This is a genomic window from Methylomonas montana (assembly GCF_030490285.1).
Taxonomy (GTDB): domain Bacteria; phylum Pseudomonadota; class Gammaproteobacteria; order Methylococcales; family Methylomonadaceae; genus Methylomonas; species Methylomonas montana.
The window spans coordinates 228,602-459,287 of sequence record NZ_CP129884.1 but is presented as its reverse complement, the minus strand read 5'-3'; the positions used below and the strand labels follow the sequence as shown (position 1 = coordinate 459,287).

Below are 230,686 nucleotides of genomic sequence, written 5' to 3'. Positions count from 1 at the left end.
ATGTTGTGAACTTGTCGCTCGGTAGCGTATAACGTGAATAACCGGTCATCCTATGAAGAATAGCAGGTAGTGTCAATAGCACCTACTTTAACAGCTTATTGTGCAATTTGTTTTAACCGGAATTTATGTTTGACTGCACTCTAATTTAAAAATATAATCCTCTGTTCACTTTTAACAGATTATGCTTGATGGAGCTTACGCTGATGTATGCGGTAATTCAAACAGGTGGTAAACAGTATCGGGTCGCAGAGGGTACTACCTTAAAAATAGAAAAACTTGAGTTGGGCGCCGGCGACAGCGTAGAGTTCGACAAAGTGCTGATGGTTCAATCAGGTGACTCTGTAAAAGTAGGTCAGCCATATGTCGAAGGCGGCAAAGTGACTGCAACCGTAGTTTCTCAGGGCAGACACAAAAAAGTCAGAATCATCAAATTCAGAAGACGTAAGCACCACATGAAACAACAGGGGCATCGTCAATACTACACAGAAATCCAGATCACTGGCATTTCTGCATAATAGCGAGGATAGAAAATGGCTCATAAGAAGGCAGGCGGTAGTACTCGTAACGGTCGCGACTCTCAGGCGCAGCGCCTTGGCGTTAAACGTTTCGGCGGTCAAGTGGTTAAAGCGGGCAACATTCTGGTTCGCCAACGCGGCACCCAATTCCACCCCGGCACCAACGTAGGTATCGGCAAAGATCACACCTTGTTTGCGACAATCGACGGCAAAGTGGTTTTTGAAGAGAAAGGCCCTAAAAACCGCAAATACGTCAGCATCGCAGCAGCGTAAATTTCTTGGCTGTGCGGTTTTTGCACAACTGAAAAGAAAAGCCTCGTTTTCAGCGGGGCTTTTTTGTTTATATCGACTGGACAATCATGAGATTTGTTGACGAAGCGGAAATCCGCGTAGAAGCAGGCGACGGCGGCAATGGCAAAGCCTCATTTCGCCGCGAAAAATATATTCCCTTAGGCGGCCCGGACGGCGGCGACGGCGGCGACGGCGGCAGCGTCTACCTGGTGGCCACCGAAAACGTCAACACGCTGGTCGATTTCCGTTATCACTCCATGCACCGTGCCCAACGCGGCCAGAATGGCGGCAGCCGCGACTGCACCGGCAAGAAAGGCGACGACTGTTTCGTCCCGGTACCGCCCGGCACTATCGTTTACGAAGCCGACACCGGCGAAAAAATCGGCGACTTGACCAAACCCGGCCAACAATTATTAGTTGCCAAGGGCGGGTTTCACGGCCTGGGCAACACTCGCTTCAAGAGCAGCGTCAATCGCGCACCGCAGCAAACCAGCAAAGGTTCGGCTGGCGAACACCGGATGTTGCGCCTGGAATTGATGGTCATCGCCGATGTCGGCTTGCTGGGCATGCCCAATGCCGGCAAATCCAGCCTGATCCGCACCGTATCGTCCGCCCGCCCGAAAGTCGCCGACTACCCGTTCACCACCCTGCACCCCAATCTCGGCGTCGTGCGCGTCGACGATTTGCGCAGCTTTGTGATTGCCGATATTCCTGGCGTGATCGAAGGCGCCGCCGAAGGCGCCGGACTTGGCTTGCAATTCCTGAAGCACTTATCCAGAACCGGCTTATTGTTGCATATCGTCGACATTGCCCCGTACGAAAGCGATGAAACGCCGATCAGCGCCGCGCGCAAAATCATCCACGAAGTGGAAAAATGGAGCGATGACCTGGCCAACAAACCGCGTTGGCTGGTGTTAAACAAAATCGATAATGTGCCGGACGACGAAGTCGAACAACACTGCCAAGCCATCGTCGACGAACTGGGCTGGACCGGCCCGGTATTTTTGATTTCTGCATTAAAAAATCAAGGCACCCAAGCGTTGATGTACGCGATCATGGACTTCCTCGACCAACAAAAAGCCCAGCCAACATTAGAGCAACAGGAGTTGCCCAGTGAGCCGATCTGAGTTTTCTCAAGCCAAACGGGTTGTCGTCAAGATCGGCAGCTCCCTGCTGACCGACGGCGGACGCGGCCTCAACAAAGCCGCCATTGCCAACTGGGTCGCGCAAATGGCCGCGCTCAGACAACGCGGCATCGATGTGGTATTGGTATCCTCCGGCTCGGTCGCGGAAGGCATGTCTCGTTTAAAACTAAAAGCCCGGCCCAAAACCTTACATGAGTTGCAGGCCGCCGCCTCGGTCGGCCAGATGGGCTTGGTCAGACGCTTTGAAGACGAATTTCAAACTCACAACTTGCTGGCCGCACAAGTTCTGTTAACCCACGACGATCTTTCCGACCGCCAACGCTACCTAAATGCCCGCAGCACCTTGCTGACACTGCTAGACTTTGGCGTCGTGCCGGTCATCAACGAAAACGACGCGGTCGCCACCGAAGAAATCCGTTTCGGCGACAACGATACACTAGGCGCCTTGGTCGCCAACCTGGTGGAAGCCGATCTGCTCATCCTGCTTACCGACCAAACCGGCCTATTCGACGCCAATCCCAGTCTGCATCCAGACGCCAAATTGATTTCCAGCATCAGCGTCAACGAAAGCCGGCTCGACGAAGTCGCCGGCGGCAGCATCAGCGGCCTGGGCCGCGGCGGTATGTACACCAAGGTCCGCGCCGCCCGCCTAGCCGCTCGCTCCGGCGCCGCCACTGTGATCGTCTCGGGCAAGATCGACAACGTCGTCACCGGCGTATTCGACGGCAAAGAATTAGGCACTTATTTAATCCCGAATATCGCGCCGCTAGCAGCCAGAAAACAATGGCTGGCCGGACAATTGCAACTCAAGGGCAGCGTCACGCTGGACGACGGCGCGGTGAAAATTTTAAAAGACGCAGGCAAAAGCCTGCTGGCGGTCGGCGTCAAATCCGTACAAGGCGTGTTTCAACGCGGCGATTTGGTATCTTGCCTGGATTTGAAAGGCCAGGAAATCGCCCGTGGCTTGATCAATTACGGCTCGGAAGATGCAGGCAAGATCGCTGGCAAATCCAGCGGCGAATTCGAAGCCTTGCTGGGTTACGCTGACGAAGACGAATTAATCCATCGCGACAATTTGGTTCTAGTCTAACTCAGCCGGCTGGGCAGATCGGCCCAGCCGGCATGTCACGCTCAAGTTGAATCACAATATCTGTTATCAACATTTTAAAGGCACAGACAAATAAAACAGGGGACAAAATAAGGAACATTAGCTCGGAATTTTTCTTTTTACCCCTTGCCGCCGATTAAAGCTGTCGCTACTTGAACAACTGCAAGTAGTCTTCAAACAGATACATTTTGCCTCGTTTGCCGCCGGTGATTTCTTTCAATATGCCAAACTGCTCCAAATCGGCAATCAGTTTGTACGCTGACGCGGCGGATATTTCTGCCACTTCGCCGACCTTGGAAGCATCGATCATCGGACGCTGGTATAAATAATGAATCACTTTTTGTGCATTGACAGCTCTGCTGCCCAAGGTCTGCACTTGGCTATCTACAATCTTTTGCAGCTTCAGAATATTGTCAAAAGCGGTAATGCTGTTTTGTGCAGTTTCGATAACGCCAACCAGAAAAAATTTGAACCATTGCAGTAAGTCGTTTTTTTCCCTTACCCGCATTAGATTGTCGTAATAAAGTGAGCGATTGCGTTCGAAAAAATCCGACAGATACAACACCGGTTTTTTCAATATCCCTTTGCTCACAAGATACAGCGTAATCAATAACCTTCCTACGCGGCCATTGCCGTCCAAAAAAGGGTGAATGGTTTCGAACTGGTAATGCACCAAGGCAATTTTCAGCAACTCAGGAAAATACTGAACATCGTTATGCACAAACAGCTCAATGTCGCCGATTAACCCACTGATCGACGTATGCACTGGCGGCACGAACACAGCATCATTAAGTGTTGCCCCACCTATCCAATTCTGGCTAAGCCGGAACTCGCCCGGTTGCTTATGCTTGCCGCGCACGCTCTGCATCAGGGTTTTATGAGTCTCACGGATTAAGCGAGCTGAAAAAGGCAGCGTCTGCAAATTCGCAATCGCTTCATTCATCGCTGCCACATAGTTTTGCACTTCTTCCCAGTCATCCCGTTTATCCAATGCAACATCTTCCTGCTCAAGCAACGCTTCCTCCATATTGGTCTGCGTGCCTTCGATCTTGCTGGATTGAGTGGATTCCTTCAGTACATGCATGCGGATGAATAAATCAATATTGGGAATGTGGTCCGAATACATATCCAGCCTACCCAATTCCCTATCCGCCTGCCCCAGCAATTGAATCAACTCCATGTTATCCAACACCCAAGCGCGATTGATGGTGCTCGGCTGGAAACTTTTATAATGTGTTTGCTGGACGATTTGCCCCGCCTTAAAATTTTTCATCGCCTTGGCTTTCCCCAGAAACTAAAACAACCTCACTTGATATTTTAGATTTTACGAAAAAACTAAAATAGCATAAACCACTATTTCAGTTTGCAGCACTCTCATGCTGTGCCAACTGTATTTTTGTGGGACTCTCTAGCACAAAAAAAGCCCGCATTCCTTATAGAATGCAGGCTTCCTGGCTGCCCTGGAACTTACCGAAACAGTATCAGGTATTCTGAATCACAATATTCGGAAACCTGCCACTGTAATCCCTAGCCCGCATCGCCAATTTGGCTGCCATCTTACGGGCAATCGCCTTATAGATTTGCGCCGGCCTGCCATCCGGGTCGGCCACCACGGTTGGCCGACCGCTATCGGCGTATTCGCGGATATGAATATCCAAGGGCAAGGAACCCAATAAATCGATCTTATTTTTGGCCGCCATCGCGACACCGCCGCCCTGACCGAAAATCGCTTCCTCGTGCCCGCAGTTGCTGCAAATGTGGATACTCATGTTTTCCACTACCCCCAATATCGGCACATTAACTTTTTCGAACATCCCCAAACCGCGTTGCGCGTCGATCAGCGCTATATCCTGCGGCGTCGTGACGATTACCGCGCCGCTCACCGGAATCTGCTGCGCCAGGGTCAATTGAATATCGCCGGTACCGGGCGGCAGATCGATAATCAGATAATCGACATCCTGCCATTGAGTTTGATTCAGCAACTGCTGCAAGGCGCCGGTAACCATCGGCCCCCGCCAAATCATCGGCTGATCCGGATCGATCAAATAGCCGATCGAAATGGTTTGCACGCCAAACGAAATTTTCGGCAACATACTTTTGCCGTCGGGGCTGTCGGGCTTACCGGACAATCCCAGCATGGTCGGAATGCTGGGGCCGTATATATCCGCGTCCAAAATCCCGACCGTGGCCCCCTCGGCCGCCAATGCTAACGCCAAATTCACCGAGGTAGTGGATTTACCGACTCCGCCCTTACCGGACGCCACCGCGATGATGTTTTTCACATTCGGCAAGGGCTTCAAGGCTTTTTGCACCGAATGCGAAACAATATTAAAGCTAACCGCCACATCGAGCTTGCCGATACCCGGCAAGGCTTGCAACCGCTGAATAATCGCCGCTTTCAATTCCTCGACATAGCTCTTAGCCGGATAGCCAAGCTCGATGACGACGCTGACATCATTGCCATCGACGCTGATTTTCTTAACGGATTTCGCCGAAACCAGATCGGTTTCGACATTGGGATCGATAAAGTTCTTAAGTAAATTTTCGACAGCTGCTTTGTCAATGCTGGCCATGCAAGACTCCGTGATAGGGGAAATATTAACCGAGTAAATTAGTGCGGCAATGATAGCACCTTAAGCTCGCGGCATTAAGACCGGACAACAAGCAACAAATCAGTTTTTTATTGCATAAGAATGCCTTATCGTAATAACTTAACAAACACTATGAATATTTAATTCTTAATTAAGCTCTAATTCCACCTTCATCTGATTTTAATGTCGACCGCTTATTTTCAATGATTCAGCTCCATAACCGTCCGTGCCTATCATGATCATGCCAATTGTCATTCAAAACCGCGCTGTTTCTCCGCTACCGCTGGCCATCGTTGCGGCCTTGAGCATGTTGCTCAGCGGTTGTCAGAGCTTAGCGATTTTCTCGGACAGCCAGCCGGAACGCATCGTTTTGAATTCAAAACCCGATCACATTGCCAGTCATGAGTTTAATCTGGACGCCGAGCAAGGCATGGTCGGCACGTTAGCCAGCATCACCAGCCGCGAAAACGACACCTTGTCCGACATCGGCCGTCATTACGGCCTGGGCTTCAACGACATCACCATCGCCAACGCCGACCTCGATCCGTGGACCCCACCCGCCGATCAGACAGTCCTGCTACCGCTGAGTTTTGTGCTGCCCGACGCGCCCCGCAAAGGCATCGTGCTGAATCTGGCCAATATGCGGATGTTTTATTACCCCAAAAACCAAGCCAGCACCGTGTTGACATACCCGGTCGGGATCGGTCGCCAAGGTTGGAATACGCCATTGGGACAAACCCAAATCGTCGCCAAAAAAGCCAATCCGGACTGGACAGTGCCGGAATCGATTCATCGCGAACATCAGGCGCTGGGCGATCCGCTGCCGAAAGTAATCCATGCCGGCCCGGACAACCCTTTGGGTAGTTATGCCATGCCTTTGGGTTTTAACGGTTATTTGATCCACGGCACCAACAAGCCATATGGCATCGGCATGCAGGTTAGCCACGGCTGTGTGCAGCTATATCCGGAAGATATCGAAGTGTTGTTTAGCAAAGTCGATGTCGGCACTGCGGTGCGCATCGTTCATCAGCCCTATCTGGCCGCCTGGCAAGAAGATATGTTGTATCTGGAAGCCCACCATCCTCTGGAGAAATGGGAAAAACAACAAAAGCAGCTGCAAAAAGAGATTCGTAAAAAACTACAACAACTAGCCGCCGAAAAGCAGGCGACAGTGGATTGGGCCAAGGTTGAACGCATCCTGCAACGCGCCGACGGCGTACCGGCACCGGTATTGACGGAAAGCGCCGACCTGCCCGATATGATCGCCAATGCGGTACAACTGGCGCATCCTGAACAATTTTACGGTCAACCGGTGATCGACGAATTAAGCGATAGCGACTGGTCGATTCTGGCGGCCAATTTCGAAAACGAAACCGATGCGCAAAAACTCGCCGCGATGCTCAACCACCAGGGCCCGCCGATTCCGGCCCGTAAAGTCGCCAAAGATGGTAATTACCAAGTCGTCGCCGGACCATTTAAGAACAAAAAGGAAGCCAAAACCGTGGCACAGCGCATCAAGTTAAATTTCGATATGGAAGTTAAAGCGCTAGAGCCGAAACAAGTATCCAGAAACTAGCATGATCAAGCGGTCGGCAACCTGTAAATGAGTGCGTTTGCCCGTTGCACGACAAACGGCAAACGCACTGCGGATAAGCCAAAGGAAGACTCTTATCCGATAACCGCTTTAAGTAGCGAGAGCTGACGCCTAAAAGGCAGGACAAAACCTGCCAGGCTAATTGCCGCCTTTAAAAGTGATTTCCAACGCATGCAAGGCATTCACGCAATTTTCGCTGCCTTGCAGATTGGGATTGTCGTGACAGGTTTGGTTTTGGGCGCGGGCTTCCTTGATATTAGCGACATACCAGGCGACGGTTTTGACATCCCCACTATCCGGCTCATTGGCGTTAGTGACGTTCAAAACGGCGGTTGAACCCAATGCAATAACGGCGGCAGCTAATATTAAAATACGTGCTCTGTTCATAAAGACTCCTTGACTTAGATTTTCGGGACAGTTAAATCTCATGCCGGTCCGCATGAGGTGGCGTTAATCTAGCAAAGATGCCTAACGTTTAAAATGTGGCCGATTGCCGCGCGTCAATATGTCTCGACAGTGCGTCATATCACACAATTTCTGAAAATCAATCGCTTAAGCCGCTGACAAAAAGCGTTAACAAAACAGATAAAACTCGTCTGCTTAACCGAAGACTCGAGCAATAGGGAAGAAAGGGAGGCGGCGCAAACAGCCTGAGGCTATATTGCGCCGGAGATATTACTTGATTTTGACCAGTTCCTTGCCATCACTGGAGAAACGGCAGATACCCGCCGCGAAATAACCGCATTCTTCGGATTGTTCCAGTTTGGCGCCGTTTGGCGTCAGGTGAATCTTAATAGAACAAGAACGGGCTTCGCCCTCGATATGTTTTTTCAATACCAATTCGTTTTCGCCGACGCTTTTTGCTTCATCGGATACGTCTGCAGAACAAGCATTTTTGCCGGCTTCGTCGACATTCGGCTCGAAATCCACGTCAACGCTGGCAGTAATCTCTTTACCCAGCGTCGTGATTTTTAAATGCTGAACATGGTTGCCGTCGCGTAACAGATAGTGGTCGGTAGCGGCACTTACAGTACCGGACGCCAGCATCGCGACGGCCAGAAACAAGGTTTTTTTCATGAGGTTACCTCTTCTTATTGGATTGAATGGTTCAAAAATGGATAAGGCCCGAGCTGACGGCATGTCACTAGCGATAGGCTCCGGCACGATTGTACCTTACTGCCCCACATAACCAAAGGTTCGAAAATACCGCTCGTTGCCGTGGCCTGGGAGCGACAAACAAATGGCCGGCGGTCGCCCAAACCATGAAACCCCAGGCAATTTATGCCATAATCCGCCCTCATTTTCCCAGGCTGTTTTAACCCCATGTCTAACCGAAAAATCCTTGTTACCAGCGCCTTACCGTATGCCAACGGCCCTATCCATTTAGGCCACCTCGTCGAATATATCCAAACCGATATTTGGGTCCGCTTTCAAAAACAGCGTGGACACAATTGCTATTACGTTTGCGCCGACGACACCCATGGCACGCCGATCATGCTCAGGGCAGACAAGGAAGGCATTACCCCGGAACAACTGATCGCCGCTGTCGAACAACAGCATCGCGCGGATTTCCAGGAGTTTGGTGTAGCATTCGATCAGTATCACAGCACGCATTCGTCGGAAAACAAGGAATACTCGGCACTGATCTATAAACGCCTGCGCGACGGCGGCCACATCAGCCAACGCAGTATCACCCAGGCTTACGATCCGGTTAAAAACATGTTCCTGCCGGACCGTTTCATCAAGGGCGAATGCCCCAAATGTGGTGCGGCCGACCAATATGGCGACAACTGCGAAGCCTGCGGCGCCACCTATTCGCCCACCGAACTGAAAAATGCCGTCTCCGCCATCTCCGGCGAACGCCCCATCGAAAAAGACTCCGAACATTATTTCTTCGAACTGGGCCATTTTGCCGAGATGCTGCGCGCCTGGACCACCGCCGGCCACTTACAGCCGGAAGTCAGCAACAAGATGGCGGAATGGCTGGAAAACGGCCTACAACAGTGGGATATATCCCGCGACGCGCCCTATTTCGGCTTCGAAATTCCGGACGCACCGGGCAAGTATTTTTACGTCTGGCTGGACGCACCGATCGGTTACATGGCCAGCTTCAAACATTTTTGCGACCGCCAAGGTCTGGATTTCGACAGCTTCTGGCAAAAAGACAGCGATGCCGAGTTGTACCATTTCATCGGCAAGGACATCATCTATTTCCACGCGCTGTTCTGGCCGGCCATGCTGCATGGCGCGAATTTCCGCACGCCCAGCGCCATTTTCGCTCACGGCTTCCTGACCGTGAACGGCGAGAAAATGTCCAAATCGCGCGGCACCTTCATCAAGGCCCGCACCTATCTGGACCATCTGAATCCGGAATATTTGCGCTATTACTTTGCCGCCAAACTCAGCGCCGGCGTCGACGACATCGACTTGAACTTCGACGATTTCAGCCAGCGGGTTAACTCGGACCTGGTCGGTAAAGTGGTCAACATCGCCAGCCGTTGCAGCGGTTTCATCGCCAAGCGTTTCGACGGCATGCTGTCCGCAGAATGCTCCGAGCCAGCTTTGTTCCAGCAATTTGTCGACGCCAATAACACCATTGCCGATCTGTACGAAAACCGTGAGTTTGGCAAGGCAATGCGGGAAATCATGGCGCTGGCCGACAAGGCCAATCAGTATATCGACGAAAAAAAACCCTGGCTAATCGCCAAGGAAGAAGGCAAGGACACCGAACTGCATGCGGTATGCAGCATGGGTGTGAATCTGTTCCGCATGCTGGTGGCTTATCTGCGCCCTGTGATTCCAACATTGGCGGCCAATGCCGAAAGCTTTCTAAATATCCCGGCGCAAGGCTGGCCGAGCGCAGCCGAGCCGCTAATGAATCATAAAATCAACGCCTTTACGCCGTTGATGACACGGGTAGAGCCGGACAAGATCGCCGCGATTGTGGAAGCCTCCAAGGAAAATCTGGAAAAAACCCCGCCGGTAAAAGCCAAACCCGCCAAACCAGCAGCAGCCGAGAGTAAACCAGAACTGGTGGCTAAAGCGGTATCCGAACCGATTGCCGAAGCCATCGAAATCGAAGACTTTGCCAAGATCGACTTACGCATCGCCCGCATCGTCAAGGCCGAGTCGGTGGAAGGTGCCGAGAAACTGCTGCAACTGACCGTCGATCTAGGCGGCGAAACCCGCAACATCTTCGCAGGCATCAAATCCGCCTATGCCCCGGAAGACCTGGAAGGCAAACTGACTATCGTCGTCGCCAACCTAAAACCGCGCAAAATGCGTTTCGGCACCTCCGAAGGCATGGTGCTGGCGGCCGGACCCGGCGGCAAAGACTTGTGGGTGCTATCGCCGGACCAAGGCGCCCAACCGGGCATGCGGGTTAAATAGCCTGACAGCTGAAGACAACATGTTTGCTGCTATCGACCGAGCATAGCCGACAGAACAATGACGACATTGAACGATACGCCGCTAGCCGACCAAATCGACGCACTGCTGCCACAAACCCAGTGCCGCAAATGCGGCTATCAGGGATGCAAGCCATACGCCGAAGCGATCAGTGATGGCGCTGCCGACATCAATCAATGTCCACCTGGTGGCGAACAAGGCATCCGACAACTGGCGGTCCTGTTAAATGTGCCCGCCAAGCCATTAAATCCGGCATTCGGCAGCGAGCGTTCGCGTCTGGTCGCCGTTATAGACGAAGCCGTCTGCATAGGCTGCACCAAATGCCTACCGCCCTGTCCGACCGATGCGATCCTCGGCGCTTCCAAACATATGCATACCGTCATCGCCGAGCTCTGCACAGGCTGCGAACTTTGCGTCGCTCCCTGCCCTGTCAATTGCATCAGCATGGTAAGCGCCACGCCAGCATATTGGACGCAAAGCGATGCGGACCGCTCCAGAAACCGCTATTACGCCAAAAACCGCCGCCTCGCCAAACAGGAAGCCGAAAAAGCCGAACGCCTGAATCGGCAAAAACAGTTATTAGCGAAACTAAACAAAGCAAAAAACGGCGATTAATCCAGGATGGACAATGACTTTAGCGCCATTTACTCTTATAATGGCCAGCTTATCTAAAAGCGCCCGTAGCTCAGCTGGATAGAGCGCAGCCCTCCGGAGGCTGAGGCCAGAGGTTCGAATCCTCTCGGGCGCGCCATTTTGACATTCACCCCACGTGATGCTTTTTGCCCACAAAAGCCCATTTGTCCATCTGGGTTTTAGCTTGTCACAAATTAGAAACTGCGGTTAGCGAAAGAAGAATTTCAATACTTTCTGTCAACAACCGAAAGCAGTATTTCAACAAATTTAAAGCTCTCACCCGCCTTTAACCTGGAATTATTCATCGACCGTTTTTTGGTCGAACCTTACTCTTCTGACTGTGGGCGACCTAGAAATACCGCCAAAGATTGCGGGTGTGGTAAAAGCTGCTTTTCCGGTCCATCCCCGCGGGTGCGGGGAACGCGTTAGTTGTAACTCGCCGACTTGTGATGCTTGCGGTTCATCCCCGCGGGTGCGGGGAACGCCACTTATACTGCTAAGCCCTTGGTTCATTGATCGGTTCATCCCCGCGGGTGCGGGGAACGCTTGGTTTTCGCCGCCGCCGTGCCGACAAACGCCGGTTCATCCCCGCGGGTGCGGGGAACGCGATAAAGGGCACGGCGTTAACCTTCCAGGTGCCGGTTCATCCCCGCGGGTGCGGGGAACGCAAACCATGCGCGCTCAATATGCCAAAGACCGGCGGTTCATCCCCGCGGGTGCGGGGAACGCATTCCGGCAGAACAGCAAGCTCAATTAAAAGGCGGTTCATCCCCGCGGGTGCGGGGAACGCATCCCGGTTCTCCCCGGCTCGCGGCGACAATACGGTTCATCCCCGCGGGTGCGGGGAACGCAAGGTAACCGCGCGTGAGTTTTCTCGTCGTAACGGTTCATCCCCGCGGGTGCGGGGAACGCTGCGATACGGCGATATGATTTGCCCAAGAACGCGGTTCATCCCCGCGGGTGCGGGGAACGCGTAGTCGCGTTGGCGAAAGCCGATTTTTTCGGCGGTTCATCCCCGCGGGTGCGGGGAACGCTGATCGCATTGGAATCGCATGTATTCCGCCAGCGGTTCATCCCCGCGGGTGCGGGGAACGCCCGACGTAACGAATCACCCGCTGTTGACTGATCGGTTCATCCCCGCGGGTGCGGGGAACGCCTGCCCGCCGACATCCTGGAGCAGCTGCAAGCCGGTTCATCCCCGCGGGTGCGGGGAACGCGCGGATTAAAAAGGAGCGGCCGGCATGATTAACGGTTCATCCCCGCGGGTGCGGGGAACGCAAAGCCGCGCTGGAGGAGATGAAACGCGCCGGCGGTTCATCCCCGCGGGTGCGGGGAACGCAGCCCCAGTGATCCCATTGCCTCGCGGAAAGACGGTTCATCCCCGCGGGTGCGGGGAACGCGCTCGGTGCTGCGCAACCTGATTTTCATGAACCGGTTCATCCCCGCGGGTGCGGGGAACGCGTAATTCATCGTGTTCGGAATCGAGATAGATTCGGTTCATCCCCGCGGGTGCGGGGAACGCTTATCCTGCAACGGCTACCAGCTGCGGCGCGGCGGTTCATCCCCGCGGGTGCGGGGAACGCGGCACAGCCAGCGCCCAAGCCTCATAATCGGCCGGTTCATCCCCGCGGGTGCGGGGAACGCTTTGCTGAGCATTTGTGTTTTGATGGGTTTGACGGTTCATCCCCGCGGGTGCGGGGAACGCGGAAGGCAAGTTTGTCTCTGCCGTAGAGGGCGCGGTTCATCCCCGCGGGTGCGGGGAACGCTGCCTGATTGAAGATTGGGTAAGCAAAGACGACGGTTCATCCCCGCGGGTGCGGGGAACGCTCGTTGACGACCTGCCGAATGAATGCTGGCATCGGTTCATCCCCGCGGGTGCGGGGAACGCTTTATGGCGAAACGTGGCCGGCGCTGATCGTTCGGTTCATCCCCGCGGGTGCGGGGAACGCTTTTGGATTGTCTCGCCAGTTGAGTTCGACGACGGTTCATCCCCGCGGGTGCGGGGAACGCCTCCCAACCGTAACAAACGATTGCGGCGTTACCGGTTCATCCCCGCGGGTGCGGGGAACGCGTCGGTTCCGGTGGTCGATCAAAAGTCTAAGCCGGTTCATCCCCGCGGGTGCGGGGAACGCAGCTGCTCAATATGAAGCAGGATTTCAGATGGCGGTTCATCCCCGCGGGTGCGGGGAACGCCTCCGCAAGCTGCGTGAAGTGCTGGCTGATCCGCGGTTCATCCCCGCGGGTGCGGGGAACGCATACTGCTGCAATTAAAGATGCGTTGGCCGGCCGGTTCATCCCCGCGGGTGCGGGGAACGCGTCGGTCGTTGGTTTTCGGGGGTTAATCATGGCGGTTCATCCCCGCGGGTGCGGGGAACGCTTTGGAGACATCCCCATTCCGCGAGCAACATACGGTTCATCCCCGCGGGTGCGGGGAACGCGCTGGGTGATAACGCTCAGGAGTTGATGACAACCGGTTCATCCCCGCGGGTGCGGGGAACGCCCATCAAGGGAATAGGGCGTCATCACGACGCGCGGTTCATCCCCGCGGGTGCGGGGAACGCCTTTGCTCCTTGGCTTACGGGCGGAATACTTCCGGTTCATCCCCGCGGGTGCGGGGAACGCAATTTCGGAGTATTTTAGACCGTTTGCCACGTCGGTTCATCCCCGCGGGTGCGGGGAACGCTAGAGACAACAGACCATCTACCAGGGTTAACGGCGGTTCATCCCCGCGGGTGCGGGGAACGCGAACCGCTGAAAAATTTGCCGGCAATATCTAACGGTTCATCCCCGCGGGTGCGGGGAACGCTGGCTCATAAATGCGAATATTTTCATTGGTAACGGTTCATCCCCGCGGGTGCGGGGAACGCCTCAATGCCGCGCTGTTGGCTTTTGGGTCTTTCGGTTCATCCCCGCGGGTGCGGGGAACGCCTGGGCTTTGACGATGAGTTTTATTACGGCATCGGTTCATCCCCGCGGGTGCGGGGAACGCCCAATTTGGAGCGCGCCGGCCTGCCGCTTGAGCGGTTCATCCCCGCGGGTGCGGGGAACGCGGGCTAATAACATCCGTCAACGCCAGCGCGACTGGTTCATCCCCGCGGGTGCGGGGAACGCAGGAGATGGCTATCGAGGAGTTATTCGAATGGCGGTTCATCCCCGCGGGTGCGGGGAACGCGATCAGATGATTAAGGCTTTCAACCATGACGACGGTTCATCCCCGCGGGTGCGGGGAACGCTTGCCGCCGCTGGATGCGCATTTGGAGGGTTACGGTTCATCCCCGCGGGTGCGGGGAACGCACCGCACTGGACGCCATCCGGGGCCGGCTGATCGGTTCATCCCCGCGGGTGCGGGGAACGCAAAGCCGCCGCCAATCATGCCGGCCACCTGTCCGGTTCATCCCCGCGGGTGCGGGGAACGCGTCTTCAGCACTCATGGTGTCTCCGGTATTGGCGGTTCATCCCCGCGGGTGCGGGGAACGCTACCGCTGGCAGGCTCAGGATCGTTTCGGACGCGGTTCATCCCCGCGGGTGCGGGGAACGCCAGCCAGGCATGCGCTAACGCTTGCATTTCGGCGGTTCATCCCCGCGGGTGCGGGGAACGCACTAATCCTAACTCATTGTTAGACAAACGGAAACAGCCCGTCTAAATTTCCACCGATTTTTTCGGCCTTTTCCAAGTTGTTAAAGAGCCTACAAAACTCGTCGCCTCAGATCGACTTTACGAGTGTTTTTACCCTCACCCCGGCCCTCTCCCTGAGGTAGAGGGAGATAAACCGGTTTCCTTTTCGTCGTCTTCTATCGGGAAAAACGACACCAGTTTCAAACCATCCAGTTCGACCGGCAGACGCCGATTTTTGCCCAGCGTCATGAAGTCGAAGCCGGATTCGGTGTTGGTAGACCAAGCCATCACGACATTGCCCTCCTCCAAACCGTCTTCGATTTGCGACCAAATCATCTCGCGCACCTTGGCCGACAAGTCGCCCACATAAACGCCGGCGCGAATTTCGATCAGCCACACCGCCAGCCGCCCGCGCAAACGCGGTGGAACATTTTCAACTACGATGACCAACATCGCCGATGCTCTCTGCGTTGGGGATGGCCGGAGCTATGGCTTCCTCAAACGGTTTAGGGATTTCCAGCTCGCCAGCCGCCAGCACTTCTTCGATGGTCGGAATGATCTTCTTGAGGATTTTGCTTTGCCGAAATACGTCGCGACACATCAGCCGCACTTCCCGTTCCGGGTTGGGGTAGTTCTTGGCGGCGATTTTGAAGGCGTGGGGAATGATGTCGTCAAATTTGAACAGGTCGGCTATGTCGTAGACAAACGACAGCGGCTTGCCGGTGTGGATAAAACCGATGGCCGGTGCGTAACCCGCGGCCAGCACCGCCGCTTCGCAGATGCCGTACAGGCAGGCGGTCGCGGAACTGATGCAGCGGTTGGCGGTGTCGCTGTTGTCCCATTCCGTATGGTCGTAATTGCGGCCTTTCCATTCGACGCCGGCCTGTTTGGCCAGCAATTGGTACAACTTCCTGACTCTGGCGCCCTCGATGCCGCGCAGCTGTTCGACGCTGCGGCGTTCCGGCGGTTTTTCGCCAAAGCGGATTTCGTACATCTTGCGCACCACCTTCAAGCGGGCGTCGTCGTCCAGCGCCAGTTTGGCCTGATACAGCAAGCGATCCGAGCGAGCCCCGCCCGGCTGGCCGGCGGCATACAGCCTGACGCCCGCCTCGCCGACCCAGACCAACAAGGTCCCTGCCCTGGCGGCTAGCGCGGCGGCGTGGTGGGAAACGCGGGTGCCGGGTTCCAGCATGATGCAGGCGATGGAACCGACCGGAATATGGGTGCGGATGCCGGTTTCGTCGATGACGACAAAAGCGCCGTCCTTGACATCGATCTGGCCTTTTTCGATAAAGACCAGCGAGACGCGTTCTTTCATGGCGATGGGTTTTAGGGGTGGGAGCATGGGGTAATCTAAACAAATAGTGGCTTTAATCGCCTATCACGATTGATAAACGTCACGCCGGTGGCCGATTGTTACCACGAGAATTTTGAGCTCACCTTCGTCAATGGTGTAAATGACACGGTAATCGCCAACCCGGATACGATAAAGATCAAGAACCGATTGCAGCTTTTTAACGCCCGGCGGCCTTGGATTGTCGGCCAAATGTTGAACAGCAGCATAAATGCGCTTTTGAATATCTTTCGGAAGTTTAGAAAAGCTTTTTTCGGCGCTAGTTTTGTAGGCAATTTTATAAGCCATATTTAGCTTTAAGCTCTTCGGCGCTTATTTCTCCCGGCTCCTGCAATGCTCGTTCGGCTTGTTCTATATCGGCCTTGTCTTCAATATATTCATCGAGCAAACGATCCAAGAATGTCGAAATGCTAACGCCGGCGGCCCGTGCGGCTTGAATGATGCGGGTTTCGGTAGGTATGGGTAATTCGATCATGGCTTAACCTCCAGTGATAATTTTACGAACATGGTACTACGCGTCGAACCATCAACAAACCGCATCCGAAGGCCTTTGAGCGGCCTATGCCTTGAAACAACGCCTGGCGGAATTTCTCCGGGTCGGTGATTTGCATTTCGCCGGTGAAATCGACCGAGCTGAAGCCAGATTTTTCGCCTTTTTAGCGGCTTTTTGCGGCAGGCCGTGCCAGGTGTAGACGCTGTTTTGCAATTTTGGGCAAATGCTCGTCGGCGGCACCCCCATTTAAGCGGCCTCAAGAATCACATGAACCCGGCAACCCAACGCCGTGGCGATATTGACCAGCGCATCCAGCGAAAATTTGGAAACCCGCCCACGCAACAAATCGTTGATACGCGGCTGCGTCACGCCGCAGGCGGTAGCGGCCTGCGCCTGTGTCCAATCGTTGGCTTGGATGCGGTCGGCGATTTGTTGCATCAATTCCGCGCGAGCTTGCAGATTAACCGATTGTTCGGGCGTATCGGCGATGGCGTCGAATACCGAGAGAAATTGGGCATCACTCATCTCAAATGTATCGGGATCACCGGCAATACCGGCATTGATTGCCCGATCGTCGTCGGGCGTATAAAAACTACGGGTTGAAGTAGGCTGCATAACGTTTTACCTTGGATTGATTGGCTTTGCGTGCCCGTTAACCGTCTGTCGAAGGCAACAATTCAAAGCCAGAATTTTTTGCCGCGCGTCGATCAAAAGTATAAGTCGCGCGGCAAGCATATTGGCGATTAACAACAGCAATTAAACAGTCCGCAAACCCGGCACATCCAGCCTCGTATGCTTTGATTGCTTGCCATACCGACTCCAAATTTTCCAATCTCAATTCTGTCGTCGCAGCCATTTGCTTGAGCAGCGAAAGGATAGCGGTTTTGTCGTAACCATAACCACGTTCCAACACCCAAACCAATTCTACCAACACGACATTGTTAACGAACCCCGGTGTAGTTTCGGTGCAATGCTTTTCGATGAATGCGCTGGCGATGGCCGCTTGAGCCGGATCGTCCTGAACGATATAACGCACCAAGACATTGGGATCCAGACCGATCATGAATCAATGGCACCCTTAGCGATAGCTACTTCCATGGCTTCGAGCGACAACGGCTTTGCCGGCTGAGGTAGCATCCCTTTGAGCTTGGTGATCGAAACGCCGACCGGCAACAGTTTGATTTCGCCGGCCTCGCCAATCACCACCTCAACCGCATCGCCAGGCTGCAAGCGCAACTGCCGGCGTATCGGCTCTGGAATGGTGATTTGCCCGGTATTGTTTAGGATGGCTTGCATATTGGGTTACCTCTTTTGAACAAGTTTAGGGATATTACCATTGCTTGATTAACTCTTGTTTTTTGCTGTCAACCGATAACATAAATCGCGTCACCCTCTCTTTACCATCAGCAAGCCGCAACCGAAAGCCTTAGCCCGGCCTACCCCCTCATACAACACTTTCATAAATAGCTCAGGATCGGTCACTTCCAATACGCCTTCAAAATCCAGCGTACTGATTTTGATTTGGCGTTTTTTGAAGTGGTGCTGCTGATAGCCTTGCGCGGAGACTGATAACACCCGGAAACCGTTGTTCTCTGCACGCTCGTTCAACCATTTGTCACCGGCTTGCTGTTCCAGTTCAGCTTGCGAATAGCATTGCCGTTCGTCATCGGTCAGCGATTTTTTCAAGTGCATGACCACATCATGATGAATGCGCTTTTTGGTTTCTTTTTCCGGTAAATTTCTGGCTTTGCGCTGCTGCGCATGTTGCAGTTGCTCGGACGCGCTACGTTCTTGCTTGACTTGCTCAACCGGATTGGCGCGTAGGCTAAAAGACAATAAATCGCCTGTTTGTAGTTTCGGCTGAAAAGGTTTGGGCTCGACTATCAGCGAGTTGTCAGAGCTGTTGGGCAAATATTTAGATAACACATAAAAAACCGGTATTCCCTGCCGGTCGGTATCCTGACGAAACAGAAAATCGCGCTCTTTTTCAGGTTTGTCTTTAAATAATGTCCATAACAACTGATGTAGCTGGTAGTGATTGTATTGAAAAAGTTGGCTTAAACGGCTGGGTGAAATTCTGACTCGACTAAAGTACACCTCAACCTCCCAACACGTAGACAGGCCGTGTCACAAAGCGGCGGTTTTTGCCGAATAGTGGCAAGTCGCGGACTTGCATCGGGGCGTGATCAGGTTTCAGCGGGATTTCGCTGTAAAGTGTGCCGGTGCTCTCGATTTGCTTTAAGGCTTGTTCAGCGCTTTCGGCTTCCACAACTCTTTCGAATAGCGGCCTATGCAATGGACAAGAACGCCGCCCCAGATAAGGCGTGTATTTCGGCTTTTTAATGTCTTGCAGCACCTGCTGCAAACCGTATTCGGCATGATCTTTAAAAACCAGCGCCAAGGTGAATTCGGCATCGCATAAATACTCGCGCCGCGAGACGATGGCATCGTCGCGTTGGCCACCGTCGGCGCGGCGGGCAGCCAAAACGGTATGATAGTCGGTCATTTTATGTAGCGTTACCTTTCTCGGTTCGATTTCTCGATCAAAATGACGTCGCTCGATCTGACGTGGATTAGCCAATACCGTCAGCTCAAAACTGTCACTCAATAATTTAAGCTGCTCCGACTGCCCTCGCTCCAAGCCCAAGCAAGCCCCCAGCAACCCTACTACGGCACTACGGGTGGGAAATATCAAACTGGGGCGGTAATCTTCATAAGTGTGTCCGCCCCAAGCCTGCATCGCGCCCTGGCATTTAAGGATTAAAAATTCGGGCATGGTTAAACCTCACCGTCTTGTTTTAACCAACTTTCGAGTTTGCTCAATGACGTGCATGCTTGGCCTTGTAATTGACCCGTGTCGTGCAAACTGAAAAAGGCGACCTGATCATCCAACTCGTAGCCCTGATAAACCCGTTCTTTGTAGCCAATGAATTGCTCGATGGACGGTTTGAGAAAGCCATGTTTGCTTTTTACCGGCTCCTCAAAGGCGTTCGCCAAGGAAATCGGCTGGTCGCTCAAGGCAACACAGACAAAATCGGCTGGATTGTCGGCGGCGGTGCTGTTGCGTTTGGCTTCCGGAATAACGGTAGCCAGCATATGCAAGGTATGCGCGGCAATTTCCAGGGCTTTTTCGCGGCTGACTTCGCCAAGGTTTTCTTGCAATTGCGCCAGATTCAGAGATGCGTAACGGTAAAACACACCTGCACTGAACTCCTGGGTGTCCAAATGTGCCGAGCCGGTTTCTCCTGCTTCCTGAGTTAAATCGTCAACGGCGGTAAACCAGTCCAGATCACCATCCACGGTATGCGTCGTGATGACATGGGCCACGGCTAGGGCGGCATCGATTGAAGTCATAATGCCGGAGGTCGCCATGCGTCCGGATAAGGCAATATCGACGCTGTTTTGAAAAGCGTCGTTAAATTTTTTGAATCCGTCTTTTTTGGTTTCTTTTTCCCAAGCTTTTTGAAATGCCTTGTCGTCGGAATGTTCGGTCTGTAGCTGAGTATAAAGCTGGCAATATTTTTCGATTTCATGCACTGACCAAGCTGCGACTGCGCCGGATTCGGTGCCCTTGGTTTTTGTTTTATCACCCTTGGTTTCTGTCGTTAAGTCTTCAATTTCTTTAACACCTGCAACCGCCATCAAAATGGTGTCTATTACTGATTCATCAAATTTATCTTTCAGCAACTCCCGGTATTTGTCGCGCAGTAAAGTTAGTTGCTTGGTTCGTTCGGAGGGCTTGCCGAATTCGGCCTCGTAGTATGCCGATGTGCGGATCGCACGTTTCAAACTCTGACTGGAAATTCGTACCCGGCGTGTACCGCCAAAAATTGCGGTTTTCTGCATACCCATGTCATCGCGATTCAGGCAAGACGGGCTATGGGAGATCAAAATATGGAAATTAACAAAGTTTTTATTAGGCATGGTGCTGTTCCTGTGCAGGTTTAATCAGATTTTAGATTCGATAGTTGGAGTGTTTATTCAGGCACGTCTAAGACGTTTTCCATAGTTTCTTCGCTGGGTGTTTTACCGGACGGCAAGTAATAGTCTTTCATCAACTGCCGTTTCTTATTAGTACCCCAGTAATACAAAAGCTCGCCGAAGTCGATGCCGTCGATTTTGTGTTCTTTGGATTGCTTTAATAAACGCCGTAACTGGATCAAATCTTGCGGATATTCGGAGCGCATCACCAAAAACAAACGCCGTTCGCTGATCTCCAGCTCTCTTAAAACAGCGCCGAAATGTTTGCCTTGCGGCTCGTGAGAAACAAACGGCAACAAGTAAACCAATCGTGCGACTTGAGACAGGTTTTTGAAGAAATCACGCGCTTTGGTCAATTCAGCCGCTTGGAATTGACCCAGTGTTGCTTGGAGTAAGTGATAGAAAGCTGGATTCAGCAGTAAATCGTCGGGCTCTATGGTGCGGCGAATGCCCGCTTTATCGCCATTACTCAAGCCTTGATATTCGCTATACAAAGTTTGTAAGAACTGCTGTCTGTCCTCTTCTGTCTGTTGACTCATGGGCTAACTCCTGTTGCTGGTTTATTTAATTTGTTGAGCATGTCGTTTAGTTTTTGGCGGCTGATTAAAACCGGCTCCAGCATTTTGTCTTCGTGTTCATAGGGGCTGACGACTTGTTCGAATACTTGTTTGGCTAAGCCGGTAAATTTTTGCTGATGCGGCACTAAGTCATCATTCCAGTGAAAATCCTTTAATAAGCCATGCATCAGACTTTCGGAATTATTGAAATACAGTTGTTTGGCTTTGGCTTTGAGGTTCTTTTTAAAATGTCCGTCCTTGCCGGGTTTCTTGGGTTTGTTTTCTCGGCGATCTTTGAAGGTCTTTTCCGCCATATCTGCAAACTCATTTACAGCCAAGTTCAGACGCTGTTGACACAGCAAGGCAAATGCAATCAGGTTATCCAGTTCAGGGCTGTTGTCCTGCCAGCCCTGAGCAAGGCTATATATTTCATGTCGTCTGCCGGCCAAACTTTCGGCGCTATTACCTTTTACATAGCCGCCGACGGCTAAAGCTATACCCTCGGTTAGCCAGACCTGCTCGTATTGCTGGACTACCAACGCGGAACTTGCGCCTTTTTCTCTGAGCCGGTCGGCTTGATTGGGAGTGTAAAAATAGCTCAGCATTTGTCCCCATAGCGGCAAATCACCTTGCGCTGATAGATACGGTTTTTCTTTAGGGTTATTGGCTTTAAGTCGAGGAATATCGATAGGAGTATGAGGATGTAGCCAGTAATTAGTGATGGTGCATGTACCCGCATCTTTATGAAAGCCGGTCACTTCACCATTAATCAACTCCAATTTAACTTTTGCCGGTTGCCAAAACAAACCCCTTGCCAAGCCGATGTGGTGTGCATGTTCCTCTGTAAACTTGCTATGTGGCGGCGTAACCCAGGTAGGTTCTTGTAGCGACGCATCGAGAATATGGAAAGGTTGCAAAAAATCGCGACTCAGGACATTGCACCAGACGGTCTTTCTGAGTGTGTCCCCCACAATTAGCGTCGTTAGAGGCATGGAGCCTTTTAGTCCCACCGAATACCCAACACCGCCCAGGCTAAAACCATTCGTAGCTTGCTGGAACAAGGCGATGGCTGCGTCGCCGATATGGAGCGCAGTAATTTCATCCGTGGTATCGAAAAAAGCACTGGATGAGGGGCTGGAACTGCTTCTTTCCGGCAAGCCCATAAACAGCTTTTGTAAGGACGCCCAGTTTTTGTTGCCCTTTTCCGGCACAACGCTGGCCGTCTGCATAAACGGGGTTTTGGGGTGCAGCAGATCAAACCAGTCGAGATACGATTTGATCCCTTGTTTATAATCGCTTGCAGACATCGGGCTTTGCCAGCGGCTGAGTAATGTTTTTTTGTCGTCCGGCATCAACACTACCTGCACCAGACAAACCAACAACTGCAAGGTAGCCAGCTCCATGTCATCGCGAAAGGTTTTGATTATGCAATCCGGATCGTCGCAAAGTAGGGTTTGCAGGGAAATGCGTTGCGACTTTCCGTCGATTTCAACCGGTATCCAGTCGTCAGTGAGTAGGTTCATGAGCTATACCAAAACGAATTTTTTATTGGATTTATCTGTGCATGAGTCGGGCAAATTCTTCGTAAACAATTTCCCGTTTGGCGATCAGCACGATGTAAAGTTTGGCATCGTCAAAGCGGTAGATGATCCTGTATTTACCGACCCGAACCCGAAGATATTCGGGATTGCCAACCATTTTTAGCGACTCCTGCGGCTGCGGTTCTTGCAGTAAAGCCAGTAGTTTGACTTTGATTTGCCGGGCGATACGCTGATCCGATTCGGCCAGTTTTCGCAGGCTTTTTTCTGCTGATTTAGTGAAATCAATCTGACGCATCAATCAGGCGCTCCTAATTAAGGATGGGCATAGTTTCATGAATTCATCTTAAGATGATAACGACGGGCAAAATCCTACTCTCCATAAAAATGCCTGTCAATTTTTTCTAAGAATAAAATCTGATTGGAAAAAACTTATTGCTTTCGTGTAAAATCCACCCATCCTCACACCCGCGAGGATGAACCAAATAAAATCTGGTTAATTAACTAGATTGCTCAGTGTTCCCCGCACCCGCGGGGCTTAAAACAAAAGGGGTGAGCAGTTATCACCCCTTTTTTATAAGTCAGATTTGCCTATCAAATACTATCCAACAAATTCTTACTGGCATCGGCACCAATATAGCCTTCCTGTTCGGCTAATACGGCCAAGTTGTGCAGACATGTGTCTTCAAATGCTAATAACTCTTGGTAACGTGCGGACGACACTAAAATGGCAAAATCTTTCTGGTGCTTCTGGATGGCAACCGGCTCCTGCTGGGCGTTGTTTAACAATTCGCCGAAAGATTGTTTGGCTTGGGTAGCATTGATCGTTTTCATAAAATCCTCCTCTTAAAAAATGACTATTTTGTCTATTTTAATTATTTTCAACCCGCAAGCCTATTGTCTTGCTGTAAATAATTTGCTGCTTGCCTAGCACGGTTCGCCAGTGATCGCCGTCTTCCTGCAAGGCCAGAAAATAGACGCCATCTTCCTTGGGACATTCAGCCAACCGGCTGATCCAAGAATTTGGCACCGAAATGCTATTTAAACTGAGTTGCTCCCAATACAGCTTGCTTTGCTTATCCATTACCTCTCGGTCTAAGGTAAATCGTTGATTATCCGAAATAAGCACCGGCACCACGGTCAAGCTCATTTCGCCGTCGCGAGTTAACAGGCTTGCTTTATCGCTTTCGTCGGAAAAAGGCTCCGCCACGCCGAGATTCATCACCCAAGCGGCAGCCATTTTGGCGGTCTCTTGCACGGTATCGTGATAATGCTCAAACGCCTCAGTGATAATAGACGGCTCCTCAGGCCAAGGATCGTCTTGATAAACTTTGCCTATCCAATCGCGATAAGCCTTGGGAAACACAACGCTGGAATGCTGACCAATCAGTTGCTCGGTGCGCCATAACACACGGATGTTTTGATAAACATATTCGCCTGTATGTCCGTATTGTTGAGCCTGTTCAGGCACAATTACCACACAACGCGGCACTCTAAAATCCGGCGACCTGTTTCCTGCTGGCCTTAAATGGCGATGCAAGCGCCCCATGCGTTGGAACAATAAATCAACCGGGCAAAGCTGAGTGATCATCCAGTCGAAATCTAAATCCAAGCTCTGTTCAATGACTTGGGTGGCAATCAAAATTCGCCCACCTAGTACGCGTTTTTTCTCGTCTTTGCCGTATCGGGTTTTAACAGCATCTTCTATAACTTGCCGATCAGCAAAACGAAACCGGGAATGAAATAAATCGACTGGAATATCCGGATTGATGGCTACGTCAGACAAGCGTTTTGCCAAGCCCTGAGCATCGGCGACCAAGTTGCAAATCACAGCGACTTTTGCGCCCTGACTGGCTGCGGAAATAATGTGTTGCAAGCTTGCATCGTCAAACTGCAGCTTGGGTAATTGCCAAGTTTCCAGCATGACTTCACGATGTTCGGGCAATTGTTGACTATCGGTAATAGGAAACGAGCCCGGCGTTTGTCGATTGTAAATCTGGGTAATCAGCGGATAAACATCGGTGTTTTCAATAGCGGTTTTGTCCCAACTGTTGGCTAGATATTGGCGCTGGTTTTGCGGCAAAGTCGCCGATAACAGCAACACGCTGCCGCCTGCTTGATGCTGCTGTTCCAGCACTTTGGCCAATAGACCATACATATAGCTGTCATAAGCATGGACTTCATCGACAATCAACAGGCTTTTCTGGACACCGAAACTACGCACGAATTTATGCTTGACCGGCAATACCGACAGTAGCACTTGGTCTATTGTGCAAACGCCAATCTGCCCCAGAAATGCGCGTTTTTTACTGGCCGTTAACCAGCGAGCCGCCTGCTGCGATGCATCTTCCGAGCCTTGCGCCGTAGTGCGGTCTATGGTTTTCAACGCGGTATGCAAACTGCTTTTACCATGAGCCAGCACTACATTCGCGCCTTCGGCAAATAAATGGCTTGCCATATCTTCCAAACGATCCAGCATGGCATTGGCGGTGGCTTGGGTCGGCAAGGCAAAAATGATGCTGTCGGCCAAACCGGCATGTAACATTTTCGCCGCGTAAACTAACGCGGTTTCGGTTTTGCCTGATCCTGTAGGAGCCTCGATCAGCGTTAAATTTTGCTGGAGAGGCAAATCATCAATTAGGATTTGCAATCCTTGCGGGGTGTAACCCGGAAATAGGGTTTCTAAAGACTGATTCGCTTCGAGCTTAGCAAAAATGCCGAATGCGGTTAATGCCTGCACAGCCTGCTGGCTGCGCGATTCCAGATAGGTTTTTAAGTCTATATCCGGTTTTGCCTCGTAAGAGAAATATTCGCTTGAGCCAATCCAGTCGCAAACGCTGCAAAAACCCGCCAACATCAATGGCACTTGCTCTGGGATAGCTGTCAAATCGACTTGAAATAGCTTACTTAAATCATCGACCCAGTTGATCCTCGCTTGTTGATCGCGCTCGATCAATAACGGACTTACTCCGGAAACCTTTTGTCTGTCTTGTCTTGCGGCCGGAATCACGCCGTGATGACCAGCAACTTCTGCCATCCATTGCGCTGCTACTTCTGTGTCTGAAAACCCATAATTGCTTAGCTCATATAAAAACCACGCATAGCCAGCATCGCCATGGTAGTAATCTGTATTTGGCTGCTTAACATTTTGGGGAATATCGGGCTGTAATTGTATGGCCGCGCGCCAGGCTTTACATTGAAACCGAATATCCAGCTTCCCTAAGTCATGTAATGCCACAAAGAACATGACCCAAGCTTTAGCCAACTCCTCGCTTTCATTCTGCATAGCCTGGACCAATTGTAGCCGCAAACTTTTGCTATGTTCCCACCAACAAATTGCCACCGCCGCCACATCCAAACAATGGTAGGGCAACAAGTGATAAGCCGGGGCGGCCTCGGTTTCTGATTTAGCTTTGCCCCAGTAGCGATAATAGGATGCGGCCATGCTCAATCCCTGGTTTGTTTGAAAATCCATGTCTGACAGATATGATCCGCCGCCAAGTAGTGTAGTTGTTTATTGGCTCTCATCGGAAAGTAACCGGCTTGCCCCTGAATAGTTGCGGTAAACTGTACATCACAACTTTATTATCATGCAAATAAACTTTGCATATGTTCATGACTGATGCCGAGCAAGATCTATTACTGAAATGGGATGTCCGCCAGCGCCTGACGCTGTTGGAGGCTACTGTGTTCTGGACCGGGGAGTTGGTGACCGGCTTTTTGACCAATACCTTTTCGATTAGCCGGGTGCAGGCTACCAAGGACATCGGGCTGTATCTATCGCTACGGCCCGACAATTTAAGATATGACCGTTCGTTGAAGCGTTATCTGATTACCGAGCAATTTATGCCGTTGTTGATTACCGGCAATCCGCAGGAGTGTTTGCAAGTTTTGCAGGCGACACAAAACGCCCCGCCTTCGGTACTGACCTTGATCAGCAACTTGCCTGCTGTTGAGGTAGTAACACCACCGACCCGGCATATCGATATTGGCGTGTTGCGACCGGTATTGCAGGCGGCACGGTTCGGCTTACTTGTTGAGATCGGCTACCAATCCATGACCACGCCGGAGCCGGCTACGCGCCTGGTACAACCCAAAACGCTAGTATTCGACGGTTTACGCTGGCATATGCGGGCTTATAGCCTGACGCATGACGGGTTTAGAGATTTTGTGTTGGCGAGAATACATGCCGCTACGTTAATAGGTAAACCAGAGACACCCAGTCCCGTTGATACGGCGTGGGAAACCATTGTGACAGTGCGCATCGGCCCCCATCCCGGTCTGAGCGATTCCCAGACGAAAGCGGTTGAACGCGATTATGGGATGACGGCCGGCTACTATTCAGCACCGGTTCGAGCGGCACTATTACCTTATTTTTTGTTGGCACTGCGGATAGGCAAGGACGACTTACAGCGCGAAGCCATGTCGCAGCAGATCGTTTTAATAAATCGCGAAGAGTTAAAACCCTTTATCGGTTTTAGCTAAGCTAGGCTCTTGAGCACCAAATATAAATCCCAGGAATTTCTTGACCGCTGGTAATAGTCGCAACCATGCGTCATCGCTCTTTCGAAGCCGGCGTGAACCACGCGGCGCAGCCGCGACTGTTACTGGAAAACACCTTGCGACTGGCGATTGACCAGGAAGAGTTTCAACCACGCCTATACCGGCGACCCCAGATCCGGCGCGGCAGCCTTTATCAAAACCTTCGTGTCTTTTGAGCAAATTCTGGATATAACCGTTGTCGCGGAAGGCGTCGAAACCCAATCCCAACTGACGCTGTTACAGTCTTACGACTGCCATGTATTTCAAGGCTATTATCTTTCACCGCCGCTGCCAACCGACGAGTTCCAGCATCGCTTTATCGGGCGTTAGCTTGTCGAATAAGCGTCAAAAAACAGCGTCAATCAGGTGTGCGACAAATTGTCGCAGTTTTTTCTGGACATTCTGATTTTTATCCCATAGAATTCGCCCACCTTGAGCAAGCTTGACCTGATTCGCATCAGTCGTCATCTTTCAATGAAAAGGGGGGGAGGAAAGCGGCCAGTTAATCTGGTAAAACAACAATAACAAACGCACAAGATATTAACTGCCGTCTTGTATGGCAGGCGTCCAACATCATAAAAACAACACAGGACGGAGCCCACTTAGGTGGGCTTTTTTATGCCTGAAGTTTCCCAGATCGCATTAGCCACGCGCCAACCATCCAGTCCCGATCGATGCAAACCGCCAAATTCCAATAGCGCGCGCGAGCAATCTCCTCATCGTACAACAAATAATGCGATATACAAGCCCTCTTTTATTTCCTATTGCGAAACAAATCATGCATAAATTAGCTGATTGTCAATCATTTCGCAAAGGACTACAGTTAAATCGACTTCACGATTTATCGATCCAACTGGACAAGGAGCTAACGATGAACACCCACACTCTGTATCGAGACCTGACCACCGGCGTATTTTTCACTGCCGGTATTTTGGAACTCTTTTCCGGCCAGTTCATCCTCGCCACCATGTTTCTTGGCCTAGCGTCCCTGGCTTCCAACTTGCAATCCGTCAAGCCTGTTCGACACTGATTTTTGTAGTGCCTCCGTAAGCTACACACTCGATAGCCTCTACCCCGCTCAGGGTGGAGGCTTTTTTTGTGGGCGATCATCAGCTTGTGATTGGCTGTCGCAATCGCTTCGACTCGGCCAATTTCTACCGACGAAGCTTCTTTATATCCTGATTATCTGTGACTGGTTAAGGCTGCCCTCCATTAATTAAGCAATCAGGTAAAACAGATTTTAAATTGATGGCCGACAGAATTCATGAGCTTTGCGACTTCCTCGCGTAATTGTTCCTTCGACCAAGTCATGAATCGTCACCAGTGGTATTTGGCGTGTTTCCAAACAATTTCGATCAGGTTGAGTTCAAGGCTGCACATGAAGCAAAATTAAGCGTCAACCATTCGGTCCAATTTGTCTGCGTCGGAGTGATGGAGCATCGTCGCGTTATCAAGCACCTCGAGGTTAACGACTTGTGTCCCAACGGGTGATGCCAGGCTAACTCCTGGAGTGTCATGCATTACGGTTCACTTAATCCAGACGGTGGCAACATGGCTGGCTAAGATCAGTTATGAATAACGAGAGCTTGGCCTAGACTTTTAAAATGGTTACATGTTTTTACTTAAAACATACTCGAACCAGATTTCCGAAGATATGAAACGGAATCCAGAGCTGTTTTTTCGATTTTCTCTATCAGCTCCACGATTTGCTGATCCAATATAAACCGCAATTCCCACTCAACAGCCAAATCGTCGGCCAAGCTGTCAATACGATGATGTTCGATATAGCTCTGATGCAGAAGCGCCTTATGACCGGCAAGCTCGACTTGGCTGACTTGCCGTTCACCTTGCATCACTAGCGCGATGCGCTCCAAGGCAGCGGCGAGTGCGGCATCGAACGCCCTGCTGTGTTTTTGCAATTCAACGGGGAAATCGGCGAATCTCTGACCGCTCAGCAAGCGGTAGCGTTTCCTGACTTGTAATAAACCTGACAAATGGCTGGCGTCTTTGAAAATGGCCCTGAGCGCTGCCCTCTCGTGTACTTTGTCGGCGACGCGAGCATCAGGTTCCAATACCGCGTGGGCTAACAAGTCTTGAGCGACTGCCAACTCTTTTTCCGCCGACAGGCGCAATGGCAAGGTGTAATTCAGCAGGTGGCTGACATCAGGTAAGCGGATGGTGAAGTTGGCGAGTGTACGCAATGCCGATACGCCATGGTGACGAGCCAGCACAATCGAGCGCCTGGGCCACAGCGCGTAATCGATGATTCCCATCACGATGAGTCCAAGCAAAATACCGATGACCCGGTCGCGCGGCAGATACAGGTCGGTGACCGCGCCGAAATCGTGCAACACAAATAACGCAAACGAAAAACCGAGTTGCCGGCCCAGGTAGGCGATGCGTTCGCTGCCGGCGGTAATCCAGGCCGCCAATGCCCAAAATGGCGTCGTTGCCAGCATAAAGCCGACGATGGTATCGAGTTGGGATTGGAAGACCAGCACATAAAAGTAAGCGCAGACACCACCGACGGCGGCGCCCGATACCCGCAATAGCGAGAGCCGATAGTCGGCGCCGAGACTGGTTTGTGCCGCGACCAGACAGGTGGGAATCGCGGTATTGATGTCGGGCCAGCCCAGGCTTTCCACGATCAGCATGCACAGTATCGCCCCCAGAGAGAATTTGATGCCAAATTGCAGGCTATCCGCATGTGTTGCCCAAAACTCGTAACCAAACCATGTTGGGAGCCAGCTTTTTACCGGTTTGTCGTCGAATCCTGCGTTGATGTCTTTACTGTCCGCAGCAGCTATCGGTTGATGCAAATCCTGCATCAGCCCGGCAATACGTTGCAGAGCTCGCCACAAGGCGGCTAACAGCGACGGATTGGTTTCCCGTGCGTAGTTTTGTAACACGTCGTCGGTTAACAATCTCGTGATTTCCCCGGACACATCGTGTGATTCCGCCACACCTTGCCGCAATTTGGCGCAGGCACTTTGCAAAGCCCGATAGACATTCAGTTTTTCTGGCGTCATCGGCTGGGCCCGATATTCCGCAGCCAAGACCTGATTAAGCCAGTCCGCCAACTGACGCAAACCGTCTATTTCCAGCAGCAGCGCCCGATAAGTCTCGTGGCGTTCGTGCAAAGCCGGATGGATCAATTCGGCATTGGCCAGTAAACCCAGCAGCTTGCCGAGACTGCCGGCAGCGGCGTGCATGGGCGCATCCGGCCTGGGGCTATGCGCGCCGGCATCGGCCAGACGAGCGCTGAAAATGTATTCCACCGCAGCCAGTTGCGTGGCGATATCCGCCTTTAACAGTTTTAGCGGATCTTGTGGTTTGATGGCCAGATGTACCACCGTCCATGTCCCCAGCCCCAGTACACCAATGATCGGGATGTTCCATAAGGCGTGGTAAATATTTTCATCGGGCGTGCTGGGGCTGTACAACACCGCCACCGAATACCACAGGGCAATACCGGTAGGCCAGGCGATCAAACGGGCATGAAACAGCGCCAAAGCCAATATGATGAAAGACAAGCTCAACAACAGCCAGGGATCGTTGCCGGCCAACATCAGCGTCAATACCGACACCAAGGTCGTGACGATCAGATAGCCGAGCTGGCGCATCCCGAACGCCAACGATTGGCCAGCATTGGCATAAGCATCGTAGCTCAAGCAAATCAGTATCGAAATCGCCCCCAATGGCGGGACGTGCAGGGTTTGACTGACTAGCGCAATGGTCAGCGAGACGACGAACAGGCGAGTGGCGGCGACGCGTCGCGCCGGCGAATCTTTGAGCTCGGCCTTGAGAAATTGCCTTAGGCTGGTTCCGAACCAAAGCCGGCTGCGTTTTGCGGGCGAACTGGATAAGTGCCGGCTGTCGCCCGTGCTCATGGTGGCGGTAAGGCGTTATCGAGCCGTTCGGTGCTGCCAGGCGAATTTTCAGGTAAATCAGCGCTACGCTCCAATACCGTGACGAAGGCGGTCATGCCCATGCGTAGCGGATGCTCGGCGTCGCGTTCCGCGATCTCGATCCGTACCGGAAAACGCGATGCCAGGATCACCCAGTTCAGCGTGCGCTGCACTTCCGGCAACACACCTTGTTGTTTGGTATTGTCGGGCGAATTAGCCCAGCCGATACCGGTTACCACGCCGCGATAGCGTTTACCGGGATACCCCACTAGAAACACTTCAGCTGCCTGGCCGGGTTTGATCGACTTCAAATAGGTTTCCTTGAAGTCGGCGATCACATACCAGTGACGGTCATCGACCAAGGCAAACATCTGCGCGCCGGCCTTGGCGTATTCACCTTCGCGGGTGTTCAGGTTGGTGACGTAGGCGTTAAACGGCGCCCGCACATAACAGTATTCCAGATCGAGTTCGGCTGCGCTTACCATCGCTCTGGCCGCCTCGATGCGGGCATTGACGTCGCCGACTTGGGCAATTAACGATATGGCCCGGCGGCTATCGCTTTTGGCTTCCTCAATCGCACTCCGAGCCGACAGTTCTTTAGCTTTCGCATCCGCCAACTCGGCACGTGAGGCCGCGTAACGCGAGCGCGCCTGCTTGAGCTGATCGGTGGTGACATATTGCTTATCAGCCAAGGGTTCCAGGCGTTCCAGATAGTTATGCAGATACTCGTCTTCCGCTTCGATTCTTTTCACTTCGGCATCAGCGGCGGCGCGTTGGTGTTCCAGACGTTCGATGGCAATTTCGGCGGAACCGCTGGAGGCACGCCGGGAATCGACGTCTTTTTCCGCCAGCAGCAATTCGGCCTTGGCCTTGTCCAATCTGGCCTGGTAAGGGCGCGGGTCGATCACGTACAGCAAATCGCCCTGTTTGACGTACTGATTGTCTTCGACATGCAATTCCACGATGCGGCCGCTGACTTCCGGCGCGATACCGACGATGTTGGCTCGCACCATCGCATCGTTGGTGCGCGGATTTTGATAGTTGATATGCCAAACCGCAGCGCCGGTTATCACCGCACCCAGCACGATGCCTATGCCAATGATGCGACCAAGCAACATCCGGTTTTTGAGATTTAAATTTTGGCTATCGATTTGATTGTTTTCCATCAGGCACCGCCGTTTTCATGCTGCATAAAACACCAGCCAGATGACGAAGGTGCATAAAGCCCACAGGCTGGGCGCAATCAACAGCGGCGGTCCCAGATAGGGCGCCAATTGGTAGCGTACTAATTGCCACATCAACACCATGCTGGCGGTCAGTCCGGCGAGAATGCAAATGATCCAGGCCGGCCAGAATGAGCCCTCAAGGCTTAACATCGGGTCGCAAGCCGTCAAGAAAATAGCGGCAAACGCCCAAAAAAATGTTCGCTGCAATCGCACGATGGCTTTCATGCCTGCTGCCTTAAACGTATGCCTATTGGCGGCGCACTTCTCTTAAAATTCATCGACGGACTCCCCGGCATCGCCGCCTCGCGCAGCGATGACCGCTTGATGCAAGCGTACCAAATCGTCCTCCAGTTTGGCGATTTCCTCGGACGAGTATTGATCGAATAGCCGATTGATATGAGTTAAGTGTTCAGGGAAGGTCCGTTCATATATAGAGCGCCCTGCCTCGGTTAATCGCACGATCTGACTACGGCCGTCTTTTTTCGAGGCCAGCCTTTCGACCAAGCCTTTGTCTTCTAAACGGCTGACTACCCCGGTTAGCGTGCCTTTGGTAATCAAAGTCTCTTCGCCAAGTTTCTTGGGTTGCATGCCGGCGGTGTTGCCCAGCGTGATGATGACATCGTATTGCGGCAAGGTTAAATCAAGCGGGTGAACATGCTTGGCCGCGTAAGCCAAAAACGCCTGGTGCGTGCGCAGTAACTGGCGCAATACGGTTGGAAATGTTGATACAGAAGACATAAGGCTCATAATTGTTCTAATTAAGACTGAATAATAGCGGTTCCTGGCGTTATTCTCGATAAAAACCCGACGTTAAGCAGATTTGCTCCCGCCGTCCTGCCGCGCCGAAAACCGACTTCAATGCTCCTGTGCTATTGGAGCTTATCGCCCAATGTTTCTCTATCCATATCGGTCTGTCCCTGCTCGCCTGAAACATAAACCAGGGTTGCCGCGGATCGCAATAAAGTCGCTCGACTATCGATTTCGGTATAACGGGCACGCGCCAGATCTTTTTGCGCCGACAACAGTTCTATCACTGTCGAAAAGCCATGCGTGTACGATTCTTGGGTGGCGGCATAGGATTCTTCGGCGGCTTTCAAAAGAGCCAAGGCAAACTCGCGTTTTTCCAGAGCGGTTTTGGTGTCGGCATAGGCTTTCCAAATGTCGCGCATGATTTCCAGGCGCAAGGCCTCAAGTTGGGCTTGGGATGCCGATCTTTTGGCCTCCGCTTCACGCACGGCATTGCTGCGTTCAAAGCCGTCGAACAAGGTCCACTCCACATTCAACATGGCCGTATCGACTAGATCGCTGGCCGAATAACTCTCACCGCCCGATGGATTGGTATGCACATTGCCCCAGTATTGATTACCCACCATGCCACGCAGCGAAACTTTGGGCCAGAACTCGGCCCTGGCCTTCTTCACGTCCGCTTCACGAGCACGTAATTCCGCAAGGCGTGCCATCAAGTCGGGACGTTGCGCCAAAGCCTGATCGACGATGTTTTCCACCGATTGCGCCAGTCCGACGGGCAGCGGTAGCTTGCTAAGGTCGACCAGTTGCAAGCTGTAAGCCGGCGAAATACCCAGGCTCGCCGTCAGATCGGCCCTCGTCTGAGTGACTGAGCCGCGCGCATCTTGCAGGTCATAACTGGATTTTGCCTGCTCTTGAATCGCCAGCAACCAGTCGGGCTTGGTTGCCAGGCCTTGTTTCAGCTTGGCTTGAACCGAGTCAGCGTTGGTCTTCGCCGACTCAAAGGTTTGCTGCGCCGCCGTCACCTTGGCCAAGGCAGCCTGATAGACAAAAAAACTGCTGGCCACCCGATAAGCAATTTCCTGATGTTTGCGGTCGAAGGCAAAATTAGCCGCGCTTAACCGCTCTGTACCGGCATCGACCAACGCTTCCCGGCGTCCGAAATCGAATAAAGTCCATGCCAAATCCAGACTGGCGAAAGCGGCGTAACCGTTGCTTACCAACGCACTGCCGGGGATGGGAAAGCTGGTTGTAAAATGTTGGCCGAAAGCCATTGCGGTAAGCTTCGGATACCAGGTGCTGCGATTTCTTTCCAACCGAGCGGCGGCAGCTTTTGCTTCCTCCCAACTAATCCGGGTTTCCGGATGAGTGTGCAAGGCCAAATCGACCAAGGCCGGCAGATCGTAGGTGTGCTTGGTATCGACCGCGTTCTCTTCTGCTGGCGAACTGGATGTAAGGAGCGCTTGCGAGCTATTTTTAGCATGATCATCAGGCCAAGCAACAACCCGCTGAGCGGGCATTGCCGGGTAAGCTTCTTCAAGCTGAGCCTTGTTCGGCGCTGCACAGGCGGTCAAGAGTATCAATACGGCAAGCGACCCGCTGTGACAGCGTCTCGCCAAGCATAGCCATGCCGCTAAATTTAAAAAAAATTTGTTCAAACTTCTATTGGGTTGTGGAATCGCATTATTCTAGCCTCCTGATCATCGCCCTGCCTGGATCGATCGAATTCTTTAGCCCCGAACTTTACCATTTATTCGGGGCATGTAAGAAAGAGTTCGGCAATGCGGTCGCCGTTTTTGATCAATCATTTTCGGACTGGTTTTGAGGCTAGGACAACGCCGGTATTTTGCCAAGCGGAGGTGTATTTTCAGCTGCTGGCTTATGTAACTTGCCATTATCACTGTTCCTTTTTGCGGGCTCGACAGCCTTTGGTGGCGCTATCATCCGGCCTTGCATCAACTCATCGATCTGATATTTATCCAGGGTTTCCCAGTCCAGCAAGGCTTGCGCCATGTTGTGCAGAATATCCAGATGCGTTCTAAGAATGGCTTCGGCGCGGCGATAGTTATCCGCCAAAGTTTGTCTTATTTCATGATCGACCAGACGCGCCATTTGTTCCGACATCGGTTTGCTTGACCCCAAGAATCCGCCGTCGTTGTCGCCACAATCGATGGGTCCCAGACGATCGGATAAACCCCATTTGGTCACCATATTGCGGGCCAACTGAGTAGCGCGCTGAATATCGTTGGACGCGCCGGTGGTGACTTTATTCTTACCGTAAATCAAGGCCTCGGCAATCCGGCCACCGAACAGGCTGGAAATTTGGCCCTCCAGCTTGTCCTTACTGGCGCTGTATTGGTCGCGTTCCGGCAGAAACATGGTAATGCCCAACGCCCCGCCGCGCGGCATGATACTGACTTTGTAAACCGGGTCATGCTCGGGCATCAAGCGGCCGACGATGGCGTGGCCGGCTTCGTGGTAAGCGGTCATTAACAGATCGTCACGACTCATGATCATGGTACGTTTCTCGGCACCCATGATGGTTTTATCGCGGGCGTTGTCCAGGTCATGCATCGTCACTTCCCGCTGGTTGTTGCGGGCGGCGAACAAAGCGCCTTCGTTAATCAGATTGGCCAGTTCGGCGCCGGAGAAACCGGGCGTACCGCGCGCCAGATCGTTGATGTTGACGTCGTCGGCCAATGGCACTCTGGCGGCGTGAACCTTAAGAATTTGCTCGCGACCCTTGATATCCGGCAAGCCGACTTGGACTTGGCGATCGAAGCGGCCCGGCCTTAGCAAGGCTTTGTCCAGCACATCGACACGGTTGGTCGCGGCGATGACGATGATACCTTCGTTGCCGCTAAAGCCGTCCATTTCCACCAACAGTTGGTTGAGGGTTTGTTCACGTTCTTCGCCGCCACCGATATTGCCGGCGCTGCGTTGGCGGCCGACCGCGTCGATTTCGTCGATGAAGATAATGCAGGGCGCACGTTTTTTAGCTTGTACGAACATGTCCCGCACCCTGGAGGCGCCGACGCCGACGAACATTTCCACGAAGTCGGAACCCGAGATCGAGAAGAACGGCACGCCAGCTTCACCGGCAATCGCCCGAGCTAACAAGGTTTTACCGGTACCGGGAGGCCCCACCATCAACACCCCGCGCGGAATTTTACCGCCCAAAGCTTCGTATTTGCCCGGATCTTTCAGGAAATCGACCATTTCCGCCACGTCCTGTTTGGCTTCTTCGGCACCGGCCACATCCTTGAAACGCACCTTGACCTGATCTTCTGTCATCAATTTGGCACGACTTTTACCAAAGCCATTTTGAGCGCCGGCCCCGAGTTGCTGCTTGCGCATGAAATACACCAATACCCCAATCAACAGTAGAGTTGGAGCCCATGAGTAAAATAGCTGCAGCAAGGTTGACTGCGTTTCCGGTCTCTCGACCTTGATCTTTACGTCATACTCCAATAAGTCGTCAATTATCCGGGCATCACCAGGATTGTAAGTGGCAAACCGCGTGCCGTTATGGCGGCGGCCATCGATAGATCTGCCGTCGATCACCACTTCGGCAACGGATTTGCTGCGCACGTCCTTGATGAAGTCCGAATAGGAAATGTCATTTTGCGCGTTGTAGGCTGGCAGCGTGGGATTGAATACCGCGAACATCACGATAGCGATACCAGCCATTATGAACAGTGCGACTAAGAGCTTTTTCATGATTGCGATCTCCGTTTAGGATGCAAGGTTCAAGCGATACGATGTCGTAAAACTTGGGTTTGTGCCTGGATGTTTTCCGAATCGACCCAAGCGACAGCTGACAGCGCTGGTCCGACACCAAAAATTTAGCAATTTTTGCGCCATCAATCGTGACATAAAAAGACCCTCATCACCGCTTCGCCACTTGGCGAACGAGTCAACTTTCACGTTTTTCTTTTCGGAGGTAAGAAAACGCTTGGACCTCAAGCCCAAGGCCAGCACACGCGCATCAAATGTACTGACGTTATCGATGATGCGGGTCGTAAAAACAGGGCATCTGCTAGCGGCTTGAATGATGCAGTGTTCAAGCATTGTTTTTGATATGAACATCAGACGCCCCTATTCTGTGCGCCAATGCAGCCGGCTGACACAAAGCTCAGCCGGCGATATGTTTACGATTTAATGACTGGAAACATAAATGTTGTGCATTTCTTCATAGCGGCTTAACGCTTCTTTCAATGATTCGCCGGCCAACTGCAAATCGCCGCCGCGCGCCGCTTTCCAGGCCGTATTCAGGCGTTTGCCGGCATGCTGGCGTTTGACTTCTAGGTCGTTATTCTCAATGTCTTTTTGCTGCTGTTTGGCATCGCTGACCAGTTCGGCCACCGTTTCCTTGTCCGCACCGCTTTCCACTGCCGAGATGGAAGCTTTGACTTTTGAAATGGTGCTTTCCAGCGCCGCCCTTACCTCTTCGTGACTAAAAGTGGCTGCGGAAGCAGAAAAAGACAGAGCACTGATAAAAGCAGTTACTGTCGCGAACGATAAGATTTTTTTGAATGATGTCATGATGCAAACCTCGTTAAAAATAAAGAGCCAAGTCCCGGCACGTCTGGATCAACACGAACTCATATGCATGTAGTTCAAGCCAATCTGTCAGTGTGAATAAAGTCTATCATCAATTTGTTTACATTAGAACTATATTTGTTCTCATTAAAACTATTGTGCGAAATACATCACACTCTATTTCATCGTCGCTCTTTATAGGATGGCGTTTGCATGCGCTGGCAAACCCTATGCATAGCGCCTATAAAACAATGATTTAAAGTTCGGCTGCCGAGATTCGGCCCATGGGTAGCGTGACCTTCCTATTGCCTAAAGTCATAGTTCTATCTCGACGCGGGAGATAACAAGGATGAAAAAATTGTCTTATTTGAAACAAATTGAATTTACGACCCGCCTACTTCATCCACATTTCCGACAGTAGCGCGCGAATTGTGGGGTACTCAGCGAGTTCTTTGACTTAAAAGATTCATGCCCGTAGCAGTTAGGCGAGAAGATTTGATTACAAAAGACACTTTAACCAGCGTCGAACGCTGCTTCAAAAAAAGCAACGATCACAGCCGCAGCCAAAGCATTCGTTTGAGCGGAGCCAGCCAAACCCTATATGAAAACGAATTTCCCAAGCATCTGAACTATATTCAGCGGATTTTTGAGTTCTATGGGCGTCAGACTGATTTGGAAGCCGTGCTTATTGCAATTTCGCAGAGCGGCCATCAGGCCACGGAGCAAACGTATCGGTATATTGGTGGACGGATATGCTCGCCGTACTAATTTGGTTTACTTACCGGTTAAAACCTAAATCGTGTTGGAAAAGTCCATTTTGCGAAAAATCATTTTTTCATCAAAACCATTGGCCCTTAAAAGCGATCTGGCTACCGGAAAAAATGAGCCTAAATGGACCAAAAAACATAATCACATAAATATCGGACACTCGTGATGCAGAGTGGCAAACGAGGGGGCAGATAGTGATAGCCATTTCAATCAATGCTCCGGTGCCAATCCGCAAGCCACGCTGGCAAGTCACGGGATTCGCCTAAATCACAGAGACGACGATCGATAACGTCATGGTTGCCCCACACCACCTCTGCTAGCGCGCCAGCGGCCACCCGCGATTCGATGTCCCTACAATATAGCCCGTGGTCACGCTGAACATAGAAACCGTAGGTTCGGCAAGCGACCGGACGGTGGGCATAGACCAGGCAGGCGCCTTTCGTTCTGTCCAACATCGGGCAGACGATGGGACGGGAAACTTGGCCGGCCAGCGCGGCAATCTTCTGGCCGATTTCCCGGAGCCGTTCCGCCGGCAAGGCCGCCAGCCCCTGTTGCAGCAAATCCCATTCCTCCGCAGTAAGCCTGGGTATCTCGGCAAGCCTGTGACAACAGCCATCGCAGCCTTGGCGGCATAACCAATCGGAATTGCCGTCGCGGATGGCTGTCACGCGCGTTTCGATATCGGTATGGAGTTGAGCAAGGGTATTCACTTTTTTACTGCCTTGTTAACCGCGTGTTGAAAAGCCTCTTTGCAAGCGACGGAGTCAGGCCTCGAATCCGGTCTCGAAGGAGGAGAAAGCCGATTCGTCCCCATAGATCAACGACAAACAGGCAGCATCCGGCTTATCGATTCGATTCGCTGAATACGCGTCCAATAGGGGGATGATATGTCGTACCGATCTAGGCGTGGTATAAACGAGGTAGCGAGAGCCATCATCAGCCCAGCATCCAAACATCGCCATGCCCTCGGGCCCGTTTCTAGCCACATAAGCGGCCCGGAATGCGCCAAACAGCACGGCCATTTCACCGGATTCGTATTCCTGGCGCGAGAGTGTGATGCGGTGCCAACTCATGGTGTTTGCCATCTCATACCTGCTGTCACTGAAATCTTATAAGCTTATCTGCATAGCACCGGTTATACCAGTGTTGCAAGCGGCATAGGTCATCGCGTAGCAACCCAGAACCTAAACATCTGGCGGCGATTCGGACCAAACACGCCATCCGGATGATTACCGCTCAAGACCCGTTTAGGTCAAACGCAGTAATCCAGGCACCACTGCCGCTATCGCTCAAAAATTACCCATCAGCCGTTTTCGTTAAATGACAAGCAAATCCCGAAACGCGCCCATCACCCCAAAATATCGAGAAAGCGATCGACTTGCTCGGCTGCCGTCGCAAAACTGGTCACCAAACGCACCAGCACTTCGTTTTCAGCTAGCAGACCAGGTTTGGCGCGCGGTGGATTCCATGGATAAAATACCGCGCCTTTTTCCTGGAGGTTATCCGCGTAGGCTTTATCCAAAACCGCGAATACTTCATTGGCTTCCGCGGGCCAGGCCAGTCGTGCCTGGTTGGAATGAACGATGCCATTTTGCAAGCGCTCGGCCATCGCATTGGCGTGGCGCGCCAGGTTCAGCCAAAGATCGTCGTCCAGATAGGCGTCAAATTGACTGGCGATAAATCGGCTTTTGGAAAACAGCTGTGCGGCGCGCTTGCGGATGAAGGGTAAATCCTTGGCTAATTCCGGATTCATAAACACCAAAGCTTCCGCGCACCAACAACCGTTTTTGGTGCCGCCGAACGAAACAATATCCACCCCCAGCTTCCAGGTCATCTCTGCCGGCGTCAGTTCCAAGGCCACCAATGCATTGGCGAAACGCGCGCCGTCCATATGCAGAGGCAAACCGTACGACCGGGCAATCTCGGCGATGGCGGTTATTTCATCCGGCCGATAAAGCGTACCGATTTCGGTGGCCTGGGTGATGGAAATCGCCATCGGTTGCCCGGCATGCACAAAATTAGGCGGGAAACGCTGAATTTCGGCCTTGAGATTGTACGGATCGATCTTGCCGTCGTCGCCATCGACCGGTGCCAGACGGGCGCCATGGGTAAAAAACTCCGGCGCGCCGCATTCGTCTTCCAGCATGTGCGCTTCGCGGTGACAAAAAGACACCCCGCCCGGACGGTTGACGGCGGCCAGCGCCAGGGAATTGGCCGCCGTGCCGGTGCCGACAAAATAAACCGCCACTTCACGCTCGAATAACTCGTTAAAGCGTTGCTCGATCTTGAGATCCAGTTCGCTGGCGCCATAAGGCGCAGCAAACCCGGCGGCGGCTTTTGTTAAACGTTCAGAAATGGCCGGATGCGCGCCGGCCCAATTATCGGATGCAAAATTCATGGGTAAAAACGCCAATCAAAAGAATAGTTCCCAGCCAATTTACATCATTCATCGCATTCCTCCCTGTAGGGACTGTCGTAAAAGTCAAATGTAGGTTGGGCAGACACAGCGAAGCCCAACATTTTAAGACAGCCTGTGTCGTTGCCGATTCGAAGCTCGCCCGATTTAACACCAGCATTGGCAATCTAGCCGTCACGTCTAGTACTAAATTGCGAATCCGCGGACGAAAATCGCGCCCGCTGCCCCAACCCAAAAAACACCATGGCAATCCCGGCATAACCCATTACAAAAGGCCAAGTGTAAGACGGGCCGTAAGCACTGAGGATGGCGCCGTTGGCTATCGTATAACCGTGCATCAAGCCGCTGGCGCTGATGCCGGCGGCGACCATCGCCCAGGCCGCCGCGGCGCGGTAATGTTTTTCGATCAGGCAAACCGTCATCGCCGACAGAATCATCGAGGTAAAAATAAAGCCACGCTCCAACGCAATCAATCCGGCAATCGGTATCTGCACGGATAGTGCCTGGGTGCCGACCGCCTCGACGTTGGTGCCGGCGGCGCGTAAGGCGCCTTCCAATATCAACAAGCCCCACGCCGCCAATGCCGGAAAGAAACCGACCACCACCGCCGGCGCATGCGTGCGCGGTGTGGCCTCGAAGGCTTGAGCAGCGATGGTGATGCCTATCCACAGCAGGATGGCGGCGCCCGCCTCCACCGGCACCAGCGCCGCAACGAAGCCGACCAGCCCCAGCAGGCATAGCAAGGTGATGGCGACGCCGTTGGCGATCGAGTAGCCGGCGCCGGCGCCCATCTTTTTCCAGCCGGGATGGCCGATGTAGATCGTGGTGGGGAACACGCTGCCGAAGCAGGCCGCCGCCATCGTGCCCAAACCGTTCATGGCCAGCGAACTCCGCGCCGGATAAACATCGCCGGCCGCCTCGGCGCTTTCCAAGTTCTGCAAGGAACCCAGCAGATTGAATAATCCCATCGGCACGATGACCGGCAGGAAGCTGATCATGTATCCGGAGAAGCTGGCATCCAGCATATCGGCGACGAACAGGTGCGGCATTTTTAATTCGATATGCATCGCCTCGATCAGGGCGGCGCCATCCATCCTGCCCAACCCCCAAGCCAGGCCGGTGCCCAGCAACACCGCGACCAGACCAGCCGGCACTCCGGCCGGCAGCTGCAAGCGACCGATGTATTGAATCAGGATCAAAGCCAGCGGCATGAAACCGACCAGGGGATCGGCGAAAATCCGAAAGCAAAAATCCATCGATATGAAAGTAATGGCGATACCGGCCAGCGTTGCCAGCAAGGCCGCGCGCGGGGTGATGCGTTTCACCCAGCCGGCGACGAAGGCGCCGCCGAATTCGATCAGCCCGGAGCCGAGGCAGGCAGCCAAGCCCACCTGCCAAGCCAGCTCGATATCCTGGGTCTGATCCAGCACCGGCTTCATCACAAACAAGATAAAGGCAAACAGCGAGACGGTATTAACCCCGTACGGTAAGGCCGTGACTAGCGGCTGCCCGGTTGCTCGGGCCAGCGTCCTGGCCTGAAAAGCATAAAACAGATTGCCGACCAACAGACTAACCGCAACGCCCGGCAGGATGCGGCCGAATACCATCTCGCCCGGCATATGCAGGATCGCCCCGCACAACACCACGATCAGGATCAACTGAATCAGATTATCGACAAACAAGCCAAAGAAGCCGTCCAAATCGCCTTGCCGCCACCAATGAAACTGGCTATTCATGCATACTCCCGGAAACCGGCTTTAACTGTCGAAAGACAATTTATCGGCAAATACCGCTTGCCAGTCTTGACTAAACTTCGCCACCGCCGCGTCAGTGGCCGGATTGTTCAGCATTTGCCGGGCAATATCCAGCGGCAAGGTGACCGCCGCTACGCCGTGTTTTAACACTTGCAAAACCTGCTGCACATTCTTGAAACTGGCCACCAACAATTTGGTCGGCAATTGATATCGATCGATAAACGCTTGCAAGTCGCCGACCACGCCGATACCGTCGAAGCCCAGATTGTCGATGCGGTTCAAGTACGGCGCCAAGTAATCCGCGCCGTTCCAGGCCGCCATCATGCCTTGCTGGACGTTGTAAATCGCGGTAGCCAATACCGGAATATTGTGTTGCTTGATTTGTTTGATGGCGCTCAATCCGGCGGCATGAGCCGGTATCTTGACAACGATGTCGAACGGCAGATCGTGCAATTGCTTGGCCTCGGCGACGATGCCGTCGACGCTGTTGCTGACCACCTGCACATGAAAACGGCTATCGGCGCCCAATATTTCCGAGAGCGCCGGCAGTAATTGCGTCAAGCCAATACCGCCCGCCGCCATGATAGACGGGTTGGTAGTCACCCCCGCCAGCGGCAAAATGTCGGATAAAATCCTGATTTCTTCTAAATTTGCGCTATCTAAATAAAGTTCGAACATAAAATGCCGGTTGGGCCGAGAGTGGAGATCAACGGCCGATTATATAGTTTCAACGCCCCGTTGTGCCGGATACATCCGCCGCCCAAACTAGCCGCCGGCTCATTTTTTCTGATAAGTGCCGATCAGCTCGGCATGAGCGAGGATATGCCCAGCCATCGCCGCTTCCAGCTGCGCCTTACTCGGTTGCTTGAGGTCCGGCAAGACAATATCCAGCGCATACAGCTTGTGAAAATATCGATGCCGGCCGATCGGCGGGCAAGGCCCGCCATAACCGATGCGTTGCCAGTCGTTTTTGCCTGGCAAGCTGCCGGCCGGCAATCGCGCGGCGGGCACCGCGCGGGGCAAGTCGGTTGTCGTCGGAGGCAGGTTATACAAAACCCAGTGTACCCAGGTCATTTTGGGTTTGGCCGGATCGGGCGCGTCGGGATCGTCGACGATCAACACCAGGCTTTTGGTTTGTGGCGGCACGCCGGACCAGCTCAAGGCCGGCGAGCTATCGTCGCCTTGACAGGTAAACTGTGCGGGGATTTCGCCTTGATGGACAAAGTCGGCGGAGTTGAGAGTCAGCGTCATGTTTGCTCCTGTTTCGGCCATAGCGTCGATGGCATAGGTAGTACTGAAAATAAAAACACCCAGGCAGATCGCGGCAAGATGTTTGTGTCGATTCATTGCAAACCTCGTGATTAAAGCCTCGCCAGTTCGCCAACCTTAAACCTAAGGCCAACATCTGGCAACCGCCTACGACGAGGACAATCAGGCCATCGAACCTATAGTTTTCCGGAAGCGGCTCAGCGCAAATAGAAAGAATACGCCGCCGATGGCCAACAGCGCTAAAAATTGCGGCCAGACGATGCCGAAATCCGCGCCGCGATACAGGATGGCCTGGGCCAACGCCACAAAATGCGTGGTCGGCGCCGCCAGCATGATGTTCTGCAACAACAGCGGCATGCTCTCGCGCGGCGTCATGCCACCGGACAGCATTTGCAAGGGCAGCAGGATAATCAGCAGCAGCAAACCCAGCTGTGGCATCGACCGCGCCAGCGTACCCAACAAGATCCCCAGCGAGGTGGTGGTAAACAAATACAAGGTCATGCTGGCAACGAACAAGACTAGCGAGCCTTGCAATGGCACGCCCAGCCAGCCCTTGACCACGATCAGCATCGATGCGGTCGCCACCAACACCACGATCAAGCCCATCGCCCAGACCTTGGCCATCATGATTTCGAAAGGCGTCAACGGCATCACCAGCAAGTGCTCGATGGTGCCGTGTTCGCGTTCGCGGATCAGCGCCGCGCCGGTCAGGATGATGGACAGTGCGGTGATACTGTTGACCAGCTCCATCACCGCGCCGAACCAGACCGAATTCAAGTTCGGATTGAACAAGGTGCGGATTTCCAGCTCGACCGGCAAAGCCGCCGGTGCGCGATGACCCTGGACGAAGGCGGTTACCTCGCCGTTGACGATGGTTTGCACATAGTTGTTGCCGATAAAGGCTTGGGCAATACGAGTGGCATCGACATTGAGCTGTACGGTCGGTCGCCGCCCGGCCAAAACATCGCGCTGAAAATTCGGCGGAATATCCAACACAAAAGTATACAAACCGGCATCCATGCCCGGATCGGCGGCGTACTGATCGATGATGGCCGGCGCCAGAAAATGCGGCGGATAAAAGGCGTTGGCGATGCGCGCCGACAACGGCGAACGGTCTTCGTCGACGATGGCAATCGGCGCCTTGTTCAGCGATTGCGGCAGGCCGGTGGCGATCACGTAGATCTGGCCGCTGAACGCGAAACCGATGATCGCCAGCATCAGCTTGTCGCGGCCCAGGCTGCGGATTTCCTTGATGCCCAGATGAAAGATATTGAGCAGCGTATGCATCTTAACGTTCCTGTTTTTCCAGCAGCGCGACGCCCAGTCCGACGACGACTAAAACCGCCAGCGCAATCGGCAGCAAATAGGGGCTTAACTCGGCGAAGCCCAAGGCCTTGGAGAAGGTGCCGCGGCAGATCGTCAAAAAATGCGTGCCGGGAAAAATCTCGCCGACGAAGCGGGCGCCGTCCTCCAGCGACGACACCGGATCGATCATTCCGGAAAAACGGTTGGAAGGGATAAAGGTGGCGATGAAAGTCCCAAAGATAGCCGCCACTTGGCTGCGGGTAAACACCGAGACTAGTAAACCGAAGCCGGTGGCGAAAGCGACATAGAGCAGCGCCGCCAAAGTCAGCAATAAAAAATCGCCCTTGTGCGGCACCCCGAACACCCACACCGCCATCGCGCACAGCAACAGAAAATTCACCATGCCCATCGCGATATACGGCAATTGCTTGCCGACTAAAAACTCCAATTTGCTGACCGGCGTGACGTATAAATTCAGTATCGAGCCGAGTTCTTTTTCCCGCACCACGCTCAACGCGCTGAGCATGGCCGGAATCAACATCAGCAGGATCGGAATCACCGACGGCACCATGGCCGGCAGACTCTTCACATCCGGGTTATACCGAAAGCGGGTTTCGATGTTCATCGCCGCGCTTGGAACCGCCTTGGCGGCGCGGCGGCGGGCTTGTTCCAACAGCCAGGTTTGATGCATGCCTTGCACGTAGCCGACGATATTTTCGCCCCGAGTCGGCATCGCGCCGTCGATCCAGGCGCCGATTTTGACGTTTTCGCCGCGCTGTAGATCGCGGGCAAAGTTGGGCGGAATCTCCAGAGCCAGACTCAGTTCGCCGCTACGCATGCGTCTATCGAGTTCTGAGTAATCGGCGATCGGCGCGTGGGCGACGAAGTAGCGCGAGCCGCCTAAATCCAGCGCGTAGTTGCTGCTGAGCGTGGTTTGGTCGCGGTCCAGCACCGCGAAACGCAGATTCTCGACATCCATGGTGATGCCGTAACCGAAAGTCAGCATTAGAAACAAGGTGCCGAACAAGGCAATCGATAAGCGAATCGGATCGCGGCGCAGTTCGATCGCTTCGCGGCGGCTGATGCTGAACAGGCGCAGCAAGCTGAAGCGCTCTCCTGGGGCAACCATCGTCCTTTCCCCGATTGCGGAAATTGGTTTTGTTCCCTCGCCCTCCGGGAGAGGGTTAGGGTGAGGGAAAAAAGCTGGCGCTTCATCGACAGTATCAACGCTGCCCGCGGCCGTTTTCAGATAAGCAATGAAGGCTTGCTCTAACGAGGCATGGCCGCTGTCCGCGACCAGCTTGGCCGGCGCGTCGCTGGCCAGCACCTTGCCGGCGTGCATCAGCGAAATCCGGTCGCAACGTTCGGCCTCGTTCATGAAATGAGTGGAGATGAATACCGTGACCAGATCGCGGCGGGCCAGGTCGACGATCAGCTCCCAAAAGCGGTCGCGCGCCACCGGATCGACGCCGGAAGTCGGCTCGTCCAGAATCAGCAAATCCGGACTATGGATTACCGCCACCGCCAGCGACAGCCGCTGGCGCATCCCCAACGGCAAGGCGTCCGGCAGGCTGTCGAGTGCGTTTTCCAGCATGAAACGCCGCGCCATATCGGCGACGCGCGCGGCAATCCCGGCTTCCGGCAGATGAAACAGCCGGGCGTGCAGCTCCAGATTTTGCCGTACCGTCAATTCGGCGTACAGCGAGAATGCCTGCGACATATAACCGACCCGTTGCCGGGTGGTCATATTATTGGCGTCGAGAACCTGTCCGAACAGCCTGGCCTCGCCGGCGCTGGGCGACAGCAAACCCGTCAGCATTTTCATCGTCGTCGATTTGCCGCAACCGTTGGAACCCAGAAAGCCGAAAATCTCGCCGCGCTCGATGCGCAGGCTGACATTATCGACCGCGACAAAATCGTCGAAGCGCATGCTCAGCCCATCCGCTTCGATGGCGACTTCCGCCGCGTCGCCGTTGTTACCGCGCGGCGGAATCACCACGGTTTTATGGCCTTGGCGTTTCTCCGCCGGCAATAAACTGATAAAAGCCGCTTCCAGGCTATCGGCCTGTGTTTGGGCGCGCAGTTCGGCGGCGCTGCCGGTCGCCAGTACCTTGCCGTCGTCCATCGCCACCAGCCAGTCGAAGCGCTCCGCCTCGTCCATATAGGCGGTGGAAACCAGCACGCTCATCCCGGTACGCCGTATTCTAATCCGCTCTATCAATTCCCAAAACTGGGCGCGCGACAAAGGGTCGACGCCGGTCGTCGGCTCGTCCAGTACCAATAAATCCGGATCGTGAATCAGCGCGCAACACAAAGCCAGTTTCTGTTTCATGCCGCCGGATAATTTTCCGGCCGGCCTGTCGCTGAAGGGGGTTAGACCGGTGCTGTCCAGTAGTTCGGCAATGCGTTCTCGGCGCTCGGCTTGTTGTTGACCGAACAAGCGGCCGAAAAAATCGACGTTTTCGAATACCGATAAAGTCAGATAGAGATTCTTGCCCAGACCCTGCGGCATATAAGCGATGCGCGGACAAACCGCGCGCCGGTGTCCGCTGTCGGCAATGTCGCCGCCCAGCGTTTCTATCGCGCCTTTCTGCAGTTTGCGTGCGCCGGTCAACAGCGACATCAGACTGGATTTACCGACGCCGTCGGGACCAATCAGGCCGACCATGCGGTTGCCGGGAATATCCACGCTGATGCCGTCCAGCGCCAAGGTATCCCCGTAGCGCAGGCTGACGCCGCTGACCCGAACCACAGGCGCGGACCGGTTCATTGCGGCAACTTGATTTCCAGGTTGGCGGGCCAGGCCGCGGCCGAATCGATTTTGACGTAAGCCACGCCCGGCACGCCGGTCTTTACCTGATTGATATGCTGCTTCAACAATTCGACATCGATGCGGGCGCGGACCCGAAACATCAATTTCAGGCGTTCGCTTTCGGTTTCCACGGTTTTGGGGGTGAACTGGGCCACGCTGGCGACGAAACTGGCCTTGGCCGGAATCACATAGCCGGGCAGCGCGTCGAACACCAAACGGATGTCGCTGCCCAAGGCCACCTTGCCGGCCGCCGCGGTAGGCAGGAAGAAGGTCATATACACGTCGGACAAATCCACCATGTTCAGCACCCGGCCGCCGGCATCCAGCACTTCGCCGGGTTCGGCGACCCGGTACTGGATGCGGCCGTCGATGGGCGCTTTCAATTCGCTGTCGTTGATGTCAGCTTGCAGGCGCACCACGGTGGCTTTTACCGCTTCTATCATCGATTGCGCCTGCACGACTTGCGATTTGGCAGCATCGATGCCGGCCCTGGCGGCTTCGACCTGGGCCAGCGCGGTATTGATCGCCGCCCGCATCCCCAACACCCTGGCGTTGTTGTCGTCGACTTCCTGTTGTGGCGTGGCACCTTCGCCGACCAATCGTTGCGACCTGTGCAGGCGCTTTTCCGCCGCATCGAACTCGGCCCGGCGCTGCGCGACCACCGCTTGCGCGGCGGCGTATTCGCTTTCGCGCTGGACGACGATGGATTTGGCGGTTTGATAGGCGTTTTCGGCTTCGCGAACCTTGGCTGCCGCTTCGGCTTGTTGAGCTTGCAGCACTTGGGTATCCATGCGTGCCAGCACGGTGCCGGCCTTGACGAAGTCGCCTTCCTTGGCGGCGATATCGACAATGCGGCCTGGAATTTTGGTGGCGATATTGATTTCGGTGGCTTCGATCCGGCCATTGCCGGTGACGATGTCGGCCGGCAAGCCGGATGGGCGCAATCCCCACCATAATGCCAATGCCGCGACAATGGCGATCAGCGCGAGCGTCAATGCGGTCTGTTTGCTCATTCGTCCTCCTTGGAGCGTTTGGGTTCGCTGGGCATCGGGTTCGCACCGCCGCCCAGCGATTTGTACAAGGCAATCAAATAGGTGGCGGTTGCCGCTTGCGAGCGGGCCAGATCGATCTCCGCGCCATACAGCGCGCGCTGCGCGTCTAACACGTCGAGAAAGGATATTACCCCTTCTTGATAACGCAATTGCGACAATCGCACCGACTCTTTTAGATCGGCGACCGCGCGAGCCAGGGCCTGCCGGCGAATTTCTTCTTTCAGGTAGCGATTGAACGCGGTTTCGGTTTCTTGCAAGGCTTCCAGCACCGCTTTTTCGTAGGCCAGATAAGCCTCTGTTTGCTTGGCTTCCGCCAGATCGATGCCGGCCTGAATCCGGCCAAAATTCAACAAGGGCTGGACCAGGTTAGCGGCAGTGCCGTATGAAAAAGCCGCCGATTTGAACAGGCTTTCGATGTCGGTATTGCGCAGTCCAAAAAATGCCGACAGCGATATTTTCGGAAACAGTTCGGCGATAGCCGCGCCTTGCATGGCAGCCGCCGCGGCGAGCCGGCGTTCGGCGGCACGCAGGTCGGGGCGTTGGCGGATGGTTTCGGCCGGCGATGCCAAAAATTGCCGAACCGGCGCCACCGGCATCTCGGCGGGATCGTTCAGTTCGGCGGCCAAGGCGCCGGGTTGTTGCCCAACCAGCGCCTCCAGTTGCCGCAGCGTCGCGGTCAGATTGGCTTCCAGTGCCGGCACCTGCGAGGCGGTGGTTTCGGCTTGGGCGCGGGCGCGCACCAGATCGTGACGAGCGCTGACGCCTTCGTTGAACAATTTCTCGGTCAATGCCAAGGTATGTTGCTGGGAGTCCAGATTGGAACGGGTAATGCGCAACTGGCTTTGCAGACTGCGATACTCGACGTAATCGCGCGCCAGCTCGGCACTCAAGCTAACCTGCGCTTGGCGATATTGTTCGCCGGCGGCATCGAGCTCGGCGGCCGCTGACTCCGAGCGGCGTTGCAAGCGGCCAAACAGGTCGATTTCCCAAAGCGCATCGAAACCCAGCTCGAACATATTGTATTTGATGCCGGGCGCCAGACCGGGAAACGGGTTGCTTTGCCGTTGCCCGCCGGCTGCCGCGTTGACGCTTGGAAACAATTCCGCGCGGGTACCGCGACGTTCCGCGCGGGCCTGATCGACGCGCGCCCATGCAATCTTGACGTCCAGATTGCCGGCCAGGGCCAGCTCCATCAAACGATCAAGCTCGGCATCGCCGAAGCTTTGCCACCAGGTCTTCAAGTCATCCGGGCTGGCCGGAGCCAAATCGCTCGCGGCCAGCCAATGCTCCGGTACCGAAGGCGCGACTTCCCGGTAATCCGGGCCCATCGCACAGCCCGCCAAACCGCTTAAAATCAAGACCCACCCGCGCTTATACCTCATAACCATGTCCTTTTAGAAAGAAGGAAAACCTGTTGCGTGAAGGTTACCGGCTTTTGGATTCGTACTGGATTTTGCTAAGACCGCGCCTGAATCGCCTTGGCTCGCGCTGCCATCGCCTCTGCCTCGACTGTTCGATTGAGCTTCCTGAGCAGATCCGCATAATTCAGAAGGCATTTCGCCACGTCGGGATGATCGGGACCGACGGCCTTCTCCCAGATCGTTAGCGCCCGCTGGAATAGTGGCTCGGCCTTCGCATACTCGCCTTGTGCGTGATACACCACCGCCAGGTTGTTGATGCTCAATGCCACGTAGGGATGGCTGGGGCCGAAAGCCTGCTCCCAGATCGTCCGCGCCCGCAGAAACAAAGGCTCGGCTTTCGCATACTTGGCTTGCGCCTGATACACCATCCCGAGATTGTTGATGCTTGCCGCCACTTCGTGATGATCGGGGCCGAAAGCTTGCTCCGAGATCGCTATCGCCCGCTGTAACAGAGGTTCGGCTTTCGCATATGCGCCTTGCGCCTGATACAGCATCGCCAGGTTGTTGAGGTTCGTAGCCAGGTCGGGATGGTTGGGGGCTAGGGTCTTTTCCAGAATGGCTAGCGAGCTCCGGTAGAGCGGCTCGGCTTTCTGATATGCACCTTGCGCCTGATACAGCGCCGCGAGGTTGTTCCGAACGGCCGCCATCTCGGGATGACCGTGACCTAGGGTCTTTTCCATAATGGCTAGCGACCGTTGGTAGAGCGGCTCGGCCTTCGCATACTCGCCTTGTAACTGATACAGCATCGCCAGATTGTTGATGCTCGATGCCACGCGGGGATGCTCGGTGCCGAGAGCCTTCTCCCAAATCGCCAGCGCTCGCAGGAATAACGGCTCGGCCTTGGCATACAGGCCTTGCGCCTGATACAGCGCGGCGAGGTTATTGAGACTCACCGCCACATCGGGATGGGATGGGCCGAGGGACCTCTCCCAAATGGTCAGCGCCCGCTGGAACAATGGCTCGGCCTTCTGGTACAGACCTTGTGTGTTATACAACTGCGCTAGATTGTTGAGGCTCAACGCCACGTCGGGATGGTCGGGGCCGAGTGCCTTCTCCCAAATCGCCAGCGCTCGCTGGAACAACGGTTCGGCTTGGGCATACGCGCCTTGGATCTGATACAACTGTGCAAGATTGTTAAGTGCCTTCGCCAAGTTCGGATGATGGGGACTGAGAGCTTGCTCTCGAATCGCCAGCGATCGTTGATAGAGCGGCTCGGCCTTCATGTATAGGCCCTGCGACTTATACAGCGCCGCAAGGTCATTGAGACTCTTCGCCACATCGGGGTGGTCCGGACCAAAGACTTTTTCTCGGATCGCCAACCCTCGTTGTAATAGCGGCTCGGCCTTCGGATACTGGCCTTGCCTGTGATACAGATCCGCGAGGCTGCCTAGGCTTTCCGCCACGTCCGGATGGTTGGGGCCCAGGGATTTTTCGCGAATCGCCAGCGCCCGCTGGCAGAGCGCCTCGGCCTTGGTATATTGGCCCTGCGCGTCATACAGATCGGAGAGATTGCTGAGAATCTTCGCGGTATCGGGATGCTCGGGACCTAGGCTCTTTTCCCGAATTGCCAGCCCCCTCTGATAGAGCGGCTCGGCCTCGGCATAACGGCCCATCGTATAGGCCATAAAGCCAGCCTTGTCGAGATAAAGAGGATTGTCCGGCTGCAATTGCAACGCCTGCTGGTAATAGCGGTTGGCGGCTTGGTAATCGATACGGGCATAGGCCAGTTCACCCAACTGATACGCCGCTTCAGCCGCATTTTCCGAGCCTCGCGTGAGCACTTGCATGAAGAGTTTTTCGGCATCGGCGATCTGCCCCTTGCTTAAAGCATCTTGCGCTTGCTTGATTTGTTCCGGCAGAACCTCGCGTTGAAGGTCGTCGAACGCTTTATAGGCTTGGGCGAGCTTGGCCTTGTAATCTTCCAGGGCACTTTCCGGATTGTTTATCTGGGCTTGTATGTTGGCGAGCCGAGCTTCGATCAAGCTGATTTTATCCTTATCAGCCGCGCCGGCCTCGCGCAGTTCCGTCCGCACTTCTTGTTCCTTGCGTTTTAATCCGGCTTCGTATTGCTCCAGGGTGATGCCAATCATGTTGACGTTACCGGTGGCCACAATGGCCGTTCCGCTGCCCGAAACGTTCCCGGACACGTTGCCCCCGGTCGCAATACCGCCGCCCGACACCGTAACGGTCGCCGCTGCCTTTGGCTTCTCGGAAAAGTGCAGATAAGCCTGCCACGCGGCCCCAATCGTTATCGCTAAACCGCCCCCCACAAACGCCAGCGTTTTCTGGTGGTTGGGTTTCGATAACCAGCTCCAAGCGCTACTTAGTCGATTCACTAATAATCCTAATGGGTTAGCACCGTGGTCAGTGTAAATGAATTAGCTATCCAACGACAGGAACATTGCGATTTTGCACTATCGGTGATCAAGCGCTAGTGCCTGTGAACATTTGCCCGCGCCGAGTACATTGGCGATACACTACAGACTTTAATTGCACCGGCATGATCGTGACACTACCCCTCGACTTTATCCAGCATTGCCAAACCCTGGTCGGCGTCGACAATGTGATTGCCGATCAGGCCAGTTTGCGGGTTTACGAATGCGATGCCTTATCGGCGTATCGGCATCTGCCGGAATTGGTGGTATTGCCGGAGACGGTCGCACAGGTGCAAGCCTTGTTGAAACTATGCTCGGAACACCGTATGCCACTGGTCGCCAGGGGCGCCGGCACCGGGCTGGCCGGCGGCGCCTTGCCTGTCGAAGGCGGCATTGTGCTGGGCCTGAGCAAGATGAAGCGAGTTCTGGCGATAGACCCGCTTAACCGCACCGCCACACTACAACCCGGCGTCCGCAATCTGGCTATTTCCGAAGCCGCCAAAGCTCACGGTCTTTATTACGCCCCCGATCCTTCCTCGCAAATTGCTTGCAGCATCGGCGGCAATATCGCCGAAAACGCCGGCGGCGTACATTGTTTAAAGTACGGCCTGACCGTGCATAACGTACTGCAACTCAAGCTGGTGACGATAGACGGCGAATTATTGGTGTTGGGCGGCTCCGGCCTGGATGCGCCCGGCTACGATTTGCTGGCCTTGGCCATCGGTTCGGAAGGCTTGTTGGGCGTGGTCGTGGAAATTACCGTGCGCCTGTTGCCTTTGCAACCGCAAACCCAGGTCTTGCTGGCGGCCTTCGCCAGTGTCGAACACGCCGGCGCGGCGGTCGCGGCCATCATCGCCGACGGCCTGTTGCCGGCTGGTTTGGAATTGATGGACAACGCCGCGATCCGCGCCACCGAAGCCTTTGTGCATGCCGGCTATCCGGTCGATGCGGCGGCGATTTTATTGTGCGAGCTGGACGGCCTGCCGGAACAAGTCGAGGCCGACAGCGCTCGCGCGGAATCGATATTGCAAAGCAACGGCGCCGTCGAGATTCGTAAAGCCAGTGACGACAGCGAGCGCAAACGCTTTTGGGCAGGGCGCAAGGCCGCGTTTCCGGCGGTGGGCCGCATTGCCAGCGATTACTACTGCATGGACGGCACCATCCCGCGCAAACATCTGGCGGCGGTATTGAAACAAATCGCCGAATTGGCCGAGCAATACCAATTGAGCGTGGTCAATGTGTTTCATGCCGGCGACGGCAATCTGCATCCCTTGATTTTGTACGACGGCAGCCGGGCGGACGATTTTCAAAAAGCGGAAACCCTGGGCGGCAAGATTCTGGAACTTTGCGTCGCGGTAGGCGGCACCATTACCGGCGAACACGGCGTCGGCATCGAAAAACTCGGCCAGATGTGCGTGCAGTTTCAAGCGGCGGAACTACAGCAGTTTCATCGCTTAAAACACGCCTTCGACCCGCACGGCTTGCTCAATCCCGGCAAAGCCATCCCCACCTTGCATCGCTGCGCGGAACTGGGCCGAATGCACGTGCATCACGGCCAATTGCCGCATCCTGAGCTGGAGCGGTTTTAATGCGAGATCAGGACTTGAGCGAGCCAATACGGCAGCAAGTGCTTGAGGCAATTGCGGCCCGTCGGCCGCTACGCATCGTCGGCAACGACAGTAAGGCGTTTTACGGCGGCGATTGCGAGGCGACCGCCCGCCTGGAAACAGCCGGCCATAGCGGCATCATAGACTACGAGCCCAGCGAACTGGTACTAACGGCCCGAGCCGGCACGACTCTCGCTCGGATCGCCAGCCTGTTAGCGCAACACAAACAAATGCTGGCTTTCGAACCGCCCAGTTTCGGCGGACAAGCCACGCTGGGCGGCAGCATCGCCTGCGGCTTTTCCGGGCCGCGCCGGCCTTTTGCCGGCAGCGCCCGCGATTTCATGCTGGGTTGCAAAGTCGTCAACGGCAACGGCGAGCTACTGAACTTCGGCGGCCGGGTGATGAAAAACGTGGCCGGCTTCGATGTGTCCCGGCTAATGGTCGGCGCGCTGGGCAGCCTGGGCGTATTACTGGACATCTCGCTCAGAGTGCTGCCGATGCCGGAAGCGGAATTGACCTTGGCCTATTCGCTGCCGGCCGACGCCGCCTTAACGATGATGACCGCCTTAGCCGCCCGCCCCTGGCCGCTCTCGGCGCTGGCTTACGACGGCCAGCAGTTGCGGGTGCGCTTATCCGGCGCGGCAGCCGCCGTGCAAGCCGCGGCGCGGCAATTGGACGGCGAAGTGGATTTATACGGCGACACTTTCTGGCTCGAGCTGCGCGAGCAACAATTGGCATTTTTCCAGCAACCCGGCGATTTATGGCGGATCAGCCTGGCACCTGCCACGCCGCCGTTGGCCTTGATCGGCGATTGCCTGCTGGATTGGGGCGGCGCCTTGCGCTGGCTGAAAACCGCACAACCAGCCGATAGCGTGCATGCGGCGGCGGCCCAGGCAGGCGGCCATGCCATTTGCTTTCGCGGCGCCGATAAAACCGATTGGATCAGGCTAGATCCGGCCTTATTGGCCTTGCAACAAAACATCCGCTCGGCGTTCGACCCGTTAAAGCTGTTCAACCCCGGCCGCTTGCAGCGCTGACTCCATCGCACCTTATGCAAACCCAACTTGCCGATTTCATTAAGCACTCTCAGGCCGGCCAGGAAGCCGAAAGCATTTTGCGCAGCTGCGTGCATTGCGGTTTTTGCAACGCCACCTGCCCCACGTATCAATTGCTCGGCGACGAACTGGACGGGCCGCGCGGCCGGATTTACCTGATCAAACAGCTGTTGGAAGGCGAAGCCGCGACCGAAAAAACCCAGCTGCACCTGGATCGCTGCCTGACTTGCCGCGCTTGCGAAACCACTTGCCCGTCCGGCGTGCAATACGGCCGCTTATTGGATATTGGCCGCGACTTGCTCGAAACCCGTGTCGGACGTTCATGGCGGCAAGCTTTGTTGCGGCGCTTGCTGCTGATCGGCCTGCCGTATCCGCGCCGCTTTGCGCGGCTGGCGGCTATCGGCGCTTGGCTGCGCCCTTTACTCCCGCCACGCTTGCGGGCCAAGTTACCGCCCAGGCAAGCCACTGATAGTTGGCCGGCAAGCCGGCATCGACGCCGGATGTTGATTTTGCAAGGCTGCGTGCAACCGACATTGGCGCCGCGCATCAATGCCGCCACGGCGCGGGTGCTCGACAAACTGGGTATCAGCCTGGAGCCGATAGCCAATTGCTGCGGTGCGCTGCCTTATCATCTGAATGCTCAGGCCGATGGTTTGGAGATGATGCGCCGAGTCATCGACGCCTGTTGGCCGCAGCTGGAAAACGGCATCGAAGCGATCGTCTCCACCGCCAGCGGTTGCGGCGTCACCGTCAAGGATTATGGCCTGTTGTTAAAGCACGATCCGCTGTATGCCGAGAAAGCCGCCAGGATTTCCGCACTGTGTAAAGACATCGGCGAGGTCTTGCAAGCTGAGGATTTATCGGCGCTGCAAACCGTGCCGCGCAAAATCGCTTTCCACTCGCCTTGCACTCTGCAACACGGCCAAAAGCTGAACGGCGTGGTGGAAAATCTGTTGACTGGTTTAGGTTTTAGCTTGACGCCTGTCGCCGACGCCCATAGCTGCTGCGGCTCGGCGGGTACTTACTCTATCCTGCAACCCGAACTGGCCGGCCGTTTACAAGCAGCTAAAATCGCCGCGCTGCAAGCCGAGCAACCCGAGCTGATCGCCACCGCCAATATCGGTTGCTGGCTACAGTTACAAGAAAAAGCCGATGTGCCGGTGCTGCATTGGATCGAGTTATTGCTTCCCCAGTCGACGCACTAAAGCAAAGCGCTCCAGCAGCAAGTGGGGTATCAAACCGGTCTTTGCGGTTGCCGCGCGCCATATAACCAGTAAACCGCGACGCCTAACAGATTCCAGATCAGAAAATACAGCTGCGTGGTGCGCGGCAGGCTGATAAACAGGTATAGGCAACCGGCGATAGCAAGCGGCCCGGTGAGCCAGGCCAACGGCGCGGAAAACTTCCGAGGCATATCGGGCTGCCGATGCCGCAACAGCAACATGCAAACCGCCACGGTGATAAACGCCAGCAAGGTGCCGGCGTTGGCCAGCGCGGCGATGTCGGCCAGCGGAAACACGCCGGCGATGGTGCCGACGATCGCGGCGGTAAACAGTTTGGTGCGAACCGGCATGCCGCGCCGCGACACTTTTGCCAGAGCGCGCGGCAGCAAGCCGTCGCGGGCCATTGCGAAGAAAATCCGGCTCTGCCCGTAAAAAAAAGCCAGCACCACCGTCGGCAAGGCGATCACCGCCGAGGCCGCCAACCAGCGCGCCGCATTGGGCCGCCCCAACTCGCGCAGGATCAAAGCCAGCGGCTCCGGACTATCGGCAAAGCGGCGAAAATCCAGCGCACCGAGCGCCGCAATTGCCACCGCAATGTAAATCGCCACGCAAATCAGCATCGAGCCGACGATGCCTATTGCCAAGTCGCGATCTGGATTGCGGGTTTCTTCCGCAGCCGTAGCGATGGCATCGAAACCGTAGAATGCAAAAAAGATGATCGCCGCCGCAGCCATTACACCGCGCTCGACACCATCCGCGCCCAGGGTCTTAATAAAACCGAAAGGCATGAAGGGTTGGAAATGTTCGGCTTTGAAAAGCGGTAGCACCACCATAATGAACAGCAGCAAGGCCGTTAACTTCACGACCACCAACACGGCATTGACGCTGGCGCTTTCTTGGGTGCCGACCAGCAAAAGTGCGGTGACCACCAGGATGATAAAAATGGCCGGCAGGTTGATCAAACCGCCCAGTTCCGGGCCTTGCATCCACTGCATCGGTACGCCTAGTCCTTCCAGCAATAAGGGCGCCGCGTACCCCGACCAGCCGACCGCAACCGCGCTGACCACCAGGGAATATTCCAGGATCAGGCTCCAGCCGACAAACCAGGCCGCCCATTCGCCGATCACGAAATAAGCATAGGTGTAAGCACCGCCGGCGGCGGGCATCAACGTGGCCATTTCCGCGTAAGCCAACGCCGCGCAGGCGCAGATAATGCCGGCGATGATAAACGCCAGGATCACCGCCGGTCCGGCCTTGGCCGCACCGACCCCGATCAAGGTCAGAATGCCGGTGCCGACAATCGCACCGACACCCAAGGCCATCAGGTGCGGCCAGCTTAATGTGGGCTGTAGTTTATGCTCGGTAGGCATGTCGCCAGTCACCGGCCATTGCTTGCGCGTACGCCAATTTTTCACACTCTTTCCCCCGTTCTGGTTTGCATGCTGGCAAGCCGGTAAAATACCGAGCTAATTCGATCCGCCCCAATGGAATCCCACATGAAAATCATCTCCTGGAATGTCAACGGCATCCGCGCCGTGCAAGATAAAGGTTTCGCCCAAACGCTAACCCAGCTCGACGCCGATTGCGTATTGCTGCAAGAAACTAAGGCTCAAGACGATCAAGTCCGTAAGGCTCTGGAAACTATAGACGGCTATCATCTGTACGCCAATTCCGCAGAGCGCAAGGGCTATTCCGGCGTGGCGCTATTGAGCCGGCAACCGCCGATCCAGATCGTCCACGACATGGGCATCGCCGAACACGACCAGGAAGGCCGGGTCATCGTCGCCGAATTCGAAAAGTTTTATCTGTTGAACGTCTATGTGCCCAATTCCGGCGATGGGCTGGCGCGGCTGGATTATCGTCAGACTTGGGATAAAGCGTTTTTGGCTTATATGCAAAAGCTGCAAAGCCAAAAACCGCTAATTGCCTGCGGCGATTTCAATGTTGCCCATCAAGCCATCGACATCGCCCGGCCCAAGGCTAATTACAATAAGTCGGCGGGTTATACTCAAGTCGAGATCGACGGCTTCAGTCGCTTCATCGATGCCGGTCTGGTCGACAGCTTCCGCCATCTATATCCGGACACGGTTGCTTACAGTTGGTGGAGCTACCGCGCCAACGCCCGCGAAAAGAACATCGGTTGGCGGATCGATTATGTCTTGACCAGCCAAGCGCTGACCGGACAAATCAAGGACGCCTTCATCCTGCCGGATGTCACCGGTTCCGATCATTGCCCGGTCGGCATCGAGCTGGCGTTTTGAGCATCAGCGACCGCCAGCATCTGCTTCGGCAACATCGTCACACGCTGCTGGCCTGCGAGCGCTGCCCGGCGATGATAGGCTCGGTGGTAAGCGGCAATCCGGTGCTGTCGCCAATCATGCTGATCGGTCAGGCGCCGGGCGACAAGGAAGGCAAGTTCGGCAAACCGTTTGCATGGACGGCCGGCAAGACCATGTTTAAATGGTTCGAACGGATCGGCATGGACGAGGCCAGCTTTCGGGAGCGGGTGTATATGGCAGCGGTGTGCCGCTGTTTTCCGGGTAAAAATCCCAAAGGCGGCGACCGGGTGCCCAGCCCGCGGGAAATCGAACAATGCGCGGACTGGCTGCAAGCGGAAATGAACTTGCTGAAACCTAAGCTAATCATCCCGGTCGGCAAGCTGGCGATTCAGCAATTGTTGAGCGTCGATAAGCTCAGCGAGGTGATTGGTCAATTGCATCGCGCGACTATTCACGGCCACGCGACCGATGTGATCCCGCTGCCACATCCGTCCGGCGCCTCCACCTGGCACCGCACCGAACCCGGTGTCACTTTATTGGGATCGGCGCTGGCGACGATTCAGAGCCATCCGGCCTGGCTAAAAGTTTGCGAATAGCTCGACCGCGCCACTCGCGGTTTATTTGTCGGCTACCGGAGCTGCCTCGGCTTCCGGTTCCTTAACCGCCAGCGTATTCCCTTCGATCTTGAGCAAAACCGAATTGGTCTGGTGCAGCTTCAATGTCGCCAGGTTGCGCCATTGAGCATTGTCCAACTTGCGGAAGGCGGCAAAAAAACCCAGGAAGCGGGCATCCGCGCCCGGCTCGATCGGCAGGGTTTTGGTTTCGCCCGGCTTGATCAACAATTCTTGTTTCCGCAATAGTTCGCCAGCCAGCGTGGCCTGTTCCTTATCGAACAAGGCAAAAAAATCGGCGCCGGCAAAATTGCTGTGTTCCCGCAATTCGTAGATGCGCAGCAACACCGGCGCCGCCTTGCCGCTAGCGTCCGGGTTGATCATCGCGGCGCTTTCCAGTTGCAGGTTGACCAGCGTCGGCGGCAGCGGCGCCGGCTGTTCCGGATCGCTGGCACAAGCGGTCAGCGCAAAAACCAACAAAATCGGCAGTAATCTAGGTAGCAACATACGATATTCCCTTTCAAATTCTGGTTGGATACATTCTGCCATAGAGACTGACTATTGCCGCAAAGAAGTATTGGTAAACACGATCCATCAGCCAATAAAGTTGTGATCTTACAGTGCCTATCTCAGCCACAAGGCTATCCTGATTTGTGTAACCCCCACCTTTTAAAATTTCTGGTCGGGTTTACCGAAAGTCCGCTGGTGTTGTGGTTCGGCGGCTGGCTAATCACAATAGTCTGTGTGCAAGCGGTTTCCTTGTTGTTTTATCATTGGCTGGAGATGCCCAGCATGACCTTAGGGCCGCGAGTGATCGATCCCATAGCCGCCATCGGCTCGCCAAAGTTATAATCGCACCCAGTATTCCTATTCCATTCCCAATTAATTATGCGCCTAACTACTGCCATTCCATTTGGATTATGTAGCGTTGCCGCGATAACCTTGTCTGTCACCGCGCACGCCGGCTCAACGGCTCAAGACTGGGCAAAAATCACCACGCCGACCTCAGGTCGCGGACTTAGCCAAAGCATAGGCACCTATACTAGTGGCTGCATCAGCGGCGCGGTCACCCTGCCCCTGAACGGTCCTGGTTACCAAGTGATGCGCTTGTCTCGCCATCGCTATTACGGACATCCCAATTTAATCGGCTTTATCCAGCAACTGGGCGAATTCAGCATCGAGCAAAAACTTGGCTCGCTGTTAATTGGCGATTTAGGCCAGCCCCGTGGCGGCCCCACTTTAAGTGGGCACCGCAGCCATCAATCCGGTCTGGACGTGGATATTTGGTTTTTGTTATCGCCACAAGCCGGCAGCCGACCGCTAACCACCAACGAGCGGGAAACCTGGAGCGCGCCGTCGGTCGTGGATATGCAACACGATACGTTAGACTACAGGCATTGGTCGCTTGATCAGGCCAAAGTGCTGGAAGCAGCGGCGCGCCAGCCTGAAGTGGACAGGGTTTTCGTCAATCCGAGTATCAAGCAGGCATTGTGCACCAACAAAACCGCCGCATCCGGCGAATGGTTGCGCAAGATTCGGCCATGGTGGAAACACGACGACCATTTTCATGTGCGTTTGAGATGCCCCCCGCACAATCCGCACTGCGACGGGCAAGATCCCTTGCCGACCGGCGACGGTTGCGACGCCAGCTTGGCCTGGTGGTTTTCCGCGGAAGCTAAAGCGCCGTCGAAAAACGTGCCGTTGCCGCCACCGCCTTTGCCAGATTTGTGCGAACAGCTTTTGCATCAGCCTTAATCTGGCGAATTACCCGACACTGCGAGCACTTGCCAGGATATCGCCTCCCGATTAGAACTCCAGGCGGGCGCCCATAGTGAATAAATGACTTTCCACATCTCGGTACCCCACTAGCGCATCGTAGTTTAAGAAAGCACTAAAGCCCTGAGCAAAGGTACCGGATACGCCGGTGCCGACCGTAAAATAATTACGGTCCGGCGCGTTGGTGATGGTATTAAAAGACAAGCCGCTGGTAGTATCACCCAGAAAACGCACGGCGATATTGCGGCTACCGTCTTTGTACTGATGATGCCACTCGCCGCGCAGATTCGGGGTAAACACGCCCCATGACGTGCTAACTGCATAAGAAATCTGATTACCAACCGTGGTGGTGACAGACTCGACGCCTTGATCGGAAAAGGCCATGCCCCAGCCGCTACCACCCGATTCGCTAAAAGCGTCGACATCGAGCTTTATGTAATTGGCTTTCACATACGGATTAATCAGCCATTGCTTTACCGCAAAGTTATAACCGCTGCCCACGCTAACCGAATATTGGTTTCCGGTAGGCGCGGCTTTTGCCAACGTGTTGACAGTTTCCGCCGGCACCGTATATTGAATATGCCTAACCGACGCATAATCAATAGCACCCATGGTAGCCACGCCGTCGAAGTACAAGTTGTCCGTCGCGTTATAGGTACTGTAAAGCGCGCCGGTATAGGCGTCACTATCCAAAGTACCGCCATTCCGATCAAAACTCGACTCGGTGCGGGTGTAAGTAAACGCGGCACCTACGATCAAATCGTTACCGAATCGATAGTCTACGCCGGCATTGATGCTGCCGCCATTCAAGTTATAACCGAGTTGGTTAACGTCCGTATCGACATTCCCGGTATTGTAACTGCCGTTGACAAAACCACCCAGCCGGTCCCAAACGCCGCCGCTATCGCCAGCTGCACCGCCAACCGGATTGGCAAACGAAGCCAAGTTGATCGGCACTGCACCACTCCCCAACCCGGCAACTTGAAAGCCGCGCGCGCCAGCCCGTAAGGCTGACATTCGACCGGCAATGGCATTAAAAGATGTACGCGTAGCAGAAACGCCCTGTGAAGGTATTTGTTCCGGGGAGGTCTGTTGCAATGCGGTAAAGGTCTGCGGAACCGCTTGGCTAAGCGCGGCACCGACCAACCTATCGCAACGCGTCTGAAATTCGCGTTCGTTGCCGCCAATCGGACAGGCAATTTCAATCACATTCGCCATATTGCTTTGGCTGCTATTGAGCCCGCTAGTATCCTGTAGCAGCCCTGCAATCGGCGAAACCGCGTGTGCAGAAGCCGATAAACTTAATGTAACCAACCATGCAACCCGTTCCCAGGAAACCTGACGGCCATCATTAAATAGTGTTCTGCCAGATATTAATCCGGTCTTATTGTGTCTTGTCATAATTTCTCCCCCCCATTAAATTTTATTAAACGGCTGCATACGTATGTTAAGCACACGGAGAGGCTTTCGCCAAGCGCCCTAAACCCGTCTAATTTACGCGCCTGAAATACCACAATCAGCTATCAAGAACGCGCTTGCAAAGTCAAAGTACCGGCCGGTAATTTCAAAAAGCATAGCCGATAAAATAAATACCCCCCACCTTACTATGAAATTACTGACCCCCACACTATTTCTATTGCTGATTTAATTTCATTAAATGAGCAGATCTTAAAAAAGCTTCAGTCGCTTTGTTACTGCTCTTAAAGAAAGCATTGTCAATCTCCAGCATATCGACATTCAGGGTGTCTGGCGGCGAATAAGTACGCTTCCATGCGCACAATTATGCTGACGCTAAGCTGCCGGGTTCGAATAAATAGGTGCGGCTGCGCTGGCTATCGGTTTCCGCCAGCAGGCGCGGGCCGTCGTATTGAAAACGGGTTTCGCCTTGCGCGGTGTGTTTGGCGATGCGCCGACCTAGGGCGTCGTAGCGATAATGGCTGACGCCGTTTGGGGTTTCGGCTCGGATCAGGAGGTTGCCGGTCAGACGTAGCGAGGCTTCGCTGATTCAGGACTTCGCTACGAATCAGCTTCCCTGCGTACGATTACGCTGGCGCTAATCTACGCGGGCTGCGTCGTCGTAGCCGTGTTGCCAGGGTCATAGATGTGCTGAACAACGTGAAGCGTATCGTTCGCGACCGATGCGCCTCCTTACGTCGGCACATCCTATTCGGCGCACCTTATCGCGTTGACGCTAATCGTGCACCTGAGCGGGCTACGCATTAAAGTAGGCAATTTCCGCACGAACAATCAAATCACCTAAAACACTTCCAAGCGGCCAGCTATCAGCGATAACTCGCCCAAGTCCATGGGTTCTCTTCCTTGGCAGCGCGGGGTCCCTATTTCCAAGCTCACTTTCCATTTGTCTCAATTCCTGAAGAAAAACTACCAGTTGATGCGGATTGCTGACACCCTCTTTGCCGAACTCACAACGCTTAAGCTCTTCCTGAATGGCTATTATTGCTTCATTAATTCGTTGTAAGGCGACGTCTCGTTTACTCATGGGGACAATAGATCATTAAGGTTGGGAACAAATTTCTGAATTTGACCGCCTGGCAACCCTACTCCTTGTGGCGCAGCCACTCCTTCGAGTAAGGTCGCGCCGGGCTTAATTTGAAATTGCGTTAACTTTGTCATAGATTTCCATTTCGGATCAAGAGCTAACGATTCTCGCGATGCCGGAAATGTTTCAAAAAGAAAGCGTCCCTTTGCTTGAGCATTTACACCATCAAAATACCGCATACCAAATTCCGTGTTACCAGCTTGACGAACCTGAAGTGTTCGAACATCGAAAGATTCAATAATTTGCTTGCTGACAGAACGAGGCACCCCTTGATCCTTCAGATAAGCTGATGCATCCCTGACACCAGTATAAGGATCAGGCAAAGCGGACATACAATCCTTACCAGTCAACCCCAAAGGATCAATCCAGTTCACTGGATTTTGTGCGTACCTATATACATTACTTCCGCCCCGCAACCCTATCGGATCCTGATGAATGAACCTTCCGGCATTCGGATCGTAATACCGGTTCAGGTTGTAGTGCAAACCGGTTTCGGCGTCGTAATACTGACCTTGAAAGCGTAGCGGGTTGTCGATGGCTTCGACGTCGGCCAGGGCCAGGTTGCCGTAGGCGCGGTAGCGGGCGGACCAGACGATTCTGCCATCGGTATCGGTCAGCTCCCTAGGGGTGCCGAGATGATCCAGGTGGTAGTGGTAGGTGGTGCCGTTGGCTTGAGTGTTGTCTTGCTCGTGCAGCGCCAAGGGCCGGAAACTACCGGGTTCGAACAGATAGGTACGGCTGCGCTGGTGATCGGTTTCCGCCAACAGGCGCTGGCCGTCGTATTGAAAACGGGTTTCGCCCTGCGCGGTGTGTTTGGCAATGCGCCGGAGCGGTATTGCGTCGTGCCATTCGGCGTTTCGGCGCGGACCAGGCGGTTGTGGCTATCGTAATGGTAGCGGGTGACGATTTGGCTGGCCTTGCCGCGTTTTTCTTCGATCAGGTTGCCGGCGGCGTCGTAGGCGTAGTGGCGGTCGCCCATCATCAGAGAGGTAGTGGCTGCGGCCTTGGCGCAGATCGCCCAGTTCGCGCAGTTTGCCGGCCGAACCAGGACGAAGCTTTCTGATTCAGGACTTTGAGGCGAATCATTACGTTTCCATGCATTCGATTGGGCTGACTCTAATCGTAGCTGCGCAGACTTAAGAAAAGCTCTTCCAAAATTCCTCGATCCTTCTGTAAGGCATGCCTCGATCCTCAAGCGCTGGTAATCTATGTACTTCTATCTGTTTACTTATAGTCCCGTCGTGATCCTGTTTTATCAAACTCCCAACAGTGTTGCTCCATTCGCTGATACTTCCAATTATACTAAGGTTGATTCCAGATTTTGCCTCAATGGCAGAAGCAGCATCTTCCAAGGTTGAAACATAGTAGTCCCTGTCTCCAAGCGAGCTTCCAACTATAATTAAGTCACGTAACGTATTGGGAAGATAACCGCGCCCACAACGTTGAGCTTCCATTACATGATCGAAAAATATTCCAAACGTTATCGGTTCACAAGCAACTTTAATTTGATTCTTGAAATCCCGGATATCAACATCCGCTGAAACGCCATATTTCAGTGGTTTGTAAACCCCTCTAACAAGTAAAGGAGTCGCATATGCCAATGTTATTGTCGGCGAAGGCACCAATAGATTATGAAAAAAGAAAGTCGGCTTATACGTCTTTGGATCACGAGTTGTATCCAAGCAAATTCCCGAGAGGACCCCACCATTTCTCTGAATAAGGAATTGATCCTTCCATTTCTGATACAGCGGAAAATACGCGCTCCACTCTTCTAACGACTCTCGCTTTTCTTTTGTAGTTGCCATTTTTATGGGTTGATTTCAGTTTGCCTAGTGACATTTGGCAGATTATTTAGATTCCGATTCAGCTGTCTGGTAGGAATCCCTCTGCCAGGATTGATGGTAAATTTATAGTCGAATACGTCCCCTGTGACTGGATCATAGACATCAGGACGCGAACTACCTGGCGTGCCCCTAGGTACTTGGACGCCACCAAGATATGATTGCTCGGTGACTAAATTCTGCCTTTGTCCGGTCATCCGCTGATAACGATTCATAAGTTTTTCAGCGTAGGTGTGTTTGTGCGTTCCCGCTACTGCACCGGTACCACCAACTTTCTGTTCAGATCTCCGAGCTATCTCAGTAATGAATTGTTCATCACTATAATTTGAATATCCTCCAGTATTAGCCCCTCCTGCGCAATCCTTTCCTGTCAGTCCCCACGGATCAATCCAATTTACGGGATTAGGAGCATATTGGTAAATATTATCTCCGCCAACCAACCCTATCGGATCCTGATGAATAAACCGCCCCGCATTCGGATCGTAATACCGGTTCAGGTTGTAATGCAAACCGGTTTCGGCGTCGAAATATTGCCCTTGAAAGCGCAGCGGATTTTCGATTTCCTCGACGTCCGCCAAGGCCAGATTGCCGTAGGCGCGGTAGCGGGCGGACCAGACTAATTTACCGTCGCTGTCGGTCAATTCCCTAGGCGCGCCGAGATGATCCAGGTGGTAGTGGTAGATGGCGCCGTTGCTTTGGGTGTTGTGTTGTTCGTGCAGCGCCAGGGGTCGGAAGCTGCCGGGTTCGAATAGGTAGGTGCGGCTGCGCTGGTGATCGGTTTCCGCCAATAGGCGCGGGCCGTCGTATTGAAAACGGGTTTCGCCTTGCGCGGTATGTTTGGCGATGCGCCGGCCCAGGGCGTCGTAGCGGTACCGGGCGGTCCCTTGCGGGGTTTCGGCGCAGATCAGGCGGTTGTCGCTGTCGTATTGGTAGCGGGTGACGATTTGGCAGACACCTTCCCGCGTTGTTCTTCGATCAAGTTACCTCACGGGCGAGGATAGAGTTTTCTAATTTAAGACTTGCGGGATCAGCACACTTCCCTGCGTACGATTACGTTGACACTAATCGTACCTACGCGGGCTGACGCTAACAGTATCTATGCAGACTTTACAAATGGCACATTTTCCTTCTGCGCCATTCTTTCTAATTGTGAAAGAGCAGCGGAAAACTCTAATTGGCGGGTATTCATAGTTATTTCAATACTACCCTCTATCTGTAGGCGAGCTTGGGCGCTTTCTTCTAATCCAATAACCAAAAGACTTTCCATCATCACTATTTTAGTAATTCCACCATAATGTGATCTAGATTGATCCTCAACTTGGATGTATATTTTGTCCATCCCCATTTTCTTGTCTTGATCATCATATTTATTTGACTGCTGAAGCATCACAAACTGCGAAGGTTCAAACTCATCATTAGAAAACGCAACCATGGTTATATCACCATCGTCTGAAGAAAAAACAAAGTTCGCACAAAAACTATAAGCCATAAAATTCCTCTTTATTAATCCCCACCAGCAGTCCAACGTTGAGTTTGTCCATTATCTCTCCATTGATACCTAATGGTCGCCCCAGTCTCTTCAGCAGCCCTATTCATATAACCTTTACATGACGGGCATGGTGGACGTTGACCAGTAATTGTCATCGTGTCACCTTGTTTTAAAGCAGTGTTCGTTACAGCTCTCGCTTCAGTATGCGAAGCCAATGTATTTTTAGGAAATCCTAATGCTTTTTCTGTGGGAGTCATATTCCCGCTGACAATTCTCTCATGGCTTATAACATCGCCACTTGCATCTCTAACCATCACATTAGCGTTGTGATGATCAGGGTCTACGCCTTTAGGCCCAGTTCTTCCTTTAGGCTTTGCGGGCGTTGTACCTTCGTCACAAGTCAGCCCCAAAGGATCAATCCAATTCACCGGATTCGGTGCATACCGGTAAACGTTTGTCCCGCCTTCCAACCCAATCGGATCCTGATGAATAAACCGTCCCGCATTAGGATCGTAATACCGGTTCAGGTTGTAATGCAAACCGGTTTCGGCGTCGAAATACTGGCCTTGAAAGCGTAGCGGGTTGTCGATTTCTTGAACATCGGCCAGGGCCAGGTTGCCGTAGGCGCGATAGCGGGCGGACCAGACTATTTTACCGTCGCTGTCGGTCAATTCCCTAGGCGTGCCGAGATGATCCAGGTGGTAGTGGTAGGTGGCGCTGCTGGCTTGGACGTTGTCTTGCTCGTGCAGCGCCAAGGGCCGGAAGCTACCGGGTTCGAATAGATAGGTGCGGCTGCGCTGGCTATCGGTTTCCGCGAGCAGGCGCGGGCCGTCGTATTGAAAGCGGGTTTCGCCTTGCGCGGTGTGTTTGGCGATGCGCCGGCCCAGGGCGTCGTAGCGGTATTCGCTACTCCCTTGCGGCGTTTCGGCGCGGATCAGACGGTTGTCGCTGTCGTATTGGTAACGGGTGACGATTTGGCCGGCCTTGCCGCGTTTTTCTTCGATCAGGTTGCCGGCGGCGTCGTAGGCATAGTGACGATCGCCCATCATCAGCAAGCGGTCGCCTTCGATTCGGCCGCCTTCCGCGCTGGCGCCCAGCAGGTTGCCAGCCGGGTCGTGAACGAAGCTTTCCGGGCTGAGGCCTTCGCTGCGGATCAGCCGGGCAGCGGGGTCGTAGTGGTACTGGCTGCGACCCTGGCGCAGGTCGTCCAGTTCGCGGAGCTTACCGGCCGCATCGTAGTTGTACTGGCGACCGATGACCGCCGCTTGGCCTTTGAGCGCGGCGCGTTGCCGCAACAAGCGCCCCAGCGGATCGTAGTCATAGTCGGTGTTGAGTTGGCCTTGGCTACGGCCGATTTCCCGGCCCAGTTCGTCGTAGCGGTGGCTGGTGAGGGTTTGGCCGTCGAATTCGATGCTGTCCAGGTAGCGCTCGCCGAAACGGTAGTCGATGCGATTCCGGTCGGGGGTTTCGGTGTAGATGCGCCGGCCCAGCAGGTCGTATTTGTGACGGACGATGGCGCCGTTCTGGTTTTCCTGGTTGATCTGGCCCAGGGCGTTGTAACCCAACAGCACCAGGCTGTCGGCATTTTTCGCCAGTTGCAAGCGGCCCAGCGGATCGTAGCCGTATTGGCTCAGGCTGCCGTCGGCGGCATGCTTTTTCAGCAGCCGGCCGAGACGGTCGCGTTCGAAGCGGGTGACATTCCAATCGCCGTCGGCAACAGCACAGACAGGCTTCTAGTGCCGCCCCGTCTGGTTGTATTATTCTGACTACACGTTAAGCTTCATGTAATTGACGGCTACATATTCGCCGCAATAAGCATAATTGTGGATAGTAAACGTTTACAAAATTTTCGCTTGTTGTCCCAAAATCGCCAGAAGCGTTTGGATGGTAGGCACTTGGTCAGTAGGAACCGGAATGACCGGATAGCTATCCGAATCTATATCGAGGCTCATTAAGCTCAGCGAGTTATTTCCAAGCAGTCTAGCAGCAGCCGAAAGCAAGCCTTCTCCTACTGCCTGGCTATTCTCCGGGAGATTTGAAAGATCAATCCGCCGTTTGGTACAAGGCTGGAGCCGCTCCAGTTGCCATACGACTTCTCCGGCATCGAATTTGCAATCGAACTCGTGTAGATACCCTCGACGCGCGAGGCCATCCACCAAAGCCAACCATGGAGAAACTCCTGCGGGCTGCTCTATACCCCTTTCAAAAAGTTCTTCTTCAAATTTCTCAAAATACTTCTGCGGATTGGCGATTGACAATTCGATTTCTTCGGTCAATCCGCTGTTATCCGCGCACAACGCTTGGGGAAGCGCTTTCCATGTATTTAATTTTTCCATGCATTTGCCTCCGCGCGACCTTTCCCAACTTCGGTGAGCAGTCTGTCATTACAACATCTAGCAATACAAAAATAGTCGGCGTTGGGAACACTCAACCCAAACTCCGGTAATGGCGTACCAGATCGGCAGGATAGTGCGGATGAGCCGAAATTGCACTATCATCGACATCGAACAACATAGCAACCAGCGCCGCTTCAAAACACCAATAGCCGAAATATGCGCCTTCCGCACCACCCTCATGGCTATCATGCCAATAAATAGGCTTCATGCGCTTGTACCAGCCTTCCACGTATTTTTTCAGCTTGTCAGCCCTCTGTTCGGCCGGCACCTCGATGATTTCGACCAGGGGACCATAAATTTTCGGAAACTTAGATTGGGCTGCGACAGGCCTCGATTCGTCTCCCAACACTCGCGCTACACGATCGAGAAGCGCATCTTCCCCGGCATGTCCGATTAAATCCAGTGCGCCGCGCGTATCCTGGACAGAAAATCTCAACGACGCCATGAAAGCGAGCAAAGTCAGGCTTTCATACAATCGCCCTAAATCCAGCCGTTCGTACATTTGACGGACGTCTTTTTGCAGTTGGATACTGGCGAAAATGGAACGCTGCAAAGCCAATAACTCTTGCACTTGCAGGACACTATCTCGCATGTCCCCTATTACATCTCCCCGACTATAACGAACTACAACTAAGCGAAAGCCATAATCCCAAATGTCAAACGAACTCCCGGCTTTTCCTTCATCGTTAAGCCCATCAAGACCAGCTATTCGTTTTTCTATTACCGAAGAATAAAAAGTCAACGCTTTATCAAAATATTCTCTATCTTTCAGTTGTGTACGTATCATCATCAGTCACTATTATCAAAATCCTATAATTTTACCAACCTGTCCACGAATTAGGTTTCCAGTCTGGCTAATTTTCGTCGCAGTTGCAGTCCCATTCTCACTAACGCGGACCAGCCATTTTTCTACTCCCCCCGGTTGATTCATAGCTGACTTTATACTTTCTGCGTCTTCGAGGCTAAGTGAGTTCCCAAGACGCTTCTTTACCCATACGTCATCCATCTGATTCGTACCGTCGGCCAGACCTTTGCTGAGAGGGCTACTGCCATACTTAACTTCAGTAATAACATAATCCGGCGGCGGATTGGAACTCTTATAAATACCATCAATGCCTTGCTTGCCAGGCTTATATACTCCGTCAGTTTTCCCCAAGGGAGAGTAACCCTTTTTCAGCATTTTTTCGTGGCTAGTTTTCTCACCGAAGGCTGCCTTCTCATGATTCGTTTTGGGTTTATGCCCACCCTGCCCTTTACTCGCGAGCTTACCCTCGCCGGGCTTATCTGACACCTGTTGATGCTTATCGCCAGCCGCCAGTCTTTCCCTCTCAGCTTTCAATTGTGAAGGCGTGCTAGTTGGTCCAGACTCATTTTTGGTGGCTTGTGATACGGTTTTCCGCATTAACTTGGGATTACGCGCCAAATCATCCCAATTATTCTCCAGCCATAAGGCGAACTCGTCGGGCAATTTGCTTTTTCGGATTAAGCCCGCCACTTCCGCCACGCTGGTTTCGGCGGTGGCCTTGACGCCGGCCGTGGTCGCCGAGCGTACCGTGGACACGCCGGCACGGGCAGTTGCCATGCCGGCGTTTTTCAAGACGTAGGCGAGGATGCCTTGCAGAATCAGCCGGACCAATACCGCGATGGCCCGAGCCAACTCGCGGGCCGCCTGATTGACGCGATGTTTTTTCTCTTGGGGATTTTCGGCGGCGTGCCAGGCGATACTGAAGGCGTCGGACACCATGAAAGCCAGCTCGCCCAGCCCGTCGCCGATGGCGACGATCAAAAAGCCCAGTCCCAACCAGGTTAAAATGGCCGTACTGAGCTCCGCGCCCAGCTGCGCACCCACTACCGCTCCGGGTACGGCGCCAACGCCGCCGAAAAAGGCGCCGATGAATCCGCCGACCGCCGCCCCGCCAACGGTACTCAGCCCCACCACCGCCAGCATTTGCAGCAAGCCCGGTATTAGGCTTTGCAACACGCCTTTCAGTTGATAACCGGTTTCTTCAAAGACTGCGGCCGGCCATAACTCTTCGGTTTGATCCAGTACTTGATAGATGCATTTGGCACGCTGGTACAGGCTGGGATCGGCGATTTGTTGCGGTGACCAGGTCAACGCCGCCGGTGCTTCGGGATGAATCAACCCGTTGATCAAGGTCCGGTCGGCCAGCGGAGATCCGACGGCGCTACTGCCGCCCGATCCGCCGCCGCCCCTGGGCGCGCCGGGGTGGCCTATCACCCCGGCGGCATTTTTATACGGCGAGTTTTTTAAATCCGACATGCGTCAACGATTGTTTAGTTAATCTTCACCAGACCGCCTTTCAGCGTCAGCATCCCGTCGCCGCTGACCGTAGTCTGCAAGCCTTTCAGTTCGGCCGAGGTGTCGGCTTGAATCTTGATGGTCATACTTTTGATGGTAATGCAGCTTGGCTCGATTTTAATGCTGCTGCTGCCAACTTTGAGTTCGATGGACTGTGCCGCTTCTTCCTCGATTTTGCCGCTATCGACCTTGACGGTACGATTGCCGGTTTTGACCGTCAGCAGGTCGTTGCCTTGATCGAGCGTCACCGTCCGGTTGTTATAGATATCGACAGTCTGGTCGCCGGCGTCTGTTTTCTCGAAACCGATTTTCTGCACGTCGTTATTTTCGACGATCCGCGTGAAGTTTTTCTCGGCGTGCATATAGACTTCTTCTTCGCCTATTTTGTCTTCAAAGCGAATCTCGTTGAAATTGTCGGTCGCGCCGTCCGGGGTACTGCGGGTTTTGATACCGCTCTGGGTTTTGTTGGCATCCAGATCGTAAGGAGGCATTTGCTCGGCGTTATACACCCGCCCGGTGATGATGGGACAATCGGGATTGCCTTCCAGAAAGTCGACGATTACTTCCTGACCGACGCGGGGGATGAATATGCCGCCCCAATTTTTGCCGGCCCAAATTTGCGCGACACGCACCCAGCAGGAGCTATTCTCGTTTTTTGTGCCGACTCTGTCCCAGTGAAACTGCACCTTGACCCGACCGTATTGATCGGTGGTGATTTCTTCGCCGCTTCTACCCACCACGATCGCGGTTTGCACGCCTTGAACAATGGGCACCCGGCTCAGGCGCGGCGGCCGAAATACATATTCGGTGGCGATGACGGTATAGGCGCATTGGAACTCTTGGATGCTATTGGCGATGCCTTGAGACTCGTAGCCGTTGTTTTGAATCTGAAACTGGGTGGACACCGCCAGATACTGGCGATTCTGATCCGCGCGTGGATAATCGGTCAGCGTAAATTTGCATCCCGTCGCCAGGCGGCGCACGTTGCCGCGCGCGGAAATCCGTTCGAATTCGGCGCGTAATTCTTCCATCCGAATATTGGCAAGGCGATTGCCCTCGCCGCTTACTTTGTACTCGCCGGGATAATCGTATACTTCCTTATCCGCCTGTTCATGGCCGGCCGCGATGAGCGCTTCGGTTTTTAAGTCCGCGCCAGGCTCTTCGAAATCGAATTCGTTAAGGCGGTAAGCGCCGGATTGGATAGTCTGGCTTAGGCTCCACTCGTAGATATTTTCTTCCTCGCGCTGCTCCTGATTGACCATCGGAAAATAGCGAATATTGGCGTTACCGGGTATATCCTCGTGCGCTTCCATACTGTCGCATAGCACCATGGTATGGTTGCCGTCGCTATGCTTGAAGTAATAATAAATGCCCTCTTCCTCCAGCAAACGGCTGATGAAATTGAAATCGGTTTCCCGGTATTGCACGCAGTACTCGCGGTTGGAGTAGGCGCCCAGCGAACCGTCGTCCACATCGGTATAACCGTGTCTGGACAGAACATCCTTGACGATATTGGGAACCGACGCCGGTTCGGGCATGATTCGGCAATTATTGGCCCGCGTCAGCAGCCAGACCTTGGGATGCAAGGTGGCTCGATAATAATAAAGATTGCCCAGCATGCCGAATTGACTGACCCGAGTGACCAGACCGTTGAAGTAGCGGGAGCCGCCGTCAGCCAGCTCCAGCTTCACCGTCATGTCCTTGCCCAGCAAGCCCTGGAGATTGACGCTATTGCTCTCGCTCAGCAGCTCCAGCTCATACTCGAACAAGCGGCTGAGTTGCTCCGTACCCGTCATCCGATACAGCAGTAACGGCCCCACGCCCGCCGGAGCGGTAACCGAAGCAACGCGATGATCTTGAGAATAAGCCATGGTTTAGTCCTATATCGAGCTTTTAGCCGGCATGTTTGAAAATGTTTAACCGATCAGTACGGTTGGCAAACCAACCACGATAGTCCCGCCGTGCGCGCAACTGTCTCCCATTCGGGCGGCCGGCATATTGGAGATCAGCACTGTCGTCGACCCCATCGCTATGGCATCGGGCGGGCCGACGCAAGTCGCCATATCGGAAACGCGGGCCGCCGGCAGATTACCGATCAGCACCGTCGGCGCGCCTGGCGGCAATATCGGGCCGCCGACATGCGGTACCGGGCCGGTGGTCATCGGACAAACATGCATATCGGTAATACGTGCGGCGGGTTGGCCCATGATTTGCTCCTGCTTAAGCCGGTTGCCAAACCCGGCCGTTGCCGCCGTTGGCGATGTCGATGCCCTGCTCGATAAAGAACAGGTATTTGTCTTTGGCTTTTTCCGGCTGTTTTAACACCGCCGCCAACATCACCGCGCCGGCCACCGCCTTGGAAGTTAAGTTGTCGGCCGGCGGTACCGATGGCGCATCTTCCGGCGCCATGCTGCCGTCGCTCCAAAAAGCCGCCATCGCCGCCCAGGCCGCGGCATTTTCAAAGGAAGCGGCGTGAGCTGCGTTGTTGGCAAGCCGGCGATTCGGCTCGGTGGGTTTGTAAACCCACTGCTCGGCCGCTTCCAAGGCCTTGACAACCTCGGGCTTGGTCGCGGAATCGATGGCGCTACGCGCGCAAAGACAAGCCCACCAGGTCGCTTCGCGCTTGGGCAAGGCCCGCGCCAAAAAACGCACCGCGTCGGGAAATAGCTGTTGAGCCAACAAGGCATTTAAAAACTGGGCGGGCTCGGGATCAGGTTCCAGACATTTCAAGGCCTCCGGCTCCAATTGAATATCCTGGCAAATCGCCAATGCCTTGGGGATTACAACTTTAATTAATGACGCCGCGTCAGCCATAGTGTCCTCATTGCTCCATCTGCTTTATCGATTTGAATCGTAACCCGCCACCAGCAAAAACCCATCAACCTGTGCGTCGACTTCGTAACGCAACATCACTCTATCAAGCTTTTTAATCGTCAGACCAGCCGAATTTATCACGCGGCGCAGATAATCCTCGGTGTGACTGAATCGACCGTGCGGATGTATCGCGTAACCTTGCGCCAGCGGCTGTTCCGAACGCTCCACGGTAAAAATCAAATGTCCGCCGGGTAGTAACGCGGCGGCGGCGGCCTTGGCAACGTCGCTCAGATCGCCGAAATAAACCAGGGTATCGGCCGAAACGATAACATCGTAGCTGGCCGGATGCGCCTGGATAAACGCAGTCAATTCGGAAGCGATCAATTCATCGTAGCAGTCGCGCTTTTCGGCTTTTTCCAACATTTTAGCCGACAAATCCACGCCGACGATTTGTTTGGCGTATGGCTTTAGTAACGGTCCGCATAAACCGGTGCCGCAACCGGCGTCGAGTATCGTTAAAGCTTGGCCGGTTACTTGATATATTTCCTTGACGGCATCGGCCACTAAAAACGGCGCTTTATACTCCAGCCGCTTCAGCACCATATCGAAACTATCCGAAAAGGCGTCGAAAGTTTGGCGGATGTAGTCGTCAGAAGCTCTGGTCTGCGACAGTTCGCCGGTGTAGGCCGCCCAGCGATGCAAAGCCAACGGATTTTCCGGATCGAGTTCCAGCCACTGCTTGATTAACAGAATCGCTTCCTCGACATGGCCCAGCAAATACAGCATCAAACATAAATTTTCGTAATTGTCGGACTGATAGGGCTTTAGGCACAACACCTTTCGGTATGCCGCCGCCGACTTGGCAAAATCGCCTTGCTTCTTAAACACATTGCCCAGATTCCGGTAAAACTCGGAATTCTCCGGCATTATAGACACCGCCATGGTAAACGCTTCGACCGCCTCTTCGAAGCGCAATAAATGGCCTAACACAATACCGAAGTTGCTATAAGCCGCCGCGTTATCCGGATTTAAATCCAAAGCCTTACCGTAAGCTTCCGCCGCGTGTTCAAATTGCTCAAGCTTGTTGTATATATTGCCCAAATTATTATAGGCGTCGGAATACTGAGGCGCTTCGACCAACGCCTGCTCGATCAAGCGGATCGCGGCATCGCTATCGCCTTGTTGGTGGCGCAATAAACCGAAAAAATGCAAGGCCTCCGGACATTGCGGAAAAGCCTCCAGTATAGCTTGATACAAGGCTTCGGCCTGGTCTAGCTGACCGGATTGATGCAGCCTGATCGCCGCTGCCAGGGCGTAGTCCAAATCCACGGAATTTTCGGCTGTTTGTTCTTCAGTAGTCATCTGTTTTGCCTAATTTGAGCATAGTATTTCAATAAAATGTATCTATTCTGCGTATTCTGGAATCAGTACTTCCCTGAGGAAGCCGGGCCTAACCTCAGCATCGTCCCATATCGAGCGACATGAATTAAGAAAAGCAAATTCGAGACATTCAGATCAACCGCTCGCCCGGCGCTTGCCCAATTTAAATGGTTCGCTCAAATGGTTGCGCCTATGACACTTACCAATCTTTAAATTCACTTGGTGGTTTGGTAAGTGGAATAGGTCTGACCAATTGAGTCCAGCTCCAGACTTAAGGATTTACCGGTGGCATCGGAGGAGGCGTCGCTGGTTCCGGAAAGGTTTCGCAACGAGGATTGAACGTTTGTTTAACTGTTCTGTTATTTAAGTCGACTTGGAAGTGCCGTCCAGCTTCGTCCTCTATTTCCAGAGCATTGTGCTCCGCCAACAAGCTCATACGACTGAAATAAAGCCCGATAACATCGACCTTGCTGCCATCATCGTTGTTAACGTCGTAAACTTTTATCATCCATAATCGCTGGCCGCTTTTTATATCAACGGCAGATAAATATCCGCCAGGTTGATTGCCGCCATGGTTATAACTATTAAGTTCTTGTTCATAACGGACACCGTTGAATTCGATAGCCTCAACGGCACGAGGCCCCGCTCGGCTTACATCAGGTTCATGACTCATATCGTTTATCTCCACTTGCATCATCCCTACATGACGGCTGTTTTTAGGTTCGGCCGATAACGGGTTAAATACTAAATAGCCCATCATTACCAAAGACGACCGACATATTTTTAAAATAAATAACTTATTCATCGGTTAGATTATTTTTAAAGCTGAGCTGCGTTCGCCATCCGTCAATACCCCAGCGCAATCGGCACAAAAGAACGCCCAACTTTCAGCATTCTTTATCGCATCGGTACCTGGAAATCCGGCATGAGGACCAATGCCATACCAAGCATAGCGGGTTTGGCCTTTGACAACATCTTCCGTACCGCAAACAAGATGAGTAAGTTCATGTATTATAATTCTCGCCCAGTTTTTGGCCCCGCTTAATACATTCGTGCCGGCTGGATAAAAAAATGATCTTTCGATGTAAACCACGTCAAGCCCTTCGTGCCGTCCGCGAAACGTAAATGCTTCTGAATTTAAAAACTTGATTTCATCCGCTGTACTTGCTCCACGCAACGGCAGCCAATCGGTCAATATCAAACTACCTTTATTTAAAGTAGCAATAATCTCTTTAATGCCTTGAATTAACTTAGCGATGAAGACATCCAAAGCCGCCTCGGTACAAGCGGGATCGGCAAACCAGCGTTTGACAATAGCTCGCGAAGAATCCCGCTCTAAACCCTGTTTGCGAGCCGCATTGGCCAGAACGATAGATGCTTTTTGGCACCAAGCTAATGAATTTTGCGTAGCGGCAATTAAGTCCCGGTTTTCTACGGAATTAAATTGCTCATTACTCGACTTGAGTAAGTTCTTGATATCGTCTTTTGAGACTCCCCAAGCATGAAGGTGATATGAAGGCCAATGCCGAAATACTTTTGGCGACGCGTGCAACCAAAGTTGTTTGTTGCCGGATGTCTGCAACAAATAAGTATGGTAAAGAAACTTCAACACGGAGGCCCGCATTTTGCGGCTTGTATCAATGACCGCGCCGGGGGAATCAACAAAGTTTACAGCTTGCAGTAGACCGGTATCGATCGTGGCAATTTTGCCGCCAATTCGGGTAGCTTTTACCCTTAGTTGCGCAAGAGCGCTGGCCTTTGCCACATCAAAACCACCATCTCTTAGTAACTCCAAAAGCGATTCTATTATTGGCTGCCAATCCGCCTGAAACTGGCTTTTGTCGGCTAGCCAAGCTTTAGCATAATCATACTGCCATTTAAATTTGTAACTCCAATCCATATAGCCTCCTTAGTTTGCAAATATCTTAGGGTACCTCGAAATACAGGCAAAAGCGGGCTTGATTCCGCAGGCTTTCAAGCGGCATAAACGGCGCAAATTATAGGTGGCCACCTTGAAATTTAGGTGCAGTGTGGCACGAGCCAGCCCGATGCAACGCAAGCCTTTGCCACCCATCTGTTCCAAGCTGGCGAACACGTGTCCACCCCATGCAAGGGTTTTGGCAATCTGCGTATTGCGCCGCTTTTGGCAGTCGGATAGCCATGCTCTTATCCAATGCCCGATTAACGGCTACAAAAATCCTCTCATCCGCCGCCACGAGCCCTTCGCGGAATGTCTAGAATGAGGTGCGATCCGGTATTTGGCTGCTATGGTGTAGACCTGCGAAACGCTGAAAGCTCAGGCGCTCCAATAGTTGGAATTCCAGTTGCTCGTCGCTCGGGTTATAGAGTTGCTGCAATAATAAGGATTATATTATCACTTCCGTTGGAAACGGTGGACGGCCTCCCTTTTCACGGCTCCCAAAAGCAGCTTTATCAATCGCAGCCGCTAACGCAGCAAAATCAACGTGTTTTTCCAAAATCTGAAGTACATCGCCCAACTGGTCCAGCTTGGTTTCTCGTTCTTCCGCCGCAAACAGGCTTTCTTTTATCATGGCCTTTTCAAGGCGGAAGGTGGTAATAACACTATTATCTCATGAAGGCCCGTTTTTCGAGGTTCCCATTTGATTATTAACTATCCTTCAAATTGATAACTTGACTGCCAATTAGTGTAGTGACGCTAGCTTCGCAATATCCATCACAGTCAGGGCACCAACTCACAATGAGATCATCGTCAGGTAAGTAAATGACTGCATCGAATAACATATCGTGGTCAATGGCAATCATATTGTCACATGAAGTACATTGAATAAATATTAATGAGCATATCTGACGGAAAATTTCAGCATCTGAACCATACACAACGTTACCATCAATTAGGTCATTTGCACCCTTCCTGCTCATACCCATAGCCATCAATGCATGGATCACGAGATCGCGAAGTGTTAGTTTTCGCTTAATCACACTATGTGGTTCCCAGAGAGTCAAAGGCCCAGGACCAGGTCCAGGTCCAGGTCCAGGTCCAGGTCCAGGTCCAGGTCCAGGTCCAGGTCCAGGTCCAGGTCCAGGTCCAGGTCCAGGTCCAGGTCCAGGTCCAGGTCCAGGTCCAGGTCCAGGTCCAGGTCCAGGTCCAGGTCCAGGTCCAGGTCCAGGGCTAGGGCTAGGGCTAGGGCTAGGGCTAGGGCTAGGGCTAGGGCTAGGGATTTTCCGCCTTATCGCTTCGAAAACTATGGCTGTGCAAATAGTGTTTAATGCCTGTGATGGAGATCCGAGTTTCAATCCGCGTAAAATTGCCCCAACTATACGTCGTTCACCTGTCTCCCGGCCTCGATATGCAGAACCTTGTCCCCATAAAAAGACTCGCCAAGCATTATATGTAGTCAGTTTTGTGGGTGGTTGCGATAAAAATGCCGCGGTAATTGAGAAAGGGGTATTTTTTGCTAGCCAATCGGAAACCAAACCAATTGAATCACTCTCAATTTTTTGAGACCCTTTCACAAGTAATTTATTGAATTCTGGACACGAATTACCAAATTTTTGACCAATGAGATAGTTGATTTTATTATAAGGTGTCTCCTGAATTAACTTATAGGACGGAAGCTTATTTCCAAATTTATTTACTAATTTTGGAATTCCACTGCTGTTTTTAAACGTAAAAAACCTACACATCGCTCACACCTCAAAATAATTTAATTATCAATGGCGCCAGACTCCATTGATCCGTTATTAAAAAATAAAATTTAATTGTTTGACTACTTTTTAAAGCCCGCAGCCGAACTCGCCATCCGTGACATTGCCATGCGCCCGTTCGATGGATTTAACCTCGACCATCATGACCAAAAACTCCTCGCTGATTTTCGGCAGCACAGTGTTGGTTAAAATCGAATCTATCATGCGGCCACAGTTATCTAATTTGGTACAGCGGCTATTGTTTATATGTAATTTGAACAGTCAATTCTTGTGCCAAACATTGCCAACCCGACACACAATCCATTTAACTGCTGTTTTTATTAAACTTTATTTCTATTCATTAACTAATCACTAACAGTTAATGGCTTAATATTGAAGATTATTGCCACGATATTTCGTTCAAGGTACGAAATATCGTAGACTATTATTATCAACACGTTATGGTTTCGGCTTATTAAAATGTCATCCCAAAGTGGTTTTGGATTGTCAAGGAGCTGGGAAGGAGATTTGAGGATTTGAGGACATGAGAGGAGGATATCGAACATCGCGAGCGGGCAGAGCCAATACGGGGCAGTGCAGTTGAGTTTGGCACCTTTCGATATGGTAAACCAGGACAGAGCGAAGACGAAACCAGTCAATTCGCTTCGGCCCCACTCAGCGAACGACTTGTGTTAACGGGCCTGTAATACAGGGGCTAGCCGCCGAATGCATATGATCAACTGACAATATTCGACGGTCTCTTGCCTGCTTCACGATTTATGCAACAACGCCATTCAGGTGGAAGATAAATTGCGGTTAAGAGTTACACAATTATTTTGGTAAAAATGACTCCAGTTTCTTCTTCGCGTCCGCAGCCTTTGAAACCCCAATCAAAAGTTGTGACCGCGGATTATCGATTTCCCATTCGCCCCCATTCCAGTGATAGGCATATCCTGAATACTTGAAGTCATCACCCGTACCCAAGCGAAGGTAGCGATAAAGCACTATAAGTGCCTTACTATTCGTTTCTTGTTTGACACTGAAAACCGAAGTAACCTCAATATCGAATAGACCTTCTGCTTCCCGCATGGGGGGAAGCTGGGTGACGGCAAAAGCTCCTGAATTACTTCCTGGAATTAGAACCACACCGTTGAAATTCGTCGAAACTCTAGACACCCTATATAAGGCTACTACCGACTTACCCAGGACGCCTAAATCAACATTGACGATTTTATGCTGCAACTCTGCCTCAGCTGGCAGTATCTGTTTGACAGTTTTTTCAATAGATTTTCCTCGAACACGTTGAATAGATTCGGCATGGGCATTATTCCCTATAGTCACTAATTCCATACATAGAAAAGCACAAAGCCCAAAAACCACCCCCCCAGAAAACGAGAATATTTTGCCCTTTAAAATGAAATTGCTTTTCACTATTTTAACCCCGCAAATTTCTTGTACACAGCGGCCATCTTTGTGTCATATGCATTTTGAGCATAATCCGGGCCGTTGAAGGCAGCAGCAAAAGCAGCCCAATTCTTGTCTTTAAGAGTCGATGTCAGTTTATTTGTCTTAATGTATTCGACAAACGCGGATAAATGTTCTGATTCAGATTTAAACATGTCTTCAACAAATCTTTCGACCGCGGAATAGCCGCTAGCTCGGTAGTTAAAACCCATAATCTGAAACATCCCCCAAGAAGCCGACTGCAGCGCGGCATTTCGGTCGATAGCCATCGCTTTAATAAGCCTAGGATATTCATCTTCATTTCCCTTATAAAGCTTCTTATTCCACGCCTTTGAAGATATATCCGGGTAAGACTTATCAAAACAATGGTAAGTCAGGCGCGAAAATATATGTGCTTCAAACAATATCTTTGGTCTTTTTGAAACTAAGAAGCCATCGCCCTTCGATTCAATCTCGGTAACCGCCCGAATAGCGGCAACCTCACAACCAAGCTTGGTGGACGCTTGAGTAAAATCGTTGTCCTGTAATTTTGAGGCATTACCTAATGAAGGCAAATCAACTCTATCTGAAGCACACTGAGGATTTTCGGCCTTTTTGTTCAACAAAATTAGGCTTGCCCCATTTGGATCGATACGACCATCGGGCTTTACACCTACATAATGGTATTGAAAATAATCAATCGCACTGATAGTTGCAGGGCCAATCTTGCCGTCTTCGTTGAGATTTATTGCTTCAACTGCCAAATTTAGAAGCCGTTGTATGATTTTTACATCAGCTTCGTGATTAATCGCTCCTCGACCAACACTTTTTACGATAGTACTCATTTGTTATATCCGTATATCTAATGCTAATTTTATATATTGAGTTGTAAACTTTCTGTAAGTTCTTTATAGTAATTTTTAGTATTTGCTTTACAAAACTCTACAAGTTAGTGCGTTGGGTGAATGATACTATTCAAACCCATACCCAAACTCGCCATCCTGTACGCTGACGTGCACCCGCTCGATGGGCTTGCCCTCCATCATTCGGATTAAAAACTCCTCGCTGATTCTCGGCAGCACGGTATTGGTCAATATCGCGTCTATCATCCGACCGCCGCTTTCCAGTTCGGTACAACGGCTGGCGATCAGTTTGATCACCTCGTCGTCATAGCTGAACGGTACTTTGTGGCTTTCGGCAATGCGTTTTTTAATGCGGCCCAATTGCAGTCTGGCAATTGCACCTATCATTTCGTCGGTTAAAGGATAGTAAGGAATCACCACCAAACGGCCTAACAGAGCCGGCGGGAATACTTTTAACAAGGGCTCGCGCAAGGCCTTGGCGATGCCTTCCGGCTCCGGCATCAGTTCCGGGTCGGCACACAAGCCGGCGATCAATTCGGTACCGGCATTGGTGGTCAACAGGATCAGCGTGTTCTTAAAGTCGATCACCCGGCCTTCGCCGTCTTCCATCCAGCCTTTATCGAACACTTGAAAGAAGATTTCGTGGACGTCGGGGTGGGCTTTTTCCACTTCGTCCAGCAGCACCACACTGTAGGGACGCCGCCTTACCGCTTCGGTCAACACCCCGCCCTCGCCGTAACCGACGTAGCCCGGAGGCGCACCTTTCAAGGTGGAAACGGTATGCGCTTCCTGATACTCGCTCATGTTGATGGTGATGACGTTTTGCTCGCCGCCATACAGCGTTTCCGCCAAAGCCAGCGCGGTTTCGGTCTTGCCGACGCCGGAGGTGCCGGCCAGCATGAACACGCCGATCGGTTTGTTAGGATTGTCCAACCCGGCACGGGAAGTCTGAATCCGCTTGGCGATCATCTCCAGCGCATGGCGTTGGCCGATGATGCGCTGTTCCAGTAAATCCGGCAATTTCAGCACCGTTTCGATTTCGTTTTTCACCATGCGACCGACCGGAATGCCGGTCCAATCCTGCACCACGGCGCCGACTGCTTGTTGGTCGACGGTCGGCAGGATCAGCGGCGACTCGCCTTGTTGTTCGTGGAGTTGGGCTTGCAAGGCTTTCAATTCGGTCAGCAATGCTTCGCGGTCCACCGCTTCGGCAGCGGGTTGTTGCTCTGCTGCATCCGCAGACGTAGCGCTGTCCACGGCATGGCCCGCCGCTCTCAGTTTGGCACGCAAATCCAGAATCTTGCCGACCAGGTCCTTCTCGGCATTCCAGCGCACATCCAGCTCGGCCAGACGTTGTTTCTCTGCATCGAGTTTCTCGTTGGCTACTTGTTCTCGGCCGCTGACTTCGACCCCCACCGCCTTTTCCCGGCCGATAATCGCCAACTCGGTTTCCAGCGCTTCGATGCGCTTGCGGCAATCGTCCACTTCCGCCGGCACCGCATGCTGGCTGATGCCGACCCGCGCGCAAGCCGTATCCAGCAAGCTAACCGCTTTGTCCGGCAATTGCCGGGCCGGTATATAACGATGCGACAGTTTCACGGCGGCTTCCAGCGCCTCGTCCAGGATCAATACCTGATGGTGTTTTTCCTGCACCGTCACCACGCCGCGCATCATCCGAATGGCTTTTTCCTCGCTGGGTTCATGAATCTGCACCACCTGAAAACGGCGAGTCAAGGCCGGGTCTTTTTCGATATGTTTTTTGTATTCCGCCCATGTCGTCGCGGCCACGGTGCGCAGCGCACCGCGCGCCAGAGCAGGTTTGAGCAGATTGGCCGCATCACCGGTACCGGCCGCGCCGCCGGCGCCAACCAGCGTATGCGCTTCGTCGATGAATAAAATGATGGGTTTGGGCGAGGACTGCACTTCTTCGATGACTTGCCGCAAGCGGTTTTCGAACTCGCCTTTCATACTGGCGCCGGCTTGTAGCAAACCGACGTCCAGGGTACGTAAGGTCACGTCCCGCAGCGAAGGCGGCACATCGCCGGCTACGATCTTTAATGCAAAACCTTCCACCACGGCGGTTTTACCGACACCGGCCTCGCCGGTCAGGATGGGATTGTTCTGCCGGCGGCGCATTAATATATCGATGACTTGCCTAATTTCTTCGTCGCGGCCGACAATGGGATCGATCTTGCCTTTGCGAGCCTGTTCGGTCAGGTCGACGGTAAATTGTTTCAGCGCTTCCTGCTTGCCCATCGCCGCCGGCGCAATGGCGCCACTGGCTTCGCCCGGCGCGGCTCCGCCTTGAAAACCGTCGGTTGCCGACAAACCGTCTTCCGGCGAACCGGCAGTCACGCCAGCTAACTCGTCGGAAAGCAAATCCGGTTTGATTTTTTCGAACTCCTTGGAGATCCCCAATAATTCGTTGCGCAGCGATTTGGTTTTCAGCAAACCCACCAGCAAATGGCCGCTACGCACCTGGCTTTCGCCGAACATCAAGGTGCCGTAAACCCAGCCGCGCTCGACGCTTTCCTCGATATGCGGGGAAAAATCGGAAATCGCGGTGGAACCGCGCGGCAAGCGGTCCAAGGAATTGGTCACATCCCTGGCAATTACCGATGAATCCAGGCTGTAATGTTTGATCAGTCTATGAATATCCGAGTCGGGCAATTGCAACAACTGACTCAGCCAATGCACCAACTCGACATAAGGATTGCCGCGCAGTTTGCAAAAAACCGTCGCCCCCTCGATGGCCTTGTAACAAACACGGTTTAATTTCCCAAACAGCTTGACTCGGCTAATTTCTGCCATGGTTTATGTCCTATCGGTAAAAGTTTACAAATTGTCCGTCACTCGACAGCCAAGGCAATGAACGGATTCAGCCGCAAATCATCGGCATCGTACTCGCTACGGCGCGGCCCAAGCCACATGCTCCAGCCCAGCTGGGCATCGCCGTTCATGCTCAGATCGTCACATGCCTCAGTTTTCCCCAAAGCCAGCTCTTGCGGCACTTGGGCTTTTTCCAGTATCAATTGCGCGTCCCAGACAAATTCGTCCCCAACGTAATTGCGGACGATGGCCACCAGCTGCGGTAAACCCTCGCCGCCCGGCAACAAGGCCAAATACTGCGGCAAACGTAATGGACCCAGTACGATTTTGAATTTATGCTGGCAACCCCAGACCGCTGCGCCCAGCAAAGCCGACTGGCCCAGACTGGCAATGTCGGCGCTGATACCCAGACGGGTTTGATCGCGCGGCTGAATATCCATCCACTCGCCGACAAATTCATCGATGCGCACCCGCACATTAAGCACATCGGCAATAATAGACTGCAAACCGGCCGGATGCTTGGTCTGCGCGGCGAAATGCCCGGCGTAAAACAGTTTGGCTCTATCGGCCAGCGCATCCCGATCCCGATGCGCCTTCCCGGCGATACCCAGCAAAGCGCCGACATAAAATCCGAAGCGGTCGGTTTCCTTTCTGTCGTATTGAACGGTCGGCCGCGCATTGGCCCAGGCCCGATAAAACAGGCTGATCATCCGGTGATGAAAAATGTCGGCAAAGCGAGCGAAGGTCGGATCGTGATGATGGCGCAGCCGCTCTCTGACATATTCGGTCAAATGCAGAGGCAAGGGCCCTTGCGGCCCGAACAATCCCAGAAAATTGACCGCCAGCCGCGGTCGCTCGGAAATACGGTCATGAGCGGTATAACTGGCAACAGTGGACGGCGAGAACTCCAGCTCCGGCTCTTGGGCAAAACGCAACGGATCGTCGCCCACCTTAACGCTAGTCCCCAAGCGCGGTTTGTCGGCATTCAGACATTCGATCAGCCGCACCGCCTCGAAAAAATCGAAGCCATGAGCAGCCTGTTCCAGCTCCGCCATTAAAACGTGTGGCGGCGTCCGATTCTCACTGGCCATCGGGCCACCTCAGCGCGGTCGGTTGTGCGTATCACCGTTTCGACAAAAGAATTGATCGACACGTAACGGGCAAAAAACTGTTCCAATACTGTACCCAATAGAAAATAACCGCCGCCTTCGAAAGCCGATTCGTCGAACAGCACGGTAATTTCCAAGCCCCGGCCGAATACCATCGGCCCGTTAGAGTCTATGCGCCTGACCACGTTTTTAGCGCTGACCGAGATCACGCCTTCGATCTGCTTTTTGATAGCCGGCTCGCGGTTGTCGGCGTACAAACTCAGCAATTCGCGCAGCGCCGAAGCGCCGGTCTTGGCATCGTTATCGATCAGCGATAAATAATTCAAAGAAAGATGGTTGATCAAACGCCAAACGGTGTCGGCTTCGTAGGCGGCTGGCAGCGGCCGCGTAGGACCGGCGATACAGCGTATCGATTTGACCGGCGCGCTGATTTGCAAGGTAAAGTCCGTATCGCTTAGGCCAACCGGCATCACCAGAGGCAAATCGCGATTGGTACACAAGGTTTCCAAGCCTAATTGGCTTAGGCTTTTCGAATACGGCGCTTGAGCGGCGTCGACCAAGGACACGAACACTTCGCTGCCGATATAGCTGGAGCGCACGCCCTTGCGGCGCTGCTTGGACGACAACACCCGTTTTTGCCGCCTCAGCGTGTAAAACGCAGTTTCGGATTGATTATGAAAAGCGGCTTTCGAGCCATAAAACGGCAAAAAGGTTTGTTCCACATTTTGGCCGCTGCCAAAGCCTTCGACCTGATTGACGCTAAACACCTCGTAATCCATCGGCCGGCCGCGATCGACGACCAGATGATATTCCGACTGGCGATGATCGACACGAATCCGGTCCGCCCGTTTCGGGAACAAATTGATGGCCGGTACGCAAAATAAGGCCAGATTGGTTTTATCCACGGCATTGACCAGTTGTGTATCGCTACGATCCAGCAACACAAATAGTTCTATTTCGTCGGTTTCGCATTCTGCTATCAAGCCCGACAATCCACCAAACTCGACAAACAGGTAGCGCTCCGGAAACGCAAAATATTCCTGCAAAATCCGATAACCGTCGAACGAACGCGGCGTCTGCTGCAGCAAGGCTTCTTCTTGTTCGAATCCTACGCCGCGTATGAAATGACCATCGGCAAACTTAACTACCGCCGCCGAGCCTTGTTTGAATTTGCAAGAAATAGCTTTGCTGTTGGCTAACAGCTGTTCGTACAAGCGATACGGAATACTACCGGAACCACGCAAAAACACCGGCAATTTATCCAGCGCCAGCTGGTTGAATTTGGCACCGGTGGTGGTGCGCAATACGATGCGTAGCGCCGCTTTGGCATGGCTTAGATATTTCGCCGAGGACAAGCCAGCGCTGGAAATGGCGGCCAAGGTCGGCAGATACTCCAATTGGGTAATTGCCAACGGAAACAGTTGTATGGGTTGCGCGGTCCGATATTCGCAAGCGGTCTGTTCGCCTTTTGCCACCAGACTGCGCAAGGAGGTGCCTTTGGGAATCGGCAGGCCCGCCGCCAAGCCTTCTTCGTTCAAATCCGGCTTGAACTCGACTACGGTCATCGACGGCGTGGCCGATACGTAATGCGGATAAATAATCTCCAGCAAATGCTGGGTAAAATTGGGGAATTCGGAATCGACCTTGAGCTGCACCCTGGCAGCCATAAAAGCAAAGCCTTCGAATAAGCGTTCGACGTAGGGGTCGGTACACTCGAAAGTATCCAAGCCCAAACGGCCGGCAATCTTGGGGAATTCTCCGGCAAACTCCGCACCGACTTCGCGAACGTGCTGAAGCTCCCGGTTATAGTATTTCAGTAAACGCGGGTCCATTGCTTATCCCCCCAAATCCTTGACCGTGACTTCGCCGGTTTCCAGATCCAGATCGCTGCGGATATACAAATGCACCGGCAAAGGCTGCGCCCACAGATCGCCTTCGATTTTGAAACAAATGGCTTTCTGACTCATCTTCTCCTCGGTCATGGCCACCCGCACTTTCAGCGAGGCAGCCAGTATCCGCGGCTCGAAATCGACAATCGCCTGCTTGATTTGGCGTTCCAGCCTGCCGACGTCGGTGCTACTGAGATTGGTGCCGGACAATGCCGGGATTCCATAGTTGATCACCGAACGCGCCACAAAGGGTACATCGGCCAAATCCTGCAACGCTTCGAAAGCGGAGGTATTTAACAGCCAGCCCAAATCTCTCAACACGCTTTGCCGCAACTGCCGATACGACAGCACCCGCTGCTCGCCAGATTCGGTCTTATTAGCCGGCGCGTTGTCGGTCAGCCTATCCAGCAAGGACGGCTGCAGGCGTTCGGTGGCGGCCAGTTCAGCCATGGTCTATCGAGACCGTTGAATTTACAATCAGCTCGCGAGCCTCGAATAATGAGTGCTCGCCCTGGTCCGTCACCAGGAGCCGCTGTCCCAAGCCATGATAATGGCCGGCGGGCAGTTCCAGCCACTCGGTCTTGCGGGCCAAACGTAGCATCTCATCGTCCGCCTTATCCGAACCGGGGTAGCGAGATGGAATCAGACCAACGGCGCTACCGCCGTTAGCCCAGGTAAATTGGGCCGGCAACCAAACCAAATCGCGCAAATCGGCGGGCGCCTCGATCTCTACTTTGCTAATCCGGCCAAAAGGTATCCAATAATATCGGCCATTGACGATTGCCTCCACCACCGGACCGATGCGGGTGTCGGAATCGGCAATCCACTCGAAAGCGTCGCCGTTGAATGACCCGGAGCTGGCCGGCGCCAATTCGAACGCCTGATCGCGCAGTTCACCGGCTTGTTCATAGTTGGCCAACGCCGATAACTTACAAGCTTCGATCAGCAACGCAATCCATTGTTCGGGCTCGCCGAAAACCAGCGGCGTGGTTTGCCCCTGGAATACTTTCTCGCGGAGCATTTCGCAACGGATGGCTTCCCGGTAAGTTTGTACCATCGCCAAATTGGCAGCGTCCAGATTACCGCAAACATTGAGCTGATTCAGCGCCCGGTCCCACTGGCCGTTCAGCGCCAGCAACTGAAACAAAAATACCCGATGTTTGGCCACATCGGGATTTTTACGGACCTGCTCCTGCAATAGTTTTAGCGCTTCATCCAGTCGCCCTTCTTTCAAACTTATTTCGGCGGTACTTGTAGTCATTTAAATTCGGAAAGTCGATTCGCAAAGGGACGCGCCCACCCTTACGGGCGGGCGCGCGACCAGCACTCCGGCATAGCTTAATAAGGCACGTTAGCCTGAATATTCCAAGCCATATCGGGTTTATCGCCCTCGCCGCCTTCCGCTGTTTGCTCGATGTATTTGACTTTTACTTTGGCAAAGTTCAGCGAGACGCTTTCGGTCAAACGATCTTCGCCGCCCGAACCGCCAGTCGATACCGACGAGATCAGCACTTCTTCCATGGTGATGGTCAGATATTCCACTGGCGTACCGCCGGCTTTACGAACTACCAAAACAGCCTTGGGAATATGTTTACCCTCGCAGCAGGCCTTCATCAAATCGGTGCTGCCTTTATCCAGCCATTTAGTAAAACTCAGATCGTTCACATTCACCTTGCCCGCGCCGCCGCCGCCACCTATGTGCATGGTGCCGGATTGAGACATGCCCCAGCTCCACGCCAATACGTCGGTTTCGCCCTCATGAGACTTATCTTTAGACTCGCCTTTGATATTCTCGATTTTAATAAACATATCTACTGCCATAACCTACTCCTTACTATTAACAAAATTAAATTAAAAATCTTAGCTAACAAAATACTGCTCTTTCCCCACTTAAAATCATCCGAACTGCACCTCCTGGATCTAAAAATCTTGTCGCTTTAACCGCCCTTAACCGACGGTAGCTTGGACACCAAACGTAGAGACACCGTCAGCCCTTCCAACTGATAATGCGGCCGCAGGTAAAATTTGGAGGTGTAGTAACCGGGATTACCTTCCACTTCCTCAACCACCACCTCGGCAGCCGACAGCGGTTTACGAGACTTGGTCAACTCATCCGACATGGCCGGATTAGGGTCGACGTAGTTTTTCACCCAACTAGTCAACCACTTTTGCATATCCTCGCGCTCCTTAAACGAACCGATTTTGTCGCGGACAATACACTTCAGGTAATGCGCGAAACGGCAAGTCGCGAACAAATACGGCAACCGGGCCGCCAGATTGGCATTGGCCGTCGCATCCGGGTCGTCGTACTCGGCCGGTTTCTGCAACGATTGCGCGCCGATAAAGGCCGCGAAATCGCTGTTTTTCTTATGGATCAAGGGCATGAAACCGCTTTTCGCCAACTCCGCTTCACGCCGGTCGGTAATCGCAATCTCGGTCGGGCATTTCATATCCACGCCGCCATCGTCGGTCGGAAAAGTGTGCACCGGCAAGCCTTCGACCGCACCACCCGACTCGACGCCGCGAATCCGCGAGCACCAACCGTATAGTTTGAACGAGCGATTGATATTGACCGCCATCGCATAAGCCGCATTGGACCAAGTATATTTGCTGCTGTCGGCGCCCGAGGTGTCTTCCTCGAAATCGAACTCGTCGACCGGATCGGTCTTGGCTCCGTAAGGTAAGCGGCTCAGGAAACGCGGCATCGCCAAACCGATATAACGCGAGTCGTCGGAGTCGCGAAGCGACCGCCAGGCCGCGTATTCCGGAGTCTGGAAGATTTTGGTCAAATCGCGAGGATTGGCCAGCTCGGACCAGCTTTCCATTTGCAACACCGTCGGCGCCACCCCGGAAATGAACGGCGTATGTGCCGACGCGCTGATTTTTGCCATTTCGCCAAGCAATTCCACATCCGGCGGGCTATGGTCGAAATGATAATCGCCCACCAGACAACCGAACGGTTCGCCACCAAATGTACCGAATTCTTCCTCGTACAATTTTTTAAACAGCGGACTTTGATCCCAGGCGGTACCTTTGAATTTCTTCAGCGTTTTACCCAGTTCGTTTTTGGAAACATTCAACACCTTGATTTTCAACATCTCGTCGGTTTCGGTGTTATTGACCAGATAATGTAATCCGCGCCAGGCGCCTTCCAGTTTTTGAAAATCCGGGTGATGCAATACCAGGCTTAATTGTTCGGAAATCTTCTGATCCAGTTCCGCAATGATGGCCTGAATACTTTTAATCGCATCGTCGGAAACTTTACTGACATCTTGCAGCGCATATTGCGCCAAAGTCGTTACCGCCGTGGTGACTTGATTCGCGGCTTCGGTGCCGGGCTTGAACTCTTTCGACAGCAGTGCCGAAAAGTCGTCCAGCTCGAGCGTCTGGGTCGCGCCTTGTTGGGCTTGAGTATCTAATTCGGCCATGTGTTACTCCCCGCTTCCTTCAGAAGTTTCACCACTGGTTTTAGCGTCGGCCGGTTTCGCCGAAGAGGCCAGTGTCTGCAATAAGGCTGGGTCGTTGATCAGCTTGGTAATCAACTCTTCCGCGCCGGTCTTGCCATCCATATAAGTAATCAAGTTGGATAACTGGGTTCTGGCCTCCAACACTTTGTCCAGACCGGCCACTTTTTTGGCGACCGCCGCCGGCGAAAAATCGTCCATGCTCTCGAAGGTAATATCGACGTTCAGATTGCCTTCGCCGGTCAGCGTATTGGATACTTGAAAAGCCGCTCTCGGTTTCATCGACTTCAATCGTTCATTAAAATTATCGACATCAATTTCGAGCAATTTCCGATCCGCTATCGGGGGTAAAGGCTCGCTGGGTTTGCCGGACAAGTCGGACAGCACACCCATCACGAATGGCAACTGGACCTTTTTGTCGGAACCGTAGACTTCAACATCGTATTCAATCTGAACCCTGGGGGCCCGATTGCGCTGTATAAATTTCTGACTACTTTCAGCCATTTTATTCTCCGCTTGAAATTAATGATGACGACCAAAAAACTGTTTTCAATTCAGGTCTGGTCCTTTTATAGCATCTATTTGAGAAATCGCATCGGGCACTAGATTCTGGATAATGTCCATGAAGTCGGCCGTCGCCAGATACTTCGCCCGGCGCAGCAATATAGGCACGGGGCTGGACGGCTCGTATTCAGCATAATACTTGCACAACATATCCAGCGCCTTCAGCACCTCATGCCGGCTCTGAATGGCGCCGGCCAGTTGCGGCCTCGCCGCGGCACTTACGCCTGACCCTGACGCTTCTTCGCCGTCGGGCTCCAACTCCGCCGGCGCGGCTTCGCCGGCCAAACGTTCGCCGGCAAATTGTTCGACGACGGCGCGAATTTCTTTGAGTAAGGATTTCGTCTGCGACAAATCGGCGCCTTGTCCGATACCGACTTTCTGGTTAATCAAATCGTCTATGCGCTGGATGCTGTCAATACTGTCCACAATCGCCCGATAGCTTGCATTCAGGGTTTCCGCGTCGACATCCAGAAATGCGGCTCTAACGACACTAATTTCGGGCTTAATCACGCCAGCCGGCACATCCACTTTATCCGTCGCATATTGAATATCGCGCAGACAAAAGCGGCCCAAGCTCTTCGACTCGACCAGCATCGCCAAACTCAGGGGCCGCAACACCAACTCAAAGCTGTTCAGTTCCTCCAAAATATTGACCCTGAGCGTGGGATCCAAACCGTCGTCCGGATCCAGCCGCGGATGAATCGAGTCCCAATAGTTGACCAGGGAATGCTCCAGTAAATCCACCCCGTCTCTGAATCCGACTATCCCGCCCAGATTGGCTTCGGCCCGGATCAAATACAAAACAACCTGCAAATCCTTGCTTTTTTGCAACAGCGAAATAGCTTGTTTTTCAATGTCGCGCCAATTGGGCGGCTGAGCCTTTTCACCGGTAAATTGATTTTCCGGCGTACCTTGAATATTGGTATCCAACGCCACTCGAGCGCTATCGTATTCCAGATTCTCGCCGCAAGGACTATCAGCGCTAATTTCATCTAACAATCCGGATAAATCGGCCATGTCAAACCCCATAATCGTTACAAATTATTGCCAGCTACCAATCAATATAAAAGGTGCCCAAAAAAACGGATGCCGAAATTGCTTCGACTTAATCATTGCCACTTGCGCCTGCCGCATCGCTTCGGCTTTATTCAGAGATTGATCCATCCCTTGGTAAAACAAGCGCATGAATTCCATCGCACCTTGATCGTTGATAGACCACAAACTACCCACGGCGCTTAATACATTGCTTTTAACCGCCAGGCCGCTAAACCCCAACAACATTCGGTCGTCGCCCTCGGCGGTTTCGCAGGCACTTAAGGTCAGCAAATCGATGGGCTCTTGCCTTAACTGATTCGCCCCCAAACTGCTTTCAAAATCCAACAAATTTAGATTTTGATCGTAGGCCATCACGAAACTTTCCTTGGCGTTTTTCCCAAAGTAACCGTGGGAGGCAATATGGACTTTAGCATAGTCGCCCGTCGCAATATCCGATTTCAATGCCGCCGCAGTAAACCGGTTATTCAGCAGCGTAGTGCTGCTTTTGGGGGGAGCAACCGATTCGATTTCTTGCTCAACATTAGGCAGGCTTAATTCTTTGATCAATGCTGTACGATCAATCGTTTTATCCCCGCCTTTACCGAGCAATCTTTCAAGCACATTTCCAGGCAGCCTATCGATGGACGAGCCATCCGGCTTGCTGAGACCTGCCACCAATGTCCGAATATTTTTTTCGCCCTGCCTTTGCTTGTTCAAATCCTGAAACGTCAAGCCCGGCAATGTCACAATCGCATACTGCTCGACCATGAACTGTTTGCCGTCGTGCAATGCGGAAAATGGCACTGCGCGTAACGACCGGTCGGGGACATAGATGAGTGTCCGAGCGTGCGTCGAGTCCACCTCCTGCTTAATAGGCTGATATAACCATTGATAAAGTTGTTTGGAGGCGTTTCGGTAATCCTTACCAGCATGCAAGGCCTTGGTTAGATTAGCCGCTTGCTCTTTGACTTTTGCCTCATCAACATCAACCGTTCTTCGATAAATTTCCGCGCCGTTTTTGACGAGTAATTCGATACGATTTTTTAACAAAATCGGATAAACGATGACCGCGTCGGGGTAGGTTTTCGATTGCCAGGTAGTCTTGTTTTGCGTTCCGATCGCGCAACGACCCAGAAAGAAATCCTCCATATCCGCTTTTTTTATCGCTTCCATGCTCTCGATAGCTTTGAGCAAGGTTAACTGCGATTGCTCTGCCGAATTGTCTCCCGCAGTCCGCAGCAACAAATCCACATAATTGCGATGAATCGGATCGATCAAGGCATCGATCGACATTTTGCCGTCCGGTAACGCAATGGGCAGATCGGCACGGATGGCTAACAAATCGTCCACTGCCCGAGTATAGGCGCGCAACGCGTTAACGTGATCGCCTTGCAATTGCAGTAAATCGCCCTGTTGCGCTTCCATGGGCGCCAGTAACTCGACGAATTTATTCTGGTTGCAAATAGCGATTACCCGTTCCGTCAATATTAGCGCCTCCTGTGTCCGTCCCTGCAACCGATATAGGCGAGCCAAAGCGCTTAATGCTTCGGCCTGCAACCGTTGCAAGCCACCTCGTTCGGCAAAAGTAACGGTATTTGCTAACGCGTTATAGCAAACCGCACTTAGTTCGGAAACATTGCCGCCATCCAGCCAGTCAACATCCAAGCCGAGCACGCTTTGCGCCAATTTAAGCTGTAATTGCGCTTTAATCTGATTGTCGGGCAAACTGTCGATTCTGCCCGCCAGCGCCAGCAACCGGGCCGATTTAACACTGACGTCCGCATCGGAAACACTATCCCGCATCAATTCCAGGCTCAGTTCCAAGGCTTTCTCGTTCGCCTCCTTCGCTAACGCCAATGCCTGCTCGATATGCGCTAAAGCCTGCTCGATCTCTCCCAAGGAAATATCTAAGGCCGCCAGATATTGGCCGATTAACACGTGCAAATACTTCGGCCCCTGCGCCGTCCTTTGATACGCATCTCTCAGTTGCTTCTCGGCGATGTCCTTCCGGTTCAGCAAAAATAAGTTGTACCCTGAAGCCGCTTCTGCTGCAGCATAATCGATCGCATCCGGAGAGGCGACTTGCTCGGCAAGCCTCAACGCCACATCGAACTGCTGCTGTGCCAAAATCAACTCCCCTTTTTCGCGTAACGATTCGCCCTGCTGAATCCACACTTTAACATCGGTCATTGCCGCCGAATTCGCTACCTCATCTGCGCCGTATGCCGGCTGGGCAGCGACAGCCAGGGTGACTAATAGCAAGCTCCTCCAGTCTAGTCGCTTTTCCTCATTTCGCTTCAAATTGGACCTATTCGATTTCATCGGATTTAATGTATCTGGCAGCGGTTGCTTATTTTTATGCTCTTGAGGCAAGACGATAAATTCAAACGCGTTTGCCAAGGCTTTAGCGTAATACGAATCGATCGATACCTATTCCCACCTCGACGTGTACGTCTTCTTTGCTAGTTTATCTATTCCAACAAATGTGCCACCCGGCAAAAACGCCAAAAAAATATCGTAACAACCTGTTTTAAAATGATTTATTTTTATTTCACGCTAGTTTGATGCTCACGTTAACCGCCATCGCCACGCCAAGTCGGCACGACATATCGTATTAGGTACGATATTTGGCAAATGCCGACACCCTGCTTGGGCCGGTTATCATCCAGTCTACTTAACGTTATCGCCAACATCTTCAACATAGTTCATTTAAAAGAGATTCAGGTTGACCCGAAAATGAATACCGTCGTCCTGAATACTGCGACTGGTAAGCACTCGACTTTGGGGCGGTGTGAATGCGTGAGCCCAATAGAATTCCGCACTTAATTGCTTATATTGCCAATTAAGACCTATGCCGGTCGAATACAAATAATGAGTGGGCTGCTTGGCGGTAACGGCCGTAGCGTTATCCCAAACACCGCCGTAATCCAGAAAAGGCACCAGATACAAGCTGTTTTTTTCGCCGTCATTCCCGCCGTACAAGGGATATTTGATTTCGACGCTGGTGTTAAAACCGTTATCTCGCACATACGTATTTTCGCGGTACCCTCGCACCGTGTAAGCACCGCCCAAGGCGTAACGCTCCAAATTCAACAACGGCGAATCGGCCAATTGAATACTGGCCTTGATCGTTAAAGCCGTGCCGTTATCCAAAAGTTTTTCGGAAAACAAGCTCTGTCCCAGCCAGCTAAAAAACTCGCCGCTTTGCAAACCGGGTTGATTGGTCGTCGCGCCGAATAAATCCAATCCATCATTGAAAGTAGACCAAAAAACCAGGCTGCGCTGCTCGCCCCGATGCGAAAAGCGCTGCGTCATCCGCAACACGCTGGCCTGAGTCTCGCAACCCGCTATTCCCAGACCGGAGACCGGCAAGCACTCGCCAGCCAGCTGCGTTCGGTTTTGTCGAACCACGAAATTCAGCCCCAGGGTCACATCGTCGGCAAAAGTTCTATATATCGGATGACTGATGCCGCCATCGAAACCAACGATACGATTGGTAATATTCAAGGTATCGAGCGGCGCTTCGACAATAGTGCTGGAGGTATCGCTGTAACGAAAGCTGACGCGGGTATCATGGGCCGTCACCGGCACGCTGATCCCGGTGTTGTAGCCCAATGCACCGCCATTGGCGATGAAATGGGCATCGATACGCTCACCAAAGGTTAACAGATTATCGACCCAACCGCCGATACGGCCGGTATAAGCGCCCACCGAAGGCGTCTGATAATCGTCGGCGCCCAGGTAAAGCTGATATGGCCTGCCTCGGGTTACCTGCAAATCCAACACCGCTTCGCCGGGACGCGAACCCGGCAGCAGCCTGCCATTCAATTGCTGGATCAGTGGATCGGCCAGCAATTGTCGATAGCTATCCTGCAGATTGGCGGCATTTAATGGCTCGCCGCTACCGGCGATCAGTCGATCGCGCAGATAATCTTCCGGTAGCCGTTCCAGTCCGGCCTGCCTGACCTCGACCAAGCGTCCTTCGATAATTTTCAGCCGCAAAATACCTTCGGCTAGCGACTGACTGACCAGCACCGCCCCCGAATTGACGTAGCCATGATCAATATAATATTGGCTCACCTTACGCCGTAAGGTTTCCAAATCGGCGGCAGCCAACTTGCGATTTAAAAATTCACTGCTTAACCCATCCAGTTCCTCAGCGCTAAAAACGGTATTACCTTCGAAGACCACCCTCTTTAGCTCGACATTCCCGCCCTGCCGCACCAATTCACCTTGTTCGGGAACAACCGGCAACACAAAGCCCGGCGCCTGCCGCTGCTCGGCATCGTCTTGCGGCAATGAGCGATACTGCTGTGCGCGCGTCGGATCGTTGCTGATAACCGGCACATCGGCGGCATAGCCGCTTTGCCAGATCGCGCCGCATAACGCAAATACCAATAGAGTCCGATTAATATTCCGAAGTTTTGCCGAAAAAGCCCCGCCGCTTCGACGTGGACGTAAACGTTTTATGTATTTTCTAATCATCAAGCCTTATCGCAAGAAATTTTTGCCGAATAACTCACCAAGCCCAATGCCTGAGGATCGAACATCGCCAAATTTACCGCTTGATTCGCATTCCCCTCTTGTTCCGACTTTCGAAGAACAGAAAAAGACAGCAAATCCGCAAAAGCCAGTATCACGCCATTGCTGTGTTTTACCTCCAAGGTACTACCGCTGCCGCAAGGATCCGGCGGCACCACCGGCAGTTCGACCGGCTTAGCCACAATGGATATATCGACATTAATCAGATTACCGGGCTGGTCGCTTTGAAAACCATTGATATAAAAATTGGCACCGGACATCGCGGACCATGAAGATTGATTCGACTCATCGAGCGAGGTGTAACCCAGATTAAGCGGGTTTGCGCGAATAGCCTTTAAATTGTCCGGCAAGACCCAAAGCTTCCCGGTTTCGCTCCCCACCAAATTACCGTAGTCGGGACCTTCCGGCATCAGATAATAAACGGCTTCCTTGGTACCAATATCGCCGTGCGCCCACAGCGCACCGCCGCCGCCGATAAAAAAGATTTGCATAGTCTGTGTTTCCGAACCCATCGTCATAAACGAAGGGCTATAGATGTTGCCGGAGGCAATCCTTAACTCCTTGGCTAACAAGGTCAGACCATCGACAAGCGAACCATATATCGAACCCGACACCCTTATAGTGTTGCCAGCCTCCAATCTGTCGGCATTGACGACTTGGCCGGAGATGTCGATATCACCGCTGGTCGCCGTCAAGTTGCCGTTAATCACGCCGCTGTTATTGATATTGTTCTCCGCCCTCACATTACCGTTGATCGTGCCGGCATTGCTAAGATCCCAACCGGTGATCACATTGCCCGTCATGCTGCCGCCAGCCAGATTGCTGATGTTATGCCCGGCGACTATGTCGCCGATCACGGCATCGCTGGCAAATAAGCTCAGCGCGAATCGCATAACACTGCCGTCGATAAAGCCCGAGTTTTCCAGATCGTTTCCTACCGTGACATGGCCCGTGATGCGTCCGGCATTGTTCAGGTCATGATTGGCCGTTACGTTACCGTTAATACTACCGGTATTAACCAAATCGTAAGCAGCGGAGGCATCGCCGGCAATGGTACCGGCGTTGTTGGTCAAACTGCCGGCGATTGCTTCCGCATTGCCGCCAATGCTGCCTGAGTTGGTCAAGTCCGTACCGGCGCTGGCATTTATGCCGATGCTGCCGCTATTAGCCAAACTAAGCCCGCCGACCGCATTTGCATCGATAGTGCCGTCATTAATCAAAACTGTACCGGCACTGGTATCGCCGGTGATCGTCCCGCTATTAAACAAACTGGCGCCGGCCGTCGCGTCGCCGTCTATCATGCCGCTGTTGTTCAAGCTCATATCGGCATCGGCATCGCCGTTGATAGTACCGCTGTTGAGCAGGTTTCGTGCGGCGGTGACAGTGCCGGTGATTTGGCCTTGGTTGACGAGGTCGGTGTTATTTTGGCTTGCCGCGCCGTTATTGATGACTCCGGTCGCGGTGTTGGTCAAACTGGTGACATTGCTCAGGCTGCCGCTGGTGTTGGCGGTCGCGGTGCCGCCGATAGTGCCGCTGTTGCTGAGCGTGGTACCGGCCGAGGCGTTGGCGCTAATGGTTTTGCCGATGTTGTTGGTCAGGCTGCCGCTGGTCGCCGTGGCGCTGCCGGTGATGGTGCCGTCGTTGAGCAGGTTGCGTGCGGCGGTGACCGTGCCGGTGATTTGGCCTTGGTTGACGAGGTCGGTGTTATTTTGGCTTTCCGCGCCGTTATTGATGATCCCGGTCGCGGTGTTGGTCAGGCTGGTGACGTTGCTCAGGCTGCCGCCGGTGTTGGCGGTCGCGGTGCCGCCGATAGTGCCGCTGTTGCTGAGGCTGGTGCCGGCCGTGGCATTTACGCTAATCGTTTTGCCGGCGTTGTTGGTCAGGCTGCCGCTGGTCGCCGTGGCGCTGCCGGTGATGGTGCCGTCGTTGAGCAGGTTGCGTGCGGCGGTGACAGTGCCGGTGATTTGGCCTTGGTTGACGAGGTCGGTGTTATTTTGGCTTTCCGCGCCGTTATTGATGATCCCGGTCGCGGTGTTGGTCAGGCTGGTGACGTTGCTCAGGCTGCCGCCGGTGTTGGCGGTCGCGGTGCCGCCGATAGTGCCGCTGTTGCTGAGCGTGGTACCGGCCGAGGCGTTGGCGCTAATGGTTTTGCCGATGTTGTTGGTCAGGCTGCCGCTGGTCGCCGTGGCGCTGCCGGTGATGGTGCCGTCGTTGAGCAGGTTGCGTGCGGCGGTGACAGTGCCGGTGATTTGGCCTTGGTTGACGAGGTCGGTGTTATTTTGGCTTGCCGCGCCGTTATTGATGACTCCGGTCGCGGTGTTGGTCAAACTGGTGACATTGCTCAGGCTGCCGCTGGTGTTGGCGGTCGCGGTGCCGCCGATAGTGCCGCTGTTGCTGAGCGTGGTACCGGCCGAGGCGTTGGCGCTAATGGTTTTGCCGATGTTGTTGGTCAGGCTGCCGCTGGTCGCCGTGGCGCTGCCGGTGATGGTGCCGTCGTTGAGCAGGTTGCGTGCGGCGGTGACCGTGCCGGTGATTTGGCCTTGGTTGACGAGGTCGGTGTTATTTTGGCTTTCCGCGCCGTTATTGATGATCCCGGTCGCGGTGTTGGTCAGGCTGGTGACGTTGCTCAGGCTGCCGCCGGTGTTGGCGGTCGCGGTGCCGCCGATAGTGCCGCTGTTGCTGAGGCTGGTGCCGGCCGTGGCATTTACGCTAATCGTTTTGCCGGCGTTGTTGGTCAGGCTGCCGCTGGTCGCCGTGGCGCTGCCGGTGATGGTGCCGTCGTTGAGCAGGTTGCGTGCGGCGGTGACAGTGCCGGTGATTTGGCCTTGGTTGACGAGGTCGGTGTTATTTTGGCTTTCCGCGCCGTTATTGATGATCCCGGTCGCGGTGTTGGTCAGGCTGGTGACGTTGCTCAGGCTGCCGCCGGTGTTGGCGGTCGCGGTGCCGCCGATAGTGCCGCTGTTGCTGAGGCTGGTGCCGGCCGTGGCATTTACGCTAATCGTTTTGCCGGCGTTGTTGGTCAGGCTGCCGCTGGTCGCCGTGGCGCTGCCGGTGATGGTGCCGTCGTTGAGCAGGTTGCGTGCGGCGGTGACCGTGCCGGTGATTTGGCCTTGGTTGACGAGGTCGGTGTTATTTTGGCTTTCCGCGCCGTTATTGATGATCCCGGTCGCGGTGTTGGTCAGGCTGGTGACGTTGCTCAGGCTGCCGCCGGTGTTGGCGGTCGCGGTGCCGCCGATAGTGCCGCTGTTGCTGAGGCTGGTGCCGGCCGTGGCATTTACGCTAATCGTTTTGCCGGCGTTGTTGGTCAGGCTGCCGCTGGTCGCCGTGGCGCTGCCGGTGATGGTGCCGTCGTTGAGCAGGTTGCGTGCGGCGGTGACAGTGCCGGTGATTTGGCCTTGGTTGACGAGGTCGGTGTTATTTTGGCTTTCCGCGCCGTTATTGATGATCCCGGTCGCGGTGTTGGTCAGGCTGGTGACGTTGCTCAGGCTGCCGCCGGTGTTGGCGGTCGCGGTGCCGCCGATAGTGCCGCTGTTGCTGAGCGTGGTACCGGCCGTGGCATTTACGCTAATCGTTTTGCCGGCGTTGTTGGTCAGGCTGCCGCTGGTCGCCGTGGCGCTGCCGGTGATGGTGCCGTCGTTGAGCAGGTTGCGCGCGGCCGTCACGTTACCGGTAATAGACCCAGTATTGGTGAGATCATTGCCTGCCACCACTAATACCGTCCCACCACCATTGGAGACTATCGTTCCGCTATTACTTAAATCGCCGTTGGCGCTAATTTCCACGTCCAGCGTACTGGCAGCTTGCGCGTTAAAGGTATTGGTCTGCGACACCACTAATTGCGTGCCGACGATCTCAACCTGGCCGGCAGCGGTGATCGTGCCGCCGTTCAATTGCACTGTCCCCGTCGAACCGGTGAATCCAAAAGAAGTAGGATTGGCTGTCAACGTGCTTACGTCATTGGTTGCCAGGTTAAAAGGGCCTCCAGAGGCGAAATTCAGTTGCGTAGCATTGCCGACATGAAACTCCGCCGGCACATCGACTACTGCGCCCTGACCGAACACGACCCCTTGGGGATTGAAAAACCAGAAATTGGCGCTGCCCAAATTATTGGTGAAACCAAGCTTGCCATTGATCGTCGACTGACCGTCAACATCGTTAACCCTGGCAATCACGTTCGATATGGTACCGTTGCAATTAGGTCCGGTCGTACAGTCGAAAAGCGCGGTATCGGTAATATCAGTTAAATTAAATTTTGAAAAACTGAAAAACAGATTATTGCCGGCAGCCGCCCCTTCGGTCTTACCGTCTATGGTGACTGTATTCCCGGTGGCTTGGCTTAAATCACTGCCAGTCCTCAAGGTGTTGTCGACTATTATTTGGCTATCACTCAAAGACTCTAACGAATAGGGCGCCAAGACGGCACAGACAGCCCATCTAAAAACTGCTTTTTCCTTAAATTTAAAAATCACGCATCACCTTTACAGCAAAAGCACGTAGTCACTTAACCACATCATATTGAATACCGGCGGATACGACTGCGGGTGTCTGCAATGCCTCAACCAGTTCTCCGTTGGTATCGACGATATTTTCAACTTTCGGCATCGGCGTCTCGCTGAATACCGCCACTATCCTATCTACGCCCTTGGGACCGGTAACTTGCAATTTGTACTTGCCGGTCTTCGGTGGAATAAAATATTCGGTATCCGGCTTGACCCGAATCGACTGATATTGATTGGGGAATAATTCGCTGATCTCACCCGCCGCCCCCAAATAGGCAACTTTCAAATATCCCGCTTTGGTCAGTCTTATATGTAATTTGAGTTCTTCGCCAATTTTGTATTGCGGCTTACTGGCTGCCAGACTCAAGACGCCGTCCGCGCTGATCGCTTTGTGCGGACTAAGGGCTACCTTTGCGACATCTTCGACATTGATCGACAGCGAGACCGGCAAAGAACTGCTATGGGCATCCGATACGAATAACTCGGCCGAATAATGACCGGGTTTATCTGGTACAAATTGCGGCGTAGCGGAACTGGCATCCTGCAACATCGCCTTGCTGCCTTCCGGCAATTCGACCAGTCGCCAGGCATAACCGATGGCACCACCATCTCCCGATTCCGAACGACTGCCGTTTAACTGCACGGCTACGCCGACCTTGCCTTGCAGGGCCTCGCCGGGATTGGCTACCGGCAGTTTCACCGGAGCCGGCGGTAATACGCTAGTTTCGATACTTTGCTTATTGGTATCGCTGGCAGTACTTGTATGTTCAGAACGATGAGTCAACCACCAATTTCCTCCTACCCCTACGATTAAAAACACCGCGGCGACCATGCCGCCCACCAGCTGCGGCGACCATTTGGCATGAGGATCGAACTGCCTCAACCATTCCTCAAGATATGGAGGCCGCTTATCCTGCAATATCTCAATGGCCGATTTCAATAATTGCCATTGTTTGCGGCTCAAACCTTTCACTGGCGGTGGCGTCAGTTTGTCGCCGCTACGTTGTTGCTCGATGAAGACAGCCGACGCCGGCTTGCGATTATAGGGATGCTTGCCGGTCAACAGTTCGTATACCACCAAGCCAAAGGCATAAATATCATCGCGCGGATCGGCGCTGGCGCCGTTCATCATTTCAAAGCTTGCATACGGTGGGGTCAAGCCGCCCTCGGCTCTGGCATTGAATACCGTCGCATCGGGATCACCGGCTTGGCCGGTCCGTGCCGCAATCCCAAAATCCAACACCTTGACTTCTCCAGCTTCGGTGACAAAAACGTTGGCCGGCTTAAAATCGCTATGTACGATATTTTTTTTATGGGCATAGGCCAATGCCTCACCCATTTTCTGGATGATCGGCCAAGCACGTTTAATGGTTATGCCGCCGGACGGCGCGGATTCTCGGATCAGCTGGCTTAACGAACAACCGGACAAATACTCCATCGACATAAACACATGGTCGCCGTCCCGGTCGAAGTCATAGACCGTAATGATATTGGGGTGCGACAACTCCTGAGCTTTTTCGGACTCGCGCTGCAAACCGGCCACTAACAGCTCGTTTCTGGCCAAGGCCGGATTCAACACTTTAATGGCAATGTAAGGATTGCGGGATTTCGACTCGAGCTTGCGGATATCGATGGCTTTAAACACCATACCCATACCGCCGGAACCGAGGGAATCGACGATCCGGAACCGGCCTTTCAACACATCGCCGATAGCGGGATGCTGAGCCGACATTTCCGGCTGGATTGGCGGCGCCACTACCAATGGCGGAGTATTGCCGCCAGCCGGTGTCGACATAGCATCGATTTCGCTAACTGGAGCTTGCGCCGACCCGGCCGATCCGGCACCGACTACCGGCGGCGTTGGCGGCTCTAGTCTTGATTTCTCTCTAGGTTCCGCAGTTAGCTTGCTAATTTCCGTAGGCGACAAGATCCGCGTCTTGTCATCGTCCCTGGTATCCATCTAAACTCACATCAAACTAAAAACTAACCGCCGACAACATTCGTGCTATTTTCCCAAACTGACGATCCTGACCCGGCGGTTTGCCTCGCTGGTTGGATTGGCGGCATCCGCCAAATCATGCTTGCCTTTGCCTTCGATTTGTATCGAGGCCGCCGGAATAGCATAGTGCTCGGTCAGATATTTTTTGACGGCTTCCGCGCGCCGCTGCGATAAATCGTGATTGAAATCGTCGCTGCCAACGATGTCGGTGTGTCCCTCAATCCGATAATGCAATCCGTATAAATCGCCGGATGCCAACGCCCGACCAATTGGTTCCAGTTGCGTTTTAGCTTGCTCGGTCAAAGTCGCCGAGTTGTAATCGAATAATATTTCCATCGAAATGGCTTTTTCCGCCAAGGTGGTCGGTAGTTCGACTTTTTTACCGGTGGTTTTATCGGTGCTGCTGATTTTTCTTAAACCACGCACGTTCTGTAATTCCGATTCAGGCACATCCTGATAATCGTCTGTATCGGCCGGCGCTGTGTCAGCCGGCTGTTTGAAGTGTTCGATCACTTCCGAGGTCGTTGGAGGAGTCTTACCGAAATTTTTGTCTTCCGCCCAAGCATTTGCGATTAACAAACAGGAAAACAAAGTGAGTATCACCATTTGTGCCATGTTGATCATGTTCCCTCCCATGGGATTTTTAAGGTTTTTCATGAAACGTATCACTGTTTCAAGCTTTATTCAATTATTCCTTCCAAATCGTCAATAAAACATCGCTTTCAGTTTTGCGTGCCAAACTCGCTGACCACGACAGTAATATTATCTCGGCCGCTTCTGCTAAGCGCCTGATTGATTAACGTCTCGGCAACGAATTGACAATTTCCGTTGGCCATCAGCGCGGCTATTTCAGCCTCGCTCAATTCCTTATCCAAGCCATCGCTACATAACAAATAACGATCGCCGGCTTCGGCTTGAAAATGAATAACGTCCAACGCCAACTCCTGCTGCCCGCCCACCGCGCGGGTAATGACATTGGCGCCGACTTGCTGCTCGGCGATTTCGCGAGTCATCAAGCCGGAATCCATTAATTCGTCGATCAAGGTGTGATCGCGGGTAATCTGTCTAAATTGGCCGCGACGTAATTGATACAAACGGCTATCACCAGCCCAAATCGCCGCGCACTCCCCGGCCTTTGCCAACAAAACCACCACCGTCGTGCCGATAATACTGCCCAGCTGTATGCCGGCGGCAAAGCGGCAAAGGTCTTCGTTGATTTTATGTAATCTGGCGCAAACGGCTTCAATTTGCTGGTCCAAGCTATCGGTCAATTCCAAGCTGGACAAATTATCGACCACCAGACGGCTAGCCAAATCGCCGGACTGATGCCCCCCCATGCCGTCAGCAACCACCCATAAGCCCTGAGCGGGACAATTCAGCATCGCGTCTTCATTCTGCTTGCGCTTGTTGCCAACCACCGTCACGCCATAAGAACTCCATATCGGCACGACCTGTGGCTCGGCAGGCGACAACAGTTCGGGTACCGATGCGTATTCCGGCTTAGAGCCATTCGAACCGGTTTCGACCGGCTTGATATTTTGAATCTGCTGGAAAGCCTGGCACTGCCACGCCCGACCGACTTGCGGCACGCCAGTTAAAAAACCCGCGTAAGCATCGATCGGCGGCAAGCCTTCGCAAAACAGCACATTAGGCCGGCTGGATTGTACGCCTTCTGTCGCCCAGATACTGTAACAAGGCAAAAACCGTTCGATCAGGCTCTGGCTTAAATGCGGAAATAAAAATTCGGTCTGATCCAAACCGTCCAAATCGTAGCGAAACGCCAGCTTGCCGCTGGCTTGACCGGCACCTAGCGTGGCATCAGCTTGAAAACCGGGGAGAGCGATGCCGTCCGGTTGGCCGATTTCGATCAGGCCCTTATCGAAGCCGTCAAGATCGAATGGCTCGTTCAACACCGACAGCGCCGCGTCTTCCAGTCGCGAAAACCAGGTTGAGTCCGGCAAAAACAGAGACATCAAATCGGCCGGAGCCATCGGTTGCGCCAAAGTCAAGGGATAGTAACGGCCCACCCTGTCGACGCTAGGCATCATCACTCCCGCCCAAGCGCTAGGACCGCATATTCCCGGACTAAACGCAAAACGCCAGAGCGGGCTGACTAAAAACAATGACAGCCAATTCTCGCCTAAAGTCTCCTGGCTCGATCTGAGAGAGGCCTGCAGCCACTGGTCCCAGGGATCGATAAACTGTCTGGGCAAGCGACGGCTGACAAAATCGCCCAAAGCAGGGACCTTCCCGAAAAACCCGACACTTGCCGATGGCAGCGCACTCACAAGGACTCCGGGCAACGAAAGCTTTGATATTCGCTAATACCGAATGGATTATTGACGCTGGCCGCGCGCAGTTCGAAACGGGCGCTAAAGCCTTCCAGTTGCACGGTTAGATTAAACCGGTCGGGCAAACTAGTCCGTTCGATATTGAACTCGTCGAACATTCTGAATAATGCCCACGCCCCCTCCTTGGAACGGCTGATTTGCTTGCCGTCCAGCGATTCGAACACCACCCGCACGCCAGCACTGTTATTGGTGCCGGGCCATTGGAACTTGGTCAATTGTTCTGGTCCGTGCCGATAGACCAACTCCTGCCCCTCGACATTTAATCGGAATGTACCGACCCTGTCGTCCAGCGATAAGGGTTTCAATTCGAATTGCACTTGCGGTACTGCGCCGCCAGCCGGAAAAAACGCATCGCGAATTTTCGACGCGATCTGGAACTGGCGGATACTGCCGGCCGATAATCCCAAGGCTTTATCGGAACTGAGTTCGCGCCATTGCACCGCCGCGGTATCGACAAAGGCTTTCAAATTGGTATTAAAAAACTGATCGACAATGCCGTTGGCGGCAAACACTTTACCGAAATCCGCCATCAATACATCTTGCTGGGTGCCTTTGGCAAACGGATAGCGCCCGGACAGTGCCGCCTTGCAAGGCAGCGTCACAGCGGTTTTCAACATTTCGTTCAATTGGCCTTTGGCGCCACTACGGATCTGCTGCCCGCCGGTACTGGTCAAGGCGTTAAGCGACGCGGCAATCGGTCCCGGCAACCGGGCAAATTCCATTTTCGCGGCTTGAATCGGATCGATACCGCCGCCGGCGAATCGGGCGGCCTCGGTGGATAAGGCTTGGCCGCCGCTATTAGGCGCGGAGCCGATTTGCATCAGATAATCGTGCAGGTTTTTGATGCTGGTCAGCGCGGAACCAATTGGGGCCGGGCGGTCGGCGGCGCCTCGCACTTGGATATTGAAAGGCTCGAAATAAGCTTCCAGCGCCTTGACCGGATCGATCCCGGTGTCGCCTTGCTTAGCCATTGCCAGTAATTTTTGGGTAGCCGCTTCCGCCACCGGCAAACCGCCGCCGGTCACTTTGGCAAGGCTATCGGCAAGCTCGGCGGACAGTTTGCTTAAAGAGGTATTTTTTTCGACCAATTCCAACAGCAGCTTTAATGGAGAATCGGGCCGAGACAGCAAATCCAGCGTATCGACCAGTTGATTGTTGGTCTGCTGCGGCCGAAACTTTACGGCGGTCAGTACGCCATCCCAAGCTTTCTGATAATCGGCCAGATACAAACGTTTGAAGTCGCCGTACAAACGATCGACTTCGACTAAACTATCGACCGCTTTTACACCCAGTACCCAATTCTGTTCGCTGGCTTCCTTGACGTAAAGCATGCCCTTTTTCAAAAACAGCTCGGTATAGCCGTAACTGGTGAATAAGCCGGGCACCACCAGCGTATCCAGTTCCTTGCCGCTGGCGGCCATGAATACCCGGCCGCCGTTCGGTGCCAATTGCGAGGCCACAAACAGATCGTGGCTGTGGTCGAACAAAGCCTCGCTCTTGAAGCGGCTGTAAACCTGATTGACCAACGGAATTTGGCTCAATTTATTGCGTACCGCAGCCACGAAACCGTTATCGATAGCCGCTGGATCGAGGTTTAAAGCCAACAGGTTGTCCAGATGGGCTTGCAATTTAGCCTGCGTTTCCGGATCGGTGGCGAATAGTTGCTCCCAATCGAGCTTGATCCAAGGTTGAGCGACTTTGGCATCCATCCGTTGCGGCTCGCCGAACATCAAATAAACCCGTAGCAGTTGATAAAGCACATCCAGATTGTTGCCCTCGTCGCCCTGCATCCGCTCCTTCAAGCGCTGGGTAATCAACGTTAAAAAACTCTCGCGCAGCAAACGCTGGTAAGCAACATCGACACCCGAACCGATTTTGTCGCCTTGATATAAGCCAAAACCCGCGGTCCAGCCGGCTTGCTGGTAGACATCCTTGGCGGCCAGCAAGGCATTCAGTTTGGGCAGCAGCGCCACAAAGCTGGAACGCGAATCGCTGGGCACTAGATTGCTGGATCGATAAACCTCGATCTGCTTTTCCACCTCGGCAATGGCTAGTTTGTTGGCAGTAAAACTGACAAACCAAAAAATCACGGCGATCGCGACTAAGGCAAAGGCTGCGGCGTAGGCGCCAATAGTCATCAAGCGATAACGACGTTCGACGCGCGGGTCGACGCCCACCATTTCGGCTTCGGGAAACACCACTTGCTTTAACAACTTGGTCAGAAAATAGCTTTTGCCGCGACCGCTCATCATAGGCGTTGCTTGGCGTTCCAATCTAAAGCTGGCCGCCAGTGCCGCCAATACCCGATCTATCGGAGTACCTTCCTGAGTACCGCTACTGAAATAGACGCCGCGCAGCAAAAAGGGCTCTTCGTAGCGATTGGTGGAAAAAGTCGCTTCCAGAAAGCTGGTCGCCACGTTTTTGAACATCATCATTTGCTGCGGAAAATCGAAGATGGCGGTGCGCCGCTGCACATCGCGCTCTTCTTGGATCCGCTTCAAGCGGCGTTGCAGCAATCGTTCGATCAATTCGTCATAGCTATGCTCGAATTGCTGTAAATGCGCGGCCAGGTCATCGGTATTGCTATCGGAACGGATAAACGTTTCGCCCCATACCTGGCTGCGCTCGTCTTCGGTCAAGTTGGCGAAAAAATCGGAAAAGCCGGCCACCAAGTCGGTTTTGGTGAACAATACGTACACCGGCAACTGCACGCCCAATTGACCGTTAAGTTCCATGATCCGCCGACGAATCGCCGCGGCATGCTGCCGCAATTCTTCCTCGGTTTGCTGAATCAAGTCGCTGATGCTGATCGCCACGAACACACCGTTCAAAGGCCTACGCGGACGATACTCTTTAAGCAATTGCAGAAAGCCATGCCATGCCGACGCGTCGACTTCCTGATGGCTATCCTGGGTGGTGTAACGACCGGCGGTGTCCAACAACACCGCCTCGTCGGCAAACCACCAATCGCAATCCCGCGTGCCGCTAACGCCTTTGACGGCGTGCTTACCGAGACGCTCCGCCAACGGAAAATGCAGGCCGGAATTAATCAAAGCCGTGGTTTTTCCGGAACCGGGTGCGCCGATAATGGCATACCAAGGCAATTCGTAAAGATACTGTTTGCCACCGCGCTGCTTGCGGCCGGTGGTTTTTAATAAGGTCAAGGCTTCTTCGAAACCGCGATGCAAAACATCCAGTTCGGCGGCCGATGCCGCGCGGGCATCGTTAGGTTCGGTAGCGCCTTCGCCGCCAGACAAATCGGCCATTAATTGCCGATCCCGCTTGTTCGATAATAAGTGCTTCAACAAACGATATATCAGCCAAAAGCCGATCAATAGCGCAATCGTAATAGCCCGACTTAACTCCGACTCCAGCGGTACACTGCCGGCTATGGCAATCAGCGGACCGATAAACCATATCAATATCGCTAAAACCACGATACCGATCAGTTCGAGAACCCATTTAGTTTTTAGAAAATTGATCATCCGTTCCACGCGCAATTCTCACTTTATCAAGATGTCAACACGGCGGTTAAACGCTCGGTGTTCGGCATTATCGTTGGGCTCCAGCGGTTCGCCGTCCGCGCGGCCTTCGGCACGCACCGTGCCGCTTAAATGAGCCGATTCCGTCAAAATAGTCAGTACGTTTTTAGCGCGAGACGTGGACAAATGCCAATTGGAAGGAAACCGAGCAGAGACGATAGGCTTGTCATCGGTATGGCCGGTGACCAGGATCGAATCCTGTTGATTCTCAAGCTCCTTGGCAATCTTTTTCACCATCGGTATAAATTCGGGCTTGACTTGATCGCTGCCGGACGCAAATGAATTACGGATGCGGATAATGCTATCGTCTACCACTTCGACCATGTTTCGGCTGATCTCGTCGCGCAATAATGGTTTAAAGCGTTCGGCCCGATGAGAGGGCTGGCTAATAACCGCGGGTGCGACGACCGGCTGAGCTGCTGCGATTTGGATTGGCTCCTTCGCCAGTTTCAATAATTCTTTATAGGCTGGGTCGGATGCCGAATTGATCAAAAAGGCAAAGCCCAAATAGCACAGCAACAGCAAGCCTCCGGCTATCGTTGCAAACACCCACAGCGGCACTTGCGACATGAGTGTGTTTTTTGCGCTTTTCTGCCCCTGCCAGCGCGGAGACAATTCCGGCGGAAAATCGCCTTTTACCCGCTGGATCAACTGAAAAAGCTCCAAGCGCTGCTTTTCCAGCTCGTTGACGCCGTTGGTCATTACCCGGTACTTGCCTTCAAATCCAAAGCTCAACAATACATAGCAAAATTCGATGAGATTTAGATTCTGTGCCGGTTGCTTGACCAAATGCTCGAGGATTTGAAAAAACCGTTCGCCGCCCCAGGCTTCTTTGTGGAATAGAATAAGCAAACTTTGATGCCCCCAGTTACTCTGAGAGCCCCAGGGTGTATTTTGTATCACTTCGTCCAGGAAGGTACACAAACCATAACTGGCCATGCGCGCTTGTTCCTGCTGAATACCGGAACTGAGCGCTCGGTTTTCAAACTCGCTGATTTCTTTAGCCAGCCGCTGCTTTAACTCGTCCACTCCGGCATAGCTAACAGTCACTCTGAGCCGAGCCGCCAAAGATAAAATGCCGGCGGACAAAGCCAGCAATGAGCTGGTGGTTACGCCAGGAAACGCATTAAGTACCGGGATATTTTGGTACGCAACAGGTTGTGCTTGCGGCGTCGGCGTTACGCGATTCTGGGTAGGCTGTTCCGGCAAACGACCTCCCGGAGAAGGCCGCAAAACTGTTTTATCGTCATCGCCGAAAGGACCATTTTGCGACATAACTCATTACCCTTTTTTAATTGCCCAAAATTCCAGCTCTAATCCCGGAAAATTGCCGCCGATATGAAACGCAAATCCGCCGGAATCCGTCATCTTTTTCCAATAAGGACTTTGCTTGTCTAATTCGAAATACGAACAGCCGGCATGATACGGCAATTGTCTTGGCGCCACCGGTAAAGGATGAATCGATATGCCTGGCAATGCGGCGGTGACTAGTTGGGTAATCTCTTCGACCGGTCCGATTTTGACTTGAGGCGGGAAATGAGTACGTAGCATTTCCGAAGACACTTGCGCGCTGGCGGCTAAAATGTAAATGGCTTGCTCTAGCAGCTTCACATCCGGACGGCCAGAGTAGTAGACCGACTGACTGTGTTTGTTGAGCGGAATTTGTATCGCGTTTTGCTCCAGCACCATGCTTAGCAAGCGCCGTAATTCATCTATTAAGGGGATGAAACAAACGCGTAAATCGTCGTGTTGATATTCTGGGAGTGCCACCGGGCGCTTATTCGGCCGATAAAACGTCGCCAAGTCTCCCATTAATTGCAAGCTTAAGGAGAATAAGCTCTCGGGATGCAATACCGCATCCGCGGCCAAGTGCCCCAACAACGGTTCGTAACGATTAATGGTTTGCAACAACATAAAATCCGCGACTTCCGCGACACCAGCACCTTGCGAAGCGCCTGCCACCCTCGCAGCTAGTGCTTCACCTCTGGTATGCAGTAGGCCTTGTAACTCCCGGACAAATCCCGCCAATAACGGGCTGGCAGCCGACTGTAATACGACTGGAATATACCTTTCATCCAGCACAACGGTCTTATCCGCCCGCACCTCCACAATATTAGCGATACCTAGGCAGAGATACCCGGATCTTTCTTGATTTCCAAGCAACAGTTTTGGACGAATACTACCAATCTGCACTGGATAGCGCCCATCGTAGCCGGCATTGTTATCCCTGACGTCCCTATGCGTAATTCGATATCTTGCCAAGCCATCCGGACTATTTTCACTATCCACTTCAGCTGCATCCGGACGGCTTAAGGGGAATGCTAAATATACGATTTCGTTGGATACTCCCGCTGGTACGTCGAGCGGTACCGGCAGTTCATCTTGACTAGGTAAATGAAACGGCGTCCCATCTTGAAAAATACCCCGCGCTTCGACCAGGCTGACTTTACCAATCGCTAGTTGGCCAGTATCGAATTTGAGCACCGAAAATCCCCAATCGTATGCCCTAATGCCCCGACAACGGCCATCTATGCGCGACTCGATATAACGATCATGTTGTTGAAAATGCTGAGGTCGAAGGAACATGCCCTCCGACCAAACGATCCTATTATTGATTGCCATACTTTGTTGAATTCTGGTTTTTATTAAAGGCGAATGCGGCGCTAGGAAACTCGGACATTATGCGAGCCGAGTAAAATCAGCGTCGCGAAAATAAGCGCATTTGTTTTTCGTATGCATCCGCAAACTCTTCGCCGAAGAAATCTTCCAAAGCCAAGGCTTTCAACTCGGGATATTTCTCACAGTATAGCTCCCAACATCGGGCCTTCTTTTGGAACAAAATACCTTCGCCCAATGTTTTTTCGATACATTCCGGATTGAATCGATGCAAAATTTCCGCTAATGAGGCTTGTATAGCGGCCGTCATCGCCACTTGATGATATTTGATATCCTTAAACGCCTCGTTAACCGCATCGTTCGGATGAATAAATGCTGGATTATTCGGCGCCAACATGAGCTTTAACACACTCTCTACGTCGGGATTGAATTTTAGCGGATTATTGTCAAATGAGCGGATTGTAGTAACGGAGACTCGAAATTCACTTTTCATTTCAGCCCTTGCTCTTAGCACATCCATTAGGCCTTCTATCAAACTGCGAAATAAAGCGCCGGCGGATTTCATAGCTTCCGCCCTTTGTTCCGGCGGTAAAAACGCGTGATCCTTTATCCCAGCGCCTTCTAAAAACGACAGCATTAGCTCTGCGGAAGCTGCCGCTATATTTGTATCCTCTATTCTCGACTGCGATTCTTTAACAACGCCAGCGCTCTGCGGCGGCTTGATCGACGCTGGTTCAAGCTTAAACACGTCGTCTGATAAGACATCTTGACGCTGTTGATTAGCAAACGATGCATTAGCTTCCAAATTCATTAAATCCGGATTTGGACTATCCGAGTTGAATGGCGTTTCTACGCTATTGGTAATTGACGGCAATGAATCCAAGCCCTTTAAAAACTCTGCGATATCTTTACTTCCCTCCTCAGCAGGCATCGCCGCAGGGAGAGAAAAACTATCGTTAAAAGGTGAACTAGGAGGCTGATCAGTAAATGGGGAAACTGGTAAGTCACTTGGTGCCACTATATTTAGAGGGCTAGCTAATACTGAGGCCCCCGCGTCGCTTAGCGGCGAGGAAAAAGGGGAAGAAAAATGATTTTCTATCTTTAATACATCTGCTTGGGCTTGGGCATCGGTCGTTACCTCTACCAAAACCTCATATTCACCGATGCGCAATATTTCGTTACCCTGTACGACTGCTTGCGCATTATTTAAATTGATGCCAGCGTTGACCAAATAAGTCCCGTTTTTACTAGTATCCTTAACGTAATATTGGCCATTCTCACAGGATATTTCGGCGTGATGCCCTGAAACAAAATTCTCGGCATCGGTTAACACTAAAGTGTTTCCGAGTTTACGCCCTATAGTGCCTCCGTGCTGGTCGAACTCGGCAGTCAATTCGCTAGATAAGGGCAAACCTTTGTAAGAAAGGACTTTCAATTTAAGCGGCACGATTATCTTCCTAACGTTGACTTAAGTTAATTGGCTCAACAAATCGCATGCGTTTTAATAAAAGCTACTTAGCAATTGCTCGTGATAATACTAATACTTTAATAAGTTTAGCGTTTTCGGCAATATCCGTTCATCTTTGCGCAACCCAATTACCTTCCTCAATATGCCCCGGTCATTATTGGTAACTGTTGATTGATCACTATTTTTAAGTTGAAAACTTGTTTATTGAGATTTTTTCAAACCTTCTTCTGTATTCGTCACCAACCCAGACATACATTCAACTACGCTTTCAACGTAATTTGCATGAGCATCCGCCAAGCTTTTGGGATCACCAAAACTTCCGCGTAAATCTTCCAATGTTTTTTTTGGATCCTTGGAATTAGTTAAATCCAGCATTTTCGCGTAATTCTTATAAGCCTCTCTTCTTTCGGGATCAAGTAAAAAAAATCCTGGCATATCGTTCGACGACTCTTCGACGACGCATTTCACCATTGTTTCGGGCGTAATTCCATAATCCTTAATATCCTTATCTTGCTCCATTTGTTTCAATACGGCGTTTTGATATTCTTCTTTTTCTGCACAACCGGCTAACACTAGCACCGCTAAAATCACTGACAATTTTTTCATTTTTTACTCGTAAATTTAACTATACAACCACAATGACTTCCATCATCGAACATCCCTTTTCATAAGGTACGTTCAATAAAAAAACCCCCGCTATCTTTCAATAGCGAGGGTTCCTAATTTCTTTCTAAGTTTTAAGGCTTAGAAAACTTTCACTATTAGATGAAAGTTGGGATTAATGGAGCATCAACTGTTACCAATTGACGGTTGCCATTTGCATCCCAGAAGAACAACAGACCTGCGAAGCGGCTGTCTGGATCGTAGATCAAGTCAGCTAAACGATATACTTCCCAAGCAGCGTCAGAAGCTGTAACTTCAACAGTACGGGTCTCACCTGGAGCCAGTGGGCTGTTGTCGCTAACAGTCAAACCTTCTTCTGCCAACAAGTCATCTGGATAAGCAGTTTCATCTTCATGAACAGCTGGATCCAAGAAACGTACGCCTGCAGTGTTGAACTCGCCCAAACGAACTGGTGAATCACCGTTGTTTGTGATGGTCAGAGTCATTTGCATTGCACGACCTGGTACACGGTATGTAGCGTCATCAACTTTAACTGAAACAGTAGCTTCAGGCATTTGATAAGTTTTCATACCACGCAGCAAACCAGCTTGCAGAGGAGTAGTTACAGGGTATTTTTCGTTGGTTGCGCCCATAGAAGCAGCAACGATAACCAGAGTACCTACACCGAACAGCATACCGATTTTTTTGTCGCCAGCTGAGATCAGAGAATCTGCTTTGCCGGTGCTAACTGCGATATGACGTGGAACGAACAATGGACGTTTGATCCAGAACAACAACCATGCGAACGCGATTGCGAACCATACTGCGTGCCAGAAATAAACGTTGTCCAGAGCATAGGTTTCCAAGTTGATTGTTTGACCTGTCAGAGTAGTAACAGGGTTAACAAACTCGCTCATAGAACCAGTAATGGTTACCCATTTGCCTGGGCCGATGATTGGACCACCGCCTTGTACGTTCATCATAGAGTGAACGTGCCAGTCACCAGGACGACGAGCTTTCAACAGAACTTTGAACTCATAAACTTCACCCAGTTCCAAAGAAACAGAACGAGGAACCAACTGACCACCAATCCAAGAACCAGCACGAATAAATACTGGACCAGGAATACCAACGTTCAAGAATGAAACTTCTGGTTTATCAACAGTTTCAGGCCATCCTGCGAATACCAGGAATTTACCGGAAATTGTCATAGTTTCGTTAACAGGCACTTCTTCTTTTGACCAGTTCAGGTCAAACCAGTGAATCGTCCGCATACGCATGAACGCAGCCTGGGATTTTTCACCGTGAGCAGATGCTGTTGGAGCGTAGAACATCGCTGCTGTCATGGCGACCAACAGTGCGACAAAGGACAGTTTTGCAACTTTGTCTTTTATTATTTTCATATTTCCTCCTCTATTACTAGAGAATTTTAATTAAGACTTTCTGGCGATTTAAGAATCACCAGGTTCATTTTCTTACTATTTTTCTAATTAAGACGCGTCGTCAGCGATGAAGTCGGTTTTAGCGAACCATCTGCCGAAGAAGTGCCACAAGAAGTAAATAATGATAGAAACGAATCCAGAGAAGAACGCTGATACAGGAGCAACGTCTTTACCGAAAGTTCTTAATGTACCTTTCTCTACCATACGGATGTATTCAGGTGTACCAGTACGAACATAGTGGTAACCTTGCAAGTCAGCCAGGGTCATCATCATGCCGTTGTATTCTACAGGCACGTGCAATGGAGCGATAACAGGCCAGTTACCTGGGTAGAACAACAAACCATAAGCCAAACCACCAACAACAGCGGTCAGAGTCATGCTGTTACCCATCATCAGGATAACGTCAAGAACGATAGCGCCTGGCAGCAGGTTAGATGGGAAGCAGATGTTAACTGGGAAGTATGTCCAGCCCCAGAAGTTCATGTAACGGTTGATCCACTCACCAATCATCAGAGCAACTACAGACAGAGTTGCGCCAACTGGCAAACGGTATCTCCACCACAAGCAAGCTTGAACAGCCGCAGGGAATGTAATAGAAACGATAGGTGCTACGGTTACCCACAGACGTCTATCTTTCCAGTCGGTCCAGAAGTCCCAGTCACCGCCAGTCAACATATAGTGAATGTGGTAACCGCCCAGAACCGCTGTGAACAGTGTAAAAAGAATCATCCAGTCAAACGTACGGGAAACTTGTACCGCTTCCGCACGTGAACGTACAGCTGATTGAGATGCGCTCATTAGCTTACCTCCTAAAGAATTAAAATTATATTTTTTCACTTCTCTCTTTATCCTACCGCCACTTCTTACAAGTAACGGCAGGAAAGGAGATAGTATTTTACTTTTAAAGATTAGCTAATTAGGCCAGATCTTTTTTCAGCAATTTGGTAATTGCCATTACTTCGGTGTTCACAACACCCATTATAGCCAGAGCAGCCCAACCAAAGAATACGAAACCGTAGTGCAATGGAGCAACGAACAACTCTTCCATAAACCAGAATGTGTGACCCCACTCATTCAAACCAACGTTTGGCAGAATCATGAAAGGACCGATAACCGCAATCAAATACATCAGGTGCAGACCTTCGTGGTATGTAGGCAGTCTTGTTTTTGCATACATGAAAGAAGCTGAACCAGTGATGATGTAGATTGGGTATGACAGATAGAACTCGATGATGTGACTTGGAGTAAAGTCAGTATCGCGAACGATTGTTTGGTGCCATGTACCATCTTGCTCTGTGAAGTAAGAAGCGCCCCAGTAGATAGCCCAACCGTAGCAAACCAACCATGTCCAATGTGTGAAATGTCTTCTCAACTCTTCACGTGGAGTGATTGACATAACTTTACGGTCACGAGTTTTCCAGATATAGCCATTGATACCAGCAAACAACAGTACTTCGATAACGATCTCGATGTACAGCATGTTCATCCAGTATGTTTCAAACTCTGGAGCAAATGAGTCTAAGCCAGCTGACCAGCCATAAACACCTTCGTACCAACGAATGAAAGAATAAAAAACCAAGTACAGGGTGATACCTGCCCACAGGTTTTTTTGATTTAAAAGCGGTGCTTCCGCAGCATCAGCCTTAACTGATTCAGTTGTAGCAGCCATTTCTACCTCCTAAAAGATTATCTAAATCCCCGATCGTATCGGGAGTTCTTTGTTTTTCCATTTTACTAGCCTTCTAATCGAAGACACCTCCATCCCTCAAGGTGCGTGGCAGTCTACCACCTGCCCATTCCTTGTCAAGATAATTTGATCATTTTTTATACGCATCTATTTATGGCCTCCAGTAACAATTGCCATAACAGTACTTGTAAAGTGAATTAAAATAAAGTTGAGTCAGGACCATGCTGCCACACGCTCTCATTCATCCCTTATAAATCATAAATCCGGTTTGAAAAACAATCCTTGGAACCTCAAATACGTGAGACTTTCCTCATGCCATTTATTGAGAAGCACACTCACATGAAGCGTGATAGCTAATCAGTATTTTGTCATATGAAACAGACAGCCGCCCCCCTGCTCGACGTTGTATCACGTAGTTTGACGCTAACAATTCATTCAACTGAGGGCAAACAACAAAAATCCATTACAACGCAGCCCCGCGTTTTCTGGGCATCTATGCGGTTCTTAAAGTTCTTTTGTATTGCTCTAGCCTCAACTCGCAGAGTTTCTTGCTGCCGATGTTATTCAATTCCCAATTTGCGTCCAAATTTGACGTAACATTGGCCGGCCACTAAAACCTCAAGGCAAAAAAAAGCCCGATCATAGCTGATCGGGCTTTTGTGATAAGAGCTTGGCGATGACCTACTTTCACATGGCAACCTGCCACACTATCATCGGCGCTAAGCGGTTTCACTTCCGAGTTCGGGATGGGATCGGGTGGTTCACGCTTGCTATGTTCACCAAGCAAACTGGTTAAGCGGGGCATTATCCCCCCACTGTCATGCTACAGGCTGGTCGTTTTATAACGACTGATGCTGCACCTCTCTCGCTCGGTCCACTTTCGTGGTGACGGTAGCTTTAGGGGGCGGCTTGCTGCCTGCTTTTCATGGAAATCTGTATCGAGTTTTTCGTTCTCTTGCGTTATCAGCTTACTGCCGTCTGACCTTACCCAAACGCATTGGGTGTTATATGGTCAAGCCTCACGGGCAATTAGTACACGTTAGCTTCACACATTACTGCGCTTCCACACCGTGCCTATCAACGTCGTAGTCTCCGACGGCCCTTCAGGGGACTTATAGTCCCAGTGAGATCTCATCTTGGGAGGGGCTTCCCGCTTAGATGCTTTCAGCGGTTATCCTGTCCGAACGTGGCTACCCGGCAATGCCATTGGCATGACAACCGGAACACCAGAGGTTCGTCCACTTCGGTCCTCTCGTACTAGAAGCAGCTTCCCTCAAATCTCAAACGCCCACGGCAGATAGGGACCGAACTGTCTCACGACGTTCTGAACCCAGCTCGCGTACCACTTTAAATGGCGAACAGCCATACCCTTGGGACCTGCTTCAGCCCCAGGATGTGATGAGCCGACATCGAGGTGCCAAACACCGCCGTCGATATGAACTCTTGGGCGGTATCAGCCTGTTATCCCCGGCGTACCTTTTATCCGTTGAGCGATGGCCCTTCCATACAGAACCACCGGATCACTAAGACCTACTTTCGTACCTGCTCGACTTGTCCGTCTCGCAGTCAAGCACCCTTATGCCTTTGCACTCATTGCCTGATTTCCGACCAGGCTGAGGGTACCTTCGTGCTCCTCCGTTACTCTTTAGGAGGAGACCGCCCCAGTCAAACTACCCACCAGACACTGTCCCTAACCCGGATAACGGGTCGAGGTTAGAACTCCAAACATACCAGGGTGGTATTTCAAGGTTGGCTCCACGAGAACTGGCGTTCCCGCTTCAAAGCCTCCCACCTATCCTACACAAGTAGGTTCAAAGTCCAGTGTCAAGCTATAGTAAAGGTGCACGGGGTCTTTCCGTCTAGCCGCGGGTACACTGCATCTTCACAGCGATTTCAATTTCACTGAGTCCCAGGTGGAGACAGTGTGGCCATCGTTACGCCATTCGTGCAGGTCGGAACTTACCCGACAAGGAATTTCGCTACCTTAGGACCGTTATAGTTACGGCCGCCGTTTACTGGGGCTTCGATCAAGAGCTTCTCCGAAGATAACCCCATCAATTAACCTTCCAGCACCGGGCAGGCGTCACACCCTATACGTCCACTTTCGTGTTTGCAGAGTGCTATGTTTTTGCTAAACAGTCGCAGCCACCGATTTTTTGCAACCCTCTTTCGCTCCAAGAGCAAGTCTCTTCACGACATGAGGGCATACCTTCTCCCGAAGTTACGGTATCATTTTGCCTAGTTCCTTCACCTGGGTTCTCTCAAGCGCCTTAGAATTTTCATCCCACCCACCTGTGTCGGTTTAGGGTACGGCCACTAGTAACCTGAAGCTTAGAGGTTTTTCCTGGAAGCAGGGCATCTATCACTTCGCTGTTCTTTCGAACCGCTCGTCATCACGTCTCGGCATAGAGCACCCCGGATTTGCCTAAGATGCATGCCTACCTGCTTAAACGGCCACTTCCAACCGACCGCTGATATAGCCTTCTCCGTCACCCCATCGCAGTTACTACTGGTACAGGAATATTAACCTGTTTTCCATCGACTACGCTTTTCAGCCTCGCCTTAGGTGCCGACTAACCCTGCGTCGATTAACGTTGCGCAGGAAACCTTGGGTTTTCGGCGAGGGGGTTTTTCACCCCCTTTATCGTTACTTATGTCAGCATTCGCACTTCCGATACCTCCAGCACACTTCTCAATGCACCTTCGCAGGCGTACGGAACGCTCCTCTACCACTCACACTTACGTGTAAATCCGTAGCTTCGGTACTATGCTTAGCCCCGGTAAATCTTCCGCGCAGACCGACTCGACCAGTGAGCTATTACGCTTTCTTTAAAGGATGGCTGCTTCTAAGCCAACCTCCTGGCTGTCTGTGCCTTTCCACATCGTTTCCCACTGAGCATAGATTTGGGGACCTTAGCTGACGGTCTGGGCTGTTTCCCTTTTCACGACGGACCTTATCACCCGCCGTGTGTCTCCCGTGCTGGCACTTGCTGGTATTCGGAGTTTGCATCGGGTTGGTAAGTCGGGATGACCCCCTAGCCGAAACAGTGCTCTACCCCCAGCAGTGATACACGAGGCGCTACCTAAATAGCTTTCGAGGAGAACCAGCTATCTCCGAGCTTGATTAGCCTTTCACTCCGATCCACAGCTCATCCCCGTCTTTTTCAACAGACGTGGGTTCGGCCCTCCAGTTAGTATTACCCAACCTTCAGCCTGGCCATGGATAGATCGCCCGGTTTCGGGTCTACACCTTGCGACTAAACGCCCTATTAAGACTCGCTTTCGCTACGCCTCCCCTATTCGGTTAAGCTTGCCACAAAATGTAAGTCGCTGACCCATTATACAAAAGGTACGCAGTCACCCCACGAAGGGGCTCCCACTGCTTGTACGCATACGGTTTCAGGTTCTATTTCACTCCGCTCTCCGCGGTTCTTTTCGCCTTTCCCTCACGGTACTAGTTCACTATCGGTCAGTAAGGAGTATTTAGCCTTGGAGGATGGTCCCCCCATATTCAGTCAAAGTTTCACGTGCTCCGACCTACTCGATTTCACTAAAAACAGGTTTTCGTGTACGGGGCTATCACCCTGTATCGCCGGACTTTCCAGACCGTTCCACTAACCTAATTCTAGCTTAAGGGCTAGTCCCCGTTCGCTCGCCACTACTTAGGGAATCTCGGTTGATTTCTTTTCCTCCGGGTACTTAGATGTTTCAGTTCTCCGGGTTCGCTTCAGTGAGCTATGTATTCACTCAAAGATGACCAACTTATGTTGGCCGGGTTTCCCCATTCAGAGATCTCCGGATCAAAGGCTGTTTGCCGCCTCCCCGAAGCTTATCGCAGGCTACCACGTCTTTCATCGCCTCTTACTGCCTAGGCATTCACCGTATGCGCTTATTCACTTGACCATATAACCCGAATACGTCTGCTTTCACTCGGCCTTGGAGGTTAATCCTGAGCTTTACTAGGCTTTCTATTTAAGTTATTTGTCAGCTGACATTTTCGCTGATTTTTTCTGCTTGAGAACGACATGCCGTTTACTTCTTGTCTTTATCTTTCGATAATGACGCGTTATAAACCGCAACTCGTTTCAGTTTCGATCATTGCTGATCGTTACTATAGTTACAGATTTCCATATTGTTAAAGAGCTATTGGTACGAATACCAATGCTATAAAGTCTTTATCTTTACCTTAAAGATAAAACCCTATAGCGCTGATGTTCTGACACCTCTCATCGACGACACTTTTCACACTCACCGCTCAACCGATGTTGGCTTGATGGTGGAGCCAGGGAGGATCGAACTCCCGACCTCCTGCGTGCAAGGCAGGCGCTCTCCCAGCTGAGCTATGGCCCCGAATAGACTAAAGACTTTCGCCTTTTTTCGTTAGTTGGTGGGTCTGGGAGGAGTTGAACCTCCGACCTCACCCTTATCAGGGGTGCGCTCTAACCAACTGAGCTACAGACCCAGGTGCGTCTTTCAATCGAAATAATTTGTTGTGAGTACGTATGACAGTTGCTCTGTCTTTGTAAGGAGGTGATCCAGCCCCAGGTTCCCCTAGGGCTACCTTGTTACGACTTCACCCCAGTCATGAATCACAAAGTGGTAAGCGCCCTCCCGAAGGTTAAACTACCTACTTCTTTTGCAACCCACTCCCATGGTGTGACGGGCGGTGTGTACAAGGCCCGGGAACGTATTCACCGCGGCATTCTGATCCGCGATTACTAGCGATTCCGACTTCACGCAGTCGAGTTGCAGACTACGATCCGGACTGGGACCGGCTTTCTGGGATTAGCTTACTCTCGCGAGTTCGCAGCCCTCTGTACCGGCCATTGTAGCACGTGTGTAGCCCTACCCATAAGGGCCATGATGACTTGACGTCGTCCCCACCTTCCTCCGGTTTATCACCGGCAGTCTCCCTAGAGTTCCCGCCATTACGCGCTGGCAACTAAGGATAAGGGTTGCGCTCGTTACGGGACTTAACCCAACATTTCACAACACGAGCTGACGACAGCCATGCAGCACCTGTCTCAGAGTTCCCGAAGGCACTCCGCTATCTCTAACAGATTCTCTGGATGTCAAGGGTAGGTAAGGTTCTTCGCGTTGCATCGAATTAAACCACATGCTCCACCGCTTGTGCGGGCCCCCGTCAATTCATTTGAGTTTTAGCCTTGCGGCCGTACTCCCCAGGCGGTCAACTTAATACGTTAGCTCCACTACTAAGTTCTTTAAGAACCCAACAGTTAGTTGACATCGTTTACGGCGTGGACTACCAGGGTATCTAATCCTGTTTGCTACCCACGCTTTCGTACCTCAGCGTCAGTTTTAGTCCAGAGAGCCGCCTTCGCCACTGGTGTTCCTTCAGATCTCTACGCATTTCACCGCTACACCTGAAATTCCACTCTCCTCTACTAAACTCTAGTGACCCAGTATCAAATGCAGTTCCCAGGTTAAGCCCAGGGCTTTCACATCTGACTTAAATCACCGCCTACGCACGCTTTACGCCCAGTAATTCCGATTAACGCTTGCACCCTCCGTATTACCGCGGCTGCTGGCACGGAGTTAGCCGGTGCTTCTTGTATAGGTAATGTCAGTCTACCGGGTATTAGCCGATAGGTATTCCTTCCTATTGAAAGTGCTTTACAACCCTCAGGCCTTCTTCACACACGCGGTATTGCTGGATCAGGCTTTCGCCCATTGTCCAATATTCCCCACTGCTGCCTCCCGTAGGAGTCTGGGCCGTGTCTCAGTCCCAGTGTGGCTGATCATCCTCTCAGACCAGCTATGGATCGTCGCCTTGGTAGGCCTTTACCCTACCAACTAGCTAATCCAACATAGGCTCATCTATTAGCGCGAGGTCCGAAGAGCCCCCGCTTTCCCCCGTAGGGCGTATGCGGTATTAGCGTGAGTTTCCCCACGTTGTCCCCCACTAATAGGCAGATTCCTATGCATTACTCACCCGTCCGCCACTCGTCAGCGCCCGAAGGCCTGCTACCGTTCGACTTGCATGTGTTAAGCATACCGCCAGCGTTCAATCTGAGCCATGATCAAACTCTTCAGTTTAATTTTAACTTGTTACTAAATAAGATTAGTAACCAATCTTGGCTCGACTACAGAACATCTTTTCTTGCGAATTGACGTGGTTTTCTGTGTCGACTATTTCTATACAGAACATAGCCATCACACATACCCACACAAATTATTTCGATTTAGTTTGTTAAAGAGCCAGGGCATTTCGCCCTGTTGAGCCGACATATTCTACAGCGTTTTCAGTGTTTGTCAAATTTATTTTTAAGTCATTTCAAAAAACCGAAACACCAAAAAACAAAACCAACCTAAACACCACCAACCCACCGAACCCAGTCGACCGCTTCACCGTCAAAACCAACCTGCCTGAGCAGTGAAGAGCCGCTCATTATACATCCCACTCACACCAAGTCAAGCATTAATTCTATCCGCGCGAACTTCACGCCTTTCGTGAACGCGGATGTGCCTGGTCGTATACAGCAGCTAGGTGTTGAAAATCCAGATGCGTATATATTTGAGTCGTGGCGATATTACTGTGCCCTAATAACTCTTGAACAGCCCTTATATCTTGGCTAGCCTCAAGAAGATGGCTGGCAAACGAATGCCGCAACATATGTGGATGGAGATGCTCCGCTATTCCCTTACTTTTTCCCCAACGATCCAATCTTAGCTGCACGCTTCTTTGAGTTAAGCGGCGCCCCTGAGCAGTAATAAAGACCGCTTGCTCATAAACATCAGACCGATGACCTAGCCAAACCTTTAATGCTTCAAGTGCTTTCTCGCCAACCGGCAACTGTCTTTGCTTGCCGCCTTTGCCAAAACGCACTCTCAAAAATCCTTCTTTAAAATCGATGTCGGCCAGATCAAGCATCACCAATTCACTCAATCGCAGTCCTGAGGAATAAAACAATTCGAACATCGCCAGATCACGGATCTCTAAAACCGAATCAGGGGCCGCATTCAGCATTCCGGTGATCTGATCAACATCCAACACATTAGGAAGCCTCTTCGATACCTTTGGCGCCTGCACATGTTGCGCGGGGTTATGCTCTACCTGGTGAGTTTTGCTTAAAAACCGATAAAAGCTGCGTAACGCTGCAAGCTCTCGCTGGATTGTTTTGCTGCTAATACCATTTTTGTGACGCCCGGCAATATATCGCCGCACATCGTTTACCTGCACTTGCTGCCAATACATAAGCGCTTGCGTACTACAAAAGCCCCCAAATCGAATTAAATCTCGCCGATAATTTGACGATGTATGTTCGGCAACGCGCTTTTCTGAGCTCAAATAGCGAAAATACGACTGTAACGCTAAGTCCGCATCGGCATGCATGACGCTCAATCCATTTGTTGTAGCAAAGAAATCAAGCGCGTCCCGATAATCTCGCTCATTTGCGTAAGAAATATGCTCCCCATACTGTAATGAAACCTTGTTTCATCGCGACTGCCAATCGCTAATAGCCCATCAAGTTGCGTAAACACCATGGGAATGATCGCGCACGAGCGAACTTCAGCCGCCACATCCCCAAACAAAAACCTTGCTTGCGCCAGCGTTGGCCTGCCGCATTTCGGCTGACTCGTTGCCATTTCATGGGAAAAATGCTTCAGATTATCGTCATCCGAACTGACAAATAAATTGCTGATCGGCGACGCCGGGCGCTCCTTAATAATTTTTATGGCGACAAAATCGGTTAGAAAACATTCGGCCAATACTTCGCTCAAATTAGCAACCGCGTCTTCCAAGGAATTCGCCTCAAGCATCGCTAAAGTCAATTCATGCATCCGATTGAATGAGGCATCGTTTTCCCTGGCGATATCGATCAATGCGGTCAATTGATTTTCCTGCTCCTGATGCTTAGCCCTGAAAATCTCGAGTTGCTTGGAAATCAACGATATTGCATTACCGCTCGGATGCGGGATATGCATAGTCTCCAACAAATCGAGATGATTCTGGAAAAACTCAGGATGCTCCTGCAAATAAACTTTAACTTGCACGTCGGTTAATGGCGTCTGTTGCTCGTCACTCATAGCTGTATTTGTCCTTCGAATACTGAGGTAGCCGGTCCAGTCATCAGCACAGGATGACCGCGCCCCAACCAGTTGATTTTTAATTCGCCTCCCGGCAAGCCAACCTGAACATCGTGCTCTAACAAGCCTTGCTCGATTCCCGCCACAACAGCCGCGCACGCTCCGCTACCACATGCCAGAGTTTCCGCCGCGCCACGCTCGTATACGCGCAACTTGACTTGCCGCCGGTTAACAATTTGCATGAAACCGATATTTGCCCGCTCGGGAAATAATTCATGACACTCTAACTGAGCACCAATAGTCGCTACGGGAGCAATGGCCACATCATCGACCTGAATAATCGCATGCGGATTACCCATGGAAACGGCGGCAAACTCAACCTCCGCCTCCGCCAGCTTTGCTTTATACAGTTTAGCTGGTTCGGCAATATTTAAAGGTATTTGCGCCGGTTGATGCCGCGGCACCCCCATATTGACAGTAATCAAACCTTCCGTATCAAACCGCAATACTAATTGGCCGGCGTCGGTATCGACCACAATCTCATCGTTATTGCTTAGCCTCTTGTCGCGTACGAAACGAGCAAAGCAACGCGCACCATTACCGCACTGCGCAACTTCACTACCATCGGCGTTGAAAATCCGATATTTAAACTCGGCATTGTCACTAAATGGCTTTTCCACCAACAGCAACTGATCGCAACCCACGCCAAAATGACGATCCGCTATGAATCGAATCTGCGAGGCCGTCAATTGAATTTGCTGATTGATACCATCAATCACAACAAAATCATTACCCAAACCGTGCATTTTGGTGAAACTAATCTTCATAAACACCTCACGGTAAAAGCTGCTCACCAACCCATAATTGATCGAGACTTTCCCTCGCCCTGATGAGATAAGCTTGATCGCCATCGACCATCACTTCGGCCGCTCGCGGCCGAGAGTTGTAATTGGAACTCATGGTAAATCCGTAAGCACCCGCCGACCGGACCGCTAATAAATCGCCTTGCGCTAACGTTAATGAGCGATTCTTACCCAGGAAATCGCCGGTTTCGCAGACCGGCCCGACAATATCCCACTCAAGCGCTGGCTGATTACTATCAAGCTTCACCGGAACAATATCTTGCCAAGCGCCATATAAAGCCGGCCTGATCAAATCGTTCATCGCAGCATCGACCACGGCAAAATTTTTATTGGCCGTGGGCTTGAGATATTCCACGCTAGTCAACAATATTCCAGCGTTACCCACGATGGCTCGCCCCGGCTCCAGTAAAATTTCAAAATCGCGTTTGCCAAGGCGTTGCAAGATGGCTTCGATATAATCGGCTGGCTGCGGCGGTTGTTCGCTGCGATAGCAAATACCCAATCCACCGCCTAAATCCAGGTGGCGTAGCGTAATGCCTTCGGCTTGCAACGAGTCGACCAGCACCAGCACTCGATCCAAGGCATCCAAAAAAGGCGTCGTTTCAATGAGCTGGGAGCCGATATGACAATCGATACCGACCACTTCAACATTAGCCATACTTGCGGCTCGCCGATATTCGTGAATCGCCTGCTCGATATCGATACCGAATTTGTTCTCTTTCAAGCCGGTGGAAATATACGGATGCGTCTTGGCATCGACATCGGGATTGACCCGGAAAGACACGGGCGCAACCACACCCAATTGACCGGCTAGCCGGTTGATTCGGTCAAGCTCGCCGCTGACTTCCACATTAAAACAGCGTATCCCGGTTTGCAGCGCCGCTAAAATTTCATCTTCGCGCTTGCCCACGCCGGAAAATACAATTTTGTCCGGACTACCGCCGGCCGCCAATACCCGCCGCATTTCCCCGACCGATACGATGTCGAATCCCGAACCTAATCGCGCCAACACATTCAGAATGGCTATATTGGAGTTTGCTTTTACCGCATAGCAAATCAGATGCGGGCGCTCGCCAAAAGATTGATCGAAGGCTTGCCAGTGCCTCTCCAGCGTGGCCCGCGAATAGATATAGCAAGGAGTACCGTAGCTTGCAGCAATTTGGTCGACAGGAATGCCTTCGGCAAACAATACGTGTTGCCGGTAATTAAAAAAATCCATGGTTTATTGGTCTTGTTTAGGTACGTAAATCGGCGGAGGACTATCGGGCATATACAAAGGGCCGGTCTGGCCACAAGCCTGTAACAGCAGTGTCCACAAAATCAGCATTATCAATTTGTTGTTCGTCATGGCTTGAAACGATACGGATACACAGGGTTGACGAATATAGCACAGCCACAACCACAAAAGGAACGAACGCATACGCCAACAATCGCTTCACCAATCCATAAAAAAAGGGGGCAAGAAGCCCCCTCTCCACAATACAGCCTAACGTTAAATTATTTAGCAGTTAGAGAATCTTTCACCACTTTGGGGGTAATAAATACCAATAACTCTTTTTTGTTATCGGTTTTGATACTCTTTTTGAACATCCAGCCAATTACCGGTAAGTCCGAGACCCAAGGAACGGTATTGTAAGAATCCTGTACAGTCGATTCATAAATACCGCCCAATACGACCGTTTCGCCATCTTCAACCTGCACTTTGGTTTTCAATTGTCGAGTATCGATCGGCACCGTCGCATTGCCACCGGTCGCCAAAGGCGTTCCCGGAGAGTCCTTCTTAATATCGAGCAGCATGATGACGCTGCCGGTTGGCGTGATTTGCGGCGTAACTTTCAACTCCAATACCGCATCGACCAACTCGGTCACCGGACCGCTAGCTTGACTTTGAGTTTGGTAAGGAATTTGCACCCCTTGCTTGATGGATGCCTCCACCCTATCACTGGTCATAACCCGAGGGTTGGATACCAACTCGCCTTTACCATCGTCCTGCAAAGCATTGATTTCGAGATTCAACAAATAATCGGCACCTCTGGCCAGAGTCAAAGCCAATGCACCGCCACTAGACGCCGCCAATGCAGACCCCATATCCGCTAAAATTTGCGAATTTTCGCTGGTTTCCACACCGCTGCCTGTCATGCCATACTGAGTGCCACTGTTCACATCGGCTTTATGAGCCACGCCGAACTTGGTACCCAGATTTTGGGCAAACGAAGTATCGGCAATCACAATCCGCGACTCAATCATTACCTGCCGTACTGGCACATCCAGCAGTTTGATCATTTTACGAATGTCTTCCATGGCCTTCGCAGTATCCTTGACAATCAGCGTGTTGGTTCTAGCATCGACAATGGCTGTGCCGCGCGGTGAAAGCAATCTCATGCTCGTCGCCACACCAGCTTGCCCAGGCAGCCCGCCCAAACCCGGCTGCGCCCCACCACCTAGACCGCCACCTGCGCCACCACCACAACCGCCGCCTGCGCCGCTAGTGCCGCCGCCGGCGCCGGACTGACCACCTTGCGAGTTATTACCGACCCCTATCAACACACCGCAAATTTCACCGGCTCTCGCATAATTGATCTGAATATTTTCGGTTTTTAAAGGCTCAAGTTCTTCAAAGATTTTTTTTGAATCCAGCTCTTCCTGCTCGATTTTCATAATTTCGGCAACCGGCGCCACCATCACCACATTGCCGCTTTGTCTTTTCGCCAGACCTTTCGACTTTAAGATCAATTCCAAGGCTTGGTCCCAAGGCACATCGTTCAAGCGTAGCGTCACATTTCCGGCCACGGAATCGGCGGCAATAATATTAAGCTCAGTAAAATCGGCCAGAATTTGTAATACCGAACGCACCTCGATATCCTGAAAATTCAGTGACAATTTGTTGCCAACATAAGGAAATTTTTCTCTTTGTTGGGCTTCTTTTTCCGCCGGCGTCAATGGCCTAAATTCGACCGTCAATAAATTATCGGATTGGTAAGATGAGTAATCGTAATTGCCGTTGTTCGGCGTAATCGCGATATTAACGCTATCCCCCCTTGGAGATGCTTCGATCTTTTGCACCGGCGTAGCAAAGTCAGACACGTCAAAACTCTTGACCAAAGAGCCAGGCAATTTTGTATTGAGAAAATTCAATACAACTTTCCCGCCCTGTTGCTTGGTATCGACCACGGTATTAGGTGCCGATAGGCCAATTAACAAGCGCCCCTCACCGTTAGGACCTCGTCTAAAATCGATACTTTTGATGTTTTGTTCAGGCAAGAACTTGCTGATCACTGAGTCTTTATTTGCCGATGTTTGCTGTACAGCATGGCTAACTGCCGCGACAGCTCCAGTGGACTTCAATACCACATAAAACTTATTGCCCTCGATCCTGGTTTCATAGGGTACTTTTTCAACCAGATTGATAATGACCCGGGTACGTCCGGAAGCTTCAACCACGTAGACGGTACCTGCGGCACCTTGATTGATCGGAAAATTTTTTTTGACCAGATTACTTCTAACACCGGCAAAATCCAATGCAATTCTGGACGGATTGTCTGTCTGGAATATTTTCGGTGGTATGACCGGCCCGCCCATTTCCAATTGGACTTGTACCTGATTGCCAGCCAGGGTGGAAAATTCCAAATTATTGATCACCCCATCGTCCGCTCTGACTAGCGTGGATTGCACCGATAGCAGCACCAACAACGTTGCCAATAAGCGCCAAACAACATGGCCCGCAAATTTCCATTCTTTATTATTTTGTTGAGTTCTCATTATCTATAACCCTTTCTCATCGGCCAATGCCAGTGAAGACTGTTGTTCACGCCAAGTGCCTGGCTTATCCGGTACGATCTCCATTAGCTCTATCTTGTCATCGAGAATACGCAGAATTTTTCCGTAATTTTGTCCCATATGATGACCCACTTGTACCCGGTGAATGGTCCCGTCCTTAGCTCTAACCAATCCCCAAAAACCTTTTTCGTTTCGCAGGGTGCCAACCATGCGCAAGGTATCCAGCGGATATGCTTCCAATTCCTCTTTTCTGCGTTCCGTATCTGGCTTGACACCGTTAATACCGGAAACATCTATATTAGTCTCATCATCCTTTCTTTCGATCGGCCTAAAAGGATCGCGCAAACCATCCGGTTTAAAAATAAACGATTCCACTACCTTGATTTCCGGCAATGGTTCGATTGCAGACTTGGGTCTAGCTTTTACATCCTGAATGTATTTATTCAGATCGCTGAAATCATCCCCTCCACAACCGGTCATTCCGATTAACAACACACTCACGCACGGTAATATTCCAGCTATTTTAAATCCGCCGCGCATCATGGCCCCCTCCTTTTCTTAACAGCCTGCCCAGCAGCTTCACCTTCGTTATAGGTTTTTATCGTTGCCGACATCGTCATGCCATCCTTACCCTCTTTACCTAGCGGCAACATGACCACATCATGAACGGTGACAATTCGGGGCAAAGATGCCAAGCCGCTGACAAATAAACCCAACTCTTCGTACTGACCTACCACCTGAATGGCAATCGGCAACTCAGAATAAAACTCTTTGTTAACTTCGGCATTGGGCTGAAACAATTTAAACTCCAGTCCGCTGGCCAAACCGGTCTGGGAAATATCGACCAGCAAACTCGCCACTTCCGCTTTGGTCGGCATCTGTTTCAACATCTCGCCCAACGACGCTTCGATTTGATCCAACTGATCGCGGTAATCCTGCAAATTCACCGCCTTTTTCTGTTTGACCTCAAACGCGCTTTTCAGACTGACTTCCTGCTGCTCAAGTATCTCCAGCTCATCCAGTTGAGGCACCGTCAGAAAATATACGCCAGCCGCCGCAGCCAGAGCAGAGATAATCAATATTGCGATAACTTTGATGGGTGTCGGCCAATTACCCGCCGCATTAACATCCCAATTAATTTCAGACAAATTCATTTGGCCGCTCCCGCCTGATTCTTATCAGCTTTCTTGCCTTGCTTGGCCGTCAGGTTAAAGTCGTTCATCACACCGTTTTTCTTGCCTTCTCCCCGTATAACGGTCAACACTGAAGTATTGAGCCAAGGCGAGTTATCGATAGCTCGCATATAGGCGGATACTCGCGCGTTGGACTCCGCCTTACCGTCCAGCGTTAAAACCGCGCCAACTTGCGTAAACTTAGTGAGATAAATCCCCTCAGGCGTGGTTTTTGCCAATTCATCGAATAGATGCACCACTTCCGGCCGGCTTTCCTGCAGTTTTTGGATCACTTCGATCTTAGTCAACAGCTTGTTTTTCTTATCTTCTATTTCTTTAATTTCCTGAATGCGTTTATCCAAAATCGCAATTTCATTCTGTAACAGGGTATTTCTACGCGCCTGATATTCTTTCATGCCTTCTATGTACATATAGACAGCCATAAAAATCAGGCCTGTCGCCAAAATGCCCGCGCCAATACCGGCGATAAAATCTTTCTGGCGTTTTTTGCGCAGTTCTTCGCGCCAAGGGAGTAGATTGATTCTAGCCATTAATCGAAACTCCTTAACGCTAAACCACAAGCTATCATCATGGCGGGCGTATCGTTGCTTAGACTTTGTGGTTTGACGCGATTGGAAAGCGCCATGTTGATGAATGGATTCGCCGTATAAGAAGGGATCCCCAAATCCCGTTCCACTAATTTATCCAGACCGGCGATTGAAGCACAGCCTCCGGCAAGGATCAGCGCGTCGACGCCGCGATTCGCACTGGAAGAGACGAAAAATTGCAACGATCTGGCAATTTGCTGCAGCATGGCTTTTTTGAAAGGATCGAGCACATCCGCCACGTAATTATCGGGCAAACCACCATGCTTCTTTGCTAAACCGGCCTCTTCGTAAGAGAGGCCATAGCGCCGCTGAATTTCCTCGGTAAGTTGTTTGCCACCAAAGCCTTGTTCGCGGGTATAAACAGTTTTACCGTCGTGCAGAATATTTAAGGACGTCATGGTGGCGCCAATATCGGCAATTGCCACCGTCATATTGCCTATGCCTTCCGGTAACTGATCGGCCAATAATGAAAATGCGTTTTCCATGGCAAATGCCTCGACATCGACAACAACTGCCTTTAATCCGGCATAAGCCAATGCGGCAACACGATCTTCGATGTTTTCCCGCCGAGAGGCCGCCAATAAGACATCAACCATTTCCGGACTATTTTTGGTGACACCTTGGACTTCAAAGTCCAAATTCACTTCATCCAACGAATAGGGGATATATTGATCGGCCTCAACCATGATCTGCTCTTCCATCTCGGCATCGGACAAGGAAGCCGGCATCGAAATAATCTTGGTCATCACCGACGAACCGGCAACCGCGACACTCGCCAGTTTGGCGCGAGTACCGGATTGCTTCACGGCGGCTTTAATCACAGCACCGATTTGTTCGACATTGGTGATGTTCTTGTCGACGATTGCATCTTGAGGCAAAGGCGCTACAGCATAACTTTCCACTCTGTAGCGCGCACCGACCCGACTTAATTCCAACAATTTAACCGCCGCAGTACTAATATCCACACCTAGCACAGCCGACGGATTCCTGCTAAACCAGCTCATGAATGAACCCTTTTGAATCATAGAAAGTTGAAATTAGCTCACGCATGCACAGAAGAGGCTTGCAGAACCCAGATGAAACGGAAGTATAGTTGGTTTTTTTATTTTCATCCTCTTAGATAAACCACTTTACAACTAACTTTAGGTTGTTCACGACAGCAAAAAGGGTTAACTTGATTAGAAGTTTGCCATTTTAGCAGTGCATTTTAATTTCAGTGCCCATCAAGAAAGAACCCAAACCAAAATCGCTGATCAAGACACTGATAAAGTGGCTGGCCTTCTTTTTTATGGCTTTTTCAAGCACGTTCCTGATCGCCAGTTACTTTTTCCTTGTCGAACTCGACAAGGAATTACCTGATATTGACCAGTTACAACATGTTCAATATCAGATGCCCTTGAACATCTATAGCCAAGATAACCTACTAATAGCCCAATTTGGCGAAAAACGCAGAATCCCCTTGGCGATTGGAAAAATTCCGGATCGTCAATTGAAAGCATTTATCGCTGCCGAAGACGACCGCTTCTATAAACATAACGGCGTCGATTTCAAAGGGCTAGCGCGGGCGATTAAGCAACTTGCACTAACTGGCAAGAAGCGGCAAGGGGGAAGCACCATTACCATGCAGGTTGCCCGCAATTTTTTGCTCAGTAATGAAAAAACTTACTTACGTAAGCTTAAGGAGATCATCCTAGCACTGAAGATCGAAAGACAATATTCAAAAGATCAAATTTTGGAACTCTATTTAAACAAAATTTATATGGGCCAGCGCGCTTACGGCGCAGCCGCAGCCGCCCAAACTTACTACGGCAAGGATATTTCTGAGTTAGCCTTGCACCAACAGGCAATGATTGCCGGCCTGCCCAAAGCTCCCTCGATCTACAACCCGATAACCAATCCGCAGCGCGCCATGGAAAGGCGAAATTACGTACTCCGCCGCATGCTTGAATTGCAATACATCGGTCAACGCGATTACGAGCTTGCTATCAACGCTGCCGACGAGTCCGTGATTCAGCCAATTGATGTTGAATTACCAGCCCCCTATATCGCGGAAATGGTTAGACAGGAAATCATGTCCCAATATGGCGAGACGGCTTATACCTTGGGCTTGAAAGTCTATACCACCGTTCCCAGCCAACTTCAAATGGCCGCCGACCAAGCCTTACAACAAACTCTGCACGAATACGACGAACGGCACGGCTATCGAGGCTTGCCCTATAAAAACACAAAAAAAAATAACGCTCAGCTGGAGGACAACATTATTGGCGATACCCGGCAAGCACTGATAACAGCCGTGTCAGACTCCGGTGTTACCGCAAAACTATCTGACAATACTCAGATCAATATCCTCTGGAAAAATATTGAATGGGCTGGAGCTTTCCGAGAAAAAAACATCAGGGCTGGCAGGTTTTTAAAATCAAATGACATTATTTGGGTCAGGCAGCTACCAGAAAAGGAATGGGCACTCTCACAAATTCCGGAAGCCGAAGCGGCTTTTGTTGCCCTCAATCCCAACAACGGAGCAATTCTGGCGCTATGCGGTGGCTTTGATTTCCAACACAGCAAATACAACCGCGCCACGCAATCCAAACGTCAGCCAGGCTCGGGCTTCAAACCCATAATCTACACCGCCGCACTGGAAAAAGGCTTTACTGCGGCCAGTATTATCAACGACGCTCCTATCGTGATAGAGGATCCTTCCCTGGAAAACGATTGGCGACCGGTAAATTACAATCGCCGTTTTCTAGGCCCTACGCCGTTGCGCGTTGCATTGCGCGAATCCATTAATTTGGTGTCTATTCGCTTATTGCAAGAAATAGGCATATCCACCGCCATCGATACCGCCATGCGTTTTGGTTTTGACAGGGAACAACTGCCTGGCACATTGTCTCTGGCCTTGGGTAGCGGTTATGCGTCACCTTTAAAAATGGCTTCCGCGTATGCGGTGTTTGCGAATGGCGGCTTTCTGATAACGCCTTATTTAATCGAACGTATTGAAGACCATCAGGGTAAGACATTATTTCAAGCCTCCCCCCCTACGGCCTGCAACGATTGCCCCGAACTAGATCTGGGGCAAAATCATCGAGCTCCACGAGCCATTTCAGCAAAAATTAATTTCTTAGCAAACAGCTTGCTGCGCGACGTCGTTCAGCGCGGAACCGCAACGCAAGCCAAACAATTGGGCCGAAACGACTTAGCCGGTAAAACCGGCACCACCAACGAACAAAGAGACGCCTGGTTTAATGGCTTCGCCACCGATATTGTCGCCTCTGCGTGGCTGGGATTCGATAACTCATTGCCGCTGGGGCGCGGTGAAACCGGAGGCAAAGCGGCTTTACCGATGTGGATCAAATTCATGAAATCAGTAGAACAAAGTTTTCCGGAAAAGCCGCTGCTGCAACCGGATGGTATTGTCCAAGCCTATATCAATCCCGCGGATGGGCTATTACTTGAGCCTAACCAGAAGGGAGGTATTTGGGAATATTTTACTGAAGAAACGGTACCGACAGCAGCATCGGCCCCACAAGCGGAAGAAATGATAGACGAGGAGCACTTTCCGGAAGAAGCATTATTCTAAACGGAAAGCCGAACAACTCAAAAAACACAGGCCGCCAAACAATTGACGGCCGAGCAACACTTCTCGGAAAACTTTATTTTCCGAATTTTTTACGGAATTTATCTACGCGACCTGACGTGTCGACAACGCGCTGCTTACCGGTGTAAAACGGATGGCAAGAAGAACACACCTCAATGTGTAAATCCGACGCCAATACAGAACCGGTTTGAAAAGTATTGCCGCACCCGCAAGTTACAGTAATTTGTTTATATTCTGGATGAATTTCTGGTTTCATAGCGCTCACATACCCGTTCAGGGCCACATACTTGATAGAGAACTGCTTATGATACGATCTCGGCAGGCAATCTGCAACACAAAAACAGTGTTAAACCATAACTCAACGCCTCAGACCATCACCGCCAGCCCCGATCCGCATCAATAACATAATTAAAACCACAGCCGGCAACGCCTGATTGAGCCAACACCATCCAGCTCCGCCTGTGCAATAGAATCCGCCCCAAAAACGGCATCGCCAGCTGATCAACAACTGGAGCCCAGAACACCCTAAAAGCGCGTTAGCGCTTCTGAAAGCCTCCGTAAAAGCCTGGCAAACACCTCGGGTAATTTGCTATCAGATCAGGAGCTGTCAATACTTTGTTCGCAAGGGCTATCGCTTGGTATTCTGCACGCGCCAGAGCAGCAGCAATAGCAGCAGGGGCGGGACCGCAGTCAGGCCAGTAGCCACAAACGCGGCAGCATAGGCTCCCGTCAACCCGTAGACGGGGGTGAGCGTTTCGACCGCAATCCCGGAAAATCCTTTCAGGAATTTGCCGAGTAAGGCGTAGGTTGACGACAGCATGGCGTACTGAGTGGCGGTGTAGCCCAGGCTGGTCAGGCTCGACATATAGATTACCAGGGCCACGCCAGCGAAGGACTGGGCAAAAGCGTCGAGCGTCATGACTGTGGCGAAAATCGCCGTGCCAACGTTGACGCTGAGCAAGGCGAATGCCGCCGTGCCGCAGCCCTCGAGCACGAGCCCCGCGACCAGTGTCGGCAACAAGCCGAGTCGTACGGCACTGAGGCCGGCAGCGGCAATGCCGATAAAGGTAGCAACCAGCCCAAATGAGCCACGCACCCAGGCTACCGTATCCTTGGAGAGCCCGAGGTCGTGATAGTACGGGTTGTACATTGGCCCCATCACGAAGTCGGGCAGGCGATAGAGCGCCACCATCAGCAGCATAACCAGTCCGGTCACCTTGTGGTTGGCGAAGAAGTCGATGAACGGGCCGATGATCGCATCGGCGAGGCCGCGCAAGGTCCATAGCGGGGGCTTCTGGTCCAGCACCACCTCGGCGCGGGTGGGTTCAGCGGCGAACAGAGTTGCCACTGTGCACAGCGCCATCAGCACCGCCATGCCAACGTACGACATGCTCCACCCGACACGGGCCGCCGCAGCGATGATCAAGGCGTCGGTAATAATGAGGGCGACGCGGTATCCGACCTGCGCCGCCGAAGTCATCAACCCCACGTCGGCGTCGTCGGAAGCGGATTCGATACGCCAAGCGTCGATGGCGATGTCCTGCGTGGCTGACGCGAAGGCCGTCAACAACGCGAAGGCACCAATAGCCGCCAGCCCGCCTGCCGTCCCGACAATGGCCATACCCAGCAGCCCGATGGTAACCAGAATCTGGCACAGCAGCATCCAGCCGCGACGCCGCCCCAGACGGCCCAGCAGCGGCACGTCGATACGGTCCACCAGCGGCGACCAGTACACCTTGAAGGCGTACGCGAAGCCAACCCAGGAGATGAACCCGATGGCAACCAAGCTCGTGCCATCGTCCCGTAGCCAGTAGCCGAAGGTGTTGGCAGTCAGCAGGAAGGGCAGGCCCGAGGCAAAGCCCAGCGCCAACATAACAGCTACCTTGGGCTGTTTGAGCTCATGTAGCACTTCCAGCGAGGAGCGTTTGCGGCGCGCGGAGGGCAAAGAAGGGGTGCCGTGCGTTGGTGTGCTCATGCAGGAATCATACTTTAATCGAGTAAGCTACGCCCACCAAACTGAAAAAGCCGATGACCAACAGAGAAACATCTCCATCGGCCAAGCCAGACCGATAAAGCTGAAGAAACCAACGAGAAAGGAAGACCGGCAGAAAAGCCTAGAAAAATCATACTCAACACACGCCGTTGAGTATAAATAGAGAAAGCGCCACGCCAACTACCTACAGTTTTTGTCACGCGCTTTCCCTACATTTATTACGAATTTTTAATCGCGAGCGTAACTTAGCCGTTGATTAAATAGTGCGTCAGGATACTGGCCGCATAACCCAGTGCGATAACCGGCGTCCATTTCAGATGGCTAAAGAAGGTGTATTTGTGATTGGATTGCCCCATCAAAGCCACACCTGCCGCAGAACCCACTGAAAACAAGGAGCCACCGACACCGGCTGTCAACGTCACCAGCAACCATTGATACAAGTCCATATCCAGGTTCATGTTCAATACAGCGAACATCACAGGAATGTTATCGACTACCGCCGAAATAATACCGACCAGAATGTTGGCGGTGGTTTGCCCCAAACCGTCATACATCGCGCCTGACAACAACTCCAGATAACCGATATAACCCAAACCGCCCACCGCGAATACCACGCCAAAGAAGAACAACAAGGTATCCCACTCGGCCTCTTTCACTTTGTTGAAAATGTCGAAACGTGAGCCGTCGCCGCCTGGGAAACGGATTTTCAAGTTGTAACCGTACAACATCAAGATAGACAAACCCAGCATCATCCCCATGAATGGCGGCAGATGCAGGAATTGTTTAAAGCTGACCGCCAAACCAATGGTTACGGCAAATAAACCGCAAACTACCCACGCGCCAGGTTTCAATTGCACAGCGGCTTCGTTGGTTGCCAATGGCTGACCATTTGGAACCGCTTGCGACATGAAGAATGCAGGCACCACAAAGTTAACAACCGATGGAATGAAAAGCTTGAAGAAATCAAAGAATTCCGCATAACCGGCCTGCCATACCATCAACGTAGTAATGTCGCCGAAGGGGCAGAACGCGCCGCCGGCATTTGCCGCGATCACCAGATTGACAAAACCGACCGACACAAATTTTTCATTATCCGCGCCAACCGCCATCACCACCGCGCCAACCAACAGCGCAGATGTCAGATTGTCGGCGACAGAGGAAAGGAAGAACGTGATAATGCCGGTAATCCAAAACAGTTGCTTATAACCAAACTGTTTACGAATCAGCCATGAACGCAGCGCTTCGAACACATTACGCTCGGCCATGGAATTGATGTACGTCATCGCTACCAGCAAAAACAGCATCAATTCGGCATATTCTTTTAAATCGTGCTCGAACGCTTTATGCAGTTCTTCTCCCGAAACGCCTGCTTCCTGAGCTAGTATCGCCACATGTCCCCAGATGACCGCCGCCGCGAAGATCACCGGCTTGGATTTACGCAAATGCGTAAACTCTTCCGCCATCACGAAACCATACGCCACCAAAAAGATCAGAACGGTATAGATGCCCCGCTCGGTTCCGGTTAAGCCCAGGTTATGAAACTCTTCAGCCATGGCGATTTCCGGCAAAAACAGCAAGCCGGCCAAAATTAACAGTAAGCGCAACAAGATAGCCCCCTTTATCCTCTATGTTTTAGTCATTATTGAAAGCGGAAAAAACTAGCCGGGCATGTTATCACCATACAATATTCTTTGTCATTTAATCCCGGCCAGTATATTATTCAGATACCTAGCAAAATAGTATGTAAACCAAGCATCGCCTTTAAATGTATCAATATAACAAGCAAGATCAAACACTTATCGAAGAGCGCGTTAGCGAGTTTCGCGGACAAACCCAGCGTTTTCTAAACGGCGAACTCGGCGCCGACCAATTCAGAGCCTTGCGGCTGATGAACGGTTTGTACGTGCAAACTCACGCCCCGATGCTGCGCGTAGCAGTGCCTTACGGCCTGCTCTCTTCCAAACAATTGCGCAAGCTAGCCTCGGTATCCCGCGATTATGATCGCGGCTATTGCCACTTTACCACCCGCCAAAACGTTCAATACAACTGGCCGGCATTGGAGCGCGTGCCCGATCTGCTTGCCGAGTTGGCCACCGTACAAATGCATTCGATTCAAACCAGCGGCAACTGCCTACGCAACACCACTTCCGACCATTTGGCCGGCATTTGCAAGGATGAAATCGAAGACCCACGCCCATATTGCGAAATCATTCGCCAATGGACTACTTTGCATCCGGAATTCGCTTACCTGCCGCGCAAGTTCAAAATCGCGGTTAGCGGAGCCGGCCATGATCGAGCCGCCGTACAATTCCACGACATCGGCGTGTATCTGACAAAAAACGATAGTGGCGAAGTTGGCTTTAGAATCCTAGCCGGCGGCGGCCTGGGCAGAACGCCCATCATTGGCCAGACCGTTAGACCGTTTTTGAAAAAGCAAGACCTGTTGTCTTACTTGGAAGCCATCGTGCGGGTATACAACCTATTCGGCAGACGCGATAACAAATACAAAGCCCGGATCAAAATCCTGGTCAAGGAAACCGGCCTGGAAAAATTCACCGCCATGATCGAAGCCGAATGGCAGCGTATTCGTGATGAAATGGTGCTTAGCAGCGAGCGCATAGAGGAAATTAAAGCCCAGTTTGCGCCACCTGCATACGACCCGACAGCCGGCAACGACGACTCCTTCGGCGCACATTTAGCCGACAATGCGGCTTTTGCAAAATGGATCAAGTACAACACGGTTGATCATAAAGTATCGGGCTACCGAGGCGCTTACGTTTCCCTTAAAGCCCCCGATTCGCCGCCGGGCGACATTACCGCCGAGCAACTGGAAGCGGTTGCCGATTTGGCGGACCAATACAGCTTTGGCGAAATCAGAAGCACTCACCGGCAAAACTTGGTTTTGGCGGACGTCAAACAAACCGATCTATTCAGCGTCTGGCAACAGTTGGATGCGATTAAATTGGCAACGCCCAATATCGGCACCGTCACCGACATGATTTGCTGCCCAGGCCTGGATTTTTGTTCGTTGGCCAACGCCAGCTCGATCGGCGTCGCCAAAAAAATCAATGAAGCTCTGGATGACCTGGATTACATCCACGACATCGGCGACATTAAAATCAATATGTCAGGCTGCATGAATGGCTGCGCTCATCAAAGCGTCGGCCATATCGGCATTCTCGGCGTCGATAAACACGGCGAGGAGTGGTATCAAATCACACTGGGCGGCTCATCAGAAAACGAAGCCGCGATAGGCGAACGCCTGGGCCCTTCGGTCGCCAAAGATCAAATCACCGCCGTCATCACGACCATATTGGACGTTTACATCCAGCAACGCCTCGAAGACGAGCCCTTTTTGCAAACCGTTAAGCGCGTTGGCCTGGAACCATTTAAAGAAAGAGTTTATGCAAATCATTAAAGACCAACAGTTGGTAGAAAATACTTGGACTTTTATCGCCGACGATTGTGCTTTCGACGATAGCGGCGATATTACGGTGACATTAGCCCGCTGGCTTGCCGACAAAGATCAATTACTCAAACGCCCCGGCAAAACCGGCGTTCGTTTGAACCCTAGCAATCAAATCGAATCGTTAGCAGCCGACCTGGCCAATATCGCATTAATCGAACTCGATTTTCCGATGTTCGGCGATGGCCGGCTTTTTTCACAAGCCCGCTTATTGCGCAACCGCGACGGCTATCAAGGCGAAATCAGAGCCGTAGGCCAATATCTGCCGGATCAAGTGTTCTATTTGTCGCGCGTCGGCGTAAACGCTTTCGAGTTTAGCAATCCAGACGACATCAATCTGGCCTTGGAAGCCATGAACGACTTTTCGGTACGCTATCAGGCATCGACCAACTAAGCGCGAGACAGCGACTTTTCGTCGCAAACGTTAAGACATAAAAAAACCCGGCAGGCGAATCGCCTACCGGGTTTTTCTTTGCCGACTAACTTACTTTTTCATGATGCTGATACCTTTCAGCAGATTCAACGCTTCATGTAAAGGATAGTCGCGGATTTCAGTTTCCGAAGACTCAGCGGCATCGCCATCTTTTTCGGACTGATCCTTGGCGTCATCTTTATCCTCTTCCTCGGACTTTTTCTCTGGCTTGGCGTTACCGTTGCTCAAGTGGTGAGATAAATCCGCTTCTTTAACGGCTTCGATCTTAGCCTTATCAAGCGACTCCAGCTTGACCCTTGCCAAGGTTACATCAGGCTCGATGCCTTGCGCCTGAATCGAACGACCTGACGGGGTAAAATAACGAGCCGTGGTCAGCTTAACCGCTGCGCCGTTGCTGGTTGGCAAGATGGTTTGCACCGAGCCTTTACCAAACGACTTCTCACCCATGATGATGGCACGTTTGTGATCCTGCAACGCACCGGCAACGATTTCCGATGCCGAAGCCGAACCGCCATTGATCAGTACCACAATCGGCGCACCGTTAATCACGTCGTCCGGGGTAGCGCTAAAACGCATTTCGGAATTTTTGATTCGGCCCTCGGTATAAACAATCAAACCGGAATCGATAAACGCATCACTAACATCGACAGCTGCGTTCAATACGCCGCCAGGGTTGTTACGCAAATCCAGCACGACACCCTTCAACGGGCCGTCGTTTTCTTTTTTCAGCTCGTCAACCGCTTCCAACAAACTTTGGCCCGTGCCTGATTGAAAACTACTGATTCTCAAGTAACCGTAATTTTTTTCCAGCAGTTTGTTTTTAACGCTTTTGACTTTGATAATGTCGCGGGTCAATGTAAATTTCAAAGGTGCTTCTTCGCCTTCGCGAACAACGGTCAACACAATCTCGCTACCCGGCTCGCCACGCATGACTTTTACCGCATCGGCCAATGTCATGCCTTTAACCGGCTTATCATCCAGACGCACGATCAAATCACCTGCTTTGATGCCTGCACGTTGCGCGGGAGTATCGTCAATCGGCGAAACCACTTTCACGAAACCGTTTTCCATGCCGACTTCAATCCCCAAGCCACCGAATTGGCCCGTGGTACCTTCTTGCAACTCCTTATATTCTTCGCTAGCCAGATAAGCGGAGTGCGGATCCAGACCAGACAGCATGCCGCGAATCGCATCTTCCAACAATTTTTTGTCGGATACCTGTTCGACATAATCCTGCTTGATTCGGCCGAATATCTCGGTAAAAGTCCTCAGCTCGTCGAAGGGCAAGGCCTGCAAATCCTCACCTTTTGTCGAAACAGGCGCTTCCTTTTCCGCCAGGACGCTGCTGCACAAACTCAGCGTCGCGCCCAAAATAAAACCGACCAATAAAATCAAAATATTTCTGTTTTTTAGCATGTGTTTTAAAACTCCAACAACCTGTTCCTGTAAATGATTAACCCTTAGCCGGTTTGCGACACCATTGCGCGGGATCAACGGGCCGACCTTTTTTCCTAATGCCGAAATACAATGCAGCATCCGCACGACCACCACTACGACCTACCGAAGCCAAGGTCTCGCCAGCCCTAACATGCTCTCCCACGCTTTTATGCAAACTTTGATTGAATGCATACAAACTCATATAACCTTTACCGTGATCAACAATAATCATCAAGCCGTAACCGCGCAGCCAATCGGCGTAAACGACCCTTCCGGCAGTAACGGCATGAATATCGGCACCTTCACGGGCGCTGATCACCACGCCGTCCCAGGTCGTTTCGTAACGGCGACTGCCAAAACGCTCGGTAACAGCACCTTGCACCGGCCAAGGCAGCTGGCCCTGCAACTCGGCAAAAGAGAGGCCTACCGGCTCGCGAACCAGATTGACTTCGGACTTTTTCTTGGATGATTCGGACTGCAGCGCTCGCTTCTCGTGCTTTTCAAGCACTTGCTCCGGCTCGGCGACAGGTTCGTGGCCTCCATTATCATCAGTTTTCTGTAATGATGCTACCAAGGCCTGCAATTTTTTCTCGTCGTTGATCAAGCCAGCCAATTGATCGCTTTTCGATGAATAGTCTTGCTCGATGCGAGCCAACAGCATTTCTCGCTGACTTTTCAGCGCCTGCATCGCATCGGTTTCCTGTTGCTTCTTAGCAAGCGACACCTGCAACAGCTGAGTTTCGGTATCTTTTTGCGCCTCGAGCTGCCGCAAAATTTTAAAATCGTCGGCCATGGCCTGTAACTTTTGCAATCTAGCCTTACTGATATAATCGTAATAAACCAGCATCCGACTGGAGACCGCCGGATTACGCTGATTCAGGATGACTTTCAACCCCTCCTTGTCGCCACCCATCGCATATGCCGATTTAATCAAGCCTTCAAGCTCTTTCTCCTGTCCGCGCATATCCTTTTGAGTGGCCGCACTTTTGTTACGCAGCTCCTGCAACGCCAATTCTTGCTGTTTGATTTCCGATTTGATTGCGCGCAAGCTGTTGGCTAATTCGCCATATTGCCGTTCCAGCTTTTGCAACTGTTCGAGCAACCTGGACTTTTCCGCCTCCAGGCTTTTAACGTCGCCACCGACTTGCTGAATTTGCGATTGCACATCGGCCAAGCTGCGGGTCTTTCCGGGGTCGGCTAATGTGGGCAAAAGCCAGCCACCCCCAATACAAACCAACAATAAGTAACGGGCAACGCGCATCGGTCAGACGCCCAGCAGGGATGGCCCTGTCATTTCCGTCGGTTGCGGCCCTCCTAAAATATCCAGCCTGGTCAGCGCCACACTGGACAGGCTGCCAGCGTCGACTAGCTTTTTGTTATCCCTGATATAAACCAGTGAAACCGGATTAATGGCACGTGTTTGGCCGGCTTCGTTGCACCGATAAGCATCCGCGAGCGAATTTCGAGCGAAACTGTCACTGTACAGCAACGACTTAGCTCGGTTGGCCATCAGTTATAAACTCCAAACATTAGTTTTGTAGGTCGGTAATTCGGTAAACGCCAAGCGCCGTCGTCGAGGCATTCCAGCTACCGCCCAGCTATTTTTTCCAAGCCGCTAAACCGGGGGTATTGAACAATAATGCCCACTCTGTTAGATTTGCTCACCTTTTATTGCGTCAGTGCAAGCAATTTAGCCCACTTACACCATAGCGGCATTATACCAGCACAGGCATGTCGTCATAGTTCGAAAAGTGCCATTGTTCGCTCGCGGTTCTTAACTTTTGCCCAGATCATCGTTATTAAATGGAAGACCAAAACGATAACATCCTCTATGACGACACCGATATTAATCGTGCCGCGCGCTGTTTGAAAGCGATGTCGCATCCCTTGCGGCTGAAAATTCTTTGCGTGCTCGGCAATAACTCGATCAGCGTACAGGATATCGTCGAGCAGGTGGGCACCAGCCAAAGCAATATCTCCCAACACTTAGCAATATTGCGAGACAAAGGCATCCTGGACTACAAAAAAGAAGCCAACCGGGTTTATTACTATATCGACGACGAACGCGTGATACACCTGATTCAAATGATGCGCAGCGTTTTCTGCGGCACTTAAACCGTTTTTCCAAAACCACCCAAATAAATCTCAGCGATGGATCAATATATCGAATTTGTTACCAACCATTATTTACTGGCATTTTCGCTGGTATGCGTCATTTTCCTGCTGATCCAGGATTTATTCGCCAATTCATTTAATAAATATGAAAGTATTTCTCCGCTAATTGCCGTTACTAAAATGAACAGCGACGACGTCGTTGTAATCGATGTCAGAGAATCAAACGAATTTATCAAGAGCCATATCGAAAACGCCATCAACGTCCCTTTAAGCAAAGTAGAAGAACAATTAGGCTCACTGGAAAAACATAAAACCCACCCGGTGATCGTCACCTGCCAAACCGGTGCCCGCTCGGTCGCGGCATGCAAAACCCTTACTAAAGCCGGTTTTGAGCATGTCTTCAATATGACGGGCGGCATGCAATCCTGGGAAGATAACAAACTCCCGATAAAGATCAGTAGCAAAAACAAAGATTAATCAACCCAACCACAACACATCATCATGGCCGAAATCAACGCATCTAGCGAAAAGCAATTCGCGATTCAAAAGATTTACACCAAAGACATTTCTTTTGAAACCCCCAATGCTCCAAAGATATTCACCCAAAAATGGGAACCTGCGTTGGACCTCAACCTCGGCACCCATGTCGAACCCATCGAAAATTCGATGTATGAAGTTTCGTTGACATTGACTGTCACCGTCAAAGTCGGCGACAGCACCGCTTACCTGGTCGAAGTTAACCAATCCGGCATTTTTTTGATTGCAGGCTTCACCGAACAAGAAATGGGACCGATGCTCGGCAGCTTTTGCCCCAACATCCTATTTCCATACGCTAGAGAAGTGATTTCTGACTTGGTCAACAAAGGCGGCTTTCCACAATTGATTTTGGCCCCCGTCAATTTCGACGCCCTGTACATGCAACACTTACAACAGGCACAAGCTCAACAAGAGCCTGAAGCAAAGACCTTAAACTAAGCTGGATGCCGCTATCAATCAGCATCCTCGGCGCCGGCTCATGGGGAACCGCCCTAGCGATTCAAGCAGCCAGAAATGGCTGCGACACGCTATTGTGGAGCTATAACCCCAAGCATCTGTCCATATTAAAGCAAACAGGCGAAAACAGCCGCTATTTGCCGGGGATCCGCTTTCCTAGCAATCTGCAATTGACCGACAACCTCCAGGAAGCCGTGGCTTTCAGTTCGGTATTGCTAATATCCGTCCCCAGCCACGCCTTTAGAGATACGCTGTCGCAAATCAAACCCTTGCTTAACGGCAAACCGAAAATCGCTTGGGCCACAAAAGGCTTCGACTGCCAAGACGGCGCTTTGTTAAGCGACGTAGCCACGCAAATACTAGGCGCGGACATAGAATGCGCCGTACTGTCGGGGCCGACTTTTGCGCAAGAAGTTGCCGCCGACCTGCCTACCGCACTGACCATTGCCTCCGCTTCCGATAGCTTCGCCGCGCAACTCAGCGAAAGACTCCATAACCAGCGCTTCAGAATCTACACCAGCAGCGACATGATTGGCGTACAAATAGGCGGCGCCAGCAAAAACGTGCTCGCCATAGCCGCGGGTATTGCCGACGGCCTCGGTTTTGGCGCCAATACCCGAGCCGCACTGATCACTCGCGGCCTAACCGAAGTCATGCGACTAGGCATTAAACTGGGCGGCCAACCCGATACCTTTATGGGCTTAGCCGGACTCGGCGACCTTATTTTGACCTGCACGGACAATCAATCCAGAAACCGCCGGTTCGGCTTGGCGCTGGGACAAGGCAAAAACCAGCAGCAAGCCTTGAGAGAAATCGATCAGGAGGTCGAAGGCATATCGGCAGCCAGGGAGACTTACCGACTTTCGCAAAAGCACGGCGTCGAAATGCCGATTACAGAACAGGTCTACAACGTCTTATTCAACAATCTCCCGCCCAAACAAGCCGTCCAAAATTTATTAGCGCGCGACCAAAAATCGGAGCATAACTAAATTCAACTTAAGCTCTCCGGCATTAGCCTAAGCAAATCCATCTCCCCAGTCGTCTTCCCCTAATTTTGATTTTTTGCCGATTTCACTCAGCAATCCCACCAAGCTCCCAAGCCTTTTTGCAGAAAATTACCTGCAATAAATAAGCATTAGACTCAAGTAATCGCAATTCACATCAAAAATGATCATTAACTTTTTGATAAAAATCACTTTTACTCAAAACCCCCACCCCCTCCCCCTACCAACCTCAAACCCAGCGTAAGTCCTTGTAGAAAAAGAAAGAATTTAATTTAAATGCCTCTTGACTAAGCACCTTTTGAAAACTATAGTGGTGCCAAAGTGGTATAAAGTGGTTAGAAATGGATTTTTTTGGAATTTTTGAGGTTCATCTTGTTTCGAGGCATAAGTTCAATCAGTTTGGATGCGAAAGGGCGCGTTGCGATTCCTACCCGCTATCGGGAGGAGTTACAGGAGTGCTGCGACCGCCAAATGATTGTGACTGTTGCCGTTGACGACAAATGCATTGGCGAGCCGGGTTGTCTGTGGCTATACCCTTTGCCGGAATGGGAAAAACTCGAACAGACCATCAGCAAATTACCGACATTAAACAAGATGGCCGGCAAGCTGCGGCGTTTTGTGATCGGCAACGCCTCCGAATGCGAAATGGACAGCCAAGGCCGCCTATTACTGCCGGAAACCTTACGGGAGTTTGCCGGCATGGAGAAGCACATCATGCTGGTGGGACAACTGAATAAATTTGAAATATGGAACGAAGCCGCCTGGAAGGCCAAAGAACGGGAATGGATGGACGGTAACGATACAGAGGGCCTTGAAGAACTTGGCTCGCTGTCGTTTTAACGGAGATGACCGCCCATCAAACGGTTTTGTATGACGAGGCTTTACAGCAACTCAACATAAAACCAGACGGCATTTATCTGGACTGCACCTTCGGGCGCGGCGGACATAGCAGCGGCATCCTGAACTTACTGAACGACTCCGGCAGGCTACTGGCACTCGACAGAGACATTGATGCCATCAATAGTTGCCAAGCCAAGCAGATGCTTGAAGATAGCCGATTTAGCTTGCATCACGCCAGCTTCGCTGAACTGACCGCCGTGATCGAACAGCACGGTTACCTTAGCAAGGTCGACGGCATCCTGATGGACTTGGGCGTATCTTCGCCGCAGCTGGACACGGCAGAACGTGGTTTCAGTTTTTTGCGCGACGGCCCGCTGGACATGCGCATGGACAGCGAAAACGGCCTGTCGGCAGCCGAATATCTGGCGCGCGTCGACGAACAGGAATTGGTTCGCGTGCTGTTTGAATACGGCGAAGAACGCTTTGCCAGACGAATTGCCAAGGCCGTGGTCAATCAGCGTCAGCAACAACCACTGCAAACAACCTTACAGTTAGCCAAATTGATAGAAAACAGCGTGCCGTTTCGCGACAAGCACAAACATCCTGCCACCCGCAGCTTTCAGGCGATCAGGATAGAGATCAACCAGGAACTTGAACAAATAAAAACCGGATTGAAACAAGCAGCCGACGTATTGGCACCGGGCGGACGTTTAGTCGTAATCGCCTTCCATTCTCTGGAAGACCGCATCGTCAAACGTTTTATCAGAGACCAAGCCGGCCCGAAAACCAATCCCGGCAAATTGCCGATTAAAGAACAGGACATAGAACAAGGCCAGCTAAGGAAAATAGGTAAATCGATACGCGCACAGGCACGGGAGCTGCAACAAAATCCTCGTGCACGTAGCGCGGTAATGCGAGTCGCGGAGAAACGTTAATGGCGATTGCAAGAAACATCCTGCTGACACTGCTAGTCGCAATGCTGATGATTTCGGGAATAGCCGTCATTTACAGCAAATACCAATCGCGCCTGCTGTTTATCGAAATTCAGAAAAAAGAAAAAGAACTCGACGATTACGAAGTGGAATGGGGTCGGTTGCAACTGGAATTAACCACGCTAACCGAAGAAAACCGGGTTGAAATCGAGGCGAGAACACGCTTGATGCTGACCTTGCCGGCACAAGACAAAATCATCTACATCAAGCCGTAAATGCGAATTTCCATCGGAACGGCCCATGCGCCGCGCCCCAGTACAGATTTTGTGATCCGGCGTAAGCTACTGCTTTCGGTGATGCTGCTGGCCATGCTGGCCCTGGTTGGCCGGGCGACCTATTTGCAAATTCTCAACAAGGAATTCTTGCAGGATAAAGGCGACATGCAGCATGTGGGCGTGGTTTCGGTATCGGCTTACCGCGGCCAGATCCAGGACCGAAACGGCGAACCGCTGGCAATCAGCACCCCGGTACAATCGATTTGGGTCAACCCGCGCCAACTGAAAGATAGCGAACAGGACAAGCTGACGCCGATGGCGAAAATCCTCGGCTTTCCGGAAAAGGAACTGCGTTCGCTATTGAAAAAGGAAAAAGACGCCAACAAGCGTTTCGTGTATTTGCGCAGACAGATCAACCCGGATATAGCCGAAAAGGTCAAAGCTCTGGAAATTACCGGCGTGTATTTCGAACGGGAATTCAAACGCTATTACCCGGCCGGCGCGGTGTCCGGTCATTTGCTGGGTTTTACCAATATCGACGATGTCGGCCAGGAAGGCATCGAACACGGCTATGAACACATTCTGAGAGGCCAGCCCGGCAAAAAACGGGTAATCAAGGACGGCAGGGGCCAGATCATTAAGGACGTGGAAAATATTGAAGAAGCCATCCCCGGCCGCGACCTGGTGTTAACCATCGATGAGCGTCTGCAATATTTGGCTTACCGGGAATTACAGAATGCCGTGATGCAATACAAAGCGCATTCGGCATCGTTGGTGGTATTGGACGCAAAAAACGGCGATGTATTGGCAACGGTCAGCCAACCGGCGTTTAACCCCAATAACCGGAAAGAGTTAAGCAGCAATCGTTACCGCAACCGGGCCATGGTCGACAGCTTCGAGCCGGGTTCGACAGTCAAACCGTTTGTGGTGGCTGCGGCATTGGATGGCGGTTATATCTCGCCTAACGTGACGATAGAAACCCATGGCGTCTATCACCTGGGCCGTAACGTGGTGAAGGACGTGCATAACTACGGCACCATGGACTTGACCCATGTGTTGCAAAAGTCCAGCAATATCGCGGTCACGCAAATTGCGATGACCATGCCGCCGGAATATTTTTGGGGCATATACAGCAAACTGGGGTTCGGCACTTCCGCCGGCGTCGGCTTTCCCGGCGAAGCCAGCGGCTCGCTGCTGGATTACCAAGGCTGGCACGAGTTCGACCAAGCGATTTTATCGTTCGGCTACGGGGTTTCCACCTCGATTTTACAATTAGCCAGGGCTTATACCGCCTTAGCAGACGACGGCATCATTCATTCCGTGGCTTTACTAAAGCGAGATGAAGACCCCGACGCCCAACGGATTTTCAAACCCGAGACCGCTAGAAAGGTCCGGGAAATGCTGGAACATGTGATCACCAAGGAAGGCACCGCCTATCAGGCCAGAGTCGAGGGTTATCGGGTAGCCGGCAAGACCGGCACCGTAAAAAAAGCCGGGGCTGGCGGTTATAGCGAGGACAAATATTTATCGGTATTCGTCGGCATGGCGCCGGCCAGTAATCCGCGTTTCATCATCGCGATAGTGGTCGACGAGCCCACCACCGGCCAGTATTACGGCGGCCTGGTAGCGGCACCGGCCTTCTCCCGAGTGATGGCGGGCGCATTAAGAGTTTACGGTGTTGAGCCGGATGGCATGGACAACATGCATTTATTGTTGAGCAAGAAATGAAGCTCGCCGAATTACTAAATGGGCAGACAGAAATGCCGGCGGTTCTGGATATCAGCGGCCTGTGTTTGGATAGCCGCCAGGTTCAAGCCGGCGATGCATTTATTGCCTTGAACGGCGCGATACAGCACGGCATCCACCATGCGCAGCAAGCTATTGACAAGGGTGCGGTAGCGGTGATTTACGACCCGATCGGCGTCGATGCTCAGACCGTTAAGGCATTGAGCGTGGCAAATTTTGCGATAGCCGATTTAGCACAAAAGCTCGGCGAAATTGCCGCAAAATTTTACGGCAATCCGTCGCAAATACTGGACGTGATCGGCGTGACCGGCACCAACGGCAAGACCACCTGCAGCCAGCTAATCGCACAGGCCTTGCCGGCTTGCGGCGTAATCGGCACCTTGGGCTGGGGCGATGTCGGCAATTTGCAAGCCACCGCCAATACCACGCCGGACGCGTTGGCAGTCCAGCAAATGCTGTATGAATTTGTAAAGCAAGGTAAACGCACAGTAGCGATGGAAGTATCCTCGCACGGTTTGCAACAAGGCCGCGTCAACGCCGTGGCGTTCAAGGGCGCGGTATTCACCAATTTGAGCCGCGACCATTTGGACTATCACGGCAGCATGGCCGAATATCTGCAAGCTAAATTGGCGTTGTTCAGAACGCCGGGCTTGCAATTTGCCGTGGTCAATCTGGACGATCCCAGTAGTGCGGAGGTATTGAAAACCCTGCTCGCCAACGTGCAATGCTGGACTTACAGCGCAACCGGCAGACGCGGGAATGTTAAGGAAGCGGTAAGTGCCGAACAGGTAAAACACAGCGCCGCCGGCATCGAATTCGACGCCGTTTGGCGAGAGCAAAGATGCCGAGCCACGACGCCACTGGTCGGCGGCTTTAATCTGGACAACGTACTGGCGGTGCTTTGCGTCTTGCTGGCGACCGGCAGCGAGTTTGAAGCCGCCGTCGTACAACTGGCTAATTTGAGCGCTATCGCCGGGCGTATGGAAAAATTCGGCGGCAGCGGTAAACCCACGATATTCGTGGATTATGCCCATAGCCCGGACGCACTGGAGAAAGTGCTGAAAGCCGTCAAAGGTGCTAGCCAGTTGAGAGTCGTGTTCGGTTGCGGTGGCGACCGCGACAAAGGCAAACGTCCGGAAATGGGCCGGATTGCCGAGACCTGGGCGGATCAGGTCATCGTCACCGATGACAATCCGCGTAGCGAAGCGTCGGCGGCAATTATTGATGACATCTTGAGCGGCTGCCAAAGCCAAAAAATAACGGTAATTAACGACAGAGCCACGGCCATAAACACAGTGATACGACAAGCAAACCCAGACGATTGCGTAGTGATAGCCGGCAAGGGCCACGAGGACTATCAAGAAATCGGCGGCGTGAAGCAGCCGTTCAGCGATAGCGCTGTCGTCAGGCAAGCGCTGGCGGAGTGGAGCAAACCATGAAACTGCAACTCAGCGAGATCGCCCAGGCCATCAACGGCAAATTGATCGGTAACGACCGGGAAATCCGCGCGACCGGTATAGACACCCGCACCTTGCAGCCTGGCGATTTGTATATCGCGATTAAAGGTAAGAATTTCGACGGCCACGACTTTAGCGATAAAGCCGAACAAGCCGGCGCCGCGGCGCTGCTGCTTGAACGCGCCAACTCATCCACGCTGCCACAGATTATTGTTGCGGACACGCATCTGGCATTGGCGGAACTGGCCGGATACTGGCGCAGACAATTGCCTGTCAAGATAGCCGGCGTCACCGGTAGCAACGGCAAAACCACCGTCAAGGAAATGATTGCGGCGATTTTCGCCAGCCAAGGCCCGACCTTATCGACCCAAGGCAATCTGAATAACGACATCGGCGTGCCATTGACACTGATGAAACTGGACGCCAGTCATCGTTACGCGGTGATCGAAATGGGCGCCAATCATCCCGGCGAAATCGCCTATACCAGCCGATATGCCCAGGCCGATGTCAGCGTCATCACCAATGTCGGCGCCGCGCATATCGAGGGTTTCGGCAACATCGACGGTGTCGCCAAAACCAAGGGTGAAATCATCGAAAGTTTGGGCGAAAACGGCATCGCGGTATTGAACCGCGACGACGCTTTTTACGATTTCTGGCAAAAACTGGCCGGCAAGCGCCAAACCATCAGTTTCGGTTTTAGTAATGCCGCCGACGTCCGCGCGGAAAACATAGCGACCAGCTTGGCCAGCGAAGGGTTTTCAACGCGATTCGACTTGAAGACAGCCACCGACACCTTACCGATACAACTACACCTGGCCGGCGCCCACAATGTCAAAAACGCCTTGGCGGCCGCCACGGTTGCACTGCAATTCGGCATCAGCCTACAAGACATCAGGCACGCCCTGGAACAGCTCAAGCCGGTCACTGGCCGAATGCAGCCCTTATTGGGCCAGAAAGGCAATATCGTCATCGACGACACCTACAACGCCAACCCGGCCTCATTGAAAGCCGCGCTAGACGCACTGGATGGTTGCAGCGGCGAAGCTTGGCTGGCTTTGGGCGCTTTCGGCGAACTCGGTCCGGACAGTCCGGCCATACATCGGGAAATGGGCGAATTGATCAAGGCCAAACCGGTCAAGCGCCTGTTCGCCACCGGCGCCCTTGCCAAACATGCCGTCGAGAGCTTCGGCGCAGGCGGCCAGTTCTTCGACAATCAGCAACAATTAATCGATGCCTTGACGGCGGCCGTCACCGGCAAGGAAACCATATTAGTCAAAGGCTCACGCGCCCAGAAAATGGAAAACGTAGTGGCGGCGATGGTTAACAATTTCAGAGCAGCATAATGTTACTTTTACTCGCAGACTTTTTAACCAATATCGATAGCGGCTTCAGGGTACTGCATTACCTGACCTTCCGCGCCATTCTGGGCGTGCTGACCGCGCTGGTCATTTCCTTGATGATCGGTCCGGCCATGATCGAAAAACTGACGCGCAAAAAAATCGGCCAAAGCGTTCGCGACGACGGTCCGCAAAGCCATTTTTCCAAATCCGGCACCCCGACCATGGGCGGAGCGATGATTTTATTTGCGGTGGCGATCAGCACCCTGCTGTGCGCCGACTTGAATAATCGCTACATCTGGGTGGTGTTACTGGTCACGCTGGCGCACGGCGTGATCGGCTTTATCGACGACTATAAAAAAGTGCTGCTCGGCAATAGCGATGGCCTGTCGGCCAAAGCCAAATATTTCTGGCAATCGGTCGTGGCGTTAGGCGCGGCTCTTTACCTCTATAGCACGGCTCAGGTCGCCGCAGAAACCCAATTCATCATCCCTTTCTTCAAAAACGTCACGCTGGACCTTGGTTGGGGCTATGTCGTGCTGACCTATTTCGTCATCGTCGGCTCCAGCAACGCGGTCAACCTGACCGACGGCCTGGATGGTCTGGCCATCATGCCGACCGTGATGATCGCCGCCGCGCTGGCGATTTTTGCCTATTTGTCCGGCCACGTTAATTTCTCACAATACCTAGCCATCCCGCATATTCCCAAGGCTGGCGAACTGGTGGTGTTTTGCGCGGCCCTGGTCGGTTCCGGCCTGGGCTTTTTGTGGTTTAACGCCTATCCGGCCATGGTATTCATGGGCGATGTCGGCGCGTTGGCGCTGGGCGCCGCGTTGGGTATCGTCGCGGTACTAGTCAGACAAGAAGTCGTCCTGGTGATCATGGGCGGCATTTTTGTGATGGAAACCATCTCGGTCATTATCCAGGTCGCCTCTTACAAAACCCGCAAAAAGCGGGTGTTTCTGATGGCGCCCATCCACCATCATTACGAACTAAAAGGCTGGCCGGAGCCGCGCATCATTGTGCGTTTTTGGATCATCTCGGTCATCCTGGTATTGATCGGTCTGGCCACATTGAAACTGAGATAGCCATGGACACCGCAGATTTACTCGGCAATCTGGAAACCCTTTTCAAACTGAATCCGGCTAGCGCCCGGCTGTTAATCGTCGGCCTGGGCGCTACCGGTTATTCTGCCGCGCAATTTTTACAAAAAACCCCGATTAAATTCGCGGTGATCGATAGCCGTAAATCCCCGCCGCTGATCGACAATTTACGCGAACAAATGCCGGATGTGCCGGTGTTTTCCGGCGGTTTCGACCAACCGGCCTTTGATGTCGCCACCCATTTATTGGTCAGTCCAGGCGTGTCGCTAAACGAAACGGCCATCCATAAAGCCATGCAGGCTGGCGTCACGGTGATCAGCGACATCGATTTGTTCGCTTGTGCCACCTCTAAGCCAATCGTTGCCATCACCGGTTCCAACGGTAAAAGCACCGTCACGACCATGCTCGGCGAGATGGGTAACGCGGCCGGCGTGAAAACCGCGATCGGCGGCAATCTCGGCACCCCGGCACTCGATCTGCTACAACAGAACGCCGAGCTGTATGTATTGGAATTGTCCAGTTTTCAACTGGAGCGCACCACGGCCTTAAACGCCAGGGCCGCAACAGTCCTGAACATCAGTCCGGACCATCTGGATCGCCACGACGGCATGGATGGCTATGCGGCCGAAAAACAACGTATCTTCCGTGGCAACGGCGTGATGGTGTTAAACGCCGACGACGCGATGGTCATGGCGATGCAATCCGACGGCCGGCAATCGCTGACATTTTCCACCCAAGGCCCAGCCGACTTTTATTTGCGCCGTAGCGAAACCGACACCTTGATGCACGGCGAACAAGCCTTAATGGCCGCCAGCAAACTGCGTCTGGAAGGCACCCATAACATCGCCAATGCACTAGCGGCTCTGGCCCTGGGCACGGCCGTGGGGCTGAGCATCACGGCCATGTGCGACGCGCTGAGAAGATTTAAAGGTTTGCCGCACCGCATGCAAAAAGTCGCCGAGAAAGCCGGCGTCAACTGGGTCAACGATTCCAAGGCCACCAATATCGGCGCCTGTATCGCCGCGCTGCAAGGCTACGAGCGCAAGGTGATTCTGATTGCCGGCGGTGACGCTAAGGGCGCCGATATGACGGAACTGGTCCCGGCCGTAAAGGCAAAAACCAAGGCCGTGGTATTAATGGGCAAAGACGCACAATTGATCGCAGACGCATTGAATAACTGTGTCCCAGTTCATTTAACCGCCAACATGAAGGAAGCGGTGAAAGTGGCCGCCGGCCTGGCCAGCACTGGTGACAGCGTACTGTTGTCGCCGGCTTGCGCCAGCCTGGACCAATATCGCAGCTACGTCGATCGCGGCAATAAATTCGCCGAAGCGGTGATGGAGTTGCCGTCATGTTGAAGGTCAGCCCGAAAACCCGCGTTCAAAACCGCTTGCATGTCGATCCGGCGCTGATGCTGGCTTGCTTCAGCTTGCTGGGCATCGGTTTCATGATGGTGACCTCTTCTTCACTGCATCTGGGCGTGAAGATGGCCGACGATATTTCGCATTATCCCTTCAAGCAATTAGTGCATATCGCCTTCGGCCTGGCTTTTGCCGCGATCATTTTGAACGTGCCGATGAAAAGCTGGGAAAAAATGGGCCAAACCCTGTTCATCGCCGGCCTGGCCTTGTTGCTGGTGGTGTTGATCCCCGGCGTCGGCGTCAAGGTCAATGGCAGTATCCGCTGGCTGTCGATACTGGGCTTGCGGATTCAGGTTTCGGAAGTGGTGAAGTTTATTTCGGTGATTTACATGGCCGGCTACGTCACCCGCCATTCCGAACACGTGCGCCGTTCGGCCTTCGGTTTGGTCAAACCCTTGATGTTGTTTTCGGTCGCTTGCGTGCTGCTGTTGCTGGAGCCCGACTTCGGTTCGGCAGTGGTGATTCTGATCATTGCGATGGGCATGATGTTTCTGGGCGGTGCCCGCATCTCCCAATTCATCATTTTATTGGCTCTGGTCGCCGGCCTGGCGGTGATGCTGGTCATCGTCTCGCCCTACCGTTTGGCGCGGGTCACCAGCTTCATGGACCCTTGGGCCGATGCCAAAGACACCGGCTTTCAATTGACGCAAGCCTTGATTTCCTTCGGCCGCGGCGAATTTTTCGGCGTTGGTTTGGGCAACGGCCTGCAAAAACTGTTTTATCTGCCGGAAGCGCACACCGACTTTTTATTCTCGGTGCTAGGCGAAGAATTGGGCCTGCTCGGCGTATTGGTGATCATCGGCCTATTCACCGCTTTAGTGGTCCGCGCTTTTGCTATCGGCGAACAAGCCGAACAAGCCGGTCTGAAATTTTCCGCGCTGGCGGCATATGGCCTGGCGATCTGGTTCGGTTTCCAATCCTTCGTCAATATGGGCGTCAATATGGGCATGCTGCCCACCAAGGGCTTGACCTTGCCGCTGATGAGCTACGGCGGCGGCAGCATGATCGTGATGTGCGGCGCGGTGGCGGTGTTGTTCCGGATTCATTACGAAGTGACCGAACATAACAAAAGCAACGTCAAGGGGAAACACCCATGAACCGGCGCATCGTGATCATGGCGGGCGGCACCGGCGGACATGTGTTTCCAGCGTTGGCGGTGGCCGAGGAAATGCGCGCGCGCGGTTGGCAAGTCAGTTGGCTGGGCACCGAGAAAGGCTTGGAAAGCCGGGTAGTGCCGGCCAATAACATAGACATCGACTGGCTGGCGGTGGCCGGCATGCGCGGCAAGGGCTTGCTCTCCAAATTCGCCGCCGGCTTCAAATTGATCCAAGCCTGCCTGCAGGCGCGGCGGATACTCAAGCAGCGCAAGCCTGATGTGGTATTGGGCATGGGCGGCTTCGTCGCCGGCCCGGGCGGCTTGATGGCCAAATGGCTAGGCATTCCGCTGGTGATACACGAACAGAACCGGGTGCCGGGCACCACCAACCGCTTGCTGGTCAAGCTGGCCGCACGCAAGGTCCTCGAAGCCTTTCCGGACAGTTTCGCAAAATCGGTACGGGCCATCTGCACCGGCAACCCATTACGCACGGCCTTTATCGGCCTGCCGGAAAAATCGGAATGGCATCCGCAAGTCGGCCGCAATTTGCGAATTCTGGTGCTGGGCGGCAGCCTGGGCGCCAAAGTCCTAAATGACACCGTACCCGAGACTTTGGCGGCGTTCAATAAGCTAGACATCAAACATCAAACCGGTAGTGCGATGCTGGCCGAAGTCGCCGAGAAATACCGCGCCTTAAACCTGAGCGCCGAAGCATTGGCCTTCATCGACGACATGGCTGGCGCCTATCAATGGGCCGATCTGATTATTTGCCGAGCCGGGGCGATGACGGTCAGCGAAGTAGCGGCCAGCGGGTTACCGGCGATTTTCGTGCCCTTGCTACACGCGATAGACGATCACCAGACCGCCAACGCCAAATATTTAAGCGAAGCCGGCGCAGCGCTTTTGCTGCCACAACCCCAATTGAACGCTGAAAATTTGCGTAAAGCCATAGAACAAGCGATGACATCCTTAACATCCATGAGCCGGGCCGCCAGAGCCAAGGCCAGACTCGCCGCAACCCAAACCGTTGCCGATATTTGCGTAGCGGAGGCTGCCGTATGAACCGACCTAATATTGATAATCAGGCCTTAGGCGACATCGACAAAATCCATTTCGTCGGCATAGGCGGCACCGGCATGAGCGGTATTGCCGAAGTGCTGTCTAACCTGGGCTACACGGTATCCGGTTCCGATATTAAAGGCTCGGCAGTCACCGACCGCTTGGAAAGCCTGGGCGTCAAAGTCTATTTCGGCCATAAAGCCGAGAACGTCGCCGATGTCGACGTAGTGGTAACCTCCACCGCCGTCGACAGAAGCAACCCGGAGATTGTCACCGCCTACGAGAACCGTATCCCGGTGATTCCGCGCGCGGAAATGCTGGCCGAGCTGATGCGGTTTCGATTCGGCATCGCGGTGGCCGGCACCCACGGCAAAACGACCACCACCAGCTTGACCACGATGATGCTGGCCGAAGGCGGCCTGGATCCGACCTTTGTGATCGGCGGCCGTTTAAACAGCGCCGGCGCCAACGCCAAGCTGGGTTTGGGTAAATATCTGGTTGCCGAGGCCGACGAAAGCGATGCTTCGTTTTTATACCTGCAACCGATGATGGCCATCGTCACCAACATCGACCAGGACCACATGGAAACCTATGGCGGCAGCTACAGCCGCTTGAAGGACACCTTCATCAAGTTCCTGCACCAACTGCCATTCTACGGACTGGCTGTATTGTGCAGCGACGATTCTGGCGTTTGCGAGATTTTGCCGAACATTTCCAAGCCGGTGAAAACATACGGCGTCAACGAAGATGCCGACGTGCGCGCCATCGACATCAAACAGGATGGTTTGCGCACCCATTTCACCGTGCTGCGCTGGGGTGGATTGCCGCCGCTGCAAGTCACCTTGAATCTGCCCGGCTGGCATAACATGCTGAATGCCTTGGCCGCCACCACCATCGCTACCGCGTTGGGGGTAGACGATGCAGCCATAATCAAAAGCTTGGCCGAATTCAAAGGTGTGGGTAGACGTTTTCAAATCAACGGCGACGTGGATTTCAACGGCGGCAAACTAACCCTGGTTGACGATTACGGTCACCACCCGCGCGAACTGGCGGCTACCTTGGAAGCCTTGCGCCAAGCCTGGCCTAACCGCCGCAAGGTCGTTGTGTTTCAACCGCATCGCTATACCCGCACCCGCGACTTGTTCGAGGATTTCGTCGAAGTCTTGTCCAGCGTCGATGTACTGATTTTGCTGGACGTGTATTCGGCCGGCGAAGCGCCGATTAACGGCGCCGACGGCAAAGCGCTGAGCCGCTCGATTCGGGTACGCGGCCAGGTCGACCCGGTATTCGTGCAAAACCGCGAAGATCTGGCGACCATCCTGGCCGGCATCGTCGAAAAAGACGACGTGATATTGACGATGGGCGCCGGCAACGTCGGCCAAATCGCCGCCGAATTGCCGCAACAACTGGCGGAGGCTCTTGTGCCCCAGAGGGTATTGCGATGATGGCAAGCACCACGCCGAGAGGCACTTTATTAAGCAACGAGCCGCTGGCGAAATACACCAGCTGGCGGGTGGGCGGCCCGGCACAACGCATGTATATGCCGGAAAACAAGGCCGATCTGATCGAATTTATCGCCAGTTTGCCGGAAGGCGAACCCTTATATTGGCTAGGCCTGGGCAGCAATTTGCTGGTGCGTGACGGCGGCATTCGCGGCACGGTGATCAACACCCGCGGCCGTCTGAAAGAAATGTATTTAGCCGATTCCGAACGGGTTTACGTGGAAGCCGGCGTGCCTTGCGCGCACGTCGCCAGATTTTGCAGCGATTTGGGCTTGACCGGCGCCGAATTTCTGGCTGGCGTACCCGGCACCATGGGCGGCGCCTTGAAAATGAATGCCGGCGCCTTTGGCGGCGAAACCTGGAGCATCGTCGAGAAGGTGGAAATGATCAACCCACGCGGCGCAGTCATCGAGCGCGATCATCACGAATTTGAAGTGGCCTACCGTTCGGTAAAAGGTCTGGATAACGAATGGTTTTTATCGGCGCAACTGAAATTACACAAGGGCAATAGCGAGGCCAGCCAGCAACATATCAAAGCTTTGCTGGAAAAACGTAACGCCTCGCAGCCAACCAACAAGCCTACTTGCGGCTCGGTCTTCAAGAATCCGCCCGGCGATTACGCGGCGCGCCTGATCGAAGCCTGCGGCCTGAAGGGCTTTGCGATCGGTGGCGCGGTGGTATCGGAAAAACACGCCAATTTTATCGAAAATCGCGGCGATGCCAGTTCGGAAGACATCGAAGCGTTGATCGAACATATCCAAACCGCCGTTCAAACGCAATTCGGCATCAGCTTGCAGACCGAAGTCTGCCGGGTAGGTGATAAAGCATGAAACCATTACGCATCAAAAACCCTGCCGAGTTCGGCAAAGTCGCGGTCCTGCTAGGCGGATCGGCTGCCGAGCGAGAAATATCCTTGAACAGCGGCAACGCGGTCTATCAAGCCTTGAAAGCACAAGGTGTCGATGCGGTAGCGATCGACGTGACCGCTAGCCCGATAGACGCGTTGGCCGGAGTGACAGTCGATAGAGTCTTCAACATCATTCATGGCCGCGGCGGCGAAGACGGCGTGCTGCAAGCGGTGTTGCAAGTTTTGGGCTTGCCCTATACCGGTTCCGGCGTGATGGCCTCGGCACTGAGTATGGATAAATTACGCACCAAGCTGTGCTGGCAAGGTTTGGGCTTGAGCACGCCGCTTTGGTTCGTGCTGAAAAGCGCGGACGATATCGATAGCTGCATCGCCAAACTGGGTTTTCCGGTGATCGTCAAGCCGGCGCAGGAAGGTTCCAGCATCGGCATGAGCAAAGCCACTAACCGCGACGAACTGCTCGCCTCTCTGCAATTGGCCAAGCAATACCAATGCGACGTTTACGCCGAACAGTGGGTGCAGGGCCAGGAATACACCGTTGGCGTGTTGGACGGCGAAGCGCTGCCGGCGATCAGATTGGAAACGCCGAATACCTTTTACGATTTCGATGCCAAGTATCGGGCCAACACCACCCAATACCACTGTCCATGCGGCTTGAGCGCGGAACGCGAACAGCAATTGCAGGCGCTGTCCGTACAAGCTTGCCAAGCGCTGGACGTGAAAGGTTGGGCACGGGTGGATGTGTTTATCGACGCTAACGGTCAGTCGCAACTGATCGAAGTGAATACCGTGCCAGGCATGACCGACCACAGCTTGGTGCCGATGGCGGCCAAGGCGGTGGGGATTAGTTTCGAGGAATTGGTCTGGCGGATTCTGGAAACCAGCATGGCGGGTCAAGGTGAGCCGGTTTAGAGTCATCCTGATGGCCGCGCTGTTGATCGGCGGCGGCTGGTGGACCTGGCAGCATTTCGGCGCCAACGCGCTGAACAGCAAGCCGATCCGCTATGTAAAGATCGAAGGCGCGTTTCAATACACCAGCAAGGACAGGCTGAAACAAGTATTGGCACCGCAGATGAAGCAGGGTTATTACCATGCCGATATGAACGCGATCCATCAAGCCATTAAAGCGCTGCCATTGGTGGACAAGGTCGATGTGAAACGGGTGTGGCCGGACGCGGTGTACATCAAGATCGTCGAACAAAAACCGATCGTGCGCTGGGGCAAGAACGCCTTGTTGAACAAACAAGGCGACGTATTGGTACCGGACAATATCGACGAATTTAGAAATTTGCCGTTGATCACCGGCCCGGATGGCCAGGAAAAGAAACTGCTGGAGATTATGAAAGGCGTCTATATCGTCTTGAAGGATAAATCGATGCAACTGGCCGAGTTCCACGTCAATGAACGGCGGGCGTGGCGGCTGAAATTGGCCAGCGGATTAGAAATGCAATTGGGCAGAAAGGCGCCGCTGGAGAATATGCAGCGTTTTTTAAGAACCATGGATTTATTGGGTGAGGAACAGCTAGCCATGATAGCGAGCGTGGATACCCGTTACCCAAACGGCTTTGCGGTGACCTGGAAACCGGAAGTCACCAATATCGATTGGAAAGCAATCGTAGAAAAAAACAAAAACCTGATTTAAACGCTTATCGAGCATAAACAATGGCCAAAAAGACAGATCGAAATTTATTAGTGGGGCTGGATATAGGCACGTCGAAAGTCGCGGCCATCGTCGGCGAATACCGGGGCGGTGACGAAATCGAAGTGATCGGTATCGGCACCGCGCCCTCCAAAGGCTTGAAAAAAGGCATCGTCGTCAATCTGGAATCGACCGTGCATTCCATTCAACGGGCGATAGAAGAAGCCGAATTGATGGCGGGCTGCCAGATCAAATCGGTATTTGCAGGTATCGCCGGCAGCCATATCAAAAGCCTGAATTCGCACGGCATAGTGGCGATCAAGGAAAAGGAAGTCACCCAACACGATATCGACCGGGTGATCGATTCGGCGCGGGCGGTAGCGATTCCGGCCGATCAGAAAATCCTGCACATCCTGCCGCAGGAATTTGTGATCGACCAACAGGAAGGCATCAAGGAGCCTATCGGCATGTCCGGCATTCGTCTGGAAGCCAAGGTGCATATGGTCACCAGTAGCGTCAGCGCCGAGCAGAACATCGTCAAATGCATCCGCAAATGCGGGCTGGATGTGGACGACATCGTACTCGAACAATTGGCATCTTGCGCGGCGGTACTGACCGACGACGAGAAGGATTTGGGCGTCTGCCTGATCGACATCGGCGGCGGCACCACCGATATTGCGATTTTCTCCGAAGGTGCAATCAAGCATACCGCGGTGATTCCGATCGCCGGCGATCAGGTCACCAACGACATCGCCGTAGCGCTGCGGACGCCGACCAAAAACGCGGAGGAAATCAAACGCCAACATGCCTGTGCGCTGACCCAGTTGGCCGATCCGCAGCAAACCATCGCGGTACCGAGTATCGGCGACCGCGAGCCGCGCAAAATTTCCGCGCAAAATCTGGCCGAGATCGTCGAGCCGCGTTACGAGGAATTGATGCTGCTGGTACAGGCCGAGTTAAGACGTAGTGGATATGAAGATTTGATTGCCGCCGGCATGGTGATTACCGGCGGCAGTTCGCAAGTGAGGGGATTGGTGGAACTGGCGGAGGAAATCTTCCATATGCCGGTTCGCATGGGGGTTCCTCTGCACGTATCGGGATTGACCGATGTGGCAGAAAACCCGATTTATTCGACCGCGGTGGGTTTGTTGCTGTATGGCAAAGATCATCACGGCCGGGCGTTAGGCATGAACGATGATGGCGCGGATCTGTTATCAAAAATCAAAAGCTGGTTTCAAGGAAATTTTTAATTATTTGTCTGGAGGGTGTGAAAATGAAATATGAACTATTGGATAGTAGCGGCACCGCGGTTATTAAAGTCATCGGCGTAGGCGGCGGTGGCGGCAACGCGGTCAACCACATGGTGGAGGACGGTATCGACGGTGTGCAATTTATTTGCGCCAACACCGACGCCCAAGCCCTGCGGGAAATGAGCGTGGAATCCATCGTGCAATTGGGCGTGGAATTGACCAAGGGTCTGGGTGCCGGCACCCGTCCCGAAGTAGGCAGAGCGGCGGCCGAAGAAAATCGCGACCGCATCCGCGAAGTCATCTCCGGCGCCGACATGGTGTTCCTGACTGCCGGCATGGGCGGCGGTACCGGTACCGGCGCGATCGCGGTGTTTGCCGAAGTGGCTAAAGAGTTGGGTGTTTTGACCGTAGCCGTCGTATCCAAACCTTTCGATTTTGAAGGTTCCAAGAAAAAAGGCGTGGCCGATGCCGGTTTGCGCGAACTGGAAAAACTGGTCGATTCATTGATCATTATTCCTAACCAAAAATTGTTACCGACTCTGGGCAACAATAAATCCTTGGTCGAAGCGTTCCGTGCGGCCAACGATGTATTGCGCGATGCGGTACAAGGCATTACCGAGCTGATTACTCACCCTGGCCTGATGAACGTCGACTTTGCCGACGTCAAAACCGTGATGTCCAATATGGGCAGCGCGATCATGGGTACCGGCGTGGCCAGCGGCGAAAACCGTGCACGTTTGGCGGCGGAAAAAGCCATTGCCTGCCCGTTGCTGGACGATAACAATCTGCAAGGCGCGCGCGGCATCTTGGTTAACGTCACTTCCAACGGCGACTTGGGTTTGAACGAGTTCGACGAAATCGGCAGCATCATGCATGCTTTCGCTTCCGACGATGCCGACATGAAAATCGGTATGGCGGTCAATCCGGCGATGGGCACCGAAATCAAGGTCACCGTTGTGGCTACCGGCATGGGGGAGAAAGCCAAACAAGCCGCTACGCCAATCAGTTTGGTGAAAAAAGTGGCGGCCGGCGAGATCAATTACGATCAATTGGACAAACCGACCATCGTGCGTCAGCAAAAACAGGAATCGACACGGGAATCTCGCTTCGGCGCGCAACCCAGAAACGACGTGGACCTGGATTACCTGGACGTACCGGCTTTCTTGAGACGCCAAGCGGACTAAGGGCCGATTGCGGCGCTTCCATGAGGCGGCCAAGCCAAGTTTCGAGGGGAGCTATCGCGTAATCTGTGATAGACTCCCTCGCCTTGTTTTACCTATTTGTCGGCATTTCATGATTAAACAGCGTACCTTAAAAAACACTATCCGAGCCACCGGCGTGGGTTTGCATACCGGCGATAAGGTCTATCTGACCCTGCATCCCTCCGAACCGGATACCGGCATCCGCTTCCGTCGCGTCGATCTGGAAACGCCGGTGACGATAACCGCGCGCCCGGAAAATGTCGGCGAAACCAAGCTGTCCACGACCTTGGTCCGCGACGGCGTCAAGGTGTCAACCGTCGAACATTTGTTGTCGGCGCTAGCGGGTTTGGGCATAGACAACGCCATTGTCGATGTCAGCGCCGCCGAAGTGCCTATCATGGACGGCAGCGCCGGACCATTCGTATTCCTGTTACAGTCGGCCGGCGTCGTCGAACAGGATGTACCCAAGCAATATATTCGCATCAAACGCTCGATTCGCGTCGAAGACGGTGACAAATGGGCCGCCTTTGAACCCTTCGAGGGCTTTAAAGTCACCTTCACCATCGATTTCGAACATCCGGCGTTTTCCGACCATCTGAAAACCGCGGTGATGGATTTCTCCTCGACCACTTTCGTCAAGGAAGTCAGCCGGGCACGCACCTTCGGATTCATGAAGGACATCGAATTCCTGCGCGAAAACAATCTGGCGCTGGGCGGCAGCCTGGATAACGCCATCGTGGTCGACGACGATAAGATTTTGAACGAAGATGGCCTGCGCTATGCCGACGAATTCGTCAAACACAAAATTCTCGACGCCATCGGCGACCTATATTTGCTGGGACATAGCCTGATTGGCGAATACCGAGGCTTTAAGTCCGGCCATGCGCTCAACAACAAACTGTTGCTGACCTTGCTGAACGACAAGGATGCTTGGGAAATGGTCACCTTCGACACTGCCGAAGAAGCGCCTATTTCTTTCATGCATTCCGCCCAGAGTTCGGCGCGAGCCACCGGCTAAGTTTGCATTCAAACGGTTTAGTGTCCGTCGCCGATTCATCATGGTCGGCCCGACGGCACTAAATAACGCTAGCCTTCCCCTGAGCGTCGAATCAAGGCCGCGCCTAATCGCGCCAAAGCGGCGCCCAAGACATCCTGATCATCGGCTCGATTAGCCTGATCGCAAATCAGTCCGATATTTTCCGCAGACGGCAAGCGAGCTCCGCGTTTTGGTCGAAGCGGCTCTGCCTGCGGCGCGACAATACGCACTTGCAATCTGACGATATGCAGTTGACCGGCGGCATGCAACTTATCCAATATTCCTCGATTAAAAAACCGAATTTGCGATGCCCAACTGGCCGAATCGCTATACAGCAGTAACAGCGAACCGGACGCCACACAATGCACGGCATGCTTAGCCAAATCAGTGGGCAATGCGCTTTTGACGATACCAAGCAAAGCTTGCTGCGCGGCAATTTTGTCCAAACACGAAGCCAGTTGATTGTTTTTAAAATCCAGCGCCGACTTAAATCCCGTTTTTTTCATATCCGTTTTTAGCACGATGACGTTAGCGCCGATAGTAAACCGCATCGGCCCTGCTGACCAGCGCCTGTAAGCTAATGACGGCAAACAACGCTCCACGGCCCGATCCGGGCTGCTATGTGATACGCTTTAGATTAATATTGCCGCGCGATGCATAAGCGTTGCGCTCGGACCGCTTGGTAAGTATAAAACCGACAATAAACTATCCGGAGCCTGTCATGAAGACCCGAATTAAAATACCCTTGCTATTCAGTATGTTCACGTTAGCAATACCGTTTGCCGACGCCGCCGACCTCACCCGCGCCCAAGTCGAACAATTGCTGGCCAAAGCCGATAAGCAACATCCCGCCGACCTGCGCCGCAAGGATCTGACCGACCTGGACCTGTCCAATCTGGATTTTCGCAACGCCGATTTGTGGGGTGCCGATTTAAGGCGCTCCAATCTGAATAAAAGCAATCTGCAAGGCCTGACGCTGGATTTGACGGTGATGACCAATATCAAGCTCAACGCCGCCAATCTATCCAACACCAGCATCTTCGGCGTCAGCCTGATGCACGCCGACCTCAGCAATGCCGACATGAGCGGCAGCCGGGTGGTGGCGATCATGGACGGCGCTAATTTGAGTCACGCCAATCTCAGCAATGTGCAATGGGCGGCCGACATGAAGAATCAATCGATGGGTTTGATGCGCGCCAGTTTAAAAGGCGCCAATCTGACCGACGCCAATCTCAGCAATGCTCAGCTAGGCCGCGCCATGCTGAAACACGCCAAATTGAATAACGCCAATTTACAGAATGCCGATCTGTATTCCGCAGAGATGGGTGGCGCCAACCTGACCGGCGCCAACTTGACGAATGCCAATTTTTCGCAAGCCAAATTGCATGACGCGATTTTTACCGAAGCCGTTACTACCGGCGCCCGCTTTGACGGCGCCAAAAACCTACCCGATCTAGTTAAACCTGCCAACCCGAAATAATCGAGACCTCTCCATGCAAATACCCAAGCAATTGCTGCAACGCAAATCCGTCGAAGCCCTGACCGATGTAGAACACGGTTTAAAGCAAACCCTGACCGCCAAGGATTTAACCATCCTTGGCATAGGCGCGGTGATCGGCGCGGGCATATTCGTGTTGACCGGCATCGCCGCCGCCAAATATGCCGGCCCGGCCATCGTGCTGTCCTTCATTCTGGCGGGCATCGCCTGCGGACTGGCAGCGATGTGCTATAGCGAACTGGCTTCAATGATTCCGGTATCCGGCAGCGCTTACAGCTATGCCTATGCGACGATGGGCGAACTGATGGCCTGGATCATCGGCTGGGATTTGGTACTGGAATACGCCCTGGCCAGTAGTACGGTGGCGATAGGCTGGGCCGGTTATCTCACCAGCTTTCTGGATAACTTGGGAGTGCATTTACCGACCTATCTGACCACGGCTTATCTGGCCAATCCCGAGGCCGGTTTCATCAATTTACCGGCGGTAGCGATCATTTTATTACTGACCGGCTTACTAGTGACCGGTATCCGCCAGTCGGCGATATTCAATGCCGTGATGGTATTGATCAAGCTATCGGTCATCGTGGTATTCATCGTCGCCGGCGCCGGCCACATCCAAACTGAAAACTGGGCCAATTTTACGCCATTCGGTTTCGGCGGCGTCTTGACCGGTGCCGGGGTGATTTTCTTCGCCTATATCGGTTTCGACGCAGTTTCCACCGCCGCCCAGGAAGCCATTAACCCGCAAAAAGATGTGCCGATCGGCATCATCGCCTCGCTGGCGGTGTGCACTTTGTTGTACATTCTGGTGGCCGGCGTATTGACCGGCATTATTTCCTACACCGAACTGAATGTCGCCGCGCCGATTGCACTGGCGGTCGATCATGTCGGCATGAGCTGGTTGTCGCCGATTATAAAAATCGCTGCCATCGCCGGCTTGACCTCGGTAATGCTGGTGCTGCTGATGGGCCAGAGCCGGATATTCTTCTCAATGGCCAAAGACCAACTATTGCCGCCGCTGTTCGCGCAAGTCCATCCCAAGTTCCAAACCCCGCATTTGTCCACCATCCTGGTCGGCGTGGCAGTGTCCTTGCTGGCTGGCTTCATGCCTATCGAGAAACTCGGGGAACTGGTGAGCATAGGCACACTGTTCGCCTTCGTGCTGGTCTGCGGAGGGGTATGGATTTTGCGGAATAGCCATCCGGAAATGCAGCGCCATTTCAAATGCCCGGCGGTGCCCTATGTGCCGGTAGCGGGGATTTTGGTGTGTTTGAGTTTGATGGCCGGATTGCCGATTGATACCTGGATCAGGTTGTTCGTTTGGTTGTTGATTGGGTTTTTGATTTATTTTGGGTATGGGGTAAAGCATAGTCAGTTGCGGTCTTCTTAGTTTTGTGTCGCTGACGCGACGGCTGGTTTTAATGTCGGGTCTCGGCCCGACAGCCGAGTAACTTTTCTTTGTTTGGCCAAAGAAAAGTCACCAAAAGAAACGCCACCCGGATGCCGCTTTTATCCTGCGCTCCTCGCTTTTGAACGGGGTCGCCGAAAGGGGCTTCCTGCCCCTTCGGCAACGTGCGGCATCCATGCCGCACCCCTTCGGGCTAATCCGTTCAAAAGCTCCGGTGCTCGGCGCGGCATACGGGAGTAAACCGTCCCACAATCGAAAATCAAACCAGCGGAAGTAAATTTTTAACTTTCTTCGTGTTGAGACGTTGATTTTTTACCCAAACGAATCTGACTTCAGAAGCATATTTCCAGTTAGACTATCCCCCTAAATTGACAAAAATTGAATATCATCCAATTCATGAAGATTTACAGAAGCGATTTAATCACTTGTCAGTTATCAGGAACTCTGCTTTGAAAGACGACTTAAACTTGCTCGCAGCAAGACTTTCAGATGAACTAAGCAAATACATATACTTTTTGCTGGCAGCATCTGGAGCAGCGATTGCCTATGCATTAGAACAAGTTGAAGGCAAAGTTCTGTCCAAGGAGTTAGTTCTTGTTATTCTTGCTTTGTTTGCATGGTGCGGCAGTTTTTACTTTGGTGTTCGTCACCTCCACCTAAATCGACAACGTATGATCGAAAATGCAAATGCACTTCTGGAAGAGGAGACATTTCAAGAAATGCAAAAGCGACTTTTTCCAATCATTGAAAGAATGGAGAAAGCAAGTCATAAACAATACGTGTTATTCGTTATTGGTGTGTTTCTCTATATTTCGTGGAGAGTTGTTGTACTTTTCAAAACCTAACCAGCGAATTGACTTGCCATTAGTCCACCGATGAACAAAACAGCAGACCGATGGGAGCGCTTCCTCGATCCCAAGGTGATCGGACCATCGCTATTCTTGGCAACGATGTTCATCACCACGTTTGAGATTCTCAAAGACTCGGTAGTTGGCCGAATCAGAGGGTTCTACATGCAGGGGTGGGATCAGAATGGGCCGACCGTTGGACCAGAATATCAAGGTCAGGTCCTTGCTCGAAACAAGAGCACACTCTATGCATCGCTTGACTGGTTGCGAGAGCACGAAGCAATTGACGAAGCGGACCTCAAGACCTTCGAGAGTTTGAAGAAGACAAGGAATCAACTGGCACATCAACTTTTCAATGTCGTAACAGGCCAGGTCGATTCTGAGCACGCTTCACAATTTCCAGCTCTCGTTGCCCTACTACGCAAAGTTGAAGTCTGGTGGGTTGTCAATGTCGAGATTCCAACCGACCCAGACTACGACGGCAAGGACATCGACCAAGCAGGAATCGTCCCAGGCGCTGTGCTTTCGCTTCAAATGCTCATCGAAGTGGCATCGGGAAACACTGAACTGCTTGAGCAATGGCGCATGGCGTGCTCGCATGGGAAACCCGTTAAGCCGCAATCATAGAGTGTAATAGGCATTAGCCGTAATACAAGCCTTCGAATTGCTACGATACGCCGAGCTGATTGCCCAATTCGAAGGTTAAGCAACTTTCAGATTTAGGATGGCTCCCCCTCCCGTATGCCGCGCCGAGCACCGGAGCTTTCGGCGGGAATAGCCCGAAGGGGTGCGGCAGGGATGCCGCACGTTGACGAAGGGGCAGGAAGCCCCTTTCGTCAACCCCCGGCGAAAGCTTCGGAGCGCAGGGAACAAGCGGCATCCGGGCCGCCTTTTCTTTGGGTACTTTCTTTTGGCGGAGCACAAATTCGCCTGGAGCGAATTTGAACAGCCGATAGGCTGGCCCGAAGGGCGAAAACACGGATGGTTTTCGTAGCGAAAGTACCCCGGCTGTCGGGCCGAGACCCGACATTAAACTAAGCCGTCGCGCCAGCGACACCTTTAAAACTCCTCACCCCAACCCTCTCCAGCAAGAGAGGGAGTATTACCTACCGATCGCGTAATACTGCAACCCAAACTGCCTAACCAACCTCGGCTCATACATATTCCGCCCATCGAATATCACCTTGTCCTTCAACAATCGGCTCAGGTCGTCGAAATCCGGGCTGCGGAACTGTTTCCATTCGGTGACGATAATCAACGCATCTACATCGTTTAAGGTGTCCGCCTGCTTGGCGCAATACACCAAACCGGCTTTGTCACCATAGATGCGGCGCACCTCTTCCATCGCTTCCGGATCGTAGGCGCGCACCGTAGCGCCGGCGGCTATCAAGGCTTCCAGTAATACCCGGCTGGGTGCTTCGCGCATGTCGTCGGTGTTGGGTTTGAAGGCCAGGCCCCACAACGCAAAGGTTTTGCCCTTCACGCCGTTCGGGTAATGCGCGGAAACTTTCTCGAACAAGCGGTGCTTCTGCCGGTCGTTGACGTTTTCTACCGCGCTGAGCAGTTCGGCATGGTAACCGTTGTCGCGAGCGGTGCGTTCCAGCGCTTTGACGTCTTTCGGGAAGCAGGAGCCGCCGTAGCCGCAGCCGGGATAGATAAAGCTGTAGCCAATGCGGCTGTCGGAGCCGATGCCATGCCGCACTTGTTCAATGTCGGCACCCAGTCGTTCGGCTAAATTGGCCAGTTCGTTCATGAAGCTGATCTTGGTAGCCAACATCGCGTTGGCGGCATATTTGGTCAGTTCCGCGGAACGGATGTCCATCGTGATGACCCGCTCCCGGCTGCGGTTGAACGGCGCGTACAGCGCTTTCAGCAATTCGGCGGTTCTGGGATTGTCGGTACCGATCACGATACGATCCGGCTTCATGAAATCGTCGAGTGCCGAGCCTTCTTTCAAAAACTCGGGATTGGATACCACGTCGAATTCCAGATTCTGACTACGTTGGACCAGCACCTCGTTAATCGCTTGTTTGACTTTATCGGCGGTGCCGACCGGTACGGTGGATTTGTCGACGACGATTTTGTAATCGTTCATGTGTTCGGCGATGCTTTTGGCCACGGCCAGCACGTATTTCAAGTCGGCCGAGCCGTCTTCGTCCGGCGGGGTGCCGACGGCGATGAATTGGAACAAACCAAAATCAACGGCTTCCTTCACGTCGGTGGTAAAGCTCAAACGCCCGGCGGCAACGTTATCCTTGACCATTTCGTCCAATCCCGGTTCGTAGATCGGAATGATGCCTTGCTTCAGCTGGTCGATTTTGCGCTGGTCGACATCCATGCACAGCACTTGATTGCCCACTTCCGCTAGACAGGCGCCTGTCACCAAGCCTACATAACCGCTGCCGAACACTGTAATTTTCATCGTTACACCTTGTAAACTAAGAATTATCGTTTCTGTTTTAACCGATACAACGCGGAAATATCCTCGTCGCCATAACCTTTTGCCATCAACTTGGCGTAGTCCGCTATCGTTGTAGTCGTTAACGGACAACCGACACTGGCATGTTGCGCCATATGCTGGGCTATTTTTAAGTCTTTATGATGTAGCGCTAATTTAAATCCGGGCGCGAATTGATTTTGGGTCATGGTCTTGCCGCGATGCTGCAAGAACCAGTTTCCGGCCGCACCGCCGGCGATCACCTCAATGACTTTCTCCATCGGTAAACCTTGGGCTTCTGCAAACGCCAAGGCTTCGGTGACTGCCTGGTTAATGCCGGCACACATGATTTGGTTCACCGCCTTGCAGGCTTGACCGGCGCCGTGGCCGCCCAAGTGCTCGATGCGGGCGGTCATTGCCGCCAATACCGGCTGAACGCGCGCCAGCACATCGGCTTCGCCGCCGACCATCATCGCCAATGTACCTTTGTTGGCCCCTTCCACGCCGCCGGATACCGGCGCATCCAGGAAGGACGCCTGTTTTTCCGCCAGTTTTTGCGCCACCGTCTGGGCTGTTTCGCTGCTGACCGTGGACATGTCCACCACCACGCCGGCGGGTTTGATGGTTTTGGCGATAGCATCCACCACCATCAAAACGTCTTTGTCAGCCGACACGCAGATCAACACGACATCGACTTGCGACGCCAGTTGTTCGATGCTTTCGCTAGCCAGCACCTGTAATTCCGCCGCCAAGGCCTCGGCTTTAGCGGCGGTGCGATTGTAGACGGCCGACAAGTATCCGGCTTTGGCAAGATTGCCCGCCATGCCCAAGCCCATCGCCCCCAATCCGATCAATCCCACTCGCATGTTATCCCCCCATAATGTTATCGGAACCATTATAGCGCCTTAGCCTGACACCACCCGTCATCCGGACCTTGTTCACAAGGCGCCATGCTTTTGCAATAAGGCGGCGATATTTTCCGCCAGGCGCTGGTATCCCTGGTCGTTGGGATGGACGGCGTCGGATTTAAGCGTATTGTCTGCCAAAATGTTCGGCACGGTTTCCAGGTCACTCGCAATCCCTTCGGATTCGGCAAGCTCTTCATAAATTTTCGCGCTATGCAAAAACACTATCCCAAACGCCGGCACACCGAGCATCACCACCGGGATATTGCGCAGCCTGGCTTCGGCAATCATGGCTTTGAGATTATCGCGGGTTTGCTCAGCCGTAATTTGTTTCAAAATATCGTTGCCACCGTGGATCAAAATCAACAGGTCCGGCCGATATTCGTCCAACAATGCGGGTAAGCGCTGCCTACCCTCGCTGCTAATTTCCCCTGGAACACCTTCGTTAATCACCTCGCGACCGATCATCTGGGCCAGGATACTGGGGTAATCGTGCTGTGCCGACGCGCCGGTGCCATAGGTCAGGCTATCGCCAAACGCTAGAATCACGGCGTTATCCGGCAGTTTACTCAACTTTGGCGCCGGTTTATTGCAGGCTATACAAGCCAGCAGCACGACGACCATCAGATATATTTTCATACTCGCTACTCCTTAAGCGCGTCAATTCCTTCCCGGACCGATCCCGGCGCATTAGACAAGGCTTTTACCTTGGCTTGGTGTTATTTTTCGAGATAGGTATAGGCGTTCAAGCCCGCGAGCAATTCTTGCTCGAAAGCCTGCTTTTGTTCGGTCGTCAATCCGCTGCCATCCAGCTTTTGCCGGTAGGCGGTTTTCAACGCCTCGGTATTGATATGCACATAATCCAGCAATTCGCTGACATCCTCGCCTTCCATGAAGTCGCCGAAGCGGTAGCCGGCGCCGTCCAGTTCGATGTTGATCGAATGGGTGTCGCCGAACAGATTGTGCATATCACCGAGAATTTCCTGATACGCGCCGACCATGAAAAAGCCGATCAGATAATCCTGATCGTCTGCGATGTGATGCAGCGGCAAGGTATTGCTGATGTTTTGATGATCGACGTATTGATCGATACGGCCATCGGAATCGCAGGTCAAATCCTGCAATACCGCGCGTCGGCTGGGTTGCTGTTCTAACTGATGGATAGGCATGATCGGAAAGATCTGGTCTATGCCCCAAATATCCGGCATCGACTGAAACAAGGAAAAATTGCAAAACACCTTATCGGCCAGTTTTTCGTCCAGTTCCTGCAAAATTTCGCGGTGATGATGATTGTCCAGATTCAGCGCCAGTTGGATTCGCTGGCACAAACTCACATAGCGTTTCTCGGCTTCCGCCAGTTCGGTCAGCGACAAATCGCCCTGCACAAATTGCGCGCGGGCTTCGGCCATATCGAATTGGGCGTTGTGATAGGCCTCGCTGATGTTGTTTAAGTTTGGCGAGACGGCATCTGTGCAACCTTGCAGACTTTCCACCTCGGTGACGTTAGTGATCAACACCGCATGGTGGGCGGTGATGGCCCGGCCGGATTCGGTGATGATATTGGGCTGCGGCAAACCGTGTTGCTGACTGACGTCCGCAAAGCTGCGCACGATGTTTTCGGCGTATTCGTTCACGCTGTAATTGATCGAACATTCCCGCCGCGAGCCGCTGCCGTCATAATCGACCCCCAAACCGCCGCCGGCATCGACCGTGGTGATGTTGGCGCCGAGCCGGTGTAATTGCAGATAAAACTGGCCGGCTTCTTTCAAAGCCAGTTTGATGTCATGGATATTGGCGATTTGCGAGCCCATATGAAAGTGCATCAACTGCAAACAGTTCAGCATGTCCAATTGCTGCAAGCGGGCGATCAGTTGCAATACTTCGCTGGCGTGCAAGCCAAACTTGGATTTCTCGCCGCCGCTGTTCTGCCATTTACCGGCACTGATGGTCGATAAGCGCACCCGCAAGCCGATCAGCGGGGTAACCTGCAGTTTGGCGGCTTCTTCGATGATCATCTCCAGCTCGGAAGGCTTTTCGATGACGATGAACACCGACAAGCCCATCAATTGGCCCATCAAGGCCATGCGGATATAAAACCGGTCCTTGTAGCCGTTGCAGACGATAGTGCCACCGCGTTTTGCCAAACCTAAAATCGCCAGCAACTCCGGTTTGCTGCCCGCTTCCAGGCCGATATGCTCGGCGGCAACGATACTTTCCACCACATTGCCTTGCTGATTAACCTTGATCGGATAGACCGGCGTGTAATGGCCGCTGTAGGAATGCGCGGCTCTTGCTTGATCGAATCCCTGCTGCAACTGCCTAATGCGATCACGCAAAATATCGGTAAAGCGCACCAGCACCGGAAAGTTCAAACCCTTGTCTCGCAAGGCCTGGGCGATCTCGAACAGATCGATTTCGGTCGCGCAGTCGGCTTGCGGTTTCACGCAAACATGGCCTTGGTCGTTAATCGAAAAATAACCGTTACCCCATTGCTGGATTGCGTAAAGCTGCTTGGATTGTTCAATCGACCATGGTTGTGTTGGCACGCGTTCTACTCGGACTGTCATAAAGAGGTAGAAATTCTAAAGTATAATGATGAACGTTATATGACTTTTTACAGGACTTTCATCATGCTCGACGACCAATGGTTCAGCGAAGCGCAAACCGCCACCGGTACTGCCTTTTCATTAAAAATCACCCGTAAACTCCACGAGGAGCAATCCGAATTTCAGTTTCTGGAAATCTACGAAACCGAACAGTTCGGCAACCTGATGGTGATCGACGGCTGCACCATGGTGTCCACCCGCGATAATTTCTTTTATCACGAGATGATCAGCCACCCGGTATTGTTCACACATCCCAATCCGAAAAATGTGTTGATCATTGGCGGCGGCGACTGCGGCACTCTGCGGGAAGTCTTGAAACATCCGGGTGTTGAAAAAGCCGTGCAAATCGACATCGACGAGCGCGTCACCCGTTTGGCGGAAATCTATTTCCCGGAATTGTGCGAATCCAACAATGATCCGCGCGCCGATTTGAAATTCATCGACGGCATCAAATGGGTGAAAGAAGCCGCGCCGAATAGCGTGGACATCATCATCGTCGACAGCACCGACCCGGTCGGTCCGGCCGAAGGCTTGTTCAGCGCGGATTTTTACAAAGACTGCTACAAAGCCTTGAGCGAAAACGGCATCGTGGTACAGCAAAGCGAATCCGCGTTGTTGCATATGAAAATCTTGAAAGAAATGCGCGCGGAAATGCGGGCCGCCGGCTTCAAACACCAGCAAACTGTGTTCTTCCCGCAATGCATTTATCCGTCCGGCTGGTGGAGTGCGACGATGGCCAGCAAATCCGACTTGTCAAAATTCCGCGAGCAGGACGCCGCCAACAAGGGCTTTGAGACCGTTTATTACAACAGCGACATCCACAAAGCCAGCCTGGCAATGCCTGAGTTTTTCAAAAAAGCCTTCGCATAAACCGCAAACGAGCCGAAGCCGACCCGCGCTTCGGCTCCGCCCAACCAGTCGACAACCGGCTATAAGCCCAAAGCGGCTCGCCGTTTTCGACGGCTCGACATCGCTCAGCTTGCTAGCAATCCCGCTATCTGCCACACTGAGTCACTGGAACGACGTACCGGCAAGCTCATCTTCTTAAGCCCGCCGTAATAATCGCTCGCGCGCTTCGCCACGCGGCCCAACAAGCAACTGAAAATAGTATTTCAATGCCAGCGACAGGAGATGATTAGGATTCAGCCGATGACCACGCCTCCCGAAAAAACTCCACTGCCATTATCCGACACCGTGGTCGGCAAGTTATCGGACACCATCCGCGACCGTTTGGCACTGGAGCCTTATTTAGTGGTGTTATCGGGCAGCGAACAAGGCAAGCAATTTAAGTTACACAGCAGCCAGCATGTTTTCGGCCGCGAGCCCGCCGCCGACATTATGATTTCTGACCCAAAAATCTCCAGGCGCCACGGCATGCTTTCGATTTATCGAAGACACATCGTGCTGGAAGACTTAAATTCCACCAACGGCACTTACGTCAACGGTCAGCGGGTGGAAAAGCACCGAATTCAGTTGTTAGATCGAATTCGGGTCGGCGATACCTTTCTAAAGATTGATTACAAACGCTGTTGCGAGGCCAAATCCGAACAAGCTTTGTACCAGGCGGCGAATATCGACGCGATGACCAATATTCTCAACCGCCAGGCTTTCATGCTGCGAGCGCAACAGGCGCTTTCCTTTTGCAAGCATCACAACACCCCGTTGACCGTGATGATGTGCGACGCCGATCATTTCAAGCTGACCAACGACAACTTCGGCCATCTGGCCGGCGACCAAGTGTTGCGAGATCTCGCGCGGATTTTGAATGCCAAGATGCGCCAGGAAGACTTACTGGCCCGCTATGGCGGCGAGGAATTCATCATCCTGTTACGCGCCATCCCGGCGGACGCGGCAGTGGCCTTAGCGGAAAGAATACGCTCGACAGTGATGCGCCATGTATTCCGCTATCACACCCTACGCATACCCACTACGCTCTCGATCGGCCTTTGCAGCTGCCGGGCAGGCTCATCGCCAAGCTTGAAAGCGTTGATTCAGGCGGCCGACGACGCTTTGTATCGGGCCAAGAAAAACGGCAGGAATCGGGTGGAAATCGACATACTGTAAAGCCTGCCCGAACCGATAGCGCCATTTGCGCGGCTCGGCCAGTTGCATTTCTCTCAACCATGCGTTAGTGTCTAGTCTCCAGTGTTTTTTCGCATTCTCCTGCTATCCTTAACACGGTTAGCAGTATTCAATTTGCAACACAACGGGAGAAAATAACATGAAAAACAAATTCCTTACCACCTGTTTGCTATCTGGTGCATTATTGGCAAGTCAAACGGCAAATGCGGACGAACATAATCCGAGTTATCTGGCAGGTTTTACGTCCAGAGTTAGCCAAGGCTTCGCTAACACAACCACCAGTTTTATCGAAATCCCTAAAAACGTGGTCAACATCACTCACGACCAAAACATCCTGCTTGGCTCGAGTTGGGGCCTACTGCGTGGTGTGGCTCACACGGTCAGCCGCACCTTGATAGGTGTAGCAGAGCTGATTGTATCGCCTATACCCACCGGTGAATTTATCTCTCCGCCATACGTCTGGGACCGCTTTAGCGAAGACACCCGCTACTTCGGCCGGCATTTCCCCGGCTACTGGACTCATTATGGCCCGCTGGATCACGGCTATTCCGACACGCTGGATCATGGCAAGTAACGCGGACGATACCACTTGACTAGAGGATAAGATCATGAAAAAAAAATACATATACATCCCGCTTGCCGTTCTGGCCCTATCGCTGACCGCCTGCTCCACGCCGAAAAAAGATGTGGCAGGACTCAGTGCTGAAATCGATGCCGCATCCAAAGGCCATTACGGTCAAGCCTTACTCCATGCATCGGCTGCAGAAAAAGATCTGAAAACGGCCAATCATGTGCTGAAACACTGGCAAAACGACTACTACTGGAACATCGACGAAACTCTAAAAGCGCAAGAGGCGGCCAAATCGGCCGCAGCGCACATTTCGGCCTCGGAGAAAGAGTATTGCCAATGGCTGACCGATGTGCACGGCAAAAACCATCACGAGCACGAAAATGTGCACGAAACGGTTGCGTACTTCAAAACCGCTAGCGATGTGCCTTTCAAAACCAAGGATGACACCATTGGCCACATCGGTCGGTTTTTACACGAGCATCCCGATGCATCAGCCACCGTGGCCGCATCGACAGACACGGTAGGCAAACCAGCCTATAACCAAGATTTGTCGGAAAGAAGAGCCCGTACGGTCAGCAATATGTTGATCAAACAAGGCGCCAAGCCTTCACAACTTGTCGTAACAGCAACCGGTGAAGCCCACGGCCCCGATAACACGGCGGATCAAAGTCACCGTGTTGCCGTTGTCCTCACCTCGCATCCTGCCTATATCGACTGCCCTAACGTGAAATAAGGTTTGCACCCAAACCCCGCCGAATCTTAGATTCGGCGGGGTTTTTTCGTTTTAAACCGTCCCAATCTTTTTTAAAAACTACCGTCACAAATTCTCGGCCTGCTTTTGCTGTTCGCTGGCGCCATCGAAAATCTGTTGTTCCGCGCCTTTCGCCTTATCCAACGGCGCATTGACGGCCTTGTAAAGCTCCTGGTTTTGGGTTTGCTTGGCCTTGGATTCTTCGTTAGACGAGGAACAGCCTGCCAACAGCATGCTGATAGCGAGCCCGATTAAAACGATTTTCATGATGGTATCTCCGGATCGATTGAAAAACTCATAGGCTCATGGCGCGGACGGGAAACGTCATGTACCGCCGCCAAATCGCTACTCTCTGTCGCCATGCGTGCGGCGCTGAACCGTTTCGATACCTTGTGTTATCGCCAAATCGACCGCTTCGACCATTTCCTGATATTGCTTTTCGCCGATATTAATGGATTTGTCGATGGAGTTGCGCACATAACAGGGCGACAATTTGTTCAGCGCCAGGCAAGCCACATCTTCCTGAAACGCTTGACTGAACGGCTCGACGGCCTCTTCGGCAAGCTTCCAAAGGCGGTCTATCACCAGTTGCTCGTAATAATTGCTAATATTCAGCATAAAGGCCCTCATGTCATGCCGTGGATTAAAGTCGCCGGATAAGCATAGCCGAGAATCCCCCCGGCCAGTTCCCTCCAGCAAAACCAAACCGCGAAACACCTGGTTTTGCACTACAAATCGATGTGCCGATTTGAGCGACCGTATCGTCAAATGACAAAAAACTCTCGCCTGAGACTGAGAGAGGAAGCTCAACGATATGCAACTACCAAGCGGCTCACTCCGCCCGCAAAGCCTCCAAGGGATTCAATCTGGCGGCTTTGATGGCTGGTGCCACGCCGGCCGCGACGCCTATGCCTAAGGAAATCGCAAACGCGGCCACAATATAGCTCCACGCCAATTGTACCGGCAAAGCCGGAACGAAAGCGGCGGCGAGCTGCACCAAGGCTATGCCCAGCATTACCCCGCCCGCGCCGCCAGCCAAACTTAACAGTAAGGCTTCGCCCAGAAACAAGCGAAACACCACGCCGCGTTCCGCTCCGATGGCCCGCAGCAGACCAATCTCCGACACCCGTTCCGATACGGCGATGGTCATGATGGTCAGGATGCCGACCGAACCGACCAGCAACGAGATGCTACCCAACGCCGCCACGGCCAAGGTCAAAACGCTCAATACCGAATCCATTTTTTCCAGCATCTGGTTTTGGGTAATAATCGTAAAATCCTCGGCGCCGTGGCGGGCGATCAAGCGGCGCTTGATGGCTTGCTCCACGCTTTCCGCGCTGGTTTCGCTGCTGTACAGCAAATCGATTTCCATCAAACTCTGGCGGTCGAACATTTCCATTGCCTTGCCGCTGGCGATAAACACCGTATCGTCCAGATCAAAGCCCAGCATCTGGCCTTTAGCCTGCATCACGCCAATCACCCGGAAACGGTCGCTGCCGATGCGGATGCGCTGACCCAAAGGGCTGGCATTGCCGAATAATTCTGCGCGCATTTTGCTGCCCAACACCGCGAAAGCGCGCGGGTTGTCCAGGCCGTCGTTGGGTAAAAAGCGGCCGCTATCGACTTTAAGCTGCCAGACCAGCGGCAAGGCCGCACCAACTCCAAATACATTGGCGCGGCGCTGTTTGTTGCCGGCTTCGATCCGGGCATTGCCCTGTATCATAGGCATCGCTGCCAACACATGATCCAGATTTTCCAGGCTGGCGGCGTCGGCGGCGGACAAGGGCCGCACCGTGCTGATCGTCGCGCCGGATAAACCAAAAGTGGTGGTCTTGCCAGGATAGACCGCGATCAAATGCGTGCCGAACTGGGTAAACTCAGCCAATACGAAACGATGGATGCCGCGGCCGATGGAGGTCAAAATCACCACGGCGGCAATGCCGATGATTAGCCCCAGCGCGGTGAGTAACGAGCGCTGTTTGTGACTGGTAATGCTGCTCAGCGCCAGTTTAGCTAGATCCAGCCAGTTCATCGTTAGCGCCTGGCCAATGCCGCGACCGGGTCCAGCCGCGCCGCCTTGCGAGCCGGCAATACCCCGAAGAGCAAACCGGTGGCCAACGCCACCGCCAAGGCCGATAGCCGAGCCCAAACCGGCAGCGCGACCGGGAAATTCGGGTACAGCCACTGCAAAACCAGAATGCCGAACTGGCCGATCACGCTGCCGACCAGCGCCCCGGCCAGGGAAAGTAAGGCGGCTTCGCATAAAAACCAGCGTTGCAACTGGCCTTGCGTGGCACCTAGCGCTTTCAGCAAGCCAATCTCCGCGGTGCGCTGACTGACGCTGACCAGCATCACATTCATCACCAACACCCCGGCCACCGCCAGACTGACCGCGGCGATACCGGCCACCGTGAATGTCAGCGCGGTGAGGATTTTGTCGAAGGTGTTGACCACACTGTCCTGGGTAATCACCGTTACGTCGTCCTCGCCTTCGTGGCGTAGCTTGATGATGTCGCGAACCTCATCGACGGCCTTATACATGGCCGCTTCCGAATGCGCCTCAAGCAAAATCCGAAACAGCGAATGGCTGTCGAACAAGGCCTGCGCGGACGCCACCGGCACGATGATCAACTCGTCGAAACCGGTGCCTATCGATTGGCCTTCCTTGGCCAACACACCAATCACCCGAAAACGCCGGTCGTTGATGCGTAGCCATTGGCCGACCGCTTGCTGGTGCGCGAACAGTTCTTCGCTGATGGTTTTGCCGATCACGCAAACCGAGCTTTCCTTGTCGGCGTCGGCTTCCGGCAGAAATTGGCCTTGGGCCATCGTTAAATGCCGTACACGTAGCAAAGCATGCGTGGAGCCCATCACATTGGTTTCCCGCTCCAGACCGCCGACGGACACCGGCGCCGAGCCGATGCTGACCGGCGCTATTGCCGCGACTTGTTTGCTGCGGAACAAGGCGGCGGCATCGTCCAGCGTCAAATCACGCGGCGTTTCGCCGAACAGCGGCGGATGGCCGCCAGTGGTTTCGGTGCGGCCGGGCAGCACGATGACCAGATGGGTGCCCAGCGATTCGAATTCATGCACCACATAATTGCGGGCGCTGTCGCCCAACGCAGTCAACACGTTCACGGAAGCCACGCCGATGCTCATCGCCAAAATAATCAGCGCGGCGCGTAGCGGCTGGGTCTGGATGGCTTTGCCGGCCTGAAGGAGTAGATCTTTGCTGAGCATGGCGATTGGATAGCAAGATTAACCGGCAGTTTAGCCGGAACCGGCGACAATACCCAGCACCAAAATGCTAACTGCTCCAAGCGGGACGAGATTTACCTTGCTACGAAGTGGTTGATCACTAATTTACCGCCTGACATCACCAAATCCGGATATTCCAACAATTTAAGCTTTTGGGTCGGATCGCCCTTTACCGCGATCAAATCCGCCGGCGCGCCGGGCAGCAAGGTGCCGAGCAAGGGGATATTCAGATGCTGGCCGGCTTTTGAGGTTGCGGTACGGATTACCTCCAGCGGCGCCATGCCGGCCAGGTGTTGCAAATATAGCAATTCCTGGCCGTCTATGCCCCAAGGGATGTCGGGATGAGCGATTTCGGCGCCGTACAAAAAATCGGCATTCAGCGCTGCCAAACGCTGGATGTTGCCAATTACACCGGGGCATTTGGATAGCGTGTCTATCGTGCTGACGATTCTAACTTGTTGCGCCACGGCTCGCTGCAGTTGCGCGTCGGGCAATGCCTCGCACGGCGTGTGCGCCCATTCGTCGATGCCGGCATCCAACGCCAGTTGTGCGCCTTTTGGCTCGGCGAGATGGGCGCTGACTTTGCGGCCCAGCAAATGCGCTTCGTCGACGATGGCTTTGACGACGTTTACCGGCAATAGCGGCCAACTTGCGGGCGCTGGTGCAACATCATGTCCATGCTGATGCGCATGGCTATGCGCATGCCCTCCCGACCACGGTGCGCCGGCTTCGCCACCGGGTTCCAGCGCGACTTTTATCACCGCCGCGCCACCGGCTACCAGTTTACGCACCGCTTCCCGCGCCTGCTGTTCGTTGGCCACCGGTAAAGCAATATCGGTTTCGCCCAGACTGGGTATCGGATAGCCGGCCGGTGCGGTGAGAATCGGCCCGGAGGTCAGCAAGCGTAAATTGCCGTCGCCGCCGTACGGCTGATGCAGCGGCCCGCCGACGTCGCGCACCGTGGTGATGCCGTGACGCAGCACCGTATCCGCCGGGACGTGTTGATAGGTCAGATGAGCATGTAACTCGATGAAGCCCGGCAGCAGCGTGGCATCGCCTAGATCGTGCGTGTCGACATCGACCTCTTTAAAAGCTTCTCGACTGTCTATCCTGGCTATTTTGCCGTCGGTAATCAGCACCGCCGCATCGTTTCTGATCGCGTACCCGTCGAAAACCCGCGCGGCCGCGATGAGCAACGGTAGCTCCTGGGGGAAGGCAGCGCTGGCCGGTAATGTCAGTGCCAGAATCGATAGCAATCGGAGGCAACGCTTAAAACTGGATTGGGTGTTCATGGCGTTTTTTGCAAAAAAGCAGCGCCGGCTTTCACCGGCACAGCTGAGTTTGGGTGGATTGAATCGCTTAAAAGCTTGCGGCAATACCGATCTGCCCCCAAATACCCGGCATTTGATAACCGGGGCGATACACATAGCGTTTATCGAACAAGTTTTCCACGCTGACAAACACTTCGCCTTTTTTGCCTAACTCCGGGATCGGGTAAGCCAGCCGGGTATTGGCCACGGTAAACGCCTCGACACGTTGGTTATTCACCTCGGCGACATTGCGGGCCCGATTCAACGCCCAGGTCCGGGATTGATATTGCAGATCGAACGAGAAGCGCAACGGACCGATCGGGCCGTTGATGCCGGCGGTGACGGCCTGTTCCGGCGTGTACGGCAAATTCGGAATGCTCGGATTCAGCAGCGTCAGTCCTGCAAACAGAGTCCAGTCGGCTATCAACTCTTGTTTCACGGATGCTTCCAAACCGCGCATCCAGTATGAGCCGTAGTTGAGATAAGAGCCTTGGGTTAAATCGAACACGTAACGGTTTTTGACATTGTCGATGAAGAAACTCAAGTCGATTTGCGTGGTTTTAAACGGCGAGGCTTTCAAACCCACTTCGGCGTGATCGACGTTTTCGGGCGATAAATTTTGCCAGCCGTTGGCTGAAAAATTCGGCAAAAAGCCGCCGGAAAACATATTGAGTGGCACATTGGATAATGCCCCGGCATTGGCGGCGGCATCGATACCAGGGTAATTGACGCCATTGGACACATTGCCGTACAAGGTCAAATCCTTGGAAACAAAAGACAGACCTGCATGCGGTGAGGCTTTGGATTGGTAATGACTATGATCGTAAAAACGCACACCCATCGACGGGATCATCACCCAATCTTTATTCAACGCAAACTCGTGATTCAGTGCCAAATAAGGGCTGGTTAGCCTGAAGGTCGGCGTCGCGAATTGATAAACCTGATGATTGGTTTGCGCTCCCAAGTTAGTCACTTTACCGTTCAGCCATTCGTTATCGATGCCGGCGAGTATCGTGCCGCCCTGCCAAGGCGAAAATTGTTCCTTCCAGCGAAAGCCATCCATGCTGTATTGGCTTAACAGATTCGACCGGCTGTCGGCAAAGCCGGTGAAATAAGTATTTTGATTCAGCCAATCGCCGTCGCCGCCATTATGGTAAATCGTAAATTTACCTTGCCAGTCGCCGTGTTCGTGGCTGACGCTGGCGCCAACCATGCCCGCGGTCGTATCGTATTCGCCAATCGGCGGAGTGACGCCATATTGGCCGGGGTCGCCAGCTTTGTTGTCGGCATACAAAAACGTTACGTCTGAGCGCCAATTCGGATTGATTTGATAACCGGCCTTGCCCATCACATTTCTCAACTCGCCAAAACCGTTCTCGCGGTGGCCGTCGGACTTGGCGTAGCCTTGCGCCAGCGAGAAATCGAAATCGCCGTATTTGCCCTGTACATCGGCTTGTTCGGTGATCGTACCGAAAAACCCGCCGGATAAACGGCCGCTGCCGTGTATACCATCCTCGACGGCAGTCTTGGTTTGCAGATTGATAGAGCCAAAGTTATTGCCGTTGATATGCGGTTGCGGGCCTTTGTAGACGGTGATCGACTGCATGCCGTTGACCGGCAGTAAATCCAATAGCGGATGATTCCAGGTCGCCATATACATCGGAATATCGTCGATATAGGTTTTAATCTCGCTACCCGGCCTGCCGGTGCCCTGGCCCCGAATCGACACCGCGCCGCCTTGGTCGCCGCCAAATGCGCCAACCGGGTTATAGCGCGAGATCTGCACACCGGGCGTTCTTTTCAGCACGGATGCCAGATCCAAAGCATTTTGATCGCGGATTTGCTCTTCGGTGACCAGCGCCGACACTTCGGAAAATTCGTCCAGATGGTTTTCTTCGATAATCGGACTGGCGACCACCTCGGTGGCGTCGAGTTCTTCGGGCTTGGTGTCAGCCAACACGGCGGCGCTGACCTGAAGCAGGGCGAGAGAAACGAGCAATGGTTGCGGAGCGTATTTCATGACAATTCCAATAAACATTCGGCAAAAATAAAACGCTATCCGAATCGAGCTTTCCCGAATAAGAAGAACGTTTTTGACGCCGATGATTTTAGCGAATTGCCTACTTGCACCTCGCTGACTTTCATATGCCAAAGGTAATATTTTTTATGCTATAAGTAGCGCTGATAACTGCCGATAGCAGATTATCTTATTTAAATAATCGAACGATATTTTCATAAACCATTCAATTATCAGCGAGTTAAAATTAGGCGAATGTTTTAATGGCTTATTAATTGCGTGAAATAACACAGTTTAAATTTAGCTCGGCTTTTATCACGACACAGAGATTGCGATGAATCTAAAAGCGGCGGGACGCTGGCGCATCAAAAACGACGATTTACCGTCGCAACAGTTGGCGGATTGTCTGAAACAATCGCTACCGGACGAACTGGGCCAGGGGCACTCGGCAATGTTTCAGCTCGATACCGATCTGAATTACATCGAAACCCACTACCAACCCAGCCAAGACCTGGCAGTCTTGACGCGCATGGATCAGCCGGAGCCGCGCCTGGTCGTGACTCTAGGCATGAAGGGCCAATCGCGTTTCGTCGATAAACAAGGTCATGAAATTATTTTTAATGAGGGCTATACCTCGATCACCGCCTTTCATGCCAGCGTCGGCGAACGCCAGTACCAAGCCCAAAATGACATGGCGCAAGTGCGTTTTTCCTTGGGTAAAACTTGGTTGGATCGATATTTTGGCGAAAAAAATTCGGCGCGATTTTTTAATAAAAACAGTATTCGTTTATTAAGCCACCGGCCTATTTCAAATACCGCGTTAATCGCGACCCGGCAGTTATTAGCTTGCGACGTGGACGCTTCGGTCAAACGCTTGTTTATGCATGGTCAAGCCATGTCGATATTAGCTACCGAGCTCAGTCATTTATGGCGAGACAATCAGGAAAACGCATCGATATTCCATCAAAAAGATCAAGATATTGCCCACGCCGCACGTAGTATTTTAATCAACGAGTTTAAAAACCCGCCCTCGGTTTCGGCATTATCAAAGCGGGTCGGCACTAATCAATTTAAATTAAAACAATTGTTTCACCATTATTTTAATACCACGCCATACGGATTATTGCTGGCGATCAGAATGGACAATGCTTATCGGCTGTTGGAAACCAGCAGCTGTCAAATTGATGTGGCTGCGGATTATGTCGGATATAATCACGCCAGTAATTTCAGCGCCGCATTTAGCAAATATTTTGGAATTTCTCCCAGCAGTATTGCCAAGCGCCACAAATCCTAGCGAAGCGATTTGGGCGGCGTCCACACCATCGTCCCAGGAACCGTGCCAGATACCCCCGATAAACCGGCAATAGCGCCTCCGCTTCCTATTTCCGACCACACACGCAGCCGTCGCGGTTTGATAGACATGCTGATCGCCTGTCTATTGTTTTCGGTGATGAACGCCGGCGTTTATGCGATAGGCTTGTTCGACACCGGCTTGCCGGCCAGCGTGGTGAGCTTTATTCGCATCCTGGCCAATTTACTGATTTTAGTGATCCCAGCCATGATCGGCGGCCAACTGGTCGAACTGTTCGGCGACGGCCGCCCGTCGTTATGGCTGCGCGGCTTGTTCGGCAGCACGGCCTTGATGCTGTCGTTCGCGGCGATCACCCGCATCGGTCCCGGCGAGAGCGCTTTCCTCACCGCCAGCAGCGGCGTGTTTGTGGTGCTGTTGGGGCCGTTGGTACTGAACCAGAAAAACTCGCTGCTGGCCTGGCTGGCCATCATCGGCTCGTTCAGCGGCGTATCCTTGCTATTCGATATTCGCGATAGCCACAATCTGCTGGCTCAGGCCATGGCCTTATTGTCGGGATTGCTATCGGCCCTGGCCTATCTGATGGTGGCGCGCGCCGGGCGCAGCAATGCGCCGCAAACCGTTATCTTCTATTTTTGCCTGGTCGGCTTGGCCGTGCATGCCTTGTATTTCGCACAATTCGGTTATCGCTTGCCCGGCAGTCCGGAAAGCTGGGGATTGTTAATGTTGATTGGCTTGTTCGGCAGCGGCGCCCAGCATTTCATGACCCGCGCCTATCAAACCGCGCCGGCGGCGCTGGTCAGCTCGATTGCTTACTTGACGCCGGTTTTGAGTCTGGCCTGGAGTATCGCCCTGTTCGAGCGGATTCCCGCCCAAACCGCCTTACTGGGCGCAGCGTTGATTTTGGTATTTGGGGTGCTGTTGCCGTTTTTGCGCTAAGCGCTGCGAATTTGGCAAAAATTGTTGGCTTTGCGCCACAGCGGTGCGCCACGCACCATCTCGATTGATTATTTCCTCGCCGTTTTCAGCCTAACCCTTGTCATGACTGGCTTGGCATCGAGGCATATATTTTGCTGCGTATAAACTATCTACGGAAACCATGAGGTGCCTTATGCGCAGCTGCCAACGCTTCAGCGACATCTCCATTTCGGAACGCATACTCAACAGCCTGTTTTTAATCAGTATTGCCCTCGGTTATTTGTTTTCGCTGGGGCAAATCTATTTTTCCCACCAAGGCCACGACGGCAATCCCGGCATATCGGTTACCGATATTGCCATCGCCTATCATGGCAGCTCAGACCAAACCCGGTTGGCGGCGGCCATTAACGGGCCGATGGCCGGCAATCTAAAATCGGCGGCCGACAAAGCGGTGATTCTGGATTGGATCGAATCCGGCGCCCAGCAAGCCATTTACGAAGCGCAGGTAGCGCCGATTCTGCAACGCGATTGCCAAATCTGCCATTCGCCGGCCAGCGGCATGAAAGTCCCGCCGCTGACCAGCTACGAGCAGGTGGTGAAACTGACCGAAGCCGACCGCGGCGCCTCGATTCCGTCCTTGGTCCGGGTATCGCATATCCATTTATTCGGCATTGCCTTTATTCTGTATATGGTCGGCAAACTGTTCGTGCTGTGCGAAATACCGGTATGGCTGAAGCGCTTGACCATCGGCATGCCTTTTTTGAGTATGTTGACCGACATCCTGGCCTGGTATTTGACCCGCGAAACCCCGTCTTTTGCTTATTTATTGGTGCTCAGCGGGGCACTGATGGGTTTGTCCTTGAATTTTCAAGTGTTGCTCAGCTTGTACCAGATGTGGCTGCCGTTGAAGTGGCCGCCGCTCAAGCGCGGACCGCTGGCTTAAGCCGCAACCTTGCAATAGGAAGGTATCCAGCTGCGGGTGATTATATAGTCGGGCAGCCGATTAAAATCGAACGCTTCGCCATCGGCGATCATTTGGTTGACATCGAACAATTTGGCCACTTCCGGAATATCCTGGAAAAACATCGTATAAAACGGTTTCACCAAATAGCGGGCGATTTTGATGCCGACAGCCCCAATGAAATTACGGCGCTGCCCGACATGAGCCACTTCGTCTATCGTGATTTCATCCAGCAAGGCTTTCAGGCGCTCCAGAACTTCCGGCTCGTCGGCTAAGACCTCGTCGAACACTTTGTAAAGATGGCAGTAAAAACTGACGCCCATCAATTCGGTGACGAAAGCCGGCGTATCCATCAAAAACCCCGGCACCTTGGGGAACTGCCGGTAAATCATTTCCTTGAACGGCGTTAACGGTTGCCAAACCACGTCGTCCAATCCGCAGGTCTTCAGCATCTCGTCAAACAGACGGACATGGCAAAATTCTTCGGCTAGGTGGATTCTGGAAATCTTGTCTTCCAGGGCGTGAGAATGCGCCATATCCGGCACCACATCCCAAGCGCCCTTGATACCGACCCACTCGTGGCGGGCAAATTTATAGATTGCGCAGAGCAGCAAGGTCAAGCGATCCAGTGACTGAGGATCATCGACTAGCGTCACATAATTGCGGTAGAAGGCTTCCGGGTCAGGCAACGGTTTACGCAAATGCACCGGATTGTTTTGAAAGTGTTGCAAACGCGCGCGCTTCTTCGCCAAATCCTGCTCCGCCTCCAATAATTCGCCGCCATGTTGCTGAGTAAACACCCAATAGTCGGCAAAATTATCCTGTCGTTGTCTGGCGTTGGCAGCACTAAAGATAGATCGATAATTGGACTGCGTCATGATGAAACCCGCCAAGGCATTAGAATGGGCACCATTCTACAGAAGTGTAGACCGGCCATCGGCATTAATATTTTCGGTTAGAAAACGTTGACTCTCCAGCCAACTGAGCGCCGCGTCGCGATTATCGAAGATACGGTAAGCCCATTCGGCGTCTCTGGGCATCGACAACATCACTTGGGTAACCATTTTGCTGATGTTGCTGTACACCACGAAAGCCACCGCCTTAATGCCAGGCAAAGTACCGACTTTTCGTTGCGCGGTAAAATCGTAGTGATAGGCGTTCAACTTGTGCACCAGGACCAGATAGGGGCTCTGTAAATTAGCTTCTATCCAGGCGTGGTATTCGTCCACCCGCGCCTGATTGAACTCCACGCCCTCGTCGACGATAAATTCCGCTAAATTGTCATCCAGCTTGATCGCATTGCAAAAACTTAATCGGTGCCGCTCCATAACTCCCCCGCCCGGCTAGTGCTTTGGTTTCTTCGACAGTATGCCACAATGCCGGCAAAGGTCTAACGACAAGATTATGTCTGTCAGCCGATTTAATCCCTTTGCCACGTCGAGGCTAAACGGCGATTTGGCCGTCAACGATCCTGATTTGCCGGCTAGCACGCTCGCCTATGCTGCGGTCGTGGGTAATGATGATGAGCGTCACCCCTTGCTGGTGCAAGCTTTCCAGCAAATCAATAATGTCCTGACCGGCTTTGCTATCCAGATTACCGGTCGGCTCGTCGGCCAGCAGGATGGCCGGCTGCATGACCATCGCCCGGGCAATGGCGATGCGTTGCAATTGGCCGCCGGACAGTTGATTGGGCTTATGTTCGGCCCTATCCAGCAGATTCACCGAAGCCAGAGCCTGCTCTACCCTTAGTTGGCGTTGTTTGCTGTCGATGCCAGCCAAGATCATCGGCATTTCGATATTTTCGGCGGCGGTCAGGCGCGGGATCAAATGAAAAAACTGGAACACGAAACCGATATTGTCGCGGCGGATTTTCGCCAATTCGTCGTCGCTTTGCCTGGTAACGTCCTTGCCGTTCAACACGTAACTGCCTGCCGAGGGTTGATCCAGCAAAGCGATGATATTCAGCAAGGTCGATTTACCGGAACCCGATGGCCCCATTACCGACACGTATTCGCCTCGGCCGATGGCCAGATCGATGCCGTTCAGCGCTTTGACGATTTGCTCACCGACCTTAAAATACCGATGAATACCGATGAGCCGTATCATGGTTTGAACCGCACCGTCGCGCCGACCGCCACGCCCTCCTTGCCGACCGATAACACCACTCTGTCGCCGGCCTTTAACCCACTCACAACTTCGGTGAAACTCCAATTGGACAAACCTGCTTGAAAGCCTTGTTCATGCAATACATTATCCTCATCTATCAGCAGTACCCGATGATTTTCCAGTATCGCTTCGGCCGGCAGCCGCAAGGCTTTTTCCTTGCTGGTCAACAGCACTTCGATGTCGGCGCTGTAACCGGGCAATAATTCCGCCAAATCCTTGGGGTCGCGCAACGTCACTTCTACTTCCACGGTACGCGCCTGTTTTTCCTTTTCCAGCACATACGGCGCGATGCGGGTGACGATACCGGAACAGCGTTTATCCGGAAAGGCGTCCAGCGACACGCACGCGCTCATGCCGGTTTTGATCGAGGCCGCATCCACTTCGTCAATGGGCGCGGACACGGTCAGGCAGCTGACGTCCAGCAAATCGATGGGCGGCAGGGTCGGAATACCCGGCGGAGAGGGCGTGACGAACTCGCCCAATTCGGCATTGACCTCGGCAACCGTGCCGTCGAACGGCGCTTTGACCAGGGTGCGCTGCACTGCTGCGTCGGCGACAGCCAATTGCGCTTCCGCCACCGCGATGTTTTGCAATGCCGCCCGACACGCGGCCCGTTGCGATTTACCGCCGGTCACCGATTTATCCACCTGCTCCTCGGAAACCACGTGATCGCGTTTCTGTAATTTCGACATCCGCGCCGCTTCCCGTTCGGCGCCGCCGGCCAATTGGCAAGCCTGTTCGGCGCTGGCCCGGTGGGCAGCGATTTGGGCTTTTTGCAAGCCGACTTGCGCTTTCAAATCCTGATTCCAGACTTCCAGCAGCACCTGGCCTTGCTTGACCTTATCGCCTTCCTTGACCAACAAACTGGCAACCTGTCCGCCGGTCGCAGGCGCCAAATAAGCCCGCCGGCAAGCTTTGATGGTACCCACCCGAGTATTCGCCACACTGGTCCGCACCTCGCCCTCGGTCAGGGTATAAGCCTCCACTTCGATAGGCTGCGGACGGCGGCTGTAGATAAACATTACGCCGGCTATTGTCAGCACGCTAACGATCATCAGGGTTTTGTGGTTCATAGGCTGTTTGCAGGTTGAATTAGGCTTTATCAGTTAGCCTACATCGTGTATGGGGATTTTCAAAGGGTAAGTCGTTATTGAACGAGATGTCGTTGTCGTGAAATAAGCCAAGCTACCTACCAAACTTCCAACACCACCGCCTTCCACGCCCGATTTTCCGCCGGATGCAGCATCACCCAGGAGGCAATCCGCCGTGATGGCGCCGCTTGGCCGACAGCCGGACTCTGGTAATAACCCACCCCGGCATCCTGCTGGGAAATTTGCTGCGAAAGCTGCCGTAATTCCGGAATCTGCGCGAAGCGTTCCTCGCGAAACAAGTTCAGGCCGATTTCGCTCGGATCGGTATCGTACAGAATCAGTCCGTCGTCTTGCACCACCCAAACCATGCGTGTCGCGGTCTGAGTGCCGGCCGCCAACAATCCGCCCAGAAACTCGGCGGCCTTGAGCCGAACAGAAATGAAACCGGGAATGGCATTGCCCTGCTTGATCGGCACCACCAGCGTGACGGCGGCGAAGCCTTCCGGCGCTTGATACACCCGGCTAAGGATGGGTACGCCGCGCTCCAATACCAAACGGTTATGCTCCAGTTGCGAGGTATCGGCGCCAACGGCTTGCCGGTATTTAGCGGGAGCAACCGCGACAATCCGGCCTGGCGCACGGGTGGTCGCAAAGCTCTCGACGCGCGGATAGCGTTGCAGCAAGCTATCCAGCAAGGGGCCGGTCGCGGAAAGCTCGACGCCGGTTCGCAGCGTCGCGGCAGCTTGCTCGATGCCGGCTGTCAACTCGGCCATACTTGCCCGAATGGTAGCGGCAGCTTCGTCGGCGTCATTCAGGTTTTGATTGGAAATGCGAGTGACATCGGCCAATGCGGTTTCCACGCGCTGCTTTTCCAACTTGACCATTTCGCCTTCCGCCACGGCTAGTTTACGGGCTTGATGGGCCTCTACTCCGAACTTAAACGCCAGTCCGGCACCCACCAGGATAGCGAGCAATACCGCGGCCGATGCCGTCAAAATCGTTTTGTTACGGGCCATGAAGCGACGCAGCAATTCGCTGCGGGAATACGCATAAGCGCTGACCAAGCGGCCGTCGCGATAGGCGCGTAATTCGTCGGCCAGCGCGGCGGCGTCCGGGAAGCGTCGCGACTTGTCCTTGTCCAAGGCTTTGTCGCAAATAGCGATCAATTCCGGCGGCGCCGGCAATTTGGGATCGCGGGCCGACGGCAGCGGCGCCGGCGAACTCAGTTGCGTCAGAATGTCGTCGGCGCTGCCGCGCAAGGGCGGATAACCGCGCAGCAGGTAATACAGTATGCAGCCCAGCGCAAACACGTCGGACCGGGCGTCCACCTCGCCGAAGGCAGGGTTAGCCTGCTCCGGCGCCATATAGGCCGGCGTGCCGAGAATATCGCCGATGCGGGTCAGGTCGGCGTCGGCGTCTTGCTGGGCCGGCATCATGGGCGCTAAGTCGGCTTCGTTTTCGACCTTGGCCAAACCCCAATCGAGGACGATGGTTTCGCCGAACGGCCCCAGCACGATATTGCCGGGTTTGATGTCGCGATGAATCACGCCCTTGGAATGCGCATAGGCCAGCGCCTCGCAAACGTCGATCAGTCTATCCAGCAGGCTCAAGCGCCGCGAAAGCGCTTGCTCCGGGGCGGCAGGCATCTCGCATTCCTTCAGACGCTTGGCCAAGGTGTCGCCACGCACCAAGCGCATCACATAAAACGGCGCCCCGCTGTCTTTCATGCCCAGATCGTAGACCGGCACTATGCCCGGATGCTCCAAGCGGCCGGTGATGCGAGCCTCGCGCAGGAAGCGCGCGCTCAGTTCCCGCTCCTGCTGAGCGGCCTGATCGAGCATTTCCTTGATCGCCACCTCGCGGCCGATACGCTCGTCGAAACCCAGCAACACTCGACCCACCCCGCCTTCGCCGACGGCGCCGCGCAAGGAATAATCGTCGTTGAATCTGCCCACCCATTCCGGTGCGTCGGCTAGGGGATGAGGATAGGGCCTGGACTTGATGCGAGTCAGGTCGTCTTGGGGTTTAATGACGGTGGCGTCGTCTTCCGGGAGCATCATGGGATCGGGAACCTGCCTGACCGCCCGCCTAACGGATCAGACCTGGGGTTTGGGTTTGCGATCGGCATGCCCCAGATCGCGCTCAGGGGCGATCCGGTCGCGCACCAGTTGTTTTAGCTCGGTGATTTCCGGGAAGCGGCCTTGCTCCTTGCGCGACCAAACCAACTCGCCATTGGCGCGTACTTCGAAGATGCCGCCGGTTCCCGGCTGCAAAGCCAGTTCGTCCAGCTCTTGTTCGAAGGTACTCAACAATTCCTGAGCCATCCAGGCCGCACGCAACAACCAGCGGCATTGGGTGCAGTAATGAATTTCGACGCGGTTGCTCACGGTTTATAACTCGTCCCGCAAGCGTTGGTAAATGCCGCCGAAGCTGCCGTTACTCATCAGCAACACATGGCAGACGCCGCCCGCCTCGGCCTTGATCGTGGCGATGATCGTTTCCAGATTGTTGCAAATCTCAATGTTGTTGGCATATTTCAGCAGCTGGCTTAAGTCCCAGCCCAGATTATCCGGCTGGTAAACAATGGCCCGGTCGGCCTGACCCAGCGATTCGGCCAAGGATTGGGTATGCACCCCCAAACGCATGGTGTTGGAACGCGGTTCGACGATGGCCAGGATTTTTTCGTTGCCGACCTGTTTGCGTAAGCCGTCCAGCGTAGTCTCGATCGCGGTCGGGTGATGGGCAAAGTCGTCGTAAACGGTGACACCGGCCTGCTTGATGATGACTTCCATCCGCCGTTTGACGTTCTGAAATTGTTGCAATGCGGCAATCGCAGCGGCCGGCGCAATGCCAATGTGGCGGGCAGCGGCGATCGCCGACAAGGCATTGTAGACATTATGCCGGCCGGTCAGACTCCAATCGACCGTGCCTTGTGGCAGGCCTTCGAAGCTGACAGTAAACCGGCTACCGTCGGCCTGTTCCAAACCGGCCTGCCACCGTGCCGGGGCGTCGATCGCGGTAAGCTGCACCGGCGTCCAGCAACCCATTGTCAGCACTTCCGCGACATGTTGCTCGCAGTCCGGAGCGATGATCAAGCCTTCGCTCGGTATCGTCCGCACCAGATGGTGGAACTGCTTTTTGATCGCGTCGAGGTTTTCAAAGATGTCGGCGTGGTCGTATTCCAAGTTATTCAAGATCGCGGTGCGCGGCCGGTAATGCACGAATTTGGAACGCTTGTCGAAAAAGGCGCAGTCGTATTCGTCGGCTTCGATGACGAAAAAATCCGATTCGCCGAGCCGGGCCGAGATGCCGAAATTCAGAGGAATCCCGCCGATCAGAAAGCCCGGTTTGAAGCCGTTGAATTCCAAGACCCAGCTCAGCATGCTGGTGGTGGTAGTCTTGCCGTGAGTGCCGGCCACCGCCAGCACCCATTTGTGTTGCAACACGTGTTCGGCCAACCATTGCGGGCCGGAGATATATGGCAAGCCCAGATTCAACACCGCTTCCACTTCCGGATTGCCGCGCGACATCGCGTTGCCGACCACGACCAAATCGGGTTTAACGTCCAGATTTTCGGCCTTGTAGCCGTTCATCAGGCGAATGCCTTGCTGTTCCAGTTGCGTGCTCATCGGCGGATAGACGTTCTGGTCGGAGCCGCTGACGGTGTAGCCCAGCTCGCGGGCGATCAAAGCCAGGCCGCCCATGAAGGTGCCGCAGATGCCGAGGATATGAATGTGTAAAGGTTTTTGCTGTGGGCTCATTTTTTAGGTTCTTCCGGTTTTTCTTCGGCGGGTTTTTCTTCGGTTGGGATCACTTCTTCGGCCTTGGCTTCCGTGCCCTTGGCACCGGCCGCCTCCAGCAGTTTGACGATGTTGTCGCGGCCCAGCTTTTTGGCCTTGTCGAGGATTTTGACGCTCTGGCTATCGACGGCATTGACGTTGGCGCCGGCGGCGATCAGCACGCTGACGATGTCGGTGCTGCCGAACATCACCGCATCGGCCAGCGCGGTGGAGCCGAACTTATCGGCCAAGTTGACATCGGCGCCGTAGGCCAGCAAGGCCTTGACTATCCGTAAATTGCCGTTAAAGCTGGCAGCCATCAACGCGGTGCGGTCGGTTTCTATCTTGCCGTTGACATCCAAGCCTTGGGCCAGCAAGGCTTCGACCCGCTCCAGCTTGCCAGTCGCCGCCGCGGCGAATAAGTCCTTATTATCTTCGGCAAACGCGTGCATGGACAAGGCCAGCAGCACGGCGGCCAAAAATCGGGAGTTGTTCATGGGATTGCTTGCGTTTGCGTATCAGTTGGGTTGAAATAAGGCAAATACCGATTTACATCATCTATCAATGAGCGAAAAAAACAAAGTTTTAGTTGAAGCCCAACCTTACTATATCGAGGCCCAATCGTCGCCCGAACAAAACCGCTATGTGTTTGCCTATACCGTCACGATTACCAACGTCGGCTCCACGCCGGCCAAATTGTTGACCCGGCATTGGCTGATCACCGATGCCAACGGCAAGATTCAGGAGGTTAACGGCGAAGGCGTGGTCGGCGAACACCCGCATCTCAACCCCGGCGATTCGTTCCGCTATACCAGCGCGGCGATGATAGAAACCCCGGTCGGCGTGATGCAGGGCAAATATCAAATGCAGGCCGACAACGGCGAAAGTTTTAATGCAGCCATTCCCAAATTTACTCTGTCCATACCCAGAACGCTGCACTAATGGCGATTTATGCAATAGGCGACATTCAGGGCTGTTACGACGAGCTGCGCCGACTGCTGGATCTGGTCAAATTCGATCCAGACCAGGATCAATTATGGCTGGCCGGCGACCTGGTCAACCGCGGCCCGAAATCGCTGGAGACCCTGCGCTTCGTCAAGGGTTTGGGTTCGGCGGCGATTACCGTGCTGGGCAATCACGACCTGCATCTGATCGCCACCGTGGTGTCGTTGGGTAAGGCCGGCAAAAAAGATACACTGGGCGCGATCTTGCGGGCAGAGGATTGCGATGAGTTGATCCACTGGCTACGCCACCAGCGGCTGTTTTATTACAACGACGATTTTTGCATGCTGCACGCCGGTTTGCCGCCGCAGTGGGATTTCGAAACCACGCTACAAATGGCCAGGGAAACCGAGCAAGCCATGCAAAGCCAGGATTACGAACGATTCTTCCGCTCCATGTATGGTAACAAGCCGGTGCTCTGGCGCGACGATCTACCGAAAACCGAAAAACTGCGCTTTGCGGTCAATTGTTTCAGCCGGCTGCGTTACTGCAGTGTCGACGGCGTATTGGATTTCAGCCAAAAAGGCGCGCCAGGCACTCAGCCCAACCACTTGCTGCCCTGGTTTGCGGTCCCTGGCCGAAAAAGCCTGGATATGCGTATCATTTTCGGCCACTGGTCGACGCTGGGCTATTACGCCGAATATAACTGCTATTCGATCGATACCGGCTGTCTATGGGGCGGACAGTTGACCGCTCTGCACCTGTCCGTGCCACCGCAGCGCTTCAGCATCGATTGCCAGCCCACGCAAAACCCCAAACTGTATTAAGCGCTGAACTTTGCCGGCGCTTCGGCATCCATCGAATGGCACCATCGCCGGCTATTCTTGCCCGGTATTTTTCAACCCCACTCAAAGAGACCATCATGATTCGAAAAGCCCTGTTTCTCGCCGCCGCTATCGCGCTGCCGTTAACCGCCTTCGCTTATCCCAGCGAAAACGACTACGGCCAACCGGTCGATCACAAGCTCGAACATCTGGACAAGATGCTGAAACTCAGCCCCGAGCAAAAAACCAAATTGGAAGCCATTTTTAAGGAACAACACGAAAAATTCCGCGCGATTCACGAAGAATCGCATAGCCGCATGAAAGAAGTGTTAAACCCGGAACAAATGCAAAAAATGGACGAGATGCGTAAACAGCATATGGAGCAACGTCAGGAAAGACGCGAACAACACCGCAAACCAGCGCCATAAACAAAAACGGCCTCCGCAACGAGTTCGCTGCGGAGGCCGTCAAGCCGGCATGGCCGGCCCATCAAGCTGGGTTAGGAGAAATTCCGGCCGTAAAAAATCTCGGCCATTTCTTCCTGCAATTGTTCCTGAATTTCTTCCTGCTCGTCGTCGCTGAAGTTACTTTCCTTTTCAAACAGATAATTTTCCAGTTCGGTTTCCTTCAACATCATCTTGGTGTGGAAGATGTTTTCCTGATACACATTCACATCGATCATCTGGTAAAGCTCTTTGGTGCTTTCCGCGATGTAATTCTGGATCGAGTTGATCTTGTGATCGATATAAATCTTCTGACCGGTCACATCACGGGTAAAACCGCGCACCCGGTAATCCATGATCACGATGTCGGATTCGAAGCTGTGAATCAGATAATTCAAGGCTTTCAGCGGCGAAATCTGCCCGCAGGTGGAAACGTCGATGTCGGCCCGGAAAGTACAAATATCAGTATCCGGATGGCTTTCCGGATAGGTATGCACGGTGATATGGCTCTTGTCCAAATGCGCCAGGATGGTGTCGGGTAACGGGCCTGGCGACTCCGAGTTCATGCCGGCCGGAATCACCGCGCCTTCGGATATCAGCATCGTCACGCTGGCGCCCTGCGGGTCGTAATCCTGGTGAGCGATATTCAAAATCTGCGCGCCGATGATATTGGCCACATCTTTTAAAATCTGGGTCAAGCGTTTGGCGTTATACGCTTCGTCGATATACTCGATATAGGCTTTTTCCTGCTCTTTCGGCGCATAGCAAACATCGTAGATATTAAAACTCAGCGATTTGGTCAGGTTGTTAAACCCGTGTAACTGTAATTTGCTCAACCGTTCAACCCTCGATAACTTCAAAATCGTGACTAATTTCCACGCCGGCCTTGCCCAACATGATGGACGCCGAACAATATTTCTCGGCGGATAATTTAACCGCCCGTTCTACCGCCGCCGCCGGCAGATTTTTACCGGTGACCTTGAAATGCAAATGAATTTTTTCAAACACCGCTGGCACTGCGTCTACCCGCTTTGCGGTCAGCTCGGCGGTGCAATGGGTGATGTCGTGCCGGCCTTTCTGCAAAATATCCACCACGTCGAACGAAGAACAGCCGCCCATACCCATCAGCAGCATTTCCATGGGCCGCACGCCCAGATTACGGCCGCCGTGATCGGGCGGACCGTCCATCACCACCGTGTGTCCGCTACCGGACTCGCCGACGAATAGCCTGCCGTCGACCCATTTAATCGTTGCGTGCATATTGAATTCCAACCAAAAACAAAATTGCGCGGATTTTACAACGAACCCGTCAAATGTCTTGATTTTTTTGCAAAACTACTGCACCTTGATTAAGGTAACCAATCTAGTTCACAGAATTATTACAACTTATGAGCTTTGTTAAACAAAACAAGATTTCACCCTCTGCCCTGGACGCCTTTCTGCGCTTCTGCCATGTCAGGAGCTATCCAGCCAAAATCACCATCGTTCGGCCCGGCGATGTCGGCGACAAATTGCTGTTCGTGGTCGATGGCTCGGTCAGCGTCAGCGTCGAGGACGAGGAAGGCCGTGAACTGATCCTGGCCTATTTGAACAAGCACGATTTCGTCGGCGAGATCGGCGTGTTCAAAAACGCCGATACCCGTAGCGTACTGGTGAAAACCCGCACCAAATGCCAGATGGCGGAAATCGGTTACGAACGCTTCAAACTACTGCTCAACACCGACTTGCGCGACCAGGCCGTCGAAATCCTGACGGTGCTCGGCGAACAATTATCGACCCGTTTGTTGATCACCAGCCGTAAATACCGCGACCTGGCCTTCATGGACGTGGAAGGCCGCATCGCCCGCACCCTGTTGGATCTCGCCAAGGAACCGGACGCCATCACCCATCCGGACGGCATGCAATTGCATATCACCCGCCAGGAAATCGGCCGCATCGTCGGCTGTTCTCGGGAAATGGCCGGCCGGGTACTGAAAGAGCTGGAAGACAAGGGCTTGATTACCGCCCACGGCAAAACCATCGTGGTGTTCGGCACCCGCTAGCCGCCAACATTTGCGACGCAAAGGGGCGAATTGATTCGCCCCTTTCGCGCTCAGAGGGGGGTTCGTCCCTCCACGCTATCTTCCCCTATGCAACCAACGCCCCAGCCCGTGCTGGAGACCGTCCACATAAGTAAATACCACCGGCACGACTAGCAGACTCAACAGCGTCGAGCTGAGCAATCCTCCGATCACCGCAATCGCCATCGGTTGCCGGAAACTGGCATCGGCTCCCCAGCCCAAGGCAATCGGCAGCATGCCGGCTATCATCGCCACCGTGGTCATCACAATCGGCCTGGCCCGTTTATGACAAGCATCCAGCAGCGCCTGATGCTGCGCCAAACCTTGCTCGCGCATCGCCAGCAACGCGTATTCCACCAACAGAATCGAGTTTTTGGTGACGATACCCATCAGCATGATCAAACCGATCATCGACGGAATGTTCAGATCGCCGCCGGTCAGCAGCAACGCGATAAACGCACCACCCATCGACAGTGGAATCGCCGACAAGATGGTCAGCGGCTGAAAGAAATCCTTAAACAGCAACACCAACACGCAGAACACGCACAGCAAGCCGGTCAGCATTGCCATGCCAAAGCCACCGGCCAATTCGCCCATGATTTCGGCGTCGCCGGTGCGAATCAGCTTCACGCTGGACGGCATGTTGATCACCGCCGGCAAGGCCTTGGCGGCGGCCAATGCGTTCCCCAAGGACATCCCGCCCAACTCGGAATTGATCGTGACGTAACGGCGACGATCGTAACGGTCCAATTGCGCCGAACCGCTGGCTAGCGACACGTCGGCGATGCTGGACAAAGGCACAAAACCGTGGCGGCTCTTGATGCGCAGATTGGCCAATACCTGCAAGTCCTGGCGTGCGGCATCGGCCATCCGCACCCGAATGCCGAGCTGGCGATTATCCAGATTCAGCTTGGCCAGCTGGGCGTCGAAATCGCCACTGGTAGCGATGCGCACCGTTTCGCCGATCAATTCGGCAGTGACACCCAGTTCGGCGGCACGTTGCCAATCCGGCCGAATCACGATTTCCGGCCGCTCCAGACTAGCCGTGGAGGCAATATTGCTCAAGCCGCCTATGCCGCGCAGTTCGCGCTCCAACGCCTGGGCGCTGGCCTTCAAGGCCACCGCGTTATCGCTGGACAGGATCAGCGACATTTTTTCGCCGGGACCGCCGATGCCGATCGAGAAGCGGGCACCGGCCACGTCGCGCAATACCCTCCGTACCGTCCGTTCGATTTCGGTTTGACCCGGCCGTTGACCGCGCTCGCTCAGCGTCAGCGTCAGCGCGCCCTTACGCGCTTCGCCGGGCCGAGTAACGCCGCCGCCGACCAATTGACTGGCGCCGACCGCGGTAAACAAATGCTCGACCCCCGCCAACGGCTGCAATACCTGACGCGCCGCTTCCGCCACCCGCTCGGCATCGCTTATCGAGCTGCCCGGCGGCAACTCGAAATGCACCGTGGTGTAGCCGCGATCTGCTGGCGGCACGAAACCGGCCGGGATCAAGGGTAACATCGCGCAGGCGCCGATAAAAAACAGCGTCGCCAACGCCAGCGTCGCTTTGCGGTGCGCCAGTGTCCATTGCACGGTTTTTAAATAAACCGGCATCAAACGGCCGTCTATCGTGGCCGGATGATGGCCTTCGGTGAGCAGATAAGCCGCCAACATCGGCGTCAGCAAACGCGCCACCAGCAAGGACGCCAGTACCGCCACCACCGCCGTCCAACCGAATTGTCTAAAAAACAGCCCGGAAATACCGCTCATCAATGCGGTCGGCATGAACACCACCACCAGCGTCATCGTCGTGGCAATCACCGCCAGCGCGATTTCGTCGACCGCCTCGGCGGCGGCTTGGCGGATGGTCTTGCCCATCCGCACATGCCTGGCGATATTTTCGATCTCGACGATGGCATCGTCGACCAGAATCCCCACCACGATGGCCAAAGCCAGCATGGTCAGCATATTCAAGGAAAAACCCAGCCAGTACATGGCCGCAAAGGTCGGCAGTATCGACAAAGGTAAGGCCGATGCCGACACCAACGTCGCCCGCCAATCGCGCAGAAACCACCAGACCACCAACACCGCCAGCAACGCGCCTTCGTAGAGCATGTTCATCGAGCCGCGATATTGTTCCAGCGCATAAGCCACCGAACCGGCCAACAAGGTAAAGTTCAGCGAGGCATCGGCTTGTTGCATGTCATGCAAGGCCTGCTCCACGCCTTCGGCGATGCGGGTTTCGTCAAAGCCCTTGGCCCGGTAAATGTTAAAACCGATCACCGGCTTGCCGTCCAGCAAAGCCAGCTGGGTACGTTCGGCGGAGGTATCTCGAACGGTGGCGACCTGATCCAGGCGCACCTCATGGCCATCGGCTATCGCCACCGGCAAGGCCGCCAACTCGGAGGCTTGCCGCACCGTCGCCAGGGTCCGCAAGGATTGTTCGCCTTGACCCAAATTACCGCGCCCGCCGGAAGACTCCTGCTGCACCTGCTTCAAGGCCCTGGAGACATCGGTCGCGGTAACGCCCAGCGAGGCCAGCCGCACCGGATCGACCTCCACCTGAATCTCGCGCTGCACGCCGCCCAGACGCTCGAAACGGCCGACGCCGGCCACGCCTAGCAATGTTTTGGCGACGCTATCGTCCACCAACCAGGACAAGGCTTCCTCGTTCAGCTTGCTTGAGGCAATCGCGTAGGTCAGGATAGGCGCGCCACCGACATTCACCGCGCTGACACTAGGTTGCAATACGCTGGTCGGCAAATCGGAGCGCACCCGGTCCACCGCGTCTTTGGTTTCGATCAGCGCGTCGGAGAGTTTCTTCTCCAGCACGAATTCAACATTGATCTGCACCAGACCATCGGTAATCGAGGTGCGAATATGCTTGAGTCCGGACAGCGTGGCGATGGAATCCTCGACCTTACGCGCTACCTCGGTTTCGAGTTGCCCCGGCGCCGCGCCCGGCTGATTGAGTTTGATGATGACGGCGGGCAGATCCAAATCGGGCAGACTTTGGATCGATAGCTGCTGTAGGCCGCGCAGACCGGCCAGCGACAACAACAGGAACAGTAAAATCGCCGGAATCGGGTTGCGGATCGACCAAGATGCGAAACTCATGCCTTAACCCTCACCGCCGCCGATTTTGTCGGGAGCGATACGCACCAGATCGCCGTCATTCAGGAAGCCAGCACCTTCCACCACCACCCGTTCGGTTTCGCTCAGGCCTTGCACAATCTCGATTTCCAGCCCTTGCCGCCGGCCGGTGCCGACCGCTTGCAAACTGACCGGCGCCGTCTCGGCGCCGCCTTGCAATTTCAGCACATAACTGCGGCCGTCGCGGATCACCACGCTGGCGGCCGGTATCGTCAAGGCTGCGCGCTGATTCAACACGATACGGCCATTGGCGTACATCCCGGCCCGCGCCGAACTGCCTGGCTGAATATCGGCGTAGACCAAACCCAGTCGGGATTGCTCGTCCAATACCGGCGCCAGTTGCCGGACAATGGCTTCGGCGCTGCCACCGTCCGGCAGGCTCAACTTGATACTTTGTCCGGCCTGGCTTTGCGCCAGCTGTCCGGCAGTCAATTCGCCGCGCCACTCCAACCGATTCTGCCGAATCAATCGAAACAATTCCTGGCCGCTGCCAGCCACCGCGCCCAAGGTCGCCTGCCGGGCGCTGATCACGCCGTCGTCGGGCGCCCGCACCTCGGCATATCCCAGTTGCAATTGCTTAGCGGCCAGTTGCGCCTTGATCGCCTCGACCTGAGTGCGCGAGGTTTCTGCTTCGGTTTCGTAGCGCAACAATTCTTGCTGGCTGAGGCTGGCAGCGTTTTTTAACTTCAAAACCCGCTGTTTATTGATTTCGGCCTGGGCCGCCGTGGCCTGGGCCTGGGCCAAATTGGCTTTCAATTGCGCCAGATCGGCGCGCAGCATGTCGGCGTCGAAACGCGCGAGCAACTGGCCGCGTTTCACCTGGTCGCCAACGTTGACATTGACTTCGATCAGCCGCAAACCGGCCTGCTGAGCACCGATCACCGCCTCCTGCCAGGGTGCAATCGCCCCGGACGCATCGATAGTCGCCGGCCATTGTCGCCATTGCGGCGCGGCACCCGTCACCGTCAAGGCCGCCACCACTTGAGGTCGGCTGGCCTCCCCCGGTTTAGACATGGCAGACACGGCCACCAGCGCCGCACCCGCCGCCAACACCGTGAAAACACCGGCCAGCAGCCAGCCATGGCTCAAGCCGTATTGAAGAGAAGATCGGGGCTTAACGGGAAACGAGGCGGATGGCTTCATGACGGATAATCTCGGTGAACGTTGATACGACAGCGGGTTTATAAATCGATCCAAAACTGGACCGTACGGTTTAGAATATAGCCAGCAAAATCCGGCTGTCAAACAAAACTGTACCGACAAGTCTAAAAAAGAGAGGTTCCATGAGAAAGAAAAGCGAGCAACGCTGCCAAGCCATTCTCGACGCAGCAAAGGCGGTGTTCGAGAAGGTCGGTTTCGAACAAGCCACGATGGCCGAAATCGCCGCCAGGGCCGGTCATTCCAAAGCCACGCTGTATAACTATTTCAGCTCCAAGGAGCAGCTATTTCTGGAACTGGCGCGCCGTTCCGCCGATCGGCACAGCGAGCAATTGTTTTCATTGCTGGCGCCGGCTTGCGGCAGCGCGCCGGTCGACACGCTACCGGGCCATGTCAATGAAGTGCTGGGACTGTTGCAACCGTCCGACGATTTGGCGGCGACTCTGCAACGTTTCGGCGAAGGCGTGATGCGCAACTTTCTATCCCTGAAAAGCCTGGCCGCCCGACGCATGCTGATCGCGGCGGCGGCCAATCAACCGGAAGCCGGACGTTTGTTTTACGCAAACGGTCCGGTCAAGGGCATGCAATTCACCACACAATTTTTCGAGCAAGCCATGAATGCCGGCCAACTGCGCCGCGCCGATCCGCGGGTGGTGGCCGCTCATTTTCGCGGCCTCCTGGAAGCCGAAGTCTTCGAACCCGGCCTGTTCAACGCTCGCCCTGAATTAACGCAAAAGGAAGCCAAAGCGGTGGTAGAACGCGCCGTCGGCGCTTTTATGCGCGCTTATGGGGCGACCGCCGCCGACCCGATTAAAGAATAGCCAAGCTGGACTTATTGTTCGAACACCTCGTCAAACAACTGCCGCATGGCCTGCCAGGATTGTTTATCCGCCGCGGCATCATAGGCAATTGCAAGATTATTGGCTTTGCCCAGCCGGTCGGCATCGGGATTGGTAAAGCCGTGACGGACGCCGGGATAGTTAACGAAACGATAGTCGGCACCGGCCTGAGCCATTTCTTGTTCGAAAGCACTAATGCTATCGGCGCTGACGAATTCGTCGGCCGCGCCGTTCAGTACCAACACCCGCGCCTTGACTTGTCCTGTTTGAGCCGGCGTCTGCGTCGCCAGATTACCGTGAAAACTGACGACCGCCGCCAAATCGACGCCTAGCCTGGCCATATTCAACACCGTGGCGCCACCGAAACAGTAGCCTATTGCCGCGATCTTATCCGGATCGACGCTAGCCTGTTTTTGCAGAAACTCCTTGGCCGCCAAAAACCGCTGTTGCGACACGCCGGCCCGTTCCACGACGCTGGCCATGAACGCGGAAGCTTCAGCCGCATGCTCGCTGCTTTTGCCGTCGCCGTACATATCCACAGCCAGCGCGGTATACCCCAGTTCCGCCAACATTTTCGCCCGCTGCCGGGCGTAGTCGTTTAATCCCCACCACTCGTGCACCACCAACACCCCTGGCTGCTTGTCGCCCTTAGCGTCGTCCCAGACCAAATAGCCGTTCAACGAGGTATCGCCGGCTCGGTAGGTCACCGCTTCTTCACGCAAGGCCGCTTGCACACCGGCACTGAATAAACAGGCTAATAAAACCAAACAATACTTCACGGAAACCTCCTGTTGATGGGAAAACCTTAACGTTCACATTGCTAACGTTTATTGTCAATCCCCGAAATAATCGATAATAATTTTATAACCAAGCGGCGCGTTTTAAAGCACACTAAGCGCCGCACTTTAGACACCACGATTTCCATCGAACCGCAAAAAGACCATTTTATGAAGCAATCCGGCTCTCGCCCCATCTGGCGGCAAGTTCCAAAAGGCGTTTGGGCGCTAGGCTTTGTCAGTATGTTGATGGATATTTCCTCGGAAATGATTCATAGCCTGTTGCCGCTGTTCATGGTCACCACCCTGCATGCCAGCAGTTTGAGCATAGGCTTGATCGAAGGCGCGGCGGAAGCGACTGCATTGATCGTCAAGGTGTTTTCCGGCGTCATCAGCGATTATCTGGGCAAACGCAAAAGCCTGGCCTTGCTGGGTTATAGCCTGGGCGCGCTGACCAAACCGCTGTTCGCGGTTGCCGCCAGCAGCGGCATGATATTGACGGCACGCTTGCTGGACCGAGTTGGCAAGGGCATACGCGGCGCGCCGCGCGACGCCTTGGTGGCCGATATCACGCCAGCCGAAATTCGCGGCGCAGCCTTCGGCTTGCGGCAATCCCTGGATAATATCGGCGCGTTTCTGGGACCCTTGCTGGCGGTGGGCTTGATGCTGTCGTGGGCCAACGATTTCCGGGCGGTATTCTGGGTGGCGGTAATCCCCGGCGTGTTGTCGGTGTTGATGCTGCTATTCGGGGTAAAGGAGCCGCCAAATTTGCAACGGGCCCAACACGGCAATCCGATCAAGCGCAGTAACCTGCGACGTTTGGGAGCCGCTTATTGGCAGGTCGTGGCGATAGGTGCGGTATTTACCCTGGCGCGCTTCAGCGAAGCTTTTTTGGTATTACGCGCTCAGCAAAGCGATATCGCCCTGGCGCTGGTGCCACTGGTGATGGTGGCGATGAATATCCTCTATTCGGCCACCGCCTATCCGTTCGGCCGCTTGTCGGACCGTATTTCCCATCGTACATTGCTGGCTTGGGGCTTGCTGGTGCTGATCGCCGCCGATCTGGTACTGGCCAGCAGCACCGACTGGATAGTAGTCACTGCCGGTGTGGCGCTGTGGGGCATCCACATGGGCATGACCCAAGGCTTATTGGCGAAAATGGTCGCGGATACCGCGCCGGCGGACTTACGCGGCACTGCTTACGGTTTTTTCAATCTGGTCGGCGGCATTGCGATGTTACTGGCCAGCGTTTTAGCCGGTTTGCTGTGGGATAGGCAAGGCGCGGCATTTACCTTTTACGCCGGGGCGGGATTTTGTGCTTTGGCGCTGTTAATGCTGGTCGTTCGCCGCAAAAACCGTCACGACTGAGGAGCCGTGAGCGTCATCCTTTTGCTAACACGCCGCACCGTAGTCGATCACTAATTTTTTATTGCCGAGCGTAACCGTTCAACCATAGTCCAGACTGCGGCTCCAGTATCTGGCCGTCGGCGCCGGCAAACTGAAACGGCACCGACACCAATTCCATGCCGCGATTGACCTGCACCGCAAAATGCAAATGCGGGCCGGTCGTCAAGCCGGTGTTGCCCGAATAGCCGATCATCTCGCCGGCGCGGACCCGCAAACCGGGATGAACCTGAGCCTTTTCCAAAGCCAGATGAGCATAAACCGCCATCGAGCCGTCATCGTGCAAGATGCGAATGCTATTGGCCTTGCTGGCATACGCCTGCTCGGTACCGCTACCGACATAATCGTTTTCCACCTCCAGCACGACACCTGCGCGCGCCGCGTAAATCGGTGTATCGACCGGCATCATGATGTCCACCGCGTAACGGTTTTGGTCATCGTTATGGCTGAAAGGGCCGTTGAAAGCTTGGGTAATCTGAAAACGCCCGCCGGCCGGCAACGGTGGCTGATATAGCGTTTGGCCGACATAATCCGCCAGCGGCGGACCAATTACATAACGGTATTGCAACTTCATCCGATAGGATTGCGCCCCGACATTAGGAGTAATCGTGAATAAGTTGCCGGATTCGCCGGACTGGACAACAAAACGTTGCGGCAATTCCGGGCTAGCGCTGACGTTTTCCCGTTCGCCCCACTCGACTGCCAGTTCAATGGGCCCCGGATAGGCGTTGCGGACAAAAAAACTGGGCCGCGCTCTATCGGCAGTCTTTTCCAGCCAGACGTGTTGCTTGGCGGTGGCTTTTAATTGCCTGACTTCGCCAGGATGATCGACAGCTGGTGGTTGATCGGTGTAATGCCAGTTACCCTGCGCATCCTGGTATTTGTAGAGTTTTTTCGCTACGCCGGCGCTAGATACCAGCAATAGCGAAATGGCTAACAGTCGGCGCGCAAACACCGCTTACCGCGATTATTTGCGGGTGGAACTAAAAGTGTAGGAGCGCACCACGCCTTGCGCATCGAACCGAATCAGCAAGTCCTGGGAATCGTTGCCGCCGAACAAGGCATATTTGTATATACCGTAAGTCCAGGTAGGCTTACCGTCTTCCATGCCGGTACGCCAGGGAGTACCGAACATCTCGGTAATATCTTGCTTGCGGGTTTGACCGACTTTGATCTCCGGCACTCTGACCGGTGAAAACTCTTGGCCGACGGTAAAACAGCCGGTTAGTTGAGTGACCGCCATGCTAGCGACCAGCAGCAGTGAACTAAGTCCAGCGGCACGTGGTCCGCGTTTTGCAAGAAAATTTTTCATTTGTATTCCCTAATTGAAAAGTTGATTGATATAAACTAGCTGTTAATGGCCTATCTTAGCCGGTTCCAGCCGCGATTCGAAAATTTTTTAGCCGCAAACCGAATGTTCTCATGCCTACCGAAACCGACAAACTAGCCCTCGATAATCTGAATTTCGACAATCGTTTCATTCGCGAGTTGCCCGGCGACCCCGAACCCGACAATTTCCGGCGCCAGGTTTACAACGCCTGTTATTCATGGGCGCCACCAACCCCGGCCAAACAACCCCGACTGCTAGCGTACGCCAGGGAAGTGGCGGAAGATTTGGAGCTGTCGGCCGAGACCTGCGAATCGGCAGATTTTTGCCAAGTCTTCGCCGGCAGCCGTTTGGCGAAAGGCATGGAAGCTTACGCGATGTGCTACGGCGGCCATCAGTTCGGCCAATGGGCCGGTCAGCTCGGCGACGGCCGCGCCATTAATCTCGGCGAAGTCGTCAACAGCCGCGGCCAGCATTATGCCTTGCAACTGAAAGGCGCCGGGCTGACGCCTTATTCGCGCAGCGCCGACGGTTTGGCGGTGTTGCGTTCATCGGTCCGGGAATTTTTATGCAGCGAAGCCATGCATCATCTCGGCGTACCGACCACTCGCGCCTTAAGCGTGATGCTGACCGGCAAACAGGTGGTGCGCGATATGTTTTACGACGGCAATCCGCAAATCGAAGCCGGCGCGGTGGTATGCCGGGTGGCGCCGTCGTTCATCCGCTTCGGCAATTTTCAAATTTTCACCGCCCGCGACGACCTGGACTCCTTGAAAAAACTGGTCGATTACACGATACGCACCGATTTTCCGGCGTTGGGCGAACCGTCGATTCCTGTCTATCTCAGTTGGTTTGAAGAAGTCTGCCGCAAAACCGCCGAGATGATCGTGCATTGGCAGCGGGTCGGTTTCGTGCACGGCGTGATGAACACCGACAATATGTCCATTCTAGGCCTGACCATCGATTATGGCCCCTACGGCTGGCTGGAAAATTACGATCCGGACTGGACTCCCAATACCACCGATGCCCAAGGCCGCCGCTACCGTTTCGGCAACCAGCCGAAAATCGCTTACTGGAACTTGGTGCAGTTGGCCAACGCCTTGTACCCGCTGATCAAACGCGCGGAAAGTTTGCAGCAAGCCCTTTTGGCTTATACCGAAACTTTTGATAAGGGTTGGCAGGCCATGATGGCGGCCAAGCTGGGATTACTGGCTTTCGAACCGGCGGAAGACGATGCCTTGGTCAACGAGCTTTTGCAATTATTACAAGCCGCCGAGACCGACATGAGCTTGTTTTATCGGCAACTGGCCGATATCGACTTAAGCCAGGAATCCGACGCAGTTCGGCAATTTTTAGCGATGTTGCAGCAAACCAGCTATGAGCCTTTAAGCGACGAAGTCATCGAACGCGCCACGATCTGGTTCGAAACCTATCAGACTCGCAGCCAGCGCGACAGCAGACCGCAACCGGAACGCCGAGCGGCGATGAATGCCGTCAATCCCAAATACGTGTTGCGCAATTATCTGGCACAACTCGCCATCGACCAGGCCGAGCAAGGCGATTTTAGTTTAGTCCGGGACTTGCTCGATCTGTTGCGCCATCCTTACGCCGAGCAAGCCGACAAGGAGAGCTTTGCCGCCAAACGCCCGGATTGGGCCAAACAACGCGCCGGCTGTTCGATGCTGTCTTGCAGTTCATGAGCCGGCTCCGGATACGCTGGCAATGAAGTGATTACCAACACTGTCATGGGCCTACACCCCTTATTCCATCCTGCAAGACGCGAGGCATAAAGCAAAAAACACATGCTCAAACCGGTCATTTCGGGTATCCTTTTCAAGCTAATCCAACGTTTTTCAAGGTTCCGTAATGACCAACAATACCGATATTGCCGCCAAACACGATATTGATCCTGCCGAAACCCAGGAGTGGATGGAGGCGCTGCAAGCGGTGATAGAAAAAGAAGGCAGCGATCGCGCCAACTTTCTCATCGAAACCCTGCTCAGCACCGCCAGACAAGCCGGCATGGACATCCCGTTCTCTGCCAATACGCCTTACATCAACACCATCTCGATCGATCAACAACCCAAATTTCCCGGCAATACCGACATCGAGCGCACCATCCGCTCCTATGTACGCTGGAATGCGATGATGATGGTGTTGCGTGCGAACAAGTACACCAATGTCGGCGGCCATATCGCCAGTTTCGCTTCCGCCGTCACCTTGTACGACGTTGGTCAAAATCATTTCTGGAGCGCACCTTCCGATAAACACGGCGGCGACCTGATTTTCTCCCAAGGCCATTCCGCGCCAGGCACTTATGCCCACGCCTTTTTGCTGGGCCGTCTCAGCGAAGAGCAAATGGACAGTTTCAGACAGGAAGTCGGCGGCAACGGTTTGTCGTCCTATCCGCACCCCTGGTTGATGCCCGATTTCTGGCAATTCCCGACCGTATCGATGGGTCTTGGTCCGATCATGGCAATTTACCAAGCCCGCTTCATGCGTTATATGCAAGACCGCGGCTTCGCCAACACCGACGGCCGTAAAGTCTGGGCTTTCCTGGGCGACGGCGAAACCGACGAACCGGAAACCCTGGGCGCAATCGGCATGGCCGGCCGCGAAAAACTGGATAATCTGATTTTCGTGGTCAACTGCAATCTGCAACGCCTGGATGGCCCGGTACGCGGCAACGGCAAGATCATTCAAGAGCTGGAAGCCAACTTCCGCGGTGCCAACTGGAACGTGATCAAAGTGATCTGGGGGCGGCGCTGGGACGCCATCCTGTCCCGCGACAAAGACGGCCTGATCGTCAAACGCATGATGGAATGCGTGGACGGCGATTACCAAACCTTCAAATCCAAGGACGGCGCCTACGTCCGGGAAAAATTCTTCAACAGCCCGGAATTGCAGGAGCTGGTGAAAGACTACACCGACCGCGATATTTGGGAGCTGAATCGCGGCGGCCACGACCCGATTAAAGTCTTCGCCGCCTTCAATGCCGCCGTCAACCACACAGGTCAACCCACCGTGGTTCTGGCTAAAACCATTAAAGGTTACGGCATGGGCGACTCCGGCCAGGCGCAAAACACCAGCCATCAACAGAAAAAGATGAGCATGGAATCGATCAAATACATCCGCGACCGTTACCAGTTGCCGGTCAGCGACGAAGAATTGATCAATCTGCCTTACATCCGTTTCGCCGAAGATTCCGCAGAACTCAATTACCTGCGCCAACGCCGCGTCGACCTGGGCGGTTATTTGCCGGCTCGCCGTACCAAGTCCTATCCCTTGGAAATTCCAGCCTTGTCGGCCTTCAAAGGCCTGTTGGAAGGCACCGGCGAAGGTCACGAAATTTCCACCACCATGGCTTTCGTCCGTATCCTGAACATCCTGGTCAAAGACAAGCAGATCGGCAAGCGCGTGGTACCCATCGTCCCCGACGAATCGCGTACCTTTGGTATGGAAGGCATGTTCCGCCAGTTGGGTATCTGGTCGCAGGTCGGCCAGCTGTATACGCCGCAAGACGCCGAACAACTGATGTTCTATAAGGAAGACAAGCACGGCCAAGTCTTGCAGGAAGGCATTAACGAGGCGGGCGGTCTGTGCGACTGGATCGCGGCCGGCACTTCGTATTCGACCCACGGCGTGCCGATGATCCCGTTTTTCATCTATTACTCGATGTTCGGCTTCCAACGGGTCGGCGACCTGATCTGGGCGGCGGCCGATCAACGCACCCGCGGCTTCCTGCTGGGCGGCACCGCCGGCCGGACCACCTTGAACGGCGAAGGTTTGCAACACGAAGACGGCCACAGCCATCTGATGTCAGCCACCGTGCCGAACTGCTATTCCTACGATCCAACCTTCGCTTGCGAACTGGCGGTGATCATCCATGACGGCCTGCGCCGCATGTATGTCGAACAGGAAGATATTTTCTATTACATTACCCTGATGAACGAAAATTACGACCAACCGGCGATGCCGGAAGGCGCCGAAAGCGACATTCTAAAAGGCATGTACTTGTTCAAGAAAGGCCCGAACAGCAAGAAGCCGCGCGTACAATTGCTGGGTTCCGGCACCATCTTCATCGAAGTCATCGAAGCCGCCAAATTACTGCACGACGACTGGGGGGTGGACGCCGATTTGTGGAGCTGCCCAAGCTTTACCGAACTGGGCCGCGACGGCCAAAGTTGCGAGCGCTGGAACCGCCTGCATCCCACCGAAAAGCCACGCATTACCCATATCGAACATTGCCTGGACAACACTAAAGGTCCGGTGATTGCCGCTACCGACTACATGCGCGTGTTCGCCGAGCAAATCCGCCCTTGGGTGAAACGCCCTTACACGGTGTTGGGCACCGACGGTTTCGGCCGTTCCGACACCCGCGCCAATCTGCGCAGCTTCTTCGAGGTAGACAGACACCACGTTACCGTGGCTGCGCTGCATAGCTTGGCGCAAGCCGGCGAGTTCGATGCCGCGAAAGTCGAAGTGGCGATTGCCAAATACAACATCAATCCCGACGCCACCGCGCCTTGGTTGATTTAACGGCTGATTTAACGGAAAGCGACACATGAGTTCTATAATCGAAGTAAAGGTTCCCGACGTCGGCAATGTCCCCGAGATCGACATCGTCGAAGTGTTGATCCAGCCCGGCGACGTGGTGACCCTGGAACAAACCCTGGCAGTAATGGAAACCGACAAGGCCACCATGGATCTGCCGTCCAGCGCGGCCGGCACCATCAAGACAGTCCATATCAAACCGGGCGATAAAGTCTCCGAAGGCACCCTGATTGCAACCGTCGAAGTCGGTGAAACTGTTGCTGCGGCGGCGCCAGCAGAAGTTGCAACAGCCGTCGCCGCTCCAGCCGAGCCCGCACCAACGCCTGCACCCGTGGCCGAAACGCCGAAAGTCGAACCGGCAAAACCCGCGGTCGCTCCGGCAGCCCCGGTTGCGGTTAGCAGCGAGGGTTTTAAACCACACGCCACGCCCAGCGTCAGACTATTCGCCCGCGAACTGGGTGTCGATCTGAGTAAGATCCAAACCGGCAGTGGCCGCAAGGGCCGTATCCTGCAAGACGACGTGAAAAACTTCGTCAAACAGGCTATGAGCTCCGGCGGCGCGGTTAGCGGCGGCGCCGGCATACCGTCGATTCCGGCCGTGGATTTCACCCAATTCGGCGAAATCGAAGAAAAACCACTCAGCAAAATCAAGCGCCTGACCGGCCAAAATCTGACCCGCGTCTGGCTGAACCTACCGCTGGTGACCTATCACGATGAAGTCGATATCGGCGCGATGGAAGACTTCCGCAAGTCAGTCAATGCCGGCTTGGCCAAAGATGCCGTCAAAATCACCGGCCTGATCTTCATCATGAAGGCCTTGGTGGCGGCGATGCAGAAATATCCCGCCTTCAATAGCTCATTGTCTCCGGAAGGCGACAAGCTGTATTTCAAGAAATACTTCCATATCGGCATAGCCGTTGACACTCCGAATGGCCTGGTGGTACCGGTGATTCGCGATGTCGATAAAAAAGGCATTTTCCAACTCTCCAACGAACTGGCCGAGAAAAGCGAACTGGCCAGAACCGGCAAGTTGAAACCGGCCGATATGCAGGGTGGTTGCATGACCATCTCCAGCCTGGGCGGCATCGGCGGCACTGCGTTTACCCCTATCGTCAACGCACCAGAGGTCGCGATTCTGGGCGTGACCCGTTCCAAGATGCAGCCCGTTTGGAATGGCTCGACCTTCGAACCGAAATTGATGCTGCCACTGGACATTACTTACGACCACCGCGTCATCGACGGCGCCGAAGGCGCGCGTTTCATGGAAGCATTGAAATCTTATCTGGGCGATATTCGCCGGCTGTTATTGTAGGAGTAGGGATATGAGCAATTCTGTCACGCACGCCGAAGTATTGGTTCTGGGCGGTGGCCCCGGCGGTTACACGGCAGCGTTTCGCGCCGCCGATTTGGGTAAGCAAGTGGTTTTGGTCGAACGCTACCCGGTGTTGGGCGGTGTCTGTCTGAACGTCGGCTGCATCCCGTCCAAAGCCTTGCTGCATGCCGCGCAAATCATCCACGAAGCCGAAGCGATGGCGGAACACGGCGTCAGCTTTGGCAAACCGACTGTCGATCTGAATAAAATCAGGGGCTGGAAACAAAGCGTCAGCCAGAGTTTGAATCAAGGCCTGGCGAAACTGGCCAAGCAGCGCAAAGTCACCGTGATTAACGGGCTGGGCAAATTTGCCAGCGCCAACAGCCTGACGATAGAAAGCGAAGCCGGCGTCCAAACCGTGACCTTCGACAATGCCATCATCGCCGCTGGCTCGCAGCCAACCAAAATTCCCAGCTTTCCGCACGACGACCCTAGAGTATGGGATTCCACCGATGCGCTGGAACTGAAATCGGTACCCGAGAAACTATTAATCGTTGGCGGCGGCATCATCGGCTTGGAAATGGCGACGGTTTATCACGCGCTGGGTTCCAAAATCAGCGTCGTCGAGTTGATGGATCAAATCATCCCCGGCTGCGACAAGGATTTGGTCACACCGCTGCAACGTAAGATCAAGAAGCAATACGACAATCTGTGGCTGAAAACCAGCGTCAAGGCGATGGAGCCGACCGATGCCGGCATCAAAGTGACGATGGAAGGCAAGGATGCGCCGGAGTCGGAAGTATTCGATGCCGTATTGGTCGCCGTCGGCCGCCGCCCCAATGGCAAACTGATAGCTGCCGAACAAGCCGGCGTCAACGTCGACGAACGCGGCTTTATCCCGGTCGATAAACAAGGCCGTACCAACGTCAGCAACATCTTCGCGATCGGCGACATCGTCGGCAACCCGATGTTGGCTCACAAAGCCACCCACGAAGGCAAAATCGCCGCCGAAACCATCGCCGGCCACAAAGCCGGTTTCGACGCGCTGACCATTCCATCAGTGGCTTACACCGACCCGGAAGTGGCCTGGATGGGCTTGACCGAAACCCAGGCTCAGCAACAAGGCGTGGAATTCGACAAAGCCGTATTCCCTTGGGCGGCCAGTGGCCGTTCGCTTGCTTTGGGCCGTAGCGAAGGCATTACCAAAATCCTCACCGACAAAACCACAGGCCGCATCCTCGGTGCTGGTTTTACCGGCCCCGGTGCCGGCGAGTTGGTCGCGGAAGCGGTGCTGGCCCTGGAAATGGGCGCTGACGCCACCGACATCAGCCTGAGCATTCATCCGCATCCGACTTTGTCGGAAACCTTCGCGTTTGCGGCGGAGATGATCGAAGGAACGATTACGGATTTGTACGTTAAAAAATAAGCATTGGCGGGCTGGATTTGACGCGACAGCGTAAACCCAGCTTGCCAGCTTGAATGGTGTCAGAGATCGCTATTGCCTACCGGTCCAGCTATACCGCTATTCAACATTATGGTTGAATTGCAACGTTAATCCTTTGAAACTTGCAAGCTTAAGCCGTTACCTGCAAAAGATCGTCGTAAAGCCGCTTCAAATCCTCTACCTTCTGCCGCGTCTCTGCCATGATCTGGTCCCAGCGATTCTTTGGCATATGTCCAAGCCAAAGTTCAATCCGCGCAGCTTGCGCAGCAAGAGCCGGATCAATCTGTGTATCCACATGGTCCGTCCTACGGCTTCGTGCCCACAAGACACCTCGCGCATCAACCCCCAAGGGCCAGACTTCGAATTTGTGAATAACGTTTTCGCCGGCGTCAATCACCGCCAAGATGCCGCCTCCGGTAAAGCCAAGGCCCCAAGACGAAGTCCAGGTGGTAATGTCCATCCTCAGTTGCCCTTGCGCGGTGAGATAGCCGTCACCCGCCATGTGAAACCCATTGGGATGACGCCACTCATTGCTGATATGCAGAGGTCCTCCCAGGCTACCCAACCTCGTATCGGACGCCCACACCGCACGCCCATCCGAAGCATAGATGACCAAATTCCCGTCGTCCTGCATAACGAGGCTCGCCCCGGCAACGTTCCAGGTTCCCGAATCCCAGATCGGCTGATCGTTCGGCGTGTAAATCACCAGGTTTCCGTCACTCTGCAGAACAAGTCGGGAACCAGAGGCATCCGCCATGTTCCAGGTGTCCGATGCCCAAAGCGCCCTCCCGCCCCCTATGATGGATTCGTAAAGCACAAGATTACCGTCGCCCTGCATAACTAGCTGCGCCTTGCCATTATTAGACTTAATACTTTGTCCGGGCATTAATGTTTGCTCTAAATTCAATCGATCTGCCATGGAATTTCTCCTGCTATGAAATTTCAATACTGGCGATTATCTCGCCTACTTTTTCTATGCCTGCGTGCATTAGATACCAACCTCATTTGCTAACTATCTCGCTCTACCCTTTTAAGCCCTCCGGCTTGGCAACCGCGATACCGCTAGAAGATCGTCGACAGGTCAGCCAGCCGCCCACGCATGACCTGTCATACGCCTATACGCACTGAGCCATGGGCTGAGCGGCGGCGTAAGCCCAGCACCGCCATCCCCGAGGCGAACAGCAAGGCAGCTGGGGGTACGGGCACAGCCGTCAGGCTATTGGCAGACAGCACCACATTGTCCAGCAGCATGCCCATGGAATCAGCTGGCCCACCACTGAAAAACTTAAAGCGAGCCTGCCCCGCATCTGGGATATAGATGCTGCGGATGAAGGTGGTGAAGCCGGCGTCTGAGGCCAACGCGAAGACTTCCTGGTACAGCATTTCCCCGGTGATGCTGACCAGCTCGGCAGTCACCTGATTGCCGCTACGGCCACGCTGATCGCCGGCAAGATCGAACTGCGCGATGAAAAGGCTGTTGGCAGCCAAATCGAAAGCGATCTTGGTGGTAAGAGATCCGTTACCACTTCCCTCCATGTCGACACAGGGAGTGCCGCCACCCGCGCTCTGACACAGCGTAGCAAAATAGCCCGGCGCCAACAGATCAATATTAGCCGCGGTGAAATTTGTAAAACGGCTGTACTCGGCCGCACCCGCGCCGCCATTTTCCAGGTCAAAGTTGTCCGACAGCAGCGCTATTGGCGTTGCTTGCGCCACGTTGACTACGCCGATCATCCAGGCCATCGCCAGCGCCTGTCTCAAGGTTTTGTTCATGATATGTTTCTCCTGCATAGGTATTTGGGATTCGGTGCGCCGCGCCACGAAATGTTTTCAGCGTACTCGCCGGTCCGGCGCAGCAACGCCAAACACGACGTTAGAAATATAAAACAAGCATTGCATTGCAGAAAATGGCTCTTTTGGTGCAGTTTTGGCGGCGCGAAGGGCCATTGCGCTGATTAGCCTGAATCAGCGGATCGCGGGCATCAGAGGAATGGAGGTCGAAAATTGAGAAACAAAGCCGCGCTGCCACGATTGTTGTCACATAACAATCGCAATAAGCGGGCATAAGCTGGGGAGGTTTAGCCGATTGAAATTAAGCTTGCCGGTGTATCAAGCACGAGGGCGGCGATTCCTTACGCCATGCGTATGTAGTCAATCCAAGGTCGACGAAGCGAAGTGAAACGCTTCGGTGTAGATATCCTGATTCCATGCGCCTTTCAGCATGGCCATGCGCTTGGTTTCGTCGACCATTTCCGGATGGCCGGACAAATACACCCGCCAGCCTTTCAAGCTGGGCATGTCCGCCATAGCCACATTGTTGGCTCTGCCCGCGGCTACGCCGGCCGGCGCATCGCCTCGCGATACGCAAGGCGTATAATGAAAATTGGCATATTGACTGGCCATCTCCATCATTTCATCTATCCAATACAACCCATCCATTTCCCCGCCGCCATGATAAAGATGGACAGGGCCAGCGTGGCCCTGATGCAGCGCTTCGGCGGCGATAGCGGCCAAGGGCGCCAGTCCGCTACCGGTGCCGATCAACAGCAGGCCCTGGTTTTTATCGCCCGGCCAGTAGTAGCAAAGTCCTTGCGGTTCGGATACCGCTATGCTGTCGCCGATGTTTAGCTCTTGATGCACCCATTCGCTAAAGCGGCCTCCAGCCAAACGGCGGATATGGAACGACAATTTTTCGCCATGAATGCGGCTATTGGCTATCGCGTAGCTACGCGTCAAGCCATCGCCCCGCTTTAAGTTCACAAATTGCCCAGCGTAATGATCCAGCGCGGCTTTACAGCGTACGCTTACCAACATCGTATCGATATTCAATAATCGCTTGCCGATCACCGTCGCTTCAGTAAAACAATCCTCAACTGGCTTCAGGCTGATGGCCACATCTTGCTGCGGGAAACACCGACAAGCCAGAAAATAATTTTGATGGCGTAACGCTTCCCTTAAGCCTTTTTGCGCCCCTGGCGGCGGTGTACCCTGTAAACAACGCACCAAGCAATTATGACAACGGCCTTGGCGGCAATTGTGCGCAATTTCCACGTTTGCGCGTATTAAGGCGTCAAGCAATGATTCGTCGTCTTCGCAATACAGTTCGCGATCATCCAGCGTGATTTTATTTAGCGACATCCGTCCCCCTTTTTTCTTATTATTCACCGAACCCCATTGTTACCCGCTGGCGCCAAAATTGCCACCTTGCTGCTGAAACTCGCAACGGATTGATTCAGAAATCTTCATGGCGGTTCCGCCCGAACCGAGGCGGAAACAACCGCCAAGCGGCGACGACCAACAAACCGAATAGCGAGTAGACGACAGTAAAAACCCATGCCGGCGCCTCATAGAAAAGAACGCTCCGCAACCAATGCGCAACGAAGCTGCCGACGTAAGCACCACCTTTAGCCTTTGCCCGCAGCCACATTTCCAGAGACGTGAGCGGGCAAACCAACCCGAACCAGGACTCCGCTACCACGATGGCGATTACGCCAAGATGCGCCAATCTAAACCACAAAGCATTGACCCAGCGCCAAGCCAGCAGGTTGCCGGCGACGATTATCGCAAGTCCGCCAACCACAAACACCACCAAGGCCGCGTGCAACAACAGCACCAGATCGGCAAGTAGCCGATATACAAATGTCTCCGACATTCGCCCCCCTAACGCAAGCCGAGCGCCATATTAGAGCACATTACTCTCGCCATCCCATGTGTAAAAGCGATCAAGGCTAAAGGCAACGCCTTTGAGTGCGGATTTTTGACAACCGGACTGCATACAAGTGACACCCTCTTGAATAATGCCACGCGACTTGAGCAAGTAACGCCTCCGTAACTCATCGTCAACGACCTCCCAATTCGATTTGCCGCTCGTTTTTCGCGAAGGCATAGATGTGGCGACCGCAGCGCTGAGAGTCAGGCCAATGCAGCTTGCCGGGCGTCCGATTGGCCGAACGGCTAGGCCAAGCAGCGGAAACGAAAGAAAACATAGGGTGCAACGGCAACCCAGAGTAGGACAACGACCCAGACTCGCCCCTCGAAAATGTTGTAATTCGCGAGCAATTCGGACCAAGAGTGTCCGCCGATAAAATGGAAGAAGAGAAATTCAAATGCCACGGTAAGTGCGGCCCACGCCAGGCCAATGGTAATGGCGTGGCGAGCGGAACACGGCGGGTAAAAGCGAAGGAATACCCAGATAACGGCCCCGAGCGACAGAACGCTGGTCGCCGTCGACACTTGATGCGCGGCAAGCTCACTCATGTATTTGCCATAGCTGAGGTCGCGAGCGGCACCATTTGCTATTGAAACAAGCAGCATGACGAACCATGCGGCGAGGTATTTCCAAGCACCCGAAGCGTCCATGGCGAACGATGTAGGCATGGCCTAGCGTAGAGCTAACCGGCATTGCGCGGCTTTATCGCGTAGCGTCCGATTGACCGCAGAGTTTAGTGTCGCGCTCACTTTCCTGCCATTTCCATGACTTTGCATACCGTTCTCCAATTGCGATCAGTCATTGGGACACCCAAGAGCTTCTCAGAGCTTGCGGCCAGTTTCGACCTACCTACACCCTCAGGCGCGTGCAGGTAACTGTCTTGCTGTAGTGCGATGATTATCCATGAACGTATTTGCGATTGGCTACAACGTGTAAGTGAGGAGCGCCGCGCGAGGCGGAAAAACCGGAGAGCCGCCGCTTGATTGGCGTCCCTTTCGACTACCGAGTTAGGATTCACTGTTGCCAACTCCTGTTGTTGTTGTTGGGTTGTATGAGATCCCATGAATTACCGCATAAGTCCTTGAATACCGCAACTATGCCATGAGCTTGGTTTTCCGGGGAGCGAATGAACTCGACACCCTTACCTTTATAGTTTTCATAGTCTTGCCAGAAGTTGTCCGTGTATAGGAACAAGAAGACACGGCCACCTGTTTGGTTTCCGATATCCTCGGCTTGACGCGGCGTAGACGCTTGTGCCAAGAGAAGACAAGCCCCTTGACTACCCCTCGGTTTTACGACGACCCACCTTTTATTTTGCTCCGGCACAGGAGTATCTTCTACCAGAGTAAAACCGAGCTTCCCGACAAAGAACGACAGAGCTTCGTCGTAGTCGCGCACTACCAAAGACACTAAACCGAGAGATTGATTGAAAGACATACGCAGCAAAGAGTGAGAACCCTAACGTAGAGCTAACCGGCGCTGCGCGGATTTATCGCGCAGCGTCCGTGTGGACTGCCGGGTTGGGCAAGGCCGTTTGAGTTTCAGATAGTTGCATGCGTGAGCAAGCACTCCCAGGTTCATTCACTACACTCCAAAATTATTGCTACTTTCCCCTTGGCATGTCCTTCTTCAACGTAGCGGATCGCCTTGGATACCTCGCTCAGCGGGTAATGCCTATCGATAATGGGCTTTATCTTGCCGGATTCCAGAAGTGCCTTCATGAACAGCAAATCCTTCTGGTTTGGCGTCGAGGTCAGCGCTCCCATTTTCTGCTTCCCAATCAGGGAAATCCAAGGCCCCAGCAGCAGGGCTTGAAATAGCTGCCCCGTGCTGCCCCCGGCCATCACATACGCACCACTGGGGGTGAGGGCTCCCCTGTAATCGAAGATGGAGCGATTTCCGTTCACCGCAAGGATCAGGTCGTATTGCCGTCTGCTTCTGGTGAAATCCTCCTGCGTGTAGTCAATCACATGGTCGGCGCCGAGAGAGAGCGCCAAATCAATCTTTCCCGTGCTACACACGGCGGTGACTTCAGCCCCGAAATACTTGGCAAGCTGTACCGCAAACGTGCCGACACCACCGGAAGCGCCATTGATCAATACCTTTTGCCCCGCCTGTATCCGCCCCTTGTCGCGCAGACCATGCAAAGCGGTGAGTGCAGCCAACGGCACGGCTGCCGCCTCCTCAAAGGAAATGTTGGCCGGTTTCAAAACCAACTCACTTTCGCGAGCGCATTTATATTCGGCAAAACCGCCAAAGCCACTTGCGAATACATCCCCGAACACCTCATCTCCCGGTTGAAACTGGTGGACATTCTTGCCCACCGCCTCAACCCGCCCGGCGATGTCCGCACCGAGGGTTTGGAATTTTGTCGGCTTCAAGAGCCCCGCGTAAAAGCGAACCAGAAATGGATCGGCCCTCAGCATCCGCCAGTCAGCAGCATTCACGGATGCGGCATGGACTCTTACCAGTACTTCGTTGTCCTTGGGCAACGGCTTCTCAACGTCCCTCATGCGAAGAACCTCGGTCGACCCATAGGTTTCAAAGACGATTGCTTTCACGCGTCATTTCCTCTGCGTTTGTTTTCGTTCGCGGTCTCTTGTTGCCCAACGGCAGTCATAACCGGCAGTGTGGAGCGGCGCATATTTTTCGCGCCGCTCCACACTGCCCGAGTTCATGGCGTGGTTAGGGCTCATAGTGCAAGAAAATGAGCGATGGGAGATGGTACATTTCCTGGCCTTTAGGGATGACCAGGAATTCTTCCTCAATTCTGAAGGGGGCAGCGAAGTCCGCAATGATTTCCGCGCCAGCTTCACTCAATAGCTCCTTATCTGCATCTGTTGCCGTTTCGTCAAAAATGCTGCGAGTATGAATCACCGTGGCGCCCACCTCTACAGAGAACGCCCGCAATGAACATGGCACACGGCCCCAAAGGGCTCTTTGCGCGCAGAGGCGAATGTCCGGTTGTACGTCTTTTTCCATTGCCCTAACGTGGAAGTGAGCGGCCACGTGTCCAGCGCGGCCGCTGCAACTGCTTGTTAGGCGCTGGCACACGGGAACTATTGGGGCCAGTTGGCTCGCGCACGTGCGATCTCCTGCAAAAGCTCATTGACGAGCGCTTCAGGCGCCGAAAAGCAAACCTCCCACGCTTCGTCGTCAGGGCCAACTAGCACCGTCAAGCGGCCATCTTGGCAGGACCAGAACGCGGAGCTGCCGAGACACTTGCCGGCGGCGACGGATTGGCGTGCGAGCCAACGTGCGTCGCCGACCGAGCGAAGCCGCTCAAGCTCGAGCTCCGACACCATCACGTTGAACTCACAATCCGGGCTGTTCAACTTGACGAAGAAGTACGCCGCTCCGCTGTCGCTCGTGCCTGCGTTGATCGCTACGGAGTACATCGGGATCCTATGCGCCTAACGTAGAGCTAACCGGCGCTGCGCGGCTTTATCGCGCAGCGTCCAGCGACCGAAGGGAGCGAGGTTGAGCGCCATGTTATGTTGCAACGGTCACAACCATTTCTCGACCTCGTGAAGCTTCAACTGTCTTGCGCGAACAGATGCTTCATGTAATGGTCAACAAAAACCGGACACCTGTTCAGGCAGCGTTTCTATAAAATTCCCGCTCGAATTCGATCGGGGATTGATAGCCCAATGTTGAGTGCGATCGACGACCGTTGTAAAAAGCCAAATAGTCGATCACGCTCAGTTTTGCCGCCTCTTGGGTTTTGAATTTTTCGTAGTTGAGCTGTTCATGCTTCAAGCTACGGAAAAAGCGTTCCGTCGGCGAATTGTCCCAGCAATTGCCTTTTCGGCTCATGCTTTGCTCCATGCGCATCACGGCCAGATGTTGGCGATATTCCCGACTCGCATACTGACTACCACGATCCGAGTGATGCAGCAGACCAGGCGACGGTTTACGACGCCAGAAGGCCATTTGTAAGGCGTTGACACAGAGCGAAGTTCGTATGTGGTCGTCAATCGCCCAGCCCACCACTTGCCGGGAGAACAGATCGATCACGACCGCGACATAAAGCCAGCCCTGTAGCGTCCAGACATAGGTAATATCCGTCGTCCACACTTGATTCGGCTGAGCGACCTTGAATTGGCGGTCCAGCCGATTGGGTGATATGGCCTCATTGTGGTTGCTGTCCGTGGTCACTTTAAATCGTTTGGGGTAGCGAACTTTTAACTTCAACTCCCGCATGATCCGCCGCGTTTTAAAGCGACCGGCAGTAATCCCCTGTTTTTGCAAACGATCGGCTAGGCGACGCGAACCAAAGCACTGCTTATTGTCGATAAAAATCTGCTTGGCTGTTTCGGCGATTTTTCGATCTTGTTGATCTTTATCGCTGTCTTTCGGGGCTTTTAACCAATCGTAATAGGCGCTGGTACTCACCTGCATCACTCGACACAGCACGGTCACTGGATACGTCTTCTCTTGCTCTCGAATAAACCCGTACTTTATTCGGTTTCTTTCGCAAAGAAGACGGCCGCCTTTTTTAATATTTCGCGCTCCATCCGCAACTGTTCATTTTCCTTGCGCAAGCGAATCAATTCGTCATGCTCACCCAACGTCACGCTGATTTTTTTCGTTACCGAACCCATGACAGAGGGCTTGCGTTCCGCACGAACCCAGCGTCCCATTGCGCTTAGCGATACGCCCAGATGATCCGCAGCCTGCTGTTGACTGTAACCTTTTTCCAGAACCAGCTTGGCAGCATCTTGCCTAAATTCCAAACTGTATTTAGGACGGTTGTGTTTATTCTCGTTTTTCATGGTCACCTCCACTGACAGTATAAAATCTGCCTTTAGAAGTGTCCGGTTTCATTAAACCATTTCAGAAGAAGAGCGGCTCTGCTTTCTTGCCTTTGAGCCTGTCGAAGAAAGTTGGTTTGGGACGAACTGCATCGAGTTCCTGAGCAAGGTCGAATTCCCGCATGTAGAACTCAAAGCCTGTGAGGAATGATCTTCCAAGAAGCTCCTTGTGATGCGGCTTCTCGATTTCCACTTTGAATGGAAGAAACCCCGTGTGGGTCTGGAATGAAAATGTGGGGTGAATTTCGCAGCGCATTCCCAGGCCGTTGAGACGTTCAACCCATCGGGGGATTAGCGAATCGTCTGCCGACGGTGCAAAGACCTGCATTTCAAGGCTCATGCGATTCTCCCTGCAACATAACGTACTAGCTCAGGGACGGGTTGGGCAGATAGTGTTTGCCCAAGATAGTTCACGATGTACTCCACAGGCTCTTGATCTTTGCTTTGGAGGGTCGCATGGCAGACGGTGCAGTAATCATCCTTGCCTGGGTCAGGCGTGAAACAAAGAGTGGCGAGCGAGAGATCAGATACGGAAAACCCTTCGGAGGCCAAAATGGTTTCAAATTTCTCGCGTAGGCTTTTCAGTGACGACCTCAAGGGCTCGATTTCAGCGAACTGAAGAGGGCAAGGGTCGGCTAAAAGTAAATTGACTTGCATGCAGCTAACGCCCGCATTGCGGCAGGCGCGCATGACGTGCGGATGGACACAGGACAGGCCGCTCACTGCATGGTGGGCAATGCTGTGACACACGCTCCGGAGTCGTTTTCTACGCGGCATGATGTTTAGACGCCCAATGTAGAGCTAACCGGGCGCGGCCCGGAAAGCTGAAAAATAAAACCGCATTATGACCGCGCTCCGGTTGAGCGCCATGTTAGGTGACATTTGTTGAATGCTCGCAAAATTCACAGAATGCAATGTCATCCGCGACTTTTCCACGACGAACATAAAACCAGAAGTCGGGCAGGATATTTTCGATACCATCCCGAACATCTTCTCGATTGACTGTTAAATGCCCACATTGGTGACATGACCTGATTTTGTAATCCTCACCGCTGAGCCGAAACGATTGATAGTCATCGAAGGAGATGCCATGCCGCTCGGCTAGTCCGTGGAGGTCTTTCAGAAAACCGGCAAACCGCGTGTCATCTGGCGAAGTATCCTGGTAATGCAGTACGAGCTGAATTGCATAGGTATTCATGGCGGTTGTAACCTAACGTAAAGCTAAGGGGCGGGCGCGATAGCGACCGTCCCACTTGAGCGCTGGGTTAGCCAAACGCTGAAAAGTCACAGAGACCACCCCTTAAGCCTTACTATCTCCGCGACCAAAGCGGGTATATCTTGTTTGGCGTTTGCCATGAAGTCTTGGTCGGCATCAGTTGCGCCTGAAAGCTCTATGTCATTTCCTGCGGTGCGAATAAAACTTGAACCGCTGTCATGATCGCGACCTTCAATGAAGGACACCCACGGTCCAGGTGTTGTACTTCCGCACTTGGCCAAAATTTCTCGAAGGTATTCGATGGTAATGTAAGTTTCGTCCATATATGGCTAACGTTTTGGGTAAGGTGCGGCCCGCTTGCGGGACGTCCAGCGGAGGCCGAAGGCCGCAGCGGCCTTGACCACAATGTTAGGCCTTGGCTGGTTGCTCATAGATTTGGATGACATGTTCTGGGCCGAAAGCTACTGAAGCACCTGACTGAAGCTCTTTTGTGCAGTAGGGGTCATTGTCGAGTAACCCGATGTATCCACCCTCAGCTCTTGACTGAACACAAACCCACATGCGCTCAACGTGCACTTCATCCCCGATAGAGAAACGGAAAATTACCTTAACTATTTCGCCGGGCAATAATGCCTCGCGCGCCTCGCGAGTAGGAAGATAGAAAGTTTCGGGAAACTCCCGGTGCAAATCTTCTCCGTTGTCGAGTGTGTAATTCATAGGGCCTAACGTGAAAGTAAGGGGCGCGCCGAAGGCGCGTCCCTCTTGACTGCAAGGTTAGGCATTTACACTCCCCCCTTTTTCATAACGCCGGACTATTGCAAACGCCCTGTGGCGAATAGCTTGCGAGTAATGTTTATTTTCAACCAGCAAATTGAGCACTGAAAGTATTTCAGCGTCAACCGGCACGCCTTGCTCCAACCAGCCTACAGCTAAAGCCGCCCAATACTCAGTTGGCCAATTGAGCCCAGCGAGAACAACGTCACGTGCACCAGCTTCAGTTGAGACGTAATTCGATACTGGTGATTCAAGATGTACAACAAGTGAACGCACATCCATATTCATGCCTAACGTAGAGGTGACCGGCGCTGCGCGGCTTTATCGCGCAGCGTCCGGTGGATTGATGGGTTGGGCAAATGGCTTAGATACACAACACGTCAAGCCTTCTCGAACGAGGTGCCGGTGAATGCTGTGAGCCTTTCCTCAGCCAAAGGGTAGGATGTTTTCCACACGATGGCGCCGAGGGTGCCGGCCGCGAAACTGCCAGCATGGACGGCGTACGCCACACCGTCCTGTGAGCCAAGGGCGAGGGAGATCAATTGCAGGCTACCCCAATAGGGAAGAAATACCCAAGCCGGAACAGTGAACCTCTTCCAGAACCAACCGAAGAAAACCACCATGCGAATCCGCGCTTCGGGGAACAGCGGAAGGTAGGCTCCCATGAGGGCAGCGATGGCTCCAGAAGAACCGACGACGGGGACGGGTGAGTCAGGAAAGAACGCCCAGTGTAGAAGAAAACCTGCGATGCCGAGGGCGGGGAACAGTCCAAGCAAGAGTCGCGGGCCGAACAGTCTTTCCAACGTTCGACCAAACACAACGAGAAAGAGACAATTTCCGGCGAGGTGGAAGACGTCTCCGTGCAGGATGGAAGCCGTGACGAGCGTGTAAGACTCGACAAACGGGTGTAGGGAAAATCGCAGGGGGAAGAACGCTAAGGCAGTCATGGCCGCTGCATGCCACGAGCCCACAAAGAATAGCGGAAGATTGATAAGCAACAGGATGGCCACGAGAGCGAGTACGGCCCACGCACGGCCACCCACCACTAAGTTGTCGCGGTAGGGGAACATTTATGGCCTGAAAATGCTGAGCAGGTCTACCCCATCCGGGATGGTGACGCGGCGATTGAGTTTGTCGGCATCTTTCCACTCACTTCCGTTGTGGACTTGAACTTTCTCCTCGATCAGTTGCGACTTGCATTTCGGACAACCATGGAGAACCGTTTTGACGAGGACGACTCCTTTTTCGGCTTTTGCCTTTTCCTCGGAACGAATCAATGCCGCGAACTCTGGGCCGTCGACTGGATGCTCGAATAATGCATCGTAGTAGGGCGAGGCCGAATCTCCATCGGAAAAGGTTTTCTCACGTTTGGAGAGCGGGCGAAGATACAGGTTGCATTTCTCGCAGACTGGTTTCGTCGCGAGGAAGCCATACACGCTGAGACCCCCGACGAGGAACCCGACGAACTGGAAGGCAGCGAGCCAATAGCCAAACGAACCAACCTCGCCGGTGTCCGTCATGGCGCGACCGATGCTGTAGTGCGCCGATGTGAGTGAGATGTCGAGATACTGTCCAAACGGAATAAAGTCGGATACTCGTCGACCGTCGTTGAGCACAAGCGTGCTATAGCCCATGTAGTAGATCAGGAGTTGTGTAAGCCCGGCGATAACAATCATTTGGGCCAGCAACGACAAGCCCGCCCGCTTATGAAAATACAGGCTACCGAAATAATAGCCGGAGGCTGCGGCGAACCCTGTTAGTAGCGCACCAACGGGTACTACGACCCATATGCTGAATGTGAAAAAATCGAACCCGGTCATTCTCGACATAACAACAACGGCGAGCGCCGTCAAAACGGAAGTAACAAGGCCACAAGCAGCTACACCAAACGAATTCGCGATGTCTTTCATTTTGTTCCCTCCCGAGATTGAGTCAGCATAGTCTGCATTGCCCAACGTAATGTATACGACATCACTTGTCCTATAATCCAGGGCATAATGTCGTATAATCCTTTTTTCATGATGGCAAGTTATTGTTTGTAAACGAATTGGCTCGGGCAAACGGGACATGTTATGGAAACAAATACGACATCGGCGCCGCCTAAAAAACTACTGGATCAGGTGCGCGATAAAATTCGTTTCAAGCACTACAGCCTGAGTACCGAGGATACCTACGTCTCGTGGATTAAGCAATTTATTTTGTTTAACGGCAAGCGTCATCCGACAGAGATGGGCGCGGCCGAAGTCGAACGGTTCTTGACCTATCTGGCAACCGAGCGGCATGTCTCCAGTTCCACGCAAAATCAGGCTTTGTCGGCCATTCTGTTTTTGTATCGCGACGTGCTAGCGGTGCAATTGCCTTGGTTGGACGGCTTCGAGCGCTCGAAAAAGCCGCGCAGATTGCCGGTGGTGTTGACCACGGCCGAAGTACAGCAACTGCTCAAACACGCGGAATCGGCGCCGCCGCCCATAGGCCTCCTCATTCGCTTGCTTTACGGCACCGGCATGCGATTGATGGAAGCGGTTCGTTTGCGGGTCAAGGATGTGGAGTTATCCCGCAAGGAGATTGTGGTTCGCGACGGCAAGGGCGGCAAAGACCGCGTAACGATGTTGCCGGATAGCTTGTTGGAGCCGATGCGGACGCAACTGGCGCTGCGCAAGTCTTGGCACGACGAGGATTTGCGCTTGGGGAAAGTCGATGTCTGGTTGCCCGACGCGCTGGCGGTCAAATATCCCAACGCGGCAAGGGAATGGGGTTGGCAATATGTGTTTGCAGCGGCAAATTATTCCGTCGATCCGCGTTCCAAGGTCGAACGCCGCCACCATGTCGATGAAAAGCAGGTGCAGCGCTATGTCAAAAAAGCGGCCGCGGCGGCGGGCATTGTCAAACCGACTTCGCCGCATACCCTGCGCCATTCTTTTGCGACCCATATATTGCAAGCCGGTTACGACATTCGTACCGTGCAGGAATTGCTCGGCCACAGCGATGTGGCGACTACCATGATTTACACCCACGTCCTCAACAAAGGCGGTAAAGGCGTGACCAGTCCGCTGGATTTAATTAAATGACCACCAAACCGAGCAACAAATCAGCGGAAATTCATCGGCGCCAGGTCTTGCCAAAACATCACCATCCCGCGTAAGCCGATAGGCGTTTCTCCGCATGATAGTTACCGATGGCTATAGCGCAGCTGTCGGAAACACGACAGCTTAACCCGCCTGATTTTCGCCATCCTCGAACACCTTGTCATAAACCTCGCGCAAGCTGAGCTGGCAATCGATACTTTCCAACGACACGCTCGCATCCAGCCCCTGCGCTTCGCTCAATATCCAGACTTCGCCTTGGCGCAGATAGCGCTCGATGCCGGCTTGATCCTGCGTTACCAGCAGATATTCGCGCAAACTGGCGATTTTTCGATAATGAGAAAACTTGCCGCCGCGGTCGTAGGCTTCGGTGGACGGTGACAACACTTCAATCAGCAACGTTGGATTGAGCAGGGTGTCCATCTGGGCGTCTTCAAATTCCGGTGTGCCGCAGACCACGGCGATGTCCGGGTAATGATAGCTGCGGGCCTTGGCGGCCTTAACCCGCATGTCGTTGATATAGGCTTCGCAGGGGCGTTGTTTGAGTTGTTGGCTGAGTTCACGAGCAATATTGATGGTTATCAAATTGTGCGCTCGGCTGGCTCCGGTCATGGCATAGATTTGTCCGTCGTGGAATTCGCTTTTAATGGACGCGCTACGTTCCAGGCTTAAGTATTCTTCGGCGGTATAGTGGGTTTGTTGAAGCACGGCGGACATGAATCACCTCGGCAAATCATTGCAAATAAGGGCGCAAGTTAAA

The 230,686-nt window shown here is 53.2% G+C and carries 212 protein-coding genes, 3 tRNA genes, 3 rRNA genes and 1 CRISPR repeat array; of the genes, 67 read left to right on the top strand and 151 right to left on the bottom strand.

Translation table 11 applies throughout. The features are described from left to right. The first annotated feature begins 203 nt into the window (after positions 1 to 203). The 4 genes from rplU to proB all read left to right on the top strand — a co-directional run bounded on the left by rplU (position 204) and on the right by proB (position 3,041). Positions 204 to 515, top strand: a complete 312-nt coding sequence (gene rplU / locus QZJ86_RS02175) for a 50S ribosomal protein L21 (RefSeq protein ID WP_301936055.1) — start codon at positions 204 to 206, stop codon at positions 513 to 515. Positions 516 to 530: 15 nt separating this feature from the next. Beyond that, positions 531 to 788, top strand: coding sequence for a 50S ribosomal protein L27 (gene rpmA / locus QZJ86_RS02170; RefSeq protein WP_205452929.1), 258 nt, complete (start codon positions 531 to 533; stop codon positions 786 to 788). A gap of 86 nt (positions 789 to 874) precedes the next feature. Then, positions 875 to 1,933 (top strand): Obg family GTPase CgtA, encoded by a 1,059-nt coding sequence (gene cgtA, locus QZJ86_RS02165; RefSeq protein ID WP_301936049.1) that lies wholly within the window; start codon positions 875 to 877, stop codon positions 1,931 to 1,933. Continuing rightward, on the top strand, positions 1,920 to 3,041 hold the full coding sequence (gene proB / locus QZJ86_RS02160) for a glutamate 5-kinase (RefSeq protein WP_301936046.1): 1,122 nt from the start codon (positions 1,920 to 1,922) through the stop codon (positions 3,039 to 3,041). The genes cgtA and proB overlap by 14 nt, the downstream gene beginning before the upstream one ends. Before the next feature lie 166 nt (positions 3,042 to 3,207). Here proB and QZJ86_RS02155 read toward each other — a convergent pair whose 3' ends face one another. Together QZJ86_RS02155 and apbC are read right to left on the bottom strand one after the other, a co-directional pair. Continuing rightward, positions 3,208 to 4,332 (bottom strand): Fic family protein, encoded by a 1,125-nt coding sequence (locus QZJ86_RS02155; RefSeq protein ID WP_301936044.1) that lies wholly within the window; start codon positions 4,330 to 4,332, stop codon positions 3,208 to 3,210. A gap of 208 nt (positions 4,333 to 4,540) precedes the next feature. Next, positions 4,541 to 5,632, bottom strand: coding sequence for an iron-sulfur cluster carrier protein ApbC (gene apbC / locus QZJ86_RS02150; protein WP_301936042.1), 1,092 nt, complete (start codon positions 5,630 to 5,632; stop codon positions 4,541 to 4,543). 259 nt (positions 5,633 to 5,891) lie between these two features. Between apbC and QZJ86_RS02145 the strand changes: the two genes are divergently transcribed. After that, on the top strand, positions 5,892 to 7,226 hold the full coding sequence (locus tag QZJ86_RS02145; protein WP_301938875.1) for a L,D-transpeptidase family protein: 1,335 nt from the start codon (positions 5,892 to 5,894) through the stop codon (positions 7,224 to 7,226). Between the two features lie 156 nt (positions 7,227 to 7,382). On the opposite strand, the gene QZJ86_RS02140 is transcribed toward QZJ86_RS02145, so the two are convergent. Both QZJ86_RS02140 and QZJ86_RS02135 read right to left on the bottom strand, forming a co-directional pair. Next, positions 7,383 to 7,631 (bottom strand): EexN family lipoprotein, encoded by a 249-nt coding sequence (locus QZJ86_RS02140; protein WP_301936040.1) that lies wholly within the window; start codon positions 7,629 to 7,631, stop codon positions 7,383 to 7,385. Positions 7,632 to 7,919: 288 nt separating this feature from the next. Beyond that, complete coding sequence (locus QZJ86_RS02135; RefSeq protein ID WP_301936039.1) at positions 7,920 to 8,321, bottom strand: hypothetical protein; 402 nt, start codon at positions 8,319 to 8,321, stop codon at positions 7,920 to 7,922. Between the two features lie 246 nt (positions 8,322 to 8,567). Here QZJ86_RS02135 and metG point away from each other — a divergent pair, with 246 nt between their 5' ends. From metG to QZJ86_RS02120, 3 genes are all read left to right on the top strand, one after another. After that, entirely contained in the window at positions 8,568 to 10,634 is a 2,067-nt protein-coding gene (gene metG / locus QZJ86_RS02130) for a methionine--tRNA ligase (RefSeq protein ID WP_301936038.1), read from the top strand. Positions 10,635 to 10,691: 57 nt separating this feature from the next. Beyond that, entirely contained in the window at positions 10,692 to 11,267 is a 576-nt protein-coding gene (locus tag QZJ86_RS02125) for an RnfABCDGE type electron transport complex subunit B (protein ID WP_301936036.1), read from the top strand. Between the two features lie 59 nt (positions 11,268 to 11,326). Next, a tRNA-Arg gene (locus QZJ86_RS02120) sits at positions 11,327 to 11,403 on the top strand. Between the two features lie 277 nt (positions 11,404 to 11,680). After that, positions 11,681 to 14,884: direct repeats of the CRISPR family, unit length 29 nt; unit sequence CGGTTCATCCCCGCGGGTGCGGGGAACGC. A gap of 134 nt (positions 14,885 to 15,018) precedes the next feature. Here the strand turns inward: QZJ86_RS02120 and cas2e are convergent. From cas2e to cas3, 16 genes are all read right to left on the bottom strand, one after another. After that, positions 15,019 to 15,354 carry a type I-E CRISPR-associated endoribonuclease Cas2e gene (cas2e, locus tag QZJ86_RS02115; protein ID WP_301936035.1) on the bottom strand — a complete coding sequence of 112 codons (336 nt, stop codon included), beginning with the start codon at positions 15,352 to 15,354 and terminating at the stop codon, positions 15,019 to 15,021. After that, entirely contained in the window at positions 15,335 to 16,246 is a 912-nt protein-coding gene (gene cas1e / locus QZJ86_RS02110; RefSeq protein ID WP_301936033.1) for a type I-E CRISPR-associated endonuclease Cas1e, read from the bottom strand. Before cas1e ends, cas2e begins: the two co-directional genes overlap by 20 nt. Before the next feature lie 36 nt (positions 16,247 to 16,282). Further along, the gene (locus QZJ86_RS02105) at positions 16,283 to 16,543 is read right to left on the bottom strand and encodes a type II toxin-antitoxin system RelE family toxin (RefSeq protein WP_301936032.1); all 261 of its coding nucleotides are present in this window, start codon (positions 16,541 to 16,543) and stop codon (positions 16,283 to 16,285) included. Beyond that, positions 16,533 to 16,730: a hypothetical protein gene (locus QZJ86_RS02100; protein ID WP_301936031.1), complete on the bottom strand. Its 198-nt coding sequence runs from the start codon at positions 16,728 to 16,730 to the stop codon at positions 16,533 to 16,535. Before QZJ86_RS02100 ends, QZJ86_RS02105 begins: the two co-directional genes overlap by 11 nt. Before the next feature lie 22 nt (positions 16,731 to 16,752). Further along, positions 16,753 to 16,866: a type I-E CRISPR-associated protein Cas6/Cse3/CasE gene (locus QZJ86_RS21540; protein WP_407081634.1), complete on the bottom strand. Its 114-nt coding sequence runs from the start codon at positions 16,864 to 16,866 to the stop codon at positions 16,753 to 16,755. Positions 16,867 to 16,994: 128 nt separating this feature from the next. Beyond that, complete coding sequence (locus QZJ86_RS02095) at positions 16,995 to 17,363, bottom strand: helix-turn-helix domain-containing protein (protein ID WP_301936028.1); 369 nt, start codon at positions 17,361 to 17,363, stop codon at positions 16,995 to 16,997. A 37-nt stretch (positions 17,364 to 17,400) separates the two neighbouring features. Continuing rightward, positions 17,401 to 17,811: a PIN domain-containing protein gene (locus QZJ86_RS02090; RefSeq protein WP_301936025.1), complete on the bottom strand. Its 411-nt coding sequence runs from the start codon at positions 17,809 to 17,811 to the stop codon at positions 17,401 to 17,403. Continuing rightward, complete coding sequence (locus tag QZJ86_RS02085) at positions 17,808 to 18,044, bottom strand: AbrB/MazE/SpoVT family DNA-binding domain-containing protein (RefSeq protein WP_301936024.1); 237 nt, start codon at positions 18,042 to 18,044, stop codon at positions 17,808 to 17,810. The genes QZJ86_RS02090 and QZJ86_RS02085 overlap by 4 nt, the downstream gene beginning before the upstream one ends. 90 nt (positions 18,045 to 18,134) lie before the next feature. Continuing rightward, positions 18,135 to 18,845 (bottom strand): type I-E CRISPR-associated protein Cas6/Cse3/CasE, encoded by a 711-nt coding sequence (gene cas6e / locus QZJ86_RS02080; protein ID WP_301936023.1) that lies wholly within the window; start codon positions 18,843 to 18,845, stop codon positions 18,135 to 18,137. A 1-nt stretch (position 18,846) separates the two neighbouring features. Further along, on the bottom strand, positions 18,847 to 19,524 hold the full coding sequence (gene cas5e / locus QZJ86_RS02075) for a type I-E CRISPR-associated protein Cas5/CasD (RefSeq protein ID WP_301936022.1): 678 nt from the start codon (positions 19,522 to 19,524) through the stop codon (positions 18,847 to 18,849). Positions 19,525 to 19,526: 2 nt separating this feature from the next. Continuing rightward, positions 19,527 to 20,672 (bottom strand): type I-E CRISPR-associated protein Cas7/Cse4/CasC, encoded by a 1,146-nt coding sequence (gene cas7e, locus QZJ86_RS02070; protein ID WP_301936020.1) that lies wholly within the window; start codon positions 20,670 to 20,672, stop codon positions 19,527 to 19,529. A gap of 53 nt (positions 20,673 to 20,725) precedes the next feature. Then, positions 20,726 to 21,268, bottom strand: a complete 543-nt coding sequence (casB, locus tag QZJ86_RS02065) for a type I-E CRISPR-associated protein Cse2/CasB (protein ID WP_301936018.1) — start codon at positions 21,266 to 21,268, stop codon at positions 20,726 to 20,728. Beyond that, entirely contained in the window at positions 21,265 to 22,809 is a 1,545-nt protein-coding gene (gene casA, locus QZJ86_RS02060) for a type I-E CRISPR-associated protein Cse1/CasA (protein WP_301936017.1), read from the bottom strand. The genes casB and casA overlap by 4 nt, the downstream gene beginning before the upstream one ends. Positions 22,810 to 22,840: 31 nt before the next feature. Then, positions 22,841 to 23,122, bottom strand: coding sequence for a type II toxin-antitoxin system RelE family toxin (locus QZJ86_RS02055; protein ID WP_301936016.1), 282 nt, complete (start codon positions 23,120 to 23,122; stop codon positions 22,841 to 22,843). Positions 23,123 to 23,418: 296 nt separating this feature from the next. Further along, positions 23,419 to 23,658 (bottom strand): type II toxin-antitoxin system Phd/YefM family antitoxin, encoded by a 240-nt coding sequence (locus QZJ86_RS02050; protein ID WP_301936015.1) that lies wholly within the window; start codon positions 23,656 to 23,658, stop codon positions 23,419 to 23,421. A gap of 37 nt (positions 23,659 to 23,695) precedes the next feature. Beyond that, complete coding sequence (cas3, locus tag QZJ86_RS02045) at positions 23,696 to 26,269, bottom strand: CRISPR-associated helicase/endonuclease Cas3 (protein ID WP_301936013.1); 2,574 nt, start codon at positions 26,267 to 26,269, stop codon at positions 23,696 to 23,698. A 170-nt stretch (positions 26,270 to 26,439) separates the two neighbouring features. Here cas3 and QZJ86_RS02040 point away from each other — a divergent pair, with 170 nt between their 5' ends. The 3 genes from QZJ86_RS02040 (at position 26,440) to QZJ86_RS02030 (ending at position 28,396) form a co-directional block, all read left to right on the top strand. Then, on the top strand, positions 26,440 to 27,309 hold the full coding sequence (locus QZJ86_RS02040) for a WYL domain-containing protein (RefSeq protein ID WP_301936012.1): 870 nt from the start codon (positions 26,440 to 26,442) through the stop codon (positions 27,307 to 27,309). 147 nt (positions 27,310 to 27,456) lie between these two features. Beyond that, complete coding sequence (locus tag QZJ86_RS02035; RefSeq protein WP_301936011.1) at positions 27,457 to 27,696, top strand: EAL domain-containing protein; 240 nt, start codon at positions 27,457 to 27,459, stop codon at positions 27,694 to 27,696. A 541-nt stretch (positions 27,697 to 28,237) separates the two neighbouring features. Beyond that, the gene (locus QZJ86_RS02030) at positions 28,238 to 28,396 is read left to right on the top strand and encodes a hypothetical protein (protein ID WP_301936010.1); all 159 of its coding nucleotides are present in this window, start codon (positions 28,238 to 28,240) and stop codon (positions 28,394 to 28,396) included. A gap of 592 nt (positions 28,397 to 28,988) precedes the next feature. Here QZJ86_RS02030 and QZJ86_RS02025 read toward each other — a convergent pair. The 8 genes from QZJ86_RS02025 to QZJ86_RS01990 form a co-directional block, all read right to left on the bottom strand. Beyond that, positions 28,989 to 31,256, bottom strand: a complete 2,268-nt coding sequence (locus tag QZJ86_RS02025; RefSeq protein ID WP_301936009.1) for an FUSC family protein — start codon at positions 31,254 to 31,256, stop codon at positions 28,989 to 28,991. Further along, on the bottom strand, positions 31,253 to 32,440 hold the full coding sequence (locus QZJ86_RS02020; protein WP_301936007.1) for an efflux RND transporter periplasmic adaptor subunit: 1,188 nt from the start codon (positions 32,438 to 32,440) through the stop codon (positions 31,253 to 31,255). The genes QZJ86_RS02025 and QZJ86_RS02020 overlap by 4 nt, the downstream gene beginning before the upstream one ends. Positions 32,441 to 32,455: 15 nt before the next feature. After that, positions 32,456 to 32,725: a YtcA family lipoprotein gene (locus tag QZJ86_RS02015; RefSeq protein ID WP_301936005.1), complete on the bottom strand. Its 270-nt coding sequence runs from the start codon at positions 32,723 to 32,725 to the stop codon at positions 32,456 to 32,458. 42 nt (positions 32,726 to 32,767) lie between these two features. Beyond that, positions 32,768 to 33,238 carry a MarR family winged helix-turn-helix transcriptional regulator gene (locus QZJ86_RS02010; RefSeq protein ID WP_301936004.1) on the bottom strand — a complete coding sequence of 157 codons (471 nt, stop codon included), beginning with the start codon at positions 33,236 to 33,238 and terminating at the stop codon, positions 32,768 to 32,770. A gap of 131 nt (positions 33,239 to 33,369) precedes the next feature. Then, positions 33,370 to 34,821: a TolC family protein gene (locus QZJ86_RS02005; RefSeq protein WP_301936002.1), complete on the bottom strand. Its 1,452-nt coding sequence runs from the start codon at positions 34,819 to 34,821 to the stop codon at positions 33,370 to 33,372. A 253-nt stretch (positions 34,822 to 35,074) separates the two neighbouring features. Then, a complete protein-coding gene (gene ftsH, locus QZJ86_RS02000; RefSeq protein ID WP_301936001.1) occupies positions 35,075 to 36,967 on the bottom strand; it encodes an ATP-dependent zinc metalloprotease FtsH in 1,893 nt (630 codons plus the stop codon). 15 nt (positions 36,968 to 36,982) lie between these two features. Then, complete coding sequence (locus QZJ86_RS21485) at positions 36,983 to 37,336, bottom strand: hypothetical protein (protein ID WP_320415837.1); 354 nt, start codon at positions 37,334 to 37,336, stop codon at positions 36,983 to 36,985. Between the two features lie 69 nt (positions 37,337 to 37,405). Next, the gene (locus QZJ86_RS01990) at positions 37,406 to 37,792 is read right to left on the bottom strand and encodes a hypothetical protein (protein ID WP_301935999.1); all 387 of its coding nucleotides are present in this window, start codon (positions 37,790 to 37,792) and stop codon (positions 37,406 to 37,408) included. Between the two features lie 492 nt (positions 37,793 to 38,284). Between QZJ86_RS01990 and QZJ86_RS01985 the strand changes: the two genes are divergently transcribed. Further along, positions 38,285 to 38,557, top strand: a complete 273-nt coding sequence (locus tag QZJ86_RS01985) for a hypothetical protein (protein WP_301935997.1) — start codon at positions 38,285 to 38,287, stop codon at positions 38,555 to 38,557. A gap of 206 nt (positions 38,558 to 38,763) precedes the next feature. On the opposite strand, the gene QZJ86_RS01980 is transcribed toward QZJ86_RS01985, so the two are convergent. From QZJ86_RS01980 to QZJ86_RS01930, 11 genes are all read right to left on the bottom strand, one after another. Beyond that, complete coding sequence (locus tag QZJ86_RS01980; protein WP_301935996.1) at positions 38,764 to 39,267, bottom strand: YkgJ family cysteine cluster protein; 504 nt, start codon at positions 39,265 to 39,267, stop codon at positions 38,764 to 38,766. Between the two features lie 54 nt (positions 39,268 to 39,321). Beyond that, positions 39,322 to 39,642 carry a hypothetical protein gene (locus QZJ86_RS01975; protein WP_301935995.1) on the bottom strand — a complete coding sequence of 107 codons (321 nt, stop codon included), beginning with the start codon at positions 39,640 to 39,642 and terminating at the stop codon, positions 39,322 to 39,324. A 263-nt stretch (positions 39,643 to 39,905) separates the two neighbouring features. Then, positions 39,906 to 40,955 carry a threonine aldolase family protein gene (locus QZJ86_RS01970; RefSeq protein ID WP_301935993.1) on the bottom strand — a complete coding sequence of 350 codons (1,050 nt, stop codon included), beginning with the start codon at positions 40,953 to 40,955 and terminating at the stop codon, positions 39,906 to 39,908. Between the two features lie 185 nt (positions 40,956 to 41,140). Continuing rightward, positions 41,141 to 42,709, bottom strand: coding sequence for an NCS2 family permease (locus QZJ86_RS01965; protein ID WP_301935991.1), 1,569 nt, complete (start codon positions 42,707 to 42,709; stop codon positions 41,141 to 41,143). A gap of 21 nt (positions 42,710 to 42,730) precedes the next feature. Next, positions 42,731 to 43,405 (bottom strand): transaldolase family protein, encoded by a 675-nt coding sequence (locus tag QZJ86_RS01960; RefSeq protein WP_301935988.1) that lies wholly within the window; start codon positions 43,403 to 43,405, stop codon positions 42,731 to 42,733. A gap of 99 nt (positions 43,406 to 43,504) precedes the next feature. Next, positions 43,505 to 44,074: a YbhB/YbcL family Raf kinase inhibitor-like protein gene (locus tag QZJ86_RS01955; RefSeq protein WP_407081633.1), complete on the bottom strand. Its 570-nt coding sequence runs from the start codon at positions 44,072 to 44,074 to the stop codon at positions 43,505 to 43,507. 84 nt (positions 44,075 to 44,158) lie between these two features. After that, a complete protein-coding gene (locus tag QZJ86_RS01950) occupies positions 44,159 to 45,283 on the bottom strand; it encodes an ABC transporter permease (protein WP_301935986.1) in 1,125 nt (374 codons plus the stop codon). Between the two features lies 1 nt (position 45,284). Beyond that, positions 45,285 to 48,071, bottom strand: a complete 2,787-nt coding sequence (rbbA, locus tag QZJ86_RS01945) for a ribosome-associated ATPase/putative transporter RbbA (RefSeq protein ID WP_301935985.1) — start codon at positions 48,069 to 48,071, stop codon at positions 45,285 to 45,287. After that, on the bottom strand, positions 48,068 to 49,126 hold the full coding sequence (locus QZJ86_RS01940; RefSeq protein WP_301935984.1) for an HlyD family secretion protein: 1,059 nt from the start codon (positions 49,124 to 49,126) through the stop codon (positions 48,068 to 48,070). Before QZJ86_RS01940 ends, rbbA begins: the two co-directional genes overlap by 4 nt. Further along, entirely contained in the window at positions 49,123 to 50,547 is a 1,425-nt protein-coding gene (locus tag QZJ86_RS01935; RefSeq protein ID WP_301935983.1) for an efflux transporter outer membrane subunit, read from the bottom strand. Before QZJ86_RS01935 ends, QZJ86_RS01940 begins: the two co-directional genes overlap by 4 nt. A 74-nt stretch (positions 50,548 to 50,621) precedes the next feature. Next, complete coding sequence (locus QZJ86_RS01930) at positions 50,622 to 52,922, bottom strand: tetratricopeptide repeat protein (protein WP_301935982.1); 2,301 nt, start codon at positions 52,920 to 52,922, stop codon at positions 50,622 to 50,624. Positions 52,923 to 53,092: 170 nt separating this feature from the next. Here QZJ86_RS01930 and QZJ86_RS01925 point away from each other — a divergent pair, with 170 nt between their 5' ends. The 3 genes from QZJ86_RS01925 to glcF are packed head-to-tail and all read left to right on the top strand — an operon-like array spanning position 53,093 to position 56,828. Further along, positions 53,093 to 54,550 carry an FAD-linked oxidase C-terminal domain-containing protein gene (locus QZJ86_RS01925; RefSeq protein WP_301935981.1) on the top strand — a complete coding sequence of 486 codons (1,458 nt, stop codon included), beginning with the start codon at positions 53,093 to 53,095 and terminating at the stop codon, positions 54,548 to 54,550. Next, positions 54,550 to 55,605 (top strand): glycolate oxidase subunit GlcE, encoded by a 1,056-nt coding sequence (gene glcE / locus QZJ86_RS01920; protein ID WP_301935980.1) that lies wholly within the window; start codon positions 54,550 to 54,552, stop codon positions 55,603 to 55,605. The genes QZJ86_RS01925 and glcE overlap by 1 nt, the downstream gene beginning before the upstream one ends. 14 nt (positions 55,606 to 55,619) lie before the next feature. Continuing rightward, entirely contained in the window at positions 55,620 to 56,828 is a 1,209-nt protein-coding gene (glcF, locus tag QZJ86_RS01915) for a glycolate oxidase subunit GlcF (RefSeq protein ID WP_301935979.1), read from the top strand. Between the two features lie 29 nt (positions 56,829 to 56,857). On the opposite strand, the gene QZJ86_RS01910 is transcribed toward glcF, so the two are convergent. Beyond that, positions 56,858 to 58,261 (bottom strand): amino acid permease, encoded by a 1,404-nt coding sequence (locus QZJ86_RS01910; RefSeq protein ID WP_301935978.1) that lies wholly within the window; start codon positions 58,259 to 58,261, stop codon positions 56,858 to 56,860. Between the two features lie 81 nt (positions 58,262 to 58,342). Here QZJ86_RS01910 and QZJ86_RS01905 point away from each other — a divergent pair, with 81 nt between their 5' ends. Further along, positions 58,343 to 59,107: an exodeoxyribonuclease III gene (locus QZJ86_RS01905; RefSeq protein ID WP_301935977.1), complete on the top strand. Its 765-nt coding sequence runs from the start codon at positions 58,343 to 58,345 to the stop codon at positions 59,105 to 59,107. A 71-nt stretch (positions 59,108 to 59,178) separates the two neighbouring features. After that, positions 59,179 to 59,721, top strand: a complete 543-nt coding sequence (locus QZJ86_RS01900; protein WP_301938871.1) for a uracil-DNA glycosylase family protein — start codon at positions 59,179 to 59,181, stop codon at positions 59,719 to 59,721. 21 nt (positions 59,722 to 59,742) lie between these two features. Here the strand turns inward: QZJ86_RS01900 and tssJ are convergent, their stop codons facing one another. Continuing rightward, positions 59,743 to 60,243: a type VI secretion system lipoprotein TssJ gene (gene tssJ / locus QZJ86_RS01895; RefSeq protein WP_301935976.1), complete on the bottom strand. Its 501-nt coding sequence runs from the start codon at positions 60,241 to 60,243 to the stop codon at positions 59,743 to 59,745. 144 nt (positions 60,244 to 60,387) lie between these two features. Between tssJ and QZJ86_RS01890 the strand changes: the two genes are divergently transcribed. Continuing rightward, complete coding sequence (locus tag QZJ86_RS01890; RefSeq protein ID WP_301935975.1) at positions 60,388 to 60,588, top strand: hypothetical protein; 201 nt, start codon at positions 60,388 to 60,390, stop codon at positions 60,586 to 60,588. Between the two features lie 36 nt (positions 60,589 to 60,624). Further along, on the top strand, positions 60,625 to 61,491 hold the full coding sequence (gene mepA, locus QZJ86_RS01885; RefSeq protein ID WP_301935974.1) for a penicillin-insensitive murein endopeptidase: 867 nt from the start codon (positions 60,625 to 60,627) through the stop codon (positions 61,489 to 61,491). Between the two features lie 51 nt (positions 61,492 to 61,542). Here mepA and QZJ86_RS01880 read toward each other — a convergent pair whose 3' ends face one another. The 3 genes from QZJ86_RS01880 to QZJ86_RS01870 all read right to left on the bottom strand — a co-directional run bounded on the left by QZJ86_RS01880 (position 61,543) and on the right by QZJ86_RS01870 (position 64,836). Further along, positions 61,543 to 62,730, bottom strand: coding sequence for an autotransporter outer membrane beta-barrel domain-containing protein (locus QZJ86_RS01880; protein ID WP_301935973.1), 1,188 nt, complete (start codon positions 62,728 to 62,730; stop codon positions 61,543 to 61,545). 994 nt (positions 62,731 to 63,724) lie between these two features. Then, complete coding sequence (locus tag QZJ86_RS01875; protein WP_301935972.1) at positions 63,725 to 64,012, bottom strand: hypothetical protein; 288 nt, start codon at positions 64,010 to 64,012, stop codon at positions 63,725 to 63,727. Continuing rightward, positions 64,009 to 64,836, bottom strand: a complete 828-nt coding sequence (locus QZJ86_RS01870; protein ID WP_407081632.1) for an RHS repeat domain-containing protein — start codon at positions 64,834 to 64,836, stop codon at positions 64,009 to 64,011. Before QZJ86_RS01870 ends, QZJ86_RS01875 begins: the two co-directional genes overlap by 4 nt. A 71-nt stretch (positions 64,837 to 64,907) precedes the next feature. Here QZJ86_RS01870 and QZJ86_RS01860 point away from each other — a divergent pair, with 71 nt between their 5' ends. After that, on the top strand, positions 64,908 to 65,135 hold the full coding sequence (locus QZJ86_RS01860) for a hypothetical protein (RefSeq protein WP_301939084.1): 228 nt from the start codon (positions 64,908 to 64,910) through the stop codon (positions 65,133 to 65,135). 73 nt (positions 65,136 to 65,208) lie between these two features. Here QZJ86_RS01860 and QZJ86_RS01855 read toward each other — a convergent pair whose 3' ends face one another. Beyond that, complete coding sequence (locus QZJ86_RS01855) at positions 65,209 to 65,877, bottom strand: hypothetical protein (RefSeq protein WP_301935970.1); 669 nt, start codon at positions 65,875 to 65,877, stop codon at positions 65,209 to 65,211. A gap of 2 nt (positions 65,878 to 65,879) precedes the next feature. Beyond that, complete coding sequence (locus QZJ86_RS01850; protein ID WP_301935969.1) at positions 65,880 to 66,701, bottom strand: RHS repeat-associated core domain-containing protein; 822 nt, start codon at positions 66,699 to 66,701, stop codon at positions 65,880 to 65,882. A gap of 18 nt (positions 66,702 to 66,719) precedes the next feature. Between QZJ86_RS01850 and QZJ86_RS21535 the strand changes: the two genes are divergently transcribed. Beyond that, on the top strand, positions 66,720 to 66,914 hold the full coding sequence (locus QZJ86_RS21535) for a hypothetical protein (RefSeq protein WP_407081631.1): 195 nt from the start codon (positions 66,720 to 66,722) through the stop codon (positions 66,912 to 66,914). A 95-nt stretch (positions 66,915 to 67,009) separates the two neighbouring features. Here the strand turns inward: QZJ86_RS21535 and QZJ86_RS01840 are convergent, their stop codons facing one another. The 54 genes from QZJ86_RS01840 to QZJ86_RS01575 all read right to left on the bottom strand — a co-directional run bounded on the left by QZJ86_RS01840 (position 67,010) and on the right by QZJ86_RS01575 (position 133,396). Beyond that, positions 67,010 to 67,402 carry an Imm10 family immunity protein gene (locus QZJ86_RS01840; protein WP_301935968.1) on the bottom strand — a complete coding sequence of 131 codons (393 nt, stop codon included), beginning with the start codon at positions 67,400 to 67,402 and terminating at the stop codon, positions 67,010 to 67,012. A gap of 14 nt (positions 67,403 to 67,416) precedes the next feature. Next, the gene (locus QZJ86_RS01835) at positions 67,417 to 69,003 is read right to left on the bottom strand and encodes an RHS repeat domain-containing protein (protein WP_407081630.1); all 1,587 of its coding nucleotides are present in this window, start codon (positions 69,001 to 69,003) and stop codon (positions 67,417 to 67,419) included. Between the two features lie 237 nt (positions 69,004 to 69,240). Further along, complete coding sequence (locus QZJ86_RS01825; protein WP_301935967.1) at positions 69,241 to 69,738, bottom strand: DUF6630 family protein; 498 nt, start codon at positions 69,736 to 69,738, stop codon at positions 69,241 to 69,243. A 91-nt stretch (positions 69,739 to 69,829) separates the two neighbouring features. Further along, positions 69,830 to 70,588, bottom strand: a complete 759-nt coding sequence (locus QZJ86_RS01820) for a PoNi-like cognate immunity protein (RefSeq protein WP_301935966.1) — start codon at positions 70,586 to 70,588, stop codon at positions 69,830 to 69,832. Between the two features lie 12 nt (positions 70,589 to 70,600). Then, positions 70,601 to 72,079: a DUF6861 domain-containing protein gene (locus QZJ86_RS01815; protein WP_301935965.1), complete on the bottom strand. Its 1,479-nt coding sequence runs from the start codon at positions 72,077 to 72,079 to the stop codon at positions 70,601 to 70,603. A 14-nt stretch (positions 72,080 to 72,093) separates the two neighbouring features. Continuing rightward, positions 72,094 to 73,989 carry a type VI secretion system Vgr family protein gene (locus QZJ86_RS01810; protein ID WP_301935964.1) on the bottom strand — a complete coding sequence of 632 codons (1,896 nt, stop codon included), beginning with the start codon at positions 73,987 to 73,989 and terminating at the stop codon, positions 72,094 to 72,096. Positions 73,990 to 74,034: 45 nt separating this feature from the next. Beyond that, complete coding sequence (locus QZJ86_RS01805; protein ID WP_301935963.1) at positions 74,035 to 74,325, bottom strand: PAAR domain-containing protein; 291 nt, start codon at positions 74,323 to 74,325, stop codon at positions 74,035 to 74,037. A gap of 13 nt (positions 74,326 to 74,338) precedes the next feature. Beyond that, positions 74,339 to 74,932, bottom strand: coding sequence for a DUF6931 family protein (locus tag QZJ86_RS01800; protein WP_301935962.1), 594 nt, complete (start codon positions 74,930 to 74,932; stop codon positions 74,339 to 74,341). A gap of 24 nt (positions 74,933 to 74,956) precedes the next feature. Continuing rightward, positions 74,957 to 76,294, bottom strand: coding sequence for a tetratricopeptide repeat protein (locus QZJ86_RS01795; protein ID WP_301935961.1), 1,338 nt, complete (start codon positions 76,292 to 76,294; stop codon positions 74,957 to 74,959). A 289-nt stretch (positions 76,295 to 76,583) separates the two neighbouring features. Next, positions 76,584 to 77,117, bottom strand: coding sequence for a hypothetical protein (locus tag QZJ86_RS01790; RefSeq protein WP_301935960.1), 534 nt, complete (start codon positions 77,115 to 77,117; stop codon positions 76,584 to 76,586). 3 nt (positions 77,118 to 77,120) lie between these two features. After that, a complete protein-coding gene (locus QZJ86_RS01785; protein ID WP_301935959.1) occupies positions 77,121 to 78,212 on the bottom strand; it encodes a M35 family metallo-endopeptidase in 1,092 nt (363 codons plus the stop codon). A 334-nt stretch (positions 78,213 to 78,546) separates the two neighbouring features. Further along, entirely contained in the window at positions 78,547 to 78,621 is a 75-nt protein-coding gene (locus QZJ86_RS21530) for a hypothetical protein (protein ID WP_407081647.1), read from the bottom strand. Positions 78,622 to 78,678: 57 nt separating this feature from the next. Continuing rightward, the gene (locus QZJ86_RS21525) at positions 78,679 to 78,864 is read right to left on the bottom strand and encodes a hypothetical protein (protein ID WP_407081629.1); all 186 of its coding nucleotides are present in this window, start codon (positions 78,862 to 78,864) and stop codon (positions 78,679 to 78,681) included. 1,204 nt (positions 78,865 to 80,068) lie between these two features. After that, positions 80,069 to 80,203, bottom strand: coding sequence for a hypothetical protein (locus tag QZJ86_RS01775; RefSeq protein WP_301935958.1), 135 nt, complete (start codon positions 80,201 to 80,203; stop codon positions 80,069 to 80,071). Between the two features lie 606 nt (positions 80,204 to 80,809). Further along, positions 80,810 to 81,409: a hypothetical protein gene (locus tag QZJ86_RS01770; RefSeq protein WP_301935957.1), complete on the bottom strand. Its 600-nt coding sequence runs from the start codon at positions 81,407 to 81,409 to the stop codon at positions 80,810 to 80,812. Continuing rightward, a complete protein-coding gene (locus QZJ86_RS01765; protein ID WP_301935956.1) occupies positions 81,409 to 82,266 on the bottom strand; it encodes an N-acetylmuramidase family protein in 858 nt (285 codons plus the stop codon). The genes QZJ86_RS01770 and QZJ86_RS01765 overlap by 1 nt, the downstream gene beginning before the upstream one ends. A gap of 126 nt (positions 82,267 to 82,392) precedes the next feature. After that, entirely contained in the window at positions 82,393 to 85,095 is a 2,703-nt protein-coding gene (gene tssH / locus QZJ86_RS01760; protein ID WP_301935955.1) for a type VI secretion system ATPase TssH, read from the bottom strand. A gap of 38 nt (positions 85,096 to 85,133) precedes the next feature. Next, positions 85,134 to 86,204, bottom strand: a complete 1,071-nt coding sequence (gene tssG / locus QZJ86_RS01755) for a type VI secretion system baseplate subunit TssG (RefSeq protein WP_301935954.1) — start codon at positions 86,202 to 86,204, stop codon at positions 85,134 to 85,136. Continuing rightward, entirely contained in the window at positions 86,168 to 88,054 is a 1,887-nt protein-coding gene (tssF, locus tag QZJ86_RS01750) for a type VI secretion system baseplate subunit TssF (RefSeq protein ID WP_301935953.1), read from the bottom strand. Before tssF ends, tssG begins: the two co-directional genes overlap by 37 nt. 3 nt (positions 88,055 to 88,057) lie before the next feature. After that, entirely contained in the window at positions 88,058 to 88,561 is a 504-nt protein-coding gene (tssE, locus tag QZJ86_RS01745; RefSeq protein ID WP_301935952.1) for a type VI secretion system baseplate subunit TssE, read from the bottom strand. After that, positions 88,554 to 89,372 (bottom strand): type VI secretion system accessory protein TagJ, encoded by an 819-nt coding sequence (locus tag QZJ86_RS01740; protein ID WP_301935951.1) that lies wholly within the window; start codon positions 89,370 to 89,372, stop codon positions 88,554 to 88,556. Before QZJ86_RS01740 ends, tssE begins: the two co-directional genes overlap by 8 nt. Positions 89,373 to 89,449: 77 nt before the next feature. Beyond that, positions 89,450 to 89,932, bottom strand: a complete 483-nt coding sequence (locus tag QZJ86_RS01735; RefSeq protein ID WP_301935950.1) for an Hcp family type VI secretion system effector — start codon at positions 89,930 to 89,932, stop codon at positions 89,450 to 89,452. 116 nt (positions 89,933 to 90,048) lie between these two features. Continuing rightward, positions 90,049 to 91,539, bottom strand: a complete 1,491-nt coding sequence (tssC, locus tag QZJ86_RS01730) for a type VI secretion system contractile sheath large subunit (RefSeq protein WP_301935949.1) — start codon at positions 91,537 to 91,539, stop codon at positions 90,049 to 90,051. Positions 91,540 to 91,542: 3 nt separating this feature from the next. Beyond that, complete coding sequence (tssB, locus tag QZJ86_RS01725; RefSeq protein WP_301935948.1) at positions 91,543 to 92,079, bottom strand: type VI secretion system contractile sheath small subunit; 537 nt, start codon at positions 92,077 to 92,079, stop codon at positions 91,543 to 91,545. Positions 92,080 to 92,124: 45 nt separating this feature from the next. Continuing rightward, positions 92,125 to 93,156 carry a type VI secretion system protein TssA gene (gene tssA / locus QZJ86_RS01720; protein WP_301935947.1) on the bottom strand — a complete coding sequence of 344 codons (1,032 nt, stop codon included), beginning with the start codon at positions 93,154 to 93,156 and terminating at the stop codon, positions 92,125 to 92,127. A 24-nt stretch (positions 93,157 to 93,180) separates the two neighbouring features. Further along, positions 93,181 to 95,436 carry a CHAT domain-containing protein gene (locus QZJ86_RS01715; RefSeq protein WP_301935946.1) on the bottom strand — a complete coding sequence of 752 codons (2,256 nt, stop codon included), beginning with the start codon at positions 95,434 to 95,436 and terminating at the stop codon, positions 93,181 to 93,183. 447 nt (positions 95,437 to 95,883) lie between these two features. Further along, positions 95,884 to 97,659, bottom strand: a complete 1,776-nt coding sequence (locus QZJ86_RS01710) for a ShlB/FhaC/HecB family hemolysin secretion/activation protein (protein WP_301935945.1) — start codon at positions 97,657 to 97,659, stop codon at positions 95,884 to 95,886. After that, positions 97,659 to 102,107, bottom strand: a complete 4,449-nt coding sequence (locus QZJ86_RS01705) for a beta strand repeat-containing protein (protein ID WP_301935944.1) — start codon at positions 102,105 to 102,107, stop codon at positions 97,659 to 97,661. The genes QZJ86_RS01710 and QZJ86_RS01705 overlap by 1 nt, the downstream gene beginning before the upstream one ends. Positions 102,108 to 102,213: 106 nt before the next feature. Further along, entirely contained in the window at positions 102,214 to 104,175 is a 1,962-nt protein-coding gene (locus QZJ86_RS01700; protein ID WP_301935943.1) for a serine/threonine-protein kinase, read from the bottom strand. A gap of 45 nt (positions 104,176 to 104,220) precedes the next feature. Next, positions 104,221 to 104,838 (bottom strand): OmpA family protein, encoded by a 618-nt coding sequence (locus QZJ86_RS01695; RefSeq protein WP_301935942.1) that lies wholly within the window; start codon positions 104,836 to 104,838, stop codon positions 104,221 to 104,223. A gap of 98 nt (positions 104,839 to 104,936) precedes the next feature. Further along, positions 104,937 to 106,502, bottom strand: coding sequence for a type VI secretion system-associated protein TagF (gene tagF / locus QZJ86_RS01690; protein ID WP_301935941.1), 1,566 nt, complete (start codon positions 106,500 to 106,502; stop codon positions 104,937 to 104,939). Continuing rightward, positions 106,499 to 110,050: a type VI secretion system membrane subunit TssM gene (tssM, locus tag QZJ86_RS01685; RefSeq protein WP_301938866.1), complete on the bottom strand. Its 3,552-nt coding sequence runs from the start codon at positions 110,048 to 110,050 to the stop codon at positions 106,499 to 106,501. The genes tagF and tssM overlap by 4 nt, the downstream gene beginning before the upstream one ends. An 18-nt stretch (positions 110,051 to 110,068) precedes the next feature. Next, the gene (gene icmH / locus QZJ86_RS01680) at positions 110,069 to 111,382 is read right to left on the bottom strand and encodes a type IVB secretion system protein IcmH/DotU (protein WP_301935940.1); all 1,314 of its coding nucleotides are present in this window, start codon (positions 111,380 to 111,382) and stop codon (positions 110,069 to 110,071) included. 6 nt (positions 111,383 to 111,388) lie between these two features. After that, positions 111,389 to 112,729: a type VI secretion system baseplate subunit TssK gene (tssK, locus tag QZJ86_RS01675; RefSeq protein WP_301935939.1), complete on the bottom strand. Its 1,341-nt coding sequence runs from the start codon at positions 112,727 to 112,729 to the stop codon at positions 111,389 to 111,391. A gap of 76 nt (positions 112,730 to 112,805) precedes the next feature. After that, positions 112,806 to 114,170 carry a type VI secretion system-associated FHA domain protein TagH gene (gene tagH / locus QZJ86_RS01670; protein ID WP_301935938.1) on the bottom strand — a complete coding sequence of 455 codons (1,365 nt, stop codon included), beginning with the start codon at positions 114,168 to 114,170 and terminating at the stop codon, positions 112,806 to 112,808. A 222-nt stretch (positions 114,171 to 114,392) separates the two neighbouring features. Beyond that, positions 114,393 to 114,797 (bottom strand): hypothetical protein, encoded by a 405-nt coding sequence (locus QZJ86_RS01665; RefSeq protein ID WP_301935937.1) that lies wholly within the window; start codon positions 114,795 to 114,797, stop codon positions 114,393 to 114,395. 155 nt (positions 114,798 to 114,952) lie between these two features. Further along, positions 114,953 to 116,197, bottom strand: coding sequence for a bacterial ammonia monooxygenase, subunit AmoB (gene amoB / locus QZJ86_RS01660; RefSeq protein WP_301935936.1), 1,245 nt, complete (start codon positions 116,195 to 116,197; stop codon positions 114,953 to 114,955). 87 nt (positions 116,198 to 116,284) lie between these two features. After that, positions 116,285 to 117,034, bottom strand: a complete 750-nt coding sequence (amoA, locus tag QZJ86_RS01655) for a bacterial ammonia monooxygenase, subunit AmoA (protein WP_301935935.1) — start codon at positions 117,032 to 117,034, stop codon at positions 116,285 to 116,287. A 118-nt stretch (positions 117,035 to 117,152) separates the two neighbouring features. After that, positions 117,153 to 117,905 (bottom strand): bacterial ammonia monooxygenase, subunit AmoC, encoded by a 753-nt coding sequence (gene amoC, locus QZJ86_RS01650; protein ID WP_301935934.1) that lies wholly within the window; start codon positions 117,903 to 117,905, stop codon positions 117,153 to 117,155. A gap of 686 nt (positions 117,906 to 118,591) precedes the next feature. After that, positions 118,592 to 118,707 (bottom strand): 5S ribosomal RNA (gene rrf / locus QZJ86_RS01645). 224 nt (positions 118,708 to 118,931) lie between these two features. Continuing rightward, a 23S ribosomal RNA gene (locus QZJ86_RS01640) occupies positions 118,932 to 121,826 on the bottom strand. A 371-nt stretch (positions 121,827 to 122,197) separates the two neighbouring features. Continuing rightward, positions 122,198 to 122,273 (bottom strand) — tRNA-Ala (locus QZJ86_RS01635). 35 nt (positions 122,274 to 122,308) lie between these two features. Next, positions 122,309 to 122,385 (bottom strand) — tRNA-Ile (locus QZJ86_RS01630). Positions 122,386 to 122,446: 61 nt separating this feature from the next. Further along, positions 122,447 to 123,980 (bottom strand): 16S ribosomal RNA (locus QZJ86_RS01625). Together the 16S, 23S and 5S rRNA genes with 2 tRNA genes alongside form the textbook arrangement of a ribosomal RNA operon. A 403-nt stretch (positions 123,981 to 124,383) precedes the next feature. Continuing rightward, positions 124,384 to 125,277 (bottom strand): tyrosine recombinase XerC, encoded by an 894-nt coding sequence (gene xerC, locus QZJ86_RS01620; RefSeq protein ID WP_301935933.1) that lies wholly within the window; start codon positions 125,275 to 125,277, stop codon positions 124,384 to 124,386. Between the two features lie 5 nt (positions 125,278 to 125,282). After that, positions 125,283 to 125,972, bottom strand: coding sequence for a DUF484 family protein (locus tag QZJ86_RS01615; protein WP_301935932.1), 690 nt, complete (start codon positions 125,970 to 125,972; stop codon positions 125,283 to 125,285). After that, positions 125,969 to 126,799 (bottom strand): diaminopimelate epimerase, encoded by an 831-nt coding sequence (gene dapF / locus QZJ86_RS01610; RefSeq protein ID WP_320415857.1) that lies wholly within the window; start codon positions 126,797 to 126,799, stop codon positions 125,969 to 125,971. Before dapF ends, QZJ86_RS01615 begins: the two co-directional genes overlap by 4 nt. Before the next feature lie 7 nt (positions 126,800 to 126,806). Then, a complete protein-coding gene (lysA, locus tag QZJ86_RS01605; RefSeq protein ID WP_301935931.1) occupies positions 126,807 to 128,054 on the bottom strand; it encodes a diaminopimelate decarboxylase in 1,248 nt (415 codons plus the stop codon). 3 nt (positions 128,055 to 128,057) lie between these two features. Beyond that, positions 128,058 to 128,162, bottom strand: a complete 105-nt coding sequence (gene lptM / locus QZJ86_RS01600; RefSeq protein ID WP_301939077.1) for an LPS translocon maturation chaperone LptM — start codon at positions 128,160 to 128,162, stop codon at positions 128,058 to 128,060. Positions 128,163 to 128,332: 170 nt separating this feature from the next. Further along, the gene (gene pilQ, locus QZJ86_RS01595) at positions 128,333 to 130,594 is read right to left on the bottom strand and encodes a type IV pilus secretin PilQ (RefSeq protein WP_301935930.1); all 2,262 of its coding nucleotides are present in this window, start codon (positions 130,592 to 130,594) and stop codon (positions 128,333 to 128,335) included. Positions 130,595 to 130,597: 3 nt separating this feature from the next. Beyond that, positions 130,598 to 131,152, bottom strand: coding sequence for a pilus assembly protein PilP (locus tag QZJ86_RS01590; protein WP_301939076.1), 555 nt, complete (start codon positions 131,150 to 131,152; stop codon positions 130,598 to 130,600). Beyond that, on the bottom strand, positions 131,152 to 131,766 hold the full coding sequence (locus QZJ86_RS01585; protein ID WP_301935929.1) for a type IV pilus inner membrane component PilO: 615 nt from the start codon (positions 131,764 to 131,766) through the stop codon (positions 131,152 to 131,154). Before QZJ86_RS01585 ends, QZJ86_RS01590 begins: the two co-directional genes overlap by 1 nt. Further along, a complete protein-coding gene (locus QZJ86_RS01580) occupies positions 131,763 to 132,335 on the bottom strand; it encodes a PilN domain-containing protein (RefSeq protein WP_301935928.1) in 573 nt (190 codons plus the stop codon). The genes QZJ86_RS01585 and QZJ86_RS01580 overlap by 4 nt, the downstream gene beginning before the upstream one ends. Continuing rightward, complete coding sequence (locus tag QZJ86_RS01575; protein WP_301935927.1) at positions 132,335 to 133,396, bottom strand: pilus assembly protein PilM; 1,062 nt, start codon at positions 133,394 to 133,396, stop codon at positions 132,335 to 132,337. The genes QZJ86_RS01580 and QZJ86_RS01575 overlap by 1 nt, the downstream gene beginning before the upstream one ends. A gap of 212 nt (positions 133,397 to 133,608) precedes the next feature. On the opposite strand from QZJ86_RS01575, the gene QZJ86_RS01570 reads away from it, so the two are divergent. Continuing rightward, positions 133,609 to 135,969, top strand: coding sequence for a penicillin-binding protein 1A (locus QZJ86_RS01570; RefSeq protein WP_301935926.1), 2,361 nt, complete (start codon positions 133,609 to 133,611; stop codon positions 135,967 to 135,969). A gap of 73 nt (positions 135,970 to 136,042) precedes the next feature. On the opposite strand, the gene rpmE is transcribed toward QZJ86_RS01570, so the two are convergent. From rpmE to nhaD, 3 genes are all read right to left on the bottom strand, one after another. Next, complete coding sequence (gene rpmE / locus QZJ86_RS01565; RefSeq protein WP_081607938.1) at positions 136,043 to 136,243, bottom strand: 50S ribosomal protein L31; 201 nt, start codon at positions 136,241 to 136,243, stop codon at positions 136,043 to 136,045. 372 nt (positions 136,244 to 136,615) lie between these two features. Then, positions 136,616 to 137,962 carry an AmpG family muropeptide MFS transporter gene (locus QZJ86_RS01560; RefSeq protein WP_301935925.1) on the bottom strand — a complete coding sequence of 449 codons (1,347 nt, stop codon included), beginning with the start codon at positions 137,960 to 137,962 and terminating at the stop codon, positions 136,616 to 136,618. A 263-nt stretch (positions 137,963 to 138,225) separates the two neighbouring features. Next, positions 138,226 to 139,533, bottom strand: a complete 1,308-nt coding sequence (nhaD, locus tag QZJ86_RS01555; protein WP_301939074.1) for a sodium:proton antiporter NhaD — start codon at positions 139,531 to 139,533, stop codon at positions 138,226 to 138,228. A gap of 212 nt (positions 139,534 to 139,745) precedes the next feature. Here nhaD and QZJ86_RS01550 point away from each other — a divergent pair, with 212 nt between their 5' ends. Continuing rightward, a complete protein-coding gene (locus tag QZJ86_RS01550) occupies positions 139,746 to 141,398 on the top strand; it encodes a nitrite/sulfite reductase (protein WP_301935924.1) in 1,653 nt (550 codons plus the stop codon). Continuing rightward, complete coding sequence (locus QZJ86_RS01545) at positions 141,385 to 141,840, top strand: DUF934 domain-containing protein (RefSeq protein ID WP_301935923.1); 456 nt, start codon at positions 141,385 to 141,387, stop codon at positions 141,838 to 141,840. Before QZJ86_RS01550 ends, QZJ86_RS01545 begins: the two co-directional genes overlap by 14 nt. 90 nt (positions 141,841 to 141,930) lie before the next feature. Here QZJ86_RS01545 and QZJ86_RS01540 read toward each other — a convergent pair whose 3' ends face one another. Genes QZJ86_RS01540 through QZJ86_RS01530 form a run of 3 tightly spaced genes read right to left on the bottom strand, consistent with a single transcriptional unit; the run spans position 141,931 to position 144,826 of the window. Beyond that, the gene (locus QZJ86_RS01540) at positions 141,931 to 143,295 is read right to left on the bottom strand and encodes a S41 family peptidase (RefSeq protein WP_301935922.1); all 1,365 of its coding nucleotides are present in this window, start codon (positions 143,293 to 143,295) and stop codon (positions 141,931 to 141,933) included. A gap of 37 nt (positions 143,296 to 143,332) precedes the next feature. After that, entirely contained in the window at positions 143,333 to 144,526 is a 1,194-nt protein-coding gene (locus tag QZJ86_RS01535) for a murein hydrolase activator EnvC family protein (protein ID WP_301935921.1), read from the bottom strand. A gap of 54 nt (positions 144,527 to 144,580) precedes the next feature. Then, complete coding sequence (locus QZJ86_RS01530) at positions 144,581 to 144,826, bottom strand: hypothetical protein (protein ID WP_301935920.1); 246 nt, start codon at positions 144,824 to 144,826, stop codon at positions 144,581 to 144,583. 293 nt (positions 144,827 to 145,119) lie between these two features. Between QZJ86_RS01530 and QZJ86_RS01525 the strand changes: the two genes are divergently transcribed. The 21 genes from QZJ86_RS01525 to lpxC all read left to right on the top strand — a co-directional run bounded on the left by QZJ86_RS01525 (position 145,120) and on the right by lpxC (position 166,170). Then, complete coding sequence (locus QZJ86_RS01525) at positions 145,120 to 145,431, top strand: ArsR/SmtB family transcription factor (protein WP_301935919.1); 312 nt, start codon at positions 145,120 to 145,122, stop codon at positions 145,429 to 145,431. Positions 145,432 to 145,467: 36 nt separating this feature from the next. Then, positions 145,468 to 145,908, top strand: a complete 441-nt coding sequence (locus QZJ86_RS01520) for a rhodanese-like domain-containing protein (RefSeq protein ID WP_301935918.1) — start codon at positions 145,468 to 145,470, stop codon at positions 145,906 to 145,908. 24 nt (positions 145,909 to 145,932) lie between these two features. Then, the gene (gene secB / locus QZJ86_RS01515; RefSeq protein WP_301935917.1) at positions 145,933 to 146,406 is read left to right on the top strand and encodes a protein-export chaperone SecB; all 474 of its coding nucleotides are present in this window, start codon (positions 145,933 to 145,935) and stop codon (positions 146,404 to 146,406) included. A gap of 5 nt (positions 146,407 to 146,411) precedes the next feature. Further along, a complete protein-coding gene (locus QZJ86_RS01510; RefSeq protein WP_301935916.1) occupies positions 146,412 to 147,413 on the top strand; it encodes an NAD(P)H-dependent glycerol-3-phosphate dehydrogenase in 1,002 nt (333 codons plus the stop codon). Positions 147,414 to 147,800: 387 nt separating this feature from the next. After that, positions 147,801 to 148,268 (top strand): division/cell wall cluster transcriptional repressor MraZ, encoded by a 468-nt coding sequence (gene mraZ, locus QZJ86_RS01505; RefSeq protein WP_301935915.1) that lies wholly within the window; start codon positions 147,801 to 147,803, stop codon positions 148,266 to 148,268. Positions 148,269 to 148,273: 5 nt separating this feature from the next. Further along, entirely contained in the window at positions 148,274 to 149,203 is a 930-nt protein-coding gene (gene rsmH, locus QZJ86_RS01500) for a 16S rRNA (cytosine(1402)-N(4))-methyltransferase RsmH (protein ID WP_301935914.1), read from the top strand. Further along, on the top strand, positions 149,203 to 149,475 hold the full coding sequence (gene ftsL, locus QZJ86_RS01495; protein ID WP_301935913.1) for a cell division protein FtsL: 273 nt from the start codon (positions 149,203 to 149,205) through the stop codon (positions 149,473 to 149,475). The genes rsmH and ftsL overlap by 1 nt, the downstream gene beginning before the upstream one ends. Continuing rightward, positions 149,476 to 151,203, top strand: a complete 1,728-nt coding sequence (locus QZJ86_RS01490) for a peptidoglycan D,D-transpeptidase FtsI family protein (RefSeq protein ID WP_301935912.1) — start codon at positions 149,476 to 149,478, stop codon at positions 151,201 to 151,203. Further along, positions 151,200 to 152,660 carry a UDP-N-acetylmuramoyl-L-alanyl-D-glutamate--2,6-diaminopimelate ligase gene (locus tag QZJ86_RS01485; protein ID WP_301935911.1) on the top strand — a complete coding sequence of 487 codons (1,461 nt, stop codon included), beginning with the start codon at positions 151,200 to 151,202 and terminating at the stop codon, positions 152,658 to 152,660. The genes QZJ86_RS01490 and QZJ86_RS01485 overlap by 4 nt, the downstream gene beginning before the upstream one ends. Next, positions 152,657 to 154,021 carry a UDP-N-acetylmuramoyl-tripeptide--D-alanyl-D-alanine ligase gene (locus QZJ86_RS01480; protein ID WP_301935910.1) on the top strand — a complete coding sequence of 455 codons (1,365 nt, stop codon included), beginning with the start codon at positions 152,657 to 152,659 and terminating at the stop codon, positions 154,019 to 154,021. The genes QZJ86_RS01485 and QZJ86_RS01480 overlap by 4 nt, the downstream gene beginning before the upstream one ends. Then, entirely contained in the window at positions 154,021 to 155,103 is a 1,083-nt protein-coding gene (gene mraY / locus QZJ86_RS01475) for a phospho-N-acetylmuramoyl-pentapeptide-transferase (RefSeq protein ID WP_301935909.1), read from the top strand. The genes QZJ86_RS01480 and mraY overlap by 1 nt, the downstream gene beginning before the upstream one ends. A 2-nt stretch (positions 155,104 to 155,105) precedes the next feature. Further along, complete coding sequence (gene murD / locus QZJ86_RS01470; protein ID WP_301935908.1) at positions 155,106 to 156,476, top strand: UDP-N-acetylmuramoyl-L-alanine--D-glutamate ligase; 1,371 nt, start codon at positions 155,106 to 155,108, stop codon at positions 156,474 to 156,476. Continuing rightward, a complete protein-coding gene (gene ftsW, locus QZJ86_RS01465; protein ID WP_301935907.1) occupies positions 156,470 to 157,636 on the top strand; it encodes a putative lipid II flippase FtsW in 1,167 nt (388 codons plus the stop codon). The genes murD and ftsW overlap by 7 nt, the downstream gene beginning before the upstream one ends. Beyond that, on the top strand, positions 157,633 to 158,697 hold the full coding sequence (murG, locus tag QZJ86_RS01460; protein WP_301935906.1) for an undecaprenyldiphospho-muramoylpentapeptide beta-N-acetylglucosaminyltransferase: 1,065 nt from the start codon (positions 157,633 to 157,635) through the stop codon (positions 158,695 to 158,697). The genes ftsW and murG overlap by 4 nt, the downstream gene beginning before the upstream one ends. Further along, a complete protein-coding gene (gene murC / locus QZJ86_RS01455) occupies positions 158,694 to 160,139 on the top strand; it encodes a UDP-N-acetylmuramate--L-alanine ligase (RefSeq protein ID WP_301935905.1) in 1,446 nt (481 codons plus the stop codon). Before murG ends, murC begins: the two co-directional genes overlap by 4 nt. After that, a complete protein-coding gene (gene murB, locus QZJ86_RS01450) occupies positions 160,136 to 161,026 on the top strand; it encodes a UDP-N-acetylmuramate dehydrogenase (protein WP_301935904.1) in 891 nt (296 codons plus the stop codon). The genes murC and murB overlap by 4 nt, the downstream gene beginning before the upstream one ends. Beyond that, positions 161,023 to 161,973, top strand: a complete 951-nt coding sequence (locus QZJ86_RS01445) for a D-alanine--D-alanine ligase (RefSeq protein ID WP_301935903.1) — start codon at positions 161,023 to 161,025, stop codon at positions 161,971 to 161,973. The genes murB and QZJ86_RS01445 overlap by 4 nt, the downstream gene beginning before the upstream one ends. Then, complete coding sequence (locus QZJ86_RS01440) at positions 161,960 to 162,703, top strand: cell division protein FtsQ/DivIB (protein WP_301935902.1); 744 nt, start codon at positions 161,960 to 161,962, stop codon at positions 162,701 to 162,703. The genes QZJ86_RS01445 and QZJ86_RS01440 overlap by 14 nt, the downstream gene beginning before the upstream one ends. A 20-nt stretch (positions 162,704 to 162,723) precedes the next feature. Beyond that, positions 162,724 to 163,950: a cell division protein FtsA gene (gene ftsA / locus QZJ86_RS01435; protein ID WP_301935901.1), complete on the top strand. Its 1,227-nt coding sequence runs from the start codon at positions 162,724 to 162,726 to the stop codon at positions 163,948 to 163,950. 23 nt (positions 163,951 to 163,973) lie between these two features. Beyond that, on the top strand, positions 163,974 to 165,134 hold the full coding sequence (gene ftsZ, locus QZJ86_RS01430) for a cell division protein FtsZ (protein ID WP_301935900.1): 1,161 nt from the start codon (positions 163,974 to 163,976) through the stop codon (positions 165,132 to 165,134). A 109-nt stretch (positions 165,135 to 165,243) separates the two neighbouring features. Continuing rightward, positions 165,244 to 166,170 carry a UDP-3-O-acyl-N-acetylglucosamine deacetylase gene (lpxC, locus tag QZJ86_RS01425; RefSeq protein WP_301935899.1) on the top strand — a complete coding sequence of 309 codons (927 nt, stop codon included), beginning with the start codon at positions 165,244 to 165,246 and terminating at the stop codon, positions 166,168 to 166,170. Between the two features lie 68 nt (positions 166,171 to 166,238). Here lpxC and QZJ86_RS01420 read toward each other — a convergent pair whose 3' ends face one another. Beyond that, a complete protein-coding gene (locus tag QZJ86_RS01420) occupies positions 166,239 to 166,739 on the bottom strand; it encodes a DciA family protein (RefSeq protein ID WP_301935898.1) in 501 nt (166 codons plus the stop codon). 170 nt (positions 166,740 to 166,909) lie between these two features. Here QZJ86_RS01420 and QZJ86_RS01415 point away from each other — a divergent pair, with 170 nt between their 5' ends. The 4 genes from QZJ86_RS01415 (at position 166,910) to QZJ86_RS01400 (ending at position 170,569) form a co-directional block, all read left to right on the top strand. After that, positions 166,910 to 167,668, top strand: coding sequence for a pentapeptide repeat-containing protein (locus QZJ86_RS01415; protein ID WP_320415836.1), 759 nt, complete (start codon positions 166,910 to 166,912; stop codon positions 167,666 to 167,668). Positions 167,669 to 167,681: 13 nt separating this feature from the next. Continuing rightward, positions 167,682 to 169,076, top strand: a complete 1,395-nt coding sequence (locus tag QZJ86_RS01410; protein WP_301935897.1) for an amino acid permease — start codon at positions 167,682 to 167,684, stop codon at positions 169,074 to 169,076. A 467-nt stretch (positions 169,077 to 169,543) separates the two neighbouring features. Further along, positions 169,544 to 169,939, top strand: coding sequence for a hypothetical protein (locus tag QZJ86_RS01405; protein WP_301935896.1), 396 nt, complete (start codon positions 169,544 to 169,546; stop codon positions 169,937 to 169,939). A 30-nt stretch (positions 169,940 to 169,969) separates the two neighbouring features. After that, complete coding sequence (locus tag QZJ86_RS01400) at positions 169,970 to 170,569, top strand: hypothetical protein (RefSeq protein WP_301935895.1); 600 nt, start codon at positions 169,970 to 169,972, stop codon at positions 170,567 to 170,569. Between the two features lie 475 nt (positions 170,570 to 171,044). Here the strand turns inward: QZJ86_RS01400 and QZJ86_RS01395 are convergent, their stop codons facing one another. From QZJ86_RS01395 to speA, 4 genes are all read right to left on the bottom strand, one after another. Continuing rightward, on the bottom strand, positions 171,045 to 172,364 hold the full coding sequence (locus tag QZJ86_RS01395) for a UDP-glucose dehydrogenase family protein (RefSeq protein WP_301935894.1): 1,320 nt from the start codon (positions 172,362 to 172,364) through the stop codon (positions 171,045 to 171,047). Positions 172,365 to 172,387: 23 nt separating this feature from the next. Continuing rightward, positions 172,388 to 173,245 carry an NAD(P)-dependent oxidoreductase gene (locus tag QZJ86_RS01390; RefSeq protein ID WP_301939071.1) on the bottom strand — a complete coding sequence of 286 codons (858 nt, stop codon included), beginning with the start codon at positions 173,243 to 173,245 and terminating at the stop codon, positions 172,388 to 172,390. Between the two features lie 72 nt (positions 173,246 to 173,317). Further along, positions 173,318 to 173,923: a GDSL-type esterase/lipase family protein gene (locus tag QZJ86_RS01385; RefSeq protein WP_301935893.1), complete on the bottom strand. Its 606-nt coding sequence runs from the start codon at positions 173,921 to 173,923 to the stop codon at positions 173,318 to 173,320. 80 nt (positions 173,924 to 174,003) lie between these two features. Continuing rightward, positions 174,004 to 175,830 carry a biosynthetic arginine decarboxylase gene (gene speA, locus QZJ86_RS01380; protein WP_455429804.1) on the bottom strand — a complete coding sequence of 609 codons (1,827 nt, stop codon included), beginning with the start codon at positions 175,828 to 175,830 and terminating at the stop codon, positions 174,004 to 174,006. A gap of 84 nt (positions 175,831 to 175,914) precedes the next feature. On the opposite strand from speA, the gene speE reads away from it, so the two are divergent. The 4 genes from speE (at position 175,915) to QZJ86_RS01360 (ending at position 179,276) form a co-directional block, all read left to right on the top strand. Further along, on the top strand, positions 175,915 to 176,760 hold the full coding sequence (gene speE / locus QZJ86_RS01375) for a polyamine aminopropyltransferase (RefSeq protein WP_301939069.1): 846 nt from the start codon (positions 175,915 to 175,917) through the stop codon (positions 176,758 to 176,760). Positions 176,761 to 177,039: 279 nt separating this feature from the next. After that, entirely contained in the window at positions 177,040 to 177,954 is a 915-nt protein-coding gene (locus QZJ86_RS01370; RefSeq protein WP_301935891.1) for a GGDEF domain-containing protein, read from the top strand. 157 nt (positions 177,955 to 178,111) lie between these two features. Then, positions 178,112 to 178,546, top strand: a complete 435-nt coding sequence (locus QZJ86_RS01365) for an exosortase system-associated protein, TIGR04073 family (protein WP_301935890.1) — start codon at positions 178,112 to 178,114, stop codon at positions 178,544 to 178,546. A 34-nt stretch (positions 178,547 to 178,580) separates the two neighbouring features. Continuing rightward, a complete protein-coding gene (locus QZJ86_RS01360) occupies positions 178,581 to 179,276 on the top strand; it encodes an OmpA family protein (protein WP_301935889.1) in 696 nt (231 codons plus the stop codon). Positions 179,277 to 179,360: 84 nt separating this feature from the next. Here the strand turns inward: QZJ86_RS01360 and QZJ86_RS01355 are convergent, their stop codons facing one another. The 6 genes from QZJ86_RS01355 to QZJ86_RS01330 form a co-directional block, all read right to left on the bottom strand. Continuing rightward, entirely contained in the window at positions 179,361 to 179,561 is a 201-nt protein-coding gene (locus QZJ86_RS01355) for a hypothetical protein (RefSeq protein ID WP_301935888.1), read from the bottom strand. Between the two features lie 78 nt (positions 179,562 to 179,639). Continuing rightward, complete coding sequence (locus QZJ86_RS01350) at positions 179,640 to 179,912, bottom strand: late competence development ComFB family protein (protein WP_301935887.1); 273 nt, start codon at positions 179,910 to 179,912, stop codon at positions 179,640 to 179,642. A gap of 214 nt (positions 179,913 to 180,126) precedes the next feature. After that, a complete protein-coding gene (locus QZJ86_RS01345) occupies positions 180,127 to 181,326 on the bottom strand; it encodes an ABC transporter permease (protein WP_301935886.1) in 1,200 nt (399 codons plus the stop codon). A gap of 2 nt (positions 181,327 to 181,328) precedes the next feature. After that, entirely contained in the window at positions 181,329 to 182,534 is a 1,206-nt protein-coding gene (locus tag QZJ86_RS01340) for an ABC transporter permease (protein WP_301935885.1), read from the bottom strand. A 92-nt stretch (positions 182,535 to 182,626) separates the two neighbouring features. Then, positions 182,627 to 183,844, bottom strand: a complete 1,218-nt coding sequence (locus QZJ86_RS01335) for an amidohydrolase family protein (protein ID WP_301935884.1) — start codon at positions 183,842 to 183,844, stop codon at positions 182,627 to 182,629. 67 nt (positions 183,845 to 183,911) lie between these two features. Next, positions 183,912 to 185,882, bottom strand: a complete 1,971-nt coding sequence (locus QZJ86_RS01330; RefSeq protein WP_301935883.1) for a TonB-dependent receptor — start codon at positions 185,880 to 185,882, stop codon at positions 183,912 to 183,914. A gap of 331 nt (positions 185,883 to 186,213) precedes the next feature. Between QZJ86_RS01330 and QZJ86_RS01325 the strand changes: the two genes are divergently transcribed. The 3 genes from QZJ86_RS01325 to QZJ86_RS01315 all read left to right on the top strand — a co-directional run bounded on the left by QZJ86_RS01325 (position 186,214) and on the right by QZJ86_RS01315 (position 189,049). Next, positions 186,214 to 187,173, top strand: coding sequence for a helix-turn-helix transcriptional regulator (locus QZJ86_RS01325; RefSeq protein WP_301935882.1), 960 nt, complete (start codon positions 186,214 to 186,216; stop codon positions 187,171 to 187,173). 42 nt (positions 187,174 to 187,215) lie between these two features. Continuing rightward, positions 187,216 to 188,127 (top strand): DMT family transporter, encoded by a 912-nt coding sequence (locus tag QZJ86_RS01320; RefSeq protein ID WP_301935881.1) that lies wholly within the window; start codon positions 187,216 to 187,218, stop codon positions 188,125 to 188,127. A gap of 172 nt (positions 188,128 to 188,299) precedes the next feature. Continuing rightward, positions 188,300 to 189,049 carry a hypothetical protein gene (locus QZJ86_RS01315; protein ID WP_301935880.1) on the top strand — a complete coding sequence of 250 codons (750 nt, stop codon included), beginning with the start codon at positions 188,300 to 188,302 and terminating at the stop codon, positions 189,047 to 189,049. Here QZJ86_RS01315 and QZJ86_RS01310 read toward each other — a convergent pair. From QZJ86_RS01310 to QZJ86_RS01275, 8 genes are all read right to left on the bottom strand, one after another. After that, the gene (locus tag QZJ86_RS01310; RefSeq protein ID WP_301935879.1) at positions 189,046 to 189,945 is read right to left on the bottom strand and encodes a hypothetical protein; all 900 of its coding nucleotides are present in this window, start codon (positions 189,943 to 189,945) and stop codon (positions 189,046 to 189,048) included. The two genes, QZJ86_RS01315 and QZJ86_RS01310, sit on opposite strands and share 4 nt — an antisense overlap. A 36-nt stretch (positions 189,946 to 189,981) precedes the next feature. Further along, complete coding sequence (locus tag QZJ86_RS01305) at positions 189,982 to 190,395, bottom strand: DUF7793 family protein (RefSeq protein WP_301935878.1); 414 nt, start codon at positions 190,393 to 190,395, stop codon at positions 189,982 to 189,984. A 115-nt stretch (positions 190,396 to 190,510) separates the two neighbouring features. Then, positions 190,511 to 191,173: an ABC transporter ATP-binding protein gene (locus tag QZJ86_RS01300; protein ID WP_301935877.1), complete on the bottom strand. Its 663-nt coding sequence runs from the start codon at positions 191,171 to 191,173 to the stop codon at positions 190,511 to 190,513. Continuing rightward, positions 191,170 to 192,306, bottom strand: a complete 1,137-nt coding sequence (locus QZJ86_RS01295) for an efflux RND transporter periplasmic adaptor subunit (RefSeq protein WP_301935876.1) — start codon at positions 192,304 to 192,306, stop codon at positions 191,170 to 191,172. The genes QZJ86_RS01300 and QZJ86_RS01295 overlap by 4 nt, the downstream gene beginning before the upstream one ends. Positions 192,307 to 192,422: 116 nt before the next feature. Continuing rightward, positions 192,423 to 194,384, bottom strand: coding sequence for a serine/threonine protein kinase (locus QZJ86_RS01290; protein WP_301935875.1), 1,962 nt, complete (start codon positions 194,382 to 194,384; stop codon positions 192,423 to 192,425). Positions 194,385 to 194,420: 36 nt separating this feature from the next. Further along, positions 194,421 to 194,711 carry a SelT/SelW/SelH family protein gene (locus QZJ86_RS01285; RefSeq protein ID WP_301935874.1) on the bottom strand — a complete coding sequence of 97 codons (291 nt, stop codon included), beginning with the start codon at positions 194,709 to 194,711 and terminating at the stop codon, positions 194,421 to 194,423. A gap of 3 nt (positions 194,712 to 194,714) precedes the next feature. Beyond that, entirely contained in the window at positions 194,715 to 196,085 is a 1,371-nt protein-coding gene (gene mpl, locus QZJ86_RS01280; protein ID WP_301935873.1) for a UDP-N-acetylmuramate:L-alanyl-gamma-D-glutamyl-meso-diaminopimelate ligase, read from the bottom strand. Further along, positions 196,082 to 196,600 (bottom strand): ankyrin repeat domain-containing protein, encoded by a 519-nt coding sequence (locus QZJ86_RS01275; protein ID WP_301935872.1) that lies wholly within the window; start codon positions 196,598 to 196,600, stop codon positions 196,082 to 196,084. Before QZJ86_RS01275 ends, mpl begins: the two co-directional genes overlap by 4 nt. A gap of 67 nt (positions 196,601 to 196,667) precedes the next feature. Here QZJ86_RS01275 and apaG point away from each other — a divergent pair, with 67 nt between their 5' ends. From apaG to QZJ86_RS01260, 3 genes are all read left to right on the top strand, one after another. Next, complete coding sequence (apaG, locus tag QZJ86_RS01270) at positions 196,668 to 197,045, top strand: Co2+/Mg2+ efflux protein ApaG (protein ID WP_301935871.1); 378 nt, start codon at positions 196,668 to 196,670, stop codon at positions 197,043 to 197,045. Then, on the top strand, positions 197,045 to 197,872 hold the full coding sequence (locus tag QZJ86_RS01265) for a symmetrical bis(5'-nucleosyl)-tetraphosphatase (RefSeq protein ID WP_301935870.1): 828 nt from the start codon (positions 197,045 to 197,047) through the stop codon (positions 197,870 to 197,872). The genes apaG and QZJ86_RS01265 overlap by 1 nt, the downstream gene beginning before the upstream one ends. A 95-nt stretch (positions 197,873 to 197,967) precedes the next feature. Further along, complete coding sequence (locus tag QZJ86_RS01260; protein WP_301935869.1) at positions 197,968 to 198,297, top strand: periplasmic heavy metal sensor; 330 nt, start codon at positions 197,968 to 197,970, stop codon at positions 198,295 to 198,297. 71 nt (positions 198,298 to 198,368) lie between these two features. Here QZJ86_RS01260 and speD read toward each other — a convergent pair whose 3' ends face one another. Continuing rightward, positions 198,369 to 199,148: an adenosylmethionine decarboxylase gene (gene speD, locus QZJ86_RS01255; RefSeq protein WP_455429803.1), complete on the bottom strand. Its 780-nt coding sequence runs from the start codon at positions 199,146 to 199,148 to the stop codon at positions 198,369 to 198,371. A 4-nt stretch (positions 199,149 to 199,152) separates the two neighbouring features. Continuing rightward, entirely contained in the window at positions 199,153 to 199,572 is a 420-nt protein-coding gene (locus QZJ86_RS01250) for an OsmC family protein (RefSeq protein ID WP_301935867.1), read from the bottom strand. Positions 199,573 to 199,700: 128 nt separating this feature from the next. Here QZJ86_RS01250 and crp point away from each other — a divergent pair, with 128 nt between their 5' ends. Beyond that, positions 199,701 to 200,354, top strand: coding sequence for a cAMP-activated global transcriptional regulator CRP (crp, locus tag QZJ86_RS01245; RefSeq protein ID WP_301935866.1), 654 nt, complete (start codon positions 199,701 to 199,703; stop codon positions 200,352 to 200,354). A gap of 75 nt (positions 200,355 to 200,429) precedes the next feature. Here the strand turns inward: crp and QZJ86_RS01240 are convergent, their stop codons facing one another. After that, on the bottom strand, positions 200,430 to 203,480 hold the full coding sequence (locus tag QZJ86_RS01240) for an efflux RND transporter permease subunit (RefSeq protein ID WP_301935865.1): 3,051 nt from the start codon (positions 203,478 to 203,480) through the stop codon (positions 200,430 to 200,432). 3 nt (positions 203,481 to 203,483) lie between these two features. Next, entirely contained in the window at positions 203,484 to 204,659 is a 1,176-nt protein-coding gene (locus QZJ86_RS01235) for an efflux RND transporter periplasmic adaptor subunit (protein WP_301935864.1), read from the bottom strand. A gap of 140 nt (positions 204,660 to 204,799) precedes the next feature. On the opposite strand from QZJ86_RS01235, the gene QZJ86_RS01230 reads away from it, so the two are divergent. Then, positions 204,800 to 205,495 carry a TetR/AcrR family transcriptional regulator gene (locus QZJ86_RS01230; RefSeq protein ID WP_301935863.1) on the top strand — a complete coding sequence of 232 codons (696 nt, stop codon included), beginning with the start codon at positions 204,800 to 204,802 and terminating at the stop codon, positions 205,493 to 205,495. An 11-nt stretch (positions 205,496 to 205,506) separates the two neighbouring features. On the opposite strand, the gene QZJ86_RS01225 is transcribed toward QZJ86_RS01230, so the two are convergent. Then, positions 205,507 to 206,292: a dienelactone hydrolase family protein gene (locus QZJ86_RS01225; protein WP_301935862.1), complete on the bottom strand. Its 786-nt coding sequence runs from the start codon at positions 206,290 to 206,292 to the stop codon at positions 205,507 to 205,509. Positions 206,293 to 206,460: 168 nt separating this feature from the next. On the opposite strand from QZJ86_RS01225, the gene QZJ86_RS01220 reads away from it, so the two are divergent. Then, complete coding sequence (locus QZJ86_RS01220) at positions 206,461 to 207,657, top strand: MFS transporter (RefSeq protein WP_301935861.1); 1,197 nt, start codon at positions 206,461 to 206,463, stop codon at positions 207,655 to 207,657. Between the two features lie 58 nt (positions 207,658 to 207,715). On the opposite strand, the gene QZJ86_RS01215 is transcribed toward QZJ86_RS01220, so the two are convergent. Both QZJ86_RS01215 and bamE read right to left on the bottom strand, forming a co-directional pair. After that, complete coding sequence (locus QZJ86_RS01215) at positions 207,716 to 208,648, bottom strand: peptidoglycan DD-metalloendopeptidase family protein (RefSeq protein WP_301935860.1); 933 nt, start codon at positions 208,646 to 208,648, stop codon at positions 207,716 to 207,718. Positions 208,649 to 208,660: 12 nt separating this feature from the next. Next, on the bottom strand, positions 208,661 to 209,005 hold the full coding sequence (gene bamE, locus QZJ86_RS01210; RefSeq protein WP_301935859.1) for an outer membrane protein assembly factor BamE domain-containing protein: 345 nt from the start codon (positions 209,003 to 209,005) through the stop codon (positions 208,661 to 208,663). A 110-nt stretch (positions 209,006 to 209,115) separates the two neighbouring features. On the opposite strand from bamE, the gene QZJ86_RS01205 reads away from it, so the two are divergent. The 4 genes from QZJ86_RS01205 to lpdA all read left to right on the top strand — a co-directional run bounded on the left by QZJ86_RS01205 (position 209,116) and on the right by lpdA (position 216,312). Next, on the top strand, positions 209,116 to 210,720 hold the full coding sequence (locus QZJ86_RS01205) for a protein adenylyltransferase SelO (protein WP_301935858.1): 1,605 nt from the start codon (positions 209,116 to 209,118) through the stop codon (positions 210,718 to 210,720). Between the two features lie 166 nt (positions 210,721 to 210,886). Beyond that, the gene (aceE, locus tag QZJ86_RS01200) at positions 210,887 to 213,559 is read left to right on the top strand and encodes a pyruvate dehydrogenase (acetyl-transferring), homodimeric type (RefSeq protein ID WP_301935857.1); all 2,673 of its coding nucleotides are present in this window, start codon (positions 210,887 to 210,889) and stop codon (positions 213,557 to 213,559) included. Positions 213,560 to 213,584: 25 nt separating this feature from the next. After that, positions 213,585 to 214,886: a 2-oxo acid dehydrogenase subunit E2 gene (locus QZJ86_RS01195; protein ID WP_301935856.1), complete on the top strand. Its 1,302-nt coding sequence runs from the start codon at positions 213,585 to 213,587 to the stop codon at positions 214,884 to 214,886. Positions 214,887 to 214,896: 10 nt separating this feature from the next. Further along, complete coding sequence (gene lpdA, locus QZJ86_RS01190; protein WP_301935855.1) at positions 214,897 to 216,312, top strand: dihydrolipoyl dehydrogenase; 1,416 nt, start codon at positions 214,897 to 214,899, stop codon at positions 216,310 to 216,312. A 148-nt stretch (positions 216,313 to 216,460) separates the two neighbouring features. Here the strand turns inward: lpdA and QZJ86_RS01185 are convergent, their stop codons facing one another. From QZJ86_RS01185 to QZJ86_RS01100, 18 genes are all read right to left on the bottom strand, one after another. After that, entirely contained in the window at positions 216,461 to 217,249 is a 789-nt protein-coding gene (locus QZJ86_RS01185; RefSeq protein ID WP_301935854.1) for a hypothetical protein, read from the bottom strand. A 188-nt stretch (positions 217,250 to 217,437) separates the two neighbouring features. Further along, a complete protein-coding gene (locus QZJ86_RS01180) occupies positions 217,438 to 218,103 on the bottom strand; it encodes a hypothetical protein (RefSeq protein ID WP_301935853.1) in 666 nt (221 codons plus the stop codon). Positions 218,104 to 218,481: 378 nt separating this feature from the next. Continuing rightward, entirely contained in the window at positions 218,482 to 219,468 is a 987-nt protein-coding gene (locus QZJ86_RS01175) for a 2Fe-2S iron-sulfur cluster binding domain-containing protein (protein WP_301935852.1), read from the bottom strand. Between the two features lie 94 nt (positions 219,469 to 219,562). Then, positions 219,563 to 219,982, bottom strand: coding sequence for a DUF2784 domain-containing protein (locus QZJ86_RS01170; RefSeq protein ID WP_301935851.1), 420 nt, complete (start codon positions 219,980 to 219,982; stop codon positions 219,563 to 219,565). Between the two features lie 302 nt (positions 219,983 to 220,284). Further along, on the bottom strand, positions 220,285 to 220,707 hold the full coding sequence (locus QZJ86_RS01165; RefSeq protein ID WP_301935850.1) for a hypothetical protein: 423 nt from the start codon (positions 220,705 to 220,707) through the stop codon (positions 220,285 to 220,287). 346 nt (positions 220,708 to 221,053) lie between these two features. Further along, the gene (locus tag QZJ86_RS01160) at positions 221,054 to 221,476 is read right to left on the bottom strand and encodes a VOC family protein (protein WP_301935849.1); all 423 of its coding nucleotides are present in this window, start codon (positions 221,474 to 221,476) and stop codon (positions 221,054 to 221,056) included. A gap of 140 nt (positions 221,477 to 221,616) precedes the next feature. After that, complete coding sequence (locus QZJ86_RS01155) at positions 221,617 to 222,600, bottom strand: NAD(P)-dependent alcohol dehydrogenase (RefSeq protein ID WP_301935848.1); 984 nt, start codon at positions 222,598 to 222,600, stop codon at positions 221,617 to 221,619. A gap of 124 nt (positions 222,601 to 222,724) precedes the next feature. Further along, complete coding sequence (locus tag QZJ86_RS01150) at positions 222,725 to 223,021, bottom strand: hypothetical protein (protein WP_301935847.1); 297 nt, start codon at positions 223,019 to 223,021, stop codon at positions 222,725 to 222,727. A 77-nt stretch (positions 223,022 to 223,098) separates the two neighbouring features. Then, on the bottom strand, positions 223,099 to 223,437 hold the full coding sequence (locus QZJ86_RS01145) for a hypothetical protein (protein ID WP_301935846.1): 339 nt from the start codon (positions 223,435 to 223,437) through the stop codon (positions 223,099 to 223,101). 196 nt (positions 223,438 to 223,633) lie between these two features. After that, positions 223,634 to 224,488, bottom strand: coding sequence for an IS3 family transposase (locus QZJ86_RS01140; RefSeq protein WP_301939067.1), 855 nt, complete (start codon positions 224,486 to 224,488; stop codon positions 223,634 to 223,636). 11 nt (positions 224,489 to 224,499) lie between these two features. Then, a complete protein-coding gene (locus QZJ86_RS01135; protein WP_301935845.1) occupies positions 224,500 to 224,814 on the bottom strand; it encodes a transposase in 315 nt (104 codons plus the stop codon). 61 nt (positions 224,815 to 224,875) lie between these two features. Then, positions 224,876 to 225,193 carry a hypothetical protein gene (locus QZJ86_RS01130; protein ID WP_301935844.1) on the bottom strand — a complete coding sequence of 106 codons (318 nt, stop codon included), beginning with the start codon at positions 225,191 to 225,193 and terminating at the stop codon, positions 224,876 to 224,878. A gap of 531 nt (positions 225,194 to 225,724) precedes the next feature. After that, positions 225,725 to 226,051, bottom strand: a complete 327-nt coding sequence (locus QZJ86_RS01125) for a hypothetical protein (RefSeq protein WP_301935843.1) — start codon at positions 226,049 to 226,051, stop codon at positions 225,725 to 225,727. A gap of 86 nt (positions 226,052 to 226,137) precedes the next feature. After that, positions 226,138 to 226,392, bottom strand: a complete 255-nt coding sequence (locus tag QZJ86_RS01120) for a hypothetical protein (protein WP_301935842.1) — start codon at positions 226,390 to 226,392, stop codon at positions 226,138 to 226,140. Positions 226,393 to 226,477: 85 nt separating this feature from the next. After that, the gene (locus QZJ86_RS01115; RefSeq protein WP_301935841.1) at positions 226,478 to 226,786 is read right to left on the bottom strand and encodes a hypothetical protein; all 309 of its coding nucleotides are present in this window, start codon (positions 226,784 to 226,786) and stop codon (positions 226,478 to 226,480) included. A gap of 57 nt (positions 226,787 to 226,843) precedes the next feature. After that, the gene (locus QZJ86_RS01110) at positions 226,844 to 227,131 is read right to left on the bottom strand and encodes a hypothetical protein (RefSeq protein WP_301935840.1); all 288 of its coding nucleotides are present in this window, start codon (positions 227,129 to 227,131) and stop codon (positions 226,844 to 226,846) included. 92 nt (positions 227,132 to 227,223) lie between these two features. Then, complete coding sequence (locus QZJ86_RS01105) at positions 227,224 to 227,913, bottom strand: rhomboid family intramembrane serine protease (RefSeq protein ID WP_301935839.1); 690 nt, start codon at positions 227,911 to 227,913, stop codon at positions 227,224 to 227,226. Next, positions 227,914 to 228,753, bottom strand: coding sequence for a hypothetical protein (locus QZJ86_RS01100; protein WP_301935838.1), 840 nt, complete (start codon positions 228,751 to 228,753; stop codon positions 227,914 to 227,916). A 162-nt stretch (positions 228,754 to 228,915) separates the two neighbouring features. On the opposite strand from QZJ86_RS01100, the gene QZJ86_RS01095 reads away from it, so the two are divergent. After that, a complete protein-coding gene (locus QZJ86_RS01095; protein ID WP_301935837.1) occupies positions 228,916 to 229,911 on the top strand; it encodes an integron integrase in 996 nt (331 codons plus the stop codon). A gap of 141 nt (positions 229,912 to 230,052) precedes the next feature. Here the strand turns inward: QZJ86_RS01095 and QZJ86_RS01090 are convergent, their stop codons facing one another. Beyond that, on the bottom strand, positions 230,053 to 230,643 hold the full coding sequence (locus QZJ86_RS01090; protein WP_301935836.1) for a Uma2 family endonuclease: 591 nt from the start codon (positions 230,641 to 230,643) through the stop codon (positions 230,053 to 230,055). Between the last annotated feature and the right edge of the window lie 43 nt (positions 230,644 to 230,686).

Bases quoted from the DNA above. Each gene is read 5' to 3' on its own strand.
- rplU (WP_301936055.1), top strand. From the start codon at position 204: ATGTATGCGGTAATTCAAACAGGTGGTAAACAGTATCGGGTCGCAGAG.
- rpmA (WP_205452929.1), top strand. From the start codon at position 531: ATGGCTCATAAGAAGGCAGGCGGTAGTACTCGTAACGGTCGCGACTCT.
- cgtA (WP_301936049.1), top strand. From the start codon at position 875: ATGAGATTTGTTGACGAAGCGGAAATCCGCGTAGAAGCAGGCGACGGC.
- QZJ86_RS02155 (WP_301936044.1), bottom strand. From the start codon at position 4,332: ATGAAAAATTTTAAGGCGGGGCAAATCGTCCAGCAAACACATTATAAA.
- apbC (WP_301936042.1), bottom strand. From the start codon at position 5,632: ATGGCCAGCATTGACAAAGCAGCTGTCGAAAATTTACTTAAGAACTTT.
- QZJ86_RS02145 (WP_301938875.1), top strand. From the start codon at position 5,892: ATGCCAATTGTCATTCAAAACCGCGCTGTTTCTCCGCTACCGCTGGCC.
- QZJ86_RS02140 (WP_301936040.1), bottom strand. From the start codon at position 7,631: ATGAACAGAGCACGTATTTTAATATTAGCTGCCGCCGTTATTGCATTG.
- QZJ86_RS02135 (WP_301936039.1), bottom strand. From the start codon at position 8,321: ATGAAAAAAACCTTGTTTCTGGCCGTCGCGATGCTGGCGTCCGGTACT.
- metG (WP_301936038.1), top strand. From the start codon at position 8,568: ATGTCTAACCGAAAAATCCTTGTTACCAGCGCCTTACCGTATGCCAAC.
- QZJ86_RS02125 (WP_301936036.1), top strand. From the start codon at position 10,692: ATGACGACATTGAACGATACGCCGCTAGCCGACCAAATCGACGCACTG.
- cas2e (WP_301936035.1), bottom strand. From the start codon at position 15,354: ATGTTGGTCATCGTAGTTGAAAATGTTCCACCGCGTTTGCGCGGGCGG.
- cas1e (WP_301936033.1), bottom strand. From the start codon at position 16,246: ATGCTCCCACCCCTAAAACCCATCGCCATGAAAGAACGCGTCTCGCTG.
- QZJ86_RS02105 (WP_301936032.1), bottom strand. From the start codon at position 16,543: ATGGCTTATAAAATTGCCTACAAAACTAGCGCCGAAAAAAGCTTTTCT.
- QZJ86_RS02100 (WP_301936031.1), bottom strand. From the start codon at position 16,730: ATGATCGAATTACCCATACCTACCGAAACCCGCATCATTCAAGCCGCA.
- QZJ86_RS21540 (WP_407081634.1), bottom strand. From the start codon at position 16,866: ATGCAAATCACCGACCCGGAGAAATTCCGCCAGGCGTTGTTTCAAGGC.
- QZJ86_RS02095 (WP_301936028.1), bottom strand. From the start codon at position 17,363: ATGCAGCCTACTTCAACCCGTAGTTTTTATACGCCCGACGACGATCGG.
- QZJ86_RS02090 (WP_301936025.1), bottom strand. From the start codon at position 17,811: ATGATCGGTCTGGATCCCAATGTCTTGGTGCGTTATATCGTTCAGGAC.
- QZJ86_RS02085 (WP_301936024.1), bottom strand. From the start codon at position 18,044: ATGCAAGCCATCCTAAACAATACCGGGCAAATCACCATTCCAGAGCCG.
- cas5e (WP_301936022.1), bottom strand. From the start codon at position 19,524: ATGCCCGAATTTTTAATCCTTAAATGCCAGGGCGCGATGCAGGCTTGG.
- cas7e (WP_301936020.1), bottom strand. From the start codon at position 20,672: ATGCCTAATAAAAACTTTGTTAATTTCCATATTTTGATCTCCCATAGC.
- casB (WP_301936018.1), bottom strand. From the start codon at position 21,268: ATGAGTCAACAGACAGAAGAGGACAGACAGCAGTTCTTACAAACTTTG.
- casA (WP_301936017.1), bottom strand. From the start codon at position 22,809: ATGAACCTACTCACTGACGACTGGATACCGGTTGAAATCGACGGAAAG.
- QZJ86_RS02055 (WP_301936016.1), bottom strand. From the start codon at position 23,122: ATGCGTCAGATTGATTTCACTAAATCAGCAGAAAAAAGCCTGCGAAAA.
- QZJ86_RS02050 (WP_301936015.1), bottom strand. From the start codon at position 23,658: ATGAAAACGATCAATGCTACCCAAGCCAAACAATCTTTCGGCGAATTG.
- cas3 (WP_301936013.1), bottom strand. From the start codon at position 26,269: ATGGCCGCATCCTATTATCGCTACTGGGGCAAAGCTAAATCAGAAACC.
- QZJ86_RS02040 (WP_301936012.1), top strand. From the start codon at position 26,440: ATGACTGATGCCGAGCAAGATCTATTACTGAAATGGGATGTCCGCCAG.
- QZJ86_RS02030 (WP_301936010.1), top strand. From the start codon at position 28,238: ATGAACACCCACACTCTGTATCGAGACCTGACCACCGGCGTATTTTTC.
- QZJ86_RS02025 (WP_301936009.1), bottom strand. From the start codon at position 31,256: ATGAGCACGGGCGACAGCCGGCACTTATCCAGTTCGCCCGCAAAACGC.
- QZJ86_RS02020 (WP_301936007.1), bottom strand. From the start codon at position 32,440: ATGGAAAACAATCAAATCGATAGCCAAAATTTAAATCTCAAAAACCGG.
- QZJ86_RS02015 (WP_301936005.1), bottom strand. From the start codon at position 32,725: ATGAAAGCCATCGTGCGATTGCAGCGAACATTTTTTTGGGCGTTTGCC.
- QZJ86_RS02010 (WP_301936004.1), bottom strand. From the start codon at position 33,238: ATGTCTTCTGTATCAACATTTCCAACCGTATTGCGCCAGTTACTGCGC.
- ftsH (WP_301936001.1), bottom strand. From the start codon at position 36,967: ATGAAAAAGCTCTTAGTCGCACTGTTCATAATGGCTGGTATCGCTATC.
- QZJ86_RS21485 (WP_320415837.1), bottom strand. From the start codon at position 37,336: ATGTTCATATCAAAAACAATGCTTGAACACTGCATCATTCAAGCCGCT.
- QZJ86_RS01990 (WP_301935999.1), bottom strand. From the start codon at position 37,792: ATGACATCATTCAAAAAAATCTTATCGTTCGCGACAGTAACTGCTTTT.
- QZJ86_RS01975 (WP_301935995.1), bottom strand. From the start codon at position 39,642: ATGGCAAACACCATGAGTTGGCACCGCATCACACTCTCGCGCCAGGAA.
- QZJ86_RS01970 (WP_301935993.1), bottom strand. From the start codon at position 40,955: ATGAATTTTGCATCCGATAATTGGGCCGGCGCGCATCCGGCCATTTCT.
- QZJ86_RS01965 (WP_301935991.1), bottom strand. From the start codon at position 42,709: ATGAATAGCCAGTTTCATTGGTGGCGGCAAGGCGATTTGGACGGCTTC.
- QZJ86_RS01960 (WP_301935988.1), bottom strand. From the start codon at position 43,405: ATGTTCGAACTTTATTTAGATAGCGCAAATTTAGAAGAAATCAGGATT.
- QZJ86_RS01955 (WP_407081633.1), bottom strand. From the start codon at position 44,074: ATGAATCGACACAAACATCTTGCCGCGATCTGCCTGGGTGTTTTTATT.
- QZJ86_RS01950 (WP_301935986.1), bottom strand. From the start codon at position 45,283: ATGCATACGCTGCTCAATATCTTTCATCTGGGCATCAAGGAAATCCGC.
- rbbA (WP_301935985.1), bottom strand. From the start codon at position 48,071: ATGAACCGGTCCGCGCCTGTGGTTCGGGTCAGCGGCGTCAGCCTGCGC.
- QZJ86_RS01940 (WP_301935984.1), bottom strand. From the start codon at position 49,126: ATGAGCAAACAGACCGCATTGACGCTCGCGCTGATCGCCATTGTCGCG.
- QZJ86_RS01935 (WP_301935983.1), bottom strand. From the start codon at position 50,547: ATGAGGTATAAGCGCGGGTGGGTCTTGATTTTAAGCGGTTTGGCGGGC.
- glcE (WP_301935980.1), top strand. From the start codon at position 54,550: ATGCGAGATCAGGACTTGAGCGAGCCAATACGGCAGCAAGTGCTTGAG.
- glcF (WP_301935979.1), top strand. From the start codon at position 55,620: ATGCAAACCCAACTTGCCGATTTCATTAAGCACTCTCAGGCCGGCCAG.
- QZJ86_RS01905 (WP_301935977.1), top strand. From the start codon at position 58,343: ATGAAAATCATCTCCTGGAATGTCAACGGCATCCGCGCCGTGCAAGAT.
- QZJ86_RS01900 (WP_301938871.1), top strand. From the start codon at position 59,179: ATGATAGGCTCGGTGGTAAGCGGCAATCCGGTGCTGTCGCCAATCATG.
- tssJ (WP_301935976.1), bottom strand. From the start codon at position 60,243: ATGTTGCTACCTAGATTACTGCCGATTTTGTTGGTTTTTGCGCTGACC.
- mepA (WP_301935974.1), top strand. From the start codon at position 60,625: ATGCGCCTAACTACTGCCATTCCATTTGGATTATGTAGCGTTGCCGCG.
- QZJ86_RS01880 (WP_301935973.1), bottom strand. From the start codon at position 62,730: ATGGCGAATGTGATTGAAATTGCCTGTCCGATTGGCGGCAACGAACGC.
- QZJ86_RS01875 (WP_301935972.1), bottom strand. From the start codon at position 64,012: ATGAGTAAACGAGACGTCGCCTTACAACGAATTAATGAAGCAATAATA.
- QZJ86_RS01855 (WP_301935970.1), bottom strand. From the start codon at position 65,877: ATGGCAACTACAAAAGAAAAGCGAGAGTCGTTAGAAGAGTGGAGCGCG.
- QZJ86_RS01840 (WP_301935968.1), bottom strand. From the start codon at position 67,402: ATGGCTTATAGTTTTTGTGCGAACTTTGTTTTTTCTTCAGACGATGGT.
- QZJ86_RS01825 (WP_301935967.1), bottom strand. From the start codon at position 69,738: ATGGAAAAATTAAATACATGGAAAGCGCTTCCCCAAGCGTTGTGCGCG.
- QZJ86_RS01820 (WP_301935966.1), bottom strand. From the start codon at position 70,588: ATGATGATACGTACACAACTGAAAGATAGAGAATATTTTGATAAAGCG.
- QZJ86_RS01815 (WP_301935965.1), bottom strand. From the start codon at position 72,079: ATGTCGGATTTAAAAAACTCGCCGTATAAAAATGCCGCCGGGGTGATA.
- QZJ86_RS01810 (WP_301935964.1), bottom strand. From the start codon at position 73,989: ATGGCTTATTCTCAAGATCATCGCGTTGCTTCGGTTACCGCTCCGGCG.
- QZJ86_RS01805 (WP_301935963.1), bottom strand. From the start codon at position 74,325: ATGGGCCAACCCGCCGCACGTATTACCGATATGCATGTTTGTCCGATG.
- QZJ86_RS01800 (WP_301935962.1), bottom strand. From the start codon at position 74,932: ATGGCTGACGCGGCGTCATTAATTAAAGTTGTAATCCCCAAGGCATTG.
- QZJ86_RS01795 (WP_301935961.1), bottom strand. From the start codon at position 76,294: ATGACTACTGAAGAACAAACAGCCGAAAATTCCGTGGATTTGGACTAC.
- QZJ86_RS01790 (WP_301935960.1), bottom strand. From the start codon at position 77,117: ATGAATAAGTTATTTATTTTAAAAATATGTCGGTCGTCTTTGGTAATG.
- QZJ86_RS01785 (WP_301935959.1), bottom strand. From the start codon at position 78,212: ATGGATTGGAGTTACAAATTTAAATGGCAGTATGATTATGCTAAAGCT.
- QZJ86_RS21525 (WP_407081629.1), bottom strand. From the start codon at position 78,864: ATGATAAAAGAAAGCCTGTTTGCGGCGGAAGAACGAGAAACCAAGCTG.
- QZJ86_RS01775 (WP_301935958.1), bottom strand. From the start codon at position 80,203: ATGATAGATTCGATTTTAACCAACACTGTGCTGCCGAAAATCAGCGAG.
- QZJ86_RS01765 (WP_301935956.1), bottom strand. From the start codon at position 82,266: ATGAGTACTATCGTAAAAAGTGTTGGTCGAGGAGCGATTAATCACGAA.
- tssH (WP_301935955.1), bottom strand. From the start codon at position 85,095: ATGGCAGAAATTAGCCGAGTCAAGCTGTTTGGGAAATTAAACCGTGTT.
- tssG (WP_301935954.1), bottom strand. From the start codon at position 86,204: ATGGCCAGTGAGAATCGGACGCCGCCACACGTTTTAATGGCGGAGCTG.
- tssF (WP_301935953.1), bottom strand. From the start codon at position 88,054: ATGGACCCGCGTTTACTGAAATACTATAACCGGGAGCTTCAGCACGTT.
- tssE (WP_301935952.1), bottom strand. From the start codon at position 88,561: ATGGCTGAACTGGCCGCCACCGAACGCCTGCAGCCGTCCTTGCTGGAT.
- QZJ86_RS01740 (WP_301935951.1), bottom strand. From the start codon at position 89,372: ATGACTACAAGTACCGCCGAAATAAGTTTGAAAGAAGGGCGACTGGAT.
- QZJ86_RS01735 (WP_301935950.1), bottom strand. From the start codon at position 89,932: ATGGCAGTAGATATGTTTATTAAAATCGAGAATATCAAAGGCGAGTCT.
- tssC (WP_301935949.1), bottom strand. From the start codon at position 91,539: ATGGCCGAATTAGATACTCAAGCCCAACAAGGCGCGACCCAGACGCTC.
- tssB (WP_301935948.1), bottom strand. From the start codon at position 92,079: ATGGCTGAAAGTAGTCAGAAATTTATACAGCGCAATCGGGCCCCCAGG.
- tssA (WP_301935947.1), bottom strand. From the start codon at position 93,156: ATGGCCGATTTATCCGGATTGTTAGATGAAATTAGCGCTGATAGTCCT.
- QZJ86_RS01710 (WP_301935945.1), bottom strand. From the start codon at position 97,659: ATGATTAGAAAATACATAAAACGTTTACGTCCACGTCGAAGCGGCGGG.
- QZJ86_RS01700 (WP_301935943.1), bottom strand. From the start codon at position 104,175: ATGGATACCAGGGACGATGACAAGACGCGGATCTTGTCGCCTACGGAA.
- QZJ86_RS01695 (WP_301935942.1), bottom strand. From the start codon at position 104,838: ATGATCAACATGGCACAAATGGTGATACTCACTTTGTTTTCCTGTTTG.
- tssM (WP_301938866.1), bottom strand. From the start codon at position 110,050: ATGATCAATTTTCTAAAAACTAAATGGGTTCTCGAACTGATCGGTATC.
- icmH (WP_301935940.1), bottom strand. From the start codon at position 111,382: ATGTCGCAAAATGGTCCTTTCGGCGATGACGATAAAACAGTTTTGCGG.
- tssK (WP_301935939.1), bottom strand. From the start codon at position 112,729: ATGGCAATCAATAATAGGATCGTTTGGTCGGAGGGCATGTTCCTTCGA.
- QZJ86_RS01665 (WP_301935937.1), bottom strand. From the start codon at position 114,797: ATGAAAAAATTGTCAGTGATTTTAGCGGTGCTAGTGTTAGCCGGTTGT.
- amoB (WP_301935936.1), bottom strand. From the start codon at position 116,197: ATGAAAATAATAAAAGACAAAGTTGCAAAACTGTCCTTTGTCGCACTG.
- amoA (WP_301935935.1), bottom strand. From the start codon at position 117,034: ATGAGCGCATCTCAATCAGCTGTACGTTCACGTGCGGAAGCGGTACAA.
- amoC (WP_301935934.1), bottom strand. From the start codon at position 117,905: ATGGCTGCTACAACTGAATCAGTTAAGGCTGATGCTGCGGAAGCACCG.
- xerC (WP_301935933.1), bottom strand. From the start codon at position 125,277: ATGCATGCCGATGCGGACTTAGCGTTACAGTCGTATTTTCGCTATTTG.
- QZJ86_RS01615 (WP_301935932.1), bottom strand. From the start codon at position 125,972: ATGAGTGACGAGCAACAGACGCCATTAACCGACGTGCAAGTTAAAGTT.
- dapF (WP_320415857.1), bottom strand. From the start codon at position 126,799: ATGAAGATTAGTTTCACCAAAATGCACGGTTTGGGTAATGATTTTGTT.
- lysA (WP_301935931.1), bottom strand. From the start codon at position 128,054: ATGGATTTTTTTAATTACCGGCAACACGTATTGTTTGCCGAAGGCATT.
- lptM (WP_301939077.1), bottom strand. From the start codon at position 128,162: ATGCTGATTTTGTGGACACTGCTGTTACAGGCTTGTGGCCAGACCGGC.
- pilQ (WP_301935930.1), bottom strand. From the start codon at position 130,594: ATGAGAACTCAACAAAATAATAAAGAATGGAAATTTGCGGGCCATGTT.
- QZJ86_RS01590 (WP_301939076.1), bottom strand. From the start codon at position 131,152: ATGCGCGGCGGATTTAAAATAGCTGGAATATTACCGTGCGTGAGTGTG.
- QZJ86_RS01585 (WP_301935929.1), bottom strand. From the start codon at position 131,766: ATGAATTTGTCTGAAATTAATTGGGATGTTAATGCGGCGGGTAATTGG.
- QZJ86_RS01580 (WP_301935928.1), bottom strand. From the start codon at position 132,335: ATGGCTAGAATCAATCTACTCCCTTGGCGCGAAGAACTGCGCAAAAAA.
- QZJ86_RS01575 (WP_301935927.1), bottom strand. From the start codon at position 133,396: ATGAGCTGGTTTAGCAGGAATCCGTCGGCTGTGCTAGGTGTGGATATT.
- rpmE (WP_081607938.1), bottom strand. From the start codon at position 136,243: ATGAAACCAGAAATTCATCCAGAATATAAACAAATTACTGTAACTTGC.
- QZJ86_RS01560 (WP_301935925.1), bottom strand. From the start codon at position 137,962: ATGAGCACACCAACGCACGGCACCCCTTCTTTGCCCTCCGCGCGCCGC.
- nhaD (WP_301939074.1), bottom strand. From the start codon at position 139,533: ATGGCTGAAGAGTTTCATAACCTGGGCTTAACCGGAACCGAGCGGGGC.
- QZJ86_RS01550 (WP_301935924.1), top strand. From the start codon at position 139,746: ATGTATCAATATAACAAGCAAGATCAAACACTTATCGAAGAGCGCGTT.
- QZJ86_RS01545 (WP_301935923.1), top strand. From the start codon at position 141,385: ATGCAAATCATTAAAGACCAACAGTTGGTAGAAAATACTTGGACTTTT.
- QZJ86_RS01540 (WP_301935922.1), bottom strand. From the start codon at position 143,295: ATGCTAAAAAACAGAAATATTTTGATTTTATTGGTCGGTTTTATTTTG.
- QZJ86_RS01530 (WP_301935920.1), bottom strand. From the start codon at position 144,826: ATGGCCAACCGAGCTAAGTCGTTGCTGTACAGTGACAGTTTCGCTCGA.
- QZJ86_RS01525 (WP_301935919.1), top strand. From the start codon at position 145,120: ATGGAAGACCAAAACGATAACATCCTCTATGACGACACCGATATTAAT.
- QZJ86_RS01520 (WP_301935918.1), top strand. From the start codon at position 145,468: ATGGATCAATATATCGAATTTGTTACCAACCATTATTTACTGGCATTT.
- secB (WP_301935917.1), top strand. From the start codon at position 145,933: ATGGCCGAAATCAACGCATCTAGCGAAAAGCAATTCGCGATTCAAAAG.
- QZJ86_RS01510 (WP_301935916.1), top strand. From the start codon at position 146,412: ATGCCGCTATCAATCAGCATCCTCGGCGCCGGCTCATGGGGAACCGCC.
- rsmH (WP_301935914.1), top strand. From the start codon at position 148,274: ATGACCGCCCATCAAACGGTTTTGTATGACGAGGCTTTACAGCAACTC.
- ftsL (WP_301935913.1), top strand. From the start codon at position 149,203: ATGGCGATTGCAAGAAACATCCTGCTGACACTGCTAGTCGCAATGCTG.
- QZJ86_RS01490 (WP_301935912.1), top strand. From the start codon at position 149,476: ATGCGAATTTCCATCGGAACGGCCCATGCGCCGCGCCCCAGTACAGAT.
- QZJ86_RS01485 (WP_301935911.1), top strand. From the start codon at position 151,200: ATGAAGCTCGCCGAATTACTAAATGGGCAGACAGAAATGCCGGCGGTT.
- QZJ86_RS01480 (WP_301935910.1), top strand. From the start codon at position 152,657: ATGAAACTGCAACTCAGCGAGATCGCCCAGGCCATCAACGGCAAATTG.
- mraY (WP_301935909.1), top strand. From the start codon at position 154,021: ATGTTACTTTTACTCGCAGACTTTTTAACCAATATCGATAGCGGCTTC.
- murD (WP_301935908.1), top strand. From the start codon at position 155,106: ATGGACACCGCAGATTTACTCGGCAATCTGGAAACCCTTTTCAAACTG.
- ftsW (WP_301935907.1), top strand. From the start codon at position 156,470: ATGTTGAAGGTCAGCCCGAAAACCCGCGTTCAAAACCGCTTGCATGTC.
- murG (WP_301935906.1), top strand. From the start codon at position 157,633: ATGAACCGGCGCATCGTGATCATGGCGGGCGGCACCGGCGGACATGTG.
- murC (WP_301935905.1), top strand. From the start codon at position 158,694: ATGAACCGACCTAATATTGATAATCAGGCCTTAGGCGACATCGACAAA.
- murB (WP_301935904.1), top strand. From the start codon at position 160,136: ATGATGGCAAGCACCACGCCGAGAGGCACTTTATTAAGCAACGAGCCG.
- QZJ86_RS01445 (WP_301935903.1), top strand. From the start codon at position 161,023: ATGAAACCATTACGCATCAAAAACCCTGCCGAGTTCGGCAAAGTCGCG.
- ftsA (WP_301935901.1), top strand. From the start codon at position 162,724: ATGGCCAAAAAGACAGATCGAAATTTATTAGTGGGGCTGGATATAGGC.
- ftsZ (WP_301935900.1), top strand. From the start codon at position 163,974: ATGAAATATGAACTATTGGATAGTAGCGGCACCGCGGTTATTAAAGTC.
- lpxC (WP_301935899.1), top strand. From the start codon at position 165,244: ATGATTAAACAGCGTACCTTAAAAAACACTATCCGAGCCACCGGCGTG.
- QZJ86_RS01420 (WP_301935898.1), bottom strand. From the start codon at position 166,739: ATGCGGTTTACTATCGGCGCTAACGTCATCGTGCTAAAAACGGATATG.
- QZJ86_RS01415 (WP_320415836.1), top strand. From the start codon at position 166,910: ATGAAGACCCGAATTAAAATACCCTTGCTATTCAGTATGTTCACGTTA.
- QZJ86_RS01410 (WP_301935897.1), top strand. From the start codon at position 167,682: ATGCAAATACCCAAGCAATTGCTGCAACGCAAATCCGTCGAAGCCCTG.
- QZJ86_RS01400 (WP_301935895.1), top strand. From the start codon at position 169,970: ATGAACAAAACAGCAGACCGATGGGAGCGCTTCCTCGATCCCAAGGTG.
- QZJ86_RS01395 (WP_301935894.1), bottom strand. From the start codon at position 172,364: ATGAAAATTACAGTGTTCGGCAGCGGTTATGTAGGCTTGGTGACAGGC.
- QZJ86_RS01390 (WP_301939071.1), bottom strand. From the start codon at position 173,245: ATGCGAGTGGGATTGATCGGATTGGGGGCGATGGGCTTGGGCATGGCG.
- QZJ86_RS01385 (WP_301935893.1), bottom strand. From the start codon at position 173,923: ATGAAAATATATCTGATGGTCGTCGTGCTGCTGGCTTGTATAGCCTGC.
- speE (WP_301939069.1), top strand. From the start codon at position 175,915: ATGCTCGACGACCAATGGTTCAGCGAAGCGCAAACCGCCACCGGTACT.
- QZJ86_RS01370 (WP_301935891.1), top strand. From the start codon at position 177,040: ATGACCACGCCTCCCGAAAAAACTCCACTGCCATTATCCGACACCGTG.
- QZJ86_RS01365 (WP_301935890.1), top strand. From the start codon at position 178,112: ATGAAAAACAAATTCCTTACCACCTGTTTGCTATCTGGTGCATTATTG.
- QZJ86_RS01360 (WP_301935889.1), top strand. From the start codon at position 178,581: ATGAAAAAAAAATACATATACATCCCGCTTGCCGTTCTGGCCCTATCG.
- QZJ86_RS01355 (WP_301935888.1), bottom strand. From the start codon at position 179,561: ATGAAAATCGTTTTAATCGGGCTCGCTATCAGCATGCTGTTGGCAGGC.
- QZJ86_RS01350 (WP_301935887.1), bottom strand. From the start codon at position 179,912: ATGCTGAATATTAGCAATTATTACGAGCAACTGGTGATAGACCGCCTT.
- QZJ86_RS01345 (WP_301935886.1), bottom strand. From the start codon at position 181,326: ATGAACTGGCTGGATCTAGCTAAACTGGCGCTGAGCAGCATTACCAGT.
- QZJ86_RS01340 (WP_301935885.1), bottom strand. From the start codon at position 182,534: ATGCTCAGCAAAGATCTACTCCTTCAGGCCGGCAAAGCCATCCAGACC.
- QZJ86_RS01335 (WP_301935884.1), bottom strand. From the start codon at position 183,844: ATGAACACCCAATCCAGTTTTAAGCGTTGCCTCCGATTGCTATCGATT.
- QZJ86_RS01330 (WP_301935883.1), bottom strand. From the start codon at position 185,882: ATGAAATACGCTCCGCAACCATTGCTCGTTTCTCTCGCCCTGCTTCAG.
- QZJ86_RS01325 (WP_301935882.1), top strand. From the start codon at position 186,214: ATGAATCTAAAAGCGGCGGGACGCTGGCGCATCAAAAACGACGATTTA.
- QZJ86_RS01315 (WP_301935880.1), top strand. From the start codon at position 188,300: ATGCGCAGCTGCCAACGCTTCAGCGACATCTCCATTTCGGAACGCATA.
- QZJ86_RS01310 (WP_301935879.1), bottom strand. From the start codon at position 189,945: ATGACGCAGTCCAATTATCGATCTATCTTTAGTGCTGCCAACGCCAGA.
- QZJ86_RS01305 (WP_301935878.1), bottom strand. From the start codon at position 190,395: ATGGAGCGGCACCGATTAAGTTTTTGCAATGCGATCAAGCTGGATGAC.
- QZJ86_RS01300 (WP_301935877.1), bottom strand. From the start codon at position 191,173: ATGATACGGCTCATCGGTATTCATCGGTATTTTAAGGTCGGTGAGCAA.
- QZJ86_RS01295 (WP_301935876.1), bottom strand. From the start codon at position 192,306: ATGAACCACAAAACCCTGATGATCGTTAGCGTGCTGACAATAGCCGGC.
- QZJ86_RS01290 (WP_301935875.1), bottom strand. From the start codon at position 194,384: ATGATGCTCCCGGAAGACGACGCCACCGTCATTAAACCCCAAGACGAC.
- mpl (WP_301935873.1), bottom strand. From the start codon at position 196,085: ATGAGCCCACAGCAAAAACCTTTACACATTCATATCCTCGGCATCTGC.
- QZJ86_RS01275 (WP_301935872.1), bottom strand. From the start codon at position 196,600: ATGAACAACTCCCGATTTTTGGCCGCCGTGCTGCTGGCCTTGTCCATG.
- apaG (WP_301935871.1), top strand. From the start codon at position 196,668: ATGAGCGAAAAAAACAAAGTTTTAGTTGAAGCCCAACCTTACTATATC.
- QZJ86_RS01265 (WP_301935870.1), top strand. From the start codon at position 197,045: ATGGCGATTTATGCAATAGGCGACATTCAGGGCTGTTACGACGAGCTG.
- QZJ86_RS01260 (WP_301935869.1), top strand. From the start codon at position 197,968: ATGATTCGAAAAGCCCTGTTTCTCGCCGCCGCTATCGCGCTGCCGTTA.
- QZJ86_RS01250 (WP_301935867.1), bottom strand. From the start codon at position 199,572: ATGCACGCAACGATTAAATGGGTCGACGGCAGGCTATTCGTCGGCGAG.
- crp (WP_301935866.1), top strand. From the start codon at position 199,701: ATGAGCTTTGTTAAACAAAACAAGATTTCACCCTCTGCCCTGGACGCC.
- QZJ86_RS01240 (WP_301935865.1), bottom strand. From the start codon at position 203,480: ATGAGTTTCGCATCTTGGTCGATCCGCAACCCGATTCCGGCGATTTTA.
- QZJ86_RS01235 (WP_301935864.1), bottom strand. From the start codon at position 204,659: ATGAAGCCATCCGCCTCGTTTCCCGTTAAGCCCCGATCTTCTCTTCAA.
- QZJ86_RS01230 (WP_301935863.1), top strand. From the start codon at position 204,800: ATGAGAAAGAAAAGCGAGCAACGCTGCCAAGCCATTCTCGACGCAGCA.
- QZJ86_RS01220 (WP_301935861.1), top strand. From the start codon at position 206,461: ATGAAGCAATCCGGCTCTCGCCCCATCTGGCGGCAAGTTCCAAAAGGC.
- bamE (WP_301935859.1), bottom strand. From the start codon at position 209,005: ATGAAAAATTTTCTTGCAAAACGCGGACCACGTGCCGCTGGACTTAGT.
- QZJ86_RS01205 (WP_301935858.1), top strand. From the start codon at position 209,116: ATGCCTACCGAAACCGACAAACTAGCCCTCGATAATCTGAATTTCGAC.
- aceE (WP_301935857.1), top strand. From the start codon at position 210,887: ATGACCAACAATACCGATATTGCCGCCAAACACGATATTGATCCTGCC.
- QZJ86_RS01195 (WP_301935856.1), top strand. From the start codon at position 213,585: ATGAGTTCTATAATCGAAGTAAAGGTTCCCGACGTCGGCAATGTCCCC.
- lpdA (WP_301935855.1), top strand. From the start codon at position 214,897: ATGAGCAATTCTGTCACGCACGCCGAAGTATTGGTTCTGGGCGGTGGC.
- QZJ86_RS01185 (WP_301935854.1), bottom strand. From the start codon at position 217,249: ATGGCAGATCGATTGAATTTAGAGCAAACATTAATGCCCGGACAAAGT.
- QZJ86_RS01180 (WP_301935853.1), bottom strand. From the start codon at position 218,103: ATGAACAAAACCTTGAGACAGGCGCTGGCGATGGCCTGGATGATCGGC.
- QZJ86_RS01175 (WP_301935852.1), bottom strand. From the start codon at position 219,468: ATGTCGCTAAATAAAATCACGCTGGATGATCGCGAACTGTATTGCGAA.
- QZJ86_RS01170 (WP_301935851.1), bottom strand. From the start codon at position 219,982: ATGTCGGAGACATTTGTATATCGGCTACTTGCCGATCTGGTGCTGTTG.
- QZJ86_RS01165 (WP_301935850.1), bottom strand. From the start codon at position 220,707: ATGCCTACATCGTTCGCCATGGACGCTTCGGGTGCTTGGAAATACCTC.
- QZJ86_RS01160 (WP_301935849.1), bottom strand. From the start codon at position 221,476: ATGTCTTTCAATCAATCTCTCGGTTTAGTGTCTTTGGTAGTGCGCGAC.
- QZJ86_RS01150 (WP_301935847.1), bottom strand. From the start codon at position 223,021: ATGGAAAAAGACGTACAACCGGACATTCGCCTCTGCGCGCAAAGAGCC.
- QZJ86_RS01145 (WP_301935846.1), bottom strand. From the start codon at position 223,437: ATGTACTCCGTAGCGATCAACGCAGGCACGAGCGACAGCGGAGCGGCG.
- QZJ86_RS01135 (WP_301935845.1), bottom strand. From the start codon at position 224,814: ATGAAAAACGAGAATAAACACAACCGTCCTAAATACAGTTTGGAATTT.
- QZJ86_RS01130 (WP_301935844.1), bottom strand. From the start codon at position 225,193: ATGAGCCTTGAAATGCAGGTCTTTGCACCGTCGGCAGACGATTCGCTA.
- QZJ86_RS01125 (WP_301935843.1), bottom strand. From the start codon at position 226,051: ATGAATACCTATGCAATTCAGCTCGTACTGCATTACCAGGATACTTCG.
- QZJ86_RS01120 (WP_301935842.1), bottom strand. From the start codon at position 226,392: ATGGACGAAACTTACATTACCATCGAATACCTTCGAGAAATTTTGGCC.
- QZJ86_RS01115 (WP_301935841.1), bottom strand. From the start codon at position 226,786: ATGAATTACACACTCGACAACGGAGAAGATTTGCACCGGGAGTTTCCC.
- QZJ86_RS01110 (WP_301935840.1), bottom strand. From the start codon at position 227,131: ATGAATATGGATGTGCGTTCACTTGTTGTACATCTTGAATCACCAGTA.
- QZJ86_RS01105 (WP_301935839.1), bottom strand. From the start codon at position 227,913: ATGTTCCCCTACCGCGACAACTTAGTGGTGGGTGGCCGTGCGTGGGCC.
- QZJ86_RS01100 (WP_301935838.1), bottom strand. From the start codon at position 228,753: ATGAAAGACATCGCGAATTCGTTTGGTGTAGCTGCTTGTGGCCTTGTT.
- QZJ86_RS01095 (WP_301935837.1), top strand. From the start codon at position 228,916: ATGGAAACAAATACGACATCGGCGCCGCCTAAAAAACTACTGGATCAG.
- QZJ86_RS01090 (WP_301935836.1), bottom strand. From the start codon at position 230,643: ATGTCCGCCGTGCTTCAACAAACCCACTATACCGCCGAAGAATACTTA.